The sequence below is a fragment of the Streptomyces sp. NPDC051214 genome (genome assembly GCF_040682375.1).
Taxonomy (GTDB): Bacteria; Actinomycetota; Actinomycetes; order Streptomycetales; family Streptomycetaceae; genus Streptomyces.
Genome location: NZ_JBFBAT010000006.1, coordinates 169,882 through 395,094, shown reverse-complemented (window position 1 = coordinate 395,094; position 225,213 = coordinate 169,882). Strand labels below are relative to the sequence as shown.

Here is a 225,213-nt window from a genome sequence, read left to right as displayed (position 1 = left end):
CCATGTTCAGGCCGCGCACCGCGAGGCCGACGATGGCCGTGATGGTGATCAGGATCGAGATGCCGTACCAGATCTTGCGCTTGCCGACGAAGTCGTAGCCGACCTCACCGCGGTAGAGCCTGGCGCCGAGATTGCCGAGCTTCGACACCTCACGCCTCCTTCGGGTCGACAGGGCCAACGGAAGAACCAGTGGCACGGCGGGTGCGGCGCAGCGGCGGCTTCGCGCCGAGACGCTTCGGGTCGAGACCGGACCACTTGTGGCCGTTCGCGAAGAACTTCTTGCGCGCCATGATGGTCATCAGGGGCTTGGTGAAGAAGAACACCACGACGACGTCGAGCAGCGTGGTCAGGCCGAGCGTGAACGCGAAGCCCTGGACCTTGCCGACGGTCACGATGAAGAGCACCGCGGCCGCGAGGAACGACACGAAGTCGGAGACCAGGATGGTGCGCCGGGCACGCGGCCAGGCACGCTCCACGGCGGGCCGCAGCGTGCGCCCTTCGCGGACCTCGTCCCTGACGCGTTCGAAGAACACGATGAACGAGTCCGCGGTGATACCGATCGCGACGATCGCACCACACACCGCGGGCAGGTTCAGGGTGAAGGAGATGGCCGGGCCGAGCAGCGTCATCAGGGTGTACGTGAGGGCCGCCGAGGCAAGGAGGCTCGCGATGGCGATCAGCGAGAGGCCGCGGTAGTAGACCACCAGGTAGATGATGACGAGCGCGAGGCCGATGGCGCCGGCGATCAGACCGGCGTGCAGCTGCTCGCCGCCGAGCGCGGGGCTGACGGTGGTGACGCTCTGCTCGTGGAAGGTCAGGGGCAGCGCGCCGTACGACAGGATGTTCGCGAGGTCCTGGGCCGACTCCTGGGTGAAGCTGCCGGAGATCTCGGCGTTGGAGTTCAGCGTCGTGTTGACGCTGGGGGCCGAGGCCACCTCACCGTCGAGGACGATGGCGAACTGGTTCATCGGGGGCTGCTGCTGCGAGAGCTTGCTGGTGGTCTTGGAGAACTTCTTCGAGCCGCCGCCCGTGAACTCCATGTTGACGACCCAGGCACCGCTCTGCTGGTTGATCGTGGCCTTGGCGTCGTCGACGTCCTTGCCGTTCAGCTCCGCGGGGCCAAGAACGTACTTCTCCCACTGGCCGGCGTTGTTCTTGCCACAGGCGATGGTCTGCTCGGACGGCTTGACGCCGTCGCCGACCTTGCCGCGCTGCGCCTTGTCCGTGCAGTCGAGCTCGGTGAACTTCTTCTGCAGTGCCGCGGTGGCCGGGTCGGCGGACGGAGTGGGGGTCGGCGCCCCCTTGTCCTTGTCGCCGCCCTTGTCCGAGGCCTTGGGCGTCGGAGTCGCGTCGGCCTTCAGGCCGTCGGAGACGGCGCGGCCCTGCGGGCTGGGCGAGCCGGTGGCGGTCGGGGTCGAGGAGGACTTGTCGTCGCCCTTGTCGGTCGCCTCGGGCGTGTTCGTGCTCTTGTCGCCCTTGTCCTTGTCCTTGTCCTTGCCGGACGAGCTGGCGGACGGCTCCGGAGTGGGCTCACCGCTGGCCACCGTCAGGACCGGACGGAAGTAGAGCTGAGCGGTCGTGCCGACCTGCTCGCGTGCCTGCTTCTCGTTCGTGCCCTTGGGGATGTTGACGATGATGTTGTCTTCGCCCTGGGTCTGCACCTCGGCCTCGGACACACCCAGACCATTGACGCGGTTGTTGATGATGCTGACCGCGGTGTTCATGTTGGTCGGGTTGATCGCGCTCTTCTTCTGGCCCGGCTCGTCCTTCGCCTGGAGCGTGATGCTCGTGCCGCCGGCGAGGTCGATGCCGAGGCGAGGCGTGGTGTTCCCGGAGAGGAACATCCCTCCGGTGAGCGCCACGAGGGCGATCAGGATGAAGACCAAAGAGCGTCCCGGCTTGCCCGGGGCGCTCTGCCTTCGGCCCTTCTTGGGTGCTGCCACCTTCTCGTTCTCCCTGTCCAACCGCCCCGGCGTCCGGTGCACTGCCCCGCGCTGAGCGGGGAGTCTCCGGGTCGGGCGGCCATGAAATGGTGTCGAGACCCGTCACGAAACCACGCACTACGGGGACCGCGGCGGCGCGAGCGGCGCACCCCACGGACCCCGGTGGTGGTTACTTCGCGTCGGACTCGCCGTCGGTCTTCTTCGGCTCGGCGTCGTCGGCCTTGGGGGCGCTGTCCGCGTCCTTCTTGCCGAGGTCGATGGGCGAGTCGTCGGAAGCGTCGGCGGCGGGCTCGTCGGTCTCGGTGAGGGAGGAGGCGTCGTCCGGGACGACGGGGTCGTCCGACTTCACGGCACTGGTGCCGTGCACGATGCGGTTGTACTCGTCGTCCTCGAGGACGGCGCCCACGGAGTTCTTCGCGTAGAACGCGTGCACACCCGGAGCCACCTCAAGGAGGACGGCGTCGTCGTGAACCTCCTTGACGGTGGCGTACATGCCCCCGATCGTGCGGATGCCGGTGCCGGGCTGCATCTCATTGCGCATCTGCGCGGCCGCCTGCTGCTTCTTCTTGGCGGAGCGCGTCATCAGGAACATGGCCCCGATGAGCACGATGAAGGGGAGGAGGGTCACGATATTCACGGGACGGAGTTTCCTTCGCATGACCGCGCAGATAAGCGGCCTGATGGACGGGGGTGGGCACGCCGCCCACAAGGGCGGCATCGGCGGAGTCTAAGCGAGTCCGCACCTAACGAACAACGCTCAGCATGGCACCGCAGTTCCTGACCGGGCGAGTACGCGCGCCGTCACGCCCCGAACAGGTCCCCTTGTCCGATTCCGCCCGCCTGCCGCGGTGGAACAAGGCCGAGATGCGCCCATGCGGCGGGGGTGCCGACCCGGCCGCGGGGGGTGCGTGCGAGCAGTCCCTCCCGCACCAGGAACGGCTCGGCGACCTCCTCGACCGTCTCGCGCTCCTCCCCCACGGCGACCGCGAGCGTCGACAGGCCGACGGGTCCGCCGCCGAAGAGCTTGAGCAGGGCCTCCAGGACCGCGCGGTCGAGGCGGTCGAGGCCGCGGCCGTCCACCTCGTAGACCTTCAAGGCGGCGGCCGCGATGTCCCTGTTGATCTCTCCGTCGGCCTTGACCTGGGCATAGTCCCGTACGCGGCGCAGCAGGCGGTTGGCGATACGGGGCGTGCCGCGCGAGCGTCCGGCGATCTCGGCGGCGCCGGCCGGGTCGATCTCCACGTCGAGTAGCTGTGCGGAGCGGTGGATCACCCGCTCCAGCTCGGCGGGTTCGTAGAACTCCATGTGCGCGGTGAAGCCGAAGCGGTCGCGCAGCGGCGGCGGCAGCAGGCCCGCCCTGGTGGTGGCGCCGACCAGGGTGAAGGGCGGCAGCTCCAGGGGAATGGCGGTGGCGCCTGGGCCCTTGCCGACGATCACGTCGACGCGGAAGTCCTCCATCGCCATGTAGAGCATTTCCTCGGCGGGCCGCGACATCCGGTGGATCTCGTCGAGGAAGAGCACCTCTCCCTCCTGGAGGGAGGAGAGGATCGCCGCGAGGTCGCCCGCGTGCTGGATGGCCGGGCCGCTGGTGATGCGGATCGGGGCGCCCATCTCGGCCGCGATGATCATCGAGAGGGTGGTCTTGCCGAGGCCGGGAGCTCCGGAGAGCAGCACGTGGTCGGCGGTGGCTCCTCGGGCGCGGGCGGCGCGCAGGACGAGGTCGAGCTGCTCGCGGACCTTCTCCTGGCCGATGAACTCGCCCAGGTCCTTGGGACGCAGGGCGGCCTCGACCGCTTGATCCTCGCCGTCCGCGGACGCACCCACGAGCCGCTCGGCCGCGCCTGCCGGGGCGGTCGTGTCGTCGGTGGTCTCGTCCCAGTTCATGTGCTCGCCTCGCGATGTGGTTCAGGTGGTGTGGGGGCCGGCACGTGCTAGCGGGTGCGGTTCAGCGTCTGGAGCGCGGCCTTGAGGAGCTGGCCCACCTGCGGCTTCTCGGACGCCTCGGCCTGCGGGGTGACGGCGGCGACGGCTTCGTCGGCCTCGCGCGTCGCGTACCCGAGGCCGATCAGCGCCGCGTGCAGCTGGTCGCTCCAGCCGGAGGTGACCGGGGTGCCGATGGCGGGGCCGCCCGTGCCGAGGGGTTCGCCGAGGCGGTCCTTGTACTCCAGGAGCAGCTTCTGGGCGCCCTTCTTGCCGATGCCAGGGACCGCGGTGAGCGCCTTCTCGTCCCCGGTGGCGACCGCGCGGCGCAGGGCGTCGGGGCTGTGCACGGCGAGCATGGCCTGCGCGAGGCGCGGTCCGACGCCGCTCGCGGTCTGCAGGAGCTCGAAGGTCTGGCGCTCGTCGTCGTCCGCGAAGCCGTACAGCGTGAGGGAGTCCTCGCGGACGACCAGGGAGGTGGCGAGCTTGGTCTGCTGGCCGACGCGCAGGGTGGAGAGGGTGTTCGGCGCGCACTGGACGGCCATGCCGATGCCACCGACCTCGACCACCGCGGAATCGGGGGCGAGGGCGGCGACGGGGCCGCTGACGAAGGCGATCATGCGGTACGGCCTTTCTGTGCTGCCCGGGCTGTACGGGCGGTCGGGGCTTTCGGGGTCTTCGACGCGTGCAGGGCCGCCGCCTGCTGGAGGCGGTTCTGGGCCACGGCCTGCTGGAGGCGGTTCTGGGCCGGGGCGCGCCAGATGTGGCAGATGGCGAGGGCGAGGGCGTCCGCGGCGTCGGCGGGCTTGGGCGGTGCGTCGAGCCGCAGGAGGCGGGTGACCATCGCGCCGACCTGCGCCTTGTCCGCGCGGCCGCTGCCGGTCACGGCGGCCTTGACCTCGCTGGGTGTGTGCAGGGCGACGGGGATGCCGCGCCGGGACGCGCAGAGCATGGCCACGGCGCTCGCCTGGGCCGTCCCCATGACCGTACGCACGTTGTGCTGGCTGAACACCCGCTCCACGGCGAGGACTTCGGGGTCGTGCTCGTCGAGCCACTGCTCGATGCCCTGCTCGATGGCGACCAGTCGGTGGCCGAGCTCGGCGTCCGGCGGCGTCCGGACGACACCGACGCCGCGCATGGTCAGCGGGCGTCCGGCCACTCCGTCGACGACTCCCACACCGCACCGGGTCAGTCCGGGGTCCACCCCCAGTACGCGCATGCGCGCCCCCTCCCCTCGTCGCGGCAACGATCTTTGACTTCGGGCCAGGCTATCCGCTGCCACTGACAACAGCGGCGGGCCGGTGGACGTGTGTCCCACCCGGCCCGCCGAATCCGCTCAGCTCGCGACAGCGCTACGCGTCGACCTTCTCCATGACCTCGTCGCTCACGTCGAAGTTGGCGAAGACGTTCTGCACGTCGTCGCTGTCCTCCAGCGCGTCGATCAGCTTGAAGATCTTCCGGGCACCGTCCTCGTCCAGCTCGACCTGCATGGTCGGGACGAAGTTGGCGTCGGCCGAGTCGTACTCGATGCCGGCGTCCTGGAGCGCGGTGCGGACCGCGACCATGTCGGTGGCCTCGGAGAGGACCTCGAAGGACTCGCCGAGGTCGTTGACCTCTTCGGCGCCCGCGTCCAGGACCGCGCCCAGGACGTCGTCCTCCGAGAGACCCGCCTCGCCCTTGGGGACGATGACGACGCCCTTGCGGTTGAAGAGATACGAGACGGAGCCCGGGTCGGCCATGGAGCCGCCGTTGCGGGTCATCGCGACGCGTACGTCCGAGGCCGCGCGGTTGCGGTTGTCCGTGAGGCACTCGATGAGCACCGCGACGCCGTTGGGGCCGTAGCCCTCGTACATGATGGTCTCGTAGTCGGCGCCGCCGGCCTCGAGACCGGCGCCGCGCTTGACCGCGGAGTCGATGTTCTTGTTCGGGACCGAGCTCTTCTTGGCCTTCTGGATGGCGTCGAAGAGGGTCGGGTTACCGGACACATCGGCGCCGCCCGTGCGGGCCGCGACCTCGATGTTCTTGATCATCTTCGCGAAGAGCTTGCCGCGCTTGGCGTCAATCACGGCCTTCTTGTGCTTCGTCGTAGCCCATTTAGAGTGGCCGGACATCTGCCTGTCTCCTTCGCGTTACCCAACCAGAACGAACTCCCCCGACCCTAAGGGACCAGGGGGACCCCCGGATCCTACTAGGATCGCGCCGCCGCGTTCCCCCGCACCATCCCGACGAACAGTTCGTGCATGCGGTGGTCGCCCGTCAACTCGGGGTGGAACGACGTAGCGAGGGCGTTGCCCTGGCGCACGGCGACGATGTGTCCCTCGTGCTCGGCGAGCACCTCGACGCGCGCGCCGACCGACTCGACCCAGGGGGCGCGGATGAAGACACCCTCCACGGGGTCACCGTCGATGCCGGCGATGTCGACGGCCGCCTCGAAGGACTCTTTCTGCCGCCCGAAGGCGTTACGGCGCACGATCATGTCGATGCCGCCGAACGTCTCCTGCTCCGAGCGCGGATCGAGGATCTTGTCGGCGAGCATGATCATGCCCGCGCAGGTGCCGTAGACCGGCATACCGGCGCGCACGCGCGCGCGTAGCGGCTCCGCGAGGCCGAACAGGGTGGCCAGCTTGGAGATCGTGGTGGACTCACCGCCGGGGATGACCAGGCCGTCCACCTCCGCCAGTTCCTCGGGGCGCCGGACCGGCCTGGCCACGGCGTCCGCCGAGGCCAGGGCGATCAGGTGCTCCCGTACGTCGCCCTGGAGTGCCAGGACGCCGACCACAGGGGTGTCAGTCATCTGTGGGGTGCCCTACCAGCCGCGGTTCGCGTAGCGCTCGGACTCGGGGAGGGTGTCGCAGTTGATGCCGACCATGGCCTCGCCGAGGTTGCGGGACGCGTCCGCGATGATCTTGGGGTCGTCGTAGAAGGTGGTGGCCTTCACGATGGCGGCGGCGCGCGCGGCCGGGTCGCCCGACTTGAAGATGCCGGAGCCGACGAAGACACCCTCGGCACCGAGCTGGCGCATCAGGGCGGCGTCGGCGGGGGTGGCGACGCCACCGGCCGAGAAGAGGACCACCGGCAGCTTGCCCAGCTCGGAGACCTCCTTGACCAGCTCGTACGGGGCGCGCAGGTCCTTGGCGGCGGCGTACAGCTCGTTGTTGTCGAAGCCGCGCAGCCTGGCGATCTCGTTCTTGATCTGGCGCAGGTGGCGCACGGCCTCGACGACGTTGCCGGTGCCGGCCTCGCCCTTGGAGCGGATCATGGCCGCGCCCTCGGCGATACGGCGCAGGGCCTCGCCCAGGTTGGTGGCGCCACACACGAACGGGGTCGTGAAGGCGAACTTGTCGCTGTGGTTGACCTCGTCGGCCGGGGTCAGGACCTCGGACTCGTCGATGTAGTCGACGCCGAGGGACTGCAGGACCTGGGCCTCGACGAAGTGGCCGATGCGGGACTTGGCCATGACCGGGATGGAGACGGCCTCGATGATCTCTTCGATCATGTTCGGGTCGGACATCCGGGCGACGCCGCCGTCCTTGCGGATGTCGGCGGGGACCCGCTCCAGCGCCATGACGGCCACTGCGCCGGCGTCCTCGGCTATCTTCGCCTGCTCGGCGTTGACGACGTCCATGATGACGCCGCCCTTGAGCTGCTCGGCCATGCCGCGCTTGACGCGCGCGGTGCCGGTCTCGGGCGACTGGGTGCTGCTGGGCAGGGTGCTGGACACGGAGTTGACCTCGCTCGCTGAAGACGGGTTACTGCGCCTACGAGGAAACTCCCGGCCACCAGTCCACAGCAAGGGCCAATGGACGACCGGTGGCTCATTTTTCCCGGACGCCCCTGGTCAGCGGCTCGCCCGGTCGGCCAGCGCGACCGGCGGCTCGTCGTCCATCTCGAAGGCCATGGGGAACGGCGCGTGCCCCGCGAGGCGGAACCAGCGGACCTTGCGGTGCCGGCGCAGGGCACGGGCCGCGCGTACGGCGTCGTTGTGGAAGCGCCGGGCCATCGGCACCCTGCGTACGGCCGCGGCCAGCTCGGACGCCGCCTCGTCGCCACCGGGAGCCTCGCGCACCGCCTCGACCTGCTGCACCTCGCCGAAGATCGCCCGCAGGGCCTGGCTGAGCTCGCTCTCGGCGACCTCACGGTGCTCCTCCTCGGCCTGCCGGGCCGCGTGCGCCGCTTCGTAGAGCACGATGGAGGCCGCCGGGTCGAGCACCCCCGAGGTGGCCAGCTCCTGGGCGACCGACGCGCGGCGCAGCAACTGGGCGTCGAGGGCGGCGCGGGCCGCGTCGATGCGTGCGTGCAGCCGGTCGAGGCGGCCCGCGGTCCAGCTCAGGTAGAGGCCGATCGCGAAGAGGGCTACCGCGATCCAGATCAGTGTCGAGGTCACCGGCCCGAGGCTAGTCCAGGCGGCCCGCCCTTATGACCGCCGGGCTCCCGCGACCGGCCACGGTCAGTCCCGCGCGAGGCCGAACCGCGCCCGCAGACCGGTGCGTTCGTCGGCGGCCACCGCGGCGGCCCCGTCCGCCACCGTCTCGTACACCGAGAGGATGTCGGCGCCCACCGTCGACCAGTCGAAGCGGCGCACGTGCTTGCTGCCGCGCTCGCGCAGCTCGTCGCGGCGCTCGGGGTCGCCCAGGAGCCGCAGCGCCCCCGCGGCCAGCGAGTCCGCGTCCTCGTTGGTGAACAGGTCGCCCGCCGCGCCCTGGTCGAGGACCTGCGCGAAGGCGTCCAGGTCGCTGGCGAGCACGGGTGCGCCCGCCGACAGCGCCTCGACGAGGATGATCCCGAAGCTCTCGCCGCCGGTGTTGGGCGCGACGTACACGTCGACGCTGGCCAGCAGGCGCGCCTTGTCCTCGTCGCTGACCATGCCGAGGAACTCCACGCGCTCGCGCATCTCGACGGGCAGCGAGGAGACGGCCTCGTGCTCGTCGCCGCGGCCCGCGACGAGCAGCCGGGTGTCGGGGCGCTCGGCGAGGATGGTGGGCAGTGCCTTCATCAGCACGGGGAGGCCCTTGCGCGGCTCGTCGATGCGTCCGATGAAGCCGATCGTCCCTCCCTGCCACTCCGCCTTGGGCTCGACCTTGGCGAAGAAGTCGACGTCGACGCCGTTCGGGATGACGACCGCGTCGCCGCCCAGGTGCTCGACCAGCGTGCGGCGCGCGTACTCGCTCACCGCGATGCGCGCGCTGATCTTCTCCAGGGCGGGCTGCAGGATCGGGTAGGCCGCGATCATCGCGCGCGAGCGCGGGTTGGACGTGTGAAACGTCGCGACGATCGGCCCCTGCGCGGCCCAGCACGTGAGCAGCCCCAGGGACGGCGAGGTCGGCTCGTGGATGTGGATGACGTCGAACGTGCCGTCGTGCAGCCAGCGGCGCACCCGCGCGGCCGACAGGAACCCGAAGTTGAGCCGGGCCACCGAACCGTTGTACGGCACGGGGACGGCGCGGCCCGCCGAGACGACGTACGGCGGCAGAGGGGTCTCGTCGTCCGCGGGGGCCAGGACGGACACCTCGTGCCCCAGGCGGATCAGGTGCTCCGCGAGGTCACGGATGTGGAACTGGACGCCGCCCGGCACGTCCCACGAATAGGGGCAGACGATGCCGATCCTCACGGCGTGGTCCCCTCGCCGGGGTGCGCGGAGCCGTCGGCGGGCCCCTTGGCGGGGTCGAGATCAGCGAGCCACAAGCGCTGCAGCATGTGCCAGTCCTCCGGATGGTCGGCGATACCCGTGGCGAAGGCGTCTGCCAGCGCCTGCGTCATGACAGACGTCTTCTCCGTGCGGGTACCTGTCTCGGGGACGTCGATGGGGGCGTGAACACGCCCCTTCATGACGGGCGTCTCGTCAAACCAGAGGGTGACGGGCAGCAACAGCGCCCCCGTCTGCTGCGCGAGCATCGCGGGCCCCGCGGGCATCCGCGCGGTGTCCCCGAAGAACTTGACCTCGACCCCGGAGGCCGAGAGGTCCCGGTCCGCGACGAGGCAGACCAGGCCGCCCGCCCGCAGCCTGCGCGCCAGGGTGCCGAAGGCGGAGCCTCCCTCGTGCGGCAGGACCTCCATGCCCAGGCCCTCGCGGTAGGCGACGAAACGGTCGTACAGCGTCTCGGGCTTGAGGCGCTCGGCGACCGTCGTGAAGGGCGTGTCCAGTTTCGTGGTGACCCACGCGCCCGCCAGGTCCCAGTTGCCCAGGTGCGGAAGGGCCAGAATGACGCCCTTGCCGGAGGCGAGGCCCTCCGTCAGGTAGTGGAGGTCCTTGCCGTCGAAGCCGCCCTTGATGCGCTCCCGGCTCCACGACGGCAGCCGGAACGACTCCATCCAGTAGCGCAGGTACGAGCGCATGCCCGCCCTGGACAGCTCGCGCAGGCGCTCCGGGCTCGCGTCGGGCACCACGCGCGCGTAGTTCGCCTCAAGACGCAGGACGCCCTTGCCGCGGCGCTTCCATACGGCGTCAGCGATGGTCCGGCCGAGCCGCACCGCCACCGGTTCCGGGAGCCTCTTGACCGAGCTCCAGGCGGCTCCGTAGAGCGCGTCGGTCAGTCGGTCCTTCACGACGTGGCCTCACTGCCCTGCGCGTGCGTGGCCGCGTCCGCCTCCGCGGACTCCTTGCGCACGGTCACGACGCGCTGGACGAGCGTGACGAGGCTGCCGACGGCGACGATCCACAGCGCGATGGGCAGCAGGACGTCGATGCCGGGGACCCCGAACTTGTGCAGCCCCGCGAGGCCCGCGGCGACCAGCGAGATCACCAGGCGCTCGGCGCGCTCCACCAGGCCGTTGACCGCGACGGGCAGGCCGATCGCCTCGCCGCGCGCCTTCGTGTACGAGACCACCTGGCCGCTGGCCAGGCAGAAGATGGAGACGGCGCACAGGATGTCGTTGTCGCCCGAGCCCGCGTACCAGAGCGCGAGGCCACCGAAGATCGCGCTGTCGGCGACCCGGTCGAGCGTCGAGTCCAGGAAGGCTCCCCAGCGGCTGGAGCGTCCCAGCTGCCGCGCCATGTTCCCGTCGACGAGGTCGGAGAACACGAAGAGCGTGATGACGATCGTGCCCCAGAAGAACTCGCCGCGGGGGAAGAAGACCAGCGCGCCCGCCACCACACCGGCCGTGCCGATGAACGTGACCGCGTCGGGGCTCACGCCGCGACGGATGAGAAACGCGGCGAACGGTGTGAGAACACGCGTGAAGAATGCACGCGCGTACTTGTTCAGCATGGCCTTCCCGAGGGGTCGGTGAGCCGCGCGGCCCTGTTGGCCACCGGCTGGCCCATCGTAGTCACGCCGTTGACAGACCGGCTCGCCCCCTCACGATCGCGTACGACGTATGGACGCACAGTGACCCGAGTGGAAAGCTCGAAAGCACCGCGGGCGTCGCCGGAGCCGACCCGCACACGGCCCCGCGTGTCCGCGAGCAGCCAGCATCCCCGAGGGGGCTGTGCCTCCTCATCGCGCACGTGACCGGGAGGCCAAGGCATGGGCGACAAGGCGAACGCACACCCCGGAGCCGCCGGCAGGGCTACGGCGGCCGACCACCCCGCGTCCGTACGGAATGTGGTGCTGGTCGGCCACAGCGGATCGGGCAAGACGACTCTGGTGGAGGCCCTCGCGCTGACCGCGGGGGCGGTGAACCGCGCGGGCCGTGTCGAGGACGGCACCGCCGTCTCGGACTACGACGACATCGAGCACCGGCAACAGCGCTCCGTACAGCTGTCCCTGGTCCCCGTCGAATGGGGCGGCTACAAGATCAACCTTCTGGACACCCCCGGGTACGCCGATTTCGTCGGCGAGTTACGGGCCGGTCTGCGCGCCGCGGACGCGGCCCTTTTCGTCGTCTCGGCGGCCGACGGCGTGGACGGCGCCACGCGCATGGTCTGGGAGGAGTGCGCGGCGGTGGGCATGCCGCGGGCCATCGTGGTGACGCACCTGGAGGCGGCCCGCGCCGACTTCGGCGAGATGACGCGGACCTGCGCCGAGGCCTTCGGCGCCGACGACCCCGACGCCGTACTGCCGCTGTATCTGCCGTTGCACGGCGCCAAGGGGCCCGACGGGCACGCGCCGGTGACCGGTCTGGTCGGGCTGCTCTCGCAGCGGGTCTTCGACTACGCGTCCGGCGAGCGCAAGGAGTCCGAGCCGGGCGAGGACCAGCTCCCGCTCATCGAGGACGCACGCAACAAACTGATCGAGGGGATCATCGCCGAGAGCGAGGACGAGTCCCTCATGGACCGCTATCTCAGCGGCGAGGACCTCGACTTCAAGACCCTCGTCGACGACCTGGAGCGGGCCGTGGCACGCGGCATCTTCCACCCCGTGCTCGCGGCGGCCCCCGCCGCCGAGGGTGCCCGGCAGGGCATCGGCACGGTGGAGCTCCTCGAGCTGATCACGGGCGGCTTCCCCACCCCCCTGGAGCACCCGGCGCCGGCCGTCACCACCCCCGGCGGCAAGGCCAGGCCCGCGCTCACCTGCGATCCCGAGGGGCCGCTGGTCGCCGAGGTGGTGAAGACGGCGTCCGATCCCTACGTGGGACGCGTCTCGCTCGTACGCGTCTTCTCCGGCACCCTGCGTCCCGACGAGACCGTGCACGTCTCGGGGCACGGCCTTGCCGACCGCGGCCACGAGGACCACGACGTCGACGAGCGCGTCGGGGCGCTCTCCTCCCCCTTCGGCAAGCAGCAGCGCACGCTCAGCAGCTGTATCGCGGGAGATCTGGCCTGCGTCGCGAAGCTGAACCGCGCCGAGACGGGTGACACCCTCTCGGCCAAGGACGACCCGCTCCTGATGGAGCCCTGGGACATGCCCGACCCGCTCCTGCCGCTCGCCATCCAGGCGCACAGCAAGGCGGACGAGGACAAGCTCTCCCAGGGGCTCTCGCGCCTGGTCGCCGAGGATCCGACGATGCGCCTGGAGCAGAACCAGGACACCCACCAGGTGGTCCTGTGGTGCCTGGGCGAGGCGCACGCGGATGTCGCCCTGGAGCGGCTGCGCAGCCGGTACGGCGTGCAGGTCGACGTCGTGGCCCACAAGGTCTCCCTGCGGGAGACGTTCGCGGGCAAGTCGGCGGGGCGGGGCCGCCATGTGAAGCAGTCCGGCGGCCACGGCCAGTACGCGATCTGCGAGATCGAGGTCGAGCCGCTGCCGGGCGGCAGCGGCATCGAGTTCGTCGACAAGGTCGTGGGCGGCGCCGTGCCCCGGCAGTTCATCCCGTCCGTGGAGAAGGGCGTGCGCGCACAGGCCGCGAAGGGTGTGGCCGCCGGATACCCCCTCATCGACGTACGCATCACGTTGCTCGACGGCAAGGCGCACTCGGTGGACTCCTCGGACGCCGCGTTCCAGACGGCGGGCGCGCTCGCCCTGCGCGAGGCCGCGGCCGATGCCAAGATCCACCTCCTGGAGCCGGTGGCGGAGGTGCGGGTCCTGGTCGGCGACGATCACGTGGGGTCGGTGATGAGCGACTTCTCGGGGCGCCGCGGCCGGGTGGTCGGCACGGAGCAGGCGCCCGGCGGGCGCACGCTGGTGCGGGCCGAGGTGCCGGAGATCGAGATCGGGCGTTACGCCGTGGACCTGAGGTCGCTCTCGCAGGGCACAGCCCGCTTCAGCCGCACCTACGCCCGCCACGAACCGATGCCGCCCCAGCTCTCCGAGAGGATTCGTGAACAGGCCCAGGACGTCTCCTAGTTGCGGGCTTCCGGCAGGGCGCACGGATGCGCCCTGCCGGATGTCGGCGCGCCCGGATACGCTGATGACCTGATCAACAGGTGTGCCGGGCAAGGAAGTCGGGAAGAGCCGCAGCAGCAAGCTTGGCGGCGATGGGGGCGGCAGTGGCGGACGACGTATTCGACTTCAGGCCCGGGGCCCAGGTCCCGCTGTCCGGGGCCGCAGGACAGACGGCGGCGACCCACGCCCTCGCGTCGGCCGCGTACCGCGACGACAAGGTGTCGAAGATCCTCGATGCCAACAACGAATGGCACAAGTCCGAGGTGAAGGAAGGGCTTTGGTCGCTCTTCGCACCGAATCTGGGTGAGGCGTTCGCACGGGCGGTGCAGGTCAGGATGCTCGGCGGCGCCCGCAAGCCGCTCATCCAGTCCTTCGGCATGGAGCCGCAGTCGATCGTCGAGCACTGCCTCGCGGCGAACAACATCCGCAAGGACCGCGACCGCTGGCTCACGGTCGTGATGGTGCTGTGCGGGCTTCTGTTCCTGCCGGGGCTGCTCGTCTGGCTGCTGCTCTTCTCGATCAAGCAGGCGGTCGTCAAGCGGGACAACAAGCGGGCGAGCGCCATCGCGACGGCCGTCCTGGTCGCCGTGGGCGTGCTTGCCGTGATCTTTCTCGTCAAGCTGCCGATCGGCGGTCTCCTCGGCTGGTACATCCGCGCGGCGATCGTCGTTCCTGTGCTGGGCTGGTTCTGGGCCAAGCTGATCGCCGAGCGCACCGCGCGGGACCTGCGCGAGCGCTGGGGGAGCCTGCTCTCCGGCGGCGGCATCGGTGCCAAGATCCCCGAGGCGGTGCCCGGCAGCCCGGGCGAGACGGCCGCCGAGCAGCTCCGGCAGGGGCTCGCGCGTCTCTCGGCGGAGCAGCAGAGCAACTCGGTCTTCTACGCGGGACCCAAGGGAATACTGGGCATGGGCACGCGCTGGGGCAGCTGGCAGCTGGCCGAGGAGCTGGTCTCCGCCAAGGAGGGCACGGAGATCCACCCGTTCCGCAGCTGGGACGTCATACGGGCGGTGCACGACCAGCTGCGGCTGCTCGAACGCGGCCCGCTGCACACCGGCGGCTTCCCGACCCCCTCGATAAAGCACTGGATCGTCTCCCCCATCGGGGAGAACGCCAAGGCGGTCGCCCGCCCCGGCGGCACGGAGGTCGAGGCCTATCAGGTCCGCGGCCACGAGATACAGCGGATCTGCAACGAGCAGCAGTTCGGCAGCGGTAACCGGCACTATCTCGGCGTCCAGTTCACGCTCTGGGACGGCCAGTTGGTCATCACGATGCTGATCACGGTGACCGTCCTGCACGAGACCCTGCGCATCGAGGTCACCGGCCACGCGCTCGGCCCGGTCCACTCGCTGTTCACCAGCAAGCCCGACCCCAAGGTCAAGCAGGTCGCCAAGCCCATCAAGTTCTGGGAGACCACGGAGCGCAAGCTGCCGCTGGTCGACGCCGACGAGGTGGTGCGCCTCGCGGTGCGGGCGCCCTTCACGTGGTATCCGCCGATCCTTGACCACCTCGGCGGCAAGCTGGTGCTTCCCGAGCCGTTCGGCCTGCGGCACGCCTGGGCGGACAAGCCGTGGCGGCACCGCTTCATGGCCGACGACGCGCTGCGCGCGGCCACCCCGGTGCTCCGCGTCGTGCACTCGGCGGCCATCAGGGTGCTCGAGGAGAACGGCGTGAACACGGAGAAGTTCGGCAACCGCTCCGGCCTCCTCAGCGGGATGGTCCAGGACCCCATGCCGAGGAAGGCGGACGTGTACGACGCGTGAGGCGCCTCAGAGAGCGGCGGGCCAGGCGTCGGCCAGCATCTTGCGGGTGTCCGCGAGCAGCTGCGGCAGGATCTTCGTGTGGCCGACGACCGGCATGAAGTTCGTGTCACCGCCCCAGCGCGGCACGATGTGCTGATGCAGATGCGCGGCGATGCCGGCGCCCGCCACGGTGCCCTGGTTCATGCCGATGTTGAAGCCGTGCGCGCCTGACGCGGCGCGCAGCGCGGTCATGGCCTGCTTGGTGAGCCCGGCCAGCTCGGCCGTCTCCGGAGCGGTCAGCTCCGTGTAGTCGGCGACATGGCGGTAGGGCACGACCATCAAGTGGCCGCCGTTGTACGGGTAGAGGTTGAGCACCGCGTAGACATGCTCGCCCCGGGCGATCACCAGGCCGTCCTCGTCGGATTTCGCCGGGATGGAGCAGAAGGGACAGCCGTCGTCGGCGCCCGGACCGCTCGGCTTGTTCTCGCCCTGGATGTACGCCATCCGGTGGGGCGTCCACAGGCGCTGGAACGCGTCCTGCGTCCCCACTCCGATCTGCTGCTCCGGCTCACTCGTCATGCAGTGCAGCATATGACTTGCTCCGATCGAAGCGTGTCGGCGGGGCGCCCGCCGGGCCCGGCACGGCGAAGCTGGACCGATGAGCGATGAAAGGCGTCAGGCACGCTGGGAGAACCGCACGGAGGCGCCGCTCGGGGTGGCCTCGCTGCTCTACCTGACCGCGTACGCGGTCCTCGTCCTGGCCTCGGGCCTGCCCCGGGGCTGGCGCGGCGTCTGCCTGGCGGTGCTCCTCGCGGCCTGGGCCGCGTTCGCCGTGGACTACGCGGTGCGGTGGCGGCTGAGCGGGCAGGGGCCCCGCTTCGTGCGCACGCACTGGCTGGACACCCTGGTCCTCCTGCTGCCCCTGCTGCGGCCACTGCGCGTCGTGCACGTCTACGAGGCCGTCCAGCGCAGGCGCGGGCGGCCGCGGCTCACGCTGCACGCGCGCGTGGTCGCGTACGCCGGTCTCTCCGCGCTGCTCCTCGGCTTCACCGGGGCGCTCGCCGTCTACCAGCACGAGCACGCGGCTCAGGGCGCGACGATCCGTACCTTCGGGGACGCCGTGTGGTGGACCGCGGCCACGCTCTCGACGGTGGGCTACGGCGACGTGGCGCCCGTGACACCCGTGGGGCGCCTGATCGCGGTGGGCGTGATGCTCGGCGGCCTCGCGCTGCTGGGCGCCGTGACGGGGTCGTTCTCGTCGTGGCTGCTCCAGGTGTTCGCGCGGGAGGACCCCAAGGACGACGAGAGGCCCCCGGGACGCTGAACCGCTGAACGTCCCGGGGGCCTCTCGTCTCAGGTCACACCTGTACGCGGCTCTCCACCACGTCCAGGAGCTTGGCGAGCGCCTGCTCGCGCGGAATGCCGTTCTCCTGCGAGCCGTCGCGGTAGCGGAAGGAGATCGTGCCCGCGTTCATGTCGTCGTCACCGACGATGATCATGAACGGGACCTTCAGCTTCTGCTGCGTCCTGATCTTCTTCTGCATGCGGTCGGACGAGGCGTCCACCTCGACCCGCAGGCCCTTCTTCTTGGCCTCGGCCGCGAACTCCTGGAGGTAGGGGATGTGCGCGTCCCCGACGGGGATGCCGACCGCTTGGACCGGGGCGAGCCACGGCGGCATCGCGCCCGCGTAGTGCTCGAGGAGCACCGCGAAGAACCGCTCGATCGAACCGAAGAGCGCGCGGTGGATCATCACCGGACGCTGCTTCGTGCCGTCCGGTGAGGTGTACTCCAGGTTGAAGCGCTCCGGCAGGTTGAAGTCGAGCTGCACGGTCGACATCTGCCAGGTGCGGCCGATGGCGTCCTTGCACTGCACGGAGATCTTCGGGCCGTAGAAGGCGGCGCCGCCCGGGTCCGGGACCAGCGGGAGGCCCTGCTTCTCGGCGACCTTGCGCAGCGTCTCGGTGGCCTCTTCCCAGACCTCGTCCGAGCCGACGAACTTCTCCGGGTCCTTGGTGGACAGCTCCAGGTAGAAGTCGGTCAGGCCGTAGTCACGCAGGAGGTTCAGGACGAAGGTGAGCGTCGTGTCGAGCTCGTCCGCCATCTGCTCCTTGGTGCAGTAGATGTGCGCGTCGTCCTGCGTGAAGCCCCGGGCACGGGTCAGACCGTGCACGACACCCGACTTCTCGTACCGGTACACCGTGCCGAACTCGAAGAGGCGCAGCGGCAGTTCACGGTAGGAACGCCCGCGCGCATCGAAGATCAGGTTGTGCATCGGGCAGTTCATGGGCTTGAGGTAGTAGTCCACGCCCTCGTCGAGCTGCATGGGCGGGTACATGCCGTCGGCGTACCAGTCCAGGTGGCCCGAGGTCTCGAAGAGCTTCCCCTTCGTGGCGTGCGGGGTGTAGACGAACTCGTACCCCTCCTCCTCGTGGCGGCGCCGCGAGTAGTCCTCCATGACCCGGCGGATGATGCCGCCCTTGGGGTGGAAGACCGCGAGGCCCGAGCCGATCTGCTCCGGGATGGAGAACAGGTCCAGCTCGCTGCCGAGCTTGCGGTGGTCGCGCTTCTCGGCCTCGGCGAGGAACTCCAGGTGGGCCTTGAGCTCGTCCTTGGTGGGCCACGCGGTGCCGTAGATGCGCTGGAGCATCGGGTTCTTCTCGCTGCCGCGCCAGTACGCCGCGGCGTTGCGCATCAGCTTGAACGCCGGGATGTTGCGGGTGGTGGGCAGGTGGGGACCGCGGCAGAGGTCCTTCCAGCACAGGTCGCCGGTCTTCGCGTCGAGGTTGTCGTAGATGGTCAGCTCGCCGCCGCCCACCTCGACGTCCGCGCCGTCGTCGCTGGAGGCGGAACCCTTGATGCCGATGAGCTCCAGCTTGTACGGCTCGTCGGCGAGCTCCTCGCGGGCCGCCTCGTCGGTGACGACGCGGCGCGAGAAGCGCTGGCCGCGCTTCTGGATCTCCTGCATCTTCTTCTCGATGGCCTTGAGGTCCTCGGGAGTGAAGGGCTTCTCGACGTCGAAGTCGTAGTAGAAGCCGTTCTGGACCGGCGGGCCGATGCCCAGCTTGGCCTCGGGGAAGAGCTCCTGTACGGCCTGCGCCATGACGTGCGCGGTGGAGTGGCGCAGGATGTTCAGGCCGTCCTCGGAGGAGATCTCGACCGGCTCGACCTCCTCGCCGTCCTGTACCGCGTACGCCAGGTCCTTCAGCTCACCGGCCACGCGGGCGGCGACGATGGTGCGCTCCCCGGCGAAGAGTTCGGCGGCCGTAGTGCCCGTCGTCACCACGCGCTCTTCCCGCTCGGAATCGCGTTGGATGATCACACGGACGTCTGACACCGGTCTTCTCCTACCTGAAGGGGGTCGCGGCAGATCTGCTCCTGCACGCGAAACGAATCGTACCGAGCCGGGGGCGCCCACCGCGAAACGGTTCTCCCCCGGGCCTCGGCCCCGCCCCGCCTCAGTCCCCGCTGCACGCCTCCTCGAAGAAGTCGAGATTCTCCTGGAGCGACTTCATCAGACGGTCCCTCTCCCCCTCGTCCACCTGCACGGGCACCACCCCGGAGGCCCCGGTGAGCCGCCGGAACCCGCCCCGGCTCTCCAGGCGCCCGTGCACCCGGATCGGCAGCCCCACCAGATGGGCATGGCCCGCGATGCGGTACGACTCCTCGTCCAGGGTCATGCGTACGTGGGGCACGTCGGCCCCCGCGAGCACCCGGACCCGCACCGTCCCGTCACCCCGCGGCCCCGACCGCCGCATCCGCACCACGGCCCCCGTGAGCCGCACCGGCATCGCCGGCTCGTCCCGCAGATAACGGGCGCTCGCCTCCCTGAGCACCGGCAGGTCACCGGGCGAGAACTCCACGGGCCCGGCATCGACGGCGCACCCCTCGGGCACCCCGGCGGCCGGCGCCCACTCCACGGCGACCCGTGCCCCCTCCGTGCCCCGCACCAGGGCCACGACGGCCTCCGTCAGCTCATGGCTGGCGCCCGCCTCCACCGCTCCGTCGAAGGCGTCCATGCCACCAGTGGCGCGTTGATAGTCGACGGCCTCGCGGACCGCGTACAGCGCCTGGTGCAGCCGTACCGCAAGCAGCCGCCCGGCCAGGACGGGCACGAACGCGGTGAGCCTGCGCCCCCCGGGAGCGGGCCCGACCAGGACGCTCTCCAGGGACGCGGCGGCGGGCCCGCGGTGCCGCGCCCCGTAGTACCCGGCACGGCCGCGCGCCGCCAGGGCCCCCGCGAGCAGCATCTGCCGCGCCGCCGCCCGCAGTTGTTCCTCCGCCGTCCACGTCGCGGCGCCCGCCGGGCCCGCCGGGACATCGCGCCACCAGCGGATCTCGTCGCTGGGCACGGTGAGCCCGACGAGGACGTCACGCGCCGACGGGGACGCGCTGCGCGCCAGGGCGGTGAGCGCCTCGCCGAGCAGGTCCTCGCAGTCGGGGAAGGCCTTGTTCTCCGGCACGAGCAGACTCGTGCCGCCCCCGCCGGGCCCGGGAGGGGTCCAGCGGGCGTAGCGCCCCGCCGCTCCCCCGCGCCGGCGCCAGCCGTGCCGGCCGAGCAGCGCGCCGAGCACGGCGGGATCGACCTGCGAGGGATCGGGGGGACCCAGCCGGTCCGCCGGAGCGGCCCAGCTGCCCGCGGGTTCCACGGGGTGCGGGCGAACGGGGCGTAGTGGCTCTTCGATCGGGCGGTGCATCAGGGTCTCCCTCCCGTCCCGACCCGCGTCATGATCTCGCAGAGGGCCTTGTCGTCGAAGATCCGCGAGGTCGGGACGCGCACGGTGGTCCTGCGCCGGCCGGTCACCTGGTGTCCGGCGAGGTTGGTCCAGTAGCAGCAGTGCCGCAGGTCGAGCCGCTCATGACCCGCGCGCAGCCAGTCGTCCTGCGACCGCGGCACGAGCATCACGACCAGGATCTTGTGCACCGAGACCGGGGTCCGCGCGAGCTTCTCCAGGTGCGGGTTGTCGAGCGTGAAGGAGAAGGCCGGCCCCGGGGGGTTCGGCGGTATCTGGTAGGTGCACTTGAGCTGCACCTTGATGGTGACTTCGTCGTCGATGGTGTGCCCGGGGGCGCTGTGGCTGACGTGCCAGTCGATGCCGTTGTCCGGAAACGGCTGGGAGAGCGAGCACCCCGCCGCTGCGGCGACGGCGTGCAGATAGCCCACCTGAAGGGTCTCCATACAGGCGGTGGTGGCGAGTGTGCCGCGCGGCGGTGCGATCCGCTCGGGCAGCAGCCCACCCTGTTCGGGCTGCGCGAGCGCCATGTCCAACAAGCCTTCCGAACCGGTGAATCCCCGCTTCGGGCCGGTCAATTCCCAAGCCCTGTACCTCTGTTGTCTCCGGGCCGCGTACAGCGCAAACGGCCCGGGTATCACCGGGGTGGGCAGGGGAGGAAAGCCATCTGCCGGACATGATCGAGGAGTTGCGTCACTATGACGTGCTGGTACGAGGGGCCCTTGGCCGCATTCGACACGGAGACCACGGGCGTCGACGTCGAGACCGACCGCATTGTGTCGGCCGCCGTCGTCGTCCAGCAAGGCGCGGGCACCCGCCCGCGGATCACGCGCTGGCTGGTGAACCCGGGCGTTCCGGTGCCCGAGAGCGCCACCGCGGTGCACGGCCTGACGGAGGAACATCTGCAGCACAACGGCCGCTGGCCCGCGCCGGTGATGGAGGAGATAGCCAGGGAGCTGGCGGAACAGGGCGCGGCGGGCCGCCCCATCGTCGTCATGAACGCACCCTTCGACCTGACGATCCTGGACCGGGAGTTGCGCAGGCACCGCGCGTCGTCGCTCAGTCACTACATGGGGGGCTCACCCCTGTGCGTCCTGGACCCCCGGGTCCTGGACAAGCAGCTCGACCGCTACCGCAAGGGCCGTCGCACGCTGACCGATCTGTGCGCGCACTACGCGGTGGAGCTGGACGAGGCGCACGACGCGGCGGCCGACGCGCAGGCCGCGCTGGATGTCGTACGTGCCGTGGGCAAGCGTTTCGCCTCGCGCCTCGAACGGCTCTCGGCGGCCGAGCTGCACGCGCTGCAGGCGGTGTGGCACGCGGCGCAGGCGCGCGGGCTGCAGGCCTGGTTCGCGCGCAGCGGTACGCCGGAGGCGGTGGACCCCGCGTGGCCGCTGCGCCCCGAACTCCCGGCGGCGGCCTGACGATCGAAGCCCGACGATTACTGCTCCTACTGATCGCGGGCATGAAAAAACCGGTCCGTCGACGACGGACCGGCATTCTCCGGGTGGGCGATACTGGGTTCGAACCAGTGACCTCTTCGGTGTGAACGAAGCGCTCTCCCACTGAGCTAATCGCCCGGGAACGGACTGAACAATACAGGTCTTCGCGGGTTTCCTTCAAACCGCTTGTGCGAGGACCTTCAGCTCCGCCCGAGGTGCGACCTCAGCCCGCGTTCGCCGGCACGCATCATCAGCGCGTGGTTGAGGAGGAAGACGGGTCTTCCGGGCACGGCGAGGCGTCGCATCAGCGGTTTCCGGACCACCACTTCCTGGGCGTAGAGCGCCCGTGTGCCGCCCGGCACCGCCGTGACGGTCCAGCGCGCCCAGCCCTCCAGGTCCCCGGTCATCGCGATCTCCAGGACTCCGGCGGCGGGGTCGCGGCGCCGTTCCTCGGCGGTGACGAACAGGTCGTACGGCAGCAGGGAGCGGAAACGCGCCGTGCCGCTGCGCTCGTCGACGGGCGTCACCTCCCGCACCTGGGGCCACCACACCGGATAGTCCTCGGCGCGCTCCAGGGCCGCGAACACCTCGGCGGGGGGCGCGGGCACGTTCCAGATGCTGCGGAAGCGGTAGTGACTCCAGTCCATGGACCGAGTCTGCCGGTCGGGAGCCGATCTGAGTACGTCCTGAGTATCCGCACCGATGCCTGTGGCTGTGTCCGGGACCACACTCCCCGGCATGACCAACATTCCGCCCCCGGCCGAGGAGCTCAGGATCCTCGACCTGGAGCTGCGCCATCTCGACGCGCGCAGGACGCAGTTGCTGCAACGCCGCGCCTGGCTCCTGGGCGCCCTCAGCACGGTGGCGGCTCCCGCGCCCCCTCCCCCGCGGCCGGTTCGCGCCCCGGAGGCCACCCCGCCGAACGTGCAGAACGCGCTGCTCACCCTGGGCGGCATCCTCCTGGCCATCGCGGCCGTCGCCTTCACGCTGGTGAGCTGGGGACACCTGGGCATCGGCGGGCGCGGCGCCGTCCTGACGGCCGTGACGCTGACGGCGCTCGGCGTGCCCGCACTGCTGCTGCGCCGGAAGCTGCGTTCGACGGCGGAGACGGTGGCCGCGCTCGGCCTCGCCCTGACCGTCCTGGACGCGTACGCCCTCCATGCCGTCGCCCTGCCGCGGACGGACGCCCTCGGCTTCACGGCGGCCGCGTCGGCCGTGCTCGCCGCGGTGTGGACGGCGTACGGCCTTGTCTTCCGCGAGCTGCGGCTGCCCTTGCCGCTGGCCGTCGCGAGCGCGCAACTCCCGCTCTTCCTCGGGGCGCTCGCGGCGGACGCGGGTGTCCACGGGGCGGGGGCGGCGCTTCTGGTGACGGCGGCGTTCGATGTCGCCGTCGCGCTGCGGGTGAGTGAACCCGCCGTCCGGGTCGTCGCGGCCGTCGGTGCTTGCACCACGGGCCTGTGGGGTGCGCTGAGCGCCGGGTATCTGTCCTGGTCGGCGGTGGATCTGCCTGAGGCGGTGCGAGCGGGCGCGCTTCTGCTGCTGGCGGCGTCGATCGCACTGGCGACGGCGTGGCGGATCCCCCGGCCCCCTCAGGCAACGGGTGCCGCGTTCGCGGGCGGCCTGCTCGTGACGGCGGCGACCGGTGGCGTGCTGCGCGAGGCGCTGCCCTCCGCGTGGACGGTGCCCGGCTATCTGGCGTGTGCCGTCGCGCTCCTGGCGGTCGTACGCACCGCACTGCTGCGGCCGGTCGTGCGCGGCGTCGTCGGTGCGGGGTTCCTGGTGCACGGGCTGGCGGTGCTGTGGACGCTCCCCACACTCGTCGCCGCGGTCGCCGGCCCCGTCAGCTGGGCCGGAAGAATCTGGACGGGCGCACCGCAGGACTTGGGCGACGCGTCCCCAGTACCCGAACTGTCCATCCAGCACCCCGCCATGGCCTCACTAGTACTGGCCACCGTCGCCGCGGTCCTGCTCGCAACGCCCCGCCTTATGCCCCGCCTGACCGAACAACGGAAACCACACCCACGCTCCCCCGCCGACCCGCCCACACCCACCACTCCCCACCACTCCAGCCCCACCGCAGCGCCACCCCCTGCCTCGCCCCTGCCGCGCCGCGACATCACCCGCTCCGGCGCCCTGGGGCTTGCCTGGGCCGCTCTCTCCATCCTTCCGGTCGCCCTCCAACTTCCTTACGCAGCGGGCGTATCGGCCTATGCGGTGCTCACGGCGGGCCTCCTCGCCCTCGCGTCGCGCTCCGGCCCGAAGGGGGTTGCCCTCACCTCCTTGAGCCTGGCGGTTGTTTCCTCGGTGAGCGTCGGGTTCCTTGCGCTGGCCACGACCTCCGCCACGCTCGGCACGTCGGCCGCCCTGACGGTGTTCTTCGTGGCGGCGGCCACCGGTCTCGCGGACCGCCGTCCGGGGTTCGTCGCCGGCTGTGCGGCCGTCGCGTACGCCACCGCGCTCGCCTGCGCCGCAGGAGCCGCCGGGGGCCTGCGCGCGGACTACACGGGGCTCCTGACGCTCACCGTTCCGGCGCTCACCGCCCTCGCCGGGGCCCGGCTCGGCCGTCGCCCGCTGGCACCGCCGACCGAGATCTCCGGGGCGGTCGCGGGTGGGCTGGCGATCGCCCTCACCGCGGGGCACGCGACGACCCTCGCCCTGGCCCTCGCGCTCGGCGGTCTCATCGCCGCGGGCACCGCACTCCGCACGGACCGCCGCCCTGTCGGGTACGCGGCCGGGGCGCTGTTCGTCCTGGCGACCTGGGTCCGTCTCGCCGCCTGGGACGTCGGGACCCCGGAGGCCTACACCCTGCCGGTCACCGTCCCCGCGCTCCTGATCGGCGCCCTGCGGCGCCGCCGCACCCCCGAGACGTCCTCCTGGACGGCGTACGGGCCCGGCCTCGCGGCAACCCTCCTGCCCAGCCTCGTCGCCGCCTGGGGCGACCCGCACTGGCAGCGGCCGCTGCTCCTCGGCGTCGCGGCCCTGCTGATCACGCTGGCGGGCGCCCGGCACCGGCTGCAGGCGCCCCTGGTGCTCGGCGGCACGGTCCTCGCCCTGGACGCCCTGCACGAACTGGCGCCCTACATCGTCCAAGTGGTGGACGCCCTGCCGCGCTGGCTGCCGCCGGCCCTCGCGGGTCTTCTGCTCCTGGCGATCGGCGCGACGTACGAACAACGGCTGCGTGACGCACGCCGGGTCCGTGACGTTCTCGGCAGAATGCACTGACTCCGCTTTTCCCGTGCCGCAGCCGACGGAGTATCAATTTCCTTCCGCCGCACGGAAAATGAAGCGAATACGACTGCGGCCCGGAGGCTTAAAAGCCTCCGGGCCGCAGTTCCGGGGTGGGCGATACTGGGTTCGAACCAGTGACCTCTTCGGTGTGAACGAAGCGCTCTCCCACTGAGCTAATCGCCCCGGGCGCACGGAGAACATTACCGCATGTCAGCGGGTGCCTCCGACCGCCGTGGAGTCACCCGGAGGTCACTCCTTGATCTTCCATGGCATCTCGAGACCGAACTTCCAGACGTAGACCGCGACGAGCACGGCGACGATCACCAGACCGACGGTCGTCAGGATGATGTTCCGGCGGCGCACCTTGGGGTCGAGCGCACGCTGCGCCGCCTCGGTGACCTTCCGCTTCGTCCAGCGAAGCACCAGCTGGGCCCAGACGAACTCGGTCGCCCAGATCGCCATTCCCCCGAAGATCACCAGCCAGCCGGGGCCCGGCAGCGGCAGCATCACGATGCCCGCGGCAACCACGGCGAGGCCGACGATGAACACGCCCACCTGCCAGCTGAGGTGCAGCGCCTTGCGGGCCTGGATGTACTCCGGCGCACGCGACCCGAGCGGCTGTTCGTCCTTCGTACCGGTGATTGTTTCGGCAACCCCCGGCTCGTTACTCCCCGTATTCATACGGCCAAACCCTACCGGACGGAAACCCGTCACTGGAATGGCTGTACCCGTCGAACGAACAACCCGCCGTACGAGCTACCTAAAGACACCCAAAACCCTCAGAGGGGTTTACAACGGCACCGTAGGTGGCATGTCGATTTCGCCGACGTGCGAATCCCCGAGCGCACACTGAGCGAAAGGCCCTGGCGCTTATGAACACCACGGTCAGCTGCGAGCTGCACCTGCGCCTCGTTGTGTCGAGCGAGTCCTCACTGCCTGTACCCGCAGGACTGCGGTATGACACGGCCGATCCCTATGCCGTGCACGCCACCTTCCACACCGGAGCCGAGGAAACCGTCGAGTGGGTGTTCGCCCGCGACCTCCTCGCCGAGGGCCTGCACCGGCCCACCGGTACCGGCGACGTCCGAGTCTGGCCGTCCCGGAGCCACGGTCAGGGCGTCGTCTGCATCGCCCTGAGTTCCCCCGAGGGTGAGGCTCTGCTCGAGGCCCCGGCGCGGGCCCTGGAATCGTTCCTGAAGCGAACCGACGCGGCGGTGCCGCCCGGAACGGAACACCGCCACTTCGATCTGGATACGGAGCTCTCGCACATCCTGGCCGAAAGTTAGTTCCAGGCCGCGCGAGAGCGCCTGGCGCCGTCCGACTCGGGGCGACGGCTCGGGCACGACAACCGCACATGCAGACACACCGGCGCCGTCGCCGCGGATTTCCGCGGGGACGGCGCCGGTGTGCGTGTCGTGAAGCCGCTAGCATCGGCCAGCATCGGCGGGCACCCTTCCCGGCTCTCCATGAGCGGGGCAGGCCCCACTACCCCCAGGCCAGGGAGCAAATCGTGCTGATCACCCACGACACCCGGTGCGCACTCGACGCCGTGGTCGATCTGGTGAACACCGCGCCGGACACCGAGGACGCGGCGAGCACCGACACGGAGGGGCTCCCGGACCTGGCAGCCCTGGGCGCTTTCGTACGAAGCCATGACATAAGTGACGTCGGCGTGCTCACGGAGCGTGACCTGGCCGGCGTCCGGCACATCCGCGGACGTTTCCAAGAGGTTTTCGCGGCGCCCGAGCCGCAGGCCGCCGCGGCGGTGATCAACGAACTGATCGCGGCGGCGGGCACCACGCCCCGGCTCACCGATCACGACGGCTACGACTGGCACGTGCACTACTTCGCGCCCGGCGCCTCCATCGCCGACCACCTCGCGGCGGACTGCGGGATGGCCCTTGCGTTCTTCGTCGTCGCCGGCGAGCAGGAGCGGCTGCGGCGCTGCGAGGCCCCGGACTGCCGGCACGCCTTCGTCGACCTCTCGCGCAACCGCTCGCGCCGCTACTGCGACAGCCGCACCTGCGGCAACCGGCTGCACGTCGCCGCCTACCGCGCCCGGCGCAAGGAAGCGGCGGGCTGAGCCCCTGCCGTCCCGCGCGGGTGACGCCGCCCGCTACAGCCCCAGCAGATCGTGCAGGGAACCCATCAGGAGCAGGACGCCGATCACCGCCAGGAAGATCATCAGGGGTGGCTGGGAGAGCGCGAACAGACAGCCCTTGGGCTCTTCCGTCGCGGCTCGCTCATCGGTCGGCGGGGCGGCATCGCCCGGTGCGGTGTCCAGCATCTCGCGGCGATGATGACCTAGTCCCGGGGGTGCGGATGACCAATACCCCCGGCGGGCCCGGGAGTTCGCGACACCCCTGACCTGTAAAAGCCCAGCGTCCCGCGTGTTTGCCCGGTGGCCGACCAGCGACGGATCTCGTCAGACCCGGCGGCATGGCCGTCCACTCGAACGAGGTAGCCCGGCGCTCATCGAACGCGGACGGATGTTGACGACCATCGCCGCCGACTGCGGCTGTCGGACCTACCTCAGCTATCAGATGCCGTGCTTCTTCAGGATGGCCTCGATGTCGCTGAAGTCCTCCTTGGGCGCGGCCGCCTTCGGCCGCTCCGCGGGCTGCGCGGCCGGCCGGGCGCCCTGGCCCAGCGAGGGTGCGGACGCCGCGGGGGCCACTGCCTCGCGCTGGGCCGCCTTCGCGGCCTTGCGCTCCTTGCGGGTGCCTCCGGAGCGGCGCTCCACCGCGCGCGTGATCATGAAGAGCAGCCAGGCGACGCCGAGGACCCCGAAGCCCGCCCACGCCTTCATGCTGAAGGCGGTGTCCGCCAGCCACCCGACGACGCCGGTCATCACCAGGCCGACCGGGACCAGCGAATAGGCGGCAAGCCGCGTCGCCGCGAGGAAACGCTTGCGATAGGCCGTGATCGCGGCAATGCCGAGGCCGGCCGCGGACACGGCGGAACAGACGGTCTCGGCAATCATCCGGTCCTCCAGGCGTGCGGGCGTGGACGGTGGCCCTGACTGGCACTGTCCTCCCCTCCATCCTGCACCGGGCGGGCCCCCACAGGCCACGCCCCGAGCGGACTTCAGGGACATATCAGGGTCGCGGCTCCTCCGCAGGTTCCGGTCGCCGTCCCCGGCCCCGGTGGGGAGGCGGACGCGATGCTGGAAGACTGGCCCCATGAGCGACTCTGCCCCCGCGGCTCCCGCCGGCCCTCTCGTCATCGACATCTGGTGCGAGCTGCAGTGCCCGGACTGCCGGACCGCCCTCGACGACGTCCGCGCCCTCCGCGCCCGCTACGGCGACCGCGTGGACCTGCGGCTGCGCCACTTCCCCCTCGAGAAGCACAAGCACGCCTTCGCCGCCGCCCAGGCCGCCGAGGAGGCCTTCGAGCAGGGACAGGGCTGGCCGTACGTCGAGGCCGTGCTCGGCGGGGTCGAGGACCTGGACCGCAGGGGCGAGCCCTTCCTGGTCGAGACCGCGCGTGAACTGGGCCTGGACGCCGAGGAGTTCGACACCGCGCTGGTCGACGGCCGGCACATCCTGATCGTCGACGCCGACCAGGCCGAGGGCAAGGCGATCGGCGTCACCGGGACACCGACGTACGTCATCGACGGCGAGCGCCTCGACGGCGGCAAGAGCCAGGAGGGCCTGCGCGAGCGCGTCGAGAAGATCGCGGACAGCCTGCTTGCGCCCTCCGGACGAGACGCCTAGAGCAGCTGCTTGTAGACGTAGTACATGACCGGTTCGTAGCCCAGCGACTCGTACAGACGCAGGGCCGGGATGTTGCCCGCGAAGACGTTGAGGCCGAGGCGGCCGAGGTCCGCCTCACGGGCCTGGGTCTCCGCGAGGAGCATCAGGGACCGGCCGTGCCCGCGTCCGCGGTATTCCTCGTCGACCTCGACGTCGAAGACGAACGCGTCGGCGCCGCGCCGCGCCAGCCACAGGGTGCCGACCGCCGTGCCCTCGTGGGTGAGCACGCTGAGGCGGGTCCCGGGGGTCGCGATGCCCTGCGGCAGGTGGTCCGCGTGGTCGGCGTCGGACTTGGCGCGCGCCTCCGCCTCCGGGACGCCGCGCTCGATCCAGGTCTGGGCGTAGTCCTCCTTCTCGCGGGCCAGCCAGACCTCGTACTCGCCCTCGGTCATCGGCCGCCCCTCGACGCCCGCCGGCAGCGCGGGCGGCCCGTCCGCCAGGGGCTTGACCATGTGGCGGTTGCGCTCCACATACCCGAGGGACACGGCCAGGCGGTGGGCCGCCGCGGCCTCGGCGGGCACGGCCACCTCGATCCGCTCGCAGCCCCAGCCGCGCACCACCTCCTCGGCGGCGAGCACCGCGACGGTGGCGCGACCGCGCCTGCGGTCGGGCTCCTTGATGCTCAGATCCCGCATCTCGGCGACACCGGGCCCGAAGACGGGATGCGTGGCGAGTTCTATCCCGCCCACAGGACGGCTGTTCACGCGCACTTCGTACGTGCGTGACTTCGCGCCGTCAGCGCTCTGCTGAAGCGGCCCGGTCGGCCGCAGGGTCGTGGTCATCAGTGGAGTTCTACCCGCCCTGCGGCTCGTGCGTCATCAGCATGCCAAGCAGTTGTGGCCTGTTGCCCGATCGATCACGGGTCGAGGTCGTCCGCCGCCCGCTCGGCGAAGACACGCATCGCCTTGGCGGTCACCGGTCCCGGCGCGCCGGGCAGTTCGCGCCCGTCGACCCGGTGCACGGCCTGGACGTCACGGAGCGTCGAGGTCAGGAACACCTCGTCGGCGCGGTCCAGTACGTCGAACGGCAGGTCGGTCTCGCGCGCGCCCGTCCAGTCGACGGCCAACGCGCGCGTGATGCCCGCCAGGCACCCGGAGGCGACCGGCGGGGTATGGATCTCGCCGTCGATCACGACGAAGACGTTCGACCCCGTGCCTTCGCACAGCTGCCCCACCGTGTTGGCGAACAGCGCCTCCGAAGCACCCTGTTCGTGGGCGCGCGCGAGGGCGACGACGTTCTCGGCGTACGAGGTGGTCTTCAGGCCGGTCAGGGCGCCCCGTTCGTTGCGGGTCCACGGCACCGTGATCACGGCGGTCGTGTCGGGGCGCCTGGGCGCCTCCCCGAGGGCGACGACGAGCGTCTGCCCCTGGTCGCCACGGTCCGAGCCGAGCGGCGAGAGACCTCCGGTGTACGTGATGCGCAGCCGCCCGAGCGGCATCGGGTTGGCTTCGAGAACGGCGGCACAGGCCGCGCGCACCTCGTCGAGGTCCGGCTCGGGCAGGCCGAGACCGCGTGCCGAACGGGCGAGCCGGTCCAGGTGCCGGGTCAGCGCGAAAAGGCGCCCCTCGACCGACTTCACCGTCTCGAAGATGCCGTCGCCGACGGTCAGCCCGTGGTCGAGCACGGAGACACGGGCCGTCTCGAAGTCCTGCAGTCCGCCATTGAGCCAGATCTTCACCAAGGGGTCCCTCCACTCACTTCGTACACTCCCGACGCTACCGCCAGCAGCCGTTCCGCCTTCAGCTCGGTCTCCCGCCACTCCCCCTCGGGGTCCGAGCCCCAGGTGATTCCGGCGCCGGTGCCGAACCGGAGCACACCCTGAGCGCGGTCGATCCAGAAGGTACGGATGCCGACGGCCAGTTCGCCGGTGCCCCGGTCGGCGTCGACCCAGCCGATGCCGCCGCAGTACGGGCCGCGGGGCGCGGTCTCCAGGGCGTCGATGATGCGCAGGGCGCTGGACTTGGGGGCGCCGGTGACGGAACCGGGCGGGAAGGCGGCGGCGAAGATCTCGGGCCAGCCGGCGTCGGGGCGCAGCTCGCCCCGGACGGTGGAGACGAGGTGGACCAGACCCGGGTGCTTCTCGACCACGCACAGGTCGGGCACGGTCACGGAGCCGGTCACGCAGATCCGCCCGAGGTCGTTGCGGACGAGGTCCACGATCATGACGTTCTCGGCGTAGTCCTTCTCCAGGAGATCGGCCTCGGTCCGGCCCGTCCCCTTGATCGGCCCCGACTCCACGACGCGTCCCGCGCGGCGCAGGAACAGCTCGGGCGAGGCCGTGGCTATCTCGACGCCGTGATCCGGCAGGCGGATCGTTCCGGCGTACGGAGCGGGGTTGCCGCGCGCGAGGAGCACGGTCAGGGCGTCGATGTCTCCGTGGTCCGCGAGCGGCGCGGACAGCACGCGGCAGAGATTCGCCTGATAGACGTCCCCGGCCGCGATGTGTTCCCGCACGCGCCGCACGCCGTCCACGTACGCGGCGCGGTCGAGCGACGACGTCCAGTCACCGGCGGCGGGCCCCCGCCACGCGCCGGCCACCGGAGCGGGCACCGGCTCCGCCCGTACGTCGTCGAAGCGGGCACAGACGAGTCCGCCCTCGAAGTCGGCGGTGACGGCCCAGAAGCCGTGGGACTCCAGCGCCGAGGGATCGCTGGTCACGTCCCTGAGGCCGGTCGCGAGCAGGCCGCCGAAGCGCGCCATGGGCAGGGACGCCCCGGAGGGCGGCCGGGAGGACATCTGAGGGGCGCTGTGCACGACTGTGAGTCTATGACCGGCGTCCTGGTCGCGCCCCGGGCCGGTGACAGCGCAGCACGCTGCGCAAACGCGTTTTTGTACTGGCCCAGGAATCCGCTAGAGTTCAACACGTCGCCGGGACGCGCAAGCGGGCCGGGAAAGACAAGCGGACGTAGCTCAGTTGGTAGAGCGCAACCTTGCCAAGGTTGAGGTCGCCAGTTCGAACCTGGTCGTCCGCTCGCAGGAAGTGGGGGATCTTCCCGAACCCCCGCACTCCTGGTGGAGTGGCCGAGAGGCGAGGCAACGGCCTGCAAAGCCGTCTACACGGGTTCAAATCCCGTCTCCACCTCCAAGCGCGATTAGCTCAGCGGGAGAGCGCTTCCCTGACACGGAAGAGGTCACTGGTTCAATCCCAGTATCGCGCACGCAGAACAACCGAAGATCTGGTCCGCAAGGATCCCCGCGCGATTAGCTCAGCGGGAGAGCGCTTCCCTGACACGGAAGAGGTCACTGGTTCAATCCCAGTATCGCGCACGCAGTACGCAGCACACGCAGGTTGACCCGCGCGATTAGCTCAGCGGGAGAGCGCTTCCCTGACACGGAAGAGGTCACTGGTTCAATCCCAGTATCGCGCACCATCCACACGAAGCCCCCGGCCGTTCCCACGGCCGGGGGCTTCGTCGTTCCCTCCGGTCAGGAGGAGAAGAGCATGTGGCCGAAGCTCTTGTGCCGCTTGTTGTGGCCGTAGTGCCCGCCATGGCCGCCGTGGTGGCCGCCGTGCTGCGGAGCGCCCCACGCCGGGGCGGGAGCGGCCGGGTAGCCCTGCGGGGCGGGCGGCGGTGGCGGGGCCTGCTGGCCGCCCCACTGGGACTCGACCCGACTCAGGGCCTCGAGCTCGCCGTAGTCGAGGAATATCCCGCGGCAACCGCTGCACTGCTCGATCTGGACGCCATTGCGGTTGTACGTGTGCATCGGTGCGTGGCACTTGGGACACTGCATGGTCGGCTCAACTCCTCGCCGGTCGTGACTGCTTCGCCGGAACTCTGCCCGGCTTCGGTGCGTTGCACCCTACTTCGTGGTGGTGGGGGCCAACTCCGGCGGGAGGGCGGCCATTCGATCACACGCGTCGACCACCGCCTGCTCGATCTCGTCCAGGGTCCTGTTCTCCCTGACGGACTTGGCGACGGCCAGGGCGGCGGTCTGCGCAGTGAGGGCGCGGGCCGGTACGTCGAGGGCGGGCCAGGGGTCCGTGCCGTCCGCCGGGACCGCCGGGCCGCGTGCCGCGCGGTAGGCGGTGAGGAAGCGGGTCCACTCCTCCGGAGGGAGGAGGCCGCAGGCGTACCAGGCCGCGGGGCGGGCCAGGTCCCAGGCCGGGTCGCCGAGGCCGAGGTCGTCGACGTCGATGAGCAGCCAGCGCCCCTCGGCCGTACGGACCAGTTGCCCCAGGTGCAGGTCGCCGTGGCACAGGAGCTTGGGGAGCGGCGCGGGGGCCTCGGCGCGGGCCCAGGCCGGGAGCGTGGCCCAGGCGCGCTCGACGGGGGCGGCCGCGGGGTGCGGTCCCGCGGCCCGCATCCGCGTCATCGCCCGAGCCGCCTTCGCCGGGCCGCGCATGTCCGGGAGCGGGTGCGGGAGTTGCGCCGGGGGTGTGGAGTGCAGGCGGGCGAGGAGGGTGGCGGCGGCTTCCCAGGGGGCGGCGTCGGGGTCGTCGCGGTCCACCGGGGTGCCGGCCTCCCAGAGGGTGACGAGGCGTCCGTGCAGCGGGATCGCCGTCTCGCCGAGCGGAGGGAGGAGGGTGCCGTGGAGGGCGGCGGCGACCTTCAGGCGGGCCGCGAGGTCGGTGGGGTCCGTGCCGGGGGCGTGCGCCTTGGCGACCGTGCCGCCGTGCCGGACGACGGTGGCGTCGTCCCGGTCCGCCAGGACGGCTTCGGGCGCGCAGGCGCAGGCGCCGGTACGAGGGGTGCGGTGCGCCGCGGCGCGGACCTGGGCGGTCAGGGCCGGCAACAAGGCGGTGGCTGTGGCGGTCACGGGTCCCCCGGGGTGCGTCGATCGGTACTTCCGTGAGCGTACGCATCGTGGCGCATGGCCCGGTGAGGGATTCTTCTCCCCCACCCCGCCCCTTCCCGAAACCATGGGGCCCGGCCCCTGGACCCCCGCACAAGATGTCCTCAATCGCCGGACGGGCTGTAAGAGCCCGTCCGGCGAGTGAGGACGAGCTCGGCGCAGCCGGTGATCTACCCGCAGAGCCCCCGCGCAAAGAAGTGCCCGCGCAGCTCCCCAGCTGCGCGGGCATTTCTCGTGCCGTCCGCCGCACCCCCGTCCCCACGGGGTTTCCTGGCCGGATGTCCCCGCCCGGACCGCTCATCCGGGCCCGGGGCGCCGCTCAGCGCCCCAGCATCACGCCCACGGACGACGCCTGTGTGACCACTGCTTCCCAGCCGCCGAAGACGACCACCAGCAGGGCCGCCAGAGGAAGAACCATGGCCGTCGCCACCAAGGGGTGACGCGTGCCGGACGGGCGGACGCCGAACGTGGCGAAAGCCTTACGTCCTTGCGTGCGGACCATTGCCCGCGGTGCCGTGTCCGCCATGATTCCTCTCCTGACCGAGTCTGTATGAATTTGGCAGCGGCGGGTGTCTGACCTCGGGGGACGAGTGCTGCACCCGCCGCTTGACCTCAAATCTAGGTGCGCCGAGGGCTTGGGTCGTCATGCCCTCGTACCGATTGCCGGGCCTCCCGGAGGATGACCGATCGTCGGTCATGTACTCCCGTGGGTGGAGACGGGGTCCTAGGTCTCAGGGTCTTCCCGGAGGGGGCGGGCGGCCTGCTCCGATGTGTCCTCCCGGGGGACGGGCTGCTCGACGAGAGCCAGGACACGGGTGGACATGAAGCGCGCGGTCCGCACGACCGAGCCGCTGCGGGTGACTTCGCTCACTTCGACCACCCCTCTGCGGACCGCCGTCTCCACCCGGCGGCCCGCCCGGCTCGCCACCACCTCATACGTCCGTGTCGTGTCCCCGGCGTCCACGACTATCTCCACGCGATCACCTTTCACGGGATCAATCCCCCTTCAGCGATGGATGGTTGGGGTGGACGACCCTGACAACAGCCGCTTTCCCCCCGCGCCCTGACCACTCTTCAAGTTTCCCACCCGGCACTGACAATCGGTCGGGCCGCGAGGGCGCGGCCTCTGCACCTGCCCGGCCACGGAAACGTAAGCTGTGGCACGACAACGAACCGGGCAGCGGGGATGGACATGGCGATGATGCGGCTCCGGCGCGAGGACCCGCGTGTCGTCGGCTCGTTCAGACTGCACAGGCGGCTGGGCGCCGGCGGCATGGGGGTCGTCTACCTGGGGTCGGACCGGCGGGGGCAGCGCGTCGCCCTCAAGGTGATCCGGCCCGATCTGGCGGAGGACGAGGAGTTCCGGTCGCGTTTCGCGCGCGAGGTCTCCGCGGCCCGGCGCATCCGCGGCGGCTGTACCGCGCGGCTCGTCGCCGCCGATCTCGACGCCGACCGGCCGTGGTTCGCCACGCAGTACGTACCCGGGCCCTCCCTGCACGACAAGGTCGCCGCCGAGGGGCCGCTCTCCGCGGCCGACGTGGCGGTGGTCGGTTCGGCGCTCGCCGAGGGCCTCGTCGCCGTACATGAGGCCGGTGTGGTGCACCGTGACCTGAAGCCGTCGAACATCCTGCTGTCCCCGAAGGGGCCGCGGATCATCGACTTCGGCATCGCCTGGGCCACCGGCGCCTCGACGCTGACCCACGTGGGCACCGCCGTCGGATCGCCCGGCTTCCTCGCGCCCGAGCAGGTGCGCGGCGCCGCCGTCACCCCGGCGACGGACGTGTTCGCCCTCGGCGCCACCCTCGCGTACGCGGGCATGGCGGACTCACCCTTCGGGCACGGCAGTTCAGAGGTCATGCTCTATCGCGTCGTCCACGAAGAGGCGCAGCTCAGCGGGGTCCCGGACGCGCTCGCCCCGCTGATCAGGGCCTGCCTGGCCAAGGACCCCGAGGAGCGTCCCAGCACGCTTCAACTGTCGCTCCGGCTCAAGGAGATCGCGGCCCGCGAGGCACAGGGCCTGACGGACCCGCGGCCGCCCGCGCCCCGGCAGGACCAGGACCGGCCGACGGGACGGATGGCCGAGGAGTACGCGGACCAGCGCACCCAGCGGCGAAATCCGCAGGGCACTCCCCCGCCGCGGCCCAGCTCTTCGCGGCCGAGTTCCTCGCGGGCCGGCTCCTCCCGGACCGGATCCTCGCGCACGGGTTCCTCCCGCACGGGTTCCTCGCGGCCGCACCCCTCGCGGGGCGGCTCCAGCTCATCGCGGTCCGGCTCGCGTCCCGGGCAGGCCCGGAACACGACGCGCTCCGGTGGCGCGCGGCGGCCCGCCAACCCGCGGCTGCTGCGCCAGCGGCTCTTCGTCTTCGTGGTCGTGACGCTGCTCGTGGCCCTGGGGATCGCGGCGGCCCAAGGGTGCCAAGGGCCTGCGCGCGGGCTCGGCGGCAGCGGCGCGCACGAGGTGCGCGACGTACAGCAGAGCCAGCGGCTCGATCCGGGGCCTGGCTCTCAGAGCTGAGGGCGGCCCGTCGCCACGGCGTAGAACGCGACCGCGGCCGCCGCTCCCACGTTCAGGGAGTCGACGCCGTGGGCCATCGGGATGCGGACCCATTCGTCGGCCGCCATCAGGGCCTTCGTGGTGAGGCCCTCGCCCTCCGCGCCGAGCATGAGGGCGACCCGGTCCATGCGGTGGGGCGCCGCCTCGTCCAGGGTCTTGGCCTTCTCGTCCGGGGTGAGCGCGAGGAGGTTGAAGCCCGCCTCGCGTACGCCGTCCAGACCCTTGGGCCAGGATTCGAGGCGGGCGTAGGGGACGGAGAACACCGCGCCCATGGAGACCTTCACCGAGCGGCGGTAGAGCGGGTCCGCGCAGTCCGGCGAGAGCAGCACCGCGTCCATGCCCAGGGCGGCGGCGCTGCGGAAGATCGCCCCGATGTTGGTGTGGTCGTTCACCGACTCCATGACGACGACGCGGCGCGCCCTGGTGAGGAGCTCGTCGGAAGTCGGCAGCGGCTTGCGCTGCATCGAGGCGAGGGCGCCGCGGTGCACGTGATAGCCGGTGACCTGCTCGGCCAGGTCGGGGTTGACCGCGTACACCGGGGCGGGGACCTCGTCGATGACGTCCCGCATGACGTCGACCCACTTGGCGGAGAGCAGCATCGAGCGCATCTCGTAGCCCGCCTGCTTGGCGCGTCTGATCACCTTCTCGCCCTCGGCGATGAAGAGGCCCTCGGCGGGCTCGCGCCTGCGGCGCAGTTCGACGTCGGTCAGGCCCGTGTAGTCGCGCAGGCGCGGGTCGGTGGGGTCGTCAACGGTGATGAGATCAGCCACAGGGTGATACTGCCTTGTCCTGGGTGTGGTGCCAACGCCTTGGCGGCGGCGGGTTACCGGTGGTTACGCGGGAGCTGGGGGCGATCAGGCGGGGCTGTCCGGGCCCACGTTCACCACATCGCCGATGACGATGACGGCCGGGGGCTTCACCTCGTGGGCGGTGACCTCGGCGGCGACGGTCCCGAGCGTGGCGTCCACGCGGCGCTGGGCCGCGGTGGTGCCCTCCTGGATCAGGGCGACGGGGGTCTCGGGCGACCGGCCGTGCGCGGTCAGGGTCGCCGCGATCTTGCCGATCTTGTCCACGCCCATCAGGATCACGAGGGTGCCGCGCAGCTTGGCGAGCGACGCCCAGTCGACCAGGGAGCGCTCGTCGTCCGGGGCCACGTGGCCGCTGACCACCGTGAACTCGTGGGCGACCCCGCGGTGCGTGACGGGGATGCCCGCCGCGCCGGGCACGGAGATCGAGCTGGAGATGCCGGGCACCACGGTGCAGGGGATGCCCGCTTCGGCCAGCGCCTGCGCCTCTTCCATGCCGCGCCCGAAGACGAAGGGGTCGCCGCCCTTGAGCCGGACGACCGACTTGCCCTGCTTCGCGTGCTCGATGAGGGCGTTGTTGATGGCCTCCTGGGCCATGAAGCGGCCGTACGGGATCTTCGCTGCGTCGATCACCTCGACGTGCGGCGGGAGTTCGTCGAGCAGGTCGCGGGGACCGAGCCGGTCGGCGATGACAACGTCGGCCTCGGCGAGGAGGCGCCGCCCGCGGACCGTGATGAGGTCCGGGTCGCCGGGGCCGCCGCCGACGAGGGACACGCCGGGGGTACGGGTGCGGTGGTGGGGCGCCACGAGGGTGCCGTCGCGCAGGCCCTCGACGACCGCGTCACGGATCGCCGCGGTGCGGCGGGGGTCGCGGCCGTGGATGTCCGTGGTGAGGACGGCGACCGTGACGCCCGCGGAGCGGCCGGTCGCCGGGGTCAGGGCGGTGGCGGCGTCGGCGTCGTCCGAGCGGACGCACCAGACCCGCTGGGCCTCGGCCTCCGCGGAGGCCGCCGTGTTGGCCTCGCTGTCGCTGGTGGCGATGAGGGCGTACCAGGCGTCCTTGAGGTCACCGGCCTCGTACCGCCGGCGCTCCCAGGTGATCTCCCCCGCGTCCGCCATCGCCTCCACCGAGGGGGTCGCCGTCGGCGACACGAGGAGGATGTCGGCGCCCGCCGCGATCAGGGCGGGCAGGCGGCGCTGGGCCACCTGGCCGCCGCCGAGCACGACCGTGTGGCGGGCGGTGAGGCGGAGGCCTACGGGGTAGGCGGGGCTTTCGGCCATGGCGGGAGGCTCCTCGTGCGGGGCGCGGGGCTTTGCGGGTGCCGCTACGACGGTGGGGCGGCTGCGTTGGTGCTGTGACGTGCGCGTTCAGTATGGCTGGGGCGGGGCGGGGTCTCTCCCCCAGCCCCGCCCTGCCCGGCTGTGTCGATGTGCGGCTCCGCCGGTGGGGCTTCGCCCCGGAGCCTCCTCGTGCGGCTACTTCTCGGTCACGCCCGCCGAGTCGAACGTGGCCACCTCGTGCATCGCGCGCGCCGCGCTCTGCACCACCGGGAGGGCCAGGAGGGCGCCTGTGCCCTCGCCCAGGCGGAGGTCAAGGTCGACCAGGGGGCGCAGACCCAGCTTGTTCAGGGCCGCCACGTGGCCCGGCTCCGCACTGCGGTGGCCCGCGATGCAGGCCGCGAGGACCTCGGGGGCGATGGCTCGGGCGACCAGAGCCGCCGCGCCGGCGCTCACGCCGTCCAGGATCACCGGCGTACGGAGGGAGGCGCCGCCCAGGAGGAGGCCCACCATCGCCGCGTGCTCCAGGCCGCCGATCGCCGCGAGGACGCCGATCGGGTCGGCCGGGTCGGGCTGGTGCAGTTCGAGGGCGCGGCGCACGACGTCGACCTTGCGGCTGTGCATCTCGTCGTTGATGCCGGTGCCGCGGCCGGTCACCTCGCCCGGGTCGGTGTCGGTGTAGACGGAGATGAGGGCCGCGGACGCCGTGGTGTTCGCGATGCCCATCTCGCCGGTGAGCAGGGCCTTGTTGCCCGCCGCCACCAGGTCGCGGGCGGTCTCGATGCCCACCTCGACGGCCGCCTTGACCTCCTCGCGGCTCAGCGCGGGGCCGGTCGTCATGTCGGACGTGCCCGCCCGGATCTTGCGGGGCAACAGGCCGGGGGTGGCCGGGAGTTCACTGGCCACGCCGACGTCGATGACGCAGACCTCGGCGCCCACCTGGTTGGCGAAGGCGTTGCAGACCGCGCCGCCGCCGAGGAAGTTGGCGACCATCTGCGCGGTCACCTCCTGGGGCCAAGCGGTGACGCCCTGGGCGTGCACCCCGTGGTCGCCCGCGAAGATCGCGACGGCCGCGGGCTCCGGGATCGGCGGCGGGCACTGCCGGGAGAGGCCGGAAAGCTGCGCGGAAATGATCTCCAGCATGCCGAGCGCGCCCGGCGGCTTCGTCATCCGCTTCTGCCGCTCCCACGCCTCGCCGAGCGCCTTCGCGTCCAGCGGACGGATGTTGGAGACGGTCTCCGCAAGGAGGTCGCTCGGGTCCTCGCCGGGCAGGGCGCGGCGGCCGTACGTCTCCTCGTGGACCACCCAGGAGAGCGGGCGGCGCTTGGACCAGCCTGCCTGCATCAGCTCGGGCTCCTCGGGGAACTCGTCGACGTATCCGACACAGAGGTAGGCCACCACTTCGAGGTGCTCGGGCAGGCCGAGGGTCCTGACCATCTCGCGCTCGTCGAAGAAGCTGACCCAGCCGACACCGAGACCCTCGGCACGCGCCGCGAGCCAGAGGTTCTCGACGGCGAGTGCCGAGGAGTACGGGGCCATCTGCGGCTGGGTGTGCCGGCCGAGGGTGTGGCGGCCGCCGCGGGTCGGGTCCGCCGTGACGACGATGTTCACCGGGGTGTCGAGGATCGCCTCGATCTTCAGTTCCTTGAACTGCTTGGCGCGGCCCTTGGGCAGCGACTTCGCGTACGCGTCCTTCTGGCGCATGGCCAGCTCGTGCATCGTGCGGCGGGTGTCCGCCGAGCGGATGACGACGAAGTCCCAGGGCTGGGAGTGGCCCACGGAGGGTGCCGTGTGGGCCGCCTCCAGGACGCGCAGCAGGACCTCGTGCGGGATGGCGTCGCTGCGGAAGCCGTTGCGGATGTCACGGCGTTCGCGCATCACGCGCAGCACGGCCTCGCGCTCGGCGTCGTCGTAGCCGGGGGCCGCGGGCGTCTGCGGCTGCTGGACCGGCTCCGGCTCCTGTACGGGCTCGGCGTCCGCGTCCTCGGCTGCCACCGGGGCGGCAGCTTCGGCGGGGCCGGCCTCGACGATGAGCAAGGGCTCGGGGGCGTCGGCCACCGGCGCTCCCTCCGCTTCGGCGGGTGCTTCGACCACTTCCAGGGGCGCGGCTTCGGCTGCCATCTCCGCGGGCTCGGGCGCCACGGCCACGGGCTCCTCCGGCGTCTCCGGGGCCGGAGCCATGGCGGGCTCCCCTCCGTCACGCGGCGCGGGCACGGTGGCCGCGGGCTGCGGGGCCACGGGCTCGGGAGCCTCGACGAACTCGGGGCCACCAGTGGCTTCGACGGGCTCGGCTGCCGCGGCAGGCTCGGCTGCTTCGACGGCTGCCTCTGCTTCGGCGGGGGCCGACGGCTCCTGGGCCGCGAGAGCCTCGGGAGCCTCGGGAGCCCCAGGGGCCTCAGGGACCTCGGGGGCCTCCACCGTGGCCGGCGACTCCGGAGTGTCGGCGGCCTGCGGGGCGGCCTCTGCCTCGGCGGGCTCCGCCTGCGCCTCGGGGGCGACGGGCTCCGGCTGCGGGGCCTCGACGTGCTCGGGCGGTACGGACAGGGCGTGCGGAGGCGTCGGCGCCAAGTGCGGCGTGGTCGGCACCGAGCCCTCGACCGGCACGAACTGGCCGAGGGGCGCGGGCGCCTGGGGCTCCGCGAAGTGCTGGTTCGGGCCCGCCGGGAACTCATCGGCCTGCGGCGCCTGCGCCACGGGAACATCGCCGTACTGCTGAGGCTGCTGGACCTGGTGAGCCTGGTGGACGTGCGGGCCATGGGCCGCGGGTCCCGCCCCGGCGAGCGGCGCGTCCGACCAGGGCTGCGCGCCCGCCATGGCGAACTGCGGCTGACCGGAGTTCTGTGCGGGCGCGGGCTCCTGGTCCGCTTCCGGGGCGGAGGCGGCCGGGTCCCCTGCGAACGGCTGCGCGGCGGACGGCTGCTCAGCCGATGCCTGCTCGGCCGACGGCTGCTCGGCGTCCACGGCGAACGCGGGCTGCCCTGCCTCGGCGGTGGCCTGCGCGAACTGGACGTCGGCCTCGGTGCCTTGCGCGACGGCGGGATCGGCGGCCTCCGCGGCCTGCGGGAAGGCGGTCGCGGGCGCCTCGGCGGCGGCCGGGGCCGCGGGGTCGGTCACCACGGACTGCGGGGCCTCGGGCGCGGGCGCGGGTACGTCCACCGTGCCCTGTGCGTCAGGCGTGTTCTGTATGCCCTGTGCGTCCAGTGCGGCCTGTGCGTCCTGCGCGCCCTGTGTTTCCCCTGTGACGGGAGTGGCGTCCGGGGCGTCCGGGACGACCGTTTCTGCTGGTGTGACGGGCTGCGAGGGCTGAGGCGAAGGCTGCGCATGCTGCGGCTGGGGCTGCGGCGTCCACGGCGTCGCGCCCTGCGGCACGTTCTCGCCGAGCCGCGTCCCTCTGGGCATCCCGTCCCCGTCACGCGGGATGTCGAGGTACTCGGGGCCCACGGTGGGCGGCCCCGCGTGCCGTACGGGCGCCGCGTGCTGCGGCGCACCGGCCGGGCCGCGGTCGGCGAGGGAGCGTACGGGGCTGCCCGAGGCGTCGGGCACGGCGGGACCCGAAGGCCCCCGGTGGAGCGGGCGGCGGGAGGGACCGGGGTGCGACGCGGGCGCCGGAGTGGGAGCGCCGGGCAAGTGGACGCCGTTCAGGTCGACCGAGCCGCTGTCGCGGCCGGCGGTCTCGTGCGGGCCCGGCTGGTGCGTGGCGTGCGGCTGTCCGGCGGACTGCTGGGCGAACGCGTGCGGAGCCGCCGCGTGCTGGCCGCCGTGGGACTGGCCACCCATCGGCAGGCCGCCCGTCGAGGACTCGCCCACCGGCTGCTCGCCCGCCGCCTGGCCGGCCGTGGCCTGGCCCGGCATGGAGGGGTCGGCCCCCGGGGCGTACTGGTTCGCCTGCGGGTCTCCCACGGGCTGCCCCATGCCTGGCTGGCCGGCTGCCGACTGCGCCTCGCTCCAGGCGCCCTGGGCGCCCGGCATCAGCAGCAGGTCGTCATCGTCCGCGGGGGCGACGCTCTCGGCGGGACTCTCGGAGGGGTCGAGGTAGGTGTACGCGCCCGGGGCGGGGACGCCCGGCTGCTCCACCATGCCTGCGTTCTCCGGCAGTCCCTCGCCCGGGACCTGGCCGGTGTCGGTCATGCGTAACCCCTCGCCCATCGGTTAGTGCTTCTTCGACCGCCCCTCAGCCGTCGGCCGGGGAAGCCCCATTGCCCGGAGCGGCGCACCAACCGCCCGTCATTCTCAACGAGCGTGCGCGCCACGCGGCACGAACCGCGTACGGACAACAGGCATTGTCCCGGTCGGGCTGCCACCGCGGCGCCTTGATCCGCAACGGCCCGCTGTGGGCTGCGCCACGTTGCGCGCCCTCCGGTCCTGCCGTACCACACACCCCCCAAAACGGGCGAGCTTTCCGGACATTGACCAACTATTTGCCGGACACTCGGTGCGGTACAACGATCGGCCAGCCTACCCCGCACCATGCGGCAGCAGGGTCACGGGGCGCGATCGGGCAACTGTCCGGAGAGCACGAAGACCACGGTCCGCTCTCGCTCCGTCCACGCGCGCGTGTCGAGTTCGACGGACTGCAGCAGCGCGCATTCGACGGTGTAGCCGTGCTCCGTCAGACCCCGGCCGATGAGTTCGGCCGCGTCACGGGTCGACGCGTGCGTCACGATGCGCGCCGGGCGGCGGTCGGCGACGGCGGAGACCACCTCGGCTCCCCCGCCCCCGATCCGTACGACGTCGGGCTCGGGCAGGTCTTCGAGTACGTGCGGCGCGGTGCCGTGCAGGATCTGCGGCTGTACGCCGAAGTGGCGGGCGACCGCCGTGGTGCGGGCGCAGGCGTCGGGGTCGGCGTCGACGGCGATGACGGCGGCGCCGAAACGTGCCGCCTCCACGGCGAAGGCGCCGCTGCCGCAGCCGATGTCCCAGACCAGGTCGCCCACGCGCGGGCCGATGCGGGCGAGTTGGACGGCCCGTAGCCGGTCGCTCTCGCCCTCGCCGAGCTGGGCGTCGCCGCCGTAGGCGGGAGCGGGCAGCGCCCAGCCGCGCGAAGTGCCCGGGTCACGGCCGGCGATCCAGCCGGTGTCGGACGTGGCGGGCGGGCCGCCGATGACGATGACGACGTTCGGGTCGCGCCAGGTGTGGTCGGCGGCCTTGTCCGAGGTCAGGACGGTGACCTGTTCGCGCTCGGTGCCGAGCTCCTCGCAGATCACGAAGGTGCGGTGCACGCCCTGGAGGAGCAGGCCGAGCTCGGCCGGGCCCGCGCCGGGCGAGGTGAGGACGGCGACCTTGGGGTGCGCGCGGCAGACGTTCACGGCGCGGCGCAGCGTGCGGGGGTGGGCAACCACGACTTCGGCGTCGTCCCAGGGCATCCCGGCGCGGGCAAAGGCCTGGGCGACGGAGGAGACGGCGGGCACGACTTCGACCTCGAGGCCGAATTCGGGGGCGCGCAGCGTGCGTACGACGCCGAAGAACCCGGGGTCGCCGTCGGCGAGGACCACGGCGGTGCCGCGGTGGGCGGCGATACGGCGGGCGGCCAGGCTCACGCTGCCCAGGCGGATCCGTTCCGCCGTCGGCGGGACCGCGGTGAGCGCGAGGTGGTGGGCGGCGCCCGCGACGAGTGTGGCGGCGCCGAGCGCCGAGCGCGCAGCGGCGGTCAGCGGCGAACCGTCCCAGCCGATCACCGTGACGCGGTCGGCCATCGTCGTCTGTCTCCTGGTTTCTCGCGGATCGTCTGAGGGGCCGGGTGTCGCGTGTAGGGGGCAACCGCGTGCGGCCAGGGGCGAGCGTACCTGGTGGGGCCGTGAGGTGCTTGTGGGGTCAGTTCCAGTCGGAGAAAGCCGTGAACCCGCTGTCGGCGAGCTGCTCGCCGACTCCTTCGAGATCCTCGGGGAGCAGGCTCCACACGATGAGGTCGGTGCGGACCTCGATCCAGCCGCCGAAAGGGTCGCCGCCGTTGCGCGTACGCGCTATCCAGGCGCCCCGCAGGACTCCCTCGCTGATGCAGCCGATCTTCTGTGCGACCTGCTGGGCAGCGGTGTTGTCGGCGGCGGTGCGCAGCTCGATGCGCTCGAAGCGCTGGTCGTTGAAGAGCCACTGGGCGGTGGCGAGTGCCGCCTCCGACGCGTAGCCCTCGCCGCGGGCCCAGGGGGCGACGACGTACTTGAGTTCGCAGGAGCGTACGCGCCAGTTGGTGTCGCGCAGTTGCACGATGCCGACCAGGCGCTGGGTGAGGAACTCCGTGACGGCGAGGGCGATGCCGCGGCCCTCGGTGCGCTCGGCGGGCGCGAGATGGTTGATCCAGTCGCGGGCGTCGTCCTCGGTGTAGGGCTGGGGCACGGAGGTCCAGGCGGTGACCATCTCGTCGTTCATCATCTCCGCGTACGCGGAGACGTCGGCTTCCTCGAACGGGCGCAGCACCAACCGCTCCGTGCTGATGGAGATATCGGGGAAGGTAGTCATGCGCTGCTCCGTAACCTGGAACCCTCGGGCCTGCTGAAGAGCCCAGCATGCAGCATGTCGACGCGCAAACGCACCACGGGGTCCGCTCCTTCATCAGGAGCGGACCCCGTGGTGGGGGCGGAAACGGACTGTGCGTCAGCTCGTTTCGACGGGCAGGACGGAGCCCTTGTACTTGTCCTTGATGAACTGCTTCACCTCGGGTGAGGTGAGCAGTTCGGCCAGCTTCTCGACCCTGGGGTCGTCCTCGTCGCCCTTCTTGACGGCGAGCACGTTGTTGTACGGATTGTCCTTGGGCGACTCGAGAAGGATGGCGTCCTTCTTCGGATTCAGTTTGGCGTCGAGCGCGTAGTTGTTGTTGATGACCGCGGCTTCGACGTCTTCCAGGGAGCGGGGCAACTGGGCGGGTTCCAGGGGCTTGAGGGTCAGCTTCTTCGGGTTGGACGTGATGTCCTCGGGGGTGGCGGTCGAACCGGCCCCCTTCTTGAGCCCGATGACGCCCTTGGAGGCGAGGAGTTGCAGCGCCCTGCCTTCGTTGGTGGTGTCGTTGGGGATGGCGACGGTCGCACCGGCGGGCAGCTCGGTGACGTCCTTCGCCTTCTTCGCGTACACCCCCATCGGCGGCAGATAGACCTCGGTCACCGGCGTGAGCTCCGTCTTCTTGGACTTGTTGAAGTCCTCGAGGTACGGGGCGTGCTGGTAGAGGTTGGCGTCGAGGGACCCTTCCTGGAGCGCGGTGTTCGGCGTGACGTAGTCCGTGAACTCCGTGATCCGGAGGTCGAGTCCCTTCTTCTTCGCGAGGTTCTGCTTGATGTACGTGAGGACCTCGCCGGCCGGGGTCGGGGTGGCGCCGACGGTGAGCGTGTCACCGTCGCCGCCTCCCGAGCCGGATCCGCTGCCGCACGCGGTCAGCCCGAGCGTGAGGGCGAGTGCTCCCGCGGCGGCGATGACGGGCGTACGCATGATCAGAACGCCGCGACGACGGCGCCGTCGTACTTGTCGTCGATGAACTTCTTGACCTCGGGCGAGGTGAGGAGCTTGGCGAGCTTCTTCACGCGCGGGTCGTTCTCGTCGCCCTTCTTCACGGCGAGGAAGTTGCCGTAGGGGTTGCCCTTGGCGGGCTCGGCGACAAGGGCGTCCTTGGCCGGGCTGAGCTTGGCCTCGAGGGCGTAGTTGCCGTTGATCACCGCGGCGTCGACGTCACCGAGGGAGCGGGGCACCTGGGCCGCCTCGATCTCCTTGAACTTGAGGTTCTTCGGGTTCTTCGAGACATCCTTGGGGGTGGCCTCGTAGCCGACGCCCTTCTTGAGCTCGATCAGGCCGTTGTCGGCCAGGAGCTTCAGCGAGCGGGCCTCGTTCGTGGTGTCGTTCGGGAGCGCGACCGTGGCGCCCTTCTTGAGGTCGCCGAGCTTCTTGACGCTCTTGGAGTAGACGCCGAGCGGCTCCAGGTGCACCGTCGCGCCCGGGACGGGCACGATGTCCGTGCCGTTCTTCTTGTTGAAGTCGTCCAGGTACGGCTTGTGCTGGAAGTAGTTGGCGAAGACCTCGCCCTGCTCGACGGCGGTGTTCGGCGTGACGTAGTCGGTGAACTCCTTCACCTCAAGGTCGAGGCCGGCCTTCTTCGCGAGGTTCTTCTTGACGTAGTCGAGGATCTCGCCCTGCGGCGTGGGAGTGGCGGCGACGATGAGCGGGCCGTCCTTGTCTCCCGCGGCGGAGCCCTTGTCGGAGCCGCAGGCGGAGAGCCCGAGGGTGAGGGCTCCGGTGGCGAGGACAGCGGTGGTGATCTTGGCGGTGTTACGCACGAAAAGTGCCTTTCTCCATGGGTGGTACGCCCCGCGATGGGATGTGCGGGGTGAGTTTCGGGAATCCGTCGACGGTGCCGGTCAGGAGGCCTTCGACGGCGCGAGCTTGAGGAAGCGCAGACGCGGTGCCGCGCCCGAGTGGCCGCCGCGCCGGTGCAGCCTGCGGGCCGCGTAGTCGCCCGCGAACTGGATGATCGAGATGACGACGGCGAGGACGCCGACGGTGATCCACATCAGTTCGGTCTCGAAGCGCTGGTAGCCGTAGCGGATGGCGATGTCGCCGAGGCCGCCCGCACCGACGGCGCCGGTGATGGCCGAGTAGCCGAGGATCGTGACGATCGTCGTGGTGGTGCTGGAGATCAGCGAGGGCAGCGACTCCGGCACGAGGACCTTGCGTACGACGGTCCAGGTGTTGCCGCCCATCGACTGCACGGCCTCGACGAGACCGCCGTCGACCTCGCGCACCGAGGTCTCCACGAGGCGCGCGAAGAACGGGATGGCACCGATCGCGAGCGGCACGATGGCGGCCTCACGGCCGATCGTCGTACCCGTGATCCAGCGCGTGAGTCCCATCAGCGCGACCATGAGGATGATGAAGGGCATCGAGCGCGCGATGTTCACGATCTGCCCGATGAGCTTGTTCACGACCGTGTTCTGCAGCAGCCCGCCGCGGTCGGTGAGGACCAGCAGGATGCCGAGCGGAAGTCCGGCGACGACGGCTATCAGCGTCGACCAGCCGACCATGTAGAGGGTGTCCCAACAGGCCTGCTCCAGCAGGGGCTGCATCTCCGACCAGGTCACTTGGCACCTTCCTTGACCAGCAGCGTGGCGTCCTTCGGCGTGCTCACGGGGTCTTCGCCCGCGATGTCCACCTGCAGTCCCTGCTCGCGCAGGAAGCCGATAGGCACGACGTTCTCCTCGAAGCGACCGGGCAGTTCGATGCGCATGCGGCCGACCTGCTTGCCCGCGACGGTGTCCATCGCGGCGCCGAGGATCGAGATGTCGATGTTGTACGTGCGCGACAGCTGGGAGATGACCGGCTGGGTCGCGGCCTCGCCGTGGAAGGTCACGTCGACGACGGTGCGGTCGGCGCCCGTGGCCGCGCCGCTGACCGGGAACAGCGCGGCGGCCAGCTCCGAGCCGGGCGTCGCGAGCAGCTCGGTGACGGTGCCGGACTCGACGATCCGCCCGTTCTCCATGAGGGCGGCGGAGTCGCAGACGCTCTTGACGACGTCCATCTCGTGCGTGATCAGCAGGACGGTCAGGCCGAGCTGCCGGTTGAGGTCGCGCAGGAGACCCAGGATGGAGCGGGTGGTCTCCGGGTCGAGGGCGCTGGTCGCCTCGTCCGAGAGCAGCACCTTCGGGTCGCCGGCGAGCGCGCGGGCGATGCCGACGCGCTGCTTCTGGCCGCCGGAGAGCTGCGCCGGGTAGGACTTCGCCTTGTCGGCGAGGCCGACCAGGTCGAGGAGTTCGAGGGCCTTGCGGGAGCGCTCGGCGCCGCTGAGGCCGAGGATCTCCAGGGGCAGCTCGATGTTGTCCTTGACGGTGCGCGAGGACAGCAGGTTGAAGTGCTGGAAGACCATGCCGATGCGGCTGCGCGCCCGGCGCAGGTCCTTGCTCGCGCGGCTGCCGCGCCCCGCGAGGGCGGTGAGGTCCTGGCCGCCGACGCTGACGGTGCCGGCGGTGGGGCGCTCCAGGAGGTTCACGCAGCGGATCAGCGAGGATTTTCCGGCGCCGGACTGGCCGATGACGCCGTACACCTCGCCTTCGCGGACATGCAGATCGACGCCGTCGAGGGCAGTTACTTCACGACCGCGTGAGCGGTAGACCTTGGTCAGGCCGGAAGTGGTGATCACAGGGGTTTCCGTCACTGTCGAGTGCGCGGCGCGGTTCTCGCCGGGCACGGGGCATTCGTGGGGAACGCGGCACGGTTTCTCGCGGTGGCGAAAGGAACCGGAGGAGGTGTGCGCGGGGCAGGCTCGCTTCCTACGTCTCGTCCGCCGGTAAGGCGTACGTCGCACAGGGGCGCGGCACAGCGGCTTCGCTTCGGGGCGCGATGCTCAGGGGTGGTGCGGGGGCCCTCAGAAGGCGCACATTCGACACATACAACGAGCACCGGGCGTCGTGATCGCCTCGGTCGCAGGGGTGCGGCTGCTCGTCGTGGTCATGTGGACCAGTAAAACACGCGTGCGTCCGCGGCCTGCCACGGTTGTCCGCTATACGGACAACCGGTGGACAGGTGCGGACGACGGGAGGTGACTGCTCAGTCCTCGGTGGAGATCTCCACGCCACCCTCGGTGACCAGTGCGGACACGGCCGAGAGGTCCTTCACGACCACGTCGGCGGAGAGCTCGCCGACCGTGTGCGTTGTGGCCAACGCCACGGTGGTCATGCCGGCCGCGCGTCCCGCCGTGAGACCCGCGGGCGCGTCCTCGAAGACCACGCAGCGCGCCGGGTCGACGCCCAGTTTCGCGGCCGCGAGCAGGAAGGGCTCCGGGTCGGGCTTGCCGCGCGTGATGTCGTCGGCGGCGATCACCGTCTTGGCGTCGATGCCGACCTCCGCGAGCCGGGCCTCGGCGAGGCGCCGCCCGGCGGAGGTGACCACGGCCCAGCGCTCGGGGGGCAGCGATGCGAGCAGCTCACGGGTGCCGGGCAGCAGCACGACACCGCCCGCGACGTCCGAGACCTCGAGCTCCTCGATGCGGGCGACGGCCTCGGCCACGCGCTCGGCGGGCAGCATGTCGGCGATGATCTCGGCGGCGGGTCGGCCGTGCAGCTCGACCCGGGCGAATTCCTCGGCGGTGATCCCGTACTCCTGCGCCAGCCGCGTCCAGCAGCGGTACACCGACTCCATCGAGGAGACGAGGGTGCCGTCGTTGTCGAACAGGAGCGCTTCAGCGTGGATCTTCATGGTGTCCGAGCGTACGGGGACCCCCCGGGGCGGGCGCATGGGGCCTTAGGGGTGCGCGCATCGGGTCATAGGGCCCGTAATAAAGTCACGGCATGCTTGTTGCCCTGACGATCGCGACCGCCGTGGCCGCGCTCGCGCTCGCCGCGTGGTGCGGCTTCGCCGCCTACCGGGACCAGCCGACCAAGGACTGGCACTTCATCGGCATGGGCGTGGTGACCTTCCTGGCCACGGTCCAGCTGATCGTCGGCATCGTCCAGCTGGCCCGGGGCGAGAAGCCCGAGCAGGGCATGACGATCTTCATCGCGTATCTGATCGGCTCCTTCGCCTGTATCCCGGCGGCGGGCTTCATGTCCCTGGCCGAGCGCACCCGCTGGGGCTCCATCACGGTCGCCGCGGGTGGCGTGGTCCTCGCCGTGCTGCAGGTACGGCTCTACGACATCTGGGGAGGCTGAGGTGACGGTGACCAAACCGGAGCGGCAGAAGCAGAGGCTCATCACCGGGCCGGGCATCCTTCTGGTGTGGCTGTACGGGGTGATGGTGGTCGGCGCCGTGTCGCGCTCGGCTGTACAGATCTCGACGGACTTCCACAAGGCCCCGCTCGCGTACACGCTCTCCGCGCTCGCGGGTCTCGTCTACGGCTTCATCACGTACTCGCTCGTGCGCGGCGGCGAGAAGGCCCGCAGGGCGGCGCTGGTGTGCTGCGCCGCCGAGCTGGTGGGCGTCCTGGCGGTGGGGACATGGACGCTCGTCGAGCCGTCCGCCTTCCCCGACGCCACGGTGTGGTCGGACTTCGGGATGGGCTATCTGTTCATCCCGGTGATCCTCCCGGTCACGGCGATCTTCTGGCTGAACAAGGCGCGGAGGAAGAGCGCCCCGTAGGGGCGCGGGGAACTGCGCGACCAGCCACGGCCGGCCCGCAGTCGCCCGGTGTGCGCTCAGACGCTGGTCGCATAGGCGCTCGCGCTGGCCTCCTTGGAGAGCGTGACCAGCGTCAGCCGCTCGTTCACCTGCTGGGCGCCCACCGCCACGTACCCGTGCTTGCGGTAGAGCTGGAGATTCTGTTCGCTGCGGTGGCCGCTGAAGAGCTGGAAGCACTTGGCGGTGCCGCCCGCACCCAGGCGCCCCTCTATCGCGTTCAGGAGCCGGCCGCCCAGGCCGTGACGCTGCATCCTGGGGTGGACGATGAGTTTTCCGATCCGCGCCGTTCCGTCGGCGTCGACCGTGCCGCGCACCGACGCGACCACCTCGTCCCCGAGGCGGGCCACCAGCACGTTCCCGGTGGTCAGTTCGGCCTTGATGGAGTCGAGGGACTGCGTGAGCGGCTCGATGGAGTAGTCGCCGTACAGCTCGGCCTCGCTCTGGTAGCACAGGTACTGCAGTTTGAGGATCTTCTCGGCGTCCTGTCCGCCCGCCTCCGAGATGGTCACGCTCATGCCCATGTGTGCATGCCTCCCGCTCACCTGCTCCGCCGGTTGTCTATCGCTCCATTCCCCGCGGGTCAGGAGCTGCAACCTCCGCCGCGAGCATTCTGCGCAGGCATCCCAGGCAACGGGAACGTTCAGGCCCCAGGCTGCCCTGTGACATTCCCAACTCACCTGCGATCTCCCGGTAGGTGAGGTCCTTGGGGGACAGCAGCGCCGCCATGAGACCGGGGCACCGTCCGGGCAGCTTGCGCACCGCCGCGTGCAGGGTGCGGTCACGGTCGGCCCGCAGGGCACGCTGCTCGGGCCCGCACTCGGAGTCGTCGGTGGGCTCGGCCGCGTACGCCACCTCGCGCTCCTGCGTACGCCGGCTGCGGCGCGCCTCGGAGGCGACGGCGGCGCGCAGCCAGGTGGCCGGGTCGGCGGGTGGGTCGGCGGCGTCCATGCGTTCGAGGAGGCGCAGCCAGACGGCCTGCTCCAGGTCACCGGGGTCGGCGCCCGAGCCGTGCGCCGCGGCGGACGCCTCGGCGGCGAGCAGCGGGCGCAGCGTGGGGATGAGCGAGTGAGTCATGCAGGGCGTGACGCGGCCGCCCCGGCAGGAGGTTGCCGGGGCGGGCGTCTGTCACCCCAACCGGGGCCGGGCGGTCAGCCGTTGACGAAGTCCTCGCGGGCGAGCAGCGCGGTGTCGCAGTTGTCGGAGAAGATCCCGTCGATGCCCGTCTCGAAGTACGCCTTGAAGGCCCCGAAGGCGTCGCCGTAGGCCGCCGGGTCGGTGCCCTTCCTGAAGTTCGCGGGCAGGAAGGTGTTCTCGTTGCGCATCGTGTACGGGTGCAGGATCAGGCCCGCCTTGTGCGCATCCTCGACCAGCGTGGTCGGAGTGCCGAGGCTGCCGTCCGGCTTCCTCGGGATGATCAGGTCGAGGGTGGGGCCGATGCCCTGCGCGAACGACGCCATCCACTTCAGGCCCTCGGGCTTGATGAGGTCGGCGACGGTGCGCGGGTCGCCCGCCTCGACGAAGTCCCAGGGGCGCGAGTTCGCGGTGGACAGGAGCACCACGAGCGGCGGGTCGACCAGCTTGTTCAGGCGCTGGATGCTGCTGGGCTCGAAGGACTGCAGGAAGTTGGGCGAGCTCTTCTTGTGCCGGCCGTACTTGCGCAGCAGCTTGGCGAGCGGCTCCTCCAAACCCAGGCCCAGCTTGCGGAAGTACGTGGGGTGCTTGGTCTCGATGTGCAGCCAGACCCGCTTGCCGCGCTCACGGCCCTGCTTGTCGGCCCACCGGAGGACCTCCTCCAGGGTCGGCACGTCCCAGCGGCCGTCGTAGAGGGTGTTGCGCTGGCGGGTGCCGGGGATGCGCTCCTTGGCGCGCAGCGTCTTCAGCTCGGCGAGCGTGAAGTCCTCGGTGAACCAGCCGGTGAACGAGGTGCCGTCCACGGACTTGGTGGTCCTGCGGGACGCGAACTCGGGGTGCGCGGCGACGTCCGTCGTCGCGGTGATGTCGTTCTCGTGACGGCATACGAGATGGCCGTCCTTGGTGGGCACGACGTCCTGCTCGATGACGTGGGCGCCCATGTCGAGGGCGAGCTGGTACGCGCCGAGCGTGTGCTCGGGCCGGTAGCCGCTGGCGCCGCGGTGCGCGACGACCGTGGGCACCGGCAGGTCTCTGTTCCCGTGCCTGGCGTCGGCTCTCGCCACGCCGGGCAGTCCCACGACGGCCGTGCCCGCCCCGAGGACCGCCGCTCCCAGTACTGCGCGCCGCCCCGGGCTCCGCTCCCCCGACCCCGACCGACCCGACTTCTGTGTGGCCATTGAGCGCTCCTCCCGATGTACTGCCTTGCACCTGACAAAGCGGCACGATCGTAGGTGGCCGCACGTGACGGACGGGAGACCCTGGACCGAACGGAAGGGTGACGCCGGATGGCGACTGGTGTGCGGGGTGGGGTCCTTTCGGTGGGCATCGGCGCGCCGCGCAGCGCCCGGAACTCCGTGGCAGCGCGTGACCTCGGTGCGTGACAAGGGCCACTAGGACGCGCCACATGGGGCACACGGGGATAACGTCATCACAGGGAGAGCGGTTCGAGGGCTCCACCACGCATCTGCATGTCAACTCTGCGTATCCAGTGCGTGAACCCGATGTGCGGTGAGCGTGGACCCGCGAGTATCGTCCTCACCTGCACATACTCGTCGTCGACCCGTTGACACCGGAGGGCCCGTTGTCCCGTCTCGCGCTCATCAAGGCTGTGCTCGGACCGATCTTGCGTCTGATGTTCCGCCCTCGGGTGGAAGGCGCCGAGAACATTCCGGGCACAGGCCCGGTCATCATGGCCGGAAATCACCTCACGTTCATCGACTCGATGATCATGCCCCTCGTCTGCCCGCGTCCCGTGTACTTCATCGGCAAGGACGAGTACGTCACGGGCAAGGGGCTCAAGGGCCGCCTGATGGCCTGGTTCTTCACCGGTTCCGGCATGATCCCCGTGGACCGCGACGGCGGCCACGGCGGTGTCGCCGCGCTGATGACCGGGCGACGCGTCCTGGAGGAGGGCAAGCTCTTCGGCATCTACCCCGAAGGCACCCGCTCCCCCGACGGCCGCCTGTACCGGGGGCGTACCGGCATCGCCCGGCTGACCCTCATGACCGGTGCGCCCGTCGTCCCCTTCGCGATGATCGGCACGGACAAGCTCCAGCCCGGCGGCAAGGGCCTGCCGCGTCCGGGCCGCGTGACGGTGCGCTTCGGTGAGCCGATGGAGTTCTCGCGCTACGAGGGCATGGACCGCGACCGCTATGTGCTGCGCGCCGTGACGGACTCCGTGATGACGGAGGTCATGCAGCTCTCCGGTCAGGAGTACGTGGACATGTACGCCACGAAGGCGAAGGCTGCGTAGCCGCCGGGAACTGGTTTGCTGTGCGCCCGCCCCGGCGCCGGGTGGTCCCCGGCGCCGGGTGGTCCCCGGCGCCGGGGCGGGCTTTTCACACTCCGGTCTTTCGTGACCTGCGGGCCCGCTGTGGCTTGTCGCGCAGTTCCCCGCGCCCCTTACAGGGCGCGTCAGTGGCTCGCCCCCGCGCTGGGGGTCTCCGGCAGCGCCGGGCGGGCGTTTCGCTTTCCCGTCGTTCGTCGCCTGCGGGCCGTCCGTGGCTGAGCGCGCAGTTCCCCGCGCCCCTTACAGGGGCCCGCCCGCGCGGCGGAGCCGCGCGCTGTCACAGCCCCGCGCCCCTTACGGGGCGCTGTCCTCCAGCTTTGAGCCCTTCAAGAGGAACCATGCCGCCACCGCCGTGGCGATGAGTACGCCCGCGCCCACGCCCGCCGCCAGGCGCAGGCCGTCGACGAAGGCGTCCTGGGCCGAGGCCAGCATGGCCTGGGCCTCGTGGGCGGGCAGGCTCGCGGAGGATTCCACCGCGCCGCCCAGTGACTCGTGCGCGGCCGAGGCCACCTCGGGCGGAGTGCCCGCCGGGGCGGTGAAGTCGCGGTAGACACCGGTGACGATGGAGCCGAGCAGGGCGATGCCCAGGGCGGCGCCCAGTTCGTACGCCGTCTCGGAGACCGCGGACGCGGCACCCGCCTGCTCCTTGGGCACGCTGGAGAGGATGACGTCGGCGGTCACCGTGAACGAGAAGCCCGCGCCGATGCCGACGACCAGGAGCGAGGCGCCGAGCAGCGGATAGCCGGTGCTCTGTTCCAGCGTGGTGAGCGCCGCCAACGCGATGCCCACCGCCGCGAGTCCGCCGGCCACCACCGCGCGCACGGAGAACCGCCGCGCGACCACGCCCGCGATCAGACCGGCCGCCACCGCGCCCACCGCGGCCGGTAGTTCGGCAAGGCCCGCCTCGAACGGCCGCCGCCCCTGGACCAGTTGCAGGAACTGGGAGAGGAAGAAGACCAGGCCGGAAAGGCCGAGGACGGTCAACAGGTCGGCGAGGACCGCCCCGGAGAAGCCCCGGTTGCGGAAAAGGCGCATGTCCAGGAGCGGCGCCGTCAGCGTGAGCTGGCGTCGCACGAACCAGGTGAGCGCCGCCACGCCGAGCACGGCCGCCGCCCCGATGTCCCAGCGGATGCCGTGCGCCGCCGCCTCCTTGATGGCGTACACGACGGCGATCATGCCGACGAGCGAGAGCAGGACGCTGATCAGGTCCCAGGGGCCCGGCGCCGGGTTCTTCGATTCGGGCAGCAGCTTGATGCCGACGACCACCAGGACCGCCATCACCGGCAGGTTGATCAGGAAAACCGAGCCCCACCAGAAGTGTTCGAGCAGGAAGCCGCCGACGACCGGACCGACGGCCGCACCGGCCGAAGCCATCGCGCCCCAGATGCCGACCGCGAGGCTGCGCTCGCGGGGGTCGTGGAAGATGTTGCGGATCAGCGCGAGCGTGGACGGCATCAACGTCGCACCGGCGACACCGAGCAGCGCACGGGCCAGCATGAGCAGCTCGGGCGTGGTCGCGTAGGCGTTCAGGACCGAGACCGCGCCGAAGGCGACGGCGCCGATCAGCAGCAGCTTCTTGCGGCCGATGCGGTCACCGAGGCTGCCCATCGAGACCAGCAGACCCGCGATGACGAACGAGTAGATGTCGCCGATCCACAGCAGCTGCGTGCCGGTCGGCTTGAGGTCCTCGCTGATGTAGGGGGTGGCGAGGCCGAGCACCGTCGCGTCCACGGCGACGAGCAGCACGGCCAGGACCAGCACGGCGAGCGCGAGCCAGCGGCCGGGGCTGCGCTCGACCTCCGCCGAGGCGGTCCGCTGTTCGATGCTGGTCATGATTCCACTCTCCGTTGTGCGCCGCCGATCAGCAGCTCGGCGATCATGTGTGTGAAGTCCTTGGCGGCCACGCGGCCGTCCAGTACGGCCCAGGCGCCCGCGCCGATGAGGCCGTACAGCGCCTCCGTGAGCCAGACGGGGCTCAGGTCGATGCGGAACTCTCCGCTCTCCTGGCCGCGCCGGAAGAGCGCGCCGATGCTGTCGTCGAGCCGGGACCAGCCCTCGTGCTGGGCGTCGTCCTCGAACAGCTGGTTCTCGGTGACGAGGAACGCGAGCAGCCCGGCGGCCGGCTGGATCTCCTTCACCAGGCGGCGCAGCGCCTCCTGGGCGCTGTCCTCGCCGAGCCTGGCCGCCTCGAGGGCGGCCTCGCACTCCTGGATGCCGAGCTCCTCCAGGGCGCGCACGAGGGCGTCGCGCCCGGCGAAGTGGCGGTGCAGGGTGGCCCGGCTGATCCCCGCCGCGCGCGCCACTTCGTCCATCGTGGCCGAGCCCTTGCGGGTGAGGAGCGCCGCTGCGCTGCGCAGCACCTGATCGCGATCGACTGACATGAGACAACCATAAGCCATGTGAGACATATTTGTCTCATGAGATAGGCGCGGCTCTCAGCGGAGGGGTGGCCTCCGACGTTCTCTCAGTGCCAGGGCAACTGCCCGCGCCGCTCCCAGTACGCGACGGGCTCCTCCACCAGACTCGCGAGCCGCTCAAGCTGCCCGGCGTCGAGGTCCACGGCCGCCGCGTGCAGATTGGAGACGAGCTGGACCGAGGTGGCGGCGCCGGAGAGGACCACCCCCGCCCACGGCTGCCGGAGCACCAGGGCCAGGGCGACGGCGTCGCAGCCGAGCCCGGTGGCCTCGGCGGTCTCGCGCAGGGCGGCGGGAGCCTGCGGGCCGGCGAGGCGGCCGTTGGCCATGGCCTCCTTGACCAGCACGGTGAGCCCCGCGTCATGGGCCTCGGCGAGCGCGGGGCCCGCCGATGTCTCCAGGGCGTTGTACGTCGCCTGGACCGTACGGAAGAGCGGTTCGCCGTCGACGGTCACTTCGAGCGCGGCGCGGATCGCGGACGCCTGCTGAGGGCCGCTCACCGAAAGCCCGACCGTCACGCCCGTGGACGCCAACTCGGCCAGCTTGGCCTGCAGTTCCTTGTCGGTGAGGGCGGGGCTCTCCGGAGTCACGGAGTGGATCTGGTAGAGGTCGAGGCGTTCACCGAGCAGGTGGGCGCTCTCCTCGCGCTGGCGGACGTACGCGGCCAGGCTGTGGTCCTTGACCTCGTGCGGGCCCGCGGCGTCGGCGTTCCACGCGGCCGTGTACGTATAGCCCCACTTGCTGCCGATGACGACGTCGTGGATGTCGGGCCTGGCGTTCAGCCAGTCGGCGAGGAACTCCTCGGAGCGGCCGTAGGAACGCGCCACGTCGATGTACCGCACACCCAACGCGTAGGCGGCGTCCAGGAGTTCGAGGGTGCGTTCGCGCAGGGCCTCGACACTGCGCGACGGCGGCAGGTCGGCGTCACGGCCGAGCGTGATGTAGCCGGGCCTGCCGACGGCGGCCAGGCCGAAGCCGATGTGGGCGGTGGGGGTCGTTGCTGCGGCCAGACGCGAGAAAGGCATCGCGGGCTCCGTTCGGTCGACTCCTTCGGCTCCTTGCGAAGACGACCAACGTAACCCGCGATGCCCACGTCAACGCGGCACGCGCTGCCCCGGCCTCACTTACGCGCCGCGGCCCACTCCTGCTGAACCGTCAGATCGGCCTTGACCTCGGCGAGCTGGACGGCGACGGCCGAGGGGGCGGTGCCGCCGCGGCTGTTGCGGGACGCCAGGGCGCCGGGGACGTTCAGGACGGTGCGGACCTCGGGGGTCAGGTGCTCGGAGATCTTGGCGAACTGCTCGTTCGTGAGCTGGTCGAGCTCGATGCCGTGCGCCTCGCACTCCTTGACGCACTCGCCCGCGACCTCGTGCGCGACACGGAACGGCACGCCCTGCTTGACCAGCCACTCGGCGATGTCCGTGGCGAGCGAGAAGCCGGCCGGGGCCAGCTCCGCCATGCGCTCGCGGTGCACGGTGAGCGTCGCCATCATGCCGGTGAAGGCGGGGAGCAGGACCTCGAGCTGGTCGCAGGAGTCGAAGACCGGCTCCTTGTCCTCCTGGAGGTCGCGGTTGTACGCGAGCGGAAGCGCCTTGAGCGTCGCCATCAGGCCGGTCAGGTTGCCGATGAGCCGCCCGGACTTGCCGCGCGCCAGCTCGGCGATGTCCGGATTCTTCTTCTGCGGCATGATCGACGAGCCGGTCGAGAAGGCGTCGTGGAGCGTGACGAAGGAGAACTCCTTCGTGTTCCAGAGGATGATCTCCTCGGCGATCCGGGAGAGGTTCACGCCGATCATCGCGGTGATGAAGGCGAACTCCGCCGCGAAGTCCCGGGACGCCGTCCCGTCGATGGAGTTGGCGGCCGAGCCGTGCTCGAAGCCGAGGTCCGCGGCGACGGCCTCCGGGTCGAGACCGAGCGAGGATCCCGCGAGCGCGCCGGAGCCGTACGGAGACACGGCCGTCCGCTCGTCCCACTGCCGCAGGCGTTCCGCGTCCCGGGAGAGGGACTGGACGTGCGCGAGGACGTGGTGCGCGAAGAGCACGGGCTGGGCGTGCTGGAGGTGCGTACGGCCCGGCATGGCGACGTCGGGGTGCGCCTCGGCGAGGCCGACCAGGGCGCCCTGAAGGTCGGCGATCAGGCCGCCGATGATGCGGGCGTGGTCCCGCAGGTACATCCGGAAGAGCGTCGCGACCTGGTCGTTGCGCGAGCGTCCCGCGCGCAGCTTGCCGCCGAGGTCGGCCCCGAGGCGTTCGAGCAGGCCACGCTCCAGGGCGGTGTGGACGTCCTCGTCGGCGATGGTGCCCACGAAGGAGCCGTCGGCCACATCGGCCTCGAGCTGGTCGAGGCCGCCCAGCATGCGGGTCAGCTCGTCCTCGGTGAGCAGCCCCGCCTTGTGGAGCACGCGCGCGTGGGCGCGGGACCCGGCGATGTCGTACGGCGCGAGGCGCCAGTCGAAGTGGACCGACGCCGACAGCTTGGCCAGTGCCTCGGCCGGGCCGTCCGCGAACCGGCCGCCCCAGAGCCGGACGTCACCGCCGTTGTTGCTGCTCACTTCACGTACTCCTTAGCCTGCAATCGCCGTCATGCATGAGTATGCAGAACTCCGTATGTTTCGTCAATCCAGCCCTGATGCGCGGCGACCCCGGAAGTCATTAGACAGTCGAAGTATCTCGGCGAATAATCCATGGCCATGGGAAAGACTCACGCACGCATCGACGGCAGACTCCGCTCCTTCATCGAGGCCCAGCCCGTCTTCTTCACCGCCACCGCGCCGCTGGCGGACGACGGCACCATCAACCTCTCCCCCAAGGGCCTCACCGGCTCCCTCGCCGTCATCGACGATCTCACCATCGCCTACCTGGACTTCGCGGGCAGCAACGCGGAGACGGTCGCGCATCTGCGCGAGAACGGCCGCATCACCCTGATGTGGACCGCCTTCCAGGGGCCTCCGAACATCGTCCGGGTGCACGGGCGCGGCGAACCCGTCTTCCGCGACGACCCGCGCTGGGCTGAGCTGCTCGGGCACTTCCCCGACATAGACCCGACGCCGCACGGCCTGCGCGCCATCATCGTCGTGACGGCCGAACTCATCCGTGACACCTGCGGATACGCGGTGCCCTTCATGTCGTACGACGAGGACCGCGACCTGCACGCCAAGCGCTTCGCCCGCGAGGACGACGCGTCGCTCAGCGCTTACTTCAGCAAGAAGGAGTACATCGCACGGAGCATCGACGGCCTGCCGGGGCTGCCGCTGCCCTTGCCCCCCACTACGGTCTGAGCCATGCGCCCCCGTGCCGCCGTTCTCGCCTCCGCAGCCGCCCTCGTGCTCGCCGTCACCGGAACCCTCGGGGCCGCTCCGGGCGCGAACCCGCCGCTGCCGGACCGCATGGCCGACACGGGCGGCGGCAGCCAGCTCATCACCGCCGAGGCCGCCCGCACCGGCTCCACCACCGGCACCGTCGCCTGGTGGGACCGGAGCGGCGGGCGCTGGACGAAGACCGGGTCGGCGGCGGCACGCTTCGGTGCGAACGGCCTGACGGAGGGCGGCACCCGCAAGCAGGGGACCAACACGACCCCCACCGGGCTCTTCCGCCTCCCGTACGCCTTCGGGATCAGGGCCGAACCGTCGGGCACGACCTATCCGTACCGCCGGGTCACGAAGGACTCCTGGTGGTGCCAGGACAACGACTCCCGCTCCTACAACCGCTGGACCCAGCCCCGCCCCGCCGACTGCCGCGCCGCCGAGTCCGAGCACCTCATCACGTACGACCCCCAGTACACGCACGCCCTCGTCATCGGCTTCAACTACGAACGCCCGGTGCGCGGCCGCGGCGCCGGGATCTTCCTGCACGTCAACGGCCGCGGGGCGACGGCGGGTTGCGTGTCCGTGCCCGGCGAGGCCATGGCCCGCATCCTGAACTGGGCCGAGCCGCGACAGCGGCCGCACATGGCGATCGGGACGGCGTCGGGGCCGACCGCCATCACCCGGTACTGAGTGGCCGCACCGGACTGCCCGGCCGCACCGGACTCTCCGGCCGCACCAGCTCCGTGTAGCGACCACATATCGAGACGGGTTTGCGTCCGTGCCGCGCGGCGGCGTTGCATCGCCGGGTGCAAACCGAACAGACGATCCCCAGTTCAACGGAGAGCGGTGACAGGGCGGCCCGCCTCGCCGTCACGGTCTTCCCCGTCCTCGTGCTCGCCGCCGGCGCGCTCGGCCTGCTGACGCCGGACACCTTCAAGGGCTGGGGCACGAACGTCCCGTACCTCCTGGGGCTCGTGATGTTCTGCATGGGGCTCACCATGACCCCGCTCGACTTCCAGGGCGTCGTCAAGCGGCCCTGGGCCGTCGCGCTCGGCCTCGTCGCGCACTACGTGATCATGCCGGGGCTCGGCTGGCTGATCGCCCACGCGCTCGGGCTCTCCCCGCAGCTCGCGGCCGGCGTGATCCTCGTGGGCTGCGCGCCGAGCGGGACCGCGTCCAACGTGGTGACCTACCTGGCGCGCGGCGACGTGGCCCTGTCCGTCTCCGTGGCCACCGTCTCGACCGTGCTCGCGCCGCTCATCACGCCGCCGCTGACCCTGCTCCTCGCGGGCGAGTACCTGCCCGTGGACGCGGGATCGATGGTCACCGACATCCTCAAGACCGTGCTGCTGCCGGTCCTCGCCGGTCTCGTCGTGCGCCTGCTGTTCGGCCGCTGGATCGGGCGGGTGCTCAGCGCCCTGCCGTGGCTGTCCGCGCTGACCATCGCCGTCATCGTGGCCGTGGTGGTGGCGGGCAGCGCGGCGGCCATCAAGTCCGCCGCCCTGCTCGTGTTCGTCGCCGTCGTCCTGCACAACGGCCTCGGCCTCGCGCTCGGCTACGGCGCGGGCAAGCTGGCCCGGCTCGGGCCGCCCGCGTCGCGGGCCATGGCCTTCGAGGTCGGCATGCAGAACTCGGGGCTCGCGGCATCGCTCGCCACCGCCCACTTCAGCCCGCTCGCCGCACTGCCCGCCGCCGTGTTCTCCGTGTGGCACAACATCTCGGGGGCGCTTGTCGCCGCGTGGATGTCACACCGGGCACGGCGGACGGGCGAGTAGATTCCGCCCGGCTAGTGCTCGTTCGACGCCAGCCTCAGCAAGTGATCCGCCAGCGCCTGACCCCCCGTGGCCTCCCGGCTGATCAGCATCAGGGTGTCGTCTCCCGCGATCGTTCCCAGGATGTCGTGCAGTTCCGCCTGGTCGATCGCCGAGGCGAGGAACTGGGCAGCGCCCGGCGGCGTGCGCAGCACCACCAGGTTGGCCGAGGCCTCCGCGGAGATCAGGAGCTCCGCGGAGAGGCGCCGCATCCGCTCCTCCTTGGCTGACTCCCCCAGCGGCGCGCGCGGCGTGCGGAAGCCGCCCTCGCTCGGCACCGCGTAGATGAGGTCGCCCTCGGCGTTGCGGATCTTCACGGCGTTCAGCTCGTCCAGGTCCCGCGAGAGCGTCGCCTGGGTGACCGTGAGGCCGTCGTCGGCGAGCAGCTTCGCCAGCTGGCTCTGGGAGCGCACCGGCTGCCGGTTGAGGATGTCCACGATCCGGCGGTGGCGTGCGGTGCGGGTCTGCGGCACGGCGGGCCCGGAGTGATCCGGGAGTTCCGCGTGCTCGTTGCCTTGCGCCTGGCTCATCGTCGTCTCATTCTCCGGATCGTCCGTCCCCGTCGGCCGCGGTGGCCTGGTCAAGCACGCCTGGCAGCGCCCCGATGAGCGCGTCCACCTCGTCGTCGCGCACGTTCAGCGGCGGCATCAGCCGTACGACGTCAGGGGCGGGCGCGTTCACCAGGAAGCCGGCGTCCTGAGCCGCCTGCTGCACCTGGGGCGCGAGCGGCTCGGTGAGCACGATACCCAGCAGCAGGCCCGCGCCCCGGACATGGCCCACGAGCGGGTGTCCGAGTGACTCGATTCCGTCGCGCAGCTTCTCGCTCGCCCGCTTCACGTTCTCCAGGAGTCCGTCGGCCTCGATCGTGTCGAGCACCGCGAGTCCCGCGGCGCACGCCACGGGGTTCCCGCCGAACGTCGTTCCGTGGTGACCGGGCTTGAGGAGCCCGGCCGCCGCGCCGAACGCGACCGTCGCGCCGAGCGGCAGTCCGCCGCCGAGACCCTTCGCGAGCGTGACGACGTCGGGCCGCACACCCTCGTGCGCGAGGTACTCGAACCAGTGGCCGGTACGGCCGATTCCGGTCTGCACCTCGTCGAGGACGAGGAGGGTGCCGGTGGCCGTGGTGATGTCGCGGGCGGCCTTGAGGTAGCCCGCGGGCGGCACGACCACGCCGTTCTCGCCCTGGATGGGCTCGATGACGACGAGGGCCGTCTCTTCGGTGACCGCTGCCCGCAGGGCCTCGACATCGCCGTACGGGACGTGCGTGACATCGCCGGGCAGCGGCAGGAACGGCTCCTGCTTGGCGGGCTGGCCGGTGAGCGCGAGCGCGCCCATGGTCCGGCCGTGGAAGCCGCCGTCCGTGGCGACCATGTGCGCACGCCCGGTCAGCCGGCCGATCTTGAAGGCGCCTTCGTTGGCCTCGGCGCCGGAGTTGCAGAAGTACACCCGGCCCTCGCGCCCGAAGAGCTGGAGCAGCCGCTCGGCCAGGGCGACCGGGGGCTCCGCGACGAAGAGGTTCGAGACATGGCCCAGGGAGGCGATCTGGGTGCTGACCGCCTCGACGACCGCCGGGTGGGCGTGGCCGAGCGCGTTGACCGCGATGCCGCCGACGAAGTCGACGTACTCCTTGCCGTCGGCGTCCCAGAGCTTGGTTCCCGCGCCGCGGACGAGGGGCAGCCTGGGCGTGCCGTAGTTGTCCATCAGCGCGTCCTGCCAGCGCTGGGTCAGCTCCTCGTTGCCGCTCATGCCGCTTCCCCCTCTGTCACGTCGTCGGATACGTCGGGCTTGTCGGGCACGACCATCGTGCCGATGCCCTCGTCGGTGAAGATCTCCAGCAGGATCGAGTGCTGGACCCGTCCATCGATCACGCGGGCCGTCTCGACGCCGTTGCGCACGGCGTGCAGACAGCCCTCCATCTTCGGGACCATGCCGCTGGCCAGCTCGGGCAGGAGCTTCTCCAGCTCCTTGGCCGTGAGGCGGCTGATCACCTCGTCGCTGTGGGGCCAGTCCTCGTAGAGCCCCTCGACGTCCGTGAGGACCATCAGGGTCTCTGCGTCCAGCGCAGCCGCAAGTGCCGCAGCCGCCGTATCAGCATTGACGTTGTAGACATGTCCGTCATCCTGGGAGCGGGCGATCGAGGAGACGACCGGGATGCGGCCGTCCGCGAGCAGCGCCTCGATGGCGCCGGTGTCGATCTCGGTGATCTCGCCGACGCGGCCGATGTCGACCAACTCGCCCTCGATACGGGGCTGATGCTTGGTGGCGGTGATGGTGTGCGCGTCCTCGCCGGTGAGGCCGACGGCGAGCGGGCCGTGCTGGTTGAGCAGCCCGACGAGCTCACGCTGCACCTGTCCGGCGAGCACCATGCGTACGACGTCCATGGCGTCCTCGGTGGTGACGCGCAGGCCCGCCTTGAACTCGCTGACGATGCCGTGCCGGTCGAGGGCCTTGCTGATCTGCGGGCCGCCGCCGTGCACGACGACGGGCCTGAGGCCCGCGTGGTGCAGGAAGACGACGTCCTGTGCGAAGGCGGCCTTCAGTTCCTCGTCGACCATGGCGTTGCCGCCGAACTTGATGACGACGGTCTTGCCGCGGTGCCGGGTCAGCCAGGGCAGCGCCTCGATGAGGATCTGCGCCTTGGGGAGCGCGGTGTGCTTCCGCGCGGTCGGATTGCCGCTCGTGTTGCCGCTCATATTGCCGCTCATGAGGAGTACGCGCTGTTCTCGTGGACGTAGTCGGCGGTGAGGTCGTTGGCCCAGATCACGACCGGCTCCGCGGTGCCTGCCGCCAGGTCGGCGGTGATCCTGACCTCGCGGTAGCGCATGTCGACGAGGTCGCGGTCCTCGCCCACGCTGCCGTTCTTGCAGACCCAGACGCCGTTGATGGCGACGTTCAGCTGGTCGGGCTCGAAGGCGGCCTTCGTGGTGCCGATGGCGGAGAGCACGCGGCCCCAGTTGGGGTCCTCGCCGTGGAGGGCGCACTTGAGGAGGTTGTTGCGGGCGATGGAACGGCCCACCTCGACCGCGTCGTCCTCGGAGGCGGCGTTCACGACCTCGATCCGGATGTCCTTGCTCGCGCCCTCGGCGTCGCCGATGAGCTGGCGTGCGAGGTCGTCGCAGACGGTACGGACGGCCTCGGCGAACTCGGCGTATTCCGGGCTGACTTGAGAGGCTCCGGAGGCCAGGAGCAGCACCGTGTCATTCGTCGACATGCAGCCGTCGGAGTCGACGCGGTCGAAGGTGACCTTCGTGGCGTCCCGCAGCGCCTTGTCCAGGACGTCGGCCTCCAGGTCGGCGTCCGTGGTCAGGACGACGAGCATCGTGGCGAGCCCGGGGGCGAGCATGCCCGCGCCCTTCGCCATGCCGCCGACCGTCCAGCCCTCACCCTCGGCCACGGCTGTCTTGTGCACGCTGTCGGTGGTCTTGATGGCGATGGCGGCCTTCTCGCCGCCGTGCGCGGAGAGTTCACCGGCCGCGGCCTCGACGCCCGGCAGGAGCTTGTCCATGGGGAGCGTGACGCCGATGAGCCCGGTCGACGCGACGGCGACCTCGCCCGCGTTCAGGCCGAGGGTCTCGGCGACCTTCTCGGCGGTGGCGTGCGTGTCCTGGAAGCCCTGCGGGCCCGTACAGGCGTTGGCGCCACCGGAGTTGAGGACGACGGCCGAGACGAGTCCGCCCTTGACGACCTGCTCCGACCAGAGGACGGGGGCTGCCTTGACGCGGTTGGAGGTGAAGACGCCCGCGGCGGCCAGGCGGGGCCCGGTGTTGACCACGAGGGCCAGGTCCGGGTTGCCGTTCTCCTTGATCCCGGCGGCGATGCCCGCCGCCGTGAATCCCTTAGCTGCCGTCACACTCACGGCGCGACTCCGATCGTAGAGAGCCCGGTGGCCTCGTCGAGGCCGAGGGCGATGTTCATGCTCTGCAGGGCGCCGCCCGCGGTGCCCTTGGTGAGGTTGTCGATGGCACTGATCACGATGACGCGCCCCGCCGCCTCGTCGTACGCGACCTGGATCTGCACGGCGTTCGAGCCGTACACGGCGGCGGTCGCGGGCCACTGTCCCTCGGGAAGCAGGCGTACGAAGGGCTCGTCCGCGTAGGCCTTCTCGTACGCGGCGCGCACGCTCTCGGCGGTGACCCCCGCCTTCGCCTTCGCGCTGCACGTGGCGAGGATGCCGCGGGGCATCGGGGCCAGGGTGGGCGTGAAGGAGACGGTGACGGGGGTGCCCGCGGCGGCGGAGAGGTTCTGGATCATCTCGGGGGTGTGCCGGTGGACTCCGCCGACGCCGTAGGGCGACATGGAGCCCATGACCTCGGAGCCGAGCAGATGCGGCTTGGCGGCCTTGCCGGCGCCCGAGGTGCCGGAGGCGGCGACGACGACCGCTTCGGCCTCGGCGAGCCCGGCGGCGTACGCGGGAAAGAGCGCGAGCGAGACGGCGGTGGGATAGCAGCCGGGCACCGCGATGCGCTTGGTCCCCTCGAGGGCCGCACGCCCGCCCGGCAGTTCGGGCAGTCCGTAGGGCCAGGTCCCGGCGTGCTCGCTGCCGTAGAACTTCTCCCAGTCGGCCGCGTCCTCGAGCCGGAAGTCGGCGCCCATGTCGACCACGAGGACGTCCGGGCCGAGCTGCTCGGCGACGGCGGCGGACTGGCCGTGGGGCAGGGCCAGGAAGACGACGTCGTGACCGGCGAGGACCTCGGCGGTGGTCGGCTCCAGGACGCGGTCGGCGAGCGGCATCAGGTGCGGCTGCAGCGCACCCAGGCGCTGGCCCGCGTTCGCGTTGCCGGTGAGGGCACCGATCTCCACCTCGGGGTGGACGAGCAGCAGCCGCAGCAATTCACCGCCCGCGTACCCACTCGCTCCCGCCACTGCTGCACGTACCGCCATGGAACCCTCCTCTTGGATGGCATGACTATACGCATGGCCGCACTTTTATGCAACGAAGGTCCCGCAGGCACGGTGCCGCGAGACCTTGCACCTGCCGTGGCGTCATGTGGTGTCGTGCAGGGAGTACCGCACGAAAGGCCCCTCATGGACTTCCCCCTCACCACGCCCCGGCAGGTCAAGATCGGTGATGCCGCCGCGTTCGCCGGAACCACGCCCAGAGCCGTCCGGCACTACCACGCCATCGGTCTGCTGCCGGAGCCCGAGCGGGGCGGGGACGGAAAACGCCGCTACGGCCACGACGACATGATCCGCCTGCTGTGGATCCGCAAGATGACGGATGCCGGCATCAGCCTGGACGACATCAGGACCTCCTTCGACGGCACTCGGACCATCGATGAGACCCTGGAGCGGCTGGAGGAGACCCTGGCCGCCCAGGAAGCGGCCCTCCGGCGCCGGCGTGCGGCCGTGCACCAGCTTCGGGAGGCGGGCAGCCCTCTGGGCCTTCTCTCCCCTCTGGTCGCCAGCCGGCTCCGGGATCTGCCCTCGGACACCCTGCGCCGGTCCGACCTGGACAGCCTGCTGGTATCGGAACGGATCTTCGGCCCGCTGGGCGCCGCTCTCCAGGCCAGTGTGTGCATCGTGCTCGCAGCCGACCCCGGGCTACGGGCCGAAGCCGACCGCCTCGACGAAGCCGAGGAGGCGCTGGACGACACCGTCGATCCTCACGACCCGCGCGTCGAGGAGATCGCCGTCCGGCGATGCGCCTTCCAGAAGACCCTGGAGCAGGCCATCGAGGCTGCCGGGCTCGAAGAGGCCGAGGAAGAGCTCTTCGACCTGTACGACGCCGACCTGAAGGGCGAGGAGGACGTGTCGATGAGCGCCTTCGAAGCGATCGGCAAGATGCCGTACGACTTCTCGCGCGCCCGGCTGCGCTGCATGGAGCGCGCCATCGAGCTGAGCGCCCCGGACCACTGAGCGAAGCAGGGCGCGAAACCCGCCGCCAGAGCCCGGGGAGGCCGCTGTCGCCACAGCTTTTCACCCACGCTCACGCGGGTGGCGATGAGTTTGCGTGCGGGCGAGGGTCAGTACAGACAGACACACGCCGTGCCACTCCACGCCGACGACAGGAGAGAGTCATGCCCCGCATCACGCCCACCCTCTGGTTCGACACGCAGGGCGAGGACGCCGCCAGGTTCTACGTGTCGGTCTTCCCGAACTCGAAGATCACGAACGTCGCCCACTACGGCGCTGCCGGGCCGCGGCCGGCCGGGACCGTGATGACCGTCGACTTCGAGCTCGACGGCCTGCCGTACCTGGTGCTCAACGGCGGCCCCCAGTTCACCTTCAACGAGGCGGTCTCCTTCACGATCGAGTGCGCCGACCAGGAAGAGGTCGATCACTACTGGACCAAGCTCTCCGAGGGCGGCGAGGAAGGCCCCTGCGGCTGGCTCAAGGACAAGTTCGGCCTCTCCTGGCAGGTCGTCCCCGCCGCGTTGGGCGAGCTCGTGTCCGACCCCGACGAGGCACGGGCGCAGCGCGCCATGGCCGCCATGCTCGGCATGAAGAAGATCGACGTGGCGGCGCTGTACGCGGCGGCGGACCAGAGGTGACCGTCTCAACGCCCGTACAAATGGTTTGACTTGGAGTCGACTCCAGCTCCTAGGGTCGGAGCCGTCCGCCCGACACGGGCACACGGCTCCACCTGGAGGTACCGGCATGACCAGCATTCCCACCCGCCGTCTCGGTGCACTGACCGTCTCGGCGCAGGGGCTCGGTTGCATGGGGATGAGCCACGCGTACGGCGCATCGGACGACGCGCAGTCGATCGCGACGCTCCACCGCGCCCTCGACCTCGGCGTCACCCTGCTCGACACGTCCGACTTCTACGGCGAGGGGCACAACGAAGAGCTGATCGGCCGCGCGCTGGCCGGCCGCCGCGAGCAGGCCGTCGTCGCCACCAAGTTCGGCTTCGCCAACCGCCTCGGCGAGCCGACACGGATCAGGGGCGACGCGGCCTACGTACGACAGGCGTGCGACGCCTCGCTGCGGCGGCTCGGGGTCGACCACATCGACCTGTACTACCTGCACCGCGTCGACCAGGACGTGCCCATCGAGGAGACCGTCGGCGCGATGGCCGAGCTCGTCGAGGCCGGGAAGGTGGGTCACCTCGGGCTCTCCGAGGCGAGCGCCCAGACGATCCGTCGGGCGCACGCGGTGCATCCGATCGCCGCGCTGCAGAGCGAGTGGTCGCTGTGGACGCGGGACCTGGAGGCGGAGATCGCGCCGGTCTGCCGCGAACTCGGCGTCGGCATCGTGCCGTTCTCGCCGCTCGGCCGCGGTTTCCTGACCGGGCGCTACACCTCGGTCACCGGTCTTGAGGAAGGGGACATGCGGCGCAAGCAGCCGCGGTTCGCCGACGGGAACCTGGAGCGCAACCTGCCCATCGTCGCCGCCCTCAACACGCTGGCCGATGAGAAGGGCGTCACCGCCGGGCAGCTCGCCCTGGCCTGGGTCCAGCACCGCGGCGACGACGTGGTGCCGATCCCGGGCACGCGCCGGGAGAAGTACCTCACGGAGAACCTGGGCGCGCTGGCCGTCGAGCTCTCCGCCGAGGAGCTCGCGGCCATCGACGCGGCGGCGCCGGCGGGTGCGGTCGCCGGGACGCGGTACGACGAGAACAGTCTCGGATTCGTCGACAAGTAGACATCCCGGGGAGTGGGCCGGGAGCGGCGGCCGCGTAGCCTGCGGGCATGCCCTTTCCGGATGAAGCAGCCACGCACGACGGCACGCGACACGGCGTGCCGGACGTGCTGGCGTACCTGGCCGGGACCTGGCAGGTGGAACGGACGGCGCGGGATCTGGCGGGCGACGCGGAGGGGTACTTCTCGGGCACGACGGTGTTCACCCCGTCCGACGACGGCGGCCTCTTGCACCACGAGTCCGGCACGTTCACCTGGCGCGGCACTCCCCGCCCCGCCGAGCGCACCCTCCGCTTCGTGCCGGGCGACGACCCGGGCACCGCGCACGTCCGGTTCGCCGACGGCCGCCCCTTCCACGACCTGGACCTGCGCACCGGCAGCCACACGGCCGACCACCCGTGCGCGCTCGACCTCTACCGCGGCGATTTCGAGGTGGACGACGAGGACCACTGGCGAACGCGGTGGCGAGTCGCGGGCCCCGCAAAGGACTTGATCCTCACCACCGCGTACACGCGTAAGGCGCTCACTGCAGGCCCAGCTCCATCCACTTCGACGGGTCCTCGAGAGCGCTGAACCCGATCTTCTCGTACACCTCGTGCGCATCTGCCGTGGCCAGCAGGATGCGCCGCAGGCCGCACGGCGCCAGGTGGTCCCGGACGGCGGCCACGAGCGCGCTCCCGAGGCCCTTGCCGCGGACCGTACGGTCGACGTACACGTCACAGAGCCAGGCGAAGGTCGCGTGGTCCGTGACCACACGGGCGTACGCGACCTGCTTACCGGAAGCCGCTTCGTAGACCCCGAAGTTGAGCGATCCGGCGATTGCCCGGTCCTGCTTCTCGCGGGTTCTTCCCATGGCCCAGTACGCGTCCGTGGAGAGCCACTGATGCACGCGGGCGGCGTCGAGCCGGGCCGCGTCGGTGGACATCTCGTATCCGGCGGGGAGCGTGTGGTGTGCGTCGGTCATGGCCGCAAGCCTCGCAGCCGCCCCGCCGGGCCCCCTCAGCGGGAGGCCCCCCACACCTCGTCACACGCCCCCCGCAGCCTCCGTACCCCCTCCGCGATCTCGCCGACCCCCGCGACCGCCGCGAAGCTCAGGCGTACGTACGCCGCCGGGGGTTCGGCCGCGAAGTAGGGGCGGCCGGGGGCCACCGCGACGCCCGCGCGTAGTGCCGCTCCCGCCAGGGCCGCCTCGTCCGTGCCGTCGGGCAGGCGCAGCCACAGGAGGTAGCCGCCCGCGGGGATGTGCGGCAGGGCGAGTTCGGGCAGGTGGAGGCGCAGCGCCGCGGCCATCGTGTCCCTGCGGTCCTTCAACTCTCCTGCCACGTTGCGCAGATGGCGCGGCCAGGCCGGGGAACCGACCAGTTCGAGCGCCGCCTCCTGAAGCGGTCGCGGCACGAAGAAGTGGTCGACGACCTGGATCGCGCGCAGCCGTTCGAGGACCGGTCCGCGCGCGGCGAGCGCGCTCACGCGGAAGCTCGGCGACGTGGCCTTGGTGAGCGAGCAGACGTGCACGACGACCCCGTCGGGGTCGTCGGACTGCAGGGGCCTGGGCAGTGGCCCCGCGTCCTCGTGGACGAGACGGCGCACGAAGTCGTCCTCGATGACGAAGGCCCCGGCCTCACGCGCGATCCGCAGCACCTCCGGGCGGCGCTCGGCCGAGAGCACCGCCCCCGTCGGGTTCTGGAACAGCGGCTGGCAGACGAAGACCCGCGCCCCCGTGGCCTTGAACGCCGCGGCGAGCAGGTCGGGACGTACACCGTCGATGTCCACCGGCACCGGTACCGGCCGCAGCCCCGCGGCGCGGGCGATGGCCAGCATGCCGGGGTAGGTCGGCGACTCGACCAGGACGGGCGCGCCGGGCGGGGCGAGCGCCCGCAGTGCCGTGGTGAGCCCGCTCTGACCGCCCGCGGTGATCAGCACCTCGGCGGCCGTGATGGCGCCGCCGATCCCCCGCGCGAACCACTCCCGCAGCTCGGGCAGGCCGTCGATCGGCGGCCTCCCCCACGCGCCGGGCCGCCGCCCCGCCCGAGCGAGGGCCGCCGCCATGGCGCGCTCAGGCTGCAGCGAGGGGTGCAGATAGCCGCCGTTGAACTCGATGACGCCGTGCGAGGGCGCCGCGAGCGTGACCAGGACCCCGGAGGCGTCCACCGCGCGCGGCACCAGCTCCGTCGCCGCGTCGGCGCTCAGCGACACCTCCTGCCAGGAGGTGTCGCCCGTCGGCGCCGCGGCGGCCTGCGGTTCGGCGCGGAAGACTCCGGCGCCGGGCCGGGTGACGACCAGGCCCTCCGCGGCCAGTTGTCCCAGGGCCCGCGACACGGTCACCGGGCTCACCCTGAACCGCTCGACCAGCGCCCGGCTCGACGGCAGCTTTCCACCTGGAGAGTAGCGGTCCAGCTCGTCTCGCAACCGTTTGGCCAACTCAGCGACACTGCTACTCTCGTGCATGACAGCACAGGATAGCGCTACTCGCCCGAACCGGATAGCGGTCACCACGACCGCGATCTCCCAGAACGGCTCACGCCGCAGCGGCACCGTCATGGCCGCGCTCGGCGTCACCGCCTTCTCGCTCACCTTCCCCGCCACCGCCTGGGGCCTCGAGGGCATCGGCCCCTGGTCGTTCGTGGCCCTGCGCTGCGTCCTGAGCGCGGTCATCGCGGGCGGCGCCCTGCTCGCCCTGCGCATCCCGCTGCCCGCCCGCCGCCACTGGGCCGGGCTCGCGGTCGTGGCCGCCGGCGTCGTCGTCGGCTTCCCGCTGCTCACCACGCTCGCCCTGCAGACCTCCACCACCGCCCACGCGGCCGTCGTCGTCGGCCTGCTCCCGCTGACCACCGCCGTGTTCTCGGCGCTGCGCACCGGGGCCCGCCCCTCGCGGACGTTCTGGACGGCGGCCCTCGCCGGCGCGGCGGCGGTGATCGCGTTCACGGTCCAGCAGAGCGGCGGCGCCCTCTCGACGGCCGACCTCTACCTCTTCGCCTCGCTCCTCATCTGCGCGGCCGGCTACACCGAGGGCGGGCGCCTGGCCCGCGAGATGCCGGGCTGGCAGGTCATCGGCTGGGCGCTGGTCGGCTGCCTGCCGCTCGCCGTGATCGGCGCCGCCTTCGCCCTACAGCACGAGTCCTTCCAGCTCACCGGGCACAGCACCGCGGGACTGCTCTATGCCGCCATCGGCTCGCAGTTCCTCGGCCTGGTCGTCTGGTACCGGGGCATGGCCGCGATCGGCGTGCCCAAGGCCAGCCAGCTCCAGCTGGCGCAGCCGCTGCTCACGCTGGTCTGGTCGGTGTTCCTGCTCGGCGAGCACCTCACCCCGGCCGCGCCACTGACCGCCGCTGCCGTCCTCGTGTGCATCGCGGTGACCCAACGGGCGCGCGGCTAGACACCGACAGCCGGGGCCCAAGGTCCCGCCACCGGACGTAGACTTGCGGCCACGGAAAGCAACCGCAGGGTGGGACGAGGAGGTCGCTCCAGATGCGTGCAACCGTAGGCGACGAGCTGGTGCTGCACGGCAGGACCGTCGGGCAGCACGACCGGATCGCACGGGTCGTCGAGGTGCTCGGCGCGAACGGCGGCCCGCCGTATCGCGTCCGCTTCGACGACGGCCACGAGACGCTGCTGTCACCGGGCCCCGACACCGTCGTACGGCACCAGGACCCGGCCTCATAACGTCCGGCGACGGACCCGACCGGCGTCAGCGGGGTGGCTTGGCCGGCTTTTGGTAGTGGTCGGCCACCACGCGCGCCATCGCGCCGATCTTGTCCACGCCCACTTCCTTCGCCGAGAAGTACACATGGCCGCGGGCCTGCGGGAACCCCTTGGCGTACGTGAGGTGGCGGGACAGCTCGGCGGGGTCCTGCCAGGCGGCGGGCTGTGCGGGGTCGCCCGCCTTGTAGAGGGCCTCCCCCACGTACAGGCGCACGCCCGTGTCCTTCACGACATCGGCCCACCAGGGCAGCAGCTTGCCGTAGTCCGCCACGGTGAAGCCGATGTTCCAGTACAGCTGCGGGCAGATGTAGTCGAGCCAGCCCTTCTTGACCCAGCCGCGGGTGTCGGCGTGCAGGTTGTCGTAGGTCTGCACCCCGGCCTGGGTGTCCGAACCGAGCGGATCGGTCGAGGCGTTGCGCCAGACCCCGAACGGGCTGATCCCGAACTGCGCGCGCCCCCGCACCTTCTTCACGCGCGTCGCCATCTCCCGCACCAGACGGTCGATGTTGTCGCGCCGCCAGGCGGCCCGGTCCGGGAAACCGCCGCCGTAGCGCGCGAAGGCGTCGTCGTCGTCGAAGACCTGCCCGGCGACCGGATACGGGTAGAAGTAGTCGTCCCAGTGCACCGCGTCGATGGCGTAATGGCGCAGGGCGTCGAGCATCGCGTCCTGGACGAAGCGGCGCACCTCGGGCAGGCCGGGGTTGTAGTAGAGCTTCCCGCCGTACGGCACGACCCAGTCGGGGTGCAGTCGCGCGGGGTGTGTCGGGACGAGCCGCGAGGGGTCCGTGTGGTTGGCGATACGGAAGGGGTTGAACCACGCGTGCAGTTCAAGTCCCCTGCGGTGCGCCTCGGCCACGGCGGTGCCCAGCGGGTCCCAGCCGGGGTGCTTGCCCTGCACGCCGGTGAGGCACTCCGCCCATGGTTCGTACGGGGAGGGCCACAAGGCGTCGGCGGTGGGCCGCACTTGGAAGATCACGGCGTTCAGCCGACGCCGTACGGCCGTGTCGAGGTGTCCGATCAGCTCCGCGCGCTGCTCGGCCACCGTGAGTCCGGGCTTGGAGGGCCAGTCGCGGTTGGCGACGGTCGCCAGCCACATGCCCCGCAGCTCGCGGCGCGAGGGGGCCTTCCCGGGCACGGCGGCCGCGTCCCCCGCGGCTGTGAGCCCCGCCACCATCGCGGCTGCCGCAATCGTGAAACCTCGGCGTGACATACGCCTCATCCGCTCGCCCCCTGGCCTGCATATCCGCCGGAACCGCTGCTTGTACCGGACAGCATGCCCGACCCGGCACGTCATGCACCGTAGGTTCGGCGGTAACGTTCACCGCTGGGGCAGACACCGCAACCGTACGGGGGACTGCCCGCCCGTTGATCAGCGAAAGGCACGAGGTGACCGACTCTATGCCCGACATCGCACGCGTCGGAGTAGTGGGCTGTGGCCAGATGGGCGCCGGGATCGCGGAGGTCTGCGCCCGCTCCGGACTGGATGTGATGGTCGCGGAGACCACCGGCGAGGCTCTGGAGATCGGCCGCACCCGGCTCTACAACTCTCTCTCCAAGGCCGCCGAACGCGGCAAGATCTCGGAGGAGGAGCGGGACGAGACGCTCGCCCGCCTCAGCTTCACGACCGACCTCGGGGAGTTCTCCGACCGCGACCTCGTCATCGAGGCGGTCGTCGAGAACGAGGCCGTCAAGACCGAGATCTTCCAGGTGCTCGACCAGGTGGTGACCCGGCAGGACGCGATCCTCGCCTCCAACACCTCGTCCATCCCGCTGGTCAAGCTGGCCGTCGCGACGTCCCGCCCCGACGCGGTCATCGGCATCCACTTCTTCAACCCGGCACCGGTGCAGCAGCTCGTCGAGCTGATCCCCGCGCTCACGACGTCCGAAGGGACGATCAGCCGCGCGCAGTCCATGGTCGAGAAGGTGCTCGGCAAGCACGCGATCCGCGCCCAGGACCGCTCGGGCTTCGTGGTCAACGCCCTGCTCATCCCGTATCTGCTCTCCGCGATCCGGATGTTCGAGTCGGGCATCGCCAGCCGCGAGGACATCGACAACGGCATGGAGATGGGCTGCGCCCACCCGATGGGCCCGCTCAAGCTCGCGGACCTGATCGGTCTCGACACCGTCGCCTCGGTCGCCGACAGCATGTACGCCGAGTACAAGGAGCCGCTGTACGCCGCTCCCCCGCTGCTCCAGCGGATGGTGGACGCGGGCCGGCTCGGCCGCAAGTCCGGCTCGGGCTTCTACCCGTACGGCTGACGCGGCTCACACCTGCACCCGGCACTTCGCACCGCAAGCGGGCCCGGCACTCGATCGAGTGCCGGGCCCGCGGCGTTCACACACCGTGTGCGTCATGGGCTCGCATATGCCCTTCGCACACTCTCCCGCCCCGGCCACCAGGCGAGTTGACTTTCCGTGCGTAGCAGGGGGATCGACAGCTACAGAGAGGAGCGGACCAGTGACCGCCGACCCCGAGCATCGCGTGGTCCCGCACGAACTCGCCGAGTTACGCCGCAGCTTGGACGTGGGCCTGACCCGCGTCGACGGACAGCTGGCGTTGCTCACCCAACACGACGAACAAAGCGTCAAGAACCAGGATGAATTGACCGTAAGGATCACCGCACTCGAGCACACACGATGGCCGCTGCCCGCCCTGCTCGCCTTGACGGCGGTCGGTGCGCTCGCCGTGGCGATCTGGCAGGCCATCGGCCGTTAGTGCGCGTCCTGGCCCAGACGCAGGTGGTGCAGGAGGAGTAGTGCCGCCGCCATGTTGGCGGCGGGTACTTCTCCGCGGGCCACCATGTCAGGGACGAGTTTGAGTGGGACCCATTCACGGCGGTCGGACTCGAAGTCGTCCTCGGGATGACCGATGTAGGTGCACTCGTCGGACCAGTAGATGTGGTGTCTGGCATCGGTGAGCCCATTGGACGGCTCGACACTGAGCAGGTGTCGTAACGGGCCCGGCCGCCAGCCGGTCTCCTCCTCCATTTCCCGGGCGGCCGCGTACGCGAGATCCTCCCCGTCCTCGACGACTCCGGCCGCGAGTTCCCAGCCCCAGCTGTCGGTGATGAAGCGGTGGCGCCAAAGCAGCAGCACCTCGTTGGCCTCATTGACGACGGTGGCCACGGCGACGGGCCGCAGCCGTATCAGGAAGTGATCGAGGTGCCGGCCGTCGGGCAGCTCCACATCTGCCAGATTGACCGTGAACCATCGATTTCCATACACAGTTTGTTCGCTTTGTTTCGTCCACTGCACGGTTCTGCCACCTTCCGCCGAGTAGATGGCAATATCGCAGCAGGAGGAGATTCAGAGCAGTGGTGCACCCTTCAGGTCACAGCGGAACGCGCAGCGCCCCGTCGATGAGTTCGGCCGCCTCGGCCGTGCCCGCGCAGTCGCTGCGGACCAGATGTTCCCGCACGGCCCGCAGCCGGTCGCGCAGCCGTTGAGACTCCATCCCCCGTGCCTGTTCCGCCATTTCCACCGCCGTGGCCACGGCCTCGTCGGTGTTCCCCTGGCGCAGTTCGATCTGGCTGAGCATGGCGAGCCGATGGACCCGGCCCCTGTCATGTGCCGGAGTGTCCACCGCCGCGGCCGCGTGTTCGTACGCCCCCGAGAGGTCGCCGAGGCTGAGCAGCGCCTCCGCCACTTGTACGTTGACGAGTCCGGGCTGGACATAGCCGGTTTCGTCCGGCTCACGTCCACGCCGGATGCGATCCGCCGCGACCTCCGCACGCCGGATGCACGACAGCGCGCTGCTGCCGTCGCCCAGGTGTGCGTACGACTTGGCCTGCATGGCGTAGAGATCGGAGGCCAGGGCCGGGGTCAGCTCGCGCCCCGCGGCGCGCAGCGCGGCCTCCGCGAAGGCCACCGCCTGGCGGTACTCGCGCATGAACAGCGACTGGTTGACGAGGAGCGCGATGACGTAGGCGCCGAGCCCCCTGTCCCCGCTGGCCTTCGCCAGGCGCAGGGCCTGGTGGAAGTAGCGCTGGGCCAGGCCGTGTGCGTCCGAGTCATAGGCACAGATGCCCGCGATGGCCACCAACCCGCCGGTGGATCTGTGCAGTTGGCGCCCTGTCTCGTCCGTGTAGCTGCCGCGCAGCAGCGGCGCGGCCTCGGCGTTGAGGAAACCGACGATGCGAGTGCGGGTCGCGATGCCGCCGGTCTTGCGGTACATCTGCTCGTAGTGGGCGCGGGCCGCGCGCATCATGTCGATGTCGGCCGTGCTCACCGGATGTCTGCCGCCACGCGAGACGTCCACGTCCTCGGGCGGGTTCTCCCACTCCCAGACCGGCATCACCGCGGGTGTTCCCGTGACCGCGGGGGCGCCGAGGAGGTGCGGGCGCTGCTGTTCGTCCGAGCGCCACAAGGCCGTGGCCCGCTCCACGAACCCGGAGAGCGTCGAGGCCATGGAGTGGTGCCCGACGGCCGGCAGGCCCGGCACGCCGAGGCCGATGTCGTCGAGGGTGACGGTGCGCTGGAGCCGCCCCGCGAGTACCTCGCAGATCAGGTCGGGCACCTGGCCTCGTGGGCGCTGGCCTTTCAACCACCGTGACACGGCAGTGTGTTCGTACCGCAGGGCGAGGCCACGCCTCCTCCCCGCCTGATTGACGTGGGCAGCCAGGCCCGCGTGAGAGATTCCCGCCTCGTCGAGGATCGCGTCGAGCAGGGTATTGGGCTGCATGGAGGCCCTCCGGTGGCTCGGTGTGGCCAGCGTAGTAGAGGTGACTTCACACGGGGTGTGAACGGAACGCCCGAATCCGGGGGGTGTGCGCTCTGCCGTCGCCACTCCCGTCACGCTTGACTGAGATTCCTCACAAGGAGGCCGGCCGGGCCGTCGGCTCCCCCTCGAAAAGTACGGCGGCCCACACCGGCGCCGCCCGCCCCGCCGTCTGCCCGACACCTACAGGCGGGGCCGGGCGGCGCAAGGCCGGCGGAGGTTGACGGTGCGTCACGTCATGGTGCTCTGCCGACGCACCGTCTCCCCCTGCTGGACCGGCACCCGGCGGCGGTCGTTCCGCAGGACCAGGAGCGCGGCGTCGTCGGTGGGCAACCGCCCCGCGTGGCGCGCGAGTTGGGCGTACACCGTGCGGATCACCGTCTGGGGCGCGACCGGCGGGACCCGCACCGCTTCGGTGAGCGCCGCCTGGAGCGGGAAGAACCGTCCGGCCGCGTCCCGCGCGTCCTCCATGCCGTCCGTGTGCAGGGCGAGCGCCTCCCCGGAAAGGAGCGGCCCGCAGTGCAGCAGAGGCAGGTCGGCGGGGAGCGGGAAGGGCCCGAGCGGCGGCAGCGGATCCCCGTCGGCGACGAGCTCGGCGTGCCCGTTCAGGCGGTAGGGCCAGGGGTGACCGCAGTTGAGCGCGGTCAGCTCGCCCTCCGGGCCGATCTCCATCAGCAGTACGGTGACGAACTCCTCGGCCGCCGGACTCTCCGGCGCAGGAGCGCCGTTCGCCGGGTGCTCGGCCCGCGCACGCTCCCGCAGATGCCGACCCAGGGAGCGCTCCAACTTCCGCAGCACGTGCGCCAGTTCGGCCTCCTCGTGGGCCGCCTCGCGGAAGCTGCCGAGCACCGCGGCGGCCGTACCGACGGCGGTCAGGCCGTGTCCGCGCACATCACCCATGACCACCCGCACGCCGTGATCGGTGGCCATCACCTCGTACAGATCCCCGCCGACGGAGGCGCCGCGCGACGCGGAGACCCGCCCGGCCGCGACCGTGAGGCCCTCGACGCGCGGCGGCAGCGGGCGCAGCAGGACGTTCTGTGCGGCGCCCGCGACCTCCCGCAGCTGGCGCAACTCCCGCAGCAGCGTGCCGCGGGCCTGCAATATCAGACCGGTGCCGACCGCGAAGAAGACCGCGCTGGTGACGATCCGGGCCCCCAGGCCGTTCTGCTGGGCGAGCGGGCACACGAGTTTGTACGTGATGGCGGCCGCGCCCCACACCGCGGGAAGACCGAGCGTGAGGACGCGCCGGACGCGCGGCGGATCCACCCTGGACCCCTTCGTCCCGGCCTTCGCCCGGAGCCCGGCCCGGTTCCTCGCCCGGAGCAGCGCCCGGCGAGGATCTCCAGCCCTGATACGGATCATGCCGACGGCCCCCCTACGGCCCTGTTCAGCGTGCGGACCGCGCAGGCCGTACAGATCAAGGCCCTGCGGCCGCACCGATTCTGTCGACCGTATGAGCCGATCGGACCATGGAGGGCTGGCTAGTCACTCAAACGAGTGAAGGGCGCACCCGGAGACCCGGATACGCCCTTCTTTGCGCCTCTTGTGCGCCTGGCGGCGACTACTGGCGGTGACTACGCTCCGCGCAGCACCGCGCCGGTCCGCTCGGCCGCCAGGGCGACGGCCGCGTCCCGGGCCGCGGAGGCCTCGTCGACGGTCAGCGTGCGGTCGGCCGCGCGGAAGCGCAGCGCGTACGCCAGGGACTTCTTGCCCTCGCCGATCTGCTCGCCCTCGAAGACGTCGAACAGCCGGATGGACTCCAGGAGTTCACCCGCGCCCTCGCGCAGCACCTTCTCCACGTCGGCGGCGGGCACGCCCCTGTCGACGACGAGCGCGACATCCTGCGTGGCGACCGGGAAGGTGGAGATCTTCGGGCCCTGCGGGACACCGGTGCTCGCCTCCTCCAGACGGTCCAGGTCAAGCTCCATCGCGCAGGCGCGCGCGGGCAGCGAGAGTGCCTTGACCACGCGCGGGTGCAGCTCGCCCGCGTGCCCGATGACCTGCTCCGCTCCGTCGATCACGACGGCGAGCTCGGCACACCGGCCCGGGTGCCACGGGCCGTACTGCCCCTGGCGCACGAGCAGTTCGGTGCCCGCCTCGGCGGCCAGGACACGGGCGGCCTGGACCGCGTCGGCCCACTCGGACGGCCGGCCCTTGCCCCACCAGCCGGCCTGCTCGCGGGCGCCCGCGAGCACGACGGCGGCGTGCCGCGGCTGCACGGGGAGCGCCTCGGTCAGGGAGGCGATCTCCTCGTCCGTGGGACGGCGGTCGACGGGCAGCCGGACCGCGACGCGGGCTTCGTCACGGGGCTGGAAGACCAGACCCGTCTCGAAGAGCGCCAGGTCGTGGCTGCCGCGGCCTTCGTTGCGGCGCAGCGCGCCGAGCAGCCCCGGAAGCAGCGTCGTACGAAGAGCGGGCTCCTCGTCGGAGAGCGGGTTGACCAGCTTGACGACCCGGCGCTTGGGGTCGCCGGGCTCCAGGCCCAGCTGGTCGAAGACCTGCTCGCCGATGAAGGGGTAGTTCGGCGCCTCGACGAAGCCGCTGCCGGCGAGGGCGCGGCCGATGCGGCGGTGCAGGCGCTGCCGGCCGGTCAGGCCGCGGCCCGCGGGGGGCTTGGGCAGCGTCGAGGGGAGGTTCTCGTACCCCTCGAGGCGGATGACCTCTTCGGCGAGGTCGTTCGGCTCGACGAGGTCGGGACGCCAGGACGGCACGGTGACGGTCAGGGCGTCCTGGCCGTACACGTCACAGCCGACCTCCTGGAGGCGGCGCACGACGGTCTCGCGGCCGTACTCCACGCCGGCGACCTTGTCCGGGTGATCGGCGGGCATGGCGATCGTGTGCGGCGCGGAGGGCGCGATGACCTCGGTGACGCCGGCCTCGGCGGTGCCGCCCGCGAGCAGCACGAGGAGATCCACCGTGCGCTGCGCGGCGGCGGACGCGGCCTGCGGGTCGACGCCGCGCTCGAAGCGCTTGGCCGCCTCGGAGGGCAGCTTGTGGCGCCGGGCCGTGCGGGCGATGGAGATCGCGTCGAAGTGCGCGGCCTCGATGACGACGTCGGTGGTGCCCGCCGACTCTTCGTGGTCGGCGATCTCGGTGTTCGCGCCGCCCATGACGCCCGCGAGACCGATCGGGCCGCGGTCGTCGGTGATGACCAGGTCCTCGGCGTCGAGGACGCGCTTGGTGCCGTCGAGCGTCGTGAACTTCTCGCCCTGCTCGGCACGGCGCACGCCGATCGTGCCCTGGATGCGGGAGCGGTCGTAGGCGTGCAGGGGCTGGCCGAGCTCCAGCATCACGTAGTTGGTGATGTCGACGGCGAGCGAGATCGGGCGCATGCCCGCCTTCTGCAGGCGGCGCTGCAGCCAGATCGGCGACCGGGCCTCGGGCTTCAGGCCCGTGACCGTGCGCGCGGTGAAACGGTCGCAGCCGCGCGGGTCGGAGATCTTGACCGGGTAGCCGACGGCGTTCGGCGCGGGCACGTCCAGGAGCGCCGGGTCGCGCAGCGGAAGGCCGTAGGCGATGGCGGCCTCGCGGGCGACACCGCGCATCGAGAGCGCGTATCCGCGGTCGGGCGTGACGGCGATGTCCAGGACCTCGTCCACCAGCTCGAGCAGCTTGATCGCGTCGGTGCCGGCCTCGTGCTCGGGCGGCAGGACGATGATGCCGCCGCTGCCGTCGTCACCCATGCCCAGCTCGTCGCCGGAGCAGATCATGCCGTGCGACGTCCTGCCGTACGTCTTGCGGGCGGCGATCTTGAAGTCGCCGGGCAGGACGGCGCCCGGGAGGACGACGACGACCTTGTCGCCGACCGCGAAGTTGCGCGCGCCGCAGACGATCTCCTGCGGCTCGCCCGTGCCGTTGGCCTGACCGACGTCGACCGTGCAGAAACGGATGGGCTTCTTGAAGCCCTCGAGCTCCTCGATGGTGAGGACCTTGCCGACGACCAGCGGGCCGGTCAGGCCGGCCCCGGTCCGCTCGACGGTCTCGACCTCGAGGCCGACCTCGATCAGCTTGGCCTGTACGTCACGGCCGGTCTCGGAGGCGGGGAGATCGACGTACTCCCGCAGCCAGGAAAGCGGGACCCGCATCAGATCTCCATCCCGAAGGGCCGGGTGAACCGGACGTCACCCTCGACCATGTCTCGCATGTCTTCGACGTTGTGGCGGAACATCAGCATCCGTTCGATGCCGAACCCGAAGGCGAATCCGCTGTACTTCTGGGGGTCGACGCCGCAGGCGGTGAGCACCTTCGGGTTGACCATGCCGCAGCCGCCCAGCTCGATCCAGCCCTCGCTGCCGCAGGTGCGGCAGGGGCGGTCGGGGTTGCCCACGGACTCGCCACGGCAGACGTAGCAGACCATGTCCATCTCGGCGGACGGCTCGGTGAACGGGAAGTAGTTCGGGCGCAGGCGGGTCTTCATGTCCGCGCCGAAGAGCGACTGGACCATGTGGTCCAGGGTGCCCTTGAGGTCGGCCATGGTCAGGCCCTCGTCCACGGCGAGCAGCTCGATCTGGTGGAAGACCGGGGTGTGCGTCGCGTCCAGCTCGTCCGTGCGGTACACGCGGCCGGGGCAGACGATGTAGACGGGCGGCTCACGGCGTTCGAGCAGGGCGCGGGCCTGCACGGGCGAGGTGTGCGTGCGCAGCACGACACCGGACTCGTCACCCACGGCACCCTCGGGGCCCTGGACGAAGAACGTGTCCTGCATCTGCCGGGCCGGGTGGTCCGGGGTGAAGTTCAGGGCGTCGAAGTTGAACCACTCCGCCTCGACCTCGGGGCCCTCCGCGATCTCGTAGCCCATCGCGACGAAGACGTCGGCGACACGCTCCATGAACGTGGTCAGCGGGTGCCTGGCACCGGCCGGGACGCGGTCGTACGGCAGCGTGACGTCCACTGCCTCCTCGACGAGCACCCGGGCGTCGCGCTCGGCCTCCAGCTCGGTCTGGCGGGCGGCGAGCGCCTTGCTGACCGCGCCGCGCGCCATGCCGACGCGCTTGCCGGCCTCGGCCTTGGCCTGCGGGGGCAGCGCGCCGATCTCGCGGTTGGCGAGGGCCAGCGGCGAGGTGCCGCCGGTGTGCGCGACCTTGGCCTCCTGGAGCTTTTCGAGGTCGCCGGCGGCGGCGAAGGCGGCGAGCGCCTCGTCCCGCATGCGCTCGATCTCTTCAGGTTTCAGTGCCTCGACCTCAACAGGGTCGTACGACTTGTTCGGTGCCGACATCTCTTCCCGTGCTTCCGGTTGGCTGGTGATGGTCCCCGTCTACGACTCGGAGACGAATCGTCCACAGATCAGGGACGCAAACGTGCCAAGGATCGAGTCTAACGGGGGTGACGCGGGTGAATGAGCCCGCGGGCCGTGCTCAGGCGGATCAGAGGTGATCAGTGGTGACCGGGGAAGGTCACAGGAGATACGCCGGAGTGCCCACGGGCAACGTAAATCGGAACTGGGCGCCGCCGCCGGGCGCGCGGCCGACGGTGATCGTCCCGCCGTGCGCTTCCACGATGCCCTTCACGATGTACAAGCCCAGTCCCGTCCCGCCGCGCTTGCTGCCCCGCCAGAAGCGGGTGAAGACGCGGCCCATCGATTCCTCCGGAATGCCGGTCCCCTCGTCGCTCACGGTCACGGCCGTCTCGGCCCCGCCCCGCTCGCGCGGGGACGATGAGGGTGCCACGTCGATGGTGACGGTTCCCTCGCCGTGCCGCACGGCATTTTCCAGCAGGTTGCTGAGCACCTGGTCGATCTTGTCCGGGTCGGCCCAGAGATCGGGCATCGGCTGCTCGATCCGGACCAGGAAGCGCTCCGCGTCCTGGCCGGAGGCGACATGGGCCTGGATGTGGCGGCCCACGGCGGCGCCGATGTCCACGGGCTGCCGGCGCAGTTCGAGGCGGCCGGAGTCGATGCGGGAGATGTCGAGGAGTTCGGCGATGAGCCGCGTGACGCGGTTGGCGTCGGCGTCCACCGTCTCCAGCATCAGCTTCTTCTGGTCGTCGGTGAAGCGCTCCCACTTGGCGAGCAGCGTCGCGGTGAAGCCCTTCACGGAGGTGAGGGGCGAGCGGAGCTCGTGGGCGACGGTGGCGATCAGCTCCGCGTGGCTGCGCTCGGTGCGGCGGCGGGCCTCGGTGTCGCGGATGGAGACGACCACGCGGCGGACGGGGCCGGTGGGCGCGGTGCGCACGTAGCGCGCGGAGACGAGGACCTCACGCCCGCCGGGGAGCAGCAGATTGCGCTCGGGCTGGGCGAAGCGGGTGGCGAGGCCGCCGTACGGGTCGGTCAGCTGCCACCAGCGGCGGCCTTCGAGGTCCTCTAACGGAAGCGCTCGTTCCAGTGGGGCGCCCAGTGCCTCGTCGGCGTCCACCGCGGTGATCCGCGCGGCCGCGGCGTTGAAGCAGATGACGTGGCCCGTCTCGTCCGCGACCACGAGGCCGTCGGGCAGGTCGTCCGGGTCGACACCGAGGCCGCCGAGGTCACCGAGGGCGCCATGGTCCGCGCGAGTGGACAGGATGTCCTGTACTCCCGGTGATCCGCTCGTGCCGATGCTCATTCCCCGTACCCCACCTCTCGGACCGGCGCAGGAGGCCTCCGAGCCCGTCACCCTACTAGCTGGGGGTGACGGAACGGCACCCTCCAGCCGCACGCTGTGCACGGGCGGACGCATAGAGGCACACGGCCGCGGCCGTCGCGAGGTTGAGGCTTTCGGCTCTGCCGTGGATCGGAACGCGCACCACGGCGTCGGCGAGTGCGCGGGTCTCCTCCGGGAGCCCCCAGGCCTCGTTGCCGAAGACCCAGGCGGACGGCGTGCCCATGGTGCCCTTGTCCAGCTCGTCGTCGAGGTCGTCCTGACCTGCTCCGTCGGCGGCGAGGATGCGTACGCCCGCGTCCTTCAGCCCCTGCACGGCCCGCTCCACGGGTACGCCGACGGCGACCGGCAGATGGAACAGCGAACCGACCGACGCGCGCACGCACTTGGGGTTGTAGAGGTCCACGGAGGCGTCCGTCAGGACGACGGCGTCGGCCCCCGCCGCGTCGGCACAGCGCAGCACGGTGCCGGCGTTCCCGGGGTCACGGACGTGCGCGAGGACGGCGACCAGCTTCGGCCTGGCGGCCAGGATGCCGTCGAAGGAGGTGTCCAGGAACCGGCAGACACCGACGAGCCCCTGCGGCGTGACCGTCGTGGAGATGTCGGCGATGACGTCCTCGTCGGCGAGGTGCACCCGGGCGCCCGCGGCACGGGCCTCCCCCACGATGTCGGCGTACCGCTCGGCGGCCTCGACGGTGGCGAACAGCTCGACGAGCGTGTCCGGATGCGCTGCCCCCTCCCGCACGGCCTGCGGCCCCTCGGCGAGAAACAGCTGCTCCTTCCCCCGGAAGTTCCGCTTGGCGAGCCGCCGTGCGGCGCTGACGCGGGGGGACTTGGGGGAGATCAACTCAGGGGCGGCGGTCATGAACTCACCTTCGGGAGATATGCGAGGGCCCCGTCAAGGGCCCCCGCCAGGGGCGCGGGGAACTGCGCGACCAGCCGAGACGGACCCGCTGACGGCAGCGGTCAGGCGCCGGCAGACGAGTGGCCGAACAACGTCGGACCCGTAAGCCAGGCGGCTTACGGGTCCGAACGTCACGCTGGATGAGCGGCGGGCGTCAGGCCGCCTTCGGGGCGTTGACGTCCGAAGGCAGAGCCTTCTGGGCAACCTCGACGAGCGCCGCGAAGGCGTTCGCGTCGTTGACGGCGAGCTCCGCCAGGATCTTGCGGTCCACCTCGATGTTGGCGGCCTTCAGACCCTGGATGAGGCGGTTGTACGTCATGCCGTTCTGGCGGGCAGCGGCGTTGATGCGCTGGATCCACAGCTGACGGAAGTCGCCCTTGCGCTTCTTGCGGTCGTTGTAGTTGTAGACCAGGGAGTGGGTGACCTGCTCCTTGGCCTTGCGGTACAGGCGCGAACGCTGGCCGCGGTAGCCGCTGGCCGCTTCGAGGATCGCCCGACGCTTCTTGTGGGCGTTGACTGCCCGCTTGACGCGTGCCACTTGTTAACTCCTTGTAGCGGGGCCGTGGTTGGACTCACACGACCCGGTATCGATTGGGTCCCGGTCAGAGTTCAGGCGCGGTGTGCGCCCGGACTCACTTGCCGAGAAGCTTCTTGATCTTCTTGGCGTCGCCCGGGGCCATCTCGGCGTTGCCAGAGAGGCGACGCGTCAGACGGGACGACTTGTGCTCGAGCAGGTGGCGCTTGCCGGCGCGCTCGCGGAGCACCTTGCCGGAGCCGGTGATCTTGAAGCGCTTGCTGGCACCGCTGTGCGTCTTGTTCTTCGGCATAGCGCCGTTCTCTCCTCGTCAGTGGCACTCGGATGCCCGGTCGTGAAACCGGGCATCCGGGAACCGTATGTGTCAGTTGGCGATCCCCGGACTCGCGTCCCGGGATCAGGCCTCGGCAGGAGCCTCGGCAGGGGCCTCGGCAGGAGCTTCGGCGGCAGCCTCGGCAGGAGCCTCTGCGGGCTCCTCCCCCTCGGCGGAGTTCTGCGAGCGACCCGGGTTGGCCTTCGCGTCCGCCTTGCGGACCGCCTGGGCCTCGCGAGCCTCGGCCATGGCTTCGGTCTTCTTCTTGTGCGGACCGAGGACCATGATCATGTTTCGGCCGTCCTGCTTCGGGTTCGACTCGATGAACCCGAGGTCTTCGACGTCGTTCGCGAGACGCTGCAGCAGTCGGTAGCCGAGTTCCGGCCTGGACTGCTCGCGACCACGGAACATGATCGTGATCTTGACCTTGTCGCCCTGCTTGAGGAACCGGACGACGTGACCCTTCTTGGTGTCATAGTCGTGCGGGTCGATCTTCGGCCGGAGCTTCATCTCCTTGATGACCGTGTGCGCCTGGTTCTTGCGCGCCTCACGGGCCTTCATGGCCGACTCGTACTTGAACTTCCCGTAGTCCATGAGCTTGCACACGGGCGGACGGGCGGTCGCCGCCACCTCGACCAGGTCGAGGTCGTACTCCTGTGCCAGTTCAAGGGCCTTGGCAAGCGGAACAATCCCGACCTGCTCGCCGCTGGGACCGACAAGTCGCACCTCGGGAACGCGAATCCGGTCGTTGATGCGGGGCTCGGCGCTGATGGATCCTCCTCGGTAGCACCACGCGGCGGTCTGGCGGACAGCCGCGTTACGTCTGTTATCTCGACCAACCGAGTGAGTACACAAAAAATGCCCCAACCGATCACAGGAAGGGGCTCCATTACTACCGGAGCACCTCCGCGATGACCGCGGGGCGCATCTCGGGCCTGCCGTAGTCTCGGGGACTGCGGCCGCCTGACCGGTGACCCGCCGCTCTGGGAGCAGCAAGGTGGGAAGCGGAGCCTCCACTTGTGGGCCGGGTCTCTGCGTGGCACGCGAGTGTCCGGCCGGTCGTTACACAAGGTTAGCAGCTCCGCGGGGGTGGGGCTAACCAACGGCGCCCACGGGCTGCCGCGGACTCCCGCGGACCGCGCCGGGCGGGGCTCCGCTTATCGTGTGGGACATGAGCGACGCGACCCCCACCCCCGAGTCCGCGGCCCCCGGGCCCGACTCCCCCGACTTCGACACCCTCACCCGTGACATCGCGGACGTCCCCGCGGTCGAGGTGATCACCACGGTCGCCGTCCACCTGATGAGCGCGGCGGCCGTGAACCTCGGTCTCGCCGAGGGCGGCGAGGGCCACAAGGACCTCGACGAGGCCCGCAAGCTGATCCACTCGCTCGCCGGCCTGATGGACGCGAGCGCCACGGAGATCTCCTCGTTCCACGCGGCCCCGCTGCGCGACGGCCTGAAGTCGCTGCAGCTGGCCTTCCGCGAGGCGTCCGAGGTTCCGGACGAGCCGGGTCAGGGTCCGGGCGAGAAGTACACGGGCCCGGTCTTCGGCTGAGCGATCACGTGGGACACGTGCGTCACTGACGTACGTAGAAGGGCTCGCCCGGTGGCGTCGCCTCGGCCGGCAGCAGTGCCAGGTCGAGGCCGCTGACCAGGCGGGCCCTCAGTGTTTCGTCGGCCGCGATGTGCCGGGCGACGCGCTGGGCGGCTTCGGCGGGGTCCGCCGACGGGTCGAGGATGAGCGCGAGGGTGCCGTCCGCGCTGCCCGCCCCGAGGTAGGCGCGCAGGACCGCGGGCTCGGCGGCGACGGACGCGCGCACGGCGGCCGTGACGGCGGGGTCGGAGAGCGGGTCCGGGGTGTGGCGGCCTTCGGAGAGGGCGATCAGGGCGGGCCGGTTGATCTCGTAGGCGACGGGTCCCGCGAGGTCGAGGACGATCGTGTCGGCCTGCTCGTGCGCGGCGGCCTGGAGCGCCTGGTGCAGGGGGACGGCGACGGGCCTGGCCGCCGGGTCCCACCGGGCGAGGGACTCGGTCGACGTGAACGCGGGCAGGGCCTTGCGGTCGCCCGCCTTGAGGGTGGGCACCGCCATGTCGCTGGACTTCTCGCGGCGCAGGCCGTTCTCGTCCTCCTCGACCTCGCCCAGCACGGCGACCACGGGGACGAGCAGCCGGGCTCCGGTCAGCGCCTCCAGGACGGGGCCGTGGGCCGTGCGGTCCTCGGCCCACGCGGTCAGGGCCGCGGTGAGCCGGGGATCGGCGGAGCCGTCGTCGTCGGAGAAGCCGGGGTCGGGGATGTTCTTGTTCGCCACGGTCACGAGCCTATCGACCGCGCGCCCGGCCCTATCGGGCGGTGCCGGGGCGGGCTCCCCTGCGGCCACGCCACAGATACACGGCAGCGCCGAGCAGAACGACACCGAAGCCGCCCGCCACCGGCCCCACCCAGCCGGCAGGTCCGTCGTCGCCCTGGTCCGTGTCCGGGCCGGGGCCGAAGTACTTCTTTCCGTACGTCGCCGATTCCAGACCCTCGGGCTTCTTCTTGCCGCCCTCGGCGATCGCGGCCGCCGGGTCGATGAAGCCGAAGCCGCGTGAGTCGTCGCGGCCACCGCTCGGCACGTCGCGGGCGGTGGCCACCAGGAGCTGCTTGATCTGGGCCGGGGTCAGGCCGGGGTGGGCGGCGCGGACGAGGGCGACGGCGCCGGAGACGAACGCCGAGGCGGCGCTGGTGCCCCAGCCCTCGTAGTACTCCCGGTCAGGGTCGGCGATGACGATGTCCTTGCCGGGGGCGCTGACCGTGGCGTACCAGCGGCGGGTGGAGAAGGAGGCGCGCTCGCCGCTCTCGTCGACGGCGGTGGCGGCGATGACGCCGGGGTAGGCCGCGGGGTACGAGATGTGGTCGCCGCGCTCGCCGCCGTTGCCCGCGGACGCGACGACGACGATGCCCTTCTTCAGGGCGTACTGGACGGCTGCGTCCTCGGCGGGCTCCGGGTGCGCGGACTTGGAGTCGTCGCCCAGGGAGAGGTTGATGACGTCGGCGCCGTGGTCGGTGGCCCAGCGGATGCCGTCGGCGAGGGCGTTGCCCCGGGTGTTGCGGGCCTTCGAGCGGTCCGGGTCCCCGTCCTCGAGGATCACGCGGATCGGCAGGATCTTGGCCTCAGGCGCGATGCCGACCACGCCGTCCTCGCGGCCCGCGCCGTGTCCGTGGCCCGCGATGATGCCGGCCATGGCGGTGCCGTGCCGGGCCCAGGGGCGGTCGCCCTTCTTCGCACCGAAGCCGACCATGTCCTTTCCTTCGAGGACGCTGCCGGCCAGGTCGGGGTGTTCGCCGTCTATGCCGGTGTCCAGGACGGCGACCGTGATGCCCTTGCCCTTGGTCGTCTGCCAGGCCTGGCTGGTGTGCATGGCGTCGAGGGCCCACTGCTGCGCTCGTATGCCGTCGTCGGCGTGGGCGGTGGCGGGCAGCAAGGCGAGTGCGGCGGTGAGGGCGGCGACGACCGGGCGGCGAATTCTCATGAGGACTTCTCCGTGGCCGCGATGGTCTTGCGCAGGCGCCGCTCCACGCGGTCGGCGATGCCCTGCGCCTCGTGCCCGAGGCCCGCCTGGGCGGGGGCGGAGGTGGCGGACGTCTTCATGGCCTCTTCGGCGGGCTCGGGTTCGGTGAGCGTGCGGCCGTCGGCGAAGCCGGAGACGGAGAAGGCGACGACGGGGGCGTCCGGGAGCACGGAGACGGTCCAGGAGGCGCGCTGGGCGTCGCCGAAGTCCGCGGCCGGGGTGCCCTTGGCGGCGTACGGCCGTGGCATCAGGTCGGGGCGCCGGTCGAGGCCTTCCTCCGTGAAGCGGGTGCGCAGCGAGCGCATCGCGTCGGCGTCCGCCTTGGTGAACAGCAGGCCCACGGTGGTGACATGGCTGCGGGTGGCGTCCGTGTACGTGGCGCGCAGCAGCCGCAGGCAGCCCGCGGGGGCCAAGGCCTTGCGCAGGAGCGGGTCGAAGGCGCTCTTGCAGTGCGCGTCGGGGGCCACGGCGACGCGGGTCCAGGTGCGGTCGGCTCCGCCGGGGCCCGCGCCCTCTCCCTTGATGGTGGCCGGGAAGAGCTGGTCGACGGGCACGCTGTGCCAGAGCTCGCCCGCAGCGGCGTACGTGGTGCGCGTGGTGGCCGTTCCTTCGGAGCCGCCGGTCAGCCAACTGCCGGTCGCCGCGCCGCCGATGAGGCCGAGGCCGAGCACGACGCAGGCAGCGGCGGCGGTCACGCGGGGCTGAGCCCAGGTGCGGACAGGGCGCAGCCGCGTGGTGCTGTCGTCGTACATCGCGGGCCGCGCGAACGACACGAAGGGCCGCCCCGCTCCGGGACCGGGCGTCAGATCGACGGCACCGACCGCGCGGCGGGCGGCGGCGGTTCGGGGGGAGGGAGCGGGTGGGGGTGGGGATATGGGTGCGGCGACGGGATCGGTTGCCGGCCGCGACGGTTGCCCTGATATGCCCGCGGTCGCCGCGTCCGGCGGCGCCACCGAAGGCATAGGCGGCCGAAGCCGATACTCCACGGCGCGCCGCTCCTGCGCCGTGTGCGGGGCGCCGATGCGCGGCGGGGGCTGGGCGAGGTCCGGGGCGGGGTCGGCGGTGTGCGCCGCCGACGGCGGCGTTACGTCGGGGAGCGGGCGGAGCCGGTAGTCCGCGGCGTGCCGCTCCTGCGCCGTGTCCGGGGCGCCGATGTGCGGCGGGGGCGTATCGGAGGCCGGGGCAGGGTCGGCGGCGTGCGCCGGTGTCCCGGTCGTCGCCGACGGCGGCGGTGTGTCCGGGAGCGGACGGAGGCGGTACTCCGCGGTGTGCTGCGCCCCCGCCGCGTCCGCGGCGCCGACGTGCGGCGGGGCGGCAGGGGGCGGCGGGGGCTGGGCGAGGTCCGGGGCAGGGTCGGCGGTGTGCGCCGGTGTCCCGCTCGTCGCCGACGGCGGCGGTGCGTCGGGAAGCGGACGGAGCCGGTACTCCTCCGTGTCCGAGGCGCCGACGTGCGGCGGGGTGGCAGGGGGCGGCGGAGGTTGGGCGGGGTCCGGGGCAGGGTCAGCGGTACGCGCCGGTGTCGTGGCCGACGGCGGCGGCGCGTCGGGGAAGCGCGCGGACGCGGGCGGCGGAGGTGGAGAGTCCTGTGTCTCCGCCTCGTCGGCGCCTCGCCGCAACTCGTCAGCGGCGTCGTCCGCGCTGTCGGGCTCCGAGGACGATCGTGTCGAGCGGGCGAGCCGGCTTCTCGCGGCGTCACGCGCTGCCAGGTCGTCCGGTTCGTCCGTCTGTCCCGCGGCGGGCCGCGTCTCGTCCGGCGACGTCGAAGGTCGCGGCAGCCGTACCCGGTCGAAGGGGGCGAGCAAATCTCCGAGGAGGGAGTCCTGGTCGTCGTCGGAGTCGGACGGCTCGGGATCCGCCGGGGACGGACTCAGGTCGGGAAAGCGGGCCGATGGAGCGGGCGGCGGCATCGACGCGGGCGGGCCCGGCGGCGGGGGTGGAGCCGTGGGACGTGGCGGGACCGGGGCCCGTCGCGCTTCCGTGCTCATGCACCCCCCGTTTCCTCGCTCTTCTGCGCGTAACTCTAAGGGCAGATTCCGGTCGTGCGGGAACCAGTCCGCGGCCCCGGGCGATCTGCCCGGATCATCCCCCTACCCTCGGGTAATCCCGTCTGGCAGGCTTCGGCCATGACCTCCCGTGCAGCAGACCGGGCCCGCTACGACCGGGCCACCGCACACCTCGACGCCCCCGTCGCGATCGTCGACCTGGAGGCATTCGACGCCAATGCCGACGACCTCGTGCGCCGGGCCGGCGGCAAGCCGATCCGGGTCGCGAGCAAGTCCGTGCGCTGCCGGGCGCTGCTCGAACGCGTCCTGGCCCGCGACGGCTTCGCGGGGATCATGTCCTTCACGCTCGCCGAGTCGCTGTGGCTCGCGCGGTCCGGCTTCGACGACATCCTGCTCGCCTATCCGACGGCCGACCGCGCCGCCTTCGCCGAGCTCGCCGCCGACCCGAAGCTCGCGTCGTCGGTGACCGTGATGATCGACGACCCCGCGCAGCTGCGGCTCATCGACGAGGCCAGGGACGGCGGACGCGAAGAGGTGCGGGTCTGCCTGGAGTTGGACACCGCGTACAAGATCCTCGGCGGGCGGGTGCGGATCGGTGCGCTGCGCTCGCCGCTGCACTCCCCCGCCCAAGTCGCCGCCCTTGCCCGCGCCGTGGTGCGTCGGCCGGGCTTCAGGCTCGTGGGCGTGATGGCGTACGAGGGACATGTGGCGGGGGTCGGTGACGCGATCGCCGGCCGTCCCGCGCGCTCGCGGGCGATCCGGCTGATGCAGGCCGCCGCCCGCAAGGAGCTCGCGGCGCGCCGGGCCGAGACCATCCGCGCGGTGCGGGCGGTCGCGCCGGACCTGGAGTTCGTCAACGGCGGCGGCACGGGCAGCGTGCAGCACACCGCGGCCGAGCGGGCGGTGACCGAGATCGCGGCGGGGTCGGGCCTCTACGTGCCGCGGCTCTTCGACAACTACACGTCGTTCAGCGGACGTCCGGCCGCGCTCTTCGCCCAGCCCGTCGTGCGCCGTCCCGGCGTGGGCACCGTGACCGTGCTCGGCGGCGGCTACCCCGCGTCGGGTGCGGCGGGCGCCGACCGCTCCCCGGTCCCGTACCTCCCGGAGGGCCTGCGCTACGACCCGCAGGAAGGCGCGGGCGAGGTGCAGACCCCGCTGCTCGGCGCGCCCGCCGACGATCTGCTGATCGGCGACAAGGTGTGGTTCCGGCACGCCAAGGCCGGGGAGATGTGCGAGCGGTTCGACGCACTGCATCTGGTCGAGGGCGACCGCGTGACGGCGACCGTCCCGACGTACCGCGGAGAAGGGCACACGTTCCTGTAGTCGAAGGGGCCGTCAGGGCGTCGCGCCCACGCTGTTGCCCACGCCGCCGCTCGTCCCCGGGTCACCGACCGCCCGGATCCCCCTCGTGATCTCGTCCATGTCGGAGAGGGGCGGCGCCTCGGTCCCGGCGTCGATGGCGAAGCGGACGAGCACCATCGCCTCGGATCCGACACTGGAGGGGAAGGCGAGCGACTGGACGTATCCGCCGGAGCCCTTCTCCGTGTGGACGCGCCAGCGCACGAGGTAGCCGGAGCGGCCCGCGACCGCCACGGTCCCCTCCTTGACCTTCTCGTGCCGGACGATCCCGCCGAACGGCTCCATGCCGACCTTGTCCTCGTCGTACGCCCGGTCGGCCGCGTCCTCGACGTCCCTCAGCGCGAGCACCTTGGGCGAGCGTTCGTCGGTCGCCGTCGACGTGCGCGAGTACACCGTGCCGTGGCGGCAGAGGCTGCCCTCGCCGGGGCAGTCGTAGACGTCCGGGGTGCGGACGGTGGGGTCGCCGCCGACCGTGCTGTCGGCCTTCTCCCAGCCGTCGGGGACGGGGATCGTGATGCCGTTGAGCTGGTCGACGAGGGTGGAGGGGTCGGGGTCGGGCGCCGATGTGGTCGGCGAGGGCGAGGTCGGCGACGGCGAATCCACCGGCTCCGACGCGCCCGGCACGGGCCCCTCGACCTCTGGCTCGCCTCCGTCGTCCTGGCCCAGGAGCACCACGCCGGTGACGATCGACGCGACGAGGACGACGCCGGCGGTGGCAAGAGCCACCACCTTGCCCCGGCCACCTCCACCGGCACCCACCGGCTGCACCGGCTGAGGCGGGCCGAACCCCGGCTGCGCCTGGCCCATGTGGGGCGTCTCGGGCGCACGCCGGTGCTCGGTCCACGCCGACCCGTCCCACCAGCGCTCGACGTGCTGCGTCGGTGGCGCCGACGGGTCGGGGTACCAGCCGGGAGGGGGCGACATGCTCATCCCGGCACTCTAGGACGTGCCGTGAAGATCAGAACACCGCGTCCACCTGATCGGGCACCACCGAGCCGTCCTCGCGCAGGACCGGGCCCTTGCCTCCGGCAGGCACGTTGTACGCGGCCGTCGAGCACGGGTAGAGGCCGGGCTTCTGCTTCAAGGGCTCGATGAACATGGGGTTCACGACCCAGCGGCCGTCGGCGTTGTCGTACGCACGGCACATGACCTCGTCCTTGTTGCGGTTCAGGACGAGGTGGGCGCCCGTGGCGTCACCGACGAACGTCACGTCCGTGTCGGCGTCACCGCCGCCCAGCGCGATGCGGTGGGACGGGTCCTGCTTGTCCCAGGCCGACGTGCCCTTGACGCCGAAGATCTCCTGGTTGATCCAGCAGCGCTTGCCGTCGATGTAGGGGATGGCCTCGCCCTTGTTCACCGGCACGTCGCCGCAGCCCTGGTTCCAGGTGGTGATGCGGCCCTTGCGGTCCAGGACGGAGCGGATCGCGATGGTGTGCTCGCGGTCGATGCCGACGCTCTTCGACCAGACCTCCGTGACCGGCTCCGAGCCCGCCGAGACGATGTAGACGTCGAACCCGGCCCGCTTGAGCGTGCGGATGAGGTCACGCTGCTGGTCGTAGTAGCGGGCGTAGCCGGGGATCTCGTGTGTGCCGACGGTCTGGGTGGCGCCCACGGGGGCGGCGAGCACCTGCTTGCGGGCCTTCGCGGCGTACGACGTGAGTTCGGGCACGGTGTGTCCGGCGAAGAGCTGGGGCACCCAGGCGTACTGCGGGACGGTGTGCCGGTGGTCCCACTCGCCCGCGAAGGCGGCGCCGCCGCTCATCGTCTTCCCGTCCTCGCGGACCTCGAAGATCTCGTCCGCGCAGTCGGTGTCGGTCGAGGTGGGCAGCGGCTTGCCGACCGGCACCTTGGTGCCGCAGGCCTTGGTGAGCGCCTTGTCGGCCTCGTCCGTCATCCACTTGCTGGTGGACTTCCAGGAGGCGGGACGCAGGATCTTGTCGTGGCGCAGGGACCAGGCGATCGTCGCGTCGGTGATGTCGTTCTTGACGACGGTGTTGTCCCAGTCGAAGGCGGCGACGGGACGCTTCTCGTCGTGACCCCGGTGGGAGCCGCAGCGTCCGCGCTCGTCGATCATCTGCTGGAGCCGGTCGCGGTTGTCGCCGAACCAGGTCAGCTTCTTGGACAGCTGCGGGCAATGGGCCTTCGCGGCAGGGGAGTTCGCGGGCGTGGCGGCGGCCGCGGGGAGCGACGCGGGCACGGCGGCCAGAGTGGCGGCCGTGGCCAGCGTCAACGCCAGGGCATGTCGTCTGTTGCGCATGCGCATGGACCGTACATCAATCTCCCGGGCCAGGTCAGGCCCCGTGCACCGTGTCCTTCTGGTCGGGGATGACGGACCCGTCGGCGCGGCGTACGGGGCCTGCCTCGCCGTTGCGTTCGGTGTAACCGGTGCTCGCGCACGGGTACGGCTTCGCGAGCCTGCCCTTGGGCTCGATGAACATGGGGTTCACCAGCCAGCGGCCGTCGCCGTTGTCATAGGCGCGGCACATCAGCTCGTTCTTGTTGCGGTTCAACACGAGGCGCAGGGCCGTGGCGTCGCGCAGGAAGGAGATGTCGGTGTCGGAGTCCCCGGCCGCGAACACCTGGCGCCTGGAGGCCGGTTGGACCTTCTCGGCGGCCGCGCCCCGGACGCCGTAGATCTCCTGGTTGATCCAGCAGCGCTTGCCGTCGATGTACGTGATCATCGAGTCGTCGCCGTCCTTGACGGTGCCGCACCCCTTCAGACGGGCCGTCAGCTTCCCGTGCGCGGTGACGTTGCGGATGCCGATGGTGTGCCGGGCGTCGACGCCGACGCTCTCGGCCCACACCTCGGCGACCGGTTCGGGTGAAGCGGAGACCACGTAGACGTCGAACCCGGCCTTCTTGAGCGTACGGATCAGGTCGCGCTGCTGGTCGTAGTAGCGGGCCCAGCCGGTGAACTTGCCCGTGCCGACGCGCTGTTCGGTGCCGATGGGCGCGGCGAGGTTCTCTTTGCGGGCCTCGGCGGCGAACCCCTTGACCTGCCGGGTGGTCCAGCCGCGGGTGAGCTGGGCGAGCCAGGCGTACTGGGGTTCCATGCGCCGGTGGTCGAAGCCGGCGAAGGCCGCGTCGCCGCCGGTGGTGGTGCCCTCGCTGTAGACGGAGGCGATCTCGTCGGCGCAGTCCGTGTCGCGGCCGGTGGGGAGGGTGGTCCGCGTGGCCGGGCAGGCCTTGGCGAGGGCCTTGGCCGCCGGGTCGGTGAGATAGCGGCTGGTGGTGTGCCAGTCGGCGCCCGGTGGCGTACGTATCTTGCTGTGGCGCAGGAGCCAGAACATGGTGGCGTCGCCGACGTCGTTCTTGATGACCGTGTTGTCCCAGTCGAAGGTGGCGACGGGCTTGGCGGAGCCTCGGCCGTGGCGCTCGCCGCAGGTCCCGTATGTGTCGATCACCTTCTGGAGGCGCGCTCTGTTCGCGCCGTACCAGCCCTTGGAGACGGTGAGCGAGGGGCAGTCCTTCGGCTCGGACCGCACCGGCTGGGTGGCCTGGGTGGCTTCCGCGGTGGCCTGGACGGTCACGAGACCGGCTCCGGCGACGACGATCACTGCTGCTGCCGCGGCGGCGCGGCGCTTGAAGTTCACGAACACACTCCCGTGTCTACGCAGGTCAGCCGGGCGTCGTGCGACGCCCGGCTGACGGGGTGGTTGCTGGAGGATGAACTGACTACATGGGCGTGACGTACGCCCCGGCGATGCCGCCGTCCACGAGGAAGTCGGTGGCGTTCACGAAGGAGGAGTCGTCGCTGGCGAGGAACGCCACCGCCGCGGCGAGCTCGTCGGCCTCGGCGAAGCGGCCCACGGGGATGTGGACGAGGCGGCGCGCGGCCCGCTCGGGGTCCTTGGCGAAGAGCTCCTGGAGGAGCGGGGTGTTGACCGGCCCCGGGCAGAGCGCGTTGACGCGGATGCCCTCGCGGGCGAACTGCACGCCGAGCTCGCGGGACATGGCCAGGACGCCGCCCTTGGAAGCCGTGTACGAGATCTGCGACGTCGCCGCGCCCATCTTCGCCACGAAGGAGGCGGTGTTGATGATCGAGCCCTTGCCCTGGCGCCGCATGTAGGGGATGGCGGCCTTGCAGCACAGGTAGACGGAGGTGAGGTTGACCTCCTGGACGCGCTTCCAGGCCTCCAGGCCCGTGTCCAGGATGGAGTCGTCGTCGGGCGGCGAGATGCCCGCGTTGTTGAAGGCGATGTCGACCGAGCCATAGGTGTCGTACGCGGTCTTGAAGAGCGCCTCGACCTGCTCGGCGTCGGTCACGTCGACCTGGACGAAGGTCCCGCCGACCTCGTCGGCGGCGGCCTTGCCCGCGGTCTCGTCGATGTCACCGCAGACGACGTGCGCGCCCTCGGACGCGAGACGGCGGGCGGTGGCGAGGCCGATGCCGCTGCCGGCGCCGGTGATGACGGCGGTGCGGCCCACCAGGCGGCGGCAAACGTTCTGTTCGGTCATGGGTGCTCAGGCCTCCGTGCTTTCCGGGCTGGTGCTTTCCGTACTGATGAAGACGTTCTTGGTTTCCGTGAAGGCGGCGAGCGCGTCCGGGCCGAGCTCACGGCCGAACCCGGACTGCTTGTAACCCCCGAACGGGGTCCAATAGCGCACGCTGGAGTGCGAGTTGACGGACAGGTTCCCGGCCTGGACGGCTCCCGAGACCCGCAGGGCACGGCCCACGTCCCGGGTCCAGATGGACCCGGAGAGGCCGTACTCGGTGGCGTTGGCGAGGCGGATCGCGTCGGCCTCGTCGTCGAAGGGCAGGACGACGGCGACCGGGCCGAAGACCTCCTCCGTCGCCACCGGCGAGGTGGGGGCGGCGTCGGTGACGAGCGTCGGCGGGAACCAGAAGCCGGGGCCTTCGGGGGCCGTGCCGTGGATTCCGGTGCCGGCGGCGACGTACGAGCGGACGCGCTCCAGCTGGGACCTGGAGATCAGCGGGCCCATCTGGGTCTTCTCGTCGGACGGGTCACCGACGACGATCGACTCGATAGCGGGCCGCACGATCTCCAGGAAGCGGTCGTAGACCGAGCGCTGGACGAGGATGCGGGTGCGGGCGCAGCAGTCCTGGCCGGAGTTGTCCAGGTACGACATGGGGGTGGCGAGGGCGGCGGCCTCCACGTCCGCGTCGGCGAAGACGATGTTCGGGCTCTTGCCGCCGAGTTCGAGCGTCACGCGCTTCACGCGGTCGGCGCACTTGGCCATGATCTGCTTGCCGACACCCGTGGAGCCGGTGAACACGATCTTGGCGACACCGGGGTGTTCGACCAGGGCGTTCCCCGCGACGCCGCCGACACCGGGCAGCACCTGGAAGAGGCCCTCGGGGAGCCCTGCCTCCAGGGCGAGTTCGGCGAGGCGCAGCGCGGTGAGCGGGGTCGTCTCGGCGGGCTTCAGGATGACCGCGTTGCCGGCCGCGAGCGCCGGGGCGGTGCCCCAGGCCGCGATCGGCATGGGGAAGTTCCAGGGCGCGATGACGCCGACGACCCCGAGGGGTTCGAGGATGGTGACGTTCAGGCCGCCGGGCACCGGGATCTGACGGCCATTCAGCCGCTCTACTCCCCCGGCCGCGAAGTCCAGGAGATCGCGGACGTTGCCCGCCTCCCAGCGCGCGTTGCCGATGAGGTGACCGGCTTCGCGGACCTCCAACTGGGCGAGTTCTTCCAGGTGTTCGTCGACGGTCACCGCGAAGCGGCGCAGCAGGCGGGCGCGGTCGGCGGGGGCCGTGGCGGCCCACTTGACCTGTGCGGATGTCGCACGCGCGACGGCGGCGTCGACGTCCTGCGCGGTGGCAGCGGGAACGGTCGCGACCAGTTCTTCCGTCGCCGGGTTCAGTACCTCGAGCAAGGGTGCCTCACATGCGTTCGAAGGAGCGGCGGAGCTCCCAGTCGGTCACCGCGGAGTCGAAGGCGTCCAGCTCGACCCGGGCCATGTTGCTGTAGTGCGCGACCACCTCGTCGCCGAAGGCTGCCTTGGCGATGGCGCTGTTCTCCCAGAGTTCGGCGGCCTCGCGCAGGGTGGTGGGGACGTGCGCGTAGTCACCGGTGTAGGCGTTGCCCGTGCACTCCTCGGGCAGTTCGAGCTTCTGCTCTATGCCGTGCAGACCGGCGGCCACGAGTCCGGCGACCGCGAGGTGCGGGTTGACGTCACCGCCCGGCAGGCGGTTCTCGAAGCGCATCGAGCGGCCGTGGCCGACGACGCGCAGGGCGCACGTGCGGTTGTCGTACCCCCAGGCGGCGGCGGTCGGCGCGAAGGAGCCGGGCCGGAACCGCTTGTAGGAGTTGATGTTGGGCGCGTAGAGCAGGGAGAACTCCCGGAGCGCCGCGAGCTGCCCGGCCAGGAAGTGCCGCATGACGGGCGACATGCCACCGGGGTCGTCCGGGGAGCCGGCCATGGCGTTGGCGCCGTCCGCGTCGGCGAGCGAGAGGTGGATGTGACAGGAGTTGCCCTCGGCCTCGTTGTACTTGGCCATGAAGGTGAGCGAGACACCCTCCTGGGACGCGATCTCCTTGGCGCCGGTCTTGTAGATGGCGTGCTGGTCGCAGGTGACCAGGGCGTCGTCGTAGCGGAACACGATCTCGTGCTGGCCCGGGTTGCACTCGCCCTTGGCCGACTCGACGACGAGCCCGGCGGCCGCCATCTCGTTGCGGATGCGGCGCAGGAGCGGCTCGATGCGGCCCGTGCCGAGCACCGAGTAGTCGATGTTGTACTGGTTGGCCGGGGTCAGGGCCTTGTAGCCCGCGTCCCAGGCCTGCTCGTAGGTGTCCTTGAAGACGATGAACTCGAGCTCCGTGCCGACGTTGGCGGTGTAGCCGAGCTCGGCGAGCCGGTCGAGCTGGCGGCGCAGGATCTGGCGGGGCGCGGCCACGACGGGCGATGAGTCGTTCCAGGCGAGGTCCGCGATCAGCATCGCGGTGCCCTCGTTCCAGGGGACGCGGCGCAGGGTGCTCAGGTCGGGGCGCATGGCGAAGTCGCCGTATCCGCGGTCCCAGGAGGACATCGCGTAGCCCCCGACGGTGTTCATCTCCGCGTCGACGGCCAGGAGGTAGTTGCAGCCCTCCGTGCCGTGCTCGAGGACGTCGTCGAGGAAGAATGGGGCGGCGAACCGCTTGCCCTGGAGCCGCCCTTGCATATCGGGGAAGGCCAGGACGACAGTGTCGATCTCGCCGCTCGCGACGAGAGCACGCAGCTCCTCGATCCCTAGCGGTGGTGTGCGGTCTGCCACGGGAAAAGCCTCCTTGGGTCAGCCGAGAGCCATAAGGTATTGCCGAGAACCATTAATTGGGAAGGGGGTACGGCCAGATGTCGCACACGGATGCCGACGTCGCCGGTGAGGCGGGTCCGGATGGCTCCGCCGCGACCGCCGACGACCGGCTCACGCCGGTCCTTCGCCCCGTACGGGCGGGCAACGGCTTCGAGGAGGCCCTGGAACAGATCCTCCAGGTCGTACGCCTCGGCCTGGTGCCCGGCGGCGAACGCCTGCCGTCCGAGCGGGAGCTGGCCGAACGCCTCGGCATCAGCAGGGTCACGCTGCGCGAGGTCCTCAAGGTGCTCCAGGACCAGGGCCTGGTCGAGTCGCGCCGGGGCAGGTACGGGGGCACGTTCGTGCGCCCGCGCCCCGAGGCGGCCGGCGAGGACGAGCTGCGGCGGCGCGTCGCGGATGTCGACGTCGAGGACGCGCTGCGGTTCCGCGAGGTGCTCGAGGTCGGCGCGGCCGGGCTCTGCGCGGCGCACGGCCTGAGCGGGGAGCAGCGGGAGCGGCTGCGCGCGGCGCTCGTACAGACGCACGAGGCGCCCCTGTCCGAGTACCGCCGCCTGGACACGCTGCTGCATCTGACGCTCGCCGAGCTGTGCGGATCCCCCTCGCTCACCGCCCAGTACGCGGCGGTCCGCGCGACCGTCAACGACCTTCTGGACTGCATCCCGCTCCTGGTCCGCAATCTGGAGCATTCGCAGCGACAGCACACCGCTCTGGTGGAGGCCGTGCTCGACGGGGACGCGGACGGGGCGCGGGAGATGATGCGCGAGCACTGCGCCGGTACGGCCGCGCTGCTGCGGGGCTTTCTGACATAAAGGGCGCGATGAGGGGCGGGGAGAGGCGCGATTAACGGCGACGTAACGCAGGGGTCTTGATTTCTCGCGGGTCGCACGGCAAAGGTATGCATCCGTTCCATTGAGTCACCCCGCCGCAGTGCCGCCGCCGCGCAGTCACATAGGAGCCGTGCCATGACCATGGAGTCCCCCAAGTCGAGTGCCGCCGAACCGGCGGACGACTATCTGGAGCGCAGAGCGCTGCGCCGGGGCAGCGCGGGCTGGCTGCTGCTCACCGGCCTCGGTGTCGCGTACGTGGTGTCCGGCGACTACTCAGGCTGGAACTTCGGCCTGGCGGAGGGCGGATTCGGCGGCCTCGGGATCGCCATGGCGCTGATGGGCGTCATGTACGCGTGCATGGTGTTCTCGCTGGCGGAACTGTCGTCGGTCCTGCCGACGGCGGGCGGCGGCTACGGCTTCGCCCGCCGCGCGCTCGGCCCGCTGGGGGGCTTCCTCACCGGCACGGCGATCCTCATCGAGTACATCCTGGCGCCCGCCGCGATCTCCATCTTCATCGGCGACTACGTCGAGTCGCTCGGCCTCTTCGGGCTCACCTCCGGCTGGCCGGTGTATCTGGCCTGCTTCGTGATCTTCATCGGCATCCATCTGTGGGGTGTCGGCGAGGCGCTGCGGTTCAGCTTCGTCGTCACGGGCATCGCGGTGGCGGCGCTGCTCGTCTTCGCGGTCGGCGCGTTCATGGACTTCGACGCGTCGAAGCTGAACGACATCCCGGTGGAGGCCGATGCGTTCGGCTCCAACTCCTGGCTGCCGATGGGGTTGTTGGGCATCTGGGCGGCGTTCCCGTTCGGCATGTGGTTCTTCCTGGGCGTCGAAGGCGTCCCCTTGGCGGCAGAGGAGACGAAGGACCCGGCCCGCACCCTGCCCCGCGCGATCCGCTGGTCCATGGCCATCCTCATCGTGCTCGCGCTCCTCACGTTCTTCGCGTCGGCGGGGGCGCGCGGCGCGAACGCGATCCAGGAGGCGGGCAATCCGCTGGTGGAGGCGTTGCAGCCGGGAGGTGAGGCGACGGCGCTGAGCAGGATCGTGAACTACGCGGGCCTCGCGGGCCTGGTGGCGTCCTTCTTCTCCCTGATCTACGCGGGCTCGCGCCAGCTGTTCGCCCTGTCCAGGGCGGGCTACCTGCCGCGCTTCCTCTCCCTCACGAGCAGCCGCAAGGCTCCCTACCTGGGCCTCCTGGTCCCCGGGGCGATCGGCTTCAGCCTGGCCGCGGCGACCGGGGACGGCGCGCGGATGCTGAACGTGGCGGTGTTCGGGGCGACCATCTCGTACGCCCTGATGTCGCTCTCGCACATCGTGCTGCGCCGCAGGGAGCCGAACCTGGAGCGGCCGTACCGCACGCCGGGCGGCATGCTGACGTCGTCGGTGGCGCTGGTCCTCGCCTGCTCGGCGCTGGTCGCGACGTTCCTGGTGGACGTGACGGCGGCGCTGATCGCGCTCGCGGTGTACGTGGTGGCGATCGCGTACTTCGGCCTCTACAGCCGCAAGCATCTTGTGGCGCGGGCGCCCGAGGAGGAGTTCGCGGCGCTGGCGGCCGCGGAGGCGGAACTGGAACGCGACTGAGCATGTCGCGGCTGAGTGTGAGGAGACGAGGGTGAGCACGACGACCACAGGCCGACCGCTGATCGGTGTCAGCACCTACCTGGAGTCGACAGTGCGCTGGGGCGTATGGGAGCTGCCCGCGGCGCTGCTCCCGGCCGGCTATCCGGGTCTGGTGCAGGCGGCGGGCGGACTCACCGCCATGCTTCCGCCGGATGATCCTTCGTACGCCGATGCTGTCGTCGCCAGGCTGGACGGCGTGGTCATCGCGGGTGGCCCCGATGTCGACCCGTCCTGTTACGGCTCGGAGCGTGAGGAGCGCACAGGCCCCCCGGCACCCGAGCGGGACGCGTGGGAACTGGCGCTGATCGGGGCGGCGTTGACGTCCGGGACGCCGCTGCTCGGCATTTGCCGGGGGATGCAGCTGCTCAATGTAGCGCGCGGCGGGACGCTGGTGCAGCACATGGAGGGGCATGCGCAGACGGTGGGCGTCTTCGGCACGCACGAGGTGAAGCCGGTGCCGGGTTCGCTCTACGAGTCCATCGTCCCCGCCGCCGCGGAGGTCCCGGCCTATCACCACCAGGCGGTGGACCGCGTCGGCCGGGGGCTCGTGGTGTCGGCGTACGCGGCGGACGGCACCCCCGAGGCACTGGAACTCCCCACGGCCGCGGGGTGGGCCCTGGGGGTCCAGTGGCACCCGGAAATGGGGGACGACCTGCGGGTGATGTCAGCGCTGGTTCGCGCGGCGAGGGCGTTCGGCGGGCCGGGGGGCACGGGCTGACGCCGGGCGCCCTCGCACCCGGGGGGGGTGGCCCTCTGGCCGGGGGCATGCCTGCACGCAGCGGCCCTCGCACCGCCGGGTTTCCCCGCGGCAGGACCTCTCCCACCCACCCGCCCGATTACCCCGGGGCAACGGGTGGGTGGGCGGGAAGCCCCGCCGGAGGCGGGAAAAACATCCCACCCGCAGGTGAAAGCAGACCCCAGCCCCGAAGGGGCGAAGCAGAACTCACCCCCCAGGGGAAGCCGGCGCCCCCGCCCGAGTGAGCGACAGCAGATCCCGTGCCGGGCCGGTAGGCCGATGCCCCGTGGGCCACACCGCCCGGAGGGCACGGCGTAGCTGGACCCCCTCCAGGGGGACGGCCACCAGGCGCCGGGCCGACAGCTCCTCCCCCACCGCGAGCTCACTCAGCACCGCGGGCCCCGCCCCGCTCACCGCGGACGCCTTCACCGCCGTGGTGGACGACAGCTCGATCAGCGGACGCGCGAGACCTCCCAGCGCCGCGTCGAGGACCTGCCTCGTCCCCGACCCCTCCTCCCGGAGGATCAGCGGCGTGGCCGCCAACTCCCCGGCCCCCAACGGCTTTCGGCGCCGGGCCCAGGCGTGGCCCGGCGCCACGACGACGACCAGGCTGTCGTGGGCGATGACCGCCGAGTCGAGGCCGGTCGGCACCGCGAGCCCCTCGACGAAGCCGAGGTCCGCATCGCCCGCGAGCAGCCGCTCCGCGACCGCGGTCGAGTTGCCCGCCGTCAGGGACACCGCCGTGTCCGGCCGCTGCGTCCGCAGCGCGATCAGCCAGCCCGGCAGCAGATACTCGGCGATCGTCATGCTCGCCGCGACCCGCAGCCGCGAGTCACGCCGGTCCCGCAACGCCTGCGCGCCCGCGTCGAACGCCTCGGCCGCCTCCACGATCCGCCGCGCCCAGTCCGTGACGAGCGCGCCCGCGTCCGTGAGCCGCGACCCCCGCGGCGAACGGTCGACCAGCGCGACCCCCAGCTGCCGTTCCATCGACCGGACGCGGCTGCTCGCGGCGGGCTGTGTGATGCCGAGCTCCTTCGCGGCCCGCCCCAGGCTGCCGAGCCGCGCCACGGCGAGCAGCAGTTCGAGCGCCCCGAGGTCCGGCACGCGATGCGCGAGCGGCGATGCCCCCGGCGACGTATCGGACACACCGGAGGAGCCAGAAGTCGTACCCATAAGCCCAGGTTATGCCCTCATACGAAGATGCCTCCTGGTGGGGGGCCCGCGGAACGGCGACCGTGGAGGCATGGTCACCGTCGCCCACCCGCAGGCACCCACGAGCCCCGCCGCCACCACCACCGGCATTACCCGCGCCACCCGCCATCTCGGCCCGAACTGGTACGCCGCCGTCATGGGCACGGCGATCATCGCCGGCGCCGGCGCGACCCTGCCGGTCCACGTTCCCGGACTGCGGACCGCCTGCACCGCGGTCTGGGCGCTCTCCCTGCTGATGCTGGCCGCGCTGCTCGCCGCCCGGACCCTGCACTGGGTCCACCACCGCGACCAGGCCCGCGCCCACCTCCTCGACCCGGCCGTGGCCCCCTTCTACGGGTGCCTCTCCATGGCCCTGCTCGCCGTCGGCGGCGGCGCCGTCCTCGTGGGCGAGGACTGGATCGGGACGACCGCGGCGGTCGCGCTGGACGCCGTCCTCTTCACCGCGGGCACGGTCGTCGGCCTCGCGGCGGCCGTCGCGATCCCGTACCTGATGGTGGTGAAGCACCGCATCGAGCCGGCCCACGCATCCCCCGTCTGGCTGCTGCCCCTGGTGGCCCCCATGGTGTCGGCCGCCCTCGGCCCGCTCCTCGTACCGCATCTCCCGCAGGGCCAGGCCCAACAGACGCTCCTGTACGCCTGCTTCGCGATGTTCGGCCTGAGCCTGCTCGCCACCCTGGTGATGCTTCCGATGATCTTCGCCCGCCTGCTGACCGGCGGCCCGTACCCCCTCGCGCTCACCCCTGCCCTGTTCCTGGTCCTCGGCCCGCTGGGCCAGTCGACGACCGCCGTGAACAAGTTCGCCGACACCGCCGCGTCAGGCGTCGTCCCCGCCCCCTACGACCAGGGCTTCGCCGTCTTCGCCGTGCTCTACGGCGTCCCGGTGATGGGCTTCGCCCTGCTGTGGCTGGCGCTCGCGGGCGCGATGGTGGTGCGGGCCCGGCGCCACGGCATGCGCTTCGCGATGACCTGGTGGGCGTTCACGTTCCCCGTCGGCACGTGCGTCACGGGCGCCGAGGGCCTGGGCAAGCACACCGGCCTCGCGTTCTACGACTGGCTGGCCCTCGCCCTGTACGCCCTGCTCCTGACCGCCTGGGCAGTAGCCCTCACCCAAACCCTCCGCGGCCTCCTCAACGGCGGGCTGCTCGCAGCGCCGCGGTGAGTACGGTCGGTGCTTCCCCCAGGGATGGGCCGTACCACGTGAGGTGGCGGCCGCTGGTCAGGGCCGTGGGGGCGGTGAATGCCTCGGGGCCGTCCTCGGGGGTGAAGCGGTAGGGCTCGTCGGGCAGGATCACCACGTCCGGGTTCGCGGCCCGCAGCTCCTCGACGGGGACGCGCGGATAGCGCTCGGCGTGCGTCGCGTACGCGTTGTCGACGCCGAGGCGCCGCAGCAGGTCCCCGGCGAACGTGTCGCGTCCCAGGACCATCCACGGTCGCCGCCAGATCGGGACCACCGCCTTCAACCGGGCGTCAGGGAGGGGGAGTTGGCCCCACGCCCGCTCGGCGTCGGCCAGCCACCCCGGACGCCCCGCCCCGCACGCGGCCAGCACCCGCGTCAGCTCACGGAAGGCGCCCGGCAGGTCGCGTACCTCCGTCACGAGCACCTGGATGCCCGCCGCCCGCAGCGCCGCGAGGTCGGGCGCGCGGTTCTCCTCCTCGTTGGCGATCACCAGGTCGGGGCCGAGGGCGATGATCCGGCGCACGTCGGGATTCTTGGTGCCGCCGACGCGGACGACACCGAGGTCGTCGAGGTCCTCCGGATGGCTGCACCACTCCGTGGCCCCCACCAGCGCTCCCGGCGCGCTCACCGCGACCGCCTCGGTCAGCGAAGGCACCAGCGAGATGACCCGCACTCCCGTCACCGTGACGATCTCCTCAGCGCCGCGAGCCGTCCACGGCCTCGATGTGGTCGGCGACGGCCACGACGAGCACCTGGCTGTCCGGCACGGTCGCCCGCCAGCGGTGGCGCACCCCGCCGGTCAGATAGAGGCTGTCGCCGCGCCCGAGGCGGTAGGCCCTGCCCTCCGCCTCGACCTCGACGGCGCCCCCCACCACGTACATCAGCTCGTCGTTGCGGTGCTGGAACTCGCGGCCCTCGTCATGGTCGCCGGTGAACTCGACGGCGTGCAGCTGATGGTGGCCGCGCACCATGTTGCGCACCCGGACGTCGGGGGACGAACCCTCCCCCTCGCCCTCGTCGGCGCGCATCAGGTCGACCGTGCACGCGGGATCCGCGGCGGCGAGCAGTTCGACGTCGGTCGTCAGGAGCGCGTCGGCGACACGCTGCAGGGAGCGCCTGCTGGGCCGCGCCCGCTCGTTCTCGACCTGGCTCAGGAAGGGCACCGAGAGACCGCTGCGCTCGGCCACCACAGCGAGGGTGAGCTCCAGCTGCCGGCGGCGGCGCCGCACGGCCGAGCCCACCCGGAGGGTTTCCTTCTGCTCGTCCATCGCCTCGGCTCCCTTCTGCGCATCGGTCCACTCTCAACCCTGTTGGGTTTTCTGCACCCTACGCATGTTCGCCAAACGGTTTGGCCCCGTTGCGAGGACCGCTGTCTACAGCTTGTGCCAGTAGACAAGCTGCCCCGCCTCGCCGGAAGCCGCTCCTTGTGCCGGTATGAACAGGCTGACCAGCAACGCAGGCCTGCCCTGCGGGTCGGTGAGGAGGGTCGCCGAGGGGTTGGCGAAGGCGCGGCTTTTGCCGTGGGTGGAGATGGTGAGGCGGTCGGCCCGGCCGCTCGCGGGGTCGTAGGCGTAGGTCCGCCAGCTCCCGAAGTCACCCCGCCACCGCTGCCCCTCCACGAGGAGGACGCGCCGCCCGTCGAGCTGCACGGGCGCCCGGTCCCCGAAGTTTCCGCTGTTGCCCCACGTCCGCAGCGCCCGGTCGAGCCGCCGGTCGGGCGTCGCGTGCCAGTCGCGGAACCCGGTCAGGGTGGCGCGCAGCTGGCGGTCGGTGTCGCAGTCGGCGCGGTAGTGGCCGGTGAGCTCGATGGTGTCGCCGCGTACGGCGGTGATGCTCGGCGTGCCCTCGGCGCACCGCGAGAGGGTGCGCGGGGCGTCGAAGGCACGGGTTGCCCGCCCGTCGAGCAGGGCCGCCCGATCCCCGTATCCGCGTACGGCGATGTGGTTCTTCGGGTCCTTCTCGTAGGCGAGGACGTACCCGCCGTGTCCGTCGTCGGCGAGCGACGCCTGATGGGTGCCGGGACCGAAGTCGTGGCGGCGGTGCCAGTGCCGCAGGTCGGGGGAGGTGGCGACGGCGGCATGGAAGCGGCCGTCGTCCAGGAGGGTGTGGTAGGCGGCCAGGTAGGTGCCGTCGGGGGCCTGCGTGATCTGCGCGGCGTCCATGGTGCGGCCGGTGTGGTCGCGCGCGTCGTAACGGTGGCCGTCGGCGTCGGTGACGTCCTCGGCGAGGGCGGCGAGGCGCGCGGTGCCGGCGGAGGCGGGTGCGGAGCTCGCCCCTGCCACATGCGCCAGGAGCAGGGCGGCGGAGAGAGCCAGGGCCACGGCGAGACCGAGGACGGTACGGGAGAGGCGGACGGTCGCGGGGGAGGCAGGGGCAGAGGACACGTAGGGGCACTTACGTTCGAGCAGCGGGGAGGCTGCCCAGCCTAGGGAGCCGAGGTGCCCCCGGGAACGCCGAAAGGGGTGGGCTTGCCCACACAGCAGAGCCCACGCCCGGCTGGCTCACGCGGTTTTAGCGGCCGGTGCCCCAGTCGGCCCGATAGGGTCCGTCAGCTCGACGCTGCCCCACTACGCCAATGATGCCGACGGGTGGGCCTTCGGTGCAGCGCAAGGGGGCGGCGCATGGGGCGCCGCTGGCCGGCGCCGCGCCCCCGTCAAGCCGCGTCGCTTCGTACGATCCCGACACAGCCCCACAACGGCTCCGCACGAGAACACAGGAAGGAACACAGGCAGATGTTCCGCCCTGCATCCTCTCCCGGTTGAAGCAACACAAGGCGGGCTCCGCATAATTCACGGAGCCCGCCTGCGTCAACTCACCTTGCTTTAGGACGCCTTGGACGACTGCGCCGGTCCGGCATCGCCGTTGAACAACGGCGTACTGCCGTTGAATTCCATACCTCGGAAGGTGATCGTGGAGGACTCAGGGATAGTGCTGGCCCAGCTGCAGTATGTCCAGCCCCCGGCCTTACCCTTGTAGTCGTGGCACTCGTAATCCCACACGTCCGAGTCGCCGTTGGCGAATCCGAAACCACCGACGGCGTGGTGACCGTCCTCCTGGTTGTCACGAACCCACATCTTGTCGCCCTGCTTCTCGAAGCAAGCGGTCACCCCCTTGCCCACCGAACAAGGCACACCACTCGGCGGGGCAGAGCCCGCCTTGGCCGTCTTCTTCACAGACCCCGCAGCCAGCGCGGGAGAGGCGCCGATCGTGGTGCTCAGAGCAACGGTGGCAATGACCGCACCGGTCACTGCAGCGATCTTCCGGTTCAACGTGATCTCCTTACCGGCGCTCAAGAGGTGGGGGCGATGGTCTGAGGACTGGCTCCGTTGGGGACGATGCGGCTACCCTCCATCGTCACGGGCCAGATGGTGATCGTGTCGTGCTCCGCGATGACACTGGAGAGACCGTCGCACACAGTCCACCCAGCGGCTTTGCCGTGGTGGTCACGGCAAGTCCGGTTCTCGGACGCCCCGTCCCCCAGCCACCAGTACACAGCGGCGTAGTGCCCGTCATTCCGGGTGTCGCGCACCCAGATCTTGTCACCGCGGGCCTCATAGCAGCCCTCGGCCCAACCGCCCGTGGCGCAGGCGACGCCAGGCGGCGGTCCGCCGGCGACGTTCTTCGCCTTGTAGCCGCTCTCGGCCGAAGCGGTGCCCGCGCCTATGGCTACGAACAGCAGCGCACTGCCCGCCACTGTCATGGCTTTCTTCAACATCTTTCCCCCAATTGGTCATGCGCGAAAGACGAGTTACCCGAATTCCCCTTCGGGATAACCGTTCGCACAGGCAACTTTTTCATGATCGAGCCAGCCGAGTCAATTCCGAATCCACTCGGGGAAATGACATAAATCCGTCACTCGTCTCAGAAGCAGCGAAATAGGTGACGCATAATGCGCACCCGTCAAATGTCGCGCCTCCCGTTGATCCGCAGGACGAGGCGGAGATATACGCGGACGCGACGGAGCCCCGTCACCGAGTGCATCGGGGACGGGGCTCCGTCTCGGGAGGCCGGGCCGCTACTTCACGGGGGCCATCTCGTCGACGATTCCGGGGTGGGCGTCGACCCAGGTCTGCACGCCCTCCTCCTCATGTCCCCGGCCGGCCTTCTGGACGGCCTGCTCGAGACTCATCAGCTCGTCGGGGCTCATGTGCCAGTTCTTCAGCCAGCCGTTGAGCTCCGAGTACTTCTTCGGGAAGCTCTTGTTGGCCAACGTCTTGATCTGGTTGTTGGCGCCCCAGGTCTTCTTGGGGTCCTTCAGCCGCGTGAGGTCGTACTTGTTGTACGCCCAATGCGGCGACCAGAGCACGACCGCGACCGGCTCCTTTTTCGCGTACGCGCGCTCCAGCTCGGCGAGCATCGAGCTCGTGCCCGCGCTGGTCAGCTCGAAGTCGTCCAGACCGTAGGCCGGCATGACCTTGTCCTTGAGACGCGTCATCTGACCGGTGCCCGGCTCGATGCCGATGATCCTGCCCTTGAACTTGTCCTTGTTCTTGCGCAGGTCGTCCATGGTCTTCACGCCCTTGACGTAGGACGGGACCGCGACCTCAAGCGACGTCTTGTCGTACCACGCCCCGACGTCGACGAGATCCTTCTTGTACTTCTCCCAGTACTGCTTCTGCGCGACCGGCAGCCAGCCGTCGAGTTCGAAGTCGACCTGCCCGGTGGAAAGACCCGTGAAGAGCGGGCCGACGTCGAGCTTGGTGGTCCTCGGCTTGTAGCCGCGCTTCTCAAGGACGTTCTTCCACAGGTACGTGGCGGCGATGCCCTCGTCCCACGCCGGGTAGCCGATGTTCGGCGCGGCGCCGGCTTGCTTGCCCTTCGCGTACGTGTCCTTGGCGACCGGGGCCATCTTGTCGACGATGCCCGGGTTCTTCTTCATCCAGTTCTTGACGCCCTGGTCCTGCTTGCCCTTGCCGGCGTCCTGGATGGCGCCCTCAAGAGAGGTGAGCTGGGCCTCGCTGAGCTTGAAGTCCTTCAGCCACTTCGCGACCTGCGGTTCCTTCTTGGCGAAGCCCTTGCGGCCGAGCGTGTGGATGCCGTCACCGGAACCGAAGGCGCCCTTGGGGTCCTTCAGCTTGGTCAGCTTGTACTTGTCGTACGCCCAGTGCGGCGACCACAGGGTCACCGCGATGGGCTCCTTCTTCTTGTACGCACGGTCCAGCTGGGCCAGCATCGCCGAGGTGTTGGACTTGACCAGCTCGTACTTGCCCTTGAGCCCGTACTCATTCTGGACCTTGTCCTCGTAGAGCTTCGTCTCGCCCGCGCCGGGCTCGATGCCGTAGATCTTGCCCTTGAACTGGTCGCTTTTGCCCTTGAGGTCGTCGAGCGTCTTGACGCCCTTGACGTACTTGGGCACCGCGATCTCGAGCGAGGTCGGCTTGTACCAGCTGCCGTAGTCCTCGAGCTGATCCTTGTACTTGCTCCAGTACGGGGCGTGCGTGGCCGGCAGCCAGGAGTTGGTCTGCACGTCGATGCTGCCCTGTGACTGGCCGTTGTAGAGGGCGCCCACTTCGAGGGACTGCACCTCGGGCTTGAAGCCGCGCTGTTCGAGGACGTTCTTCCACAGGTACGTGGAGGCGGTGCCCTCGGGCCAGTCGATGTAGCCCATCTTGACCGAACGGCCCTGGCCCACGTTCGCGGAGACCTTGGCCCCCTCGTCGTCACCGCCGAAGATGTTCAGGCCGCCGGCGACGAGCGCCAGGACAAGGACACCGACCATGGCGACCGGCGTGGCCGGCTTCCACTGCATGATCTTCAGACCGCCGAGCGCCGCATTGGCCTTGGCCAGGGCGCGCCGGCCGAGCGGCGAGACACGCTGGTTGAGGGCGCCGGTCATCCGGTCCAGGTACATCGCGAGGATGACCACGGCGATACCGCCCTCGAAGCCGAGCGCGACGTCGACGGAGCTGATGCCGTCGTACACGGTGGAGCCGAGACCGCCACCGCCGACCATGCCTGCGACGACGACCATGGACAGGGCGAGCATGATCGCCTGATTGACGCCCGCCATGATCGTGGGCAGCGCCAGCGGGAGCTGGACGCGCCACAGCGTATTGCGCGGGTGCGTGCCGAACGCCTCGGCGGCCTCGATCAGTTCTTCGTCGACCTGCCGGATACCGAGCTCGGCGAGGCGGACGGCCGGCGGCATCGCGAATACGATGGTCGCGACCATGCCGGGCACCGGGCCGACACCGAAGAAGAAGATGCCCGGGATCAGATACACCATGGCGGGCATGGTCTGCATGAAGTCGAGCACCGGGCGTATCGCGCCGCTGACGGTGCGGTTCTTCGCCGCCCAGATGCCGATCGGCAGCGCGAACACAAAGATGATCACGCAGGAAACGAGCACCAGCGACAGCGTGTTCATCGCTGGTTCCCACTGCTCGATCGAGTCGATCAGCGCAAATCCCGCGAAGGTCGCCACGGCAGCGAGGAAGCCACGCAGCCAGAAGGCGAGCACGGCGAAGATGCCTATGAGAATCAGCGGTTCTGGCGAGGTGAGGACCGCGTTGACGCCGTCGTACGCGTTCCCGACGATCAGCTTGATGAAGTCGAAGAGCCACTCACAGTTGTCGCGCAGCCAGTCGACTCCGGACGCGACCCAATCGCCGATATGGATCCTAGGCACTGGCGCTCACCTTGCTCCTGGGGCCTTCGCCCTTGTCCTCGGCCGGGGGCACCGCGTCGCCGCTCTCCTCGCTCGCGGGCATCGGCTCGCCGAGCACCGCGAGCAGCCGCGACTGCGGCACGACGCCGACGAGTTTGCCCTCGTCGTCGGTCACGGCGACGGCCACGTCACTGGTGGAGCACGGCGTGAACAGCTCGATGATCGGCGTTTCCGCCTTGACCGTGGCGGGGGCCGCGGACAGCACGTCCTGTGCGGTGAGCAGTTCCTTGCCGTCGGGCGTCATCGTGCCGAACACCGTCTCGGGCTCGCCCATGATCGCGCCCGCCGTGAGGACACGGGAGCGGTCGACGTCCTGCGTGAACGCGGCGACGTAGTCGTTGGCCGGGGTGACGAGGATGTCCTCGGCGTTGCCGATCTGGACGATCTCGCCGTCACGCATGACGGCGATCTGGTCGCCCAGGCGCATGGCCTCGTTCAGGTCATGGGTGATGAAGACGATGGTCTTCTTCAGCCGCTTCTGGAGCTCCAGGAGCTGGTCCTGCATGTCGCGGCGGATCAGCGGGTCGAGCGCGCTGAACGACTCGTCCATGAGGAGCAGGTCCGCATCGGTGGCGAGCGCGCGGGCCAGGCCCACGCGCTGCTGCATGCCGCCGGAGAGCTCGTCGGGCCAGGACTTCTCCCAGCCCTTGAGCCCGGCCAGTTCGAGCGCGACGGTGGCGCGCTCCTCGCGCTCGGCGCGTGGCACGCCCTGCACCTCGAGGCCGTAGCCGGCGTTCTCGAGGACGCTGCGGTGCGGGAAGAGCGCGAAGTGCTGGAAGACCATGCTGATCTTCTTGGAGCGCACCTCGCGCAGTTCACGGGCGCTCAGGCCCGTCAGGTCCTGACCGTCGAACAGCACCTGTCCGGCCGTTGGCTCCGACAGCCCGTTGAGCATGCGCAACAACGTGGACTTGCCGGATCCGGAGAGACCCATGACGACGAAGATCTGGCCCGGCTCGACCGTGAAGGAGGCGTCGATCACCGCGGCAGTGGTGCCTTCGGCGCGCAGCTCCTCTCGGTCGGTTCCGTGGCGGAGTTTCTCCACCGCGTCAGCGGGTCGTCTGCCGAATACCTTGTACAGGTGTTCGGCTTGCAGCCTGGACACATACACCTCTCGGGTTGAACCAAGACGGCCCGCCTCCCCCGCCGGCGGGCCGTGGAGCGACGCGGTTTCTGCCCGCTTACTTGCCCGCCGAAATAGTTGAATCCTCGACCGGAGCGCTCCGGCCCGGCGCCTGCCCTGACTTATGCAGATCAAACGCAAGAGTGTTCCAGTTCACATTCGGTGCGCTGTCAGTGCCGTGCGGCATGATGCGAAGGTGACTCAGCGAACGCGACGGCTCATGCTGCTCGACACGGCGTCCCTGTACTACCGGGCCTATTTCGGGGTCCCCGATTCCGTGAAGGCCCCGGACGGCACACCGGTCAACGCGGTGCGCGGTCTGCTCGACTTCATCGCCCGGCTCGTCCAGGATCACCGCCCGGACGACCTGGTCGCCTGCATGGACGCGGACTGGCGCCCGCACTGGCGGGTCGAGCTGATCCCCTCGTACAAGGCGCATCGCGTCGCCGAGGAGGTCGAGCAGGGCCCGGACGCCGAGGAGACCCCGGACACCCTCGCGCCGCAGGTCCCGATCATCGAGGACGTCCTGGACGCGCTCGGCATCGCCCGCGTGGGCGTCCCGTCGTACGAGGCGGACGACGTCATCGGCACGTACGCCGGCCGCGCCACGGGCCCGGTCGACATCGTCACCGGCGACCGCGACCTCTATCAGCTGGTCGACGACAAGCGGGGCATCCGCGTCCTGTACCCCCTCAAGGGCGTCGGCTCCCTCCAGCTCACCGACGAGGCCTGGCTCCGCGAGAAGTACGGCGTGGACGGCTCCGGGTACGTGGATCTGGCCCTGCTGCGCGGCGACCCGAGCGACGGCCTGCCCGGCGTCCCGGGCATCGGCGAGAAGACAGCGGCCAAACTCCTGGACGCGTACGGAGACCTGGCCGGAATCATGGCCGCGGTGGACGACCGGAAGAGCAAGCTGACGCCTTCTCAGCGCAGGCGGCTCGACGAGTCCCGCGCGTATGTGGCCGTCGCACCGACGGTGGTCCGCGTCGCGGGTGACGTACCCCTGCCGGACGTCGACCTCGCGCTGCCCGCCGAGCCCCGTGATCCCGCGGCCCTGGACGAGTTGGCCGAGCGGTGGAACCTGGGCGGGGCACTGAAGCGGTTGCTCACGACTCTCCACGGATGAGGTGTTAGCTTAGGTAAGCCTAAGCAACATTTGATCAGGGGAGGCCGCCGCCATGGCAGAACGTCCGGCACGCAAGGCACCGAAGGCCCACGTCGCCCAGGTGGTGCGCACCGAGCGCCTCACCCCGCACATGCAGCGCGTGGTCCTGGGCGGTGAGGGTCTCTCCGAGTTCACGATGGGCGACTCCACCGATCACTACGTGAAGCTGCTGTTCGGCGCCGAGGGCGTGACCTATCCGGAGCCGTTCGACATGCAGCGGATCCGCGAGGAGTTCCCCCGCGACCAGTGGCCCGTGACGCGTACGTACACCGTGCGCTCCTGGGACCCGCAGACCCGCGAGCTCGCCGTCGACTTCGTCGTCCACGGCGACGAGGGGCTCGCGGGCCCGTGGGCCCAGCAGGTCCAGCCGGGCGCCACGGTCCGCTTCCTCGGCCCCGGCGGCGGGTACGCCCCGGACGCCGACGCCGACTGGCATCTGCTGGCCGGCGACGAGAGCGCGCTGCCCGCGATCGCCGCGTCGCTCGAGGCACTGCCGGAGGGCGCCACGGCGTACGCCTTCGTGGAGGTCGCCGACGCTGACGAGGAGCAGAAGATCAGCTCGGTCGCCGAGATCGTGTGGCTGCACCGGGGACAGCGTCCCGTGGGCGAGGCCCTCGTCGAGGCCGTACGCTCCCTCGACTTCCCGGCGGGCGACGTGCAGGCGTTCGTGCACGGCGAGGCCGGGTTCGTGAAGGAACTGCGCCGCTACCTCCGCATGGAACGCCAGGTGCCGCGCGAGCGCCTCTCCATCTCCGGCTACTGGCGCCTGGGTGACAACGAGGACGGCTGGCAGGCCTCCAAGCGCGACTGGAACGCACAGGTCGAGGCGGAGCAGGAGACACCACTGCCCTCGGCGTGACCGCCGGGCTCGCACGTGAGGGGAGACCAAATCCGGTTTCCCCGGGCGGCGCCCGCTGGCACGATGCCCGGATGCCCTTCAAGATTGCTGACGTCGTCCCGTCAGGCGCCCTCGCCCGGCAGAAGCAGCCCACCATCCCCGCCCCCGGAGGGCTTCTCCTGCGCCCCTGGTCGCCGGACGACGCACCCGCCGTGTACGAGGCGTTCCAGGACCCGGTGCTGCAGCGCTGGCACGCGCGCGAAGCCGACTCCGTCGACGAGGCCCGCGGCTGGATCGACGGCTGGCGCAAGGCCTGGCCCGAGGAACGCGACGCGCACTGGGCCGTCGCCGACGCCACGACGGACGAGGTGGTGGGGCGGATCTCGCTGCGGCTGATCGTGCTAGCCGACGGCCAGGCCGAGGTCGCCTACTGGACCATGCCGTCGGCCCGCGGCCGGGGCATAGCCCCGCGCGCCCTCACGGCCCTGAGCGACTGGGCCTTCGGCGAGCTCGGCCTGCACCGCCTCGAACTCACCCACGCCACGGCCAACGAGGCCTCCTGCCGTGTCGCGCTCAAGACCGGCTTCGCGCCGGAGGGCACCAAGCGCAGCGCGGTCCTGCACGCGGACGGCTGGCACGACATGCACCTGCACGCCCGCGTCCAGGGGGACGAGCCCGCGGGCTCCTGACCCGAGGGACACGGCGGGGGCGCCCCGCCAGGCCCCGTACTGTTGCCGGTTGTGACCCGTAAGCCCCGCATCCCGCCCTCTCCCCTGCCGCAGCGGCGCGGCGTCGACCCCATGCGGGTCAAGCTGCCCGCCGACGGAGCGTGGGCGACCGTACGGGACCATCTCGTCGAACGGCTGAAGGCCGGGCCCGGGGTGATCGACGGGATGCTGCGGGACGGTCTTGTCGTCGGCGTGGACGGGCTTCCCGTGACTCCCGACGCCCCCTATGTGCCCGGCACCTTCGTCTGGTTCCACCGTGATCTGCCGGACGAGGTCCCGGTGCCGTACGCCATCGACGTGGTGTACCGCGACGAGCACATCGTCGTCGCCGACAAGCCGCACTTCCTGGCGACCACGCCCCGCGGCAGCCATGTCACCGAGACCGCGCTCGCCCGGCTCCGCAGGGACCTGGACATCCCCACGCTCGGCGCTGCGCACCGCCTGGACCGGCTCACCGCGGGGCTGATCCTCTTCACCGTGCGACCGGCGGAACGCGGCGCGTACCAGACGCTGTTCGGCGAGCGGCGGGTGTCGAAGGAGTACGAGGCCGTGGCCGCCCACGACCCCGGCATCGCACTCCCCCGCACCGTACGCAGCCACATCGTCAAGGAGCGCGGCATCATCGCCGCGTACGAGGTTCCCGGCGCCGAGCCCAACAGCGAGAGCCACGTCGAACTCGTCGAGCACAACGGCACGTTGGGGCGCTACCGCCTGACTCCGCACACCGGCCGCACCCACCAGCTGCGCGTGCACATGAACGCGCTGGGCCTGCCGATCCTCGGCGATCCGGTCTACCCGCTGGTGGCCGGTCCTGTGCCGCCGGACGACTTCCGGCGGCCCCTGCAACTCCTCTCCCGTGTACTGGAGTTCAGGGACCCCGTCACGGGCGCCGACCACCGCTTCGTCAGCGCACGTGAGTTGGGCGCCTGGGCCTCGTACGACGGCTGGGAGAACCCCTCAGCGGACGGTCAGTAACCCCGCCACCAGACGACGAACCGCCGCCACACCCCCTGCCGCGGCAACGACACGGCCACCGGCGCGGACTCCGGCACGGGAGGCGGCGCTGCGACGGGCTGCGCGGCCGGGCCGGGCGCGGGCCGGGGCGCGGGCGTCGCGGGATACGCGGGCCGCGGGGCCGGCGACGACACATGCCAGTCGTTGCGCGCGTCGGGAACCCGCGCCATGGGCCGCGCCATCACGTCCTGCGGGGGCCGCGGCGCGAAGTGCACCGGGAGCGCCACCAGGTGCCGGGAGAGGATCGACGAGGTCCACTGCAACTCGTGTTCCTCGATCTCGAGTTCCACGTCCGGGAAGCGCATGAGCAGCGCGTCCACCCCCGTATCGGCGATGGCACGGCCGAGGTCCTGCCCCGGACACTCGTGCGGACCGCCGCTGAACGCCAGGTGGGAGCGGTTGCCCTGCATGTTGGCTGCGAGGTCCGGGCGTACGACGGGGTCGACGTTGCCCGGCGCGATGCCGAGGAGCAGACCGTCGCCGGCCTTGATCTGCTTGCCGCCGAGCTGGGTGTCCTGCTTGGCGAAGTAGCCGATCATCGCGCTGAACGGCGGCTCGTCCCACAGGGACTGCTCGACCGCCTCCTGGACCGTCATCTGGCCGCCGCTGAGCTGGGCGCGGAAGCGCGGGTCGGTCAGGACCATGCGCAGGGCGTTGGCGATGAGGTTGGCCGTGGCCTCGTAGGAGGCGATGAGCACGAGGCGCAGGTGCGCGGCGACCTCGTCGTCCGTGAGCTGTGCGGGCTGTGCGATGAGGTTGCTGGTGAAGTCCTCCTCGGCCTGCGCCCGGCGCCGCGCCACGAGCCGCATCAGCGCGTCCATGATGTACGCGTTGCTGGCGATGGCGGTCTCGGTGCCCCGGAGCATGTCGCGGGCGGCCTGCACCAGGCGCTCGTTGTACTCCTCGGGCATGCCGAGGACATGGCACATCACCATCATCGGCAGATGCTCGGCGAACTGGCTCACGACGTCCGCGCGCCCGTCCTGGCAGATGTCGTTGAGCAGGAGGTTGCTGTAGCGGTTGATGTAGCGGCGGATGCCGCGGTGGTCGAGGAGCGCCATGGCACCGGTGACCGCGCCGCGCAGCCGCTGGTGCTCGGCGCCCTCGGCCATGCTGGCCATGGGCGTGTAGGTGACGACGGGGGCGAGCGGGTTGTCGGGGCCCATGGAGCCGTCGATGATGGCCCGCCACTGGCGTGGGTCGCGGGTGTAGTGCGAGGGGGTGCGGACCATGTGCAGGTTCTCGCTGTGGCCGAGGACCGCCCAGATGGGTACGTCGTTGTGCAGCAGGGCCGGGGCCACCGCGCCGTGCTCGGCACGCAGCTTCTCGTACACGCCCGCGAGGTCGGTCTCCGCCTCGGGTCCGTACAGACGGCGCAGGCCGCCGGCGCCCAGACCGTGCGCGGGGCAGCCGGGCGGTGGCGCGGCCGGGTCGTCCAAGCCGGTGTGGGGTTGGGAAGGAGTCGTCACGTTCGTCGCTCCGGGGTTGCGGATAGGGGGGAATGTCAGACGGGGGCCACGGTCAGGGAGTGCAGGTATCGCGTGAGGGTGAGCAAGGTGTCCCGGCTCGACGTGCGCTGCCGGGCGTCGCACTTCACCATCGGCACCGCGTCGTCGAGGTCGAGTGCGCGGCGCAGCGTCTCCATCGGGTGATGGGGCGCGTCGGGGAAGTCGTTGACGGCGACGACGAAGGGCACGCCGCGCTCCTCGAGGCGGCCGATCACGTCGAAGCTGACCTCGAGGCGGCGGGTGTCGAGGAGGACCACAGCGCCCAGCGCTCCTTCGAAGAGGCCGTTCCACAGGAACCAGAAGCGCTCCTGGCCGGGGGTGCCGAACAGATACAGCACCAGTTCCTCGGAGATGCTGATCCGGCCGAAGTCCATCGCGACGGTGGTGGCCGTCTTGGTGTCGGAGCCGTAGTTGTCGTCGACGCCGATGCCCGCCTGGGTCATCGTCTCCTCGGTGGTCAGCGGACGGATCTCGCTGACGGAGCCGACCATCGTCGTCTTGCCGACCCCGAACCCGCCCACGATCACGATCTTCACGGCGGCCGTGGCGGTATGCGGCAGGACCTCTTCGCTGCTGGGCCCGGTGATCGTGTCAGAGCTTTTGAAGTCCATGCATCACCGCTTCGAGGAGGGAACGATCGGGGAGCGTGGAGCGGACGATCGATGCGCGGGCCTGTACCAGGTCGGCCTCGAGCATCCTGGTGAGCAGTACGGTCACCACGCTGAACGGCAGCGCGAGATACGCGGAGATCTCGGCGACGGACAACGGCGTCTGACACAGCCGCAGGACGTCGGAGTGCTCGGGTTCTGCCGTGGGCGGTGCCTCGCCGTTCGCGACGATCAGCGTGACGAGGTCGATCGCTGCCCGCTCCGTGTCCTCACCGGTCAGGATGTAGAGCCGCTCGGGGTTCTCCGGGCTGCGCCGTTCCCGTTGGGGAGGGTCGTCTCGGTGGGAGGGGTTCTCGCCTTGCGGAGGATTCATACGGCCTGCCCGTCTCGCCGGGGCGGACTCGTCAGGTGGGCGCCGATCCGGACGACCAGGTCCCGCATGCGGTTGCCGATGAGGCCCGCGTCGACGGTCTCGTCGGCGAGCACGGCGAGGTACGCCCCAGCTCCCGCCGCCATCAGATAGAAGTAGCCGCCGCCGACCTCGATGATCACCATGCGCATGCCGCCGTCGGCGTGCGGGATCTCGGTGGCGACCGCGGCCGCCAGGGACTGAAGTCCCGCGCAGGCGGCGGCGATCCGGTCGGCTGCGTCAGGGTCGCCGCCGTAGCGCGCGATGCGCAGGCCGTCCGCGGAGAGCACCACGATCTGCCGCGTCTGCGGCACGCCGTCGGCGAGCTCCTTGAGCATCCAGTCGAAATTGGCCCGTTGCTGGATCACTTCCAGCCCCCCTCGTCGGCGTTGTCGGCACTGTCGGCGGTGCCGTGGTCGTTCTCGCTGTGGCCCTTGGGGAGCAACGGGTCATCGGTTGCCGAGTCGTCGCCGTTCACGCCCTTCATGAAGGCCTCGATCCAGAGGCCGGGTTCCTTCTCCTCTTTCTTCGGCGGTTCGGGTACGACCGGTGCGGCCGCCTGCGCGGCGTACTGAGCGCGCTGCTTGTGGTACTTCTCGTCGGCGGCTTCCTGGGCGAGACGCTCGGCCAGCGGCGTGCGGACCCGGCTGCGGCGCTGCGGCAGGCCGTTCGACGTCCACTCGGTGACCTCGGGGATGTCGTCCTCCATGGCCGCGCCGAACGACTTGGGGAGCGGCGGTCCCGCCGTCATCACACGCGGCTTCTTGCGCCGGATGCCGTGGGCCTCCTCGATGGGCACACCCTCGGAGTTCACCCGGGGCACGGCGGACGCGCCGATGCCGTGGGCGAGGCCGGGGGCGGGTCCGGTGCTGAGCATCTCGCGCGGGACGATGAGCACCGCGCGGACGCCGCCGTACGCGGACTGCCGCAGCGAGACCTGCAGGTTGTACATCTGCGAGAGCCGTCCCACGACGGCCATGCCCAGGCGCGGGCTCTCGCCGAGGTCGTTCAGGTCGTAGCCGGCCTGGGCCTGCGCGAGCATGCGCTCGGCCCGTGCCCGTGCCTCCTCGCTGAGGCTGACGCCGCCGTCCTCGATCTCGACGGCGATGCCGGTCTGCACCTCGACGGCGGTGACGTGCACGCGGGTCTGCGGCGGCGAGTAGCGCGTGGCGTTGTCGAGCAGTTCGGCGCAGGCGTGGATGAGCGGTTCCACGGACGTGCCGCGGATCGCGACCTTGGCGATCGAGTGCAGGTCGACGCGCTGGTACTCCAGGATGCGGGACATGGCGCCGCGCAGCACGCTGAACAGCGGTACGGGCTTGGGCCATTGGCGTCCCGGGCGGGCGCCGCCGAGCACGGTGATCGAGTCGGCGAGGCGGCCGATCAGCGCGGTGCCGTGGTCGATGCGGAGCAGGTCGTCGAAGACCTCGGGATTGCGGCCGTGGAACTCCTCCATCTCGCGCAGTTCCGCGGACTGCTGGTGGACGATGGCCTGGACGCGCCGGGCGATGTTGACGAAGGCGCGCTGTGAGGACTCGCGCATCGCCTCTCCGGAGTCCAGGGTGTCCAGGACGTTCCGCAGCAGCTTGCGCTGCGAGAAGGGCAGTTCGGAGAAGGACTCGTCGGCGTCGACGAGATGGCGGATGACCTCCGAGGGTGCTTCGCCCTGCCGGAGCCGGTAGACGGCCTCGGGGATGACCTCCCTGCCCAGGCGGATGGTCTCGTCGTCATGGGAGGCGACGCGCCGCTCCAGGGAAGCGACGCGTTGCGCGTACTGGGTGTGCAACTCCCGGATGGTCCGGCCGCGTCGCACGGCTTCGGCGCCGACCGCGACGACCACGAGGGTCGCGATCGCGCCGCACCAGCCCACCGCGATGCGGGCGGGTTCCGGTACCGCGGCGACCGCGGCTCCGGTGGCCGCGGCCATCAGCAGGGCGGGCAGCAACAGCACGCGTGCGTAAGGGACTTCTCGGCCACCGGGAGGCGATTGAACACTCACCATGTATGCCCTCTGAAGACTTGTCTCGGGGGAGGAATGGGGGGCGGTGCTGGGAAAGGGGGGAAACGCGCGGGGAGTTGGGAGCGGTAGACGTATGCGAACAATCGAAAGATCTATGAACAAACGCGCGAATCTATCGCAACTCGTTTCAACTCGCCGCGCTCCGGGCGAGCTTAGTCCGCCGGAATCATCGCCGAGTCATATTCAGCAAGGCCCTGCAGCGCGCTCACCGACGGGCATACACTCGGCTCCATTTGCACGCGTGGCGATCAATCGAACACGTGGAGTGATGACGTCGAACAGGCGGACCTGGATACGAAAAAGGGCGGGCCCGGGGATGAGATCCCCGGGCCCGCCCTTCGGCGCTGACCCTCACGTGGCGGCCCGCACGTGGCGGCCCGTCAGCCGACAGAGCTGTACGCCACCACACCGCGCAGCAGCTGATCCACGGCCTTGCGCGCGTTCTTGGCCACGGTGGACCCCTCACGGGGAGCGGCCGCCGAGATCTGCCCAAGGACGTCGATCACCTGCTTGCACCACCGCACGAAGTCCCCGGCGGGCATCTCCGCCTCCCGCAGCACCTCGTCGAGACCCTTGTCCGACGCCCACATGTACGCCGACCAGGCGAACCCGAGGTCCGGCTCCCGCTGCCCGACCCCCTCCGCCTGGTTGATCTTGAACTCTTCCTCCAGGGCATCGAGCCGGCCCCAGATCCGCACCATCTCGCCGAGGGACGCCTTCACCTTCCCGGAGGGCAGCTTGGGGGCGAGCGCGTCGTCCGCGGCCCTGGCCTCGAACACCAACGCCGAGACGCACGCGGCCAGTTCGGCCGGGCTGAGCCCCTCCCACACGCCTTCGCGCAGGCATTCGCTCGCCAGGAGGTCCAGCTCTCCGTAGAGCCGGGCGAGCCGCTTGCCGTTCTGGGTGACCTCGTCACCCCGGAGGTAGTCCAGCTCCGTGAGCAGCGCGACGACCCGGTCGAAGGTCCGCGCGATGGTGTTCGTGCGTCCCTCGATGCGCCGCTCGAGCTGCACGGTGTCCCGCCGCAGGCGGTGGTAGCGCTCGGCCCACCGCGCGTGGTCCTCCCGCTCGTCGCACCCGTGGCAGGGGTGCGCCCGCAGTTCCGTGCGCAGTCGCGCGATCTCGCGGTCGTCGGCCGCGGCGGCCCGCCCCTTGCGGTGGCGCTCCGGCACGATGTGCCCGGCCTTCGTGCGCAGGGCGGACGCCAGGTCCCGGCGCGACTGCGGCGAGCGCGCGTTGAACGACTTCGGGATGCGCATCCGCTCGAGGGCCTCGACCGGCACCGGGAAGTCCATCGCGGCCAGGCGCTTGACCTGCCGCTCGGCGGTGAGCACCAGGGGCCTGGGCCCGTCCTGGTGCTCGAAGCCGCGGTGGCCGTTGACCCGGCCCGCGGGGATTCCCGGGTCCAGGACGAGCGCCAGGCCCGCGTACTTCCCGGTCGGCACGTGGATGACGTCGCCGGGCCTGAGCTTCTCCAGGGCGGTGGCCGCGGCCGCCCTGCGCTGGTTGGCGCCCTGCTTGGCGAGCTCGGTCTCCCGGTCCTTCAGCTCGCGGCGCAGCCGGGCGTACTCCTCGAAGTCGCCCAGGTGGCAGGTCATCGAGGCTTTGTAGCCCTCGAGTCCCTCTTCGTTCTTCTGCACCTGCCGGGAGATCCCGACGACCGACTTGTCGGCCTGGAACTGCGCGAAGGACGTCTCGAGCAACTCGCGCGAGCGGTGCCGCCCGAACTGCTCGACCAGGTTCACCGCCATGTTGTACGAGGGCTTGAAGCTGGAGCGCAGCGGATATGTGCGCGTACCGGCGAGGCCCGCGAGGTGTTCCGGGCTCATGGCGCGCTGCCACAGGACCACGGCATGGCCCTCGACATCGATGCCACGGCGCCCGGCACGCCCGGTCAGCTGGGTGTACTCACCGGGCGTGATGTCCGCGTGCTGCTCGCCGTTCCACTTGACGAGCTTCTCCAACACCACGCTGCGCGCTGGCATGTTGATGCCGAGGGCGAGGGTCTCGGTGGCGAAGACGGCGCGCACGAGCCCGCGGACGAAGAGCTCCTCGACGACTTCCTTGAAGGTCGGCAGCATGCCCGCGTGGTGCGCGGCGATGCCGCGCTCCAGGCCTTCCAGCCATTCGTAGTACCCAAGGACGTGCAGGTCCTCGTCCGGGATGGCGGCCGTGCGCTCCTCGACGATCTCGCGGACCTGGGCCCGCGCCTCCTCGCCGTTCAGCCGCAGACCCGCGTGCAGGCACTGCTGCACGGCGGCCTCGCAGGCCGCGCGGCTGAAGATGAAGGTGATCGCGGGAAGGAGGCCCTCGGAGTCGAGCCGGTCGATGACCTCGGGGCGCCCCGGCGTCCAGATCCTCGACCGCTGTCTGCGCTCGCGCTCACGGTCGGCCTCGCGGACCATCTTGCCCTTGCGGCGGTCACGCGGGTTGTACGAACGGCTGGCCTCCATCCGCGCCATGCGCGTGAGGTCGGGGTTGACGGCCTTGCGCTGGCCCTCGCCCTCCTCGAAGAGGTCGTACATCCGGCGCCCGGCGAGGACGTGCTGGAACAGCGGCACCGGCCGGTGCTCCGAGACGATCACCTGGGTGTCGCCGCGCACGGTGTCCAGCCAGTCGCCGAACTCCTCGGCGTTCGAGACGGTCGCCGACAGGGAGACCAGCGTCACCGACTCCTGGAGGTGGATGATCACCTCTTCCCAGACGGCGCCACGGAAGCGGTCGGAGAGGTAGTGCACCTCGTCCATCACCACATAGCCGAGGTTGAGCAGCGACTGCGAGCCCGAATACAGCATGTTCCGCAGCACCTCGGTGGTCATCACGACCACCGGGGCGTCGGAGTTCACGCTGTTGTCGCCGGTCAGCAGACCGACCTTGTCCGCGCCGTATCTCTTGGAGAGGTCGGCGTACTTCTGGTTGGAGAGCGCCTTGATGGGCGTGGTGTAGAAGCATTTCTTGCCCTGCAGCAGGGCCAGGTGCACGGCGAACTCGCCGACGATCGTCTTGCCCGAACCCGTGGGTGCCGCCACGAGCACGCCCTTGCCCGCCTCGAGCGCCCGACAGGCGTCGATCTGGAAGGGGTCGAGGCCGAATTCGTACATCTCGCGGAAGCCGGCGAGTGCTGTGGCCTGCTCGACAGCGCGCTCGCGCGCCGCCGCATACCGCTCGGCCGGTGAGAGGTCCTCTGTCATCGTGCTTTCGAGACTACCGGCCACCACTGACAACGGACGATCATTATCTGCCTTACGGCTCGCGCGGTCCCTCGGGCCCGAGCACACGTACGGCCCCCGGCACGCACTGGGCCGTCAGCGGCAGGCCGCCGAGCTGCTCCCCGTCCGCGTAACCGGTGACTCCCGGCGCGGCAATCTCCACTTTCGCGGCCCGGAACACCGTGACCTTGGGGTGGTCCAGGTGCGTCCCCTTGTAGACCCGCGGGAAGACCTTCAGGAGCGTCGTACGGCTGCAGTCGCCCACGACCGTGACATCGAAGAGGCCGTCGCCGAGGTCGGCCCGCGCGCAGATCCTCATGCCCCCGCCGTACGAGGATCCGTTCCCGACGGCGACGAGTGTCGCGTCGATCTCGTGGACCTGCTCGTCGTCAAGGGTGATCCGGAACGGGACGGGCCGGAAGGCCGCCAGCTCCACGGCCATGGCGAGGTCGTACTTGAAGCGGCCGGTGGGCCAGCGCATCCGGTTGCCCCGGTCGTTGACCCGTGAGTCGAAGCCGGAGGCGAGCACGGTGCCGAACCACGTCTTGCCCACCCGCCCCAGGTCGACGTCGCGGGTGCGCCCCGCGTCGAGCGCCTCGGCGATGACGGCGCCCGCGGCGGCCGGATCGCGCACCGGCAGCCCGAGCGCACGCGCGAAGTCGTTGCCGGTGCCCACGGCGACCACACCCAAGGGCGTCGAGGTCCGCGCGACGGCCTGCAGAGCAAGGCTCGCCATGCCGTCACCGCCGACGGCGATCAGCGCACGCGTCCCGGCGTCCACGGCATCGCGTGCCCGGCGCAGCGCGTCGGCCGAGTCCTCCCCGATGACCGTGCGGACGGAGTGGCCCGCGGCCCGCAACGCGGAAGCGGCCGGCTGCGCCGCGTGGGCGCCCCGGCCGCGGCCCGCGGTGGGATTGACGAAGAGCGTGATGTCGCTGGTCACTGGGGTCCCCCCGGACGGAGTTTGGGGGAGGACTTTACAAGGTCACGTCACGTCGTCGAAACCGTTGACCCGGTCCCGCTGCGCTCCGTCGCCGCTCGCCTGCTCGGGCAGCGCCCTGTGCGCGGACACGGGCTCGATCGCGCCGACGTCCTCGGGGGTCAGGTCGAGCTCGGAGGCCTCGTCGTCTTCGGGCCCGGCCGCGTCGATCCTCGCCTTGCGCCGGTCGTTCAGGAGCGAGAAGGCGGTGGCCGCGAAGTACAGCACCCAGATCGGCCCGGCGAGGGCGATCATGGTCAGCGGGTCCGTGCTGGGCGTCGCCACGGCCGCGAAGACCGTGATGCCCATGATCATGCCGCGCCACCAGCCGAGCATTCGCTTGCCGGTGAGCACCCCGGTGAGGTTCAGCATCACCAGCAGGAGCGGCAGCTCGAAGGAGAGGCCGAAGACGATCACCATGCGGGTGACCAGGTCGATGAGCTCGTCGAGCGGCAGCTGGTTGTCGATCCCGACGGGCGAGAATTCGAGCAGCACCCGGGCCATCGTCGGCAGCGTCTTGTACGCGAAGAAGCCGCCGCCCAGGAACAGGGGGAAACCGGCGGCCACGAATCCGTAGGCGTACTTCTTCTCGCTCTTGTGCAGTCCGGGGGCGACGAAGGCCCACAGCTGGTAGAGCCAGATCGGCGACGCGAGCACCACGCCGGCCATCAGGGAGATCTTCAGCGCGAGGGTGAACGGCGTGAGCAGGCCGTTAAGGACGATGCGCGCGCACGTGCCGTCTTCCTTCTGTGCCAGCTCGGCGAAGCTCTTCTCGCACCCCACGGAGTTCAGGATCGGGTTCGTGAAGAACTCGATGATGTCCTTGTAGAAGAAGGCAGCGACGATCGCGACGACGATGATGGCCAGCACGGCCTTCGCGAGCCGGTTGCGGAGCTCGCGCAGGTGCTCCGCGAGTGGCATCCGCCCCTCGGGATCCTGTTCCTTCTTGCGGGCAGACTTGAGCAACCCACGTCCTCATCTCGTGCGGCAGGCCGGCCGTCGCCGGCCTTGGATCAGCGCTTGGTCGTGCTGTCGGTGGGCTCGGTGACCGGGCGCGAGCTGGTCACGTCGCCGGGCGCGGCCTGGATGGTGCGCTGAGCGGCGGCGGAAGGGTCGGTGGGCGGGTCGGCCGGGGCCGCCTCGTCCTTCTTGCCGTCCGTCTTCATCGCCTTGGCCTCGCTCTTGAGGATGCGCGCGGACTTGCCGAGCGACCGGGCCATGTCGGGAAGCTTCTTCGCCCCGAACAGCAGAACGATGACGACGAGAATGAGAATGATCTCGGGGGCGCCGATCTTTCCGAACATAGGTCTTTACCTTCTCACCGAGGCGGCAGGGGCGGGGCTGCCGGACAGGCCGGACTTGCTGTCCGGCCACCGTGCTGGCAGCGATCGTAACGCTCAGGGGTGAACGCAGGGCAATCCCTGTGCGTACTCCCAGTTGCGGCCCGCGCCTCGCACTCCGGGCCACCTCAGCAGCGTACCTGCCGGACAAGGGAAGTTGACAGGCCGCGGTGTCGATGTGCGTCTCCCTGACACCCGCAGGACCTTCTGGACCTACAGGACATCTCGGCTCGCCCGTGCCACACCCGTCGCCGCCGCCTCGAGATCCTCCGCCGCGCGGTTGATCCGCTGTGTGGTCTGCGTCACTTGAGTGCTGAGGCGCTGCGCCTCGACGAAGACCCGAATCGCCAATACGCCGAGCACGGCGAGGCCACAGAACCCCGCGGCAATCGCCAGCATCGCCCAGAACATGCGCCGAGCCTAGACGGTCGAGTGCAGACGCAGCGTCCGCACCCCGCCGCCGGTGAGCAGTTCGACGATGCGTTCGCCCGCGGGCTTGCGCACCGCGCTGCCGCACTCCGGGCAGGTGAAGGAGTAGAAGGTGGTGCGGGCCGAGGCGCCGATGGCCAACCGCAGGGCGCCCGCGGAGAGTTCGAAGCGGGCGCGGCAGTCGGGGCAGGCGGCCTTGAAGAGCACAGGGGCGATTCTCGACATTCCGGGAATCTCGGACATGAGGCTGGTGGTCAACGCCCTTGCTCCTGCCTGTCGTACGACCCGCCGGGGTGTTGGTCGTGCTCGTCATAGGCCGCGAGGGCCTCGCGCGCCGCCTGCCGCGCGCTGTCCGCGAGATCCGCCGGGGAGACGATGTGCCCGTCCCCGCCGAGCCGCAGCGCGAGCCTGCGCAGCGAGGTGGGCTCCGGGGTGCGCAGCGTGATCCGCAGGCCGCCGTCGGGAAGTTCCTCGGCGCTGTCGTGGGGGTAGTACTCGGCGACCCAGCGGCCGCCGGGGCCGACCTCGACGACCACCTCGGGGTCCTCCGCGGCCGGCTGCACGAGCCCTTCGGAGAGGTCACGCAGCTCCACCTCGGGCGGCGCGGACGCCTCGTCCAGAATCCTGATCTCGGCCACCCGGTCGAGGCGGAAGGTGCGGCGCGCCTCGGAGAGGTAGCACCACGCCTCCATGTAGGTGTGCCCGACGGCGAAGAGCCGGATCGGGTCGACCTCGCGCTCGGTGAGCTCGTCGCGTGCCGGTGAGTAGTAGCGCAGCCAGAGCCTGCGCCGCTCGGAGATGGCGCGGTCGACCTCGGCGAAGACACCGCCCTCCGACTCGAAGGTCACCGAGAGCCGTGCGCTGGCGCCCGCGTTCTCTCCGGCCGCCGTCTCCAGCTTCGCGGTGGCGCGCACCAGGGCCTGGCGGTCGCTCTCGCGCAGCCCCGGGAGCGTGGAGACCGCGCGGGCGGCCACCAGGAGCGCGGTGGCCTCGTCGGCGGCGAGCCGCAGGGGGGCCGCCACGTCGTCCGGGTTGTGCCACCAGATGCGGTCGCCGTCGGTGTCGATGTCCAGGAGGTCGCCGCCGCGGAAGCTGGTCCCGCACAGCGGCAGCACGTCCAGGTCGGAGATCAGCTCGTCCTCGGTGATCCCGAAGGCGCGGGCGACATCGCTGACGTGGGCGCCGGGGCGCTCGCGCAGATACGTCACCAGGGACAGCATCCGACGGGTCTGGTCGATCGCGTTCGTGGCCATGATTCGGTGTGTCCCCCTCAGCCCTTGGCCACGGCGCGCAGCCGGTCCACCACGTCGGCCCGCAGCTCGGCGGGTTCGAGGACCACCACGTCGGGCCCGAACTCCACCAGCCAGGCGTCCAGCCCGTGCCCGTACGGAATCTCCAACTCGTCCCACCCCTCGCCCACTTCACGTATGTGGGCGGCCTTGGCGCGCAGCGGGTAGCCCGCGCCCGTACGCAGCCGGATCAGGGCGGAGCGGTCGGCGCTCTCCCCCGCCCAGCCCGCGACGGTCTCGCGCACCGTGACGACGTCGGGGACGCCCGCGGTGAACTTGCCCGCGCGGGCGCGGACCTTCCCGGTGATGCGGGAGAGCCGGAACACACGCTCGGCGCCGCGGTCACGGTCCCAGCCCGCGAGATACCAGTGGCCGCGCCAGCATTCGAGCGCCCACGGCTCGACGTGGCGCTGCTCTGGGCGGGCCGCGGTGGCCTTGCGGTAGTCGAAGACGACGGGGCGGCGGTCGCGGCAGGCGAGCATCAGCGGCTCGAAGGACGTTTCGTGCACGGGGATGCGCGGTTCGAGCGCGCTGTGCGCCTCGTACGGGTCGACGTCCTCGGGAAGGCCCGCGGCGCGCAGCTTCTGCAGGGCGCCGCTGGCTGCCCCGGCCAGGCGGGCCTGCTGCCAGACCTTGGCCGCGAGGCCGAGCGCGGCGGCTTCCTCGGCGTCGATGGTGATGGGCGGGAGGCGGTTGCTGTCGCGGCGCGCGAGATAGCCGACCTCGCCGTCGAGGTTCTCCACCGTCTCGATGACCAGGCCGAGTTCGCGCAGATCGTCCTTGTCGCGCTCGAACATCCGGTTGAAGGAGTCGTCGGACCCCGCCTCCAGATAGGCCTCGATGGACTCGCGCAGCTCGCGCTTGCTGAGCGGCCGCCGCGTCCCGAGCAGACACAGCGCCAGGTTCATCAGCCGCTCGGCCTTGGCAATGGCCATCGACGCCCTTTCTCAACAGTGCTTCCGACCGCCGACCGTACCGCCCCGGGGTGTCGTGGGAAAAGCCGAGGCCCATGCCGGAACCGGCATGGGCCTCGACGGACAGGTCTGATCAGACCCAGTCCTCAGTCGTCGCTCGGTCGTCGCTCAGACGCCGACGAGGTCACAGACGAAGATCAGGGCCTCGCCGGGCGCGATACGGCCGCCACCGGCGCCGCGCTCGCCGTACGCGAGGTGCGAGGGAATGGTCAGACGGCGGCGTCCGCCGACCTTCATGCCCTGGACGCCCTGGTCCCAGCCGGCGATGACCTGACCGGCGCCCAGCTGGAACTGGAGCGGCGTGCCGCGGTTCCAGGAGGCGTCGAACTCTTCACCGGTGGAGAAAGCCACGCCCACGTAGTGGACGGAGACGGTGGCGCCCGCCTTCGCCTCCGGGCCGTCGCCCTCCCAGATGTCCACGATCTGGAGGTCGGTGGGGACCGGGCCCTCGGGGAAGTCGATCTCGGGCTTCTCGATGCTCACGTCTATTGCTCCTGCTTTGATACGAATGGCCAGCCGGGACAGTGTTACATCTTCGCGAGGATGTCCACGGTGAAGACCAGCGTGGAGTCCTTCTTGATGGTGCTGCCCTGCGGCGGCTGGTCACCGTACCCGAGCTTCGGGGGGACGACGACCAGGACGCGGCTGCCGACCTTCTTGCCGGTCAGGCCCTGCGCCCAGCCCTTGACGACCTGCGCGAGCTGGAACGAGGCCAACTCGTTCCTCTTGTACGAGGAGTCGAACTCCTTGCCGTCGGCCCACAGCACGCCCTTGTACTGGCACAGGAGGCTGTCGGTCTCCTTGATCTCCTCGCCGTCGCCCTCGAGGATGTAGTTCGCCACGAGCTTCTTCGGGGCGTCCTTCTTGGGGACGTCGATCGAGGGGGCCTTGCCGTCCGTGTTCGTGCCGACCTTGGGCAGGTCGATGTTGGACTGCGCGACCTCCTTGCCCTTGGCCGAGCTCTTGGCGCTGAAGGTGCCCACCAGGTCGACGACGAAGACCAGGGTGTCGTCGCCCTTGATGCCCGCCTGCTTGTTGCCCTCGGTGCCGTAACCCATCTTCGGCGGGATCGCGAGCTGCACACGGCTGTCGAGCTTCTTGCCCACGAGCGCCTGGTCCCAGCCGGGGATGACCTGACCGGTGCCGATCGGGAAGACCGTGGGGTTGCCCCGGTCGTACGAGTTGTCGAACACCTTCGCCGTGGCCCAGATCTGGCCGAGGTAGTTCGCCTGGAGGTAGTCGCCCTTCTTCACCACGGCGCCCTTGCCCTCGACCAGGGTCTTGACCGCGAGGTCGGAGGACGGCTTGCCGGACCCCTTCGCGACGGTCGGCTTCTGGCCGAACTTCGTCCCCTTCGTGATCTCGGGCAGGGGCCCGTCCACGATCTTCGCCGTCGGTGCGGCCGAGGTCGAGTTGGAAGGGGCTGGGCTGTCGCTGGGCTTGGCTTTGTCGGCCTTCTTGTCGTCACCACACCCGGCCAGCGTGAGCAGGCCGGCCGGAACAGCAAGGAGGAGTGAGCGTCGGCGCACGGTGGGGGCCTCGTATCGGTCGATCTTGTCGGTTGGCGTGCGCGCAACTCTACGCATGGAGAAGGGCGCCGTACGAGGAACGTACGGCGCCCCGCGTTGCGTTCCCGCAACGCACCTGCTGTATCCGGGGTTACATTCCGGCGATCAGTTTCTCCACCCGGTCGTCCACCGACCGGAAGGGGTCCTTGCACAACACCGTGCGCTGTGCCTGGTCGTTGAGCTTCAGGTGCACCCAGTCGACCGTGAAGTCGCGGCGCTGCTCCTGGGCCCTGCGGATGAAGTCGCCCCGCAGCCGCGCGCGGGTGGTCTGCGGCGGCACCGACTTGCCCTCGAAGATCTTCAAGTCGTTGCAGATGCGGGCGGCTTGCCCCTTCCTCTCCAGGAGGTAGTACAGCCCGCGACGGCGGTGGATGTCGTGGTACGCGAGGTCTATCTGCGCGACCCGCGGATGCGACATGGTCATGTTGTTCTTCGCTCGGTACCGCTCGATGAGCTTGTACTTCATGACCCAGTCGATCTCGGTGCCGATGCGGTCGAGGTCCTCGGCCTCGATCGCGTCGAGCGTGCGGCCCCACAGCTCCAGGACCTGCTCGACCGTGCCCGTGCGGATGCCGCGGCGCTCCACGAAGTCCACGGCCTTCTCGTAGTACTCGCGCTGGACTTCGAGGGCGGAGGCCTCGCGGCCGCTGGCCAGACGCACCTTGCGGCGGCCCGTGATGTCGTGGCTGACCTCGCGGATCGCCCGGATCGGGTTCTCCAGGGTCAGGTCGCGCATCACCGTGCCCGCTTCGATCATGCGCAGCACGAGGTCGGTGGCGCCGACCTTCAGGAGCATGGTCGTCTCGGACATGTTCGAGTCACCGACGATGACGTGCAGCCGGCGGTAGCGCTCGGCGTCCGCGTGCGGTTCGTCGCGGGTGTTGATGATCGGCCGGGAGCGGGTGGTCGCGGAGGAGACCCCTTCCCAGATGTGCTCGGCACGCTGACTGACGCAGTACACGGCGCCGCGTGGAGTCTGCAGCACCTTGCCCGCGCCGCAGAGCAGCTGTCGCGTGACGAGGAAGGGAATGAGGATGTCCGCGAGCCGCGAGAACTCCCCGTGCCGGGCCACCAGATAGTTCTCGTGGCAGCCGTAGGAGTTTCCCGCCGAGTCGGTGTTGTTCTTGAAGAGATAGACGTCGCCCGCGATTCCCTCCTCGTGCAGGCGGCGTTCGGCGTCGACGAGCAGGCCTTCCAGAATGCGCTCGCCCGCCTTGTCGTGCGTGACCAGCTCGGTCACGTTGTCACATTCCGGTGTTGCGTATTCCGGATGTGACCCGACGTCAAGATAGAGGCGGGCGCCGTTCCGCAGAAAGACGTTGCTGCTGCGGCCCCATGAGACAACACGGCGGAAGAGGTAGCGCGCCACCTCGTCAGGCGACAGACGGCGCTGTCCCCTAAACGTGCACGTGACGCCGTACTCATTCTCCAGCCCGAAAATGCGGCGGTCCATGACTGAACATTACGCCTGATGCCCTGCCCTGAAACCGGGTTCGACGGCACCGTTTCGATCATTTTCCGATGAACCCGCAACGACCGCCGGATCAGCGGGGAGCACGAGCACCCGCGCCGTGGCCAGCAGGACGAGCAGCGCGGCGACGCCCGCACCCCCAGGAACGGCGAAGCCCCACACCGTCCCGCCCCACTCCACGACCGGCCCCGCGGCCGCCGTGCCGAGCGACGCGCCGACCGTGAACGTGGTCACGAGCCAGGAGAACGCCTCGGTGACGGTGCCCCGCGGCGCGTGCCGGTCCACGATGATGAACGCGCACGCGAGCGCCGGCGCGAGGAAGATCCCGGCGACGGCCGCAAGACCCGTCATGGCGACCGCGCCGGGCGTCAGGGTCAACGGCCAGTAGCAGAGGGCGAGCAGGGCCACCAGGACGGTCAGCCGCTTCTCCGGTACGCCGGCCCACTGCCGCGCCCCGTACACGGAACCGCCGACGAGGGCGCCGAGCCCGAGCGCCGCCATCATCCAGCCGTACACCGCGTCGCCGCCGTGCTCGTCGGCGTACGACACACCGGCGACCGTGATGGAGCCGAGCGCCATGCCGATGAAGAGGAAGGCGCCGAGCAGCGCGATGAGCCCGGGTGAGCGCAGCGCGCCGAGCCAGTGCGCCTCACGGGGCGCCGAGCGCCACGCGCGCGAGGGCTGCGACATCACCACGGAGAGGGCCCCCAGGACGCCGATGACGTTCACCACGAGCAGCGCGGCCTGCTCCGACCAGAGCGCGACGCAGGCCGTGACGAGCAACGGCCCGACGGTGAACATGATTTCTTGCGCGACGGCGTCCATGGCGTACGCCCTGTGCACCTGCTCCTCCTTGCCGAGGACGCTGGGCCACAGCGCGCGCAGGCCGCCTTCGAGGGGCGGCGTGAAGAGGCCTGCCAAGCCCACCGCGCCATAGGCGAGGCCGAGCGAGTCGGGCCCGGTGAAGGCGAAGGCCCCCATGCCGACGGCGGAGACGATCGCGGAGGGCAGCTGGATCCGCGGCTGCCCGTACAGGTCCACCAGGCGGCCGAGCAGCGGCTGGCCCACCGCGTTGGCCACGCCGTACACCGCGGCGAGGGCGCCGGCCAGGCTGTAGGTACCGCCCTCGGCGCGGATGAACAGCACGATGGCGATCGCGGCCGTCGCGTTCGGCAGCCGGCCCACCAGGGTGCCCGCAAGCAGCCGTCCGGCGTATCTCGTCCGAAGGATCTCCGCGTATCCGGCAGCCATGCTTCCCGCCCCTCCCTCTGCGCAGACGCGCGGAGGTTTTACGTATAACGTCGAGCGTCATACGTACCATGAGCGCTCACCGCGGGTCCATCCCGATCTCCCCCGCGGGACCGACCTGGGAGGTACCAGTAGTGGCCGGGCCAGAGCAGGAGGCCGCGGGGTCACGCCCCACGAGCCGCGACGTCGCACGCGCCGCCGGGGTCTCCCAGGCCACCGTCTCACTGGTGTTCGGCGAAAAGTGGCGCGGCCGCGTCGCCGAGCGGACCGCCGAACGCGTCCGGGCCACCGCCCGCGACCTGGGCTACCGCCCCAACCTCGCCGCCCGCAACCTCCGCCTCGGCCGCACCAGGACCGCTCTCCTCGTCGTCCCCGCCCTCACCAACGAGTTCTTCGCCCGCGTCTACACCGGAGCCGCCCGCGTCGCCGCCGAGCACGGCTTCGGAGTCGTCCTCTACCCCTCCCCCGAAGGCATCGGCCCCGCCCGCGACCCCTTCGGCTCCAGCCGCGCCGCCCTCGACGGCATCCTCGCGTCCTCCATGGCCTCCGACGCGCTCGCCACCATCCAGGGCGACGCCCTCCCCCTGGTGATGCTCGACAGCGACCCGGCCGGCAGCCTCGGGGCCGCCACCGTCAACCTCGACATCGGCGACGGCATGCGCCGGGTGACCGAGCACCTCCTCGCCCTGGGCCACCGCGACTTCCTCCACCTCGCAGCGGGCGTCGACTCCTGGACCTTCGACGTACGCTCCGACGCCCTCGCCACGGCCCTCAGCGGCACCGAGACGGCCGTACGCACCGCTCGGGCACTCCTCACCGTCGAGGACGCCCGCGCGGCCGCTGAGGCCGCCCTGTCGGCGCCAGGCCCCCGCCCCACCGCGCTCGTCTGCGACGACGACATCCTCGCCGCGGGCGCCTGCAAGGCCGCCCGCCGCCTCGGACTGCGCGTGCCCGAGGATCTCTCGGTGACCGGCTTCGACGACCTCACGCTGGCCACCGCCGTGGAACCCGAACTCACCACCGTGCGGCTCCCGGCGGAACAGTTCGGCGAACGCGGCATGGCCTCGCTGCTCGCCGTCCTCGACGGACGCACGCCCCCGACCGACACGCTCCCCGTCGAACTGGTGGTCCGCGGCTCGACCGCAGCCGCCCGCTAGACATGCGTGCGCCCCGTGTCCCGGCCACAGGGCCGGCCCACGGGGCGCACGCGAACGGACTCGCCTACTCGTCGTCGGATTCGGCGTCCAGCTCTTCGTTGTCGGACGCGGCGTCCGTGGGCGCCGACGCGCCCCCTTCCAGCAGCCGCGCGAGCTGACGCCCGACGATCCGCTTGAACTTGCGCTGCTGCGGCCTCGTACGGTCGAGGACCGCCACCTCCAGGCGCTCCGCGGGGATCTCCCGCTCGCTGCCGTTCGTGTCGCGGGACAGCGACTGCACGGCCAGCTTCAGGGCCTCCGCCAGCGTCATCCCGTCACGGTGCCGCTGATCGAGATACGTGCTGATCTGTTCGGCGTTGCCGCCGACCGCGACCGAGCCGTGCTCGTCCACGATCGAACCGTCGTGCGGCAGCCGGTAGATCTGGTCGCCGTCCGGAGTGGCGCCCACCTCGGCGACGACCAGCTCGACCTCGTACGGCTTCTCCGCGTTGCTCGAGAAGATCGTGCCCAGCGTCTGGGCATAGACGTTCGCGAGCCCACGGGCCGTCACATCGTCGCGGTCGTAGGTGTATCCACGGAGATCGGCGTACCGCACGCCACCGATCCGCAGGTTCTCGTACTCGTTGTACTTGCCGGCGGCCGCGAAGCCGATCCGGTCATAGATCTCGCTGAACTTGTGCAGCGCACGGGACGGGTTCTCGCCGACGAACACGATGCCATCGGCGAACTGCAGCACAACAAGGCTGCGACCGCGGGCGATGCCCTTGCGGGCGTATTCCGCCCGGTCGGCCATGGCCTGCTGGGGTGAGACATAGAACGGCGTCGACACCGGCTATCCGTCCCTTTCTGTCAGTGACTGAAACTGAAGTCAGTGGCGAATACGGATCGATCAGAGCAGCGAGGCCCGCGGACCGTCGGGCTGCTCCAGGCGCCGCTCCAGGATCGAGCGGGCGATCTCGGAGGACTCCTCGTCCCCCAGCCGCCGGAAACCCTCGTCGGAGATCACGGTGACGATCGGATAGATCCGGCGGGCGACATCCGGGCCACCTGTCGCCGAGTCGTCGTCCGCCGCGTCGTACAACGCCTGCACGACGAGCGTCGTCGCCTCCTCCTCCGTCAGGTCCTTGCGGTAGAGCTTCTTCATCGCTCCCCGCGCGAAGACCGAGCCGGAGCCGGTGGCCGCGAAGCCGTGCTCCTCGGAACGGCCGCCCGTGACGTCGTACGAGAAGATGCGCCCCTTCTCGCGGTCCACGTCATACCCCGCGAAGAGCGGGACGACGGCCAGGCCCTGCATGGCCATGCCCAGGTTCGACCGGATCATCGTGGAGAGACGGTTCGCCTTGCCCTCCAGGGAAAGCGTGGCGCCCTCGACCTTCTCGAAGTGCTCGAGCTCCAGCTGGAAGAGCTTGACCATCTCGACCGCGAGCCCCGCGGTGCCGGCGATGCCGACCGCTGAGTACTCGTCAGCAGGGAAGACCTTCTCGATGTCGCGCTGCGCGATGACATTGCCCATGGTCGCCCGTCGGTCACCGGCGAGCACCACACCACCGGGGAACGTCGTCGCCACGATCGTCGTGCCGTGCGGCGCCTCGATGACACCCTGCGTGGGCGGCAACTGCCGGTTGCCCGGCAGGATCTCGGGCTGATGCTCGGACAGGAAGTCCATGAAGGACGAGGAACCAGGCGTCAGGAAGGCAGCTGGTAGACGCCCGGTGCTACGAGTGTTGGCTTCCACGCGTTTCCTTCCAGGTAAGTGACGGCCGGGCGCTGTGCGCCGGGAGCGTGTCCCAACTCGCCGGTGGCCGATTTGCAGTTGAAGCGAATTACGTCTGAAGGGCTCTTCGTCACGGACCCTACCCGCCTCGCGGCGGTGATCCACATGTGTGGTCCAGGGCGTTGAGGTGCGTGGCCCGGTACCGCGCCACGCACTCCCGCACCGCGTGCGCCTTGCCCTACTGTCCGCCCTTTTGTACGAACGAACGTACGAAGTCCTCGGCATTCTCCTCGAGGACGTCGTCGATCTCGTCCAGAACGGAGTCCACGTCGTCGCTCAGCTTCTCCTGGCGCTCCTTGAGGTCTTCGGAGCCCTGCGCTTCCTCTGTCTGCTCCTCGACCTCCTCGGTGGAACGCGTCGCCTTCTGCTGTCCGCCGCCGGTGTCCTTGGTCGCCATCTACCTCACCCCGCTCGTTCGGTTCGATGCACTTGATCAGACCCTATAAGCCAGGTCTGACATCGGCCCCGTAGTTACTGCAACGTCCGGGGACCACCTCGATGATTCCCACACGCCGGGTCTTTCAGCCTCCGGAGAGCACCCGGACCAGATCCTCCGCCGTGCGGCAGCGGTCAAGGAGCTCCTTGACGTGGTTCCGCGTGCCGCGCAGCGGCTCCAGTGTGGGCACACGCTGGAGGGAGTCGCGGCCCGGCAGGTCGAAGATGACCGAATCCCACGAGGCCGCGGCCACGTCGTCCGCGTACTGCTCGAGACAGCGGCCGCGGAAGTACGCGCGTGTGTCCTCAGGAGGCTTGGCCTGGGCACGCTCGACCTGTGGCTCCTCCAGGAGGCGCTTCATCTTGCCGCGTGCCACCAGACGGTTGTAGAGGCCCTTGTCGGGCCGTACGTCCGCGTACTGGAGGTCGACCAGGTGCAGGCGTGCCGCGTCCCAGTCGAGACTGTCACGGCGGCGGTAGCCCTCCATGAGTTCTCGCTTGGCGACCCAGTCGAGCTCTCCGGAGAGGCTCATCGGATCGCTCTCCAGACGGCCCAGGACGTCTTCCCATCGGGTCAGGACGTCCTTGGTCTGTTCGTCGGCGTCGGAGCCGTACCGCTCCTCCACGTACTTGCGGGCCAGCTCGAAGTACTCCATCTGGAGCTGGACAGCGGTGAGTGTCCGCCCGCTACGGAGCGTGATCAGGCGCTGGAGCGTCGGATCGTGGGAGACCTGGTGCAGGGTGCGCACGGGCTGGTCGACGGCGAGATCCACCGCGATGAAGCCGTCCTCGATCATGGCGAGGACCAGCGAGGTCGTGCCCAGCTTCAGATACGTCGAGATCTCGGAGAGGTTCGCGTCGCCGATGATGACATGCAGGCGGCGGTACTTCTCGGCGTCCGAGTGCGGCTCGTCCCGGGTGTTGATGATGGGCCGCTTGAGGGTGGTCTCCAGACCCACCTCGACCTCGAAGTAGTCCGAGCGCTGGCTGAGCTGGAAGCCGTGCTCGTGCCCGTCCTGGCCGATGCCGACGCGCCCCGCGCCGGTGACGACCTGCCGGGAGACGAAGAACGGCGTCAGGTGGCGCACGATGTCCGAGAAGGGGGTCTCCCGCTTCATCAGGTAGTTCTCGTGCGTGCCGTAGGAGGCGCCCTTGTTGTCGGTGTTGTTCTTGTAGAGGTGGATCGGCTGGGCCCCCGGCAGCTGCGCCGCGCGTTCGGCCGCCTCCGCCATGATGCGCTCGCCGGCCTTGTCCCACAGAACGGCGTCCCAGGGGTTGGTGACCTCGGGTGAGCTGTACTCGGGGTGCGCGTGGTCCACGTAGAGGCGCGCCCCATTGGTGAGGATCACGTTGGCGAGGCCGATGTCCTCATCGGTGAGCTGACTGGCGTCGGCGGTCTCGCGGGCGAGGTCAAAGCCCCGCGCGTCCCGCAGGGGGTTCTCCTCCTCGAAGTCCCAGCGGGCGCGTCGCGCCCGGTGCATCGCCGCGGCGTAGGCGTTGACGATCTGGGACGAGGTGAGCATGGCATTGGCGTTCGGGTGGCCGGGGACGGAGATGCCGTACTCCGTCTCGATGCCCATTACTCGCCGTACGGTCATGCGGCCCTCCTTGCCCGGCGGCGCTCCCCTCCGGGAACGGCGCTCAAGTACCGCTGGTTCTCCGGTGCGTGTGCGGTGCCCGTCCCCGCACTGCGCGCTCGGCGGTACCGAAGAGCCTAGAGCGCCTTTGCGCTGGTGGGGAGATCATTGCCTTCATTGAAAAACAGACAGCTGCGGGTACCCACGAAGGACACCCGCAGCCGTCCTGTCTTCTACAGGTACTGACCGGTGTTGGCCACCGTGTCGATGGAGCGTCCGGTGTCCGCGCCCTGCTTTCCGGTGACGAGCGTACGGATGTAGACGATCCGTTCGCCCTTCTTGCCGGAGATGCGGGCCCAGTCGTCCGGGTTGGTGGTGTTGGGCAGGTCCTCGTTCTCCTTGAACTCGTCGATGCAAGCCTGCAGGAGGTGGGAGACCCTGATGCCCTTCTGGTTGGCGTCGAGGAAGGCCTTGATGGCCATCTTCTTGGCGCGTCCGACGATGTTCTCGATCATGGCGCCGGAGTTGAAGTCCTTGAAGTACAGGACTTCCTTGTCGCCATTGGCGTACGTCACCTCGAGGAAGCGGTTCTCCTCGGATTCCGCGTACATCTGCTCCACGACGGACTGGATCATGCCGTCCACGGTGGTGCGCCGGTCGGCGCTGTGTTCGGCGAGGTCGTCCGCGTGCAGCGGAAGCCGCTCGGTGAGGTACTTGGCGAAGATGTCCTTGGCCGCCTGGGCGTCCGGGCGCTCGATCTTGATCTTCACGTCGAGTCGTCCGGGGCGCAGGATCGCCGGGTCGATCATGTCCTCACGGTTGGAGGCACCGATGACGATGACGTTCTCCAGGCCTTCCACGCCGTCGATCTCGGCGAGCAGCTGGGGGACGATGGTGTTCTCCACGTCCGAGCTGACACCGGATCCGCGGGTGCGGAAGAGGGATTCCATCTCGTCGAAGAAGACGATGACGGGGGTTCCCTCGCTCGCCTTCTCCCTCGCACGCTGGAAGACCAGGCGGATGTGGCGCTCGGTCTCGCCGACGTACTTGTTGAGGAGCTCGGGGCCCTTGATGTTGAGGAAGTAACTCTTCCCCGACGCCTGTCCGGTCACCTCGGCGACCTTCTTGGCAAGGGAGTTGGCGACGGCCTTCGCGATGAGCGTCTTGCCGCAGCCGGGAGGCCCGTACAGCAGGACGCCCTTGGGCGGCCGCAGTTCGTGCTCCCTGAAGAGGTCCGGGTAGAGGTAGGGCAGTTCGACCGCGTCGCGGATCAGCTCGATCTGGTTGCCCAGGCCGCCGATCTGCTCGTAGCCGATGTCCGGCACCTCTTCGAGGACGAGCTCTTCGACCTCGCTCTTGGGCACCACTTCGTAGACGTACCCGGAGCGGGGTTCGAGCAGGAGTGCGTCACCGGGGCGGATGGTGACGTCGAGGAGTGGCTCGGCGAGCCGGACCACTCGCTCCTCGTCGGTGTGCCCGACCACCAGGGCGCGCTCGCCGTCCTCGAGGATCTCCTTGAGGGTGACGATGTCTCCCACGCTCTCGTACTCCATGGCCTCGACCACGTTGAGCGCTTCGTTCAGCATTACTTCCTGGCCACGCCTGAGCTCTTCGAGCTCCACGCCGGGGCTGACGTTCACCCGGAGCTTGCGGCCCCCGGTGAAGATGTCCGCCGTGCCGTCCTCGTTCGCCACGAGGAAGACTCCGAAGCCGGCCGGCGGCTGCGCGAGCCGGTCGACTTCTTCCTTGAGGGCCACGATCTGGTCGCGGGCCTCACGGAGCGTGTTGGCGAGCCGCTCGTTCTGTGCGGACACGCCGGCCAGATTGGTCTGCAGCTCGACGATCCGCTCTTCGAGAATCCTCGTATGACGCGGAGAGTCGGCGAGCTTGCGTCGCAGGACGGCGATTTCCTGCTCGAGATAGGCAACCTGACCGGCGGGGTCCTCAGACCCTCGCCCCGGCCGGATGCCGCGGTTGATGTCGTCGTCGTGGGCTGCCACGGTCCTCACCTCCTCCAAGGGGAGCTGGACGCTTCCAGACCCTACCTGGGTGGGTGTCGATTGAAACCCCTAGATCAAAAAGACGGTAGAGGTGTGTCCGATCTTCACCCTTGCGCTCTCCCTCACGTCAGGTCATTACCCACCCAACAACATCGGAAAGCGGGCGGTTGTATCGTCGAAGCGTTCAACACCCGTCAGGGCTGGCCCGACTTGCTGCCAAGTCGGCTCACTCGGCGTGACGACCGGCAGGAGAGATGACCGTGGGAGAGAAGGCCGGTACCGGCTCCGAGAGCCGTGATCCGCTGGAGGTCTGGATCGACCAGGACCTCTGCACCGGCGACGGCATCTGTGCGCAGTACGCGCCTGAGGTCTTCGAGCTGGACATCGACGGACTGGCTTATGTGAAGAGCGGCGACGACGAGCTGTTGCAGGCTCCGGGCGCCACAACGCCCGTCCCGTTGCCGCTTCTGCGTGACGTGGTCGACTCGGCGAAGGAGTGTCCGGGCGACTGCATTCACGTGCGCCGCGTCTCGGACCGGGTCGAGGTCTACGGTCCCGACGCGGCCTGAGGCTGCGAACTCCGCGAACTGACGCATGGACAAGGGCCTGTGCCCGCCGCTGGACGGCGGGCACAGGCCCTTGTTCATGCGGGCACGCACGGTCACACGGTGTGGGCCTCGGCCGGCGTGGACCGCGCGAACGTGCCGTCTTTCCATTGCCACTTGGCCGCGTCCTCGAGGTCCGGGCAGCAGCTGGGCACGTTCGGTGCGGAGTAACCGAGGAGTGTGGCGGTGATCACACCGTCACGTACGGCGAAGTCGCTGACGTTCTGGCGGTCCTTCGGGTCGACCAGAGTGGCGACGACGCGGGGCTTGCCCTGCGTGGGGCGGGTGATGACGTACACGCCGTCGGGCGGTGTGCCCGATCCGGCGGCGCAGTGCACCACGGCGACGGTCTCGGGCCTGCCGTCCCCGTCGAGGTCTCCGGAGGCCTTCTTCTTGACCACGGGTTTCGCCTTGCCGCAGGCGAGGGGGAACGTGACGGTGGCCGGATCCGGTGCGGTCGCGGGCGGCGCGGGGGCCGCGGCGGTCTTGCCGGACGGCTCGGAGCTCGGCTGGGCGGCGGTCGCGGGGTCGGGCTGCAGGAACGACGAGCCGGCGATGACGGCGGCGAGCGCGGCCGCGGTGGCCAGCCAGTGGATGGGGCGGGTGGTGTTGTGTGCCAGTTCCGGGACGGCGGGGTGCTGCACTAGGAGTGTCTCCTGTGAGGGCTGTGCCGGTGGGGGAGGTGGCCAGCATCGTGCCATACCTCACAGTGCGGCGGAACACCGGGGTCGTCGGCATCCGGAACGGAAAGGCGCCGCCGCCGAGTTCCCCGGGCTTCGGGGGAACTCGGCGGCGGCGCCTGTGCGTTCAGCGGTGGTGTGCGCTTGCCTGCGGTGGCGGGCGGTCAGCGCTCCGCGCGGGGTGTGCCGCCGTCGGCGTTCGGGCCGGTGTAGTCGTCGCCGTAGGCGCCCTTGGAGGGGCGGCGGCGGCGCATGGGCGGCTCGACGCCGTCCGCGAGGCGGCGGGCGGTGAGCAGGAAGCCGGTGTGGCCGATCATGCGGTGATCGGGGCGGACGGCCAGGCCCTCGACGTGCCAGTTGCGGATCATCGATTCCCAGGCGGTCGGCTCGTTGAAGCCGCCGATCTCGCGGATGGACTCGACGGTCCGTGCGAGCTGGGTGGTGGTCGCGACATAGCAGCAGAGGATGCCGCCGGGGACGAGCGCCTTGGAGACGACGTCCAGGCACTCCCAGGGGGCGAGCATGTCGAGGATGACGCGGTCGACGTCGGTGTCGCTCAGGTTGTCCTGGAGGTCGCCGACGGTGAGCTGCCAGGCGGGGTGCGGGGCGCCGAAGTAGCGCTCCACGTTCTGCTGGGCGATCTCGGCGAAGTCCTCGCGGCGCTCGTACGAGTGCAGCATCCCCTCGTCGCCGATGGCGCGCAGGAGGAAGCTGCTGAGCGAGCCGGAGCCCACGCCCGCCTCGACGACGCGGGCGCCGGGGAAGATGTCGGCGAAGGCCAGGATCTGCCCCGCGTCCTTGGGGTAGACCACGGCGGCGCCGCGGGGCATGGACAGGACATAGTCGGGGAGCAGGGGGCGCAGCGCGAGGTAGGCGACGTTTCCCGTGGTGCGGACAACGCTGCCCTCGGGAGCGCCGATCAGCTCGTCGTGGGGGAAGGAACCCTTGTGGGTGTGGAAGTTCTTCCCGGCCTCGAGCGTGAACGTGTAGTGGCGGCCCTTGGGGTCGGTCAGCTGAACCTGGTCCCCGACCTTGAAGGGCCCGCGTCGGCGGGCGGCACCGGTCGGTTCGGACATGTGACCAGCCTACCGGGCCGTGCGGGGGCCGCCGACCAGGGTGGCGAGGTCAGCTGGGGCGGGCCATGGCCTTGACGAAGGCGCGCTCCACGTCGGCGGCGGACAGCACCCCGTAGATCTCGCCGGAGGCCTCGACCACGAGGTACTCGGTGGCGGGTGTCGCCCGGAGGGTGTCGAGGAGTTCCTCGCCGGCCAGTTCGGCGGAGATCCGCATGCCTTCGGTGATGTCCTGGGCGAGGCCGCTGACGGTGACCCAGGGGCGGCGGTGTTCGGGCACGCCCACGATGGCCGCCTCGCGGACCACGGACATGGGGTCGCCGTCGGCGTCGACCACGACGAGGGCGCGGGCCCCGGAGTCGTTGGCGCGGCGCAGCGCCTCGGAGAGCGGGGTGTTCGACTCGACGGGGACGGCGCGGCGGGTCAGGGCGCGGGCGCGGAGCTCGGGCAGGTGCTCGCGCAGACGGGCCATGCGCAGGCTGTTGCCGGCGCCGGTCCAGATGATCGCGGCGAGGATCGCGGCAAGCAGGGCGTCAGTGACGGTGTCCATGCCGCCGATGTCCTGGGCCTCGCCGCCGAGGGCGCCGGACTGGTTGAGCAGGGGCAGGCCGATCAGGACGGAGATGGCGAGCGCGCGGCCGACCCAGGCCGCGGCGATGGTGCCGCTCATGGGCTTGCCGGTGATCTTCCAGACGACGGCGCGGAGCATGCGGCCGCCGTCCAGGGGCAGGCCGGGCAGGAGGTTGAAGGCGGCGACGATGAGGTTCGAGATCATCAGGCCCGCGAGCAGGACGCCGGGGACGGTGCCGGGCTCCACGAGGCGCATGGCCCCGTAGAAGACGCCCGAGAGGACGAGGGAGAGCAGCGGGCCCACGAAGGCGAGGACGAACTCGCGTCCGGGGGTCTCGGACTCCTTCTCGATCTCCGAGACGCCGCCGAAGAACTGCAGCTGGATGCGGCGCACCGGCAGCTTGTAGCGCAGGGCGACGACGGTGTGCGCCAGTTCGTGGACGAGCACGGAGGCGTAGAAGGCGACGGCGAAGAAGAGCGAGACCAGGTAGCGGGCGGCGCCGAGTTCGGGCAGGACGCGGTCGAGCTGGCCGCCGAAGACCCAGGTGATGAGGGCGGCGACGAGGAACCAGCTCGGCGCCACGTACACGGGCACGCCGAAGGGGCGTCCCATCAGGAGTCCTCCCCCGGGGCCCTTCTTGCCCTGGGGCGGCGTGGGCTTCGGGGCGGGGCCGTGGGTGGCGTGCGCGAACTCGGGGTGCGTGTCGTGCGGGCTCTTCCCGGGCGTGTCGTGCGGGGTCTTGGTGAGGCGGTCGGCGGGTGGCGCCGGGTCGGCCGCGGGGCGCGGTGCTTCCACGGGCTCGGGAGCCTGCGGGGTCGTCGCGTCGCCCGTCCGGGCCGGGGCGGTGTCCTCGGTGCCGCCTGCCCCGGCGGTGTCCGGGGCCGTGTCCACCGGACGTGGCGATTCAGGGTGGCCGGAGTCTGCCGCGGCACCCGGTCGTCGGCCGTCCGTGCCGTCGGATCGCGGCCTGCCGCTCCCGCCGCTCTCGTCCACGATGTCCCCTCGTTCGAAGCGTCCCTCGCCCCTGTCCGGCGCGGTACACGCACGATCATGCAGGGCGAGAGGGTCTGTCGTCGATGGTATGCGGCCGTTGTCAGTGGCGGGTCGTAGGGTCTGTCCCTATGGAAACCAGCACCGACGGTGTCGTGACGGCCGTGCGTCCGGCGTCCCTGTCGCCCTCGCGCGCCAGTGACTTCATGCAGTGTCCGCTGCTCTACCGGTTCCGGGTGATCGACAAGCTGCCGGAGAAGCCGAGCGAGGCGGCGACCCGCGGCACGCTGGTGCACGCCGTCCTCGAGCGGCTCTTCGACGCGCCCGCGGGCGAGCGGACGGCGACGAGCGCCAAGTCGCTGATCCCGGGACAGTGGGACCGGCTGCGCGAGGCCAAACCGGAGCTGACGGAGCTGTTCGCGGGCGACGAGCGGGGTGAGCGCCTCGCGCGCTGGCTGGCGGACGCGGAGAAGCTCGTCGAGCGGTGGTTCACCCTGGAGGACCCCACCCGGCTCGAGCCCGCGGAGCGGGAGCTGTTCGTGCAGGCGGAGCTGGAGTCCGGCCTGAAGCTGCGCGGCATCATCGACCGCGTGGACGTGGCGCCCACCGGCGAGGTGCGGATCGTCGACTACAAGACGGGCAAGGCCCCCCGCCCCGAGTACTCGGAGGGCGCCCTCTTCCAGATGAAGTTCTACGCCCTGGTGGTGTGGCGGCTGAAGGGCGTGGTCCCGCGCCGCCTCCAGCTCGTCTATCTGGGCAGCGGCGACGTCATCACGTACGACCCCAGGATCGAGGACCTCGAACAGGTCGAGCGGAAGCTGCACGCGCTGTGGGAGGCGATCACGCTCGCCACCGAGACGGGTGACTGGCGGCCGAGGCCCACGAAGCTCTGCGGCTGGTGCGACCACCAGGCCGTATGTCCGGAATTCGGCGGGACTCCCCCGCCGTACCCCCTTGAGGTGAGGGTGCCCGAGTCCGAAGAGGACGCGCAGGGCAGAATGGCCCCGGGCTAGCGAAGGAGAGTTACGTGGCGATCCGTGTCCTACTGGTCGACGACCAGCCACTGCTGCGCACGGGATTCAGGATGATCCTGGAGGCCGAGCAGGACGTCGCGGTCGTCGGCGAGGCCGGGGACGGCCTGCAGGCTCTCGACCAGGTGCGGGCGCTGCAGCCCGATGTGGTCCTGATGGACATCCGCATGCCGCGGATGGACGGCGTCGAGGCGACCCGGCAGATCACCGGGCCCGGCCGGGACGGTCCTGCGAAGGTCCTGGTCCTGACCACCTTCGACCTCGACGAGTACGTGGTGGAGGCGCTGCGCGCGGGCGCCAGCGGCTTCCTGCTCAAGGACGCCCCGGCGAACGAGCTGGTGCAGGCGATCCGCGTGGTCGCGTCGGGCGAGGCGATGCTCGCGCCGAGCATCACCCGCAGGCTCCTCGACAAGTACGCCGGTCACCTCCCGTCGGGCGACGAGCCGGTGCCCGACACCTTGCACACGCTCACCGAGCGGGAGGTCGAGGTCCTCAAGCTGGTGGCGCGCGGCCTGTCGAACGCGGAGATCGCGGCCGACCTGTTCGTGAGCGAGACGACGGTCAAGACGCATGTGGGCCATGTGCTCACCAAGCTCGGCCTGCGCGACCGCGTCCAGGCCGCCGTGTACGCGTACGAGAGCGGTCTGGTGCGCCCCGGCGCCCAGTGACGGCGACACCGACACAGCCGGACGCATGAAGGCGGCCGCCCCCGGGAGGGGCGGCCGCCTTCATGTGTGTCCGTGCGATCAGGCCTTGCTGAGTTCCCAGAAGCGGAACACCGTCGACGCGTCGAGGCACGACTCCACGCCGTACACGTCGTCACGGATGACCGCGTACTGCTTGGCCTGCCAGACCGGCAGGATCGGCAGCTCGTCGGCGACGGTCTGCTGGAGCTCGGCGTAGTCCTCGTCGGTCTTGGTGCGGTCGGTCTCGGCGGCGGTGCCGGGGATGATCTTCCCGGTGATGTCGCTGTTCGTGTAGCCGTTGTCCAGGACGTTGCCCTTGCCGAAGAACGGCTGCGTGAAGTTGTCCGGGTCCGGGTAGTCCGGCACCCAGCCCTTGACGTACACGCCGTACTTGCCGGACTTGATGTCCCGCTCGTACTGGCTGAATTCGATCGACTTCACGTCGGCGTCGAAGAGACCGCTCGCGTTGAGCTGCTTGGCGATCGCCTTCAGCTCCTGGTCGGTCGAGGGGCCGTAGCGCGAGGGCGTGGACCAGAGCGTGAGCTTGACCTTGCCGCTCACGCCGTCCGCGCGCAGGGCCGCCGCGGCCTTGGAACGCTGCGGGCGGGCGCCGTAGGTGTCGAAGAAGGCGGTGTTGTGACCGCCGATCCCGGCCGGGACGATCGAGTACAGCGGCGTCGCCGTGTCCCGGTAGACGTCCTTGACCAGGGCGTCGCGGTCGAGCAGGTACGCCATGGCCTTGCGCACGCTCAGCTTGCCGGCGACCGGGTCCTTCATGTTGAAGACCAGGTGCTGCACCTCGGCGCTGGTGCCCTCGACGACGTCGATGTTCTGGCTGGCGTCGGAGGTGTCGGCCTCGATGTCCGCGATGTCGGACGCGGCGAGCCCTCGGTACGCGATGTCGATCTTGTCGTCCAGGAGCGCCTTCTTCAGGCCCTTCTGGTCGTCGTGGAAGAACTTGAGCGTGACGCCCTTGTTCTTCACCTTGGCGGTGCCCTTGTAGTCGGGGTTGACCGAGAACACCGCCTGCTCCTTGTCGAAGGAGTCGAGCTTGTACGGTCCCGAACCGGTGGCCTCGTCACCGCCGCGCAGGGAGTTCATGTCGTACGACGCGTGGTCGACGATGGAACCGGCGCCCGAAGCGATCTTGCTGGGGAAGGTCGCGTCGGCGTACTTCAGCTTGAAGACGACCTTCTTGGCGTTCGGGGTCTCGACGCGGTCCAGCATCGGGAACATGATCGCGGGGCCGTCGTCGTCGTTGATCTTCATCATGCGGTCGAAGGAGAACTTGACGTCCTTCGAGGTCAGCGCGTTGCCGTTGCTGAACTTCAGGCCGTCCCGCAGGGTGCACTCGAAGACTCTGGTCTCCGTGTCGGTGAAGCCGCACTCCTCGGCGGCCTCGGGCTCCGGTTCCGTGCCTCCGTTGGGGAAGCTCATCAGGGACTGGAAGACGTTGTTGAACAGGAGCCACGACCCGGGGTCGTAGCCGGATGCCGGGTCGGTGGCCAGGACGTCGTCCGACATCCCCATCACCACGGATTCGCCGTTCTCCCCCGCTCCACCCGATTCCGTGCCGCAGCCGGTCAGCAGAGCCGCGGCCAGCCCTCCCGAGAGGGGAAGGGCCAGCCACTGGTTACGCAAATTCACGAACGTGCCTTGTCGTTGATGTCATTCGGTGGAGCGAAGCCCGGCGGTCTTGGGTGCCGGCGTGCGCGGAGGTCAGCCGCTCACACCGCGACCGAGCTCCCACAGCTGCAGGTTCGAGGACGAGTTGAGGGCCCACTCGACGCCCGTGATGTCGTCGCGGGCGGCGATGTACTGCTTGCCCTGCCAGAGCGGGAGCACCGGCACGTCCTCGGCGACGATGTCCTGGATCTTCTTGATGCTCTTGGAGGCGGTGAGCCGGTCCGCCTCACGGCGCGAGTGCGGCAGCAGCTCGTCGTTGATGGTGCTGTTCACGTACGGCGAGCCGAGGATGTTGTCCTTGTCGAGGAACGGCGTGAGGAAGTTGTCGGCGTCGGGGAAGTCCGGGAACCAGCCCATCCCGTAGACGTCGTACGCGCCCTTCTGCTCGGCGGGGCGGAAGGTGTTCCAGGCGGTGCCCTTGATCGACACGTCGAACAGGCCGCTGTCGTTGAGCTGCTTGCGAAGGAGCTCGAACTCCTTCTTGGTGCCCGGACCGTAGTGGTCCGTCGTGTAGTGCAGGGTGAGCTTGACCGGCGTGCTGATGTCGGCCTTCTGCAGCAGGCTGCGGGCCTTGGACGCGCTCGGGTCGTTGTAGCGGTTGAAGAACGAGTTGGTGTGGCCGGTGATCGTGGCGGGCACCAGGGAGTACAGCGGCTCGGCCGCGTCGCCGTAGACGCCGGTCGCGAGGGCGCCGCGGTCGACGACCTGTGCCATGGCCTGGCGGACCGCCTTGGACTTGACGGTCGTGGCGTCCGTGTTGAAGCCGAGGTAGCGGATCTCGAGGCCGGGCGTCTCGACCAGTTCGATGTCGTTGCCCGGGTTCTCGTCGAGCTGCTTGATCTGCTCGGGCGACATGGTGCGCGTCATCATGTCGAGGTCGCCGCTCTTGAGGGCCTTGCCCATGGCGTCGGCGGACTCGTAGGTGCGCATCTCGATCTTGTCGCTCTTGGGCTTGTACGCACCCTTGTAGTGGGGGTTCTTGGTGAACACCGTCTTGACGAGGTCGTTGCCGTCGACCTCTTGCTTGGCGACGTAAGGCCCGGAGCCGTCCAGGTCGAAGCCGTCGCGCAGCTTGTTCTTGGCGTAGTGGTCCGAGCTGATGATGCCCGCGATGGGTGTGGCCAGCTTGTACGGGAACGTCGCGTCGGGGCTCTTGAGGTGGAAGACGACACCGCGGTCGCCCTCGGTCTCGATGGCGTCGACGTTGGACACCATGCCGGCGGAGCCGCTGGGGTCCTTGATCTTGATGTCGCGCACCCGCTCGATGGAGAACTTCACGTCGGAGGCGGTCAGCGGCTCACCGTCGGCGAACTTCAGGCCCTTGCGCAGCGTGCACTCGTAGCGCTCGTTGCCGGTGTCGGTGAAGCCGCATCTCTCGGCCGCGTCGGGCTCGGGGTCTCCGCCGCCGCGCGGCGCGGCCATCAGCGTCTGGACCGTCTGGCGCACGACGTTCCAGGAGCCCGCGTCGTAGGCGTACGCGGGGTCGAAGGGGGCCGGGATCTCGGGTGAGGTGGAGAACCGGTCCGTGGTGCCGACGGCGATCGCGTCGTCTCCCCCACCGTCGCCCGCCCCTCCGCAGGCCGCGAGCGCGGGAGCGAGCAGACCTATGACGGCCGGCAGCACCAAAGTCTTACGGTTCATGCTCGACGTTCTCCAGAGCTGTTGGTCCCGTCCGGACCGACAACGAGGGGTGGGGTCAGCCGGTCCGTGGGGGCAGGGCGATGTTCTCGCGACGACATTAGTCCGCACCGCCAGGAGGGCTGGAAGGGACCGGAGTTGACCCTCAATCACGCAGCGAAACCGGGCGCGGACAGACCGATAACCCAACACGGGAAGGTTTCGTGAGGTTCCCCTCAATCGGGACACAACGCCACTCGACAACTCGCCCAAATCGGAGGCCCGGCACAGCTCTGACCAGCTGTCGACCGCCCTGGGAGTGGGAAAGGTCACATCTTCAACTGTTCAGCACTTTTCGGCCATCAATCCCCGCAGGAAAGACAGGTCGACGTGTTCGAGGGACGGAACGACGGTCCTGCCCGAGGCCGGTGCGATGGGCGCGACCGAAGGTACGGCCACCACTCGGCAGCCCGCGGCCTCGGCCGCCGCCACCCCGGTCGCGGTGTCCTCGATGACCGCACATCTGGCCGGTTCCGCCCCAACCCCCGCCGCCGCGAGGAGATACGGGTCCGGGTGCGGCTTGGTCCGGGTCACCTCGTCGCCCGCGACGGTGAGCGCGAAGTGGTGGGCCCCGATCGACTCCAGCACGCGGTCGATGATGCGCCGGTGCGACGCGGAGACCAGTGCCATCGGCACTTCGTGCGCGGCGAGCTCGGCGAGGAGTCGGGCGGCACCCGGCATCAGCGGCAGGGCACGCCCGATGCGGTCCTCGAAGCCGTCGTTGAGCAGCACGGTCAGCTCGGGGACGGTGATGTCGGCGCCGGTGGAGGCGATGAGGAACGCGGCGCTGCGCGTCATGGGGCCGCCGACGACGACGTCACGCCATGCCTCGTCGAGGGTGTGTCCGAGTGCGGCGAACACCTCGACCTCCGCGTCCCACCAGAACCCCTCGGTGTCCACGAGTGTTCCGTCCATGTCGAGGAGCACCGCCTGCAGGGCGGAGCCTTCGGCCGTTCGGGTACCGAGCGCGGGAACCGTACTGGTCATCCGGGCACACCTCCATGAGGGACGAAGAGGCCGGCTGCCCCCTGGTGACGGGTGGGCAACCGGCCTGCACTGGACCGACCAGTGTACGACTTGACCGCTCAGCGCGCGTTGAAGTATTTCGCCTCGGGGTGGTGGATGACGATGGCGTCCGTGGACTGCTCCGGGTGGAGCTGGAACTCCTCGGAGAGCTGCACGCCGATGCGCTCCGGCTCCAGGAGCTCGGCGATCTTGGCGCGGTCCTCCAGGTCGGGGCAGGCGCCGTAGCCCAGCGAGAAGCGCGCGCCGCGGTACTTCAGGGCGAACATGTCCTCGACGTCGGCGGGGTCCTCGCCGCCGAAGCCGAGCTCGGCGCGCACGCGTGCGTGCCAGTACTCGGCGAGCGCCTCGGCCAACTGCACGGACAGGCCGTGCAGTTCGAGGTAGTCGCGGTAGGAGTCGGCGGCGAAGAGCTCGGCCGTGGCCTCGCCGATCTTCGAGCCGACGGTGACGACCTGCAGGCCGACCACGTCGGTCTCGCCGGACTCCTCCGGGCGGAAGAAGTCCGCCAGGCACAGGCGCCGGCCGCGGCGCTGGCGCGGGAAGGAGAAGCGGGTGCGCTCGTTGCCCTGGTCGTCCAGGATGATCAGGTCGTCGCCCTTGGAGACGCAGGGGAAGTAGCCGTAGACGACGGCCGCCTCCAGCATGTTCTTGGTGTGCAGCTCGTCCAGCCAGCCGCGCAGGTGGGGCCGTCCCTCGGTCTCGACGAGCTCCTCGTAGGTGGGCCCGTCGCCCTTGCGGGCCTGCTTGAGGCCCCACTGCCCCTTGAAGAGGGCACCCTCGTCCAGCCAGGACGCGTACTCCTTGAGCTGGATGCCCTTGACGACGCGGGTGCCCCAGAACGGCGGGGTGGGGACGGGATTGTCGGTGGAGGTGTCCGAGCGTGCGGGCCCCTCGTCCTCGGAGACCTCAAGGACGGGGGTGTCCTTCTTCGGCACGCGGCGCTGCTTCAGCTCGGGCAGTGTGGCGCCGGGGACACCGCGCTTGACCGCGATGAGGGCGTCCATCAGGCGCAGGCCCTCGAACGCGTCACGGGCGTAGCGGACCTCGCCCTCGTAGATCTCGTGCAGGTCCTGCTCGACGTAGGCGCGGGTGAGCGCGGCGCCGCCGAGGATGACGGGGAAGTCCGCGGCCATCTTGCGCTGGTTGAGCTCCTGAAGGTTCTCCTTCATGATCACGGTCGACTTGACCAGGAGACCCGACATGCCGATGACGTCCGCGCGGTGCTCGGCCGCGGCGTCCAGGATCGCGGCGACCGGCTGCTTGATGCCGAGGTTGACCACGTTGTAGCCGTTGTTGGACAGGATGATGTCGACGAGGTTCTTGCCGATGTCGTGCACGTCGCCGCGGACGGTCGCCAGGACGATGGTGCCCTTGCCCTCGGAGTCCGACTTCTCCATGTGCGGCTCCAGGTGCGCGACCGCGGTCTTCATCACCTCGGCGGACTGCAGCACGAACGGCAGCTGCATCTGGCCGGAGCCGAAGAGCTCGCCGACGACCTTCATGCCCTCCAGGAGGGTGTCGTTGACGATGTCGAGCGCGGGACGCGTCTGCAGCGCCTCGTCCAGGTCGGCGTCCAGGCCGTTCTTCTCGCCGTCGATGATGCGCCGCTTGAGGCGCTCGTCCAGCGGCAGGGCCATGAGCTCCTCGGCCTTGCCCGCCTTCATCGACTTCATGTTGACGCCCTCGAAGAGCTCCATGAGCTTCTGCAGGGGGTCGTAGCCCTCTTCGCGGCGGTCGTAGATCAGGTCGTGGGCGACCTTGACCTGCTCCTCCTCCAGGCGTGCGATGGGAAGGATCTTGGAGGCGTGCACGATCGCCGAGTCCAGGCCCGCCTTGACGCACTCGTCCAGGAAGACGGAGTTGAGCACGACGCGGGCGGCCGGGTTGAGGCCGAAGGAGATGTTCGACAGGCCAAGGGTGGTCTGCACGTCCGGGTGGCGGCGCTTGAGCTCGCGGATCGCCTCGATGGTGGCGATGCCGTCCTTGCGGGACTCCTCCTGGCCGGTGCAGATGGTGAAGGTCAGGCAGTCGATGAGGATGTCCGACTCATGGATGCCCCAGTTGCCGGTCAGGTCCTCGATCAGGCGCTCGGCGATGGCGACCTTGTGCTCGACGGTGCGGGCCTGGCCCTCCTCGTCGATGGTCAGCGCGATCAGTGCCGCGCCGTGCTCCTTGGCAAGGGCGGTCACCTTCGCGAACCGCGACTCGGGGCCGTCCCCGTCCTCGTAGTTCACCGAGTTGATGACCGCGCGGCCGCCCAGCTTCTCCAACCCCGCCTGGATGACCGGCAGTTCGGTGGAGTCCAGGACGATGGGCAGCGTGGAGGCGGTCGCGAAGCGGCCCGCCAGCTCCTCCATGTCGGCGACGCCGTCGCGCCCGACGTAGTCGACGCACAGGTCGAGCATGTGCGCGCCCTCGCGGATCTGGTCGCGCGCCATCTCCACGCAGTCGTCCCAGCGGGCCTCCAGCATGGCCTCGCGGAACTTCTTCGAGCCGTTGGCGTTCGTGCGCTCGCCGATCGCCAGGTAGGAGGTGTCCTGGCGGAAGGGCACGGTCTGATAGAGCGAGGCGGCGCCCGGCTCGGGACGCGGCTCACGGCGGACCGTCTGCGCCCCGCGCACCCGCTCGACGACCTGACGCAGGTGCTCGGGGGTCGTGCCGCAGCAGCCGCCGACCAGGGAGAGGCCGTACTCGCGCACGAAGTTCTCCTGGGCGTCGGCCAGCTCCGCCGCGCTCAGCGGGTAGTGGGCGCCGTCCTTGCCCAGGACCGGCAGGCCCGCGTTGGGCATGCAGGAGATCGGCACGCGCGAGTGCCGGGCGAGATAACGCAGGTGCTCGCTCATCTCCGCCGGGCCGGTGGCGCAGTTCAGGCCGATCATGTCGATGCCCAGCGGCTCCAGGGCGGTCAGCGCGGCGCCGATCTCCGAGCCGAGCAGCATCGTGCCGGTGGTCTCGACGGTGACCGAGCAGATCAGCGGGAGGTTCGCGCCGGTGGCCTCCAGGGCGCGGCGAGCACCCAGGATCGCGGACTTGGTCTGCAGCAGGTCCTGGGTGGTCTCCACCAGGAGCGCGTCCGCGCCACCCGCGATCATGCCCTCGGCGTTGGTCTGGTAGGCGTCACGCAGCACCGTGTACGGGGCGTGGCCCAGGGTCGGCAGCTTGGTGCCCGGACCCATCGAACCGAGGACCCAGCGCTGCTGCCCGGTCGAGGCGGTGAACTCGTCGGCGACCTCGCGGGCGATGCGCGCACCGGCCTCGGACAGCTCGAAGTTCCGCTCGGGAATGTCGTACTCGCTCAGGGCGGCGAAGTTCGTGCCGAAGGTGTTCGTCTCGACGCAGTCGACGCCGACCGCAAAGTACTCCTCGTGCACCGAGCGGACGATGTCCGGGCGGGTCACGTTCAAGATCTCGTTACAGCCCTCGAGCTGCTGGAAGTCGTCGAGGGTGGGGTCCTGTGCCTGGAGCATCGTGCCCATCGCGCCGTCGGCCACCACCACGCGGGTGGCGAGGGCTTCGCGGAAGGCATCGACTCGGGCTCGGTTCGAGAGATCCGAGGAACCGGACGAGGGGGTCGGCAACGAGGCCATGAAAGAGCTCCCTGAGGTGCGACGGCTGTCGGCTTTGCGCTTCGGAGGAAGGCGCACTCGGTCAGGGTAACGGGACGAAGGTCCACAGCGTGCGAGTGTTCACGACGCGGACGCCCGGCGGGTCCACCCTCCTCGGGGGTGTGGCGCCGCGCGCGGCGGGGAACCGCGAGAATCCTGCGGGGACACGGCCGGAAACACAGCCTGCCGCTCTGTCGCGGGAGGTCGACAACGACCGATAGTGTTCAGCATTGTCGAACGTTGGAGTCAGTAGGGGACGGAGGAAGGGGCTGCGATGGCACGGAACATCCAGTCGCTCGAGCGGGCGGCCGCGATGCTGCGGCTGCTCGCGGGCGGAGAGCGACGGCTCGGCCTCTCGGAGATCGCGTCCGCCCTTGGTCTCGCCAAGGGCACGGCCCACGGCATCCTGCGCACCCTCCAGGCGGAGGGTTTCGTCGAGCAGGAGTCGGCATCGGGCCGCTATCAGCTCGGCGCCGAGCTCCTGCGCCTGGGCAACAGCTATCTCGACGTGCACGAGCTGCGGGCCCGCGCCCTGGTGTGGACCGACGACCTGGCCCGGTCCAGCGGCGAGAGCGTCTACCTCGGCGTCCTGCACCAGCAGGGCGTACTGATCGTGCACCACGTCTTCCGGCCCGACGACAGCCGCCAGGTCCTGGAGGTCGGCGCGATGCAGCCGTTGCACTCCACGGCCCTGGGCAAGGTGCTCGCCGCCTACGACCCGGTGGCGCACAGTGAGGCAGCCGAGGCCGAGGCCGAGCGGCAGACCTTCACCACGCGCACCGTCGTGGACCCCGAGGCCTTCGAGGGCACCCTCGACCTGACCCGCGCGCGGGGGTACGCCGCCGACGTCGAGGAGACCTGGGAGGGCATCGCCTCCGTGGCCGCCCCCATTCACGACCGGCGCCGCATGCCGGTCGGCGCGGTCGGCATCACCGGCGCGGTGGAGCGGGTCCAGAAGGACGGCGAGCTGCGCCCCGACCTGATCGCGGCCGTACGGGACTGCGCCCGCGCCGTGTCGCGGGACCTGGGCGCCGGGCGCTTCTAGACCCCGCCGCCGCAACGCCCCTCTGCCCCCTGCCCAACATGCAGGGGGCACGCTTCTGCGCGAACATCGTTGAACGACGTTTCACCCGGTGGCGACCCCTGTCATCACCGATAACCCGAAACGATCAATAACGATCGTGTTTTCAATAACAGAACTCTTGACGGGCAAGTAACGACGGGGTGAGACTCGCGTCCATCGGTCGGCATTGTCGAACACCTACCGGCATTACGCGCTAGAGTGTGACAAGGCCAAGGGCCGGCAACGACCTCACCTGAGGTCGCGGACCACCGGAGGGACCCGGGGTTCGCCTTCCCCTGGACGAAGGACAAAGGAGTCGCGGGTGTCCAGCTCCGACATCTTCATCGGCGAGACCATCGGTACCGCCATACTCATCCTGCTCGGCGGTGGTGTCTGTGCCGCCGTCACGCTCAAGGCCTCCAAGGCCAAGGACGCCGGCTGGCTCGCGATCACCTTCGGGTGGGGCTTCGCGGTGCTCACCGGCGCCTACCTGGCGGGTGGCGTGTCAGGCGCGCACCTCAACCCGGCGGTCACCGTCGGTCTCGCCATCGAGGGCGGCACCAAGTGGAGCGATGTTCCGCTCTACCTCGGCTCGCAGCTGCTCGGCGCGATCATCGGCGCGATCCTGGTCTGGCTCACGTACATGGGCCAGTTCAAGGCGCACCTCACCGACCCGGCGATCCTCGCCGCCCAGCCGGTCGACGAGGGCCTCGTCGACCAGAAGGCCGCGCCCAAGGCCGGTCCGGTGCTCGGCGTCTTCTCGACCGGCCCCGAGATCCGCAACTACGCGCAGAACGTGCTGACCGAGGTCATCGCCACCGTCGTGCTGGTCCTCGCGATCCTCACGCAGGGCCTGAACGACAACGGCAACGGCATCGGCGTCCTCGGTGCGCTGATCACCGCGCTCGTCGTCGTCGGCATCGGCCTCTCGCTCGGTGGCCCCACCGGCTACGCGATCAACCCGGTCCGTGACCTGGGTCCGCGCATCGTGCACTCCCTGCTCCCGCTGCCCAACAAGGGCGGCTCGGACTGGACGTACGCATGGGTGCCGATCGTCGGCCCGCTGATCGGCGGCGCCATCGCGGGCGGTATCTACAACATCGCGTTCAAGTAGGACCGCGACAGCTACCGATGACCGCCTGAGACAGACCGCCGAGCAAGAATTCAGGAGCACACCGTGACCACCGACGCACACACCGCGGGCCCGTTCATCGCGGCCATCGACCAGGGCACCACTTCGAGCCGCTGCATCGTCTTCGACAAGGACGGCCGGATCGTCTCGGTCGACCAGAAGGAGCACGAGCAGATCTTCCCGAAGCCGGGCTGGGTCGAGCACGACGCGACCGAGATCTGGACCAACGTCCAGGAAGTCGTCGCGAGCGCCATCACCAAGGCGGGCATCACCCACGAGGACATCAAGGCGATCGGCATCACCAACCAGCGTGAGACCACGCTGCTCTGGGACAAGAACACCGGCGAGCCGGTGCACAACGCCATCGTCTGGCAGGACACCCGCACCGACGCCCTGTGCAAGGAGCTCGGCCGCAACGTCGGCCAGGACCGCTTCCGCCGCCAGACGGGCCTGCCGCTCGCCAGCTACTTCGCAGGACCCAAGGCCCGCTGGCTGCTCGACAACGTCGAGGGCCTGCGCGAGCGCGCCGAGGCGGGCGACATCCTCTTCGGCACCATGGACTCGTGGGTCATCTGGAACCTGACGGGCGGTGTCAACGGCGGCAAGCACGTCACCGACGTCACCAACGCCTCGCGCACCCTGCTGATGAACCTGCACACCATGCAGTGGGACGAGTCGATCGCCGAGTCCATCGGCGTGCCGACGGCGATGCTCCCCGAGATCCGCTCCTCCGCCGAGGTCTACGGCGAGGTCACCGGCGGCAAGCTCGGCGACGTCCTGCCCGGCATCCCCGTCGCCTCCGCGCTCGGCGACCAGCAGGCGGCCCTCTTCGGGCAGACCTGTTTCGCCAAGGGCGAGGCCAAGTCCACGTACGGCACCGGCACCTTCATGCTGATGAACACCGGTGAGTCGGCCATCAACTCCTACTCGGGGCTGCTGACCACCGTCGGCTACCAGATCGGCGACCAGAAGCCGGTCTACGCCCTCGAGGGTTCCATCGCCGTCACCGGTTCGCTCGTGCAGTGGATGCGCGACCAGATGGGCCTGATCAACTCCGCCGCCGAGATCGAGACGCTCGCGTCGTCGGTCGAGGACAACGGCGGCGCCTACTTCGTACCGGCCTTCTCCGGCCTCTTCGCCCCGTACTGGCGTTCCGACGCCCGCGGTGTGATCGCCGGCCTCACCCGGTACGTCACCAAGGCGCACATCGCGCGCGCCGTCCTGGAGGCCACGGCCTGGCAGACCCGTGAGATCACCGACGCCATGACGAAGGACTCCGGCGTCGAGCTCACGGCCCTCAAGGTCGACGGCGGCATGACCTCCAACAACCTGCTGATGCAGACGCTCTCGAACTTCCTCGACGCACCCGTGGTGCGCCCGATGGTGGCCGAGACGACCTGCCTCGGCGCCGCCTACGCCGCCGGTCTCGCCGTCGGCTTCTGGTCCGGCACCGACGAGCTGCGCGCCAACTGGCGCCGGGCGGCGGAATGGACCCCCCGCATGGACGCGGACACCCGCGCCCGTGAGTACAAGAGCTGGCTCAAGGCCGTGGAGCGTTCCATGGGCTGGCTCGACGAAAGTGGCGAGGAGTAATCAACATGACCACCCTGCAGAGCGTCCCTGCCCTCGGGACGCATCCGGCTGCCGGTTCCCACCCGAGCCGCGCCGAGACCCGGGAGCAGCTTTCCAAGGCGACGTACGACCTCCTGGTGATCGGCGGCGGGATCCTGGGCATCTCCACCGCCTGGCATGCCGCGCAGTCGGGACTGCGGGTGGCCCTGGTGGACGCCGGTGACTTCGCCGGCGCCACCTCCTCCGCCTCCTCCAAGCTTCTCCACGGCGGTCTGCGCTACCTGCAGACCGGCGCGGTGAAGCTGGTGGCGGAGAACCACTTCGAGCGTCGCGCGGTGTCCCGCCAGGTGGCCCCCCACCTGGCGAACCCGCTCACCTTCTACCTGCCCGTCTACAAGGGCGGCCCGCACGGCGCCGCCAAGCTGGGCGCGGGCGTCTTCGCGTACAGCGCGCTGTCCGCGTTCGGCGACGGCGTCGGCCACCTGCTCTCGCCGTCGAAGGCGGCGCAGGACGTGCCGGAGCTGCGCACGGACAACCTCAAGGCCGTCGCGGTCTACGGCGACGACCAGATGAACGACTCCCGCATGGCCCTGATGACGGTCCGCGCGGCCGTCGAGGCCGGCGCCGCCGTCCTCAACCACGCCGAGGTCACCGGCCTGCGCTTCACCGGCGGCCGGGTCACGGGCGCGGAGCTCAAGGACCGCATGGACGGCACCGAGTTCGGCGTCAACGCCCGCCTCGTGCTCAACGCGACCGGCCCCTGGGTCGACCACCTGCGCAAGATGGAGAACCCCGACGCGGCTCCCTCCATCCGCCTCTCCAAGGGCGCGCACCTGGTCCTCAAGCGCACCGCCCCCTGGAAGGCCGCGCTTGCCACGCCGATCGACAAGTACCGCATCACCTTCGCCCTGCCGTGGGAGGACATGCTCCTTCTCGGCACCACGGACGAGGAGTTCGAGGGCGACCCGGCCGACGTGAGCGTCACCGAGGCCGACACCGCGCAGATCCTGGACGAGGCCGCGTTCTCCATCCGCGACCAGCAGCTGTCCCGTGACCTGATCACGTACTCCTTCGCGGGTCTGCGCGTGCTGCCCGGCGGTCCCGGCGACACCTCGAAGGCCAAGCGCGAGACCGTCGTCACCGAGGGCGCGCGCGGCATGCTGTCCGTCGCGGGCGGCAAGTGGACGACCTTCCGCCACATCGGCCGTACGGTCATGAAGAAGCTGGAGTCGCTGCCCGGTCACCCGCTCGGCGACGACTACGAGCCGATCTCGCAGCTCCAGAAGCGCCTTCCGCTGCCCGGCATCGCCAACCCGCGCGCGGTCGCGCACCGTCTCCTGGTCGACGGCCCGGCGCCCGGCCCCCGCATGTCGGCCGACACCGCCAAGCACCTGGCGACGCACTACGGCTCGCTCTCCTTCGACATCGCCCGCCTGGCGAACGAGAACCCGGAGCTCGCCGAGCGCGTCTCGCCGGACGCCCCGGAGATCTGGGCCCAGGTCGTCTACGCCCGTGACCACGAGTGGGCCGAGACGGCGGACGACGTCCTGCGCCGCCGTACGACGCTGACGATCCGCGGGCTCGCCACGGACGACGTGCGCGCCAAGGTCCAGGACGTGCTCGACAACAAGTAGGCGCATCCGGCCGTACGCACCGAAGGGCGGTTCCCCCGCGGGGAGCCGCCCTTCGGCGTGCGCCGGGCGGCATACTCCTCGCGTCCCGCCGTGGGCTACCGTCTCCGGGGCCCGGCGCGCCATGGCAGGCGACGCCGTGAGCGGCCCTAGGAGCAGCTTCATGACGACCGACGCCCATGCGCCCACCGACGCGCTGCCCATCACCCGCGTCCCCCGCACCGGCCTGCCCACCCGTGCGGTCGTGGTCGGTGACCCGGCGCGCGCCTCCGCCGTCGCGGACCTCCTGCAGGACGCGAAGGAGGTGTCGTACCACCGCGAGTACCGCACCTTCACCGGCAGTTGGCAGGGCACCCCGGTCGTCGTCGCCTCGCACGGCGTCGGCGCCCCCGGCGCGATGCTCCTCTTCCAGGAACTCGCGGACGCGGGCGTCACCACGTTCCTGCGGCTCGGCACGGCCGGCGCTATCCGCCCCGGCATCCGCGACGGTGACCTGGTCATCGCGGACGCGGCGGTACGCGACGACGGCGTGAGCCAGCAGCTGATCCCCGCCGAGTACCCGGCGTTCGCGGCCCCGGAGGCGGTCATCGCGCTGCAGCGGGCGGCCCGCGCGGCCGACGCCCCGTACCACCGTGGCGTGGTGTGGACGCGGGCCGCGTTCCAGCCGGGCTTCCTGCCGCTGCCCGGTGAGGCGTACGCGGCCGCCGGGATCGCGGCGATCGAGATGGAGCTCTCGGCGCTGTACGTCTTCGCCTCCACGCACGGCCTCGTCGCGGGCGGCGCACTGGTCATCGACGGCGCCAACGCGGACGAACTCGTCGACGCGGAAACACCTTTCTCGACCGGTGGCTACGACCCGCACCGGAACGTGGTGGCCGAAGGAGTCGAGCGGGGCGCGCGGACAGCCCTGGACGCGCTGCGTCTCCTTGCCGCCACGGAGCACTGAGCAGACACCTGAACGACATCGTGGAGAACGGAACCGATGCACCACACTGACCTGCCGGCCCAGGACCGGGGCGGCGCCACAGATCTTCTGGTCCACGGCGGGGACGTCCTGACGGTCGACGCGTCGGGCACCGTCGTGCGGGACGGCGCCGTCGCCGTGCGCGACGGCCGCATCATCGAGGTGGGCCCGGCCGAGCGGCTGCGCGCCGCGTACGAGCCCGCCGAAGAGCTGGACGCCCGCGGCTGCCTCGTGATGCCGGGTCTGATCAACACGCACACCCACCTCGCGATGACCCTGTTCCGGGGCATCGCCGACGACGTCACCCTGCAGGGCTTCCTGGCCCGCGTCATCCCGGCGGAGGCGGAGCGGCTCTCGCCGGAGACGGTGACGGCGGGCATCCGGGGCGCGATCGCGGAATCCGTACGGGGCGGGGTCACCGCCGCGCTCGACATGTACTGGTTCCACGAGGCGGCCGAGGTCGTGGCCCGCGAGGCGGGGTGGCGCCTGCTGACCGGCCCCACCTTCATGGACGTGCCGGGCCCGCCGGACGGCCGCCCCTACGCCGACCGGCTCGGCTGGGCAGCGGCGGACCTGGCCGCGCGCACCCCGGCGCCGGGCACACGGCCGGTGGTCTTCGCGCACTCCGCGTACACCCTGGTGCCCGAGCAGCTGACAGCGATCGGCGCGCTCGCCCGCGAGCACGGCGCGCTGCTGCACCTGCACGCCGCCGAGAACGCGGGCGAGGTGGAGATGGTCGCCGAGCAGCACGGCATGCGCCCCGTCGAGCTGCTCGACTCGCTGGGCCTGCTCGGCCCGGACACGCTGCTCGCGCACGCCGTCGACCTCACGGACGCGGAGATCGCGACGCTCGCCCGCACGGGCACGGCCGTCGCGCACTGCCCGGTGTCGAACCTGAAGCTGGGCTGCGGCATCGCGCGCGTCCCCGAACTGCTCGACGCGGGCGTCACGGTGGGTCTGGGCACGGACGGTGCGGTGAGTTCCAACACGCTTGACCTTCTCGGCGCGGTGAAGATGGCCGCCCTCGTGCACAAGGCGGGCGGCGACCCGACGGCGGTCGGCGCCGAGCAGGCCGTGCGGATGGCGACCGTCGAATCGGCGCGGGCGCTCGGCCTCGGCGACCAGCTCGGCTCCCTGGAGGCGGGCAAGCGCGCCGACCTGATCGTCCTCGACCTCTCCCGGCCGCACCTCACCCCGCGGCACGACCCGTGGTCGATGCTGGCCTATGCCGCCACGTCCGGTGACGTGCGGGACACGGTGGTCGACGGCCGGATCCTGATGCGGGACCGTACGCTGGTGACGATGGACGAGCAGCGAGCGCTGCGAGCCCTGCGGGACGCGGCGGCCTCCGCGGCGCCCGTCCCCGCGAGCACGACAGGCACCTCCGAAGTGGCAAGCACCGTATGACCATCGAACCCACCCGCGGCTTCACCGGCCGCGCCCGCGCCGCCGACCGCGACCCGCGGCTCCCTCCCGGGCAGTACGACGCGGCCGACGGCTGGCCCGTCCTGTCCGCCGAGGTGACGCCCGACCTCGTGCCCGCGGACTGGACGTTCCGCGTGGACGGCCTCGTCACCAGCCCGCACACCTGGACGTGGGACGAGGCGCACGCGCTGCCCGCGTCCGAGTACCGCGGCGACATCCACTGCGTGACCAGCTGGTCCAAGTTCGGGGTGCGCTTCGGCGGGGTGAGCCTCGACGCGTTCCTGGCCGCTGCCGGGCCTGCTCCCGAGGCCACGCACGTCGTGGCGTACTCCCACACGGGATACACGGCGAACCTCCCCCTGTCCGACGTGACGGGCGGCAAGGCGTGGATCGTGTGGGAGTACGGGGACGGCCCGCTGCCTCCCGAGCACGGCGGGCCGGCGCGGCTGATCGTCCCCCACCTGTACTTCTGGAAGAGCGTGAAGTGGGTCGCGGGGCTGCGGCTCCTGGACCACGACGAGCCCGGTTTCTGGGAGCAGAACGGCTATCACCACCGGGGAAATCCCTGGCGCGAGGAGCGGTACGCCGGTGACTGATCCTTTGACCGGGGCTTTCGTGCCCCCGACGCGGTTCGCCGTGCCTGGGCGGATCGAGGTGAGCGGTCGCGCGGCGTCTGAGTGGCAGCGGGCGACGGTGGTGGAGGTCCGTCGGGACAACGCCGCCGGCACCGTTTCGACCTTCCGTCTGAAGGTGCCCGACTGGCAGGGGCATCTGCCGGGCCAGCATCTGATGCTGCGGCTGACCGCCGCGGACGGGTACGTGGCCCAGCGCCACTACTCGATCGCCTCCGCCCCGGATGATGCCGCCGAGAGCGGCGAGATCGAGCTGACCCTGGATCACGTGCCGGGCGGCGAGGTGTCCGGCCATCTGCACACGGTCGCCCGCGTCGGTGACGTGGTGGAGGTGCGGGGGCCGCTGTCCGGGTTCTTCGCCTGGCCCGGTGACCGCCCCGCGCTGCTGCTCGGGGCGGGCTCCGGTGTGGTTCCGCTGATGTCGATGCTGCGGCACTGGCGGGGGGCGGGGCGGCCGGTGCCGTTGCGGCTTCTGGTCTCTGCGCGCACGCGCGAGGATTTGATCTACGCGGATGAGTACGGCGATGAGACCACGGTGGTGTTGACGCGGGCTGAGGGGCGGCTTCGTGCCGAGCACTTGGCGCCGTTCCTCGGCGCCGGCCAGCCTGAGGGGGGCTGGGAGGCGTACATCTGCGGGTCCAACGGCTTTGCCGAGCATGCGTCGCGCCTGCTGGTGGCTGGGGGCCAGCCGGTCGATCGCATCCGGATCGAGCGGTTCGGGTAGGGGTCAGGGCGTTCCCTGCGGGGCTTTCCCCAACCCCACCCCTTCCCGAAACTGGGGCTCCGCCCCAGACCCCGTACAAGATGGCCTCAAACGCCGGCCGGGCTGGAGATTTCCCCGAGCCGGGGAAATCTCCAGCCCGTCCGGCGTTTGAGGACGAACTCGGCGAAGCCGGTGATTGACGACACCAAGGCCCTCGCGCCAGAGCGAGTTTTCGGGAAGGGGCGGGGTTGGGGAAACTTACGGCGAGACCTCCTCCAGCCTCCGCCCCGCCGTCTCCTCAGCGCCGACCGCAGCCACCACAGCCCCCACCAGCGCCACCGCCCCCAACATCACGAACACCGTCGACACGTTGCCCCCCGCGTACACCACCCCCACCACGATCGGGCCGAGGATCACGCCGAGCCGGTTCATCGCCCCGCCGACACTGCTCCCCAGCGCCCGCATCCGCGTAGGAAAGAGCTCCGGCGTGTACAGGTACAGGCAGATGTTGGAGCCGAAGAAGAAGACCGCGGCCAGCGAGGTCCACACCAGGACCTGGACCGGCGTGTCCGCGCCGACCGCCGCGAGCGTCACCAGCATCACCGCCGCCCCTCCCAGACAGCCGGTGATGACCTTCCGCCGGCCAAGCCGGTCGACGGTGAGCGCCGCCACGAGGCAGCCGATGAGACCCGCGCAGGACGTGACCGTCGAGTAGAGGAGGGCGTCGGAGAGGGTCAGGTCGTAGCGGTTCTGGTAGATCGTCGGGAGCCAGGACGTGATGCCGTAGTTGACGAAGTAGCCGGTGAACCAGAGCACGCCGATGATCAGGGTCCGGCGGCGGTAGCGGCCGGTGAACAAGCCGCGCAGACCGGAGGCCGCCTCGCCGGGGGCCGCGACGGGAAGCGCCTCGGGAACGGGCGGCAGGGGTTTCCTCGTGATCCGCTCGACGTCCGCCTCGATGCCGGACATCACGGCGTCCGCCTCATCCAGCCTTCCGTGGTCCGCGAGCCACCGCGGCGACTCGGGGACCTTGCGCTGTACGAGGATGCAGAGCAGGCCGGGCAGCGCGGCGATGGCGTACATCCAGCGCCACCCGAGCATCGGCACCACCCAGGCCGCGACGAGCGCGCCCACGGTCAGGCCCGCCGGGAACACCAGCTCGTAGAGCAGGACGAAGCGGCCGCGCTGGTGGCTGCGGGTGATCTCGGCGATGAAGGTCGCCGCCACCGGCACCTCGCCCCCGATCGCCAGGCCCTGGACGAACCGCAGGGCCATGAAGGCGTCGGGCGAGGTGGACACGGACAGGGCCAGGTTGGCGACGCTGGACAGGGCGATGCACAGCGCGATGACCTTCACGCGGCCGACGCGGTCCGCGAGGCGCCCGGAGAGCAGCGCGCCGATCAGCATGCCGATCGAGCCGACGGTGAGCAGCAGCGTCGCGGCGGACGTGCTGAGGTCCCACTCGTGGCGCAGTTCCGGCAGGGCGTAGGCGATCAGGAGCTGGTCGAAGGCCTCGAAGAAGGTGACCGCGCCCACGATGAGCCGGACGGTGACGTGCCAGCGGCACAGGGGCAGCCGTTCGAAGCGGGCGGCTATGGCGGCCCGGACCGATGGGTCCGGTGAGGCGTCGATCGTCATGCGGGCACTCCGCTGCTGAGGGGGCGGGGACGAGGGGAGGAACGTGACGGCCACGGAGTCTGGGGAAACCCAAGCCAAGAAGCGAGTAAGCGCAAAGTTTCTAAGCGCTTAAGTTGTACCGTCCCGGCACCGGAGCGCGTCAAGAGTCTCCGCAGGGGAAATCCATGAAGACCGTCGACGAACAGGTCTTGCGCTCCAGATATTTAAGCCCTTAGATTTCTAGCGCTTACCGAAGAACATCCGGAACTCGCCTGCAGCACGCGGCGGTTCACCCCGGACACCGCACGCAAGGAGGCCCCATGCCCCGCATCCCAGCCGACGAGGCCCTCATCGGGGGCCAGTGGCGACGCGGCGCGGGCGCCCCGGCCGACACCGTCGACCCCGCGACGGGCCGCGTGCTCGCCACCGTCCACGCCGTCTCCCTCGACGAGGTGGCCGAAGCGGCCGAGGCGGCGGCCCAGGCCGCCGCCGACCCGCGCTGGCGTGACCTGCTGCCCCACCGCCGCGCCCTGCTCCTGCACCGCGTCGCCGAGCTGATCGAGGCGGACGCGGAGGACCTCGCGGCCCTGCAGACCGCCGACACCGGCAAGGCGCTCACCGAGACGCGCGCCCTGGTGGCGAGCGCGGCGGCCACCTTCCGCTACACGGCCGCCGCCCTGGAGACCGCCGAGGAGGCCATCACCCCCTCACGCGGCGACTACCTGACGATGAGCGTGTACGAGCCGATCGGCGTCGTCGGCGCCATCAACCCCTGGAACTCCCCGGTCGCCAGCGACGCCCAGAAGCTCGCCCCGGCGCTCGCGGGCGGCAACGCGGTCCTGCTCAAGCCCGCCGAGTGGACCCCGCTGGTCTCGCTGGCCCTGGGCCGTCTCATCAGCGGCGCCCTGGCGGAATTCGGTCTCCCGGCCGGCCTGCTGTCCGTCCTCACCGGCCGCGGCAGCGTCGTCGGGGACGCGATCGTCCGCGATCCGCGCGTCGGCAAGGTCACCTTCACCGGCGGCACGAGCACGGGCCGGACGCTCGCCCACGCGGCGGCCGAGAAGCTGATGCCTCTCTCGCTCGAACTGGGCGGCAAGTCGCCCACGGTCGTCCTCGCCGACGCCGACGTCGAACAGGCCCTGGCCGGCGTGATGTTCGGGATCTTCTCCTCCAGCGGGCAGTCCTGCATCGCGGGGTCCCGGCTCTTCGTCGCCCGCTCGCTCTACGAGGAGTTCGTCGGCGAACTGGTCGCGCGGGTGCGGAAGTTGCGCGTCGGGCCCGGCACCTCCCCCGACACCCAGGTCGCGCCCCTCGTGCACCACAAGCACCGGGACGCCGTCGCCTCGTACGTCGATCTCGCCCGCGAGGAAGGTGCGCGGGTGCTGTGCGGCGGAGGGGTGCCGCAAGGTGCGGAGTACCAGGACGGGGCGTACTACCTGCCCACCGTCCTGGACGGGCTCCCCAACTCCTCGCGCACCTGCCAGGAGGAGATCTTCGGGCCCGTCCTGGTCGCGCTGCCCTTCGACGACGAGGACGACCTCGTGCGGCAGGCCAACTCCAGCGTCTACGGACTCGCCTGCGGCATGTGGACCCGCGACCACCGGGCCGCCTGGCGGATCGCGCGCCGCGTGGAGGCGGGCACCGTCTGGATCAACACGTACAAGCAGTTCAGCATCGCCACGCCCTTCGGCGGCATGAAGGAGAGCGGCCTCGGCCGCGAGAAGGGCCGCGACGGCATCCGCGCCTACCAGCGCCAGAAGTCCCTGTACTGGGGCCTCTCCGACGCGCCCCTCCCCTGGGCCAACTGAACCCCCATTCTTCTGGAGAAGGTCATGCCTCAACCCCCCGTCGCACGGCTGCGCGCTTTGCGCTCCGTCGAACTGCTCACGCCTTCCTTCACCGAGGCCGCCGACTTCTACCAGGAGGTCTGGGGCCTGGAGACCGTGGAGTCCGAGCGCGGCGCCGCCGCCTGGCTGCGCGGCACCGGCGCCGAGCACCACGCCCTGCAGCTCACCCGCGCCGACCGCGTCGGCCTCGGCAAGATCTCCTTCGCCGTGGCCACGCCCGCCGAGGTCGACGAAGCCGCCCGCCGGCTCCTCGCCCGTGGCATCACGCCGGTCGCCGGGCCCGGCCCGCTCGACCAGGTCGGCGGTGGCTACGGCCTGCGCTTCACCGACCCCGAGCACCGCCTGATCGAGATCAGCGCGGAGGTGCACGCGGTGCCGCCGCGCGGCCGGGACGGGGCTGTGCCGGTGGGTGTCACGCACGCCGTGCTCAACACGGCGGACATCGACGCCTCCGTCGCCTTCTACCGCGACGTCCTCGGCCTGCGCGTCTCCGACTGGTCCGAGCACCAGATGGCGTTCCTGCGCTGCAACGCCGACCACCACTGCATCGCCTTCAACCAGGCCGAGTGGGCCTCGCTCAACCACGTGGCGTACGAGATGAGTTCGGTCGACCACTTCATGCGGGGCCTGGGCCGGCTGCGGCACCACGGGATCGCCCCGCAGTGGGGTCCCGGACGGCACGGCCCCGGCAACAACACCTTCTCCTACTTCACCGACCCCTCCGGGCTCGTCTGCGAGTACACCTCCGAGGTCGCGCAGATCGTCGAGGACGCGTGGATCGCCAAGGTCTGGCGGCGGGTGCCCGAGCTCTCCGACCTCTGGGGGACGGCCGGGCCGCCGTCGAAGGAGATCCGCTGCCACATGGCGGGGGCGCCCGACCCCGGCCCGTTGTCCGCCCGGAACGAACCGGAGGTTCACGCATGAGCGCCGTACGCAAGGTCGGCATCGTCGGCTGGGGTGCCATCGGGCGCGTCGTCGGCACCGCACTGGCCGAACACCGGGTCACCGGGGCCGAGTTGACGTGCCTCGTCGACAACCGTCCGCTCGGCGAGAGCGCCCCCGCCCCGCAGGTCTCCTTCGACGAGGCCATGGAGCGGTGCGATCTCATCGTCGAGGCGGCGGGCCAGGGAGTCGTACGGGAGTGGGGCGAGCGTGTCCTCGCCTCCGGGACCGATCTGCTGATCGCCTCGACGGGCGCGCTCACCGACGAGGAGCTCTCCAAGCGGCTCCTGGCCGCCGGACCCGGCCGGGTGTACTTCACCGGGGGCGCTGTCGGCGGGCTCGACCTGCTCCAGGCGGTGCGTTCCCTTGGCCCGCTCGACGAGGTGCGGCTCACCACGACGAAGCTTCCCGCCACCCTTGAACAGCCATGGATGGACGCCGAGTTGCTGTCCCGGATGCGGGCGGCCACCGGCCCGGTCGAGGTCATGTCGGGGACCGCGCGCGATGTCCCCGTGAAGTTCCCCAAGTCGACGAACGTCGCGGCATCGGTCGCCCTCGCCGTCGGCGACCTGGACGCTGTGCGGGTCCAGGTCGTCGCCGACCCCGGCGCCCACCACACGCGGCATGTCGTCGAAGCGTCCGGCGCGCACGGCTCGTACCGCTTCGAGGTCGCGCATCTGCCGGACCCGGGCAACCCGGCGACCAGCCAGGTCGTGCCGTACGCGGTCCTGCGCAGCCTCGCGGCGCTCGCGGGCCGGACGGGGCAGATCCTGTGACCGCCGTCCGTGCCGAGGAGGCGACCGCCGTCCATGTCCAGGAGGCGGGTGAGCAGGGCCCTCTCCTGCTCTGCCTGCACGGCATCGGCTCCTCGTCGGCCGCCTTCGCGCCGCAGCTCGCCGAGCTGTCCGCGTATGTGCGGGTGGTGGCCTGGGACGCTCCCGGGTACGCCAAGTCCGCCGACCCGGACGTTCCGTTGGACCTGGACGGCTATGCGGACGCGGCAGCCGCCCTCATCCGGGAGCGCGGCGCGAGCGCCCATGTCCTCGGGGTCTCGTGGGGCGGGGTGATCGCGCTGCGGCTGGCGGCGCGCCACCCCGAGCTGGTCGACTCGCTGATCGTGGCGGACTCCAGCGCCGGTTCCGGCACCGACCCCGCGAAGGCCGACGCCATGCGGCAGCGGGCGGCCGAGCTCGCGGAACTCGGGCCGCGGGAGTTCGCCGAGCGGCGTGGCCCCCGGCTCGTCTCGCCGGACGCGCCCCCTCGGCTCGTCCGCCGGGTCGTCGACACCATGGCCGCCTCGGTGCGCCTGCCCGGGTACGCGTACGCCGCCCGGTCCATGGCCGGCGCCGACCTGCGCCCCGAGATCCCCACGATCGCGGCGCCCGCCCTCGTCCTCTGCGGCGACCAGGACCGGGTCACCGGCGTCGAGGCCTCCCAGGCCATCGCCGGGGCCCTGCACAAGACCGCCTACGTGATCGTCAAGGACGCCGGTCACCTGGCCAACCAGGAGCAGCCCGAGGCCTTCAACGCCTGGGTCCTCTCCCACCTCCGCATCACCGCCCACATCCCCGAACACCTCTGAGACGGAGCCCCGCCATGCCTCTGACCACCACCGAGTACGACAACGGCGGCGACCTCGGCACGTACACCGACTCGCTGATCGCCACCAAGGAGTCCCGCGTCGCGGACTTCAGCACGCTGTCCTTCCAGGAGAAGGCGGGCCCGCAGTACCGCCGCGGCCAGATCCGTTACGTGGGATCGGGTGCGACCGGCAATCACGAGAACGACAGCCGCATCCTGCCGTCGGGCGGCTTCACCTTCTCCAACATGCTCCTTCCGCCCGGCGCCGAGGGCCCCGAGCACACCCACCACGACGTCGAGGAGGCCTTCTTCGTCCTGGAGGGGCAGGTCAAGGTGGGCATCCACCGGGGCGCCGACGAGGTCGAGTACCGCACCCTCGGCTACCGCGACATGATCGTCGTCCCGGCGGGCGTGGCGCGCTCCCTGAAGAACGAGGGCGACACCGACGCGCTCTTCTGCGTCGTCATCGGCACGCAGAAGCCGCAGGTGCCGACGTACCCCGAGCACTCGCCCATGCACGGCGTCACCCGTGACTGACGACCGCACGACCGGCGACCGCACCGTCGTCATCACCGGCGCGGGCCGTGGCCTCGGTCTCGCCATGGCCCGCCGGGCGGGCGAGGACGGCTTCAGGGTCGTCGTCGCCGAGGTGGACGCGGGGCTCGGCGACGAGGCCGTCGCCGGGCTGCGCGCCGACGGACTGGACGCGCATTTCGTGCGGTGCGATGTCGCGGACCCGGAGTCGGTGACCGAACTCGCCCTGTCCGTGGGCGGCTTGGGGTCTCTGTACGGCCTGGTCAACAATGCCGCGCTCGCCAACGGCGTCGGCGGCAAAGAGTTCCAGGACATCGACGTCGAGGTGTGGGACCGGCTGATGGCGGTCAACGCCCGCAGCCCGTGGCTGGTCGCCAAGGCCCTGCACCCGCAGTTCCGCTCCCCCGGCCGGATCGTCAACATCGCGTCGGACGCGGCCCTCTACGGTTCGCCGCGCCTGGCCCACTACATCGCCTCCAAGGGCGCGGTCATCGCCCTGACCCGGGCGATGGCGCGCGAGCTCGGCGACCAGGGCATCACCGTCAACGCGGTGGCGCCGGGGCTCACCGAGGTCGAGGCCACCGCGACGGTGCCCGCCGAGCGGCACGCGCTCTACCGGGGCAACCGGGCGATCTCCCGCCCGCAGCAGCCGGACGACCTCGTCGGGCTCGTCTCCTTCCTCCTCTCCGAGGAGTCCCGCTATCTGACCGGACAAGTGATCGCCGTCAACGGCGGCTTCACCATGAACTGACGTGAACTGATCTACAGGAGCACTGAGTTATGGATCTGGGCCTCTCCGACCGGACCGTCCTGGTCACCGGCGGCAGCTCGGGCGTCGGCCTGGCCACGGTCCGCGCCCTGCTCGACGAGGGCGCGCGCGTCGCGACCTGCGGGCGTGACGCCGACCGCCTCGCCAAGGCCGCGGCCGGCCTCGGCGGCGGTGACCGCCTCCTGACGGGCGTGTGCGACGTACGCGACGCGGCTGTCGTACGGGAGTTCACCGAGCGCGCCGCGGACACCTTCGGCTCGCTCGACGGCCTCGTCAACAACGCGGGGCAGTCCCGCATGAAGGGCCTCGACGAGTCGACCGCCGACGACTGGCGCGACGAGCTCGAGCTGAAGTTCGCCGGGGTCCTCAACCCCCTGCACGCGGCCCGCCCGCACCTGGCGGCGTCGGACGCGGCGAGCGTCGTCAACGTGAACGCGGTCCTCGCCAAGCAGCCCGAGCCCCGCCTCATCACCACGAGCGCCGCCCGCGCGGGCATCCTCAACCTCTCCAGGTCCCTGGCCACCGAACTCGCCCCCGAGGGCATCCGCGTCAACTCGGTCTGCCTGGGCCTGATCGACACCGGCCAGTGGACCCGCCGCCACGCTGCAGCCGAGTCGGGTCTGTCGTACGAGGACTGGCAGGCGGAGCTCGCGGCGGACCGCGGGATCGCGCTCGGCCGCCTCGGCCGCGCGGAGGAGGTCGCGTACGCGATCGTCGCGCTGCTCTCGCCCCGCGCCTCGTACACCACCGGCACCAGCATCGACGTCTGCGGCGGCGTCGGCCGCGGCATCCTCTGAGGAGCTCCCCCCATGCCACCCATTCCCTCCACGCCGTCCGCACACCACGCCACCGGCGGCGACCTGCTCGTCGCCGTCCTGCGGGAACTCGGCATCGACACGGTCTTCGGGATCGTCAGCGTGCACAACCTGCCGCTGGTCGAGGCCGTCGACCGGGAGCTGCGCTTCGTCCCGGTGCGCCACGAGGCGACCGCCGTGAACGCGGCCGACGCCTACGGCCGTGCGCGCGGCTCGCTCGGCTGCGCGCTCACCTCGACCGGGACGGGCGCGGGCAACGCGGCCGGTTCCCTGGTCGAGGCGCTGAGCGCGGGCACCTCCGTCCTGCACGTCACCGGACAGGTGGAGAGCGAGTTCCTGGGCAGCGGCCGCGGTTTCATCCACGAGACCAAGGACCAGCTGGGGATGCTCGGCGCGGTGTCCACGTACGCCGCGACCATCACGTCCACCGACACCGCGGGCCGCATACTCCGCGAGGCGGCACAGGCATCGCTGGCGGACCCGGGCGGCCCGGCGAGCGTGGAGTGGCCGGTGGACCTGCAGTACGCGGCCCAGACGGACGCGGCGCCGTCGATCGCGGGGGCAGCGCTTCCGGGTCCCGGCACGCAGCACGCCCCGCTGGCTCCGGAGCGTACCGAGCGGCCTGCGGCCACGCCGGAGAAGACGGCACCGGGCACCACGCTTTCGCTGCCCAGCACACCAGCGACCCAAGCCTCTCCGGCAGCAGCCGAGCGGCACGTGACCCCTCCTCCCGGGACACCGGCACCGGCACCGGCGAAGAAGCCGTCCGGCGGGGAACAGCGATCCCGCGCCGCTGACGCCGCCCCGCCCGGCACCCAGCAGACCGAAAGCCTGCGGCCACTCGGCCACCCTGGAGTTTCAGCACGGCCCCACCCCACCCCCGCCGCTTCCGAACTCGTCGCCGCCCAGACCCTGTTGGCCGCCGCCGAGCGCCCCCTCATCTGGGCCGGCGGTGGGGCCACCCGTACGCGCGCCGAGCTCGCCGAGCTGCTGCACGTCACCGGCGCCGGGCTGCTCACGTCCAACTCCGGCCGGGGTGCCGTGCCCGAGGACCACCCGCAGGTCATCGGGAACTTCGCCACCACGCCGGCGGTCCGGTCCCTCCTCGCGGACGCGGACCTGCTGCTGACCATCGGCACGCACTTCCGGTCCAACGAGACCGCCGACTACCGGCTCACGCTCCCCGACGCGCACATCCAGATCGACGTCGACGCCGCCGCCCTCGGCCGCGTGTACCCGGCCCGCCACGCCCTGCACGGGCACGCGCCCGAGGTGCTCACTGCCCTGCTCCCGCACGCGCGCCGGGCCGACGAGAGCTGGACGCGGCGGGTCGCCGCCGTCCGCGCGGACGTCCGCGCCACCCTGCACGACAACATCGGACCGCAGGCCGCGATCTGCGACGCCATCCGTGCCGCGCTGCCCCGCGAGGCGGTCGTGGCCCGTGACGTGACCATCCCGTCCAGCAGCTGGGGCAACCGGCTCCTGGAGATGTACGACCCCCGCGACAACGTCTTCCCGCGCGGCGGCGGCATCGGCCAGGGGCTCGGCATGGGCATCGGCGCGGCCCTCGCGCGGCCCGACGCACCCACGGTCGTCCTGGCCGGCGACGGCGGGCTCGCCGTCCACCTGGGCGAACTGCTCACGCTCGCCCAGGAGCGGCCACGCCTGACGCTGATCGTCTTCAACGACGGCGGCTACGGCGTGCTGCGCAACATGCAGGACCGCTACAGCGAGCGCCGCTCCGGAGTCGACCTCGCCACCCCCGACTTCGAACTCCTCGCCCAGGCCTGCGGTTTGCCCTACGCCAGGATCGCCGCCGAGGAGCACGCCATGCCGGTGATCGGCCACGCCGTCGCGTCCGACGGGCCGACCCTCGTCGAGGTCGACCTGGCCCGCCTGGGTCCGATGAAGAACCCGTTCACCCCGCCCGTCAAGATCCCCGGCCAGTGAGGAGGACTTCACCATGAACGAGAGCGAACTCACGCTCCTCGTACGCCGCATGACCTGGGAAGCGGACGGCGTGCTCTCCGTCGAACTCGTCCATCCGGACGGCAAGCCACTGCCCGCCTGGAGCCCCGGGGCGCACCTCGACCTCCACACGGGCGGGCACATACGCCAGTACAGCCTGTGCGGCGACCCGCGCGACGCGACGGCGTACCGCATCGGCGTCCTCAACGAGGCGTCGTCGCGCGGCGGTTCCCGACACGTGCACACCAAGCTGCGGCCAGGACAGACGGTCACCGCCTCCGAGCCGCGCAACCACTTCGCACTAGAGGACGCCCCCGGCTACCTCTTCGTCGCGGGCGGAATCGGTGTCACCCCGCTGCTCGCCATGGCCCGCGAGGCGGCGCGGCGCGGGGCCGACTGGCGCATGGTGTACGGCGGACGCAACCGGGGCTCGATGGCGTTCACCGACGAACTGGGCTCGCTGGACGGCGGCTTGACCGTCGTACCGCAGGACGAGCACGGGCACATCGACCTCGTGTCGGCGCTCGACGGACTGCCCGAAGGTGCGCTCGTGTACTGCTGCGGGCCGGAGCCGTTGCTCGCCGCCGTGGAGGCGCTCTGCCCGCCGGACCGGCTGCGCGTGGAGCGGTTCGCCGCGCCCGTCGTGGAGCAGGCCGGGGACGACTCCGCGTTCGAGGTGGAGTGCCGGACGTCCGGCCTCACCCTCTCCGTCGGCGCCGGCACGTCCATCCTGCGGGCCGCCGAGGACGCGGGCCTGAGCGTCAGCAGCTCCTGCCAGGAAGGCATCTGCGGCAGCTGCGAGACGCGTGTGCTCGACGGCACGCCCGATCACCGCGACTTCCTGCTCAGTGAGGCCGAGCACGCCGCGAACGCCTCGATGATGATCTGCGTCTCGCGCTGCGCGTCCGGCCGTCTCGTCCTCGACCTGTGATCCCCCGATCCGTGATTCCCCACCGGAGGCAACCGTGACCACCACCTGGCCGTACCTGGACATCCACCAGTCCCGTACGCACGAGCCGACCCCTTACGAGTACAAGCTCGCCGCCACCCTCGAAGAGGTCTTTACCAAAGAGGGCCATGAACTCTCCGACGTCATCGACGGGTTGAACGCCCGTCAGGTGCACGCGCCCGACGGCGCCCCGTGGACCGAGGAGTCTTTCCGTGCCGAGATGAACCGACTGGGAGCGTGACCCCGATGACCACCCTTGCAGGCCCGACCGCTTCGGCCGACCACATCTACGCCACCGGCCTGCGCAACCAGTGGCACCCCGTCGTCCCCTCGGACTTCGTCGCCCCCGGCGCCATGCGCAAGGTCACCGCCCTTGGCGAACAGTGGCTGCTCTTCCGCCGCTCCGACGGCGCCCTCTCGATGCTCGCCGACCGCTGTCCGCACCGCGGGGCGCCCCTCTCCCTGGGGAAACACCTCGGTGACCGGGTGGCCTGCTGGTACCACGGCGTGGAGGTCGAGACCGACGGCACCGTCTCCTCCGTACCGGGCCTGCCCGGCTGCAACCTGGAGGGCAAGAAACTCGTCACGTCGCTGCCCGTGCGCGAGATCGGCGGCGCGATCCTGGCGTACTTCGGCGACGAGAAACACCCGGAGCCCGCCGAACTGACCCTGCCCGAACCGCTGACGGACCCCGACGTCGACGCGATCCTCTGCTACGCGGAGTGGAACGGCCCCTGGCGGTTCGCGGTGGAGAACCTCCTCGACCCGATGCACGGCGCCTTCCTGCACCACGAGTCGCACACGATGTACGACGGTGACACCACCGCCAAGTTCCGCATCCGGGAGACGGACCGCGGCTACTTCTTCGAGAAGACCGACCAGCGGGGCGTCAACTTCGACTGGGTGGAGCTCTGCCGCACCGGCGTGGACTGGGTGGACCTCACCATCCCCTACCCGCCGTCGGCAGGCCCCGGTGGCCCGTTCGGGATCGTCGGCATGGTCTGCCCGGTCGACGAGAACCGCACGGGTGTCTTCTTCTGGCGCTACCGCCGCGTCCAGGGCTGGCAGCGCGACACCTGGCGCTTCCTCTACAAAACCCTCATCGAGGAGCGCCACTGGCAGGTCCTCGAACAGGACCGCGTGATGCTGGAGGCGATGCCCGCCGACGCCGACCAGCGCGAGAACCTCTACCAGCACGACCTGGGCGTGGTCCGGCTGCGCCGCATGTACCGTGCGGAGGCGGAGGCTCAGGCCTCCGGTTCGTGAGGGGTGTCGGAGTCGGTGATGGACCGCTCCAGCTTGGACATCAGGCGGGCCAGCTGACGGCACTCGGCCGGGGAGAGTCCGTCGAGCATCCGGCGTTCGTTGTCGAGATGCTCGGCGAACACCTCGTCGATCTTGGCGAGTCCCGCCTCGGTGAGCCGTGAGTAGACGACGCGGCGGTCCTCGGCGTCGCGCTCGCGCACGATGAGGCCGTCCTTCTCCAGGCGGTCGATGCGCAGCGTCACGCCGGCCGACGAGACGAGACCGGAGTCGGCGAGCTGGCCCGCCGTGAGCCGGTAGGGCGCCCCGGCCCTGCGCAGCGCGGTCAGCACGTCGAACCCGGCGACCGCGAGGCCGTGCCGCTCGATCGCCGTGGTGAGCCTGGTGTTGTAGCGCAGGAAGGTCCGGTGCAGCCGCGCGAGGACCTCCAGGGGCGCGGTGTCGAGATCCGGCCGTTCCCTCGCCCAGTCCTCGATGATCGACGCGACCGCGTCCCGCTGGGGCCCCGCCGACTTCTTCCCGGCCATCTGCCGTAGCCTCCCTCTCGCCGTCCCGCGGCCGGTGTCCGGCCGTGGTCAGTAGGGAAATCTTAGCCCTGAGAGAAGTACGTGTTCACGGGACCTCGTGCACGACGGCGCTTGGACCCGCCATACTCGTCCGATACATCGGATGTCTTCTGTCTTGCGAGGCGAGGTCCCCATGGCTGTCACCGACGAGGCCATCGAAAAGATCAAGGGCATGATCGTCTCCGGCGCGCTGCGCCCCGGCGACCGGTTGCCCAAGGAGAGTGAACTCGCCGCCGACCTGGGCCTTTCACGCAACTCACTGCGCGAGGCGGTGCGCGCCCTCTCGCTGATCCGCATCCTCGACGTACGACAGGGCGACGGCACGTACGTCACGAGTCTGGACCCGCAGCTCCTTCTCGAAGCGCTCAGCTTCGTCGTCGACTTCCACCGCGACGACACGGTCCTCGAGTTCCTCGCGGTGCGCCGCATCCTGGAACCGGCCGCCACCGCGATGGCGAGCGCCCACATCACCGAGGCCGAACTCGACGTGCTGAGTGCCCAGTTGGACGCGCTCGGCCCGGCCCCCTCGGTGGAGGAACTGGTCGCCTGCGACCTGGAGTTCCACCGCGGCATCGTGCAGTCGTCCGGCAACTCGGTGCTCTGCTCGCTCCTGGACGGCCTCTCCGGACCCACCACCCGGGCCCGCGTCTGGCGCGGCCTCACGCAGGAGGACGCCGTCAGCCGCACCCTGCACGAGCACCGCGCGATCCTCACCGCGCTGCGCGCCCGCGACGCCGAGGCGGCCAGGTCATGGGCGACGGTGCACATCGCGAGCGTGGAGCAGTGGCTGCGCTCGACGCTGTGAAGCACGGGTTGTGAGGGAGTGCGCGGGCCTTCCACGGGGCAATGATCCATCCATCGCGGCCCGCGCAAGGGGGCTGCGGAGGGCCCCGCCGGACGCCGTAAGGTTGGGGCGTACGTAAAGGACGTCGGAAGGAGGCCTGGGTGATCGAGCTCGAGGGGGTACCCGAGCTGGTCGACCCGGTCATGGTGGCCGCGTTCGAGGGCTGGAACGACGCCGGCGACGCCGCCTCCACCGCGGTCGCGCATCTCGACAAGGAGTGGAAGGGCGAGGTCTTCGCGGCACTTGACGCCGAGGACTACTACGACTTCCAGGTCAACCGCCCCACGGTCTTCCTTGAGGGCGGCGTCCGCAAGATCACCTGGCCGACGACCCGGCTCTCGGTGGTCCGCGTGGGCGGCGACAAGCCGCGCGACCTCGTGCTGGTGCGCGGCATCGAGCCGTCGATGCGCTGGCGGTCGTTCTGCAACGAGATCCTGGGGTTCGCCCACGAACTGGGCGTGGAGCTGGTGGTGATCATGGGCGCACTGCTCGGTGACACCCCGCACACCCGCCCCGTCCCGGTCAGCGGCGTCACCTCCGACCCGGACCTGGCCCGCACCATGGACCTGGAGGAGACGAAGTACGAGGGCCCGACGGGCATCGTCGGCATCCTCCAGGAGGCGTGCACGCACGCGGGTGTTCCGGCGGTCAGCCTGTGGGCGGCCGTCCCGCACTACGTCTCGCAGCCGCCGAACCCCAAGGCCACGCTGGCGCTCCTGAACCGCCTGGAAGACCTCATCGGCCTGCGCATCCCGCTGGGCGACCTCGCCGAGGACGCGCGTGCCTGGCAGGTGGGCGTGGACCAGCTCGCGGCCGAGGACAGCGAGGTCGCCGAGTACGTCCAGTCGCTCGAAGAGGCACGGGACACGGCCGAGCTGCCCGAGGCGACCGGCGAAGCCATCGCCCGCGAGTTCGAGCGCTATCTGCGCCGGCGCGACGGCGGCGGCCCGCCGCAGCCCGGCGGGCACGCCACGGAGGGCGGCGACACGGCCCCGTATCTGCGCGACACCCCTGGTGGCGACCGCACCCGGCCGCCGAGGCCGCAGACGCGTCCGGACACGGAACCGGGGTCCGGAGCGGCGGCGGGATCGGACGAGGAGAGCAGCGACGAATCCGGACCCGCTGATTCCTCCGAGGACTGACAGCGGCGCAGATCGAGTTGTCCGGGGCGGCACCCGTGAGGGTGCCGCCCCTTCGCGTTCCACGTCTGGCCGGATGGAGACGTGACATCGCCTTCCGGACGAAATGCACGGGTTTCCCCGATCCCCTTGATTTCAAACCCAGTTGGGGCAAAGGGGGTGGACGGCCGCGCCCGGCGGTAGCAAGGTGTGCCCCGGAACGCGCGGCCACAGCGCGCAGCACGGCACCCTTCCCCGAGCTCTCGACTCCGTTCGAGCAGGGGAGACCCCGATGACCGAAGGGAGCGGTGAAGCGATGACCGACCAGGTAGAGCCGGCAGGGGGCCCGGGAGCCAGTGGCCCCGGACCCGACGGGGCGGGATTCACCTACCGCGCGTCCGAGCAGGAGCTGATCGTCGTCGCACGGCCGGAGGCCCGGCTGCGGGCCGGGGCCGAGGGCGTCCGCTCGGCGGCGGGCTCCGACGTGTCGGCCCTGAACATGTTCCTCGGCGACGAACAGCTCGCCCTTGAACCGCTGTTCGGCAACGAGGAGCGGCTGCACTCCGCGGCCGGGCAGCACCCCGAGGCGGACGGCGGTGACGGCGGCGACCTGGCGCTCTTCTACCGCGTACGCGGCGGCGAGAGCCGGGCCCAGGAACTTCGCTCGCGGCTCGCCGCGCTGCCGGGGATCGACACGGCGTACGTGAAGCCGGGTGCCGTACCCGCGTCGCTCGGCGCGACCGACAAGCCGCAGACCCCGTCCCAGCGCGGGCCGGGAGAGCACGGCAACCCCGACATCGACGAGTCCGCGCGCCGCAAGGAAGGCGCCCCCGTCACCCCCGACTTCACCGGCCGCCAGGGCTATCTGCGCCCCGCGCCCGAAGGCGTCGACGCGCACTGGGCGTGGCAGCGACTCGGCGGTTCGGGCGAGGGCGTCACGGTGATCGACATCGAGGGCGCCTGGCAGCTGAGCCACGAGGACCTGACGGGCAAGCTCGCCGGCGTGGTCATCGGGACGCCGATCCAGGACGTGGCCTGGCGCAACCACGGCACCGCGGTGATCGGTGTGATCGGCGGCGACCGCAACTACGTGGGCATCACGGGCATCGCGCCCGAGGCGATGACCGCGACGGCCTCCTTCCAGCCCCTGGGCACCGCGGCGACGATCCACGCGGCGGCACAGCGGCTCGGCCCCGGCGACATCGTCCTGATCGAACTCCACCGCCCGGGGCCGCGGTTCGACTTCGAACCACGCGACGACCAGCGCGGCTACATCGCCCTGGAGTGGTGGCCCGACGACTACGCGGCGATCCGGTACGCCACCGCGAAGGGCGTCATCGTCGTGGGCGCGGCGGGCAACGGCGCGGAGTCCCTCGACGACGCGGTGTACGAGCGCAGGCCCGACGAGTTCCCCGAGTCGTGGCGCAACCCCTTCAACCCCTCCAACCGGCCCTCGCGCGCCGTCCTGGTCGGCGCGGGCGCACCGCCGCCCGGCACCCACGGCCGCGATCACGGCCCCGACCGCTCACGTCTGGCGTTCTCCAACTACGGCGCCCGCGTGGACGCCCAGGGCTGGGGCCGCGAGACAACCACGACCGGTGGCTCCTGGAACCAGCCGGGCGATCTGCAGGGCGGCCCCGACGAGATCGCCTGGTACACGGACACGTTCTCCGGGACCTCGTCCGCCTCACCCGTCGTCGTCGGCGCCTTGGCCTGCCTGCAGGGCATGCTGAAGGCCGCGGGCCAGCAGCTGATGACCTCGGACCGGGCGCGTACGGTGCTGCGCTCGACGGGCTCGCCGCAGCAGGACGCACCGGGCCGCCCGGCCTCGCAGCGGATCGGCAACCGCCCGGACATCAAGTCGGCGGTCACGAACCTGCTGCCGTCGGCGGTGGGCTCGGGCCGGGCCGAACGCTACTGGGACGAGCTGATCCCGTATCCCCCCGAACTCCCGTCGCGCCTGCGGCTGTTCGTCGCCGGCGAGTGGCGCAACCTGAACGACCCGTCCCCCGACATCCGCCAGGCGGTGCGCGCCGCCTTCGCCGGAGGACACCCCGACGTACGCGTCTGGTTCTCGGACGACGAGGTCGTCGGCCTGGTCGTCACGGGCTGAAGCATCACAACCATTGAGGGAAGGTGGCACACGCATGAGCACCACCCCGCAAATGAACCCCATGCAGCAGCAAGGCCAGCAGCAACAGGGCCAGCAGGGCCCGAGCACCGCGCCGCCCCAGCAGTTCGGCCAACAGTCCGGCCGGCAGTTCGGCCAGCAACAGCAGCAGCCGTTCGGCCAGCAGTCCTACGACCAGCGCCAGTTCGGCCAGCAGGGCATGCAGGGAATGCAGGGTCCCCAGGGCATGCAGGGGATGCAGGGTGCGCAGCAGCAGGCCCCGCCGCACCTCCAGCAGCAGCTCCAGCAGCTCGGTCAGCAGCAGCCCTACCAGCAGCTGCTCCAGCAGCTCGGCCAGGAGAACATCCCGCATGCGCAGGCGCCCGAGATCTCCACGCAGGCGGTCGCGTCGAACGTCGCGACGTCGTTCTGGGACGTCGTCCAGCCCCTCCCCGGCCAGGCGTCGGCCCTCTACCTGTGGGTCGACGACGCGTGGCGGGTGTACATCAACCCCAACCCGCAGACCCGCGACGAGGTGCAGGAGGCCTTCGCGTTCGGGCAGCGGGTGTACGGCTACTACGACACCACCAACCCGGCGTATCTGGTGGCCATCGTGGTCACGAAGTGACGGTGACCGCCGTCGCGTGAACGGACCGCGGCGCCGGGCGGAGTCCTTCCCGCCCGGCGCCGCTCTACGTGCCGGATGAACCCGGTGGTCGACGGGTGACTACAGGGCCACGCCCAGCAGCGCGTCGACCGCGCGGGACACGACGCCGGGGGCGCCCTCCTCCGTGCCGCCCTCGGCCTCCTGGCGGGCGGCCCAGGCGTCGACCGCGGCGAGCGCGGCCGGTGCGTCCAGGTCGTCGGCCAGGGCTTCGCGCATCTCCTCGACGAGGGCGTCGGCGGAGGGTCCGTCGGGGCGCGAGACGGCGGCACGCCACCGGCCGAGGCGCTCCACGGCCTCGGTCAGGACCGCGTCGGTCCACTCCCAGTCGGCGCGGTAGTGGTGCGCCAGGAGGGCGAGGCGGATGGCGGCCGGGTCGGTCCCGTCCCGCCGCAGCTTCGACACGAAGACCAGGTTGCCCTTGGACTTCGACATCTTCGCGCCGTCCAGGGCGACCATGCCGGCGTGCACGTACGCCTTGGCGAAGGGGTGTTCACCGGTGAGCGCCTGGGCGTGCGACGCGCCCATCTCGTGGTGCGGGAAGGCGAGGTCGGAGCCGCCGCCCTGCACGTCGAAGCCCATGCCCAGGTGGTCCAGGGCAATGGCCACGCACTCGATGTGCCATCCGGGGCGGCCACGGCCGAGCGAGGCGCCGTCCCAGCTCGGCTCGCCCTCGCGGGCGGCCATCCAGAGCATCGGGTCGAGCGGGTCCTTCTTGCCCGGACGGTCCGGGTCGCCGCCGCGCTCGGCGGAGAGCAGCCTCATCGCGGCGGCGTCCAGTCCCGACACCTCGCCGAAGTGCGGGTCGGACTCGACCGAGAAGTAGACGTCGCCCTCGAGCTCGTAGGCGGCGCCCATGTCCCTGAGCCGTTCGACGAGCGGCACGATGCCGGGTATCGCCTCGACGGCTCCGATGTAGTGCTGCGGCGGGAGCAGGCGCAGGGCGGTCATGTCCTCGCGGAACAGGGCGGTCTCACCCTCGGCGAGCTCGACCCAGTCCTTGCCGTCGCGGATGGCGCGTTCCAGGAGCGGGTCGTCCACGTCGGTCACGTTTTGGACGTAATGAACCTGCCGCTTGGTGTCGAGCCACACGCGCTGCACGAGGTCGAACGCGTTGTAGGTCGCCGCGTGACCCATGTGGGTGGCGTCGTACGGAGTGATGCCGCAGACGTAGATACGGGCGACGGGACCGGGGTCAAGGGTGACAAGACCGCCGGTCGCGGTGTCGTGGATCCGGAGGTCGCGGCCCTTGCCAGGAAGGGCGGGGACCTCAGAAGCGGGCCAGGCATGCATTCCATGAGCCTAACCGGACGGAGCGTCCGCATACGAGTGGGGGGCCTGGCGGGGCGGCTTGTGCGGTGCGATCACCCCGGCAGCCTCCCTTGTTGTGGGCAGGCGGTCCGCAGGGCGGAACGGGTGGGCACAACGCCGAAGCTTCCGGGTCACCGACTAGACGGGCGGCCACGGAATGGCGGGCCAATCACCGCCGGGCACGGGATGCTTCCCGGACGCCAGCAGCGCAGCGACCCGCGCGCGCAGCGCCTCCACCTCAGCCCCGGTGATCAGCTCGCCCAGCCGCAGGGCCAGCGGCGCGTCGCCGCCAAGACCGTCCCGCAGGGACTCCAGCACCCCCACCGCCTCGGCGGTCAGCGGCTCCCCCGCCCAGCCCCACAGCAGCGTCCGCAGCTTGTCCTCGGCGTTGAAGGTGACCCCGTGGTCGATGCCGTACAGGCGCCCCGCGTCGGTCAGCAGATGCCCGCCCTTGCGGTCCGCGTTGTTGATCACGGCGTCGAGCACGGAGAGCCGCCGCAGCCGCTCGTCGTCCGCGTGCACGAGAAGGGCCGTACGCCCCTCCCCCACGTCGGCGAAGCCGATCGCCTTCCAGCCCTCGCCCGGCTCCGCGCCCTCGACGAGGGCCAGCAGCTCCCCGCCGTCCTCGGCGGACTCCGGGTCGGTGTCCGAGCCCTCGATCCACAGCTGGCACATGCCCTCGCCGTGCGGCCCGTCCCGCAGGACGGTCGGCGGGACCAGGCCCCACCCCGTCGCCTCGGAGACCTCGTACGCGGCCACCTCCCGCTGTGCGAGCGTCCCGTCGGGGAAATCCCACAGGGGACGCTCCCCGGCGACCGGCTTGTACACGCAGACGGTTTCCTGGCCCTCGTACGAGACGGAGCAGTAGAGCACCGCGTTCGAGGCCTCGCGGATGCGCCCGCGCACGGTCAGCTCACCCCGGGCGAGCACTTCCAGGACGTCGGTGCCGGAGGCCACGCTCACGCGCCCCGCCGGTATCCGTTCTGCCGCGGGCATACGTGTCCTTCCGGGTCGAGCGGGAGGCTGCACAGCGGGCACGGCGGCCGCCCCGCGTTCACGACGTCGAGGGCACGCTTGGCGAACGCGCGCGCCTGCGCCCCGGTGAGCCGCACGCGCAGCATCGGCGGCCCGTTCTCCTCGTCCTGCAGAAGCCTTTCCTCGGCTTCCGCGAGATCCTCGTCGGACTCGGCGTCCAGCTCGACCAGGGCCTGCGCCTCGACGATCATCCGCTCCTCGTCGCCGTCCCAGGCCAGCGCCATCGTGCCGACGCGGAACTCCTCCTCGACGGGTGAGTCGAGGGGCGCGCTGTCACTGACCTCCGAGGGGGCCACCGCGGGCACGGGGGTGTTGCCGCCGCTGCGGCGCACCACCTCGTCCAGCAGCTCCTCCATGCGTTCGGCGAGGGCGGCCACCTGTGTCTTCTCCAGGGCGACGCTGGTCACCCGGACTCCCGCGGAGGCCTGGAGGAAGAAGGTACGCCGGCCGGGGAGTCCGACCGTTCCGGCCACGAAGCGTTCCGGCGGGTCGTAGAGGAACACCTGACGCGACACGTCCTGTCTCCATTGGGATCGACTGCGGTTGATCATTTGCGCTCGTTCGGCGCGACGACTGCACCCTACTGCGGGTGACGATCACGGTGCTCCCGCGTCGCCTCCGACCGCCGCGTCGCTGCCCGACGGCTCCGCGCGCGGCGCGAGCGACCCGAAGTCACCGGTGTCCCCCAGGCGTACGAGGAAGGGGCGCAGGCGCGTGAAGCGGATGGCGGTGACGGAGCAGGGCTCCACGGAGATGCGCTGGAAGAGGTCCAGGTGGAGGCCGATGGCGTCCGCGACGAGGGACTTGATGATGTCGCCGTGCGAGCACATCAGATAGACGGCGTCGGGGCCGTGATCGCGCTCCACGCGCGCGTTCCACTCGCGTACGGCCTCGGCCGCCCGCGTCTGCATGGCGCGCATGGACTCGCCGCCCGGGAAGGCGGCGGCCGACGGGTGCTGCTGTACGACCTCCATCAGCGGCTCGTCGGACAGCTCGGCCAGCTTGCGGCCCGACCAGTCGCCGTAGTGGCACTCCCCGATGCGGTCGTCGGTGTGCGCCCGCAGGTCCGGCCGGGCGGCGAGCAGCGGCGCGACGGTCTCCTGGCAGCGCTGCAGCGGGCTCGTGACGACTTCGGCGAGCGGCAGGTCCGCGAGGCGCCCGGGGAGCGCGGCGGCCTGTGCGGCGCCGCGCTCGTCCAGGGCCACGCCGGGGGTCCACCCGGCGAGCAGACCCGCGGTGTTGGCGGTGGATCGTCCGTGCCGGACGAGGATCAGCGTGGGCATGCGGGCCAGCCTAAGCGGACGCGGGGGTGCGCCTCGGGCAGAGGTTCGGAAGAATGCCCTCCGTGATCGTGGACTGCGCGATGTACCGGGACGGGCGCCGCACCGAGTGCGAGGCGGACTTCTCGGATGCCCTGGGCAAGGCGCGTGCCGCGGGGGACGCCTTTGTCTGGGTGGGCCTGCACGAACCCACGGAGGACGAGTTCGACGAGGTCAGCAGGGAGTTCGGGCTGCATCCGCTGGCGGTGGAGGATGCCTTGAAGGCGCACCAGCGGCCCAAGCTGGAGGTGTTCGACGACTCTCTCTTCGTCGTCCTGAAGCCGGTCGTGTACGAGCCGGACAGCGACGCCGTGTCGTCGGGCGAGGTCATGGTCTTCATCGGCGACGGCTTCGTGGTGACGGTCCGGCACGGCGAGGGCGCGCCCCTGGGTGCCGTACGCCATCGCATGGAGGCCGAGCCGGAGATGCTCAGCCACGGCCCCACATCGGTCCTGTACGCGGTCGCCGACGCCACGGTCGACCACTACCTGGAGGTCGCGGGCGAGCTGCAGACCGACCTGGAGGAGCTGGAGGCGGAGGTCTTCTCGCCGGACAGCGGGGGCAGCCGCAACACGGCGTCCCGGATCTACCGCTTCAAGCGGCAGATCGTCGAGTTCCGCCGGGCCACGGGGCCGCTGGCGATGCCCATGATGCGCCTGTCCGGGTCGGGCCCCTTCGCGCCCGACGTGCCGTTCGTGAAGGACACGGCCCAGCCGTTCTTCCGGGACGTCAGCGACCATCTGACGCGCGTGAACGACTGGGTGGACAGCCTCGACCGCCTGGTGTCCGACATCCTCTCCGCGCACCTGGCGCAGATGAGCGTGCGGCAGAACGACGACATGCGGAAGATCTCGGCGTGGGCCGCCATGGCCGCGGTGCCGACGATGATCGCCGGGATCTACGGCATGAACTTCGACCACATGCCCGAGCTGCGCTGGCTGTGGTCCTATCCGGCGGTGATCCTGCTGATGGCCGGGATCGAGTTCCTCCTGTACCGGCTGTTCAAGCGCCGCGGCTGGCTCTAGCCCGGGGTCGGGTCCCGCTCAGGCGAACGACGTGGCGGGCCCGCCCAGGGCGTCGCGCCGCTCGGGCATCTTCAAAGACACCATCCGCCGCCAGCCGCCGAGCCGTTCGAACGCGTAGAGCCCGTTGACGCCCGCGGCGAGTGCCGCGGCCTTCGGCTTCGGCCAGCCCAGGATGCGGCCCATGTGGCCCATCACGGCGATGCTCACGTCGCGGTACACGCGCGTCTCGGCGCGGGCGCACTCGTGCAGGGTGTCCAGAATCGTCCGCCCGTGCCCGGCCGCCGCGAGGCGCAGCAGTTCCTCGTGGCAGTACGCCAGGTGGTTGTCCTCGTCGTGGCAGATCATCCGGATGGCCTTGCCGACCTCGGGGTGGTCGCCGAAGTACGTGACGAGCATGTCCATCTGGTCGGCGGCCCGCTGTTCGGTGACGCGGCTGTGCGACAGGTAGACGACGACATCCCGCTCGGTCAGCGGTTCCTCACGGCGCAGCTTGTCGTGCGCGAGGCCGATGCCCTGCTGCTCCAGGAGCATGGTGTAGTCGGTCTCGGGCGGGACCGGGACGGGCTCGAGGCCGCGCTTCTTCAGCAGGGCGTTGAAGATCCGCCCGTGCTTGTCCTCGTCCGCGCCGTGCCGGGTGACCTTGGCGGTGAGGTCGCGCGCGCCCTCGGGAAGCAGCGCCGCGATGCGCCCGTTCTCCCAGCCGCCCTGCGTCTCCCCGCTGGCGGCGATGGAACAGAAGAGCTGGAACGACTCGTCGTTGTCGAGGATCTCCTCGAAGACACTCCTGGCCGACAGCATCAGTGGCACCTCCATGCCCTCCGCGCGAACCTCCGCAAAGAACAAGTCAAATGCGATGGCGCGGGTGTGGCAACAGGTGTCGCGGACAGCTCCGCCAAACGAAGGACAGTTGCCCCCGGACGGGGCCGTAACCGACGGGCTCCATGACGCGTTGTGCCCCGTGACGGCCGTGGCGGGGAAGACCCCCGAGCCCCCACCACGGCCGCAGAACTTTCCCCCCGGTTACGCCAGTCCAGCGCGTTCCAGCGCCTGCGTACCCGCGCGCAGGGACGCGATCCGCTCATCCAGCGTGAAGCCGGCCGGTGCCAACGTCAGCGTGGTGACCCCGGCGGCCGCGTAGGCCTGCATCCGGTCGGCGATGCGGTCCACGGAGCCGAGCAGCGTGGTCGAGTCGATCAGCTCGCGCGGCACCGCGGCCGCCGCGCCCTCCTTGTCGCCGGACAGGTACTTGTCCTGGATCTCGGCGGCTTCCTTCTCGTAGCCCATGCGCTGGGCGAGCTGGTTGTAGAAGTTCTGCTTGCGGCTGCCCATGCCGCCCACGTAAAGGGCGGTGTACGGGCGGAACATGTCCGCGAGACCGCTGACGTCGTCGCCCACGGCGAGCGGCACCGTGGGGACGACGTCGAAGCCGTCCATCGTCTTGCCCGCCTTCTCGCGCCCCGCCCGCAGGTGCCGGATCGCGGTCTCCTCCAGGTGCTCGGCGGCGGGGAAGATCAGCAGGGCGCCGTCGGCGATCTCGCCGGTCTGCTCCAGGTTCTTGGGGCCGATCGCGGCGACGTACAGCGGGATGTGCTCGCGCTGCGGGTGCACGGTCAGCTTGATGGGCTTGCCCGGTCCTCCCGGCAGCGGGAGCGTCCAGTGCTCGCCCTCGTAGCTGAGGCGTTCGCGCGTCATCGCCTTGCGGACGATCTCGACGTACTCGCGGGTGCGGGCGAGCGGCTTGTCGAACTTGACGCCGTACCAGCCCTCGGAGACCTGCGGTCCCGAGACGCCGAGGCCCAGGCGGAAGCGGCCGCCGGAGAGCGAGTCGAGCGTCGCCGCCGTCATGGCGGTCATCGCGGGCTGCCGGGCCGGGATCTGGAAGATCGCGGATCCGATGTCGATGCGTTCGGTCTGCGCGGCCACCCAGGACAGCACCGTCGCGGCGTCCGAGCCGTAGGCCTCCGCGGCCCAGCAGACCGCGTAGCCGAGCTTGTCGGCCTCCTTGGCGACGGCGAGGTTGTCCGCGTCCATCCCCGCGCCCCAGTAGCCGAGGTTGATCCCGAGCTGCATGGCCGAATCCCCTTACTGAGCAGTAACGTACCTGTGCCGGGGACTGTAGCGCGCGGGTGCGGGGCCCGTCAGCGGCGGGCGCGGGCGTCGGCCGGGGGTGAGCGGGTTTTCCACGGGCACGGGTTTGTCCACAGCCCCTCACGCCGCTGGAGCACGGCCAGTAATCTCAGCGCCCATGGAGCAGAGGCATCTCGGCCGTACCGGCCTTCGCGTGTCCCGGATCGGACTCGGCACCCTCACCTGGGGCCATACCCAGGAGAGCGACGCCGCCGATCTGCTGAAGGTGTTCTGGGAAGCCGGTGGCAGCCTCGTCGACACGGCTGATGTGTACGGCGACGGGGAGGCCGAGTATCTGCTCGGCCGACTCATAGAACGGCTCGTGCCGCGGCGCGATCTGGTCATCGCGACCAAGGCGGGCAGCGTGCCGGACCCCGACCGCCGCTTCGACGGCTCCCGCGGCCACCTCCTCTCCGCGCTCGACGCCTCCCTGTCCCGCCTGGGCACGGACTACGTGGACCTGTGGCAGCTGCACGCCTTCGACCCCTGCACGCCCCTGGACGAGACGCTCCAGGCCCTGGACATCGCCGTCAGCAGCGGCCGGGCACGCTATGCGGGCATCTCGAACTTCTCCGGCTGGCAGCTCGCCAAGGCGGCGACGTGGCAGCTCGCGGCCCCGGGCACACGCACCCGTCTCGCCGGCGCGCAGATGGAGTACTCCCTGCTGCAGCGCGGCGTCGAGCGGGAGCTGCTGCCCGCCGCGATGGACCTCGGCGTGGGCCTGCTGCCCTCGTCGCCGCTGGGCCGCGGCGTGCTCACCGGGAAGTACCGCCACTCCACCCCGGCCGACTCGCGCGGCGCCTCCGAGCACCTCGCCCCGTTCGTCGCGCCCTATCTGGACGATGCCGCGGGCCGCATCGTCGACGCGCTCGCCACGGCGGCGGACGGCCTCGCGGCCACGCCCCTGCAGGTCGCCCTGGCGTGGGTGCGCGACCGCCCCGGAGTGACCGCGCCGATCGTCGGCGCGCGCAACGCGCAGCAGCTCACGGCCGCATTGTCAGTGGAGACCCTTAGTCTTCCTGACGAGATCTGCCGGGCCCTCGACGACGTGTCGGCGCCCGTGCACCGCTACCCCGATCACGACTGGAGCACGCTGTGAGTACGGAGCCGGAGACCGCTGCCGCGGAGGAAGCGGAGGCCGCTGCCCCGGAGGAGACCGAGGCAGAGGCTCCGCAGGAGGCCGGGGCCAAGGCTCCGGAGGCCGCCGCCGACACAGCCGCCGCGGAGGGCGAAGCCGCCGCGGAGAGCAAGGAACTCTCCGAGACGGAGGCGGAGATCGCCGCCCAGCGGGAGCTCCAGGAGCGGATCGCCGAGCGGAAGGCCGCCAAGCAGGGGCCGGTCGACGCCGGAGCCAAGCTCAGCGGCAAGGCCGCCGACCTGCTGGCCGCCGTACGCGCGGTGGAGAGCGGCGAGAAGCCGGTCGCCGGCGCCTTCAGCGAGCCCGCGCCCGCGCCCCGCAGGACCGCCCCGGAGCCCGTGCGGCGACCTCAGCCCGTCGCGGCGGCTCCCTCGGGCCCCGGCGACGAGGCCGTGGAAGCGGTCCGTGCCGTCCTCGCCGAGGGAGGGGCGCCCGCCGCCCTCGCGGCACGGACGGCGGCGGCGCTCGGCGAGGGCGCCGACGAACAACTGCGCGCCGATCCCTGGCAGTTGCTGCGGGTCAGCGGTGTGCGCACGGAGCAGGCCGACGGGTTCGCGCGAGCGCTGCTCGGCGCGGAGTGCGGGCCCGACGACGAGCGCAGGGGACGCGCGATCACCGCCTGGCTCCTGGAGCAGGCGGCCGTCGCGGGCCACACGGCCCTGGACGCGGCGGCGCTCACCGCGGCGCTGGGGCAGCGTGCCGTGCCCGATCCGGACGCGGCGGTGCAGAGCGCCATCGCGGAGGGCGACATCCTGGTCTTCCAGGACGCCGTCGAGACCCCGGGGGCGCCGGCTCCCGTACGGGAGGAAGCCGACGACGAGGGCGAGGAGACGGAGCAGCCGGTCCGCGTCCTGGTCGGCCTCGAGCAGTACGCCCTCGCGGAGGAGAGCCTCGCCGACGGGCTCGCCCGGGTGATCAACTCTCTGTCCAAGGACGAGGGTTCGGGTCCGCGGGCCGCCGACTGGGAGTCCGCGGCAGGCGAGGCCGCGGGGTCCACCGCCGAGCTGATCCGCGCGGTGGCCGGTCACGGCCTCGTCCTGCACACCGGCGGTGAGGCGGCCCGTGCCGAGCCCGCCGCGGTGCTGAAGGCCGCAACGGGCCTCGGCCTGCGCGCGTGGGCGGCCACGCACGGCACCGCGGGACGGCGCCGCGTCGCCGAGCTCGCGGGCACGGACGAGACGGGCACCGCGACCGTGGCCGGGCTGCTCTCAGGAGCGGAGGGCCCGGGGCGGGACCGGGACGGCGCGCTCGCCTTGGACCTCCTGGTGGTCCTCGACGCGCCGCAGCTGGACGTGGAGAGCGCCGCGATGCTGGTGGAGTCCCTGCCGGACGGCGCACGCCTCGTGCTGAGCGGCGACCCGGGGGTGCTCTGGTCGGCGGGCCCCGGCCGGGTCTTCGCCGACCTCCTCGCGGCACGCTGCTGCCCGCAGGTCGTCTCCCGCGTGCCGGACCCGGGCCCCATCGGGGAGCTGGTGTCCGGCATCGGCATCGGCGAGCTGAACCAGGTCGAGGCGCCGGGCAAGGAAGTCGTGATCGTCCCCGTGCGCGACGCGGGCGAGGCCGTCCACCGCACGGTGCAGCTCGTGGCGGACTCGGTGCCGCGGGCGATCGGGGTGCCCACGGAGGACACCCAGGTGATCACTCCCGGGCACGGCGGCGCCGCCGGCACGCGTGCGCTGAACACCGCGCTCAAGGAGCGGCTGAACCCCGGCCCCGGCAAGTTCGCCGGGTTCGACCCCGGCGACCGCGTCGCCCACGTCCCGGCGCCCGGCCGCACGACGCTGGGCCGGGTCCTGCGGGCCGACGCGGAGGGGCTGCACCTGGAGTGTGACGGCGCCCCCGTCGTCGTGGCGAAGGAGCAGGTGGAGCAGACGGTGCGGCACGCCTGGGCGCTCACCGCGCACCAGGCCGTGGGCCTGAGCTGGCCCGCGGTGGTCGTGGTGCTGCCCGGTGACGCGACCGCGGCCCTGAGCAGGCCCTGGGTCTACACCGCGTTCAGCCGCGGCGAGCGTCACCTGTCGGTGGTCCAGGGCGCCGAGCAGGCACTGCCGCGCGCGGTGGCGGAGATCCCCGCCAAGGCCCGTACGACGCGCCTGCAGACCCTCCTGCGCCCTCAGGTACCCGCAGCACCCGCCGCGCCCTGAGACGAGGGCCCTTCCCCCGCCTGCGGGTGCCGGTGGCCGCCGGGACCCGCAGGCGCGAGGGTCAGCGATCCGCGTCCAGGGGTCTTCTGTCGTCGTCGACGTCGAGCCCGTCCACCTCGTCGACCTCGTCGAGCTCTTCGAGCACCGCCACGGCGTCGGCCTCGGGCCCGTCGTCGTCCGGTTCGTCGTCGAAGACCGCGCTGACGTCGAAGCGGCACAGGACCCGGTGCGGGTCCGCCTGGTCGAAGGGGGTGTCGAGCCACTCCCCCGGCTCGGGCGGCTCGTCCGCCGCGGTGACCCAGAGCGTGGAATCGCCCTCCTCCAGGCCGAACTCCTTGTGCCGGGAGGCGATCTCGTCCGGCTCGAACTCGCCGAAGAGAACGCCGAGCGCGGCGTGCACACTGCTGCCGGCCGCCGCGGCGGCGGAGCTCGCGCCCGACGTGCCCGACGTGCCCGCGTCGAGGTCCGCGATCCGCTCGGCCTGCGCGAGGAGCCGCTGCGGCTCCGCCACGGCATAGTCCCTGCGGATCAGCACGCTCAGCGCGTTCGCCTCCTCGGGGCCCTGGTAGGGCGGCAGCACTCCGCTGTCCGAACCGGGGATCTCGAAGGGGGTGACCTCGTCATGGCGGTCGTAGAGAAGCTCGTCGTACTCCTCGGCCGCGGCGGCCAGCTCGTTGAACGCTTCGTAGACGGCCGGGTCGTCCTCACCCGACCTGCGTTCGACCGCGGCAAGGTGACGGTCGAGCGCGGTCTTGACCGCCTCGGCGGCGGCGCGTACCTCGGCAGCGGTGGGCTGCGCAGCATCAGACATAGTGCAGACGCTATCCGTACCGGGCCTGTGCTTGCACAATAGATGCGATGCCGGAATACGAATTTGTCGACGTGTATGTGCCGCGCGGGGTCACCCGCAAGGAAGCGACGCGCCTGCTGACGGACCACGCGGAGTACGGGCACTGGGAATTGGACCGCCTGAGCCTGCGTACGGACGGGAGCCGCAGGGTGCGGCTGAAGCGGCGGATCATCCGCCAGCTGCGGGCCACCTGGTGAGCTGAGTCAACATGCGGGAAGGGTGCCCCGACCAGGCGGGACACCCTCCGTTCTGCGTACCGGATCAGGGGACGAGGCGCGCCCTGATCAGGCGTTCGACCGCGTCCTGCGGTACAGCACCGTGCCCGCGAGCAGCAGGCCCGCACCCACCGGAAGGACGACGCCGACCGGCAGCTCGCTGCCGGTCTGGGCGAGCGACTCCGAGCCCTTGGGCTGCGCGACGGTCTGCGCCCCCGGCTGGTTCGGCATGGCCCGGTCGTCCACCGGCTTCTCACCCGGCGTACCGGGGTTCCCCGGCTCTTCCTGCCCGCCCGGACTCTCGGGCGTCCCCGGGGTTCCCGGCGTCCCAGGCTTCTCGGGCTTCTCCGGGCCGCCCGGCGGCTGCTCGGGCTTCGTGGGCGGCTTCTCGCTGCCCGGCGGGGTTCCCTCGCCCGAGTCGTTGACGCAGTCGTTGCCGCCGGTCGCGTTGCCGAGGCCGACGATGGTGACGCTGTTGCCGCAGACGTTCACCGGCACGTCGACCGGCAGCTGGACGTCGTTGCCCGAGGCCACGCCGGGCGAGCCGCTGGTGTGACCGTCCGCCGACGAACCGCCGCCCGAGGGCTTGTCGTGGCCGCTGCCACCCTCGTCGGAGGTGTTGACGCAGTTGTTGCCGGCCGCGGGGTTGAGCACCCCGACGACGTTGACGCTGTTGCCGCAGACGTTCAGTGGCACGTGGACCGGGAGCTGGACCGAGTTGCCGGACGCGACGCCCGGAGAATCCGATGCTCCCCCGCGGGCGCCCGAGTCGGCTTGTGCGTATCCACCGCTGATGGCGAGCACGCCCGTCGCGGCCGCCACCGTGATCAGGCCTTTTCGAGTGACCTGTCGCATAGGTTTTCCCTGCCTTATGACCTTCAGGAATGTGTGCGCGCCTCGGGGCGCGCACACCGAATGCCGGAAGGCCCCGGAGTGCATGGCTCGCACTCCGGGGCCGACAGACTCAGACCCTCATGGGGTGAGACACAACAACGTCAGACGTTGGCGCAGGTGTTGCCGAAGGCGGGGTTCAGGAGCCCGATCACGGAGACCGTGTTGCCACAGACGTTCACCGGAACGTGGATGGGCGCCTGGACGACGTTGCCCGAGAGCACACCGGGGGACTTCACGGCGGCACCCTGGGCACCGGCGTCGGCAGCAGCGATACCCGCACCAGCGAGCACGAGACCACCAGTGGCAGCCGCAGCAGCGACGATCTTCTTCAGCATTATTCCTCCTTGTTGGCAATGCGATCCCAGCCGCGGACCGCACCACCTGTAACGAGGAGGGGTTGATGAGGCTACGAGCCCATGGTTCCTTTCACTCTTCTCAGTCAAGTACGCACGCGCTGACGATTATTGGGGACGCCGGCGTTCAGGACGCGTCGATGAACCGGTCGAGGACGCGCACCCCGAACTTGAGCCCGTCCACCGGCACCCGCTCGTCCACGCCGTGGAACATGCCCGCGAAGTCCAGCTCCGGCGGCAGCTTCAGCGGCGCGAAGCCGAAGCCGCGGATGCCGAGGTCGTCGAAGGACTTGGCGTCGGTGCCCGCCGAGAGCATGTAGGGCACGGCGCGGGCGATCGGGTCCTCGGCCTGGAGCGCCGTCTGCATGGCGTCGACGAGCGCGCCGTCGAAGGTGGTCTCCAGGGCCTTGTCGGCGTGCACGTCCGTGCGCTTGACGTTCGGGCCGAGCAGCCGGTCCAGGTCGGCGAGGAACTCCTCCTCGTACCCCGGCAGGAAGCGGCCGTCGACGTGCGCCGTCGCCTGGCCCGGGATGACGTTGACCTTGTAGCCCGCGCCCAGCTGGGTCGGGTTGGCGGTGTTCTGCAGGGAGGCGCCGATGAGCTTGGCGATGCCGCCGAGCTTGGCGAGCGTCTCGTCCATGTTCTCGGGGTCGAGCTCGGTGCCGAGCGCGTCGCCGAGCTCGTCCAGGAAGTGCCGCAGCGTCTTGGTCACCCGCACCGGGAACTTGTGGCGCCCCAACCGGCCCACGGCCTCGGAGAGTTCCGTGATGGCGTTGTCCTTGTGGATCATCGAACCGTGGCCCGCGGTGCCGTCCACGGTCAGCTTCATCCAGTGCATGCCCTTCTGGGCCGTCTCGATGAGGTAGAGCCGCAGGTCCTCGTTGACCTGGAAGGAGAAGCCGCCGACCTCGCTGATGGCCTCCGTGACGCCCTCGAAGAGCTCCGGGTGGTTGTCGACGAGGTAGCGCGCGCCGTACGTGCCGCCGGCCTCCTCGTCGGCCATGAAGGACAGCACGATGTCGCGCGGGGGCTTGCGGCCGGTGCGCATGCGTTCCCGGACGACCGCGAGGGTCATCGCGTCCATGTCCTTCATGTCGACGGCGCCGCGGCCCCACACACAGCCGTCGGCGATCTCCCCGGAGAAGGGGTGGTGCCGCCAGTCCTGGGCATTGGCCGGTACGACGTCGGTGTGGCCGTGGATGAGCAGCGCCGGCCGGGAGCGGTCCTCGCCCTCGATGCGGGCCACCGTGGAGGCGCGACCGGGGTGCGACTCGAAGATCTGCGGCTCCAGGCCCACCTCGGCGAGCTTCTCCGCGACGTACTCGGCGGCCTTGCGCTCGCCCGGGCCCGAGTGGTCGCCGTAGTTGCTCGTGTCGATGCGGATGAGATCGCGGCAGAGATCGACGACCTCGTCCTCACCGGTGACGGCCCGCGACCGGTCCGCGTCGCCCGCCCTGTCGGCCCTGCTCGGCTCGCTCACGATGGTTCCTTCCGCTATCGCTGCTGGTGGTCCCCCTCATCCTCCCGCGTTCCCCCTCCGACACCCAAGACCGGGCACCCGCCGTCATGCGCCGTTCACGCAGCTGACCTGTGTGATCGGAGCCCCCCGAATGTTTGCTATGGTTTTCCACGTCGCCGCGGGAAACCGCGAGAGACCACCGGTCCGGGTGGCGGAATGGCAGACGCGCTAGCTTGAGGTGCTAGTGCCCTTTATCGGGCGTGGGGGTTCAAGTCCCCCCTCGGACACCAGAGATTGACCACGAAAGCGCTGGTCGGGAGCGATCCCGACCGGCGCTTTTGCGTGGCCGGTCACCGGCGGCGGGAATCGGGGTCCTCGGCCGGAGTGGTCATGCCCGTCACGGGGAGCGGTCCGACGGGGACACAGTGCGTGTTGTCCTCGGGCACGCCGGTGTGCTCCACGCCCTCGTCGTCGCGGTAGTGCCAGGCGAACGGCACACCCCGGGCCGTCATCACGTCGGGGCCGTCCATGAGCTGGAAGTGCAGGTGGGGCTCGGAGGAGTTGCCGGAGTTGCCGCATGCGGCGATCTCCTGGCCGGCCGTCACCCGGTCTCCCACGGCCACGCGCAGCGAGCCGCGCCGCAGGTGCGCGAAGGCCGCGTACACGCCGTCGCCGATGTCCAGGATGATGTGGTTCCCCATGAGGTGGCACGGCCAGCCGAGACTGCGGATGAAGCCTTCCAGGTAGAGGTAGAGGAAGGCGGGCAACGACATGCGCGAGAGATGGTCCCGCTGACGTCGCCCGGTCGCGACGACGAATCCGTCGGCGGGGGCGAGCACGGGCATGCCGTAGGTGGGGTAGAGGCGGGGGCGCCGGGCGAGCGGCCAGAGCCAGCGGAAGGGCGGGGCCTGGGGCGTGATCTCGTCGCCGCTCGCTACGGGGACGTGCTTCAGGTCGATGGCGTAGGTCTGCGCATGGCTGTGGGTGTGGCTGGGAATCTTCGTGGCCGGGCCGTTGAGCGCCATCCAGCGTCCGGTGACCGGGATGCGCAGGAGCAACGGCTCGCGGTCCAGGGGCGGGCGCTGGGTGCGGATCAGCGTCACGCGCATCGTCTGACCGACGATCAGCAGCGCCAGGCCGGTGAACCAGAGCGGGCCGAGTCCTTGGGAGTTCACCACGATGCACAAGGCACCGGCGGCGAACACCAGGCCATAGCGCTTCCACAGCATCACGGGCATGTGCACCTCTTCGCAGATGTGTCGGTTCGGGCGGCGCCCGCATCCTGTCACGGTGAAGTGACGGGTCCGGGCGGAGCCGGCTTTCTACGAGGCTCCGACGGGGGCCAACTGCTGGCCGGCCAGGCGCCGGTAGGTGGCGTCCTCCGCCATCAGTCGCAGGTGGCTGCCGCGGGCTCGCAGCCGGCCTTCCTCGATGACGAGGATCTCGTCGGCGCCTGCCGTGGTGGAGATGCGGTGGGCGATCGTGAGCACGTGGCAGGTGGCTCCGATGGTGGTGAGGGCGGAGCGCAGCGCTCCCTCGGAATCCGAGTCGAGGTTCGACGTGGCCTCGTCGAGGAGCAGGACCGCGGGGCGGGTCAGCAGCGCGCGGGCGATGGCCAGGCGCTGGCGCTGGCCGCCGGAGAGTCCGGCCCCGCCCTCCCCCAGTCGGGTGTCGAGGCCGTCCGGCAGGGCGGCGACGACGTCGGTGAGGTGGGCCGCCTCCACGGCCTGCGCGATCTCCTGCGTTGTCGCGTCGGGCCGGGCGTAGACGAGGTTCTCGCGGACCGTGCCCCGCATGAGCGGGGAGTCCTGCTCGACCAGGCCGATACGGGAGCGGAGTTCGCGCAGCGGCAGGAGGGAGACGTCGTCGCCCGAGACCCGGACCGTTCCCTTGTCGGGGTCATAGAAGCGTTCGATCAGCTGGAACAGGGTGGACTTGCCCGCGCCCGACGGGCCGACGATCGCGGTGATGCCGGTGGCGGGGAGCGTGAACGAGACGTCGTCCAGGGCCCGGGGAGCGCTGTCGGAGTAGCTGAAGGTGACGTCGCGGAACTCGACGGCCGCGGCGGCTTCGGCCTGGTCCCGGTTCCGCGTCGGCACGGGGCCTGCCGGGGCCCCGACGGTCTCCTGGTCGATGGTGGCGAGGTCGTTGACGCGGTCGATGGCGGCCCGGCCCTGCTGGAACTCCCCCAGTGACATGAAGAGCGTGACCAGCGGTGAGACGAGATAGAACAGGTACATGATGAAGGAGGTGAGGTCCGCGGCCGGGAGGTCTCCCGTGGTGGTGCGGGCCATGCCCCAGGTGATCACCACCGCGAGGGACACCTGCGTGCCCACGTTCATCGCGGGCATCAGCATCGCCGACAGCCGGGTCACCCGGATGCCGCTGCCGCGTGCGGCGTCGGCGAGCGCGTCGATCCGCTCGGCCTCACGCTGCTCGGCGCCGGAGGCCTTGACGGTGGTGAGCGCACCGAGGACCCGTAGCAGTCCGGACCCGTAGTCGCTGGTGTCCTCGCGGTTCTGGACCGCCGCCTTGCGGACGGCCCTGGCCAGGAACAGCGCGAGCGTGGACGCGGCTCCGAGGCAGCCGGCCGTGACCAGGAGCAGCCGCCAGTCGATCCAGGCCATGACGGCGATGCAGCCGACCGTGGTGAATCCGGCGGTGATCATCTGGGCGACGGACGAGGACAGGGCGATCCTGGCGAGCGAGGTGTCGGAGACGGTACGGGTGAACACATCGCCGTGTTCGAGCTTGTTGAAGGCCCGTATCCGGGAGTGGAGCAGTCGCCCGGTCAGGGTGGAGCGCATGTCCAGGACGATGTTCTCGCCCGCCCTGCCGATCAGATAGAAGTGCGTGGCGGCGAGCGCGGCGTCGGCGACGAACAGGCCGGCGATGGACAGGATCGGCCAGGTCGTGGACTTGTCCAGGGAGACGGCTTCGATCAGGTCGCCGATGAGGAGCGGCTGCACGAGGGTCGCGGCGGTGCCGCCGAGTCCGAGGAGGATGCCGACGGCGAGGAGTATCCGGTGGCGCCGGACGATCGCGGAGAAGTTCACGACGCGTCCCGGCCGCAGGAGATGGCCATGATCACCGCGATGCTCGCGCCGAAGACGATGCCCAGGGCCATCGCGCGGCCTGTGAGCCGTCCGTTCTCCCGGAACACGGCGGACATGCCCGGCGCGGCGAAGGCGAACGTCACCGCGAACCACACCGCACGGCTTGTCGTCATCATGGTTCCTCCCTTGTGCTGCTCGCTGCCCCGGCGGTGGCTCAGGTGCTCTTCGTGTACGTGGTCAGGAACATCGGGTACTGCTCGGTGTAGGGGGAGAGATTCCAGTCGGCGTGGCGGCCCTCGGGGGTGAGGCCGGCCGCCGTGGCGTAGCCGTCGACCTCGTCGGGGGTGGTGAGGCGCGCCAGTTCACTGCCGACGCGGGTGCTGCCGTCGGACTCGTACCAGATGTGGGAGCACTGCCAGAGCTCGGCGGTGAGCGTGGAGTGGGTCTGCAGTCCCGTGCCCGGCTCCGGGTAGGGCGTGAAGAGGGTGGTGCGCAGTTGGCCCTCGTGGAGTGCCTCCACCGCGGGCCGGTTGCCGGTCTCCACCACCAACCGCCCGCCGGGGCACAGCAGTTCGGCGGCGCGCCGCACCGTCTCCTGCTGGTCCTCCGGGCTGAGCAGCATCGACAGCGTTCCGCACACCACGTACACCAGGCCGTAGGTACGGGTGTCGGTGTACGTACGGATGTCCGCGTGCACGGGGACGACGTGTTCGCTTCCCGGGGCGTCGGCGAGCTGGGCGAGCATCTCGGGGGACGAGTCGACTCCCGTGACCTGTCCGGTCTTCTCGGAGAGCGGGATCGCGATGCGTCCGGTGCCGACCCCGAACTCGATGGTCCCGGCTTCGGGGTCGGGGTGGAGCCGGGCCAGGGCGTCCGCGGTGGTCTGCGCGTCGGCACCCTTGGGAAAGATCCGGTCGTACCACGTCGCGAACTGTGCGCCGTAGCCGATGTCTGCAACTGTGCTGGTCATGACGGGGCTTCACTTCCCATGGGTGGTGTCCGGGGGCGGTGGCGCGACTCAGGTGGGCCAGTAGCCGCTCCTGGTCTGCATCACGGAGCGCAGGAGGCGCACGCGTCCGTCGTCGGCGAATTCGCCGAAGGTGAAGACCTCCATCTCGCCCGCCTTGCGCCCGTCCCGCGAGGGCACCATGGAGTAGCGGGCGGCGAAGCGGTTGCCCTGGGTGAGCGCCGTGTGAACGTCCAGGGTGTAGTCGGGTCCCTTGTCGCGGGCCGCGGCGAGGGACTGCAGGGCTGCGGGGCGCTGCATCGACGTGCCGTTGATGTACTGGACGGAGTCGGGGGTGTGGAACCGGTCGTAGGCCTCTTCGAGCGGCACTCCCGGGTCGTTGGCCAGCTCCGCGAAGGTCGTGAGGTAGGCCGCGGGGTCCGTCGGCGCACCGCTTGGTGCGCCGGCGGATGCCGCGTCGCTGTCCCAGGTCGCGGTGTCGGAGCTGCCCCATCCGTAGGTCGACCGCGCGGTGGTGACGGTGGACGCGACGCGTCCGTCGTCCGCGAGGTCGGCGAAGATCACCGCTTCGGTGTTGTGCCGCACCTGCATCACCAGGGGCTTGCTGATGGTGTAGCGGGCGGCGGCGCGGTTGCCGTCCACCACCGCCTCGTGGATCCACAGTTCGTACGGCGTCTGGTCCGCCCGCCACTGCGCGAGGTTCTTCAGGGCGCCGTCGCGGTCGCGCTGCTTGCGGTTGACCACGTGCACGGCGTCCGGGACGTGGTAGCGGTCCCAGACGTCCTCGAGGCTCTGTTCGGAGGCGAAGGCGTCGGCGGTGTAGGTGCGGAGGTAGCCGACGAAGTCGTCGGCGGGGATCGGAGCGGTGGTCATGGCGCGTTCTCCAACACTGGTACGGGGTGGGGCCGTGGTGCTCGGTGGTGCTCAGGCCGCGGCGAGGTGCGGACCGATCCTGCGCATCGGGGTGTACGGGGAGATGAACAGCGGCTCGGGCTCCTCGCTGGTGTCGTGCCCCGCGGCGCGTACGACCGCGAACTGGAAGCCCTTGACGTTCGCCTCGCCCTGCTGCTCGCGGATCGTCTTGCGGATGAACTCGGCGAGGACACGGTAGGAGGAGGTCTTCTGCACCTCCGTCGCTCCGGCCTTGGTGGCCTGCTGGAGGATGGCGGTGCACAGGTCGAACACCGACTTCTCCGGGCGGCGGGTGGCGAACCAGAACGCCTGGTACATCCTGCGGGGTTCGATCATGTCGATCTCGCTCCACTCCGACGTGCCGCCCGTGTGGTCGAGGGTGCGGTAGACGTAGTGGAAGTCGTGCGTCGCCGGGTTCGGGGCGAAGAACTTCCAGTTCGGGATGAAGGAGAAGAGGTCCTTGGAGCGGACCCGGTCGAACGCCGGGTGCGGGTGCTGCGCGGCGACCGTGGCCACCAGCATCCCCGCGCCCACGACGCGCGCCAGGGAGCCGGGACCGGTGAACGTGTCCTTGAGCAGGGCTGTCGGCTTCACCGCTGTGCTCCTTGTCCATCGACGGCGGACTCGCTCTGCGCGTCGCCCGCACCGTGCTCCAGGAAGTCGGTCATGTGCTGCACCGTCTTGTGGGCGTACAGCGCGTTGGTCAGGAGGGAGTCGTGGTCGGCGCCGTCGACGACCTTCACCTCGCCGCCCTGGTGCACCCGGACGAGTTCGTTGTACATCAGGAGCTGCTCGGGGTCCTGGTCCACGGTCTGCTGGGCGGCGATGATCAGCGCGGGCGCCGCCACCTGGGGCAGGTCGCCGTCGAAGGACCTGAAGTCCTTCTCGACCGCCGCCCATTCACGCCTGCCGGCCTTCCAGAGGCGGGCATCGGTGTACTGGGCGAACACCTTGTCCCGGTAGTTCGCCGGGAGCCTGTCGAGCCACGCGGGGCGGCTCATGAGGATGCCGGTGCCAAGGGAGAGGTAGCGGGCCGCGTGCGTGATGTTGTCGTTGAGGTCCTTCGCGCCGTCGCTCTGGCGCTCGGAGCGCTGCAGTTCGGCGGGGTGGGACGGGTCGAGGTAGACGAGGCCGGCGACCCGGTCCGGGATACGGGTCGAGACCCGGCGGATCAGCTCTCCGCCCAGGGAGTGGCCGACCAGGACCGCCTTGCGGTGCGCGGGCACGGTGGCGCGGATCAGGTCCTCGAGGTCGTCGACCGACTCGTCCAGGACGAAGGGGGCGTTGGTCTTGCGGAGGCTGCCCGCGTATCCGGCGCGTGCGTAGGCGACGATCGCGTGGTCCGAGTCGTTCACGAACCGCTCGGTGATCCACGCGAAGTGCTCGGACGTCGAGGTGAGTCCCGCGCAGAAGACGAGCACCGGGGCGTCCGTCTCGTCGTCCCGGCCGCCCGTCTCGTACATGAGCTCGTTGCCGTGCCGGGTGACGAACTTCCGCGAGGTGGGCCAGCCTTCGAGGACCACGGCACGGCGCTGGGCGGCGACCGCGGCGGCGACGGCGACGCCTCCGGCGAGAAGCAGGCCCGCTGCCTTCACCGCGCGGTCGTCGCGGCCCGCCACCGACGGGTGCGTCTTGGGGGCCGTGGTGTAGGCGACCATGGGGTGCATGGCCGGGAAGGCCGTCATGAAGCGCCCGAGTCCCATGACGAATCCGTTGGCCACGTGGAAGCTTCCCGCTGCCGCGATCATCGGGCGGGTCAGCCTGCCGCCGGCGAGGTACACGACCGGGAAGAGGCATTCCATCGCGAGCACGCTGTGCTGCAGGTACTTCGCGGTCCGCGGGTAGCGCTGGGTGAGGCGGTAGGCGCTCTCGAACCCGTACGTGCGGGTGCGCATCACCCCCGGCAGGGCCGAGCCGTCACGCCACTTCTCTCCGATGAGCTTGACCCAGCCGGAGGCGGCGTAGGACAGGCTCGCCTGCATCGCCACGTACCAGAGGAACGCGTCCTTGGTCTGGGGACTCTTCGAGAGGCGGGCGAGGCCGTTGGCGGTCTGCACCAGGTTCGCCACCTGGTCCGAACCGTCCGTGCCGTACCGGTGGCGTGTCTGCAGGACGGAGGTGGAAGCGGTGAGGAAAAGATTTCCGGCGCCGCGCCACCGGCTGTTTCCCGGGAGAAGGAGTCCGGCACTCACGGCGGCGCGCGCGACGTGAATCGCCACCGTCACCTTTTTGCCACTGACGGCCTCGGTGAGTTTACGAATGGCCAGGTTCTTGGTCTCCGGGGCCTCCTTCATGATTTCCCAGTCGTTGAGGCCGCCGGGATCCAGCTGCTTGTGCTGGTGCAGATATTCGAGGGAGGAGGAGAGAGTGGTGAGCGCGGAAAGCCGCTCGGATATACCCAGGGCACGGTCCCGCGATATCGGCACCGGAGAGAAAAGCGACGAGACAAGCTTCTTCATTCGTCTCACAAGATGTTCCTCACGACTGAACCATGGGGTGAGCTAATATCTGAAAGTTGTCGGGCCGCGATTGCGGCGCGGCCCGACAACTCGCCTGGTGCTCGCAGACGTCACGCTCCGAGCGGCTTCAGGAGCCCACGCTCAGGTCTGGGGCTGCTGACGGTGTTCTCTACTTGCCGCCGGCGCCGGCGGCACGGCCGAGCTCGTACGCACCGACGATGGTCGCGCCGGCCGCGAGTCCGCCGCCCGCGTACGGGCAGGTGACGAGAACGGCCGGGGTGAAGGCGACCGGCATGGTGCGGGTGACACGGTCCTGCTCGCCCTCGGTCAGGGTCGGCTCCGTGATCGAACGCACACTGTCGATGATGTGAGTCACTCTGATCTCCTTTTCACAGACGCTCTGAAAGCCCGGCGGCCTTTAGTTGACGACACGGCCGGCGACGTACGCGCCCACCGGGACGGTGAAGGCGACAATGCCCGCCGTGATCTTGGCGGTGACCGGCACGGCCACGGCCGGGGTCGCCATGACGGGCGTGCCGTCGGCGTTCATCAGACCCTCTTCGAGGGAACCCAGCTCCTGCTGGTTCATAAAGGCAGCGATCTTGCCCATGATCCATTCCTCCTGTTGATGTGAAGCGAGGCACCACTATATGAAGATCACAGAGGTGGAGACAGTCCTGGCGTGAAATTGGTGATGACATTAGTCATGCATTTATGGGCTGTCCTGCGAGAACGCCGACGGAGGAGTCCCGCCGAATGTGACAAATGTAAGTCCCGACCTGAGATGCGGTGAACAGAATCGGCATTACGAGCGCCCGTGCGGACGGAGCGACGGTGGGGTTCGGATGTCGTAGGTGTGGCGCAGTGCGGAAAGCGCGGCCAGATGGCCGGACATCCCGTGCACGCTGGGTCCTGGTGGCGTGGAGGCCGAGCACAGGTACACGCCGGGCAGCGGAGTCCTGTACGGGTCCCACCGCGCGGCGGGTCGCAGCAGCGACTGACGCAGGGTCATGGCCCCGCCGCCGATGTCACCGCCGACGTAGTTGGGGTTGTACGTCTCGTAGTCGGCGGCGCTCACACCGCGCGCGGCAATGACCGTGTCACCGAACCCCGGCGCGTACCGCTCGATGCGGCGACGGACCAGGTCGACGGGGTCCCGCCGGTCGCCGTTCGGAACGTGGACGTAGGCCCAGACCGGACGTCTGCCGCCGACGGCACGGCCGGGGTCGGTCGCGGCGGGGTCGACGAGGAGCACGAACGGCTCGGGGTCCCGGATGCCGCGTACGGCCGCCGATTCCGTACGGAACATGTCGGCGCGGGTGCCGCCGAGGTGGACGGTGCCGGCCCGGCCGGTCTCGGGGTCGGCCCACGGGATGGGTCCGGACACCAGGAAGTCAACCTTGGCCGCCCCTGGCCCGTACCGGAAGCGTTCCAGGGACCGGCGGTAGCGCGCGGGCAGCCGGTCGCCGGCGAGCCGGAGGAGTCCCTTGGGGCTGGTGTCGAGCAACACCAGGGGTACGTCCCCGAGTTCGCCGAGGTCCTTGACGGGCTGCCCGGTGTGGATGCGGCCGCCGTGCGCGGTGATGTCGGCGGCGAGGGCGTCGGCGATGCGCGCGCTGCCGCCCCGGGGCAGCGGCCATCCCGTGGTGTGCGCCAGGTGTCCCAGGAGCAGGGCGACGGCCCCTGCGGCCAGCGAGGGGAGCCTGCCGACGGCGTGTGCGGCGACGCCCGTGAGCAGCGCCCTGGCCCGCTCGGTACGGAAGGGCATTCTGGTGGCGTGGGCGAGGACCCTGGGCGCCAGGAGCAGCGGCGCGGCCAGGTCGTCGGGGATGCCGCGCTGGCCGGAGAGGATCAGGTCGACAACTCCCTGGCTGTGTGCGGCGAGCGGCGCCATGAGCCGGCGCCAGCGTGCGCCGTCCGCGCCGAGTCCGGCGCTCGTCTCGGCGAGGTCGCGGTGGGCGAGGACGGTATCCTCCCCGAAAAGCGGGTGGGCGTAGGGGACTTCGGGCTGGAGCAGGTCGACGCCGCGCGCGGTCAGGTCGAACTCCCGGAAGAACCGGGACGCGGCCGCCATGGGGTGCACGGCCGCGCACAGGTCGTGCACGACGTCGGAGTCGAAGAGCGGCTCGGTGCGCAGACCGCCGCCGAGCGTGTCGTGCGCCTCGTACAGCTCGACACCGAGTCCCGCCCGCAGGAGCGTTACAGCAGCGGCGAGCCCATTGGGTCCCGTACCGACGATCACCGCATCCGGCATACGACGCTCCCTCATGCTGGTCTCACGGAGGGCTCGTGCAGCTGCCTCCGTCGGCCACCCGCAAGGGATACAAGCAGCCACCCATGAGCCTTCGTTATGGCGCAGGTCACAGCACCACAGCGCGTCGATCCTTCCGGATGCCTGACATGTGCCACGGCTCCGGCATGACGGATGTCATCCCGATCCATGCCGCAGTTGCCGCGCTGACCTGCAACTTCGCCACGAAAATTGGCACTGCGGTCAGCGCGGACAGAGGGAATGTGACCGAGACCACACGGGCAAGAAGCGGGATGCAAGGGGCGGCTCAGGCCTGTCGGTCAGATCCAGCCCTTCTGCCGGGCGACATGCGCGGCCTCGTGCCGGTTCGCCGCCTGCAGTTTCCCGGCGATCTTCGAGAGGTAGTTGCGTACGGTCCCCTGGGACAGCACCGCGCGCCGCGCCACCGTGTCTATGGGCGCCCCGTCCGCCGACAGCGCCAGGATGTCCGTCTCACGCCGGGTCAGCGGAGACTTTCCCGCCGACATCGCCTTCGCCGCCATCTCCGGATCGACGTAGCGGGTGCCCCGGTGAACCGCCCTGATGATGACGGCCAGCGCTTTCGCCGACGTTGTCTTGGGCACGAAGCCCCAGGCCCCCGCCGACAGGGCCGAGGCCAGATGTCCGGGCGCCGTATGGGAGGTGACCACGACGCACCGTACGGAGGGCCGGGCGTGCCGCAGCTCTCGGATGACGCTGATTCCCCCCTTGTCGGGCATGCTCAGGTCCAGCACGCAGACGTCAGGAACGAGCGCCCTCGCCATCTCGGCCGCTTCCACCCCGCCCGCCGCCTCGCCGACCACTTCGAGGTCGTCCTCCGCCGCCAGCAACGCGGAGAGCGCCCCCAAGATCATCTTCTCGTCGTCGGCCAGCAGTACGCGAATCCGCACCCCTCACACCTCTCGCGCGAGGGGGACAGTGACCAGGAGGCGGTAGGCGCCCTGAGGCCGAGGTCCGTGCTCCAGGCTTCCTCCCAGCGGGTCGAGGCGCCGCTTCAGCCCGCTCATGCCCGTACCGACTGGCGTTCCCCGCTCCCGCGCGTCACGTACACCGTCGTTCACCACCCGCAGTTCGCATGCCCTCTCCTGCCCCACGCCGGATACGGTCAGCGTGAACGTGCAGGCCGTGGCCTCGGACGCGTGCCAGATGACGTTCGTGGCCGCTTCCCGCACCGCCCAGCCGAGGACTTCCCGCACCTCGCGGGGCAAGCTCGGGCCGCACCCCTCGTCGATCACGTCGCACCGTATGCCGAAGGCCTGGAGCAGGGAGCGCGCGCCTTCCAGCTCGTCGTCGAGCGACGCGGTGCGCACGGCGTTGACCACCGCCCGCAGCTCGCTCTGTGAGGTCCGCGCCAACACCTGCACCTCCTCCATCTCCTGCAACTTCCCCGTACGGGCGACGAGTTCGGACTTCAGGGCGATGAGGGCCAGATGGCGGCCGAGCGTGTCGTGCAGATCGTGGGACATCCGCAGCCGTTCCTCGGCCACCGCGCGCCGGGCGGCCACATCCGCGGCCACCTCCAGCCGGGAGATGACGGACACGGGCCGCATCAGGCTGCGGACGGCGATGATGACGGTCAGACAGATCCCGCCGGCGACCAGTGCCGAGGTCAGCGGGTCCGGACTGACGGCGGCGGACAGCCCGAGGCAGGTGAAGCCGGTGGCCAGTTGGACGCGCGGCGACAACTCGGCGGCGACGACGGCCGCGGGCACGACGGCCATCGCGGAGAGCGGGACGACCTCCGCCCGCGCGAAAGCCCCGGTGTGAGGGAGGAGCCAGAGGCAGACCGGCCACACGAAGGTGGGGGCGAGCAGGGCGAGCGGCGGGAACGCGTAGCGGCGTCCCGTACACACCGGACGGAGCAAGGCCCCCAGGTGGAGGGCGTACAGGAGGGACACGAGCCCGAGGACGGGGTGCGGCTCGGGCAGCTCCGCGATCAGGACGAAGACCAGGAGGGGCGCGGTCAGACAGACGACGAGTCCCTGTCGGGTGCGTCTCTCGAAGCGCTCGGCGTCCTGGCGGGTGGCGTTCAACTGCGTCGGCTCCGGCGGAGGCTGACGCATGCCCGGGTCGGAGAACGGGGCGAGCGCGAAGGACGGGTACGGACCGGACTCGGAGGTGGGGGGCAAGTCAAGCCTCACAAATTAGGTGCATCACACAGGTGCATGCATCACACAGGTACATCACGCGGGGTTCACGCAGGGACATTCCGCGGGTTGCGTTTCGCGGGTGCAGTTCGCGGGTGCAGTTCGGCCTCGTGGGGCGCAGCGGGTCAAGAGCGCACCGCGGAGGGGGCGCGACCACCGTGGGGACGCCGACGACCGGAGCCGACGGGATCAGTGGCTTCTGTACGCGGGGCCGATGCCATGGGGGGCATCGCGGCTCACGGACCGCCCGGGATCAGCAGGTGGGCGGGGCCAGGCGGCATGAGATGCGCGCCTCTCGGCACTCGAAGCCTGTACGTACACATGAGAATCCCCCTGAACATGCCGTGCTGGAGGGTGCATCCGCCCGATCAGCCGTTCGCACCGAATCCTCACTGGCCACCCGCACAAGTGTCAACTATTAATGGCACCCTCATGAAGCTCCCCAAGTCCCGCCGGGAACCGCCCAGTTCTTCCCCTATGACCGAGTGGCCCTGTACGGCGTTCGAGGAACCTCTAGACTCCCCAGGCCCCTACGCCCCGGGCAGACAAGGAGCTTGGCTGTGAGTGATGGTGGTGATGAGCTGGCGCAGCGCGTGGCCGAGCGTCTGGAGCAGCTGTTCCAGAACGTCATACCCGCCCGGCTGGGCCGCCCCTGGACGGACCAGGAGGTCTCCGAGGCCACGGGCGTGCCGGTGGCCCGGATCGTCGGCCTGCGCCGCGGCCGTCCGCTCGAACCCCTGCACCGCGACCCTCCGCAGGAACAGATCTCCGCACGCTTCACCGACCGCCTCAACCACCTGCTGGCGCAGCGCGTGGACGAGCGTGGGCAGCGCTACTCGCTGCGGGCGGCGGCCAGGGCCTCGGGGATGTCGTCGACGTATCTCGACAAGCTGCTCGAAGGCCACAGCCAGCCCACCCTCTCGAAGCTGGCGCCGCTGGCGGCCTTTCTCCGCGTCGGCATCGACGCCCTCCTGACGGATGACCTCGGCTCCGTCGCGCACCACTTCGGGGTCCGGCGAGAAGCCCTCACGTACGACAGCAGCGAGCCGGTCGCCGTCGAACTGCAGGACACGCTCAAGGCATTGGCCGCCTATCGCCGTATCTCCCACAATCCCGCCGCCGCGCAGATCGCCTTCCGGATGGCGGGGCTCCCCCCGGGGCAGGCGTCAGAGGTCGCGGCCGTGATCGAGAGCCTGCTCGCGGAACCAGGCCCGCACGACAGCGCCTCCTAGCCTCAGATTCGCCACTGTGTCCGAGATCAGTCCGGTGGTCATAGGATCACTCGTACGTGGTCCTGACCCGACCGCGAGCGTCGAAACACTACGGGGGCACCATGCGAATCGGCCGTGAACGGCGGCGCGCGATCCGGCTCATCCGAGAACTCGATCTTCCGGAATTGCCCGTGCTCAAGGATGTCGTCGAGTCGGTGGCACGCGTACGCGACCGGCCGGTCGAGGTCCACCATCGCCGACTGCCCTCCGGACTCACCGGATTCTGCGCGCAGTTGGCCCACCGCGACGTCATCGTCATCGGTGACAGTGCCTCGCCCCTGAACAGGATTCTCACGGCCTGCCATGAGCTCGTGCACCTGTGGCGCGGGCACGCTCCGGCCCAAGGCGCCCTGTTCGACAGGGCCACCGTGCGCACCCTGCTGCCCGGGATGCACCCGGACGTCGTCCGCGGGGTCCTGATGGGGCGCTCCCATTACGGCTCCCCGCAGGAGCGGGAGGCGGAAGTGGTGGCCACCCAGCTGGTCACCATGCTGGACCTGCGGGCGGATCAGATCGGCAACGCCCAGCTCGCGGCTTCTCTGGCCCATCGCAGAACCGGTGTCTGATGACGGCCCTCAACACCGTCTACGTCACCCTCTACTTCCTCCTCAGCGGTCTGTCGGTCATGACGGCGGCCAGCAAGGTACTCGCGCTGCGCAACAACTCCGCCCGCTCCCTGAGCATCCTCGCCTGGGGGGCGCTGCTGGCCGCCGGTTCCTTTCTGCTCATGTATCCGGCGCTCTACCGCCGGCTCGGAGCCATCTCCGGCATCCCCACCTTCAGCACCTTGCTGATCTATCTGTGCCTCTTCGGCTTCGCCGTCAACTCGCATGTGGCGGTGCGCCTTTGGGGCCAGGACCACGGCGACGTCCCCCGTTCGGGTGTGCGCCGTCTGGTCCGCCCGGCCACGCTGTATCCGCCGCTCGGCATCGGCATGGTCACGCTCTACTTCCTGGCCGCCTTCCGTTACCCGCGGGACCTGGGGGCGGGGCGCATCACCGTCGACACCCACCCTCTGGTGGTCTTCTTCTTCGCCGTCACCTGGGTGGCCATCGCCACTCCCCTGCTCGCCACCGCTCGCCGGTGCGGCACGTTGCGCCTGGCCCAGCAGGACGAGCGCCCCTCGATCAGCCGCGGGCTGTACGCGGTGCAGATCGGGGCGCTCCTTCTGGGGACGTCGTTCGCGCTCAAGCTCCCGCCGCTGACGGCCAGTTCCTTCGGTGCCCATCACATCGACGTACTGCACCTCGGCGTGCCTCTCCTGAGCGGCGCCGGCATCCTTCTCGTGCAGTACGGCTACCTGGCGCCGGCCCTCGACGCCTGGATCGAGGAGCGCCGTGACTTCCGCACCCTCCACCCCCTGTGGGAACTGACCGTGCAGGTCGGCGATCCACGCCTGGCGCTCGCCCCGCCGGGCCCGCTCACGGAGAAGCTCGCCCTCAACGTCACGACGTGGTACCTGCCCCGCCGCATCATGGAGATCTCCGACGCCATCCACGCCCTGCACCCCTGGATGCGGCCCGAGCCCGCGGACGGTGTCCTGCGCTCGGCTCCCGCCTCCACCCCGCCACCGGACCTCACCGCCGCGTGCGCGGCCGCCACGCTCATCGATGCCATCGACCGCAAGCAGCAGGGCATTCCGCCCCGGCAGGACCTCCCCACGGCTCCCCTGCCTTCGGTCCCCCCGGCGGAGGAACGAGCCCACCTGGTCCGCGTGGCCACCGCGCTCCGGCACCCCGGCGCTCTGCCGTCAGAGCGGTCCTCCGGCCGGCAGTCCGCGCTGTAGCCGCCGCTCATGGACCAGGCGGCCCACCAGGGCCCCGCCGTACACGACGAAGCCCACCCCCACCAGCCAGGACTGCAGGATCAGCACGGTGCCGAACGGGCCGTACGTCACCGCGTTCGACGCGATCAGCGGGGAGAAGACGAACTGCGAGAAGACCCGCAGCCCGAGCAGCCCGAGGGCGGTCAGCGCGGCCCCGGGGGCCAGCGCCCGCCAGCGGACCCGGCCGCAGAGCAGCAGTCGCTGTGACCACCAGAAGAAGAGGAACACGCCGATGGTGTCGCCCACGGTGACGAGAGCGGTCTCGGCGGCGGACGACTCCTCCGGCGCGGGCAGCGTGACGAAGAGCAGCAGGACGAAGACCAGCACGGCCAGCCAGACGACGTGCCGCCACATGGTGTGCCAGCGCGCCGACGGCAGATCCCACGCACGTTCGTAGCCGGTCTGCACGGCGGACCCGAAGGTCACGCCGAACGCGGCCAGCGCGGCGAGGCCCAGGGCCGTGGTCCGTTGCAGCGCCCGCCCCGGCACACCGAAGAGCTGCTTGATCGCCTCCTCCGGCACCTCGGACACCCCGAGCCCCTGCACCAGCCACCGGGCGAACCCTTCGCCCCTCGCGAGGTCGGCCGCGGCGACCACGACCAGCAGCGGCACCAGAGTGAGGAAGCTCAGCGCCGCGAAGCCCATGGCACGGTGCATCAGCTCCATCTCCCGCCCCCGGTTCCAGGCGAGCCCGGCGAACGAGGAGGACGCCGGCAGGCGGCGGTGGAAGCGCGGGGGTCGACGTCCGTCGTCCGGCGGAGTATCGGGTGCTGAGGGCATGTCGGATCGAATACCCGCAATCCCCCCGAAGCCAGCCCGCGATACCGCCGAACGGGCACCTCACCGGGCGTCTAGGCTCCGTCCCACAGACCCTCGTGGCGGCGGTGTGCGGGGGTGAGGCCCTGCGTGAAGTACTTGTCGTAGTACTCGTTCTCCACGTGGTGGGCCTGCAGCCAGATGCCCGGCACGTGGATCGCGTCCGTGTGCGCGGGGAAGCGGCGGTGGGTGCGCAGGATGTACGTGCAGATGTCGCGGGCGCACTCGATCACCCGCTCCTCGTACTCGCTCGCCTCGGCGAGATAGCGCTGGCCGTAGTCCTCCCGGTAGATGCGGGTGAAGACGTCCTTGTCGCCGTAGACGCCGCCGGGGCCGAACTTCTCGCGGATCACCTCGTCCACCGCGTCGGACATCGACGCGAACGCGGGCGGGCACATCGCGGAGATCAGCTGCTCGCCGTCCGGCCCCTTCAGGCCCACCGGGTGCGAGCGGACGTTCGCGTACTTGGGGAGCGGGATGTGCCAGCGCCAGATGTCGGCCGGGCGCCAGCGCGGGGTGACGAAGGTGAACCCGAGCATCCTGCCGTAGGCGCGGGAGAACTTCGGGTCGCCCAGGGCGATCTGGGGGTTGATGGACGCGTGGATCCAGGCGCCCAGGCCCATCGCCTCCGCCACCAGCATCAGGTTCTGCAGCAGCAGGTCGGCCTCGATCTGGGTGCGCAGCGGACCGAGGGCCCCCAGCGGCAGCTTCAGCTCCCCGTTCAGGAAACCGTTCTTGATCCACTTCTGTACGCCCGCGGGACGGTAGAAGTTCCGGTCGTCCACCAGGGTGGGCCGCGCCCCGTCCGGCTGCGTGAGCAGGTACATCAGGGCGTTGATGTACTGGTGGGACAGGTCGACCACCGGGAAGAGGACCGTCGTGCCCGGCAGGTTCGACAGGAAGCGGTTGGAGTCGAGGTAGGCGGGGAAGTCCCGCAGGCCCTCCGCCACGTCGAGCCGGTGACCGAGGACCTTGACCTTGGCCTCCCGCGCGCGGGCGGTCAGGGTCGCGTCGTCGAAGGGTTCCTCGGGCGCCGGCGGCAGCTTCCTCAGGTAGTAGGTGCCCGTGTCGTTGATCAGGAAGAAGTGCGTGCCCTGCGCGTTGTCGGGGCTGCCCGCGGTGCGCCCCGCCATGGTCAGGTTCGGCTTCGCCATGATCGGTTTGCCGTCGCGCGGGTCCTCGAAGGGGCGGTCGGGCATGGTCAGCCCCGTACAGCCGGTGAGGGCGATCAGGACCGCCTCCTCCAGCTCGGTCAGGGGCTGGGGGGCGTCCTTGGAGACGTAGCTCATCGACCCGGCGGGGACGGTGGCGCCGCGGCTCACCCGGTGGGTGCGACGGCGCCAGACCGTCTCCAGAAGGGGACGTACGAAGAGGTCGGCGAGCCCGGGGTGGTGGCCGTTCGCCCGGCTGTCGGGTCCGGCCTCATCCGTTGGCATCGCTGCCTCCGTCCCGCGCCGGCTTGACCTGGCGCCATGGGGCGAACGCGCTCGCGTCACGGGACAGCAGACCCGCGAGGTCCGGGGCGTGCCGCTGGATCACGGACTTCATGCCGCTCTTCTCGACCCATTCGATGCCGAGCGGCGTGTAGATCTCGGGGCGGTAGTCGACGGTCAGGAAGCGGTCGCTCTGCAGGCGCCGGGTGGCCATCAGGATGAAGATGCGGAAGGCCGTGTCGCTGAAGCCGAAGCCGGTCGGCGGGTTCTCGGCGAACAGGCCGACCACGGTGTCGATCTCGTCGACCGAGCTGTAGACGTCCTTGAGGCGCGCGACGGTCTCCGGGTCCTGGCTCAGGTCCTCGAAACGGCGGATGCGCGGCTTGTGCAGGCCCGCACGGAAGTCGTTGTAGCGCGGCACGCCCCGCCTGCGGGTGCGGACGAGGTCGACGACCGACAGGTCGATGATCTCGCCGTCGCGCTCGAAGCGCTGCAGCGCGCGCGGGAAGTTGTTCAGGGTGATCGCGCCCGGGTGGGCGATGCCCAGCGAGTAGAGGGTGTCGGCCAGGCCCGTCTTGCGGATGGCGGCCTCCGCGGCGCCGCCCTGGATGTCCTGGAAGGTCAGGCTCTCCAGGCGCTGCCCGAAGTGGTGCTCGCGCATCACGTAGTCGTCGGGGATCAGCGGGTGCATCCGGTAGACGGTGACGAAGTCCTCGGTGAGGGAGTACGGCGCCGCGTGGTGGTCCGGCAGCGTCTTGGGGATGCCGGTCAGCGAGTGGGACTCCAGGAGCCACAGGCCCAGCTTGTTGAGCCAGTTGTTCGGCGGGCCCTCCCAGTTGGTGTGCAGGCCGAGGTCGATGGCCTCGGTGGCGAGGATCGCCGGGGTCCACTCCACCGTGTGAATCTTGGCGATGAGGGCGGAGACGACCAGACGCGCCGTGTGGTAGACGCTGTCCTCGCTCATCGCCGGGTACTCGCGGCGCAGGGCGGCGCAGACCGCGTTGTGTTCACGGGCGAAGAGGGTGTGCATGGCGCTGAGGCCGAGCCACCAGCTTTCGTTGAAGCCGGTGAGCGGGATGCCGTTCTGGCCGGTGGGCAGGTGGCCGTCCTCCAGGCGCAGGTCGGCGCTGCCGTCGGCCTCGCGCAGGAACCTCGCGGTCTGCTCGTCGGCGCCGTACACCTCGGAACCGTCCCACCAGTGGGACGCCGTGTTGGCGAAGAGGATCGGTGGCTGGTTGCCGGGGAGCTGGATGCCCTCGTTCTCGGCGAAGCGCATGACGTTCTCGGGCGGCCCGCCCGGGGTGTTGTGCCAGGTGCTGCCGGGCGGCAGCGGGACCTCGACCGACTTGGTGCCGGTCGGGTAGCGGCCGTGGTTGACCCAGTCGTGGACCTGGAACTGGATCCAGGCGGCGGCCAGGATGTTGAGCGAGGTCGCGGGCACGAAGGTGTCGCGCTGCAGGAGCGTGCGGCTGACGGTGACCGGGTTCGGGGTGTCGAAGAGATCGGGCCGGTAGTCCGGCTTCAGGTTGCGGCCGAAGGCCGCGCCCACGGCTCCCATCTTGGGCGCGGAGAGGTCGTTGTACGTGCCGTCGTACGACCGGGCCGTGCGCAGCCGTTCGTCGGCGGACGGCGGCACCCGGACGGCCTTCGGCGGCGCCTCGTGGACGTCGGTGTCGATGAGGTTGAGGCGCCGGAGCACCTTGCGCAGATAGACCAGGTTGAGCAGGCTCGCCTCCAACGGCAGCTTGTACCACGGCACATAGCGGTTGAGCGCGCCGAAGAACCGGCCGACGGGGATGCCGAGGAGGGTGTTGCGCAGCGGCTCCTCGGTGGTGAAGCGCAGGCCCTGGCGGTGGGCGACGCTCGCTTCGTACGCGGCCTTGCGGGCGCGGTTGAGGTTGCCGAGGGGGCGGAACTCGTCGGTGGTGTACCAGGGGTTGAAGGCGAGCTCCTCGACCCGGCCGGCCGCCGCCTGCGCGTCGGCGGTGGCCAGGTCCTGGCGTGGCACGGTGAGGCGCGCGACGGGCACCGGGGGCGCGACGTTGTCCTTCCACTCCACGGAGCCGTCCTCGATGGGCGTGCGCTGCTCGTCCACGTACCGCTGGACGCACAGGTCGAAGACGACGTCCGAGGTGATGAGGCGGTGCGCGAGCTCCCGGTGCAGGAAGCCCGGGTCGCGGCGCTCGGGCTTGGGGTCGGGGGCGCTGCCCAGGACGGGACGCAGCAGGTAGCGGACGGGGCCCGACTCGCCCCAGAGGATGGCGCCGCGGCTCCAGTACGTCTCCTTGGCGAGGCTGTCGACCTTGTGCCGGGTGGCGGCCTGGATGTTGCGCCGCATCCGCGTCGCGGTGGAGAACCCGACGGCGAGCGGCAGCTTCACGAACAGGCCGAAGGCCTTCTGCAGGGTGCTGTTCGCGCCCGCCATGGCCTTGGCGAAGGCCACGAACTCGCGGGCGTCGCGGGCGTGCGACACCGGGAAGTTGGTGGCAAGGAGGTCGTGGCTCTCCTCGTCCGACACCGTCACGCGCACGGCCACGCCCCGCAGATCGGCCACGGCGTCGGGCTGCCGGGTGCCGCTGGCGTTGGAGAGCCGCACGGTCGCCGCGTACTCGGCGCCCGGCCGGGCGAATCCGCCGCGCAGGGCTTCGGGGAGGTCCTCGTGGAAGGTGAGGCGGGCGTTCTCCACGCCGAGCGCGGGTTTCGCGTGCTGGGTGCGCGCGAGCGAACCGGCGTCACTGGTACGGCGGTTCTTCGCCTGGACCTTCATGATCTCGCGGGCCAGGCGCTCGAAGAGGCGGTGCTCCGCCTCGGGGCTGCCGCCCACGTATCGCTCGTAGGTCTGCTCGTACTGTCCGGTGTCGGCCATCAGGCGATTCCTTCGCACGCAGGCTTACGGGACGGGGCTGGGACACGTTGCAGAGCCCTGTCCGAGGACAGGGCTCTAGGACGCTACTGGCGGCGCCGGACGGCCGCAGCGCGGGTTCCCGCCTATGTGCGGGGCGCGGTCCCGGCCTCGAACAGGCAGGCGGGCGGCGGCATTTGGGCCTGTCGGGCGCCCGGAGGCGGCCGTGGAAGGCGGCGCGGGTGATCGTGCGGCTGTCCCTCTGGGGTCTTCTCTCACAGCAACCCCAGGAGCGGGGCGCGCCGGTGGCCGGTCCGTGACGGGTGGGCGGGGCCCGGGCGCGCGCGAGTTGACTGCGGACCGGGCCGGTGGTGTGCTCGCAACTCCGTTGCCGTCGCCGCACGTTCCGGGGGGAACCATGCGCGACCACCACGTCCGCGCTCCGTCCTTCAGCGATCTGCGCCGCCCGTTCAAGGCCGGTCCGGACATCGGTCCCGGGCCCGGCTTCCCGGTCTATCCGGACCTGGTGGAACGGCTGGTGGCGGAGAAGTCGCAGCCCGATCCGGAGGGCGTGGTCCCGCACGCGCTCGCGACGTGCGCGGCGTACTCGTACGCCGGCACCGCCGAGGACGCCGACCCGGAGACGCTCGCCATGATCATGGCGCGCCTCGGTCTCGAGGAGAACCGCTGCCGGGTCTTCGAGCAGCGGGTGGGCGCGATGTACATCGCCTCGGCGGCGTACCTGCTGCAGGACAAGGACCGGCGGGTGGTGATCCTCTGCTACCGCGGCACCCAGCCCGAGGACATCATCAGCATCCTCACCGACGCCGACGTACGGCCCGAGACGCTGCGCGTGGCCCTCGGGAACGAGCAGTACGACGTCCACGCGGGCTTCTACCGCAACATGCGGGCCTCGCGGTACCTGGTCATGCAGGCCCTGGAGCGGGCGCTGCGCGGCGAGTCCGTCGACCCCGACGAGCAGGGCACGGTGGGCGACGGGATGGAGGCGCTCTACATCACCGGGCACAGCCTGGGCGGTGCGATGGCGGCGCTGATGGGCGTCGTGCTGACCCACGAGCCGCGTTACGCCGCTGTCGCGGAACGTCTGAGGGCCGTCTACACCTTCGGCCAGCCCATGCTGGGCGGGCCGGAGCTGGCCCGCGCCTGCCACGAGGCCCGCGACCCGCGGGGCGTGCACGTGCTGCGTGACCGGCTCATCCGCTACATCTACGACCGTGACGTCGTGCCCGCGCTGCCGCCGCGCCCGGTCGGGCCCTACGCACCCTTCGGCCGCGAGTTCCACTACCGGGGGCGGCGTGGCCTGGCCGACGGCGCCTTCTCGCTGGTGGCGGACGCGCTGACCGAGGCGCTCGCCCTGCCCGGCGATCTGCTCGGCGGCAGGCTGCGTGCCATGGCAGGGCAGCGGGCGAAAGCGGTGGGGCGGGCCGTGGAGGGCCTTGCGCGAGGCCCGCGCCGGGAGGCCGGCTGGGTCGAGGTGCGCGAACCGGCGCCGCCCTACCCGCAGATGGACAGCCTCGCCGGGCTCGCGGTGGTGGCGCCCCTGGCGTTCTTCGCGACGCGCCTCGCGCTGACCCGCACGATCCCGTTCACGTACTCCTTCGAGGACCACGGGCCGGGGCACTACGTGAACGCGCTGGCTCCGCCGGGGGTCATGAGCGAGTACGGCGATGTCCTGTGAGGCGGCGGCAGGCGCCCAGGAGCCCTAGTCGATGAACTCTCCCTCGACGTAGACCCACACCCCGTCGACGCGCTCGAAGCGGCTGCGCTCGTGCAGGGCGTCGGGGCGGCCCCCGTCGGTGTAGCGGGCCCGGAACTCGACCGTGCCGGTGGTGTGGAACGCGGTGCCGTCGGCCGTGTCCAGGATCTCCAGGCCGACCCAGCGCAGGCCCGAGTCGAACTCGACGCGGGGCGGCCGGGTGCGGGGATGCCAGGTGCGCAGGAGGTACGCCTCGTCCTTGACGGCGAAGGCGCAGTACCGGGAGCGCATCAGCTCCTCGGGCACGGCGGCCACGGCCTCGCCGCCGTGCAGCCGTCCGCAGCACTTCTCGTACGGCTGGGGGTGGCCGCAGGGGCAGGTGGTCTGGGGGCGGGGGGCACGTCGGGACATGCGGACCATTGTCCCCGACGCTACGGGGCGAGAATGTCCAGCTCGTGCAGCGCCCCGACCGCGATCTCCCGGGTCAGCTCCTCCGCGCGCACCGGATCACCCTCGCGCACCGCCTCCGCGAGCCTCACGTGGAGGGTGACGGCGGCCGGGTCCGGGTCCTCGAACATGACCTGGTGGTGGGTGCGGCCCGCGAGGACCTCCGCGACGACGTCACCGAGGCGGGCGAACATCTCGTTGCCCGACGCGTTCAGGACGATGCGGTGGAAGTTGATGTCGTGGAAGAGGTAGCCCTCCAGCTGCTGGCCCCGCGAGGTGGCGACCATGCCGAGGGCGCATTCGGTGAGGGCGGCGCACTGCTCGGGAGTGGCGTGCTGGGCGGCGAGCCCGGCGGCGGCCGGTTCGATCGCCGAGCGCAGGACCGTGAGGGAGCGCAGCTGGCGGGGCCGGTCGGCGCCGGCCAGACGCCACCGGATGACCTGGGGGTCGTAGACGTTCCACTCCGCGGTGGGCCGCACCGTCACGCCGACCCGGCGCCGGGACTCGACCAGGTGCATCGACTCCAGGACCCGCACCGCCTCGCGCACGACGGAGCGTGACACCTCGAAGCGCTGGGCCAGCTCGTCCGTGCGCAACACACTGCCCGGCGGGTACTCGCCGCCGGTGATGGCGGGCCCGAGGCTTTCCAGTACGCGAGCGTGCAGCCCACGGGCCTGATCGGTCATGTCGTCAGGGTATGTGGGGACCCACGGGAACAAAAAGTCAGACTTTTGTGTCACAGCCTCTTGAATTTGTCGGACCTAATGGGTTTCAGTGACGTGAACGAGCCACGGGTCTCCCCCGTCCCGTGGCTCGTTCCGGACCGACGGCTCGTTTCGGACCGATGTCGAAGAAGACAGCGAGGCAGCACAGCGATGAGCACCCCCCATGTCGTCGTGGTGATGGGCGTGGCAGGAACCGGCAAGACAACGATCGGTCCCCTGCTCGCGGCACAGCTCGGCGTTCCCTACGCCGAGGGCGACGACTTCCACCCCCCGGCGAACATCGCCAAGATGTCGGCCGGGACCCCGCTGACCGACGACGACCGCTGGCCGTGGCTCGATGCCATCGGTGCCTGGGCCCACGGCAGGGCCGGGCTCGGCGGTGTGGTCAGCAGCTCGGCGCTGAAGCGCAGCTATCGCGACCGGCTGCGGGCCGCGGCCCCCGGCGTCGTCTTCGTGCACCTCACCGGTGACCGGGCCCTCATCGAGGACCGGATGTCGCACCGCCAGGGCCACTTCATGCCGACGGCCCTGCTCGACTCGCAGTTCGCCACGCTGCAGCCGCTCGGCGCGGACGAGGCGGGCGTCGCGGTCGACGTCACCGGCAGTCCGGAGGAGATCAGCGAGCGGGCCTTCCAGGCTCTGGGCTCGCTCGACCAGTAGTCCCCCGTAGTTCCCCGTAAGCCCCCGTCCCCCGCACCCCCCTCCCCTGACGTACAAGGAAGACACCGTGACCAGTCTCAGCGTTGAGATGCTGGCAGCGGACGCCGTCGAGCCGATCACCTCCGCTGGCCATGCCCAGCTGGGTGTCGCCGTCCTCGCGGGCATCGCCGTCATCGTCCTGCTCATCACGAAGTTCAAGCTGCACGCGTTCCTGGCCCTGACCATCGGTTCGCTCGCCCTCGGCGCCTTCGCGGGCGCCCCGCTCGACAAGGCGATCGCCAGCTTCACCGCAGGTCTGGGCTCGACGGTCGCGGGCGTGGGTGTGCTGATCGCGCTCGGCGCGATCCTCGGCAAGCTGCTCGCCGACTCCGGCGGCGCGGACCAGATCGTCGACACGATCCTCGCCAAGGCGGGCGGGCGCTCCATGCCGTGGGCGATGGTCCTGATCGCCTCGGTGATCGGGCTTCCGCTCTTCTTCGAGGTCGGCATCGTGCTGCTGATCCCGGTCGTCCTGATGGTCGCCAAGCGGGGCAACTACTCGCTGATGCGGATCGGCATCCCGGCCCTGGCCGGCCTGTCCGTGATGCACGGGCTCATCCCGCCGCACCCCGGCCCGCTGGTCGCGATCGACGCGGTGGACGCGAACCTCGGCATCACCCTCGCGCTCGGCGTGCTCGTCGCCATCCCGACGGTGATCATCGCCGGACCGGTCTTCTCGAAGTACGCGGCGAAGTGGGTGGACGTCCCCGTCCCCGAGAAGATGACGCCGCAGCGTCCCTCGGAGGACCTGGAGAAACGCCCCGGGTTCGGCGTGACGGTCGCGACCGTGCTGCTGCCCGTCGTGATGATGCTGGCCAAGGCCCTGGTCGACATCATCGTCGACAACCCCGAGCACACCGTTCAGCGCGTCTTCGACGTCGTCGGCTCGCCGCTGATCGCGCTGCTCGCGGCGGTCATCGTGGGCATGTTCACGCTGGGCCGTGCGGCCGGGTTCACCAAGGGGCAGCTCTCGACCACCGTCGAGAAGTCGCTCGCGCCGATCGCCGGTGTGCTGATGATCGTCGGTGCGGGCGGTGGCTTCAAGCAGACCCTCATCGACTCCGGTGTCGGCAAGATGGTCCTGGAGATCTCCGAGGACTGGTCGATTCCGGCGCTGCTGCTCGCGTGGCTGATCGCCGTGGTGATCCGCCTCGCCACGGGTTCGGCGACCGTCGCCACCATCTCGGCCGCGGGCCTGGTGGCACCGCTGGCCGCGAACATGTCCGACACGCACACGGCGCTGCTCGTCCTTGCCATCGGAGCGGGTTCGCTCTTCTTCTCGCATGTGAACGACGCGGGGTTCTGGCTGGTGAAGGAGTACTTCGGGATGAGCGTCGGGCAGACGATCAAGACGTGGTCCGTTATGGAGACGATCATCTCCGTGGTCGCGGGTGGGTTCGTGCTGCTGCTGTCCCTGGTGATCTAGCCGGGGTCAGAACGTCCTCGAACGCCGGACGGGCCGGAACATCCAGCCCGTCCGGCGTTTGCTTTACCTGCGCCACAGCGGATGCCGACGTTCCGCCCACTCCGGGTCCACCGACCCGGTCCGCATCCCCCGCCGCGCCTCCGGGTCCGCCCACGCCATCCCCACGTGCCCGGCGATCACCACGCCCAGCGCGAGGGCCAGCCAGTCGTGGACGAACGTGCTTCCCGTACGCCAGGCCAGCGGCGCGAGGTCCGTGAACCACATCAGCAGGCCCGTGCCCAGCATCACCAGGACCGCCCCCGCCAGCCAGCCCGCGTACAGCTTCTGGCCCGCGTTGAACTTTCCCGCCCTGCGGTGCGGGTTGCGGCGCCGCAGCCAGGCCCTGTCGTGCGGCCCGAAGCGGTTCAGGAGGCGCAGGTCGCCGCGGAAGGCGCGGGAGGCGAGCCCCGCCAAAAAGGGGGCCGGGAGCAGCAGGCCCGACCATTCGTGAACGGTCACCACCAGCGCGCGGCGCCCCACGAGCTCGGCGAGCTGCGGGAGGTACAGACACGCCGCGGTCGCGACGCAGATCCCCATCAGGAGGGCCGTCACCCGGTGCACCCAGCGCTGTGCCGGGCTGAACCTCCGTACCCGTGACGTCACTTCAGGCCGTGGGCTCGTCGTCCCTGCCATTCGAATCACCCACCCACGCGTCGACGTCGTAGCCCCGCTTCTCCCAGTAGCCCGGCTCCACCTCGTCCGTGAGCGTGATCCCGGAGAGCCACTTCGCCGACTTGTAGAAGTACATCGGGGCGACGTAGAGGCGGGCCGGGCCGCCGTGGGTGTGGCCCAGGTCCTTGTCCTGCATGCGCAGCGCCACCAGGACGTCCGCGCGCCGGGCCTGCTTCAGGGTCAGGCTCTCGCTGTACGTCCCGTCGAAGCAGGTGAAGCGGACGGCGCGGGCGGTGGGGCGTACGCCTGCCGCGTCGAGCAGGCGGGAGAGCCGCACGCCCTCGAAGGGGGTGGCCGGCACCCGCCAGCCCGTCACGCACTGGACGTCACGCACCAGGCGGGTCTGCGGCAGGGCGCGCAGATCGGCCAGGGTGTAATCGGCCTCGCGGTCCACCAGGCCGTCGATCTTCAGGCGGTAGGTCGACGCGTTCTTGCGCGGGACGGACGCGGCCACCGAGTAGTAGCGGAAGCCGCCGCCGTTCGGGAGCAGGTCCGTCAGGCCCGTGGGGTCCTTGTCGGAGGCGGCGCCGAGGAACGTCTCCAGGCCTCGCTGGAGCGGTGGCGCGGCGGCCACGCCCAGGGCGCCGAGGCCGAGCTTGCCCAGGACCAGACGGCGGCCGACCGGCGCGCCGCCGTGGTCCTCTTCGGGCGGGTGCTGAGGAGAGGTGGTCACCCTCCGATTCGAGCACCCGCGGCCCCCGGGGTACAGGGGCCGCGGGTGTCCGTCAGCGTTCCGTCACATTCGGCGGGCCCCTACTCGCCCGGTGTCTTCGCCGCCTTCTCCAGCTGGAACGCCTCGTTGCCCAGGCCGATCCGGGCGTGCGCCTCCGGCTTGGCCGAGCGCAGGAACAGGCCGTAGGCCACGCCGATGAGGGCGGCGAGCAGGATGATGCCGGGCAGCACCCAGCTGAGTGCCGAGCCGGAGTCCGCGCCGACCAGGACGTCGAAGTCCTTGACGGTGTAACCGGCGATGACGAGCAGGCCGGCCGCGGCGAGCGCGGACGCGGTGATGCGCCAGGCCTGGGCGCGCGCGGCGCCGCGTCGCACGAAGAAGACGATGACCGCGACGGACGCCGTGGCCATCAGGAGGATGACGCCGAGGGCACCGATGTTGCCGCCCCAGGTGAACAGGTGCAGGACCGGGGCGGTCGGGTCGCCGAACGGGCCGTCGTCGGTGACCGCGAAGGCCACGACGATCAGCACGGAGATGACCGTCTGGAGCAGCGAGCCGGTGCCGGGGGCGCCGGTGGAGGTGTTGGTCCTGCCGAACGCGGCGGGCAGCAGACCCTCGCGGCCCATGGCGAAGGCGTACCGCGCGACCACGTTGTGGAAGGAGAGGATCGCCGCGAACATGCCCGTCACGAACAGGACGTGGAGTACGTCGGTGAAGGTGCCGCCGAGCCGGGACTCGGTGAGCCCGAAGAGCAGCCCCGCGCTCTGTTCCTGCGCGGCGGAGACGATGCCGGAGGGGCCCGCGGCGACCGAGAGCGCCCAGGAGCTGATCGCGAAGAAGATCGCGACGAAGCCCACCGCGAAGAACATCACGCGGGCGACGACGACCTGCGGGCGGTCGGTCTCCTCCGCGTACACGGGGGCCTGCTCGAAGCCGGTGAAGGCGGCGATGCAGAAGCAGAGCGAGGTGGCGACGCCCGCGCCCGTGAGGGTGTCGAAGTTGAACGCGTGCAGGGACAGGCCTTCCTTGGCCGGGTCCGCGATGGCCGCGATGTCGAAGATGACGACGAGCGCCACCTCGATGAGCAGCAGCACGCCGAGGACGCGCGCGTTCAGGTCGATCTTCAGCCAGGCGAGCACGGCGACGACGGCCACGGTGACAAGTGCCGGTATCCACCAGGCCACTTCGACGTCGAAGTAGGTGTGGAGCAGCCCGGACACCTCGAAGCCGAGGAGGCCGTAGAGCCCCGCCTGCAGGACGCTGTAGGCGACGAGCGCGACCAGCGAGGCGCCCGCGCCCGCGGTGCCTCCCAGGCCCCTCGATATGTACGCGTAGAACGCGCCCGCGTTGTGGACGTGGCGGCTCATCTCGGCGTACCCGAAGCTGAACAGGCCGAGGACGACGCCGAGGATGAGGAAGAGCAGCGGCTGTCCGACCACGCCCATCACGCCGTATGTGGTGGGCATGACACCGGCGACGACCATGAGCGGTCCGGTCGCCGCGAGCACGGACAGCAGGAGGCCCGCCGTGCTGAGCCGGCCGGCGCGCAGGGCCGTCTCCTGACCCTTGTACGTGCTGATCCCGCTGCCGTCGGCGGCTTTGCTCGCGGGTCGCGTGTCGCTCGTGCTGCTCGAACTGCCCGTCGCCATGGCGCGGTTGTCCTTTCGGGTGGGCCGGTTGGTGCGGTGGGTCAGGCGGAGCCGAGCGCGGCGCCGCGCGCGGCGGTGAACGCCTTGTACGGGTCCCGGTCCGGGTACGACCAGGGGGCTCGGGTCGCGTGCCGCCCGATGCGGTGGAAGAGGGCGGCCGCCTCGGCCGCCCGGCCCTCGCAGAACTTGGCGTGGGCGAGGAAGTTGAGGTCGACGAGGCCGCGCGGATGGGCCCCGGTCGTGGGCATCTGCCACTCCAGCCACCAGTCGAAGGCGGCCTTCATGACCTGCCGGGCCCGGCGTCCCGTCCAGTGCTCGGAGGCCGCCGGGTTCACGGGCTCGCTGCCCGCGGCGGCGAGCACGCGGTAGCGCTCGGCGTGCGCGATGACCGGCAGGACCGCCAACGGCGAGTCCTCGGGCGCCTGTTCGGCCGCCCAGGCGGCGAAGTCGTACACCTCGTGCAGCGGGTCCTGGCCCGCGGCGGGGCGCCGTTCGGCGAGCCTGGCCACCATCAGGTGGTGGGCGTGGTGGTGCTCGGGATGCCGGTGGCGGACCTCGTCGAAGAGCCGGACGACGTCCTCCTCACGGCCGAGGGAACGCTCCAGGGTGAGCAGCGCGAGCCACGGCGTGGGGTCGGCCGGCAGCAGCGCGGCCACTTCACGGCAGGCGTCCCGCGCCTTCTCGGAGCGCCCCTTGCCACGCAGCGCCAGGTGCACGGAGGCATAGGCGAGCAGCACGCGGACATCGGTGCTCTCCGGCTCGGCGAGCCGCCAGTCACGGGCCCAGGCGGTGGTGGTGTGCTCCTGCGCGAGTACGTCGAACCGGTGGCCCCTGCGGTCCCAGTCGTCGCCGGTGGCAGCGAGCAGTGCCCGGACCTCGGTCCAGCGGCCCTGCGCCAAGGCGGTGCGGGCGTCCACGAGTTCGGTGTCGTCGAGTGCGGGGTCGAAGGCGTAGGCCGCTCGCTTGCGGGAACGGCCCAAGGGGGGTGGGGGTGGTGACACCGCGGGACTTCCTCCCCGGCGCGGCTCGCGTACGGATGATCACGCACAGCAAAGCGGTAGGCAGCCCTCCAGTCAAGGTCTGCCTTACCCGGGCCCCTTCACCAACTCGTTTCAGAATCCTCAGACTTCACCCCCGACCTGCGGTGTTGACCGACAGGACACGATTCGGACAAGCGGCGACGATCAAGCCACGGCGCGACGAACGCGGCGATCAGCCAACCGACTTGGCCGCCGCCCGGCCCGCGGTGCGCCCCGAGAAGAGGCAGCCACCGAGGAACGTGCCTTCGAGCGAGCGGTAGCCGTGCACTCCCCCGCCGCCGAAACCGGCCGCCTCTCCTGCCGCGTACACACCGGGCAGCGGTTCGCCGCCCTGGGCCAGGACGCGCGAGGACAGGTCGGTCTCCAGGCCGCCGAGGGTCTTGCGGGTGAGGATGTTGAGCCGCACCGCGACGAGCGGGCCCGCCTTGGGGTCGAGGATGCGGTGCGGGGCGGCGGCCCTGATGAGCCGGTCGCCGAGGAACTTGCGGGCGCCGTGGATCGCGGTGACCTGGAGGTCCTTGGTGAAGGGGTTGGCGATCTCGCGGTCGCGCGCGGTGATGGTGCGGCGCAGCGCGGCCTCGTCGATGAGGGGTTCCTTGGTGAGCGCGTTCATGCCGCGCACCAGGGAGGAGAGGTCCTTCTCCACGACGAAGTCGGCGCCGTTGTCCATGAACGCCTTCACCGGTGCCGCCACATCGGCGCGCGCCCGGTCGATGACGCCGCGCACGGACTTGCCGGTGAGGTCGGGGTTCTGTTCGGAGCCGCTGAGCGTGAACTCCTTGCCGATGATGCGCTGGTTGAGCACGAACCAGGTGTATTCGTACCCGGACTTCATGATGTGTTCGAGCGTGCCGAGGGTGTCGAAGCCGGGGAAGAGCGGCACGGGCAGGCGGTCGCCGCGCGCGTCGAGCCAGAGCGAGGAGGGGCCCGGCAGGATGCGGATGCCGTGGTTGTCCCAGATGGGGTTCCAGTTCTGGATGCCCTCGGTGTAGTGCCACATGCGGTCGCGGTTGATGAGCCGCGCGCCCGCGTCCTCGGTGATGCCGAGCATCCGGCCGTCGACGTGCGCGGGTACGCCGGAGACCATCCGCTCCGGCGGGGTGCCGAGGCGCTCGGGCCAGTTGGCGCGCACGAGGTCGTGGTTGCCGCCGATGCCGCCGGAGGTGACGATCACCGCCTGGGCCCTGAACTCGAAGGAGCCGGTGACCTCACGGCTGCTGGCCGTGCCGCGCTCGGCGTCGGAGGGTTCGAGAACCTCGCCGCTCACGGTGTCGACGCTGCCCGCGCTGCGGGACAGGGCCGAGACCCGGTGGCGGAACTTGAGCTGGACGAGGCCGCGGGCGACGCCCTCGCGCACCCGGCGCTCGAAGGGGGCGACGAGGC

General features: G+C 70.8%; 213 protein-coding genes, 8 tRNA genes and 1 pseudogene (2 of these 222 cut by a window edge). 76 read left to right on the top strand and 146 right to left on the bottom strand.

Annotation, left to right across the window (positions count from 1 at the left end):
- From secF to pgsA, 13 genes are all read right to left on the bottom strand, one after another.
- A protein-coding gene (gene secF / locus AB0M70_RS18460) for a protein translocase subunit SecF (protein ID WP_365821008.1) crosses the window boundary here: on the bottom strand, positions 1-148 show its start. 983 nt of this gene lie to the left of the window's left edge; 148 of the gene's 1,131 nt are visible here — the first part of the coding sequence; it begins with the start codon at positions 146-148; its stop codon lies beyond the left edge, outside the window.
- A gap of 1 nt (position 149) precedes the next feature.
- Positions 150-1,943 (bottom strand): protein translocase subunit SecD, encoded by a 1,794-nt coding sequence (secD, locus tag AB0M70_RS18455; RefSeq protein ID WP_365821007.1) that lies wholly within the window; start codon positions 1,941-1,943, stop codon positions 150-152.
- A 169-nt stretch (positions 1,944-2,112) separates the two neighbouring features.
- On the bottom strand, positions 2,113-2,580 hold the full coding sequence (yajC, locus tag AB0M70_RS18450; RefSeq protein WP_365821006.1) for a preprotein translocase subunit YajC: 468 nt from the start codon (positions 2,578-2,580) through the stop codon (positions 2,113-2,115).
- 164 nt (positions 2,581-2,744) lie between these two features.
- Positions 2,745-3,827, bottom strand: a complete 1,083-nt coding sequence (gene ruvB, locus AB0M70_RS18445) for a Holliday junction branch migration DNA helicase RuvB (RefSeq protein ID WP_365821005.1) — start codon at positions 3,825-3,827, stop codon at positions 2,745-2,747.
- A gap of 47 nt (positions 3,828-3,874) precedes the next feature.
- The gene (gene ruvA, locus AB0M70_RS18440; protein ID WP_365821004.1) at positions 3,875-4,483 is read right to left on the bottom strand and encodes a Holliday junction branch migration protein RuvA; all 609 of its coding nucleotides are present in this window, start codon (positions 4,481-4,483) and stop codon (positions 3,875-3,877) included.
- Positions 4,480-5,082, bottom strand: coding sequence for a crossover junction endodeoxyribonuclease RuvC (gene ruvC / locus AB0M70_RS18435; RefSeq protein WP_365821003.1), 603 nt, complete (start codon positions 5,080-5,082; stop codon positions 4,480-4,482). The genes ruvA and ruvC overlap by 4 nt, the downstream gene beginning before the upstream one ends.
- Positions 5,083-5,215: 133 nt before the next feature.
- Positions 5,216-5,974: a YebC/PmpR family DNA-binding transcriptional regulator gene (locus AB0M70_RS18430; RefSeq protein WP_365821002.1), complete on the bottom strand. Its 759-nt coding sequence runs from the start codon at positions 5,972-5,974 to the stop codon at positions 5,216-5,218.
- 77 nt (positions 5,975-6,051) lie between these two features.
- A complete protein-coding gene (pdxT, locus tag AB0M70_RS18425; RefSeq protein ID WP_365821001.1) occupies positions 6,052-6,657 on the bottom strand; it encodes a pyridoxal 5'-phosphate synthase glutaminase subunit PdxT in 606 nt (201 codons plus the stop codon).
- A gap of 12 nt (positions 6,658-6,669) precedes the next feature.
- Positions 6,670-7,584 carry a pyridoxal 5'-phosphate synthase lyase subunit PdxS gene (gene pdxS, locus AB0M70_RS18420; RefSeq protein WP_365821000.1) on the bottom strand — a complete coding sequence of 305 codons (915 nt, stop codon included), beginning with the start codon at positions 7,582-7,584 and terminating at the stop codon, positions 6,670-6,672.
- Positions 7,585-7,701: 117 nt separating this feature from the next.
- On the bottom strand, positions 7,702-8,247 hold the full coding sequence (locus tag AB0M70_RS18415) for a hypothetical protein (protein ID WP_365820999.1): 546 nt from the start codon (positions 8,245-8,247) through the stop codon (positions 7,702-7,704).
- Between the two features lie 63 nt (positions 8,248-8,310).
- The gene (locus AB0M70_RS18410) at positions 8,311-9,471 is read right to left on the bottom strand and encodes a glycosyltransferase family 4 protein (RefSeq protein ID WP_365820998.1); all 1,161 of its coding nucleotides are present in this window, start codon (positions 9,469-9,471) and stop codon (positions 8,311-8,313) included.
- Positions 9,468-10,406: a phosphatidylinositol mannoside acyltransferase gene (locus AB0M70_RS18405; protein WP_365820997.1), complete on the bottom strand. Its 939-nt coding sequence runs from the start codon at positions 10,404-10,406 to the stop codon at positions 9,468-9,470. Before AB0M70_RS18405 ends, AB0M70_RS18410 begins: the two co-directional genes overlap by 4 nt.
- Positions 10,403-11,068: a phosphatidylinositol phosphate synthase gene (gene pgsA, locus AB0M70_RS18400; protein ID WP_365820996.1), complete on the bottom strand. Its 666-nt coding sequence runs from the start codon at positions 11,066-11,068 to the stop codon at positions 10,403-10,405. Before pgsA ends, AB0M70_RS18405 begins: the two co-directional genes overlap by 4 nt.
- A 258-nt stretch (positions 11,069-11,326) precedes the next feature.
- Here pgsA and AB0M70_RS18395 point away from each other — a divergent pair, with 258 nt between their 5' ends.
- Both AB0M70_RS18395 and AB0M70_RS18390 read left to right on the top strand, forming a co-directional pair.
- The gene (locus AB0M70_RS18395) at positions 11,327-13,525 is read left to right on the top strand and encodes an elongation factor G-like protein EF-G2 (protein WP_365820995.1); all 2,199 of its coding nucleotides are present in this window, start codon (positions 11,327-11,329) and stop codon (positions 13,523-13,525) included.
- Between the two features lie 131 nt (positions 13,526-13,656).
- Positions 13,657-15,324: a hypothetical protein gene (locus AB0M70_RS18390; protein WP_365820994.1), complete on the top strand. Its 1,668-nt coding sequence runs from the start codon at positions 13,657-13,659 to the stop codon at positions 15,322-15,324.
- Between the two features lie 6 nt (positions 15,325-15,330).
- Here the strand turns inward: AB0M70_RS18390 and AB0M70_RS18385 are convergent, their stop codons facing one another.
- A complete protein-coding gene (locus tag AB0M70_RS18385; RefSeq protein ID WP_365820993.1) occupies positions 15,331-15,894 on the bottom strand; it encodes an HIT domain-containing protein in 564 nt (187 codons plus the stop codon).
- A gap of 67 nt (positions 15,895-15,961) precedes the next feature.
- On the opposite strand from AB0M70_RS18385, the gene AB0M70_RS18380 reads away from it, so the two are divergent.
- The gene (locus tag AB0M70_RS18380; protein ID WP_365820992.1) at positions 15,962-16,627 is read left to right on the top strand and encodes a potassium channel family protein; all 666 of its coding nucleotides are present in this window, start codon (positions 15,962-15,964) and stop codon (positions 16,625-16,627) included.
- Positions 16,628-16,661: 34 nt separating this feature from the next.
- On the opposite strand, the gene thrS is transcribed toward AB0M70_RS18380, so the two are convergent.
- The 3 genes from thrS to AB0M70_RS18365 all read right to left on the bottom strand — a co-directional run bounded on the left by thrS (position 16,662) and on the right by AB0M70_RS18365 (position 20,564).
- Positions 16,662-18,638, bottom strand: coding sequence for a threonine--tRNA ligase (gene thrS, locus AB0M70_RS18375; protein ID WP_365820991.1), 1,977 nt, complete (start codon positions 18,636-18,638; stop codon positions 16,662-16,664).
- Positions 18,639-18,759: 121 nt separating this feature from the next.
- Positions 18,760-20,001, bottom strand: coding sequence for a hypothetical protein (locus AB0M70_RS18370; protein ID WP_365821145.1), 1,242 nt, complete (start codon positions 19,999-20,001; stop codon positions 18,760-18,762).
- Positions 19,998-20,564 (bottom strand): DUF4365 domain-containing protein, encoded by a 567-nt coding sequence (locus AB0M70_RS18365; RefSeq protein WP_365820990.1) that lies wholly within the window; start codon positions 20,562-20,564, stop codon positions 19,998-20,000. Before AB0M70_RS18365 ends, AB0M70_RS18370 begins: the two co-directional genes overlap by 4 nt.
- Before the next feature lie 168 nt (positions 20,565-20,732).
- On the opposite strand from AB0M70_RS18365, the gene AB0M70_RS18360 reads away from it, so the two are divergent.
- Entirely contained in the window at positions 20,733-21,458 is a 726-nt protein-coding gene (locus tag AB0M70_RS18360) for a 3'-5' exonuclease (protein ID WP_365820989.1), read from the top strand.
- Positions 21,459-21,542: 84 nt separating this feature from the next.
- Here the strand turns inward: AB0M70_RS18360 and AB0M70_RS18355 are convergent.
- Positions 21,543-21,614: transfer RNA gene (locus AB0M70_RS18355), tRNA-Val, on the bottom strand.
- Positions 21,615-21,676: 62 nt separating this feature from the next.
- Complete coding sequence (locus tag AB0M70_RS18350; protein WP_365820988.1) at positions 21,677-22,123, bottom strand: SRPBCC family protein; 447 nt, start codon at positions 22,121-22,123, stop codon at positions 21,677-21,679.
- A gap of 91 nt (positions 22,124-22,214) precedes the next feature.
- Between AB0M70_RS18350 and AB0M70_RS18345 the strand changes: the two genes are divergently transcribed.
- Entirely contained in the window at positions 22,215-24,698 is a 2,484-nt protein-coding gene (locus AB0M70_RS18345; RefSeq protein ID WP_365820987.1) for a hypothetical protein, read from the top strand.
- A gap of 117 nt (positions 24,699-24,815) precedes the next feature.
- On the opposite strand, the gene AB0M70_RS18340 is transcribed toward AB0M70_RS18345, so the two are convergent.
- Positions 24,816-24,887 (bottom strand) — tRNA-Val (locus tag AB0M70_RS18340).
- Between the two features lie 66 nt (positions 24,888-24,953).
- Positions 24,954-25,385: a TIGR02611 family protein gene (locus AB0M70_RS18335; RefSeq protein WP_365820986.1), complete on the bottom strand. Its 432-nt coding sequence runs from the start codon at positions 25,383-25,385 to the stop codon at positions 24,954-24,956.
- 191 nt (positions 25,386-25,576) lie between these two features.
- On the opposite strand from AB0M70_RS18335, the gene AB0M70_RS18330 reads away from it, so the two are divergent.
- Together AB0M70_RS18330 and AB0M70_RS18325 are read left to right on the top strand one after the other, a co-directional pair.
- Positions 25,577-25,990: an SsgA family sporulation/cell division regulator gene (locus tag AB0M70_RS18330; protein WP_003959770.1), complete on the top strand. Its 414-nt coding sequence runs from the start codon at positions 25,577-25,579 to the stop codon at positions 25,988-25,990.
- Between the two features lie 224 nt (positions 25,991-26,214).
- Positions 26,215-26,787, top strand: coding sequence for a CGNR zinc finger domain-containing protein (locus AB0M70_RS18325; RefSeq protein WP_365820985.1), 573 nt, complete (start codon positions 26,215-26,217; stop codon positions 26,785-26,787).
- Positions 26,788-26,820: 33 nt separating this feature from the next.
- Here AB0M70_RS18325 and AB0M70_RS18320 read toward each other — a convergent pair whose 3' ends face one another.
- Both AB0M70_RS18320 and AB0M70_RS18315 read right to left on the bottom strand, forming a co-directional pair.
- Complete coding sequence (locus AB0M70_RS18320; RefSeq protein WP_363210971.1) at positions 26,821-26,991, bottom strand: hypothetical protein; 171 nt, start codon at positions 26,989-26,991, stop codon at positions 26,821-26,823.
- 252 nt (positions 26,992-27,243) lie between these two features.
- A complete protein-coding gene (locus AB0M70_RS18315) occupies positions 27,244-27,687 on the bottom strand; it encodes a hypothetical protein (protein WP_365820984.1) in 444 nt (147 codons plus the stop codon).
- A gap of 199 nt (positions 27,688-27,886) precedes the next feature.
- Between AB0M70_RS18315 and AB0M70_RS18310 the strand changes: the two genes are divergently transcribed.
- Positions 27,887-28,420 (top strand): DsbA family protein, encoded by a 534-nt coding sequence (locus tag AB0M70_RS18310; protein ID WP_365820982.1) that lies wholly within the window; start codon positions 27,887-27,889, stop codon positions 28,418-28,420.
- Here AB0M70_RS18310 and AB0M70_RS18305 read toward each other — a convergent pair.
- The 3 genes from AB0M70_RS18305 to AB0M70_RS18295 all read right to left on the bottom strand — a co-directional run bounded on the left by AB0M70_RS18305 (position 28,417) and on the right by AB0M70_RS18295 (position 31,195).
- The gene (locus AB0M70_RS18305; protein WP_365820981.1) at positions 28,417-29,241 is read right to left on the bottom strand and encodes a GNAT family N-acetyltransferase; all 825 of its coding nucleotides are present in this window, start codon (positions 29,239-29,241) and stop codon (positions 28,417-28,419) included. The genes AB0M70_RS18310 and AB0M70_RS18305 overlap by 4 nt on opposite strands.
- Positions 29,242-29,315: 74 nt before the next feature.
- Positions 29,316-30,137, bottom strand: coding sequence for an aminodeoxychorismate lyase (locus AB0M70_RS18300; RefSeq protein ID WP_365821144.1), 822 nt, complete (start codon positions 30,135-30,137; stop codon positions 29,316-29,318).
- Entirely contained in the window at positions 30,134-31,195 is a 1,062-nt protein-coding gene (locus AB0M70_RS18295; RefSeq protein ID WP_365821143.1) for a chorismate-binding protein, read from the bottom strand. The genes AB0M70_RS18300 and AB0M70_RS18295 overlap by 4 nt, the downstream gene beginning before the upstream one ends.
- Positions 31,196-31,358: 163 nt before the next feature.
- Between AB0M70_RS18295 and AB0M70_RS18290 the strand changes: the two genes are divergently transcribed.
- The 5 genes from AB0M70_RS18290 to AB0M70_RS18270 all read left to right on the top strand — a co-directional run bounded on the left by AB0M70_RS18290 (position 31,359) and on the right by AB0M70_RS18270 (position 31,830).
- A tRNA-Gly gene (locus AB0M70_RS18290) sits at positions 31,359-31,431 on the top strand.
- Between the two features lie 39 nt (positions 31,432-31,470).
- Positions 31,471-31,544: transfer RNA gene (locus AB0M70_RS18285), tRNA-Cys, on the top strand.
- A gap of 1 nt (position 31,545) precedes the next feature.
- Positions 31,546-31,617 (top strand) — tRNA-Val (locus tag AB0M70_RS18280).
- 37 nt (positions 31,618-31,654) lie between these two features.
- Positions 31,655-31,726 (top strand) — tRNA-Val (locus AB0M70_RS18275).
- Between the two features lie 29 nt (positions 31,727-31,755).
- Positions 31,756-31,830: transfer RNA gene (locus AB0M70_RS18270), tRNA-Val, on the top strand.
- A 55-nt stretch (positions 31,831-31,885) separates the two neighbouring features.
- Here the strand turns inward: AB0M70_RS18270 and AB0M70_RS18265 are convergent.
- From AB0M70_RS18265 to AB0M70_RS18250, 4 genes are all read right to left on the bottom strand, one after another.
- Positions 31,886-32,191 carry a zf-TFIIB domain-containing protein gene (locus AB0M70_RS18265; protein WP_363210967.1) on the bottom strand — a complete coding sequence of 102 codons (306 nt, stop codon included), beginning with the start codon at positions 32,189-32,191 and terminating at the stop codon, positions 31,886-31,888.
- A 69-nt stretch (positions 32,192-32,260) separates the two neighbouring features.
- Positions 32,261-33,217, bottom strand: a complete 957-nt coding sequence (locus AB0M70_RS18260; RefSeq protein WP_365820980.1) for an aminoglycoside phosphotransferase family protein — start codon at positions 33,215-33,217, stop codon at positions 32,261-32,263.
- A 355-nt stretch (positions 33,218-33,572) separates the two neighbouring features.
- Complete coding sequence (locus tag AB0M70_RS18255) at positions 33,573-33,779, bottom strand: hypothetical protein (RefSeq protein ID WP_361834411.1); 207 nt, start codon at positions 33,777-33,779, stop codon at positions 33,573-33,575.
- A 198-nt stretch (positions 33,780-33,977) separates the two neighbouring features.
- Entirely contained in the window at positions 33,978-34,244 is a 267-nt protein-coding gene (locus tag AB0M70_RS18250; RefSeq protein WP_365820979.1) for a hypothetical protein, read from the bottom strand.
- 195 nt (positions 34,245-34,439) lie between these two features.
- On the opposite strand from AB0M70_RS18250, the gene AB0M70_RS18245 reads away from it, so the two are divergent.
- Complete coding sequence (locus tag AB0M70_RS18245; RefSeq protein ID WP_365820978.1) at positions 34,440-35,768, top strand: serine/threonine-protein kinase; 1,329 nt, start codon at positions 34,440-34,442, stop codon at positions 35,766-35,768.
- On the opposite strand, the gene AB0M70_RS18240 is transcribed toward AB0M70_RS18245, so the two are convergent.
- The 10 genes from AB0M70_RS18240 to AB0M70_RS18195 form a co-directional block, all read right to left on the bottom strand.
- On the bottom strand, positions 35,759-36,577 hold the full coding sequence (locus AB0M70_RS18240) for an RNA methyltransferase (RefSeq protein WP_365820977.1): 819 nt from the start codon (positions 36,575-36,577) through the stop codon (positions 35,759-35,761). The genes AB0M70_RS18245 and AB0M70_RS18240 overlap by 10 nt on opposite strands.
- A gap of 84 nt (positions 36,578-36,661) precedes the next feature.
- Positions 36,662-37,894 (bottom strand): uroporphyrinogen-III C-methyltransferase, encoded by a 1,233-nt coding sequence (gene cobA / locus AB0M70_RS18235; protein ID WP_365820976.1) that lies wholly within the window; start codon positions 37,892-37,894, stop codon positions 36,662-36,664.
- A 195-nt stretch (positions 37,895-38,089) separates the two neighbouring features.
- Positions 38,090-42,019, bottom strand: coding sequence for a nicotinate-nucleotide--dimethylbenzimidazole phosphoribosyltransferase (gene cobT, locus AB0M70_RS18230; protein ID WP_365820975.1), 3,930 nt, complete (start codon positions 42,017-42,019; stop codon positions 38,090-38,092).
- 353 nt (positions 42,020-42,372) lie between these two features.
- Positions 42,373-43,584, bottom strand: coding sequence for a precorrin-6y C5,15-methyltransferase (decarboxylating) subunit CbiE (cbiE, locus tag AB0M70_RS18225; RefSeq protein WP_365820974.1), 1,212 nt, complete (start codon positions 43,582-43,584; stop codon positions 42,373-42,375).
- A 118-nt stretch (positions 43,585-43,702) separates the two neighbouring features.
- On the bottom strand, positions 43,703-44,344 hold the full coding sequence (locus tag AB0M70_RS18220) for a GNAT family N-acetyltransferase (protein WP_365820973.1): 642 nt from the start codon (positions 44,342-44,344) through the stop codon (positions 43,703-43,705).
- 135 nt (positions 44,345-44,479) lie between these two features.
- The gene (locus AB0M70_RS18215; RefSeq protein WP_365820972.1) at positions 44,480-45,304 is read right to left on the bottom strand and encodes a MetQ/NlpA family ABC transporter substrate-binding protein; all 825 of its coding nucleotides are present in this window, start codon (positions 45,302-45,304) and stop codon (positions 44,480-44,482) included.
- A gap of 2 nt (positions 45,305-45,306) precedes the next feature.
- Complete coding sequence (locus AB0M70_RS18210) at positions 45,307-46,143, bottom strand: MetQ/NlpA family ABC transporter substrate-binding protein (protein WP_365820971.1); 837 nt, start codon at positions 46,141-46,143, stop codon at positions 45,307-45,309.
- Positions 46,144-46,224: 81 nt separating this feature from the next.
- A complete protein-coding gene (locus tag AB0M70_RS18205) occupies positions 46,225-46,944 on the bottom strand; it encodes a methionine ABC transporter permease (RefSeq protein ID WP_365820970.1) in 720 nt (239 codons plus the stop codon).
- Entirely contained in the window at positions 46,941-47,999 is a 1,059-nt protein-coding gene (locus AB0M70_RS18200) for an ATP-binding cassette domain-containing protein (protein ID WP_365820969.1), read from the bottom strand. The genes AB0M70_RS18205 and AB0M70_RS18200 overlap by 4 nt, the downstream gene beginning before the upstream one ends.
- Positions 48,000-48,406: 407 nt before the next feature.
- Positions 48,407-49,054, bottom strand: a complete 648-nt coding sequence (locus tag AB0M70_RS18195; protein WP_365820968.1) for an HAD family hydrolase — start codon at positions 49,052-49,054, stop codon at positions 48,407-48,409.
- 92 nt (positions 49,055-49,146) lie between these two features.
- Between AB0M70_RS18195 and AB0M70_RS18190 the strand changes: the two genes are divergently transcribed.
- Complete coding sequence (locus tag AB0M70_RS18190) at positions 49,147-49,506, top strand: hypothetical protein (protein ID WP_365820967.1); 360 nt, start codon at positions 49,147-49,149, stop codon at positions 49,504-49,506.
- Between the two features lies 1 nt (position 49,507).
- Positions 49,508-49,933, top strand: coding sequence for a hypothetical protein (locus AB0M70_RS18185; RefSeq protein ID WP_365820966.1), 426 nt, complete (start codon positions 49,508-49,510; stop codon positions 49,931-49,933).
- A gap of 56 nt (positions 49,934-49,989) precedes the next feature.
- Here the strand turns inward: AB0M70_RS18185 and AB0M70_RS18180 are convergent, their stop codons facing one another.
- From AB0M70_RS18180 to AB0M70_RS18170, 3 genes are all read right to left on the bottom strand, one after another.
- Positions 49,990-50,493, bottom strand: coding sequence for a GNAT family N-acetyltransferase (locus AB0M70_RS18180; RefSeq protein ID WP_365820965.1), 504 nt, complete (start codon positions 50,491-50,493; stop codon positions 49,990-49,992).
- 37 nt (positions 50,494-50,530) lie between these two features.
- On the bottom strand, positions 50,531-51,046 hold the full coding sequence (locus AB0M70_RS18175; RefSeq protein ID WP_363210950.1) for a sigma-70 family RNA polymerase sigma factor: 516 nt from the start codon (positions 51,044-51,046) through the stop codon (positions 50,531-50,533).
- Between the two features lie 74 nt (positions 51,047-51,120).
- Positions 51,121-52,281: a glycerophosphodiester phosphodiesterase gene (locus AB0M70_RS18170; RefSeq protein WP_365820964.1), complete on the bottom strand. Its 1,161-nt coding sequence runs from the start codon at positions 52,279-52,281 to the stop codon at positions 51,121-51,123.
- Positions 52,282-52,736: 455 nt separating this feature from the next.
- On the opposite strand from AB0M70_RS18170, the gene AB0M70_RS18165 reads away from it, so the two are divergent.
- Positions 52,737-53,357, top strand: a complete 621-nt coding sequence (locus AB0M70_RS18165; RefSeq protein WP_361056899.1) for a lysophospholipid acyltransferase family protein — start codon at positions 52,737-52,739, stop codon at positions 53,355-53,357.
- Between the two features lie 330 nt (positions 53,358-53,687).
- Here the strand turns inward: AB0M70_RS18165 and AB0M70_RS18160 are convergent, their stop codons facing one another.
- The 4 genes from AB0M70_RS18160 to argH all read right to left on the bottom strand — a co-directional run bounded on the left by AB0M70_RS18160 (position 53,688) and on the right by argH (position 58,358).
- Complete coding sequence (locus tag AB0M70_RS18160) at positions 53,688-55,226, bottom strand: MFS transporter (protein WP_365820963.1); 1,539 nt, start codon at positions 55,224-55,226, stop codon at positions 53,688-53,690.
- A complete protein-coding gene (locus tag AB0M70_RS18155; RefSeq protein WP_365820962.1) occupies positions 55,223-55,774 on the bottom strand; it encodes a TetR/AcrR family transcriptional regulator in 552 nt (183 codons plus the stop codon). The genes AB0M70_RS18160 and AB0M70_RS18155 overlap by 4 nt, the downstream gene beginning before the upstream one ends.
- An 83-nt stretch (positions 55,775-55,857) precedes the next feature.
- Positions 55,858-56,832, bottom strand: coding sequence for an aldo/keto reductase (locus AB0M70_RS18150; protein ID WP_365820961.1), 975 nt, complete (start codon positions 56,830-56,832; stop codon positions 55,858-55,860).
- A 95-nt stretch (positions 56,833-56,927) separates the two neighbouring features.
- Positions 56,928-58,358 carry an argininosuccinate lyase gene (gene argH / locus AB0M70_RS18145; RefSeq protein WP_365820960.1) on the bottom strand — a complete coding sequence of 477 codons (1,431 nt, stop codon included), beginning with the start codon at positions 58,356-58,358 and terminating at the stop codon, positions 56,928-56,930.
- Positions 58,359-58,496: 138 nt separating this feature from the next.
- Here argH and AB0M70_RS18140 point away from each other — a divergent pair, with 138 nt between their 5' ends.
- From AB0M70_RS18140 to AB0M70_RS18130, 3 genes are all read left to right on the top strand, one after another.
- The gene (locus AB0M70_RS18140) at positions 58,497-59,084 is read left to right on the top strand and encodes a pyridoxamine 5'-phosphate oxidase family protein (RefSeq protein ID WP_365820959.1); all 588 of its coding nucleotides are present in this window, start codon (positions 58,497-58,499) and stop codon (positions 59,082-59,084) included.
- Positions 59,085-59,087: 3 nt separating this feature from the next.
- The gene (locus AB0M70_RS18135; RefSeq protein ID WP_365820958.1) at positions 59,088-59,801 is read left to right on the top strand and encodes a L,D-transpeptidase family protein; all 714 of its coding nucleotides are present in this window, start codon (positions 59,088-59,090) and stop codon (positions 59,799-59,801) included.
- Between the two features lie 116 nt (positions 59,802-59,917).
- Positions 59,918-60,886, top strand: a complete 969-nt coding sequence (locus tag AB0M70_RS18130; protein WP_365820957.1) for a bile acid:sodium symporter family protein — start codon at positions 59,918-59,920, stop codon at positions 60,884-60,886.
- Between the two features lie 11 nt (positions 60,887-60,897).
- Here AB0M70_RS18130 and AB0M70_RS18125 read toward each other — a convergent pair whose 3' ends face one another.
- Genes AB0M70_RS18125 through argC form a run of 5 tightly spaced genes read right to left on the bottom strand, consistent with a single transcriptional unit; the run spans position 60,898 to position 65,803 of the window.
- The gene (locus AB0M70_RS18125; protein WP_365820956.1) at positions 60,898-61,452 is read right to left on the bottom strand and encodes an arginine repressor; all 555 of its coding nucleotides are present in this window, start codon (positions 61,450-61,452) and stop codon (positions 60,898-60,900) included.
- A gap of 7 nt (positions 61,453-61,459) precedes the next feature.
- A complete protein-coding gene (locus AB0M70_RS18120; protein WP_365820955.1) occupies positions 61,460-62,668 on the bottom strand; it encodes an acetylornithine transaminase in 1,209 nt (402 codons plus the stop codon).
- Positions 62,665-63,615, bottom strand: coding sequence for an acetylglutamate kinase (gene argB, locus AB0M70_RS18115; RefSeq protein WP_365820954.1), 951 nt, complete (start codon positions 63,613-63,615; stop codon positions 62,665-62,667). The genes AB0M70_RS18120 and argB overlap by 4 nt, the downstream gene beginning before the upstream one ends.
- An 8-nt stretch (positions 63,616-63,623) precedes the next feature.
- The gene (gene argJ, locus AB0M70_RS18110; protein WP_365820953.1) at positions 63,624-64,778 is read right to left on the bottom strand and encodes a bifunctional glutamate N-acetyltransferase/amino-acid acetyltransferase ArgJ; all 1,155 of its coding nucleotides are present in this window, start codon (positions 64,776-64,778) and stop codon (positions 63,624-63,626) included.
- Entirely contained in the window at positions 64,775-65,803 is a 1,029-nt protein-coding gene (gene argC / locus AB0M70_RS18105) for an N-acetyl-gamma-glutamyl-phosphate reductase (protein ID WP_365820952.1), read from the bottom strand. The genes argJ and argC overlap by 4 nt, the downstream gene beginning before the upstream one ends.
- Positions 65,804-65,947: 144 nt before the next feature.
- Here argC and AB0M70_RS18100 point away from each other — a divergent pair, with 144 nt between their 5' ends.
- The 4 genes from AB0M70_RS18100 (at position 65,948) to AB0M70_RS18085 (ending at position 69,075) form a co-directional block, all read left to right on the top strand.
- Positions 65,948-66,778 carry a MerR family transcriptional regulator gene (locus AB0M70_RS18100; RefSeq protein WP_365820951.1) on the top strand — a complete coding sequence of 277 codons (831 nt, stop codon included), beginning with the start codon at positions 65,948-65,950 and terminating at the stop codon, positions 66,776-66,778.
- Positions 66,779-66,939: 161 nt separating this feature from the next.
- Complete coding sequence (locus tag AB0M70_RS18095; RefSeq protein ID WP_365820950.1) at positions 66,940-67,413, top strand: VOC family protein; 474 nt, start codon at positions 66,940-66,942, stop codon at positions 67,411-67,413.
- A 106-nt stretch (positions 67,414-67,519) separates the two neighbouring features.
- Positions 67,520-68,506: an aldo/keto reductase gene (locus AB0M70_RS18090; RefSeq protein ID WP_365820949.1), complete on the top strand. Its 987-nt coding sequence runs from the start codon at positions 67,520-67,522 to the stop codon at positions 68,504-68,506.
- Positions 68,507-68,553: 47 nt separating this feature from the next.
- The gene (locus tag AB0M70_RS18085) at positions 68,554-69,075 is read left to right on the top strand and encodes a DUF6314 family protein (RefSeq protein WP_365820948.1); all 522 of its coding nucleotides are present in this window, start codon (positions 68,554-68,556) and stop codon (positions 69,073-69,075) included.
- On the opposite strand, the gene AB0M70_RS18080 is transcribed toward AB0M70_RS18085, so the two are convergent.
- Together AB0M70_RS18080 and AB0M70_RS18075 are read right to left on the bottom strand one after the other, a co-directional pair.
- Positions 69,026-69,466: a GNAT family N-acetyltransferase gene (locus tag AB0M70_RS18080; protein WP_365820947.1), complete on the bottom strand. Its 441-nt coding sequence runs from the start codon at positions 69,464-69,466 to the stop codon at positions 69,026-69,028. The two genes, AB0M70_RS18085 and AB0M70_RS18080, sit on opposite strands and share 50 nt — an antisense overlap.
- Before the next feature lie 35 nt (positions 69,467-69,501).
- Positions 69,502-70,947 (bottom strand): PLP-dependent aminotransferase family protein, encoded by a 1,446-nt coding sequence (locus AB0M70_RS18075; RefSeq protein ID WP_365820946.1) that lies wholly within the window; start codon positions 70,945-70,947, stop codon positions 69,502-69,504.
- Between AB0M70_RS18075 and AB0M70_RS18070 the strand changes: the two genes are divergently transcribed.
- Both AB0M70_RS18070 and AB0M70_RS18065 read left to right on the top strand, forming a co-directional pair.
- On the top strand, positions 70,946-71,875 hold the full coding sequence (locus tag AB0M70_RS18070) for a DMT family transporter (protein WP_365820945.1): 930 nt from the start codon (positions 70,946-70,948) through the stop codon (positions 71,873-71,875). The genes AB0M70_RS18075 and AB0M70_RS18070 overlap by 2 nt on opposite strands.
- Positions 71,876-71,967: 92 nt before the next feature.
- Positions 71,968-72,162 (top strand): DUF1918 domain-containing protein, encoded by a 195-nt coding sequence (locus AB0M70_RS18065; RefSeq protein ID WP_365820944.1) that lies wholly within the window; start codon positions 71,968-71,970, stop codon positions 72,160-72,162.
- Positions 72,163-72,187: 25 nt separating this feature from the next.
- Here AB0M70_RS18065 and AB0M70_RS18060 read toward each other — a convergent pair whose 3' ends face one another.
- Positions 72,188-73,420, bottom strand: a complete 1,233-nt coding sequence (locus tag AB0M70_RS18060) for a family 10 glycosylhydrolase (protein WP_365820943.1) — start codon at positions 73,418-73,420, stop codon at positions 72,188-72,190.
- Between the two features lie 179 nt (positions 73,421-73,599).
- On the opposite strand from AB0M70_RS18060, the gene AB0M70_RS18055 reads away from it, so the two are divergent.
- Positions 73,600-74,460, top strand: coding sequence for a 3-hydroxybutyryl-CoA dehydrogenase (locus tag AB0M70_RS18055; RefSeq protein ID WP_363210927.1), 861 nt, complete (start codon positions 73,600-73,602; stop codon positions 74,458-74,460).
- Between the two features lie 199 nt (positions 74,461-74,659).
- A complete protein-coding gene (locus AB0M70_RS18050; RefSeq protein ID WP_365820942.1) occupies positions 74,660-74,917 on the top strand; it encodes a hypothetical protein in 258 nt (85 codons plus the stop codon).
- On the opposite strand, the gene AB0M70_RS18045 is transcribed toward AB0M70_RS18050, so the two are convergent.
- The 10 genes from AB0M70_RS18045 to infC all read right to left on the bottom strand — a co-directional run bounded on the left by AB0M70_RS18045 (position 74,914) and on the right by infC (position 86,016).
- Complete coding sequence (locus AB0M70_RS18045) at positions 74,914-75,456, bottom strand: NUDIX hydrolase (RefSeq protein WP_365820941.1); 543 nt, start codon at positions 75,454-75,456, stop codon at positions 74,914-74,916. The two genes, AB0M70_RS18050 and AB0M70_RS18045, sit on opposite strands and share 4 nt — an antisense overlap.
- A 76-nt stretch (positions 75,457-75,532) precedes the next feature.
- Positions 75,533-76,882 carry a transcriptional regulator gene (locus AB0M70_RS18040; protein ID WP_365820940.1) on the bottom strand — a complete coding sequence of 450 codons (1,350 nt, stop codon included), beginning with the start codon at positions 76,880-76,882 and terminating at the stop codon, positions 75,533-75,535.
- A gap of 267 nt (positions 76,883-77,149) precedes the next feature.
- Entirely contained in the window at positions 77,150-78,139 is a 990-nt protein-coding gene (locus AB0M70_RS18035) for a PP2C family protein-serine/threonine phosphatase (RefSeq protein ID WP_365821142.1), read from the bottom strand.
- 356 nt (positions 78,140-78,495) lie between these two features.
- Complete coding sequence (gene pheT, locus AB0M70_RS18030; RefSeq protein WP_365820939.1) at positions 78,496-81,006, bottom strand: phenylalanine--tRNA ligase subunit beta; 2,511 nt, start codon at positions 81,004-81,006, stop codon at positions 78,496-78,498.
- On the bottom strand, positions 81,006-82,136 hold the full coding sequence (gene pheS, locus AB0M70_RS18025) for a phenylalanine--tRNA ligase subunit alpha (RefSeq protein ID WP_365820938.1): 1,131 nt from the start codon (positions 82,134-82,136) through the stop codon (positions 81,006-81,008). Before pheS ends, pheT begins: the two co-directional genes overlap by 1 nt.
- A 178-nt stretch (positions 82,137-82,314) precedes the next feature.
- Positions 82,315-83,457: an ATP-binding protein gene (locus AB0M70_RS18020; RefSeq protein ID WP_365820937.1), complete on the bottom strand. Its 1,143-nt coding sequence runs from the start codon at positions 83,455-83,457 to the stop codon at positions 82,315-82,317.
- Positions 83,458-83,512: 55 nt separating this feature from the next.
- Positions 83,513-84,358 carry an RNA methyltransferase gene (locus AB0M70_RS18015; RefSeq protein WP_365820935.1) on the bottom strand — a complete coding sequence of 282 codons (846 nt, stop codon included), beginning with the start codon at positions 84,356-84,358 and terminating at the stop codon, positions 83,513-83,515.
- Positions 84,359-84,551: 193 nt separating this feature from the next.
- Positions 84,552-84,935: a 50S ribosomal protein L20 gene (rplT, locus tag AB0M70_RS18010; protein ID WP_003970214.1), complete on the bottom strand. Its 384-nt coding sequence runs from the start codon at positions 84,933-84,935 to the stop codon at positions 84,552-84,554.
- A gap of 94 nt (positions 84,936-85,029) precedes the next feature.
- On the bottom strand, positions 85,030-85,224 hold the full coding sequence (gene rpmI / locus AB0M70_RS18005) for a 50S ribosomal protein L35 (RefSeq protein WP_135330421.1): 195 nt from the start codon (positions 85,222-85,224) through the stop codon (positions 85,030-85,032).
- A gap of 105 nt (positions 85,225-85,329) precedes the next feature.
- Positions 85,330-86,016, bottom strand: a complete 687-nt coding sequence (gene infC, locus AB0M70_RS18000; RefSeq protein WP_365821141.1) for a translation initiation factor IF-3 — start codon at positions 86,014-86,016, stop codon at positions 85,330-85,332.
- Positions 86,017-86,416: 400 nt separating this feature from the next.
- Between infC and AB0M70_RS17995 the strand changes: the two genes are divergently transcribed.
- Positions 86,417-86,800, top strand: a complete 384-nt coding sequence (locus tag AB0M70_RS17995; RefSeq protein ID WP_363210919.1) for a DUF1844 domain-containing protein — start codon at positions 86,417-86,419, stop codon at positions 86,798-86,800.
- A gap of 22 nt (positions 86,801-86,822) precedes the next feature.
- Here the strand turns inward: AB0M70_RS17995 and AB0M70_RS17990 are convergent, their stop codons facing one another.
- From AB0M70_RS17990 to AB0M70_RS17980, 3 genes are read right to left on the bottom strand one after another with little or no spacing between them, the layout of a single operon-like run.
- Positions 86,823-87,554 carry an SseB family protein gene (locus AB0M70_RS17990; protein ID WP_365820934.1) on the bottom strand — a complete coding sequence of 244 codons (732 nt, stop codon included), beginning with the start codon at positions 87,552-87,554 and terminating at the stop codon, positions 86,823-86,825.
- A 31-nt stretch (positions 87,555-87,585) separates the two neighbouring features.
- Entirely contained in the window at positions 87,586-88,755 is a 1,170-nt protein-coding gene (gene mycP, locus AB0M70_RS17985) for a type VII secretion-associated serine protease mycosin (RefSeq protein ID WP_365820933.1), read from the bottom strand.
- On the bottom strand, positions 88,752-90,779 hold the full coding sequence (locus AB0M70_RS17980; protein WP_365820932.1) for a hypothetical protein: 2,028 nt from the start codon (positions 90,777-90,779) through the stop codon (positions 88,752-88,754). Before AB0M70_RS17980 ends, mycP begins: the two co-directional genes overlap by 4 nt.
- A 138-nt stretch (positions 90,780-90,917) precedes the next feature.
- Here AB0M70_RS17980 and AB0M70_RS17975 point away from each other — a divergent pair, with 138 nt between their 5' ends.
- Positions 90,918-92,120, top strand: coding sequence for an amino acid deaminase/aldolase (locus AB0M70_RS17975; protein ID WP_365820930.1), 1,203 nt, complete (start codon positions 90,918-90,920; stop codon positions 92,118-92,120).
- 12 nt (positions 92,121-92,132) lie between these two features.
- On the opposite strand, the gene AB0M70_RS17970 is transcribed toward AB0M70_RS17975, so the two are convergent.
- The 6 genes from AB0M70_RS17970 to AB0M70_RS17945 all read right to left on the bottom strand — a co-directional run bounded on the left by AB0M70_RS17970 (position 92,133) and on the right by AB0M70_RS17945 (position 99,375).
- Positions 92,133-93,086 carry a DUF2510 domain-containing protein gene (locus AB0M70_RS17970; protein ID WP_365820929.1) on the bottom strand — a complete coding sequence of 318 codons (954 nt, stop codon included), beginning with the start codon at positions 93,084-93,086 and terminating at the stop codon, positions 92,133-92,135.
- Between the two features lie 28 nt (positions 93,087-93,114).
- Positions 93,115-94,413, bottom strand: coding sequence for a haloacid dehalogenase-like hydrolase (locus AB0M70_RS17965; protein ID WP_365820928.1), 1,299 nt, complete (start codon positions 94,411-94,413; stop codon positions 93,115-93,117).
- Between the two features lie 34 nt (positions 94,414-94,447).
- Complete coding sequence (locus tag AB0M70_RS17960; protein WP_365820927.1) at positions 94,448-95,749, bottom strand: haloacid dehalogenase-like hydrolase; 1,302 nt, start codon at positions 95,747-95,749, stop codon at positions 94,448-94,450.
- 82 nt (positions 95,750-95,831) lie between these two features.
- Positions 95,832-96,614, bottom strand: a complete 783-nt coding sequence (locus AB0M70_RS17955) for a 3-oxoacyl-ACP reductase (protein WP_365820926.1) — start codon at positions 96,612-96,614, stop codon at positions 95,832-95,834.
- A gap of 6 nt (positions 96,615-96,620) precedes the next feature.
- Complete coding sequence (locus AB0M70_RS17950) at positions 96,621-97,997, bottom strand: aldehyde dehydrogenase family protein (RefSeq protein ID WP_365820925.1); 1,377 nt, start codon at positions 97,995-97,997, stop codon at positions 96,621-96,623.
- Between the two features lie 7 nt (positions 97,998-98,004).
- On the bottom strand, positions 98,005-99,375 hold the full coding sequence (locus tag AB0M70_RS17945) for a glutamine synthetase family protein (protein WP_365820924.1): 1,371 nt from the start codon (positions 99,373-99,375) through the stop codon (positions 98,005-98,007).
- 77 nt (positions 99,376-99,452) lie between these two features.
- On the opposite strand from AB0M70_RS17945, the gene AB0M70_RS17940 reads away from it, so the two are divergent.
- The 3 genes from AB0M70_RS17940 (at position 99,453) to AB0M70_RS17930 (ending at position 102,579) form a co-directional block, all read left to right on the top strand.
- Positions 99,453-100,223 (top strand): FCD domain-containing protein, encoded by a 771-nt coding sequence (locus AB0M70_RS17940; protein ID WP_365820923.1) that lies wholly within the window; start codon positions 99,453-99,455, stop codon positions 100,221-100,223.
- A 153-nt stretch (positions 100,224-100,376) separates the two neighbouring features.
- Positions 100,377-101,822, top strand: a complete 1,446-nt coding sequence (gene eat / locus AB0M70_RS17935; protein ID WP_365820922.1) for an ethanolamine permease — start codon at positions 100,377-100,379, stop codon at positions 101,820-101,822.
- Positions 101,823-101,853: 31 nt separating this feature from the next.
- Positions 101,854-102,579, top strand: a complete 726-nt coding sequence (locus AB0M70_RS17930; RefSeq protein ID WP_365820921.1) for a gamma-glutamyl-gamma-aminobutyrate hydrolase family protein — start codon at positions 101,854-101,856, stop codon at positions 102,577-102,579.
- A 225-nt stretch (positions 102,580-102,804) separates the two neighbouring features.
- Here the strand turns inward: AB0M70_RS17930 and AB0M70_RS17925 are convergent, their stop codons facing one another.
- The gene (locus AB0M70_RS17925) at positions 102,805-103,770 is read right to left on the bottom strand and encodes a LysR family transcriptional regulator (RefSeq protein ID WP_365820920.1); all 966 of its coding nucleotides are present in this window, start codon (positions 103,768-103,770) and stop codon (positions 102,805-102,807) included.
- 70 nt (positions 103,771-103,840) lie between these two features.
- Here AB0M70_RS17925 and AB0M70_RS17920 point away from each other — a divergent pair, with 70 nt between their 5' ends.
- Complete coding sequence (locus AB0M70_RS17920; RefSeq protein ID WP_365820919.1) at positions 103,841-104,968, top strand: TDT family transporter; 1,128 nt, start codon at positions 103,841-103,843, stop codon at positions 104,966-104,968.
- Here AB0M70_RS17920 and AB0M70_RS17915 read toward each other — a convergent pair.
- From AB0M70_RS17915 to AB0M70_RS17885, 7 genes are all read right to left on the bottom strand, one after another.
- Entirely contained in the window at positions 104,937-105,659 is a 723-nt protein-coding gene (locus tag AB0M70_RS17915; protein ID WP_365821140.1) for a helical backbone metal receptor, read from the bottom strand. The genes AB0M70_RS17920 and AB0M70_RS17915 overlap by 32 nt on opposite strands.
- 22 nt (positions 105,660-105,681) lie before the next feature.
- The gene (locus tag AB0M70_RS17910) at positions 105,682-106,254 is read right to left on the bottom strand and encodes an XRE family transcriptional regulator (RefSeq protein WP_365820918.1); all 573 of its coding nucleotides are present in this window, start codon (positions 106,252-106,254) and stop codon (positions 105,682-105,684) included.
- Positions 106,255-106,359: 105 nt separating this feature from the next.
- Positions 106,360-107,370 (bottom strand): hypothetical protein, encoded by a 1,011-nt coding sequence (locus tag AB0M70_RS17905; RefSeq protein WP_365820917.1) that lies wholly within the window; start codon positions 107,368-107,370, stop codon positions 106,360-106,362.
- A gap of 438 nt (positions 107,371-107,808) precedes the next feature.
- A complete protein-coding gene (locus AB0M70_RS17900; protein ID WP_365820916.1) occupies positions 107,809-108,255 on the bottom strand; it encodes a hypothetical protein in 447 nt (148 codons plus the stop codon).
- Positions 108,256-108,275: 20 nt separating this feature from the next.
- The gene (locus AB0M70_RS17895; protein ID WP_365820915.1) at positions 108,276-108,701 is read right to left on the bottom strand and encodes a hypothetical protein; all 426 of its coding nucleotides are present in this window, start codon (positions 108,699-108,701) and stop codon (positions 108,276-108,278) included.
- Between the two features lie 300 nt (positions 108,702-109,001).
- The gene (locus AB0M70_RS17890) at positions 109,002-111,614 is read right to left on the bottom strand and encodes an ABC transporter permease/substrate binding protein (RefSeq protein WP_365820914.1); all 2,613 of its coding nucleotides are present in this window, start codon (positions 111,612-111,614) and stop codon (positions 109,002-109,004) included.
- Positions 111,607-112,758 carry a glycine betaine/L-proline ABC transporter ATP-binding protein gene (locus tag AB0M70_RS17885; RefSeq protein ID WP_365820913.1) on the bottom strand — a complete coding sequence of 384 codons (1,152 nt, stop codon included), beginning with the start codon at positions 112,756-112,758 and terminating at the stop codon, positions 111,607-111,609. The genes AB0M70_RS17890 and AB0M70_RS17885 overlap by 8 nt, the downstream gene beginning before the upstream one ends.
- Positions 112,759-112,996: 238 nt before the next feature.
- Here AB0M70_RS17885 and AB0M70_RS17880 point away from each other — a divergent pair, with 238 nt between their 5' ends.
- From AB0M70_RS17880 to AB0M70_RS17865, 4 genes are all read left to right on the top strand, one after another.
- Positions 112,997-113,902, top strand: a complete 906-nt coding sequence (locus AB0M70_RS17880) for a 5'-3' exonuclease (protein WP_365821139.1) — start codon at positions 112,997-112,999, stop codon at positions 113,900-113,902.
- A 52-nt stretch (positions 113,903-113,954) separates the two neighbouring features.
- Positions 113,955-114,800, top strand: a complete 846-nt coding sequence (locus tag AB0M70_RS17875) for a siderophore-interacting protein (RefSeq protein WP_365820912.1) — start codon at positions 113,955-113,957, stop codon at positions 114,798-114,800.
- A 71-nt stretch (positions 114,801-114,871) separates the two neighbouring features.
- A complete protein-coding gene (locus AB0M70_RS17870; RefSeq protein WP_365820911.1) occupies positions 114,872-115,468 on the top strand; it encodes a GNAT family N-acetyltransferase in 597 nt (198 codons plus the stop codon).
- A 111-nt stretch (positions 115,469-115,579) separates the two neighbouring features.
- The gene (locus AB0M70_RS17865) at positions 115,580-116,482 is read left to right on the top strand and encodes an RluA family pseudouridine synthase (protein WP_365821138.1); all 903 of its coding nucleotides are present in this window, start codon (positions 115,580-115,582) and stop codon (positions 116,480-116,482) included.
- Here the strand turns inward: AB0M70_RS17865 and AB0M70_RS17860 are convergent.
- The 17 genes from AB0M70_RS17860 to AB0M70_RS17780 form a co-directional block, all read right to left on the bottom strand.
- Complete coding sequence (locus tag AB0M70_RS17860; protein WP_365820910.1) at positions 116,476-117,990, bottom strand: cytochrome P450; 1,515 nt, start codon at positions 117,988-117,990, stop codon at positions 116,476-116,478. The genes AB0M70_RS17865 and AB0M70_RS17860 overlap by 7 nt on opposite strands.
- A gap of 35 nt (positions 117,991-118,025) precedes the next feature.
- Positions 118,026-118,640: an ATP/GTP-binding protein gene (locus AB0M70_RS17855; protein WP_365820909.1), complete on the bottom strand. Its 615-nt coding sequence runs from the start codon at positions 118,638-118,640 to the stop codon at positions 118,026-118,028.
- Positions 118,621-119,010: a DUF742 domain-containing protein gene (locus AB0M70_RS17850; protein ID WP_365820908.1), complete on the bottom strand. Its 390-nt coding sequence runs from the start codon at positions 119,008-119,010 to the stop codon at positions 118,621-118,623. Before AB0M70_RS17850 ends, AB0M70_RS17855 begins: the two co-directional genes overlap by 20 nt.
- Positions 119,007-119,414, bottom strand: a complete 408-nt coding sequence (locus AB0M70_RS17845) for a roadblock/LC7 domain-containing protein (protein ID WP_363210896.1) — start codon at positions 119,412-119,414, stop codon at positions 119,007-119,009. Before AB0M70_RS17845 ends, AB0M70_RS17850 begins: the two co-directional genes overlap by 4 nt.
- Positions 119,411-121,048: an ATP-binding protein gene (locus AB0M70_RS17840; RefSeq protein WP_365820907.1), complete on the bottom strand. Its 1,638-nt coding sequence runs from the start codon at positions 121,046-121,048 to the stop codon at positions 119,411-119,413. The genes AB0M70_RS17845 and AB0M70_RS17840 overlap by 4 nt, the downstream gene beginning before the upstream one ends.
- Positions 121,049-121,446: 398 nt before the next feature.
- Positions 121,447-124,257: a DEAD/DEAH box helicase gene (locus tag AB0M70_RS17835; RefSeq protein ID WP_365820906.1), complete on the bottom strand. Its 2,811-nt coding sequence runs from the start codon at positions 124,255-124,257 to the stop codon at positions 121,447-121,449.
- A 52-nt stretch (positions 124,258-124,309) separates the two neighbouring features.
- Positions 124,310-125,218, bottom strand: a complete 909-nt coding sequence (locus tag AB0M70_RS17830; protein ID WP_365820905.1) for a diacylglycerol kinase — start codon at positions 125,216-125,218, stop codon at positions 124,310-124,312.
- Between the two features lie 42 nt (positions 125,219-125,260).
- Positions 125,261-126,220 carry a twin-arginine translocase subunit TatC gene (gene tatC, locus AB0M70_RS17825; RefSeq protein ID WP_365820904.1) on the bottom strand — a complete coding sequence of 320 codons (960 nt, stop codon included), beginning with the start codon at positions 126,218-126,220 and terminating at the stop codon, positions 125,261-125,263.
- 47 nt (positions 126,221-126,267) lie between these two features.
- The gene (gene tatA, locus AB0M70_RS17820) at positions 126,268-126,558 is read right to left on the bottom strand and encodes a Sec-independent protein translocase subunit TatA (protein WP_365820903.1); all 291 of its coding nucleotides are present in this window, start codon (positions 126,556-126,558) and stop codon (positions 126,268-126,270) included.
- Positions 126,559-126,807: 249 nt separating this feature from the next.
- On the bottom strand, positions 126,808-127,005 hold the full coding sequence (locus AB0M70_RS17815; protein ID WP_365820902.1) for a hypothetical protein: 198 nt from the start codon (positions 127,003-127,005) through the stop codon (positions 126,808-126,810).
- A gap of 9 nt (positions 127,006-127,014) precedes the next feature.
- The gene (locus AB0M70_RS17810) at positions 127,015-127,266 is read right to left on the bottom strand and encodes a hypothetical protein (RefSeq protein WP_365821137.1); all 252 of its coding nucleotides are present in this window, start codon (positions 127,264-127,266) and stop codon (positions 127,015-127,017) included.
- Between the two features lie 11 nt (positions 127,267-127,277).
- On the bottom strand, positions 127,278-128,276 hold the full coding sequence (locus AB0M70_RS17805; protein ID WP_365820901.1) for a WYL domain-containing protein: 999 nt from the start codon (positions 128,274-128,276) through the stop codon (positions 127,278-127,280).
- 17 nt (positions 128,277-128,293) lie between these two features.
- Positions 128,294-129,247 carry a WYL domain-containing protein gene (locus tag AB0M70_RS17800; protein ID WP_365820900.1) on the bottom strand — a complete coding sequence of 318 codons (954 nt, stop codon included), beginning with the start codon at positions 129,245-129,247 and terminating at the stop codon, positions 128,294-128,296.
- 147 nt (positions 129,248-129,394) lie between these two features.
- Entirely contained in the window at positions 129,395-129,769 is a 375-nt protein-coding gene (locus tag AB0M70_RS17795) for an FKBP-type peptidyl-prolyl cis-trans isomerase (protein ID WP_363210887.1), read from the bottom strand.
- 44 nt (positions 129,770-129,813) lie between these two features.
- Positions 129,814-130,815 carry an FKBP-type peptidyl-prolyl cis-trans isomerase gene (locus AB0M70_RS17790; RefSeq protein WP_365821136.1) on the bottom strand — a complete coding sequence of 334 codons (1,002 nt, stop codon included), beginning with the start codon at positions 130,813-130,815 and terminating at the stop codon, positions 129,814-129,816.
- A 130-nt stretch (positions 130,816-130,945) separates the two neighbouring features.
- Entirely contained in the window at positions 130,946-132,307 is a 1,362-nt protein-coding gene (pafA, locus tag AB0M70_RS17785) for a Pup--protein ligase (protein ID WP_135334215.1), read from the bottom strand.
- Positions 132,308-132,316: 9 nt separating this feature from the next.
- Positions 132,317-133,576, bottom strand: a complete 1,260-nt coding sequence (locus AB0M70_RS17780) for an MFS transporter (RefSeq protein ID WP_365820899.1) — start codon at positions 133,574-133,576, stop codon at positions 132,317-132,319.
- Positions 133,577-133,644: 68 nt separating this feature from the next.
- Here AB0M70_RS17780 and AB0M70_RS17775 point away from each other — a divergent pair, with 68 nt between their 5' ends.
- Positions 133,645-134,730 carry a LacI family DNA-binding transcriptional regulator gene (locus tag AB0M70_RS17775; protein WP_365820898.1) on the top strand — a complete coding sequence of 362 codons (1,086 nt, stop codon included), beginning with the start codon at positions 133,645-133,647 and terminating at the stop codon, positions 134,728-134,730.
- A gap of 64 nt (positions 134,731-134,794) precedes the next feature.
- Here the strand turns inward: AB0M70_RS17775 and prcA are convergent, their stop codons facing one another.
- From prcA to arc, 6 genes and pseudogenes are all read right to left on the bottom strand, one after another.
- Positions 134,795-135,559, bottom strand: a complete 765-nt coding sequence (gene prcA / locus AB0M70_RS17770) for a proteasome subunit alpha (protein WP_365820897.1) — start codon at positions 135,557-135,559, stop codon at positions 134,795-134,797.
- Between the two features lie 60 nt (positions 135,560-135,619).
- Positions 135,620-136,465, bottom strand: a complete 846-nt coding sequence (gene prcB, locus AB0M70_RS17765; protein WP_365820896.1) for a proteasome subunit beta — start codon at positions 136,463-136,465, stop codon at positions 135,620-135,622.
- Positions 136,417-136,612 (bottom strand): annotated as a pseudogene (locus AB0M70_RS17760) (recombination endonuclease VII); the annotation flags it as partial. The pseudogene AB0M70_RS17760 and the gene prcB, both read right to left, overlap by 49 nt.
- Positions 136,613-136,682: 70 nt before the next feature.
- The gene (locus AB0M70_RS17755) at positions 136,683-136,901 is read right to left on the bottom strand and encodes a ubiquitin-like protein Pup (RefSeq protein WP_249590985.1); all 219 of its coding nucleotides are present in this window, start codon (positions 136,899-136,901) and stop codon (positions 136,683-136,685) included.
- Positions 136,902-137,025: 124 nt separating this feature from the next.
- Positions 137,026-138,537 (bottom strand): depupylase/deamidase Dop, encoded by a 1,512-nt coding sequence (gene dop, locus AB0M70_RS17750; RefSeq protein WP_365820895.1) that lies wholly within the window; start codon positions 138,535-138,537, stop codon positions 137,026-137,028.
- Positions 138,538-138,749: 212 nt separating this feature from the next.
- Complete coding sequence (gene arc / locus AB0M70_RS17745; RefSeq protein ID WP_363210881.1) at positions 138,750-140,516, bottom strand: proteasome ATPase; 1,767 nt, start codon at positions 140,514-140,516, stop codon at positions 138,750-138,752.
- A 254-nt stretch (positions 140,517-140,770) separates the two neighbouring features.
- Between arc and AB0M70_RS17740 the strand changes: the two genes are divergently transcribed.
- Entirely contained in the window at positions 140,771-141,085 is a 315-nt protein-coding gene (locus AB0M70_RS17740; protein WP_363210880.1) for a ferredoxin, read from the top strand.
- Between the two features lie 92 nt (positions 141,086-141,177).
- On the opposite strand, the gene AB0M70_RS17735 is transcribed toward AB0M70_RS17740, so the two are convergent.
- The 3 genes from AB0M70_RS17735 to AB0M70_RS17725 all read right to left on the bottom strand — a co-directional run bounded on the left by AB0M70_RS17735 (position 141,178) and on the right by AB0M70_RS17725 (position 144,438).
- Positions 141,178-141,765, bottom strand: coding sequence for a hypothetical protein (locus AB0M70_RS17735; RefSeq protein ID WP_365820894.1), 588 nt, complete (start codon positions 141,763-141,765; stop codon positions 141,178-141,180).
- Between the two features lie 200 nt (positions 141,766-141,965).
- On the bottom strand, positions 141,966-142,877 hold the full coding sequence (locus AB0M70_RS17730; RefSeq protein ID WP_249590980.1) for a tRNA (adenine-N1)-methyltransferase: 912 nt from the start codon (positions 142,875-142,877) through the stop codon (positions 141,966-141,968).
- A gap of 49 nt (positions 142,878-142,926) precedes the next feature.
- Positions 142,927-144,438, bottom strand: coding sequence for a site-2 protease family protein (locus AB0M70_RS17725; RefSeq protein ID WP_365820893.1), 1,512 nt, complete (start codon positions 144,436-144,438; stop codon positions 142,927-142,929).
- Between the two features lie 128 nt (positions 144,439-144,566).
- Here AB0M70_RS17725 and AB0M70_RS17720 point away from each other — a divergent pair, with 128 nt between their 5' ends.
- Together AB0M70_RS17720 and AB0M70_RS17715 are read left to right on the top strand one after the other, a co-directional pair.
- Positions 144,567-145,448: a RecB family exonuclease gene (locus AB0M70_RS17720; protein WP_365820892.1), complete on the top strand. Its 882-nt coding sequence runs from the start codon at positions 144,567-144,569 to the stop codon at positions 145,446-145,448.
- 14 nt (positions 145,449-145,462) lie between these two features.
- Complete coding sequence (locus AB0M70_RS17715) at positions 145,463-146,134, top strand: response regulator transcription factor (RefSeq protein WP_135332738.1); 672 nt, start codon at positions 145,463-145,465, stop codon at positions 146,132-146,134.
- A 78-nt stretch (positions 146,135-146,212) separates the two neighbouring features.
- Here AB0M70_RS17715 and AB0M70_RS17710 read toward each other — a convergent pair whose 3' ends face one another.
- The 4 genes from AB0M70_RS17710 to metH all read right to left on the bottom strand — a co-directional run bounded on the left by AB0M70_RS17710 (position 146,213) and on the right by metH (position 154,128).
- On the bottom strand, positions 146,213-147,799 hold the full coding sequence (locus AB0M70_RS17710) for an ABC transporter substrate-binding protein (protein ID WP_365820891.1): 1,587 nt from the start codon (positions 147,797-147,799) through the stop codon (positions 146,213-146,215).
- A gap of 72 nt (positions 147,800-147,871) precedes the next feature.
- Positions 147,872-149,479, bottom strand: a complete 1,608-nt coding sequence (locus tag AB0M70_RS17705) for an ABC transporter substrate-binding protein (RefSeq protein ID WP_365820890.1) — start codon at positions 149,477-149,479, stop codon at positions 147,872-147,874.
- A gap of 321 nt (positions 149,480-149,800) precedes the next feature.
- Positions 149,801-150,502 carry an HAD family phosphatase gene (locus AB0M70_RS17700; RefSeq protein WP_365820889.1) on the bottom strand — a complete coding sequence of 234 codons (702 nt, stop codon included), beginning with the start codon at positions 150,500-150,502 and terminating at the stop codon, positions 149,801-149,803.
- A gap of 98 nt (positions 150,503-150,600) precedes the next feature.
- Positions 150,601-154,128 carry a methionine synthase gene (metH, locus tag AB0M70_RS17695; protein ID WP_365820888.1) on the bottom strand — a complete coding sequence of 1,176 codons (3,528 nt, stop codon included), beginning with the start codon at positions 154,126-154,128 and terminating at the stop codon, positions 150,601-150,603.
- Between the two features lie 292 nt (positions 154,129-154,420).
- On the opposite strand from metH, the gene AB0M70_RS17690 reads away from it, so the two are divergent.
- The 8 genes from AB0M70_RS17690 (at position 154,421) to AB0M70_RS17655 (ending at position 163,289) form a co-directional block, all read left to right on the top strand.
- Positions 154,421-155,191: an IclR family transcriptional regulator gene (locus AB0M70_RS17690; protein WP_365820887.1), complete on the top strand. Its 771-nt coding sequence runs from the start codon at positions 154,421-154,423 to the stop codon at positions 155,189-155,191.
- A 340-nt stretch (positions 155,192-155,531) separates the two neighbouring features.
- Positions 155,532-156,323 (top strand): MIP/aquaporin family protein, encoded by a 792-nt coding sequence (locus AB0M70_RS17685; RefSeq protein WP_363210871.1) that lies wholly within the window; start codon positions 155,532-155,534, stop codon positions 156,321-156,323.
- A gap of 63 nt (positions 156,324-156,386) precedes the next feature.
- Positions 156,387-157,934 carry a glycerol kinase GlpK gene (gene glpK / locus AB0M70_RS17680; RefSeq protein ID WP_365820886.1) on the top strand — a complete coding sequence of 516 codons (1,548 nt, stop codon included), beginning with the start codon at positions 156,387-156,389 and terminating at the stop codon, positions 157,932-157,934.
- A 5-nt stretch (positions 157,935-157,939) separates the two neighbouring features.
- Complete coding sequence (locus AB0M70_RS17675; protein ID WP_363210869.1) at positions 157,940-159,547, top strand: glycerol-3-phosphate dehydrogenase/oxidase; 1,608 nt, start codon at positions 157,940-157,942, stop codon at positions 159,545-159,547.
- A gap of 160 nt (positions 159,548-159,707) precedes the next feature.
- Complete coding sequence (locus AB0M70_RS17670; RefSeq protein ID WP_365820885.1) at positions 159,708-160,490, top strand: purine-nucleoside phosphorylase; 783 nt, start codon at positions 159,708-159,710, stop codon at positions 160,488-160,490.
- Between the two features lie 36 nt (positions 160,491-160,526).
- A complete protein-coding gene (locus AB0M70_RS17665) occupies positions 160,527-161,915 on the top strand; it encodes an amidohydrolase (protein ID WP_365820884.1) in 1,389 nt (462 codons plus the stop codon).
- 2 nt (positions 161,916-161,917) lie between these two features.
- Positions 161,918-162,529 carry a sulfite oxidase-like oxidoreductase gene (locus AB0M70_RS17660; RefSeq protein WP_365821135.1) on the top strand — a complete coding sequence of 204 codons (612 nt, stop codon included), beginning with the start codon at positions 161,918-161,920 and terminating at the stop codon, positions 162,527-162,529.
- Positions 162,530-162,533: 4 nt separating this feature from the next.
- A complete protein-coding gene (locus AB0M70_RS17655; RefSeq protein WP_365820883.1) occupies positions 162,534-163,289 on the top strand; it encodes a ferredoxin reductase in 756 nt (251 codons plus the stop codon).
- A gap of 237 nt (positions 163,290-163,526) precedes the next feature.
- Here the strand turns inward: AB0M70_RS17655 and AB0M70_RS17650 are convergent, their stop codons facing one another.
- The gene (locus tag AB0M70_RS17650; protein ID WP_365820882.1) at positions 163,527-164,906 is read right to left on the bottom strand and encodes an MFS transporter; all 1,380 of its coding nucleotides are present in this window, start codon (positions 164,904-164,906) and stop codon (positions 163,527-163,529) included.
- 299 nt (positions 164,907-165,205) lie between these two features.
- Here AB0M70_RS17650 and AB0M70_RS17645 point away from each other — a divergent pair, with 299 nt between their 5' ends.
- Genes AB0M70_RS17645 through AB0M70_RS17595 form a run of 11 tightly spaced genes read left to right on the top strand, consistent with a single transcriptional unit; the run spans position 165,206 to position 175,556 of the window.
- Positions 165,206-166,693 carry an aldehyde dehydrogenase gene (locus AB0M70_RS17645; protein WP_365820881.1) on the top strand — a complete coding sequence of 496 codons (1,488 nt, stop codon included), beginning with the start codon at positions 165,206-165,208 and terminating at the stop codon, positions 166,691-166,693.
- Between the two features lie 24 nt (positions 166,694-166,717).
- On the top strand, positions 166,718-167,656 hold the full coding sequence (locus AB0M70_RS17640) for a VOC family protein (RefSeq protein WP_365820880.1): 939 nt from the start codon (positions 166,718-166,720) through the stop codon (positions 167,654-167,656).
- Entirely contained in the window at positions 167,653-168,450 is a 798-nt protein-coding gene (locus tag AB0M70_RS17635) for an aspartate dehydrogenase domain-containing protein (RefSeq protein ID WP_365820879.1), read from the top strand. Before AB0M70_RS17640 ends, AB0M70_RS17635 begins: the two co-directional genes overlap by 4 nt.
- Positions 168,447-169,256: an alpha/beta fold hydrolase gene (locus AB0M70_RS17630; RefSeq protein ID WP_365820878.1), complete on the top strand. Its 810-nt coding sequence runs from the start codon at positions 168,447-168,449 to the stop codon at positions 169,254-169,256. The genes AB0M70_RS17635 and AB0M70_RS17630 overlap by 4 nt, the downstream gene beginning before the upstream one ends.
- A gap of 14 nt (positions 169,257-169,270) precedes the next feature.
- A complete protein-coding gene (locus tag AB0M70_RS17625; protein ID WP_351165026.1) occupies positions 169,271-169,792 on the top strand; it encodes a cupin domain-containing protein in 522 nt (173 codons plus the stop codon).
- Positions 169,785-170,540, top strand: a complete 756-nt coding sequence (locus tag AB0M70_RS17620) for an SDR family oxidoreductase (protein ID WP_365820877.1) — start codon at positions 169,785-169,787, stop codon at positions 170,538-170,540. Before AB0M70_RS17625 ends, AB0M70_RS17620 begins: the two co-directional genes overlap by 8 nt.
- Before the next feature lie 29 nt (positions 170,541-170,569).
- Positions 170,570-171,355, top strand: coding sequence for an SDR family oxidoreductase (locus AB0M70_RS17615; RefSeq protein WP_365820876.1), 786 nt, complete (start codon positions 170,570-170,572; stop codon positions 171,353-171,355).
- A gap of 12 nt (positions 171,356-171,367) precedes the next feature.
- Positions 171,368-173,323 carry a thiamine pyrophosphate-binding protein gene (locus AB0M70_RS17610; protein WP_365820875.1) on the top strand — a complete coding sequence of 652 codons (1,956 nt, stop codon included), beginning with the start codon at positions 171,368-171,370 and terminating at the stop codon, positions 173,321-173,323.
- 13 nt (positions 173,324-173,336) lie between these two features.
- On the top strand, positions 173,337-174,272 hold the full coding sequence (locus AB0M70_RS17605) for a PDR/VanB family oxidoreductase (protein ID WP_365820874.1): 936 nt from the start codon (positions 173,337-173,339) through the stop codon (positions 174,270-174,272).
- A gap of 34 nt (positions 174,273-174,306) precedes the next feature.
- The gene (locus tag AB0M70_RS17600; RefSeq protein WP_365820873.1) at positions 174,307-174,531 is read left to right on the top strand and encodes a recombinase-like helix-turn-helix domain-containing protein; all 225 of its coding nucleotides are present in this window, start codon (positions 174,307-174,309) and stop codon (positions 174,529-174,531) included.
- Between the two features lie 5 nt (positions 174,532-174,536).
- The gene (locus tag AB0M70_RS17595) at positions 174,537-175,556 is read left to right on the top strand and encodes an aromatic ring-hydroxylating dioxygenase subunit alpha (RefSeq protein ID WP_365820872.1); all 1,020 of its coding nucleotides are present in this window, start codon (positions 174,537-174,539) and stop codon (positions 175,554-175,556) included.
- Here AB0M70_RS17595 and AB0M70_RS17590 read toward each other — a convergent pair.
- A complete protein-coding gene (locus tag AB0M70_RS17590) occupies positions 175,538-176,080 on the bottom strand; it encodes a MarR family transcriptional regulator (protein ID WP_365820871.1) in 543 nt (180 codons plus the stop codon). The genes AB0M70_RS17595 and AB0M70_RS17590 overlap by 19 nt on opposite strands.
- A 172-nt stretch (positions 176,081-176,252) precedes the next feature.
- Between AB0M70_RS17590 and AB0M70_RS17585 the strand changes: the two genes are divergently transcribed.
- From AB0M70_RS17585 to AB0M70_RS17570, 4 genes are all read left to right on the top strand, one after another.
- On the top strand, positions 176,253-176,924 hold the full coding sequence (locus AB0M70_RS17585; protein ID WP_363210853.1) for a FadR/GntR family transcriptional regulator: 672 nt from the start codon (positions 176,253-176,255) through the stop codon (positions 176,922-176,924).
- Positions 176,925-177,064: 140 nt separating this feature from the next.
- Positions 177,065-178,105 (top strand): PAC2 family protein, encoded by a 1,041-nt coding sequence (locus AB0M70_RS17580; RefSeq protein WP_365820870.1) that lies wholly within the window; start codon positions 177,065-177,067, stop codon positions 178,103-178,105.
- Between the two features lie 292 nt (positions 178,106-178,397).
- The gene (locus AB0M70_RS17575; protein WP_365820869.1) at positions 178,398-180,194 is read left to right on the top strand and encodes a S8 family peptidase; all 1,797 of its coding nucleotides are present in this window, start codon (positions 178,398-178,400) and stop codon (positions 180,192-180,194) included.
- A gap of 34 nt (positions 180,195-180,228) precedes the next feature.
- Positions 180,229-180,819, top strand: a complete 591-nt coding sequence (locus tag AB0M70_RS17570) for a hypothetical protein (protein WP_365820868.1) — start codon at positions 180,229-180,231, stop codon at positions 180,817-180,819.
- Positions 180,820-180,918: 99 nt separating this feature from the next.
- Here AB0M70_RS17570 and mshC read toward each other — a convergent pair whose 3' ends face one another.
- The 4 genes from mshC to AB0M70_RS17550 form a co-directional block, all read right to left on the bottom strand.
- On the bottom strand, positions 180,919-182,148 hold the full coding sequence (gene mshC / locus AB0M70_RS17565) for a cysteine--1-D-myo-inosityl 2-amino-2-deoxy-alpha-D-glucopyranoside ligase (RefSeq protein WP_365820867.1): 1,230 nt from the start codon (positions 182,146-182,148) through the stop codon (positions 180,919-180,921).
- A 156-nt stretch (positions 182,149-182,304) separates the two neighbouring features.
- Positions 182,305-183,162, bottom strand: coding sequence for an SCO1664 family protein (locus AB0M70_RS17560; RefSeq protein WP_365820866.1), 858 nt, complete (start codon positions 183,160-183,162; stop codon positions 182,305-182,307).
- Complete coding sequence (locus AB0M70_RS17555) at positions 183,126-183,716, bottom strand: DUF3090 domain-containing protein (protein WP_363210848.1); 591 nt, start codon at positions 183,714-183,716, stop codon at positions 183,126-183,128. The genes AB0M70_RS17560 and AB0M70_RS17555 overlap by 37 nt, the downstream gene beginning before the upstream one ends.
- An 81-nt stretch (positions 183,717-183,797) precedes the next feature.
- Positions 183,798-184,484: a histidine phosphatase family protein gene (locus AB0M70_RS17550; protein WP_160504050.1), complete on the bottom strand. Its 687-nt coding sequence runs from the start codon at positions 184,482-184,484 to the stop codon at positions 183,798-183,800.
- A 53-nt stretch (positions 184,485-184,537) separates the two neighbouring features.
- On the opposite strand from AB0M70_RS17550, the gene corA reads away from it, so the two are divergent.
- On the top strand, positions 184,538-185,545 hold the full coding sequence (gene corA, locus AB0M70_RS17545) for a magnesium/cobalt transporter CorA (RefSeq protein ID WP_365820865.1): 1,008 nt from the start codon (positions 184,538-184,540) through the stop codon (positions 185,543-185,545).
- Between the two features lie 18 nt (positions 185,546-185,563).
- Here the strand turns inward: corA and AB0M70_RS17540 are convergent, their stop codons facing one another.
- Both AB0M70_RS17540 and AB0M70_RS17535 read right to left on the bottom strand, forming a co-directional pair.
- Entirely contained in the window at positions 185,564-186,343 is a 780-nt protein-coding gene (locus tag AB0M70_RS17540; RefSeq protein ID WP_365820864.1) for a ferritin-like domain-containing protein, read from the bottom strand.
- A 222-nt stretch (positions 186,344-186,565) separates the two neighbouring features.
- On the bottom strand, positions 186,566-187,615 hold the full coding sequence (locus tag AB0M70_RS17535) for an LLM class F420-dependent oxidoreductase (protein WP_365820863.1): 1,050 nt from the start codon (positions 187,613-187,615) through the stop codon (positions 186,566-186,568).
- A gap of 175 nt (positions 187,616-187,790) precedes the next feature.
- Between AB0M70_RS17535 and AB0M70_RS17530 the strand changes: the two genes are divergently transcribed.
- On the top strand, positions 187,791-188,771 hold the full coding sequence (locus AB0M70_RS17530; protein ID WP_365820862.1) for an aldo/keto reductase: 981 nt from the start codon (positions 187,791-187,793) through the stop codon (positions 188,769-188,771).
- Positions 188,768-190,954: a helix-hairpin-helix domain-containing protein gene (locus tag AB0M70_RS17525; RefSeq protein WP_365820861.1), complete on the top strand. Its 2,187-nt coding sequence runs from the start codon at positions 188,768-188,770 to the stop codon at positions 190,952-190,954. The genes AB0M70_RS17530 and AB0M70_RS17525 overlap by 4 nt, the downstream gene beginning before the upstream one ends.
- A 61-nt stretch (positions 190,955-191,015) precedes the next feature.
- Here AB0M70_RS17525 and AB0M70_RS17520 read toward each other — a convergent pair whose 3' ends face one another.
- Complete coding sequence (locus AB0M70_RS17520; RefSeq protein ID WP_365820860.1) at positions 191,016-191,765, bottom strand: hypothetical protein; 750 nt, start codon at positions 191,763-191,765, stop codon at positions 191,016-191,018.
- Between the two features lie 47 nt (positions 191,766-191,812).
- On the opposite strand from AB0M70_RS17520, the gene AB0M70_RS17515 reads away from it, so the two are divergent.
- Positions 191,813-192,001 (top strand): DUF5703 family protein, encoded by a 189-nt coding sequence (locus AB0M70_RS17515; protein ID WP_363210842.1) that lies wholly within the window; start codon positions 191,813-191,815, stop codon positions 191,999-192,001.
- A gap of 87 nt (positions 192,002-192,088) precedes the next feature.
- Here the strand turns inward: AB0M70_RS17515 and AB0M70_RS17510 are convergent, their stop codons facing one another.
- From AB0M70_RS17510 to AB0M70_RS17500, 3 genes are all read right to left on the bottom strand, one after another.
- Complete coding sequence (locus tag AB0M70_RS17510) at positions 192,089-192,874, bottom strand: chaplin family protein (protein WP_365820859.1); 786 nt, start codon at positions 192,872-192,874, stop codon at positions 192,089-192,091.
- Positions 192,875-193,014: 140 nt separating this feature from the next.
- The gene (gene chpH / locus AB0M70_RS17505; protein ID WP_365820858.1) at positions 193,015-193,248 is read right to left on the bottom strand and encodes a chaplin ChpH; all 234 of its coding nucleotides are present in this window, start codon (positions 193,246-193,248) and stop codon (positions 193,015-193,017) included.
- Between the two features lie 145 nt (positions 193,249-193,393).
- The gene (locus AB0M70_RS17500; protein ID WP_365820857.1) at positions 193,394-194,746 is read right to left on the bottom strand and encodes a M20/M25/M40 family metallo-hydrolase; all 1,353 of its coding nucleotides are present in this window, start codon (positions 194,744-194,746) and stop codon (positions 193,394-193,396) included.
- Positions 194,747-194,927: 181 nt separating this feature from the next.
- Here AB0M70_RS17500 and AB0M70_RS17495 point away from each other — a divergent pair.
- Positions 194,928-195,015 (top strand) — tRNA-Leu (locus tag AB0M70_RS17495).
- Positions 195,016-195,075: 60 nt separating this feature from the next.
- Here AB0M70_RS17495 and AB0M70_RS17490 read toward each other — a convergent pair.
- From AB0M70_RS17490 to AB0M70_RS17435, 12 genes are all read right to left on the bottom strand, one after another.
- Positions 195,076-195,963 (bottom strand): M23 family metallopeptidase, encoded by an 888-nt coding sequence (locus tag AB0M70_RS17490; RefSeq protein ID WP_365820856.1) that lies wholly within the window; start codon positions 195,961-195,963, stop codon positions 195,076-195,078.
- Positions 195,964-196,047: 84 nt separating this feature from the next.
- Positions 196,048-197,781, bottom strand: coding sequence for an ABC transporter ATP-binding protein (locus AB0M70_RS17485; RefSeq protein ID WP_365820855.1), 1,734 nt, complete (start codon positions 197,779-197,781; stop codon positions 196,048-196,050).
- Entirely contained in the window at positions 197,778-197,957 is a 180-nt protein-coding gene (locus AB0M70_RS17480; protein WP_365820854.1) for a hypothetical protein, read from the bottom strand. Before AB0M70_RS17480 ends, AB0M70_RS17485 begins: the two co-directional genes overlap by 4 nt.
- A gap of 38 nt (positions 197,958-197,995) precedes the next feature.
- Positions 197,996-198,751 carry a class I SAM-dependent methyltransferase gene (locus AB0M70_RS17475; RefSeq protein ID WP_365820853.1) on the bottom strand — a complete coding sequence of 252 codons (756 nt, stop codon included), beginning with the start codon at positions 198,749-198,751 and terminating at the stop codon, positions 197,996-197,998.
- Between the two features lie 48 nt (positions 198,752-198,799).
- On the bottom strand, positions 198,800-199,621 hold the full coding sequence (locus AB0M70_RS17470) for a nuclear transport factor 2 family protein (protein ID WP_365820852.1): 822 nt from the start codon (positions 199,619-199,621) through the stop codon (positions 198,800-198,802).
- Between the two features lie 51 nt (positions 199,622-199,672).
- Positions 199,673-200,254 (bottom strand): hypothetical protein, encoded by a 582-nt coding sequence (locus AB0M70_RS17465; RefSeq protein ID WP_365820851.1) that lies wholly within the window; start codon positions 200,252-200,254, stop codon positions 199,673-199,675.
- Complete coding sequence (locus AB0M70_RS17460; protein WP_365820850.1) at positions 200,251-202,119, bottom strand: alpha/beta fold hydrolase; 1,869 nt, start codon at positions 202,117-202,119, stop codon at positions 200,251-200,253. Before AB0M70_RS17460 ends, AB0M70_RS17465 begins: the two co-directional genes overlap by 4 nt.
- Before the next feature lie 169 nt (positions 202,120-202,288).
- The gene (locus AB0M70_RS17455; protein WP_365820849.1) at positions 202,289-202,495 is read right to left on the bottom strand and encodes a hypothetical protein; all 207 of its coding nucleotides are present in this window, start codon (positions 202,493-202,495) and stop codon (positions 202,289-202,291) included.
- Between the two features lie 42 nt (positions 202,496-202,537).
- Positions 202,538-202,729, bottom strand: coding sequence for a hypothetical protein (locus tag AB0M70_RS17450; protein WP_365820848.1), 192 nt, complete (start codon positions 202,727-202,729; stop codon positions 202,538-202,540).
- A 195-nt stretch (positions 202,730-202,924) separates the two neighbouring features.
- Positions 202,925-204,373, bottom strand: coding sequence for an NAD(P)/FAD-dependent oxidoreductase (locus AB0M70_RS17445; protein WP_365820847.1), 1,449 nt, complete (start codon positions 204,371-204,373; stop codon positions 202,925-202,927).
- Between the two features lie 317 nt (positions 204,374-204,690).
- Positions 204,691-205,299, bottom strand: coding sequence for a response regulator transcription factor (locus AB0M70_RS17440; RefSeq protein ID WP_365820846.1), 609 nt, complete (start codon positions 205,297-205,299; stop codon positions 204,691-204,693).
- 3 nt (positions 205,300-205,302) lie between these two features.
- Complete coding sequence (locus AB0M70_RS17435; RefSeq protein ID WP_365820845.1) at positions 205,303-206,538, bottom strand: histidine kinase; 1,236 nt, start codon at positions 206,536-206,538, stop codon at positions 205,303-205,305.
- A gap of 578 nt (positions 206,539-207,116) precedes the next feature.
- Between AB0M70_RS17435 and AB0M70_RS17430 the strand changes: the two genes are divergently transcribed.
- From AB0M70_RS17430 to AB0M70_RS17420, 3 genes are all read left to right on the top strand, one after another.
- Complete coding sequence (locus AB0M70_RS17430) at positions 207,117-207,788, top strand: helix-turn-helix transcriptional regulator (RefSeq protein WP_365820844.1); 672 nt, start codon at positions 207,117-207,119, stop codon at positions 207,786-207,788.
- Positions 207,789-207,889: 101 nt separating this feature from the next.
- A complete protein-coding gene (locus AB0M70_RS17425) occupies positions 207,890-208,393 on the top strand; it encodes a hypothetical protein (protein ID WP_365820843.1) in 504 nt (167 codons plus the stop codon).
- A complete protein-coding gene (locus AB0M70_RS17420) occupies positions 208,393-209,613 on the top strand; it encodes a DUF6545 domain-containing protein (RefSeq protein WP_365820842.1) in 1,221 nt (406 codons plus the stop codon). The genes AB0M70_RS17425 and AB0M70_RS17420 overlap by 1 nt, the downstream gene beginning before the upstream one ends.
- On the opposite strand, the gene AB0M70_RS17415 is transcribed toward AB0M70_RS17420, so the two are convergent.
- The 3 genes from AB0M70_RS17415 to AB0M70_RS17405 all read right to left on the bottom strand — a co-directional run bounded on the left by AB0M70_RS17415 (position 209,578) and on the right by AB0M70_RS17405 (position 214,767).
- A complete protein-coding gene (locus AB0M70_RS17415; RefSeq protein WP_365820841.1) occupies positions 209,578-210,432 on the bottom strand; it encodes a YhjD/YihY/BrkB family envelope integrity protein in 855 nt (284 codons plus the stop codon). The genes AB0M70_RS17420 and AB0M70_RS17415 overlap by 36 nt on opposite strands.
- A gap of 71 nt (positions 210,433-210,503) precedes the next feature.
- Positions 210,504-211,904: a hypothetical protein gene (locus tag AB0M70_RS17410; RefSeq protein WP_365820840.1), complete on the bottom strand. Its 1,401-nt coding sequence runs from the start codon at positions 211,902-211,904 to the stop codon at positions 210,504-210,506.
- The gene (locus tag AB0M70_RS17405; protein WP_365820839.1) at positions 211,891-214,767 is read right to left on the bottom strand and encodes a peroxidase family protein; all 2,877 of its coding nucleotides are present in this window, start codon (positions 214,765-214,767) and stop codon (positions 211,891-211,893) included. The genes AB0M70_RS17410 and AB0M70_RS17405 overlap by 14 nt, the downstream gene beginning before the upstream one ends.
- 394 nt (positions 214,768-215,161) lie before the next feature.
- Here AB0M70_RS17405 and AB0M70_RS17400 point away from each other — a divergent pair, with 394 nt between their 5' ends.
- A complete protein-coding gene (locus AB0M70_RS17400) occupies positions 215,162-216,442 on the top strand; it encodes a lipase family protein (RefSeq protein WP_365820838.1) in 1,281 nt (426 codons plus the stop codon).
- Between the two features lie 24 nt (positions 216,443-216,466).
- On the opposite strand, the gene AB0M70_RS17395 is transcribed toward AB0M70_RS17400, so the two are convergent.
- Both AB0M70_RS17395 and AB0M70_RS17390 read right to left on the bottom strand, forming a co-directional pair.
- Positions 216,467-216,871 (bottom strand): YchJ family protein, encoded by a 405-nt coding sequence (locus AB0M70_RS17395; protein WP_365820837.1) that lies wholly within the window; start codon positions 216,869-216,871, stop codon positions 216,467-216,469.
- Between the two features lie 20 nt (positions 216,872-216,891).
- Positions 216,892-217,593 (bottom strand): FCD domain-containing protein, encoded by a 702-nt coding sequence (locus AB0M70_RS17390; RefSeq protein WP_365820836.1) that lies wholly within the window; start codon positions 217,591-217,593, stop codon positions 216,892-216,894.
- Positions 217,594-217,782: 189 nt separating this feature from the next.
- On the opposite strand from AB0M70_RS17390, the gene AB0M70_RS17385 reads away from it, so the two are divergent.
- Positions 217,783-218,292: a gluconokinase gene (locus AB0M70_RS17385; RefSeq protein ID WP_365820835.1), complete on the top strand. Its 510-nt coding sequence runs from the start codon at positions 217,783-217,785 to the stop codon at positions 218,290-218,292.
- Between the two features lie 67 nt (positions 218,293-218,359).
- Positions 218,360-219,757, top strand: coding sequence for a gluconate:H+ symporter (locus AB0M70_RS17380; protein ID WP_365820834.1), 1,398 nt, complete (start codon positions 218,360-218,362; stop codon positions 219,755-219,757).
- 63 nt (positions 219,758-219,820) lie between these two features.
- Here AB0M70_RS17380 and AB0M70_RS17375 read toward each other — a convergent pair whose 3' ends face one another.
- From AB0M70_RS17375 to AB0M70_RS17355, 5 genes are all read right to left on the bottom strand, one after another.
- Entirely contained in the window at positions 219,821-220,429 is a 609-nt protein-coding gene (locus AB0M70_RS17375) for a cytochrome b/b6 domain-containing protein (RefSeq protein WP_365820833.1), read from the bottom strand.
- Positions 220,401-221,141 carry a molybdopterin-dependent oxidoreductase gene (locus tag AB0M70_RS17370; RefSeq protein WP_365820832.1) on the bottom strand — a complete coding sequence of 247 codons (741 nt, stop codon included), beginning with the start codon at positions 221,139-221,141 and terminating at the stop codon, positions 220,401-220,403. Before AB0M70_RS17370 ends, AB0M70_RS17375 begins: the two co-directional genes overlap by 29 nt.
- A gap of 80 nt (positions 221,142-221,221) precedes the next feature.
- Positions 221,222-222,790 (bottom strand): APC family permease, encoded by a 1,569-nt coding sequence (locus AB0M70_RS17365; RefSeq protein ID WP_365820831.1) that lies wholly within the window; start codon positions 222,788-222,790, stop codon positions 221,222-221,224.
- Between the two features lie 41 nt (positions 222,791-222,831).
- Positions 222,832-223,791: a hypothetical protein gene (locus AB0M70_RS17360; protein ID WP_365820830.1), complete on the bottom strand. Its 960-nt coding sequence runs from the start codon at positions 223,789-223,791 to the stop codon at positions 222,832-222,834.
- A 211-nt stretch (positions 223,792-224,002) separates the two neighbouring features.
- A protein-coding gene (locus AB0M70_RS17355; RefSeq protein ID WP_365820829.1) for an FAD-binding dehydrogenase crosses the window boundary here: on the bottom strand, positions 224,003-225,213 show its 3' portion. Its footprint extends 445 nt past the window's final position; 1,211 of the gene's 1,656 nt are visible here — the last part of the coding sequence; its start codon lies beyond the right edge, outside the window; it ends in the stop codon at positions 224,003-224,005.

Excerpts from the sequence above, each read along its gene's own strand:
- ruvB (WP_365821005.1), bottom strand. The coding sequence starts at position 3,827 with ATGAACTGGGACGAGACCACCGACGACACGACCGCCCCGGCAGGCGCG.
- ruvA (WP_365821004.1), bottom strand. The coding sequence starts at position 4,483 with ATGATCGCCTTCGTCAGCGGCCCCGTCGCCGCCCTCGCCCCCGATTCC.
- ruvC (WP_365821003.1), bottom strand. The coding sequence starts at position 5,082 with ATGCGCGTACTGGGGGTGGACCCCGGACTGACCCGGTGCGGTGTGGGA.
- AB0M70_RS18430 (WP_365821002.1), bottom strand. The coding sequence starts at position 5,974 with ATGTCCGGCCACTCTAAATGGGCTACGACGAAGCACAAGAAGGCCGTG.
- pdxT (WP_365821001.1), bottom strand. The coding sequence starts at position 6,657 with ATGACTGACACCCCTGTGGTCGGCGTCCTGGCACTCCAGGGCGACGTA.
- pgsA (WP_365820996.1), bottom strand. The coding sequence starts at position 11,068 with ATGCTGAACAAGTACGCGCGTGCATTCTTCACGCGTGTTCTCACACCG.
- AB0M70_RS18395 (WP_365820995.1), top strand. The coding sequence starts at position 11,327 with ATGGGCGACAAGGCGAACGCACACCCCGGAGCCGCCGGCAGGGCTACG.
- AB0M70_RS18390 (WP_365820994.1), top strand. The coding sequence starts at position 13,657 with ATGGGGGCGGCAGTGGCGGACGACGTATTCGACTTCAGGCCCGGGGCC.
- AB0M70_RS18385 (WP_365820993.1), bottom strand. The coding sequence starts at position 15,894 with ATGCTGCACTGCATGACGAGTGAGCCGGAGCAGCAGATCGGAGTGGGG.
- AB0M70_RS18380 (WP_365820992.1), top strand. The coding sequence starts at position 15,962 with ATGAGCGATGAAAGGCGTCAGGCACGCTGGGAGAACCGCACGGAGGCG.
- AB0M70_RS18365 (WP_365820990.1), bottom strand. The coding sequence starts at position 20,564 with ATGGCGCTCGCGCAGCCCGAACAGGGTGGGCTGCTGCCCGAGCGGATC.
- AB0M70_RS18360 (WP_365820989.1), top strand. The coding sequence starts at position 20,733 with ATGACGTGCTGGTACGAGGGGCCCTTGGCCGCATTCGACACGGAGACC.
- AB0M70_RS18350 (WP_365820988.1), bottom strand. The coding sequence starts at position 22,123 with ATGGACTGGAGTCACTACCGCTTCCGCAGCATCTGGAACGTGCCCGCG.
- AB0M70_RS18345 (WP_365820987.1), top strand. The coding sequence starts at position 22,215 with ATGACCAACATTCCGCCCCCGGCCGAGGAGCTCAGGATCCTCGACCTG.
- AB0M70_RS18335 (WP_365820986.1), bottom strand. The coding sequence starts at position 25,385 with ATGAATACGGGGAGTAACGAGCCGGGGGTTGCCGAAACAATCACCGGT.
- AB0M70_RS18330 (WP_003959770.1), top strand. The coding sequence starts at position 25,577 with ATGAACACCACGGTCAGCTGCGAGCTGCACCTGCGCCTCGTTGTGTCG.
- AB0M70_RS18320 (WP_363210971.1), bottom strand. The coding sequence starts at position 26,991 with ATGCTGGACACCGCACCGGGCGATGCCGCCCCGCCGACCGATGAGCGA.
- AB0M70_RS18315 (WP_365820984.1), bottom strand. The coding sequence starts at position 27,687 with ATGATTGCCGAGACCGTCTGTTCCGCCGTGTCCGCGGCCGGCCTCGGC.
- AB0M70_RS18310 (WP_365820982.1), top strand. The coding sequence starts at position 27,887 with ATGAGCGACTCTGCCCCCGCGGCTCCCGCCGGCCCTCTCGTCATCGAC.
- AB0M70_RS18305 (WP_365820981.1), bottom strand. The coding sequence starts at position 29,241 with ATGACCACGACCCTGCGGCCGACCGGGCCGCTTCAGCAGAGCGCTGAC.
- AB0M70_RS18295 (WP_365821143.1), bottom strand. The coding sequence starts at position 31,195 with ATGTCCTCCCGGCCGCCCTCCGGGGCGTCCCTGCCCATGGCGCGCTTC.
- AB0M70_RS18265 (WP_363210967.1), bottom strand. The coding sequence starts at position 32,191 with ATGCAGTGTCCCAAGTGCCACGCACCGATGCACACGTACAACCGCAAT.
- AB0M70_RS18255 (WP_361834411.1), bottom strand. The coding sequence starts at position 33,779 with ATGGCGGACACGGCACCGCGGGCAATGGTCCGCACGCAAGGACGTAAG.
- AB0M70_RS18245 (WP_365820978.1), top strand. The coding sequence starts at position 34,440 with ATGGACATGGCGATGATGCGGCTCCGGCGCGAGGACCCGCGTGTCGTC.
- cobA (WP_365820976.1), bottom strand. The coding sequence starts at position 37,894 with ATGGCCGAAAGCCCCGCCTACCCCGTAGGCCTCCGCCTCACCGCCCGC.
- cobT (WP_365820975.1), bottom strand. The coding sequence starts at position 42,019 with ATGACCGACACCGGCCAGGTCCCGGGCGAGGGACTGCCGGAGAACGCA.
- cbiE (WP_365820974.1), bottom strand. The coding sequence starts at position 43,584 with ATGGCCGACCGCGTCACGGTGATCGGCTGGGACGGTTCGCCGCTGACC.
- AB0M70_RS18220 (WP_365820973.1), bottom strand. The coding sequence starts at position 44,344 with ATGACTACCTTCCCCGATATCTCCATCAGCACGGAGCGGTTGGTGCTG.
- AB0M70_RS18215 (WP_365820972.1), bottom strand. The coding sequence starts at position 45,304 with ATGCGTACGCCCGTCATCGCCGCCGCGGGAGCACTCGCCCTCACGCTC.
- AB0M70_RS18195 (WP_365820968.1), bottom strand. The coding sequence starts at position 49,054 with ATGAAGATCCACGCTGAAGCGCTCCTGTTCGACAACGACGGCACCCTC.
- AB0M70_RS18190 (WP_365820967.1), top strand. The coding sequence starts at position 49,147 with ATGCTTGTTGCCCTGACGATCGCGACCGCCGTGGCCGCGCTCGCGCTC.
- AB0M70_RS18180 (WP_365820965.1), bottom strand. The coding sequence starts at position 50,493 with ATGGGCATGAGCGTGACCATCTCGGAGGCGGGCGGACAGGACGCCGAG.
- AB0M70_RS18175 (WP_363210950.1), bottom strand. The coding sequence starts at position 51,046 with ATGACTCACTCGCTCATCCCCACGCTGCGCCCGCTGCTCGCCGCCGAG.
- AB0M70_RS18170 (WP_365820964.1), bottom strand. The coding sequence starts at position 52,281 with ATGGCCACACAGAAGTCGGGTCGGTCGGGGTCGGGGGAGCGGAGCCCG.
- AB0M70_RS18165 (WP_361056899.1), top strand. The coding sequence starts at position 52,737 with ATGTTCCGCCCTCGGGTGGAAGGCGCCGAGAACATTCCGGGCACAGGC.
- AB0M70_RS18160 (WP_365820963.1), bottom strand. The coding sequence starts at position 55,226 with ATGACCAGCATCGAACAGCGGACCGCCTCGGCGGAGGTCGAGCGCAGC.
- AB0M70_RS18155 (WP_365820962.1), bottom strand. The coding sequence starts at position 55,774 with ATGTCAGTCGATCGCGATCAGGTGCTGCGCAGCGCAGCGGCGCTCCTC.
- AB0M70_RS18150 (WP_365820961.1), bottom strand. The coding sequence starts at position 56,832 with ATGCCTTTCTCGCGTCTGGCCGCAGCAACGACCCCCACCGCCCACATC.
- AB0M70_RS18140 (WP_365820959.1), top strand. The coding sequence starts at position 58,497 with ATGGGAAAGACTCACGCACGCATCGACGGCAGACTCCGCTCCTTCATC.
- AB0M70_RS18135 (WP_365820958.1), top strand. The coding sequence starts at position 59,088 with ATGCGCCCCCGTGCCGCCGTTCTCGCCTCCGCAGCCGCCCTCGTGCTC.
- AB0M70_RS18125 (WP_365820956.1), bottom strand. The coding sequence starts at position 61,452 with ATGAGCCAGGCGCAAGGCAACGAGCACGCGGAACTCCCGGATCACTCC.
- AB0M70_RS18120 (WP_365820955.1), bottom strand. The coding sequence starts at position 62,668 with ATGAGCGGCAACGAGGAGCTGACCCAGCGCTGGCAGGACGCGCTGATG.
- argB (WP_365820954.1), bottom strand. The coding sequence starts at position 63,615 with ATGAGCGGCAACACGAGCGGCAATCCGACCGCGCGGAAGCACACCGCG.
- argC (WP_365820952.1), bottom strand. The coding sequence starts at position 65,803 with ATGGCGGTACGTGCAGCAGTGGCGGGAGCGAGTGGGTACGCGGGCGGT.
- AB0M70_RS18100 (WP_365820951.1), top strand. The coding sequence starts at position 65,948 with ATGGACTTCCCCCTCACCACGCCCCGGCAGGTCAAGATCGGTGATGCC.
- AB0M70_RS18095 (WP_365820950.1), top strand. The coding sequence starts at position 66,940 with ATGCCCCGCATCACGCCCACCCTCTGGTTCGACACGCAGGGCGAGGAC.
- AB0M70_RS18090 (WP_365820949.1), top strand. The coding sequence starts at position 67,520 with ATGACCAGCATTCCCACCCGCCGTCTCGGTGCACTGACCGTCTCGGCG.
- AB0M70_RS18085 (WP_365820948.1), top strand. The coding sequence starts at position 68,554 with ATGCCCTTTCCGGATGAAGCAGCCACGCACGACGGCACGCGACACGGC.
- AB0M70_RS18080 (WP_365820947.1), bottom strand. The coding sequence starts at position 69,466 with ATGACCGACGCACACCACACGCTCCCCGCCGGATACGAGATGTCCACC.
- AB0M70_RS18070 (WP_365820945.1), top strand. The coding sequence starts at position 70,946 with ATGACAGCACAGGATAGCGCTACTCGCCCGAACCGGATAGCGGTCACC.
- AB0M70_RS18075 (WP_365820946.1), bottom strand. The coding sequence starts at position 70,947 with ATGCACGAGAGTAGCAGTGTCGCTGAGTTGGCCAAACGGTTGCGAGAC.
- AB0M70_RS18065 (WP_365820944.1), top strand. The coding sequence starts at position 71,968 with ATGCGTGCAACCGTAGGCGACGAGCTGGTGCTGCACGGCAGGACCGTC.
- AB0M70_RS18060 (WP_365820943.1), bottom strand. The coding sequence starts at position 73,420 with ATGAGGCGTATGTCACGCCGAGGTTTCACGATTGCGGCAGCCGCGATG.
- AB0M70_RS18055 (WP_363210927.1), top strand. The coding sequence starts at position 73,600 with ATGCCCGACATCGCACGCGTCGGAGTAGTGGGCTGTGGCCAGATGGGC.
- AB0M70_RS18040 (WP_365820940.1), bottom strand. The coding sequence starts at position 76,882 with ATGCAGCCCAATACCCTGCTCGACGCGATCCTCGACGAGGCGGGAATC.
- pheT (WP_365820939.1), bottom strand. The coding sequence starts at position 81,006 with ATGCGGGTCCCGCTTTCCTGGCTGCGGGAGTACGTCGATCTCCCCGCC.
- pheS (WP_365820938.1), bottom strand. The coding sequence starts at position 82,136 with ATGTCGGCACCGAACAAGTCGTACGACCCTGTTGAGGTCGAGGCACTG.
- AB0M70_RS18020 (WP_365820937.1), bottom strand. The coding sequence starts at position 83,457 with ATGAGCATCGGCACGAGCGGATCACCGGGAGTACAGGACATCCTGTCC.
- AB0M70_RS18015 (WP_365820935.1), bottom strand. The coding sequence starts at position 84,358 with ATGACCGCCGCCCCTGAGTTGATCTCCCCCAAGTCCCCCCGCGTCAGC.
- rpmI (WP_135330421.1), bottom strand. The coding sequence starts at position 85,224 with ATGCCGAAGAACAAGACGCACAGCGGTGCCAGCAAGCGCTTCAAGATC.
- AB0M70_RS17995 (WP_363210919.1), top strand. The coding sequence starts at position 86,417 with ATGAGCGACGCGACCCCCACCCCCGAGTCCGCGGCCCCCGGGCCCGAC.
- mycP (WP_365820933.1), bottom strand. The coding sequence starts at position 88,755 with ATGAGAATTCGCCGCCCGGTCGTCGCCGCCCTCACCGCCGCACTCGCC.
- AB0M70_RS17980 (WP_365820932.1), bottom strand. The coding sequence starts at position 90,779 with ATGAGCACGGAAGCGCGACGGGCCCCGGTCCCGCCACGTCCCACGGCT.
- AB0M70_RS17975 (WP_365820930.1), top strand. The coding sequence starts at position 90,918 with ATGACCTCCCGTGCAGCAGACCGGGCCCGCTACGACCGGGCCACCGCA.
- AB0M70_RS17970 (WP_365820929.1), bottom strand. The coding sequence starts at position 93,086 with ATGAGCATGTCGCCCCCTCCCGGCTGGTACCCCGACCCGTCGGCGCCA.
- AB0M70_RS17965 (WP_365820928.1), bottom strand. The coding sequence starts at position 94,413 with ATGCGCAACAGACGACATGCCCTGGCGTTGACGCTGGCCACGGCCGCC.
- AB0M70_RS17955 (WP_365820926.1), bottom strand. The coding sequence starts at position 96,614 with ATGACCGAACAGAACGTTTGCCGCCGCCTGGTGGGCCGCACCGCCGTC.
- AB0M70_RS17940 (WP_365820923.1), top strand. The coding sequence starts at position 99,453 with ATGTCGCACACGGATGCCGACGTCGCCGGTGAGGCGGGTCCGGATGGC.
- eat (WP_365820922.1), top strand. The coding sequence starts at position 100,377 with ATGACCATGGAGTCCCCCAAGTCGAGTGCCGCCGAACCGGCGGACGAC.
- AB0M70_RS17925 (WP_365820920.1), bottom strand. The coding sequence starts at position 103,770 with ATGGGTACGACTTCTGGCTCCTCCGGTGTGTCCGATACGTCGCCGGGG.
- AB0M70_RS17920 (WP_365820919.1), top strand. The coding sequence starts at position 103,841 with ATGGTCACCGTCGCCCACCCGCAGGCACCCACGAGCCCCGCCGCCACC.
- AB0M70_RS17910 (WP_365820918.1), bottom strand. The coding sequence starts at position 106,254 with ATGGACGAGCAGAAGGAAACCCTCCGGGTGGGCTCGGCCGTGCGGCGC.
- AB0M70_RS17895 (WP_365820915.1), bottom strand. The coding sequence starts at position 108,701 with ATGTTGAAGAAAGCCATGACAGTGGCGGGCAGTGCGCTGCTGTTCGTA.
- AB0M70_RS17880 (WP_365821139.1), top strand. The coding sequence starts at position 112,997 with ATGCTGCTCGACACGGCGTCCCTGTACTACCGGGCCTATTTCGGGGTC.
- AB0M70_RS17875 (WP_365820912.1), top strand. The coding sequence starts at position 113,955 with ATGGCAGAACGTCCGGCACGCAAGGCACCGAAGGCCCACGTCGCCCAG.
- AB0M70_RS17870 (WP_365820911.1), top strand. The coding sequence starts at position 114,872 with ATGCCCTTCAAGATTGCTGACGTCGTCCCGTCAGGCGCCCTCGCCCGG.
- AB0M70_RS17865 (WP_365821138.1), top strand. The coding sequence starts at position 115,580 with ATGCGGGTCAAGCTGCCCGCCGACGGAGCGTGGGCGACCGTACGGGAC.
- AB0M70_RS17855 (WP_365820909.1), bottom strand. The coding sequence starts at position 118,640 with ATGGACTTCAAAAGCTCTGACACGATCACCGGGCCCAGCAGCGAAGAG.
- AB0M70_RS17850 (WP_365820908.1), bottom strand. The coding sequence starts at position 119,010 with ATGAATCCTCCGCAAGGCGAGAACCCCTCCCACCGAGACGACCCTCCC.
- AB0M70_RS17840 (WP_365820907.1), bottom strand. The coding sequence starts at position 121,048 with ATGGTGAGTGTTCAATCGCCTCCCGGTGGCCGAGAAGTCCCTTACGCA.
- AB0M70_RS17835 (WP_365820906.1), bottom strand. The coding sequence starts at position 124,257 with ATGACAGAGGACCTCTCACCGGCCGAGCGGTATGCGGCGGCGCGCGAG.
- tatA (WP_365820903.1), bottom strand. The coding sequence starts at position 126,558 with ATGTTCGGAAAGATCGGCGCCCCCGAGATCATTCTCATTCTCGTCGTC.
- AB0M70_RS17815 (WP_365820902.1), bottom strand. The coding sequence starts at position 127,005 with ATGTTCTGGGCGATGCTGGCGATTGCCGCGGGGTTCTGTGGCCTCGCC.
- AB0M70_RS17810 (WP_365821137.1), bottom strand. The coding sequence starts at position 127,266 with ATGTCCGAGATTCCCGGAATGTCGAGAATCGCCCCTGTGCTCTTCAAG.
- AB0M70_RS17805 (WP_365820901.1), bottom strand. The coding sequence starts at position 128,276 with ATGGCCACGAACGCGATCGACCAGACCCGTCGGATGCTGTCCCTGGTG.
- AB0M70_RS17800 (WP_365820900.1), bottom strand. The coding sequence starts at position 129,247 with ATGGCCATTGCCAAGGCCGAGCGGCTGATGAACCTGGCGCTGTGTCTG.
- pafA (WP_135334215.1), bottom strand. The coding sequence starts at position 132,307 with ATGGACCGCCGCATTTTCGGGCTGGAGAATGAGTACGGCGTCACGTGC.
- AB0M70_RS17780 (WP_365820899.1), bottom strand. The coding sequence starts at position 133,576 with ATGGCTGCCGGATACGCGGAGATCCTTCGGACGAGATACGCCGGACGG.
- AB0M70_RS17775 (WP_365820898.1), top strand. The coding sequence starts at position 133,645 with ATGAGCGCTCACCGCGGGTCCATCCCGATCTCCCCCGCGGGACCGACC.
- AB0M70_RS17755 (WP_249590985.1), bottom strand. The coding sequence starts at position 136,901 with ATGGCGACCAAGGACACCGGCGGCGGACAGCAGAAGGCGACGCGTTCC.
- dop (WP_365820895.1), bottom strand. The coding sequence starts at position 138,537 with ATGACCGTACGGCGAGTAATGGGCATCGAGACGGAGTACGGCATCTCC.
- AB0M70_RS17740 (WP_363210880.1), top strand. The coding sequence starts at position 140,771 with ATGACCGTGGGAGAGAAGGCCGGTACCGGCTCCGAGAGCCGTGATCCG.
- AB0M70_RS17730 (WP_249590980.1), bottom strand. The coding sequence starts at position 142,877 with ATGTCCGAACCGACCGGTGCCGCCCGCCGACGCGGGCCCTTCAAGGTC.
- AB0M70_RS17720 (WP_365820892.1), top strand. The coding sequence starts at position 144,567 with ATGGAAACCAGCACCGACGGTGTCGTGACGGCCGTGCGTCCGGCGTCC.
- AB0M70_RS17705 (WP_365820890.1), bottom strand. The coding sequence starts at position 149,479 with ATGAACCGTAAGACTTTGGTGCTGCCGGCCGTCATAGGTCTGCTCGCT.
- AB0M70_RS17700 (WP_365820889.1), bottom strand. The coding sequence starts at position 150,502 with ATGACCAGTACGGTTCCCGCGCTCGGTACCCGAACGGCCGAAGGCTCC.
- metH (WP_365820888.1), bottom strand. The coding sequence starts at position 154,128 with ATGGCCTCGTTGCCGACCCCCTCGTCCGGTTCCTCGGATCTCTCGAAC.
- AB0M70_RS17690 (WP_365820887.1), top strand. The coding sequence starts at position 154,421 with ATGGCACGGAACATCCAGTCGCTCGAGCGGGCGGCCGCGATGCTGCGG.
- AB0M70_RS17675 (WP_363210869.1), top strand. The coding sequence starts at position 157,940 with ATGACCACCCTGCAGAGCGTCCCTGCCCTCGGGACGCATCCGGCTGCC.
- AB0M70_RS17670 (WP_365820885.1), top strand. The coding sequence starts at position 159,708 with ATGACGACCGACGCCCATGCGCCCACCGACGCGCTGCCCATCACCCGC.
- AB0M70_RS17665 (WP_365820884.1), top strand. The coding sequence starts at position 160,527 with ATGCACCACACTGACCTGCCGGCCCAGGACCGGGGCGGCGCCACAGAT.
- AB0M70_RS17650 (WP_365820882.1), bottom strand. The coding sequence starts at position 164,906 with ATGACGATCGACGCCTCACCGGACCCATCGGTCCGGGCCGCCATAGCC.
- AB0M70_RS17645 (WP_365820881.1), top strand. The coding sequence starts at position 165,206 with ATGCCCCGCATCCCAGCCGACGAGGCCCTCATCGGGGGCCAGTGGCGA.
- AB0M70_RS17640 (WP_365820880.1), top strand. The coding sequence starts at position 166,718 with ATGCCTCAACCCCCCGTCGCACGGCTGCGCGCTTTGCGCTCCGTCGAA.
- AB0M70_RS17635 (WP_365820879.1), top strand. The coding sequence starts at position 167,653 with ATGAGCGCCGTACGCAAGGTCGGCATCGTCGGCTGGGGTGCCATCGGG.
- AB0M70_RS17625 (WP_351165026.1), top strand. The coding sequence starts at position 169,271 with ATGCCTCTGACCACCACCGAGTACGACAACGGCGGCGACCTCGGCACG.
- AB0M70_RS17615 (WP_365820876.1), top strand. The coding sequence starts at position 170,570 with ATGGATCTGGGCCTCTCCGACCGGACCGTCCTGGTCACCGGCGGCAGC.
- AB0M70_RS17610 (WP_365820875.1), top strand. The coding sequence starts at position 171,368 with ATGCCACCCATTCCCTCCACGCCGTCCGCACACCACGCCACCGGCGGC.
- AB0M70_RS17605 (WP_365820874.1), top strand. The coding sequence starts at position 173,337 with ATGAACGAGAGCGAACTCACGCTCCTCGTACGCCGCATGACCTGGGAA.
- AB0M70_RS17595 (WP_365820872.1), top strand. The coding sequence starts at position 174,537 with ATGACCACCCTTGCAGGCCCGACCGCTTCGGCCGACCACATCTACGCC.
- AB0M70_RS17590 (WP_365820871.1), bottom strand. The coding sequence starts at position 176,080 with ATGGCCGGGAAGAAGTCGGCGGGGCCCCAGCGGGACGCGGTCGCGTCG.
- AB0M70_RS17585 (WP_363210853.1), top strand. The coding sequence starts at position 176,253 with ATGGCTGTCACCGACGAGGCCATCGAAAAGATCAAGGGCATGATCGTC.
- AB0M70_RS17575 (WP_365820869.1), top strand. The coding sequence starts at position 178,398 with ATGACCGACCAGGTAGAGCCGGCAGGGGGCCCGGGAGCCAGTGGCCCC.
- AB0M70_RS17570 (WP_365820868.1), top strand. The coding sequence starts at position 180,229 with ATGAGCACCACCCCGCAAATGAACCCCATGCAGCAGCAAGGCCAGCAG.
- mshC (WP_365820867.1), bottom strand. The coding sequence starts at position 182,148 with ATGCATGCCTGGCCCGCTTCTGAGGTCCCCGCCCTTCCTGGCAAGGGC.
- AB0M70_RS17560 (WP_365820866.1), bottom strand. The coding sequence starts at position 183,162 with ATGCCCGCGGCAGAACGGATACCGGCGGGGCGCGTGAGCGTGGCCTCC.
- AB0M70_RS17550 (WP_160504050.1), bottom strand. The coding sequence starts at position 184,484 with ATGCCCACGCTGATCCTCGTCCGGCACGGACGATCCACCGCCAACACC.
- corA (WP_365820865.1), top strand. The coding sequence starts at position 184,538 with ATGCCCTCCGTGATCGTGGACTGCGCGATGTACCGGGACGGGCGCCGC.
- AB0M70_RS17540 (WP_365820864.1), bottom strand. The coding sequence starts at position 186,343 with ATGCTGTCGGCCAGGAGTGTCTTCGAGGAGATCCTCGACAACGACGAG.
- AB0M70_RS17535 (WP_365820863.1), bottom strand. The coding sequence starts at position 187,615 with ATGCAGCTCGGGATCAACCTCGGCTACTGGGGCGCGGGGATGGACGCG.
- AB0M70_RS17530 (WP_365820862.1), top strand. The coding sequence starts at position 187,791 with ATGGAGCAGAGGCATCTCGGCCGTACCGGCCTTCGCGTGTCCCGGATC.
- AB0M70_RS17520 (WP_365820860.1), bottom strand. The coding sequence starts at position 191,765 with ATGTCTGATGCTGCGCAGCCCACCGCTGCCGAGGTACGCGCCGCCGCC.
- AB0M70_RS17515 (WP_363210842.1), top strand. The coding sequence starts at position 191,813 with ATGCCGGAATACGAATTTGTCGACGTGTATGTGCCGCGCGGGGTCACC.
- AB0M70_RS17510 (WP_365820859.1), bottom strand. The coding sequence starts at position 192,874 with ATGCGACAGGTCACTCGAAAAGGCCTGATCACGGTGGCGGCCGCGACG.
- chpH (WP_365820858.1), bottom strand. The coding sequence starts at position 193,248 with ATGCTGAAGAAGATCGTCGCTGCTGCGGCTGCCACTGGTGGTCTCGTG.
- AB0M70_RS17490 (WP_365820856.1), bottom strand. The coding sequence starts at position 195,963 with ATGCCCGTGATGCTGTGGAAGCGCTATGGCCTGGTGTTCGCCGCCGGT.
- AB0M70_RS17480 (WP_365820854.1), bottom strand. The coding sequence starts at position 197,957 with ATGATGACGACAAGCCGTGCGGTGTGGTTCGCGGTGACGTTCGCCTTC.
- AB0M70_RS17475 (WP_365820853.1), bottom strand. The coding sequence starts at position 198,751 with ATGACCAGCACAGTTGCAGACATCGGCTACGGCGCACAGTTCGCGACG.
- AB0M70_RS17470 (WP_365820852.1), bottom strand. The coding sequence starts at position 199,621 with ATGACCACCGCTCCGATCCCCGCCGACGACTTCGTCGGCTACCTCCGC.
- AB0M70_RS17460 (WP_365820850.1), bottom strand. The coding sequence starts at position 202,119 with ATGAAGAAGCTTGTCTCGTCGCTTTTCTCTCCGGTGCCGATATCGCGG.
- AB0M70_RS17450 (WP_365820848.1), bottom strand. The coding sequence starts at position 202,729 with ATGGGCAAGATCGCTGCCTTTATGAACCAGCAGGAGCTGGGTTCCCTC.
- AB0M70_RS17445 (WP_365820847.1), bottom strand. The coding sequence starts at position 204,373 with ATGCCGGATGCGGTGATCGTCGGTACGGGACCCAATGGGCTCGCCGCT.
- AB0M70_RS17425 (WP_365820843.1), top strand. The coding sequence starts at position 207,890 with ATGCGAATCGGCCGTGAACGGCGGCGCGCGATCCGGCTCATCCGAGAA.
- AB0M70_RS17420 (WP_365820842.1), top strand. The coding sequence starts at position 208,393 with ATGACGGCCCTCAACACCGTCTACGTCACCCTCTACTTCCTCCTCAGC.
- AB0M70_RS17415 (WP_365820841.1), bottom strand. The coding sequence starts at position 210,432 with ATGCCCTCAGCACCCGATACTCCGCCGGACGACGGACGTCGACCCCCG.
- AB0M70_RS17410 (WP_365820840.1), bottom strand. The coding sequence starts at position 211,904 with ATGCCAACGGATGAGGCCGGACCCGACAGCCGGGCGAACGGCCACCAC.
- AB0M70_RS17405 (WP_365820839.1), bottom strand. The coding sequence starts at position 214,767 with ATGGCCGACACCGGACAGTACGAGCAGACCTACGAGCGATACGTGGGC.
- AB0M70_RS17400 (WP_365820838.1), top strand. The coding sequence starts at position 215,162 with ATGCGCGACCACCACGTCCGCGCTCCGTCCTTCAGCGATCTGCGCCGC.
- AB0M70_RS17395 (WP_365820837.1), bottom strand. The coding sequence starts at position 216,871 with ATGTCCCGACGTGCCCCCCGCCCCCAGACCACCTGCCCCTGCGGCCAC.
- AB0M70_RS17390 (WP_365820836.1), bottom strand. The coding sequence starts at position 217,593 with ATGACCGATCAGGCCCGTGGGCTGCACGCTCGCGTACTGGAAAGCCTC.
- AB0M70_RS17385 (WP_365820835.1), top strand. The coding sequence starts at position 217,783 with ATGAGCACCCCCCATGTCGTCGTGGTGATGGGCGTGGCAGGAACCGGC.
- AB0M70_RS17375 (WP_365820833.1), bottom strand. The coding sequence starts at position 220,429 with ATGGCAGGGACGACGAGCCCACGGCCTGAAGTGACGTCACGGGTACGG.
- AB0M70_RS17365 (WP_365820831.1), bottom strand. The coding sequence starts at position 222,790 with ATGGCGACGGGCAGTTCGAGCAGCACGAGCGACACGCGACCCGCGAGC.